Origin of the sequence: Oceanisphaera sp. (assembly GCF_048268965.1) — a bacterium.
In the GTDB taxonomy this organism is placed as follows: Bacteria; Pseudomonadota; Gammaproteobacteria; order Enterobacterales; family Aeromonadaceae; genus Oceanimonas.
This window is the reverse complement of the sequence record NZ_JBLWUK010000003.1, coordinates 1-176,964: the sequence shown is the minus strand read 5'-3', so window position 1 is coordinate 176,964 and position 176,964 is coordinate 1. Positions and strand designations below refer to the sequence as shown.

At 54.9% G+C, this 176,964-nt stretch carries 158 protein-coding genes, 1 tRNA gene, 1 other RNA gene, 2 pseudogenes and 1 other annotated feature; of the genes and pseudogenes, 130 read left to right on the top strand and 32 right to left on the bottom strand.

Annotated elements, in window-relative coordinates; all coding sequences use genetic code 11:
• Nucleotides 1–306 precede the first annotated feature (306 nt).
• Nucleotides 307–1,116, bottom strand: coding sequence for a response regulator transcription factor (locus ACN0VL_RS03315; RefSeq protein ID WP_417614703.1), 810 nt, complete (start codon nt 1,114–1,116; stop codon nt 307–309).
• 185 nt (nt 1,117–1,301) lie between these two features.
• On the opposite strand from ACN0VL_RS03315, the gene tyrS reads away from it, so the two are divergent.
• From tyrS to ACN0VL_RS03290, 5 genes and pseudogenes are all read left to right on the top strand, one after another.
• Nucleotides 1,302–2,615 carry a tyrosine--tRNA ligase gene (gene tyrS, locus ACN0VL_RS03310; protein WP_417614708.1) on the top strand — a complete coding sequence of 438 codons (1,314 nt, stop codon included), beginning with the start codon at nt 1,302–1,304 and terminating at the stop codon, nt 2,613–2,615.
• A 150-nt stretch (nt 2,616–2,765) separates the two neighbouring features.
• A complete protein-coding gene (locus tag ACN0VL_RS03305; RefSeq protein WP_417614702.1) occupies nt 2,766–5,819 on the top strand; it encodes an FAD-binding and (Fe-S)-binding domain-containing protein in 3,054 nt (1,017 codons plus the stop codon).
• A 78-nt stretch (nt 5,820–5,897) separates the two neighbouring features.
• Nucleotides 5,898–6,143, top strand: a complete 246-nt coding sequence (locus ACN0VL_RS03300) for a GlsB/YeaQ/YmgE family stress response membrane protein (RefSeq protein WP_417614701.1) — start codon at nt 5,898–5,900, stop codon at nt 6,141–6,143.
• Nucleotides 6,144–6,445: 302 nt separating this feature from the next.
• A pseudogene (locus ACN0VL_RS03295) lies at nt 6,446–6,869 on the top strand (hotdog fold thioesterase).
• A gap of 125 nt (nt 6,870–6,994) precedes the next feature.
• On the top strand, nt 6,995–8,755 hold the full coding sequence (locus ACN0VL_RS03290) for a DEAD/DEAH box helicase (RefSeq protein ID WP_417614700.1): 1,761 nt from the start codon (nt 6,995–6,997) through the stop codon (nt 8,753–8,755).
• An 800-nt stretch (nt 8,756–9,555) separates the two neighbouring features.
• Here ACN0VL_RS03290 and suhB read toward each other — a convergent pair.
• On the bottom strand, nt 9,556–10,359 hold the full coding sequence (gene suhB, locus ACN0VL_RS03285; protein ID WP_417614699.1) for an inositol-1-monophosphatase: 804 nt from the start codon (nt 10,357–10,359) through the stop codon (nt 9,556–9,558).
• Between the two features lie 213 nt (nt 10,360–10,572).
• Between suhB and ACN0VL_RS03280 the strand changes: the two genes are divergently transcribed.
• Together ACN0VL_RS03280 and ACN0VL_RS03275 are read left to right on the top strand one after the other, a co-directional pair.
• Nucleotides 10,573–11,067, top strand: coding sequence for an acyloxyacyl hydrolase (locus tag ACN0VL_RS03280; protein ID WP_417614698.1), 495 nt, complete (start codon nt 10,573–10,575; stop codon nt 11,065–11,067).
• A gap of 127 nt (nt 11,068–11,194) precedes the next feature.
• On the top strand, nt 11,195–12,373 hold the full coding sequence (locus ACN0VL_RS03275; protein ID WP_417614697.1) for an MFS transporter: 1,179 nt from the start codon (nt 11,195–11,197) through the stop codon (nt 12,371–12,373).
• A 13-nt stretch (nt 12,374–12,386) separates the two neighbouring features.
• On the opposite strand, the gene ACN0VL_RS03270 is transcribed toward ACN0VL_RS03275, so the two are convergent.
• A complete protein-coding gene (locus ACN0VL_RS03270; RefSeq protein WP_417614696.1) occupies nt 12,387–12,641 on the bottom strand; it encodes a YfhL family 4Fe-4S dicluster ferredoxin in 255 nt (84 codons plus the stop codon).
• Between the two features lie 241 nt (nt 12,642–12,882).
• On the opposite strand from ACN0VL_RS03270, the gene ACN0VL_RS03265 reads away from it, so the two are divergent.
• From ACN0VL_RS03265 to serA, 20 genes are all read left to right on the top strand, one after another.
• The gene (locus ACN0VL_RS03265; protein ID WP_417614695.1) at nt 12,883–15,114 is read left to right on the top strand and encodes an ABC transporter permease subunit; all 2,232 of its coding nucleotides are present in this window, start codon (nt 12,883–12,885) and stop codon (nt 15,112–15,114) included.
• A gap of 14 nt (nt 15,115–15,128) precedes the next feature.
• Nucleotides 15,129–16,778, top strand: coding sequence for a phosphate ABC transporter permease PstA (pstA, locus tag ACN0VL_RS03260; RefSeq protein WP_417614694.1), 1,650 nt, complete (start codon nt 15,129–15,131; stop codon nt 16,776–16,778).
• Between the two features lie 97 nt (nt 16,779–16,875).
• Nucleotides 16,876–17,709 (top strand): phosphate ABC transporter ATP-binding protein PstB, encoded by an 834-nt coding sequence (gene pstB, locus ACN0VL_RS03255; RefSeq protein ID WP_417614693.1) that lies wholly within the window; start codon nt 16,876–16,878, stop codon nt 17,707–17,709.
• Between the two features lie 10 nt (nt 17,710–17,719).
• The gene (gene phoU, locus ACN0VL_RS03250) at nt 17,720–18,427 is read left to right on the top strand and encodes a phosphate signaling complex protein PhoU (protein ID WP_417614692.1); all 708 of its coding nucleotides are present in this window, start codon (nt 17,720–17,722) and stop codon (nt 18,425–18,427) included.
• A gap of 560 nt (nt 18,428–18,987) precedes the next feature.
• Nucleotides 18,988–21,165, top strand: coding sequence for a malate synthase G (locus ACN0VL_RS03245; RefSeq protein ID WP_417614691.1), 2,178 nt, complete (start codon nt 18,988–18,990; stop codon nt 21,163–21,165).
• A 214-nt stretch (nt 21,166–21,379) separates the two neighbouring features.
• Nucleotides 21,380–22,753, top strand: coding sequence for an MFS transporter (locus ACN0VL_RS03240; protein WP_417614690.1), 1,374 nt, complete (start codon nt 21,380–21,382; stop codon nt 22,751–22,753).
• Between the two features lie 117 nt (nt 22,754–22,870).
• Nucleotides 22,871–23,032 (top strand): hypothetical protein, encoded by a 162-nt coding sequence (locus ACN0VL_RS03235; protein ID WP_417614689.1) that lies wholly within the window; start codon nt 22,871–22,873, stop codon nt 23,030–23,032.
• Between the two features lie 173 nt (nt 23,033–23,205).
• Nucleotides 23,206–24,225, top strand: coding sequence for an erythrose-4-phosphate dehydrogenase (epd, locus tag ACN0VL_RS03230; protein WP_417614688.1), 1,020 nt, complete (start codon nt 23,206–23,208; stop codon nt 24,223–24,225).
• A 34-nt stretch (nt 24,226–24,259) separates the two neighbouring features.
• Nucleotides 24,260–25,423 carry a phosphoglycerate kinase gene (locus ACN0VL_RS03225; protein ID WP_417614687.1) on the top strand — a complete coding sequence of 388 codons (1,164 nt, stop codon included), beginning with the start codon at nt 24,260–24,262 and terminating at the stop codon, nt 25,421–25,423.
• A gap of 69 nt (nt 25,424–25,492) precedes the next feature.
• On the top strand, nt 25,493–26,572 hold the full coding sequence (gene fbaA / locus ACN0VL_RS03220; RefSeq protein WP_417614686.1) for a class II fructose-bisphosphate aldolase: 1,080 nt from the start codon (nt 25,493–25,495) through the stop codon (nt 26,570–26,572).
• Between the two features lie 213 nt (nt 26,573–26,785).
• The gene (locus tag ACN0VL_RS03215) at nt 26,786–28,930 is read left to right on the top strand and encodes a type I secretion system permease/ATPase (protein ID WP_417614685.1); all 2,145 of its coding nucleotides are present in this window, start codon (nt 26,786–26,788) and stop codon (nt 28,928–28,930) included.
• Nucleotides 28,923–30,308 carry an HlyD family type I secretion periplasmic adaptor subunit gene (locus ACN0VL_RS03210; protein ID WP_417614684.1) on the top strand — a complete coding sequence of 462 codons (1,386 nt, stop codon included), beginning with the start codon at nt 28,923–28,925 and terminating at the stop codon, nt 30,306–30,308. Before ACN0VL_RS03215 ends, ACN0VL_RS03210 begins: the two co-directional genes overlap by 8 nt.
• Before the next feature lie 20 nt (nt 30,309–30,328).
• Nucleotides 30,329–31,642: a TolC family outer membrane protein gene (locus ACN0VL_RS03205; protein ID WP_417614683.1), complete on the top strand. Its 1,314-nt coding sequence runs from the start codon at nt 30,329–30,331 to the stop codon at nt 31,640–31,642.
• 18 nt (nt 31,643–31,660) lie between these two features.
• Nucleotides 31,661–32,257: an OmpA family protein gene (locus tag ACN0VL_RS03200; RefSeq protein ID WP_417614682.1), complete on the top strand. Its 597-nt coding sequence runs from the start codon at nt 31,661–31,663 to the stop codon at nt 32,255–32,257.
• Complete coding sequence (locus tag ACN0VL_RS03195; protein ID WP_417614681.1) at nt 32,257–32,943, top strand: transglutaminase-like cysteine peptidase; 687 nt, start codon at nt 32,257–32,259, stop codon at nt 32,941–32,943. Before ACN0VL_RS03200 ends, ACN0VL_RS03195 begins: the two co-directional genes overlap by 1 nt.
• Before the next feature lie 2 nt (nt 32,944–32,945).
• Nucleotides 32,946–34,856, top strand: coding sequence for an EAL domain-containing protein (locus tag ACN0VL_RS03190; protein WP_417614680.1), 1,911 nt, complete (start codon nt 32,946–32,948; stop codon nt 34,854–34,856).
• Nucleotides 34,857–34,978: 122 nt separating this feature from the next.
• On the top strand, nt 34,979–37,828 hold the full coding sequence (locus ACN0VL_RS03185) for a retention module-containing protein (protein WP_417614679.1): 2,850 nt from the start codon (nt 34,979–34,981) through the stop codon (nt 37,826–37,828).
• Between the two features lie 45 nt (nt 37,829–37,873).
• On the top strand, nt 37,874–38,389 hold the full coding sequence (locus ACN0VL_RS03180) for a hypothetical protein (RefSeq protein WP_417614678.1): 516 nt from the start codon (nt 37,874–37,876) through the stop codon (nt 38,387–38,389).
• 56 nt (nt 38,390–38,445) lie between these two features.
• Nucleotides 38,446–39,162: an SIMPL domain-containing protein gene (locus tag ACN0VL_RS03175; RefSeq protein ID WP_417614677.1), complete on the top strand. Its 717-nt coding sequence runs from the start codon at nt 38,446–38,448 to the stop codon at nt 39,160–39,162.
• A 370-nt stretch (nt 39,163–39,532) separates the two neighbouring features.
• Nucleotides 39,533–40,762 (top strand): phosphoglycerate dehydrogenase, encoded by a 1,230-nt coding sequence (gene serA / locus ACN0VL_RS03170; RefSeq protein WP_417614676.1) that lies wholly within the window; start codon nt 39,533–39,535, stop codon nt 40,760–40,762.
• 88 nt (nt 40,763–40,850) lie between these two features.
• Here serA and ACN0VL_RS03165 read toward each other — a convergent pair whose 3' ends face one another.
• Both ACN0VL_RS03165 and rimK read right to left on the bottom strand, forming a co-directional pair.
• On the bottom strand, nt 40,851–41,873 hold the full coding sequence (locus tag ACN0VL_RS03165) for a succinylglutamate desuccinylase/aspartoacylase family protein (RefSeq protein ID WP_417614675.1): 1,023 nt from the start codon (nt 41,871–41,873) through the stop codon (nt 40,851–40,853).
• A complete protein-coding gene (gene rimK, locus ACN0VL_RS03160; protein WP_417614674.1) occupies nt 41,873–42,775 on the bottom strand; it encodes a 30S ribosomal protein S6--L-glutamate ligase in 903 nt (300 codons plus the stop codon). Before rimK ends, ACN0VL_RS03165 begins: the two co-directional genes overlap by 1 nt.
• A 288-nt stretch (nt 42,776–43,063) precedes the next feature.
• Between rimK and acnA the strand changes: the two genes are divergently transcribed.
• Nucleotides 43,064–45,781: an aconitate hydratase AcnA gene (acnA, locus tag ACN0VL_RS03155; protein ID WP_417614673.1), complete on the top strand. Its 2,718-nt coding sequence runs from the start codon at nt 43,064–43,066 to the stop codon at nt 45,779–45,781.
• Between the two features lie 197 nt (nt 45,782–45,978).
• Here acnA and ACN0VL_RS03150 read toward each other — a convergent pair whose 3' ends face one another.
• Nucleotides 45,979–46,758 (bottom strand): cyclase family protein, encoded by a 780-nt coding sequence (locus ACN0VL_RS03150; RefSeq protein ID WP_417614672.1) that lies wholly within the window; start codon nt 46,756–46,758, stop codon nt 45,979–45,981.
• Nucleotides 46,759–47,026: 268 nt separating this feature from the next.
• On the bottom strand, nt 47,027–48,004 hold the full coding sequence (locus ACN0VL_RS03145; RefSeq protein ID WP_417614671.1) for an AraC family transcriptional regulator: 978 nt from the start codon (nt 48,002–48,004) through the stop codon (nt 47,027–47,029).
• 314 nt (nt 48,005–48,318) lie between these two features.
• On the opposite strand from ACN0VL_RS03145, the gene antA reads away from it, so the two are divergent.
• The 14 genes from antA to ACN0VL_RS03075 all read left to right on the top strand — a co-directional run bounded on the left by antA (nt 48,319) and on the right by ACN0VL_RS03075 (nt 63,809).
• On the top strand, nt 48,319–49,707 hold the full coding sequence (gene antA / locus ACN0VL_RS03140) for an anthranilate 1,2-dioxygenase large subunit (protein ID WP_417614670.1): 1,389 nt from the start codon (nt 48,319–48,321) through the stop codon (nt 49,705–49,707).
• Between the two features lie 3 nt (nt 49,708–49,710).
• Nucleotides 49,711–50,196, top strand: coding sequence for an anthranilate 1,2-dioxygenase small subunit (gene antB / locus ACN0VL_RS03135; RefSeq protein ID WP_417614669.1), 486 nt, complete (start codon nt 49,711–49,713; stop codon nt 50,194–50,196).
• A gap of 16 nt (nt 50,197–50,212) precedes the next feature.
• Entirely contained in the window at nt 50,213–51,226 is a 1,014-nt protein-coding gene (antC, locus tag ACN0VL_RS03130) for an anthranilate 1,2-dioxygenase electron transfer component AntC (protein ID WP_417614668.1), read from the top strand.
• A gap of 429 nt (nt 51,227–51,655) precedes the next feature.
• The gene (locus ACN0VL_RS03125; protein WP_417614667.1) at nt 51,656–52,642 is read left to right on the top strand and encodes a TRAP transporter substrate-binding protein; all 987 of its coding nucleotides are present in this window, start codon (nt 51,656–51,658) and stop codon (nt 52,640–52,642) included.
• A 59-nt stretch (nt 52,643–52,701) separates the two neighbouring features.
• Nucleotides 52,702–53,250, top strand: coding sequence for a TRAP transporter small permease (locus ACN0VL_RS03120; protein WP_417614666.1), 549 nt, complete (start codon nt 52,702–52,704; stop codon nt 53,248–53,250).
• Entirely contained in the window at nt 53,247–54,506 is a 1,260-nt protein-coding gene (locus ACN0VL_RS03115; RefSeq protein ID WP_417614665.1) for a TRAP transporter large permease, read from the top strand. The genes ACN0VL_RS03120 and ACN0VL_RS03115 overlap by 4 nt, the downstream gene beginning before the upstream one ends.
• Before the next feature lie 225 nt (nt 54,507–54,731).
• Nucleotides 54,732–55,175, top strand: a complete 444-nt coding sequence (locus tag ACN0VL_RS03110; protein ID WP_417614664.1) for a MarR family winged helix-turn-helix transcriptional regulator — start codon at nt 54,732–54,734, stop codon at nt 55,173–55,175.
• A gap of 30 nt (nt 55,176–55,205) precedes the next feature.
• A complete protein-coding gene (locus tag ACN0VL_RS03105; RefSeq protein WP_417614663.1) occupies nt 55,206–55,634 on the top strand; it encodes an acyl-CoA thioesterase in 429 nt (142 codons plus the stop codon).
• A gap of 181 nt (nt 55,635–55,815) precedes the next feature.
• Nucleotides 55,816–56,337: a TRAP transporter small permease gene (locus ACN0VL_RS03100; RefSeq protein WP_417614662.1), complete on the top strand. Its 522-nt coding sequence runs from the start codon at nt 55,816–55,818 to the stop codon at nt 56,335–56,337.
• A gap of 11 nt (nt 56,338–56,348) precedes the next feature.
• Nucleotides 56,349–57,656 (top strand): TRAP transporter large permease, encoded by a 1,308-nt coding sequence (locus tag ACN0VL_RS03095; RefSeq protein ID WP_417614661.1) that lies wholly within the window; start codon nt 56,349–56,351, stop codon nt 57,654–57,656.
• Between the two features lie 48 nt (nt 57,657–57,704).
• A complete protein-coding gene (gene dctP, locus ACN0VL_RS03090) occupies nt 57,705–58,670 on the top strand; it encodes a TRAP transporter substrate-binding protein DctP (RefSeq protein WP_417614660.1) in 966 nt (321 codons plus the stop codon).
• 185 nt (nt 58,671–58,855) lie between these two features.
• Entirely contained in the window at nt 58,856–60,028 is a 1,173-nt protein-coding gene (locus tag ACN0VL_RS03085) for an alpha-hydroxy acid oxidase (RefSeq protein WP_417614659.1), read from the top strand.
• A 5-nt stretch (nt 60,029–60,033) separates the two neighbouring features.
• Nucleotides 60,034–62,196 carry a thiamine pyrophosphate-dependent enzyme gene (locus tag ACN0VL_RS03080; protein WP_417614658.1) on the top strand — a complete coding sequence of 721 codons (2,163 nt, stop codon included), beginning with the start codon at nt 60,034–60,036 and terminating at the stop codon, nt 62,194–62,196.
• Nucleotides 62,196–63,809 carry an indolepyruvate oxidoreductase subunit beta family protein gene (locus tag ACN0VL_RS03075; RefSeq protein WP_417614657.1) on the top strand — a complete coding sequence of 538 codons (1,614 nt, stop codon included), beginning with the start codon at nt 62,196–62,198 and terminating at the stop codon, nt 63,807–63,809. Before ACN0VL_RS03080 ends, ACN0VL_RS03075 begins: the two co-directional genes overlap by 1 nt.
• Nucleotides 63,810–63,919: 110 nt before the next feature.
• Here the strand turns inward: ACN0VL_RS03075 and ACN0VL_RS03070 are convergent, their stop codons facing one another.
• Nucleotides 63,920–64,915: an AraC family transcriptional regulator gene (locus tag ACN0VL_RS03070; protein ID WP_417614656.1), complete on the bottom strand. Its 996-nt coding sequence runs from the start codon at nt 64,913–64,915 to the stop codon at nt 63,920–63,922.
• 329 nt (nt 64,916–65,244) lie between these two features.
• Between ACN0VL_RS03070 and ACN0VL_RS03065 the strand changes: the two genes are divergently transcribed.
• Genes ACN0VL_RS03065 through ACN0VL_RS03045 form a run of 5 tightly spaced genes read left to right on the top strand, consistent with a single transcriptional unit; the run spans nt 65,245 to nt 70,080 of the window.
• Complete coding sequence (locus tag ACN0VL_RS03065; RefSeq protein ID WP_417614655.1) at nt 65,245–66,480, top strand: dienelactone hydrolase family protein; 1,236 nt, start codon at nt 65,245–65,247, stop codon at nt 66,478–66,480.
• Between the two features lie 18 nt (nt 66,481–66,498).
• Nucleotides 66,499–67,290 carry an SDR family oxidoreductase gene (locus ACN0VL_RS03060; RefSeq protein WP_417614654.1) on the top strand — a complete coding sequence of 264 codons (792 nt, stop codon included), beginning with the start codon at nt 66,499–66,501 and terminating at the stop codon, nt 67,288–67,290.
• A 45-nt stretch (nt 67,291–67,335) separates the two neighbouring features.
• Nucleotides 67,336–68,577: a styrene monooxygenase/indole monooxygenase family protein gene (locus tag ACN0VL_RS03055; RefSeq protein WP_417614653.1), complete on the top strand. Its 1,242-nt coding sequence runs from the start codon at nt 67,336–67,338 to the stop codon at nt 68,575–68,577.
• A gap of 1 nt (nt 68,578) precedes the next feature.
• Entirely contained in the window at nt 68,579–69,118 is a 540-nt protein-coding gene (locus ACN0VL_RS03050; RefSeq protein WP_417614652.1) for a flavin reductase family protein, read from the top strand.
• A 53-nt stretch (nt 69,119–69,171) separates the two neighbouring features.
• Nucleotides 69,172–70,080: a SphA family protein gene (locus tag ACN0VL_RS03045; RefSeq protein WP_417614651.1), complete on the top strand. Its 909-nt coding sequence runs from the start codon at nt 69,172–69,174 to the stop codon at nt 70,078–70,080.
• Nucleotides 70,081–70,130: 50 nt separating this feature from the next.
• Here the strand turns inward: ACN0VL_RS03045 and ACN0VL_RS03040 are convergent, their stop codons facing one another.
• Entirely contained in the window at nt 70,131–71,063 is a 933-nt protein-coding gene (locus ACN0VL_RS03040) for a LysR family transcriptional regulator (RefSeq protein ID WP_417614650.1), read from the bottom strand.
• A gap of 103 nt (nt 71,064–71,166) precedes the next feature.
• Here ACN0VL_RS03040 and kynA point away from each other — a divergent pair, with 103 nt between their 5' ends.
• The 7 genes from kynA to modC all read left to right on the top strand — a co-directional run bounded on the left by kynA (nt 71,167) and on the right by modC (nt 78,599).
• The gene (gene kynA / locus ACN0VL_RS03035) at nt 71,167–72,024 is read left to right on the top strand and encodes a tryptophan 2,3-dioxygenase (protein WP_417614649.1); all 858 of its coding nucleotides are present in this window, start codon (nt 71,167–71,169) and stop codon (nt 72,022–72,024) included.
• A 9-nt stretch (nt 72,025–72,033) separates the two neighbouring features.
• The gene (kynB, locus tag ACN0VL_RS03030; RefSeq protein WP_417614648.1) at nt 72,034–72,663 is read left to right on the top strand and encodes an arylformamidase; all 630 of its coding nucleotides are present in this window, start codon (nt 72,034–72,036) and stop codon (nt 72,661–72,663) included.
• Entirely contained in the window at nt 72,663–73,904 is a 1,242-nt protein-coding gene (gene kynU, locus ACN0VL_RS03025; protein ID WP_417614647.1) for a kynureninase, read from the top strand. Before kynB ends, kynU begins: the two co-directional genes overlap by 1 nt.
• A 168-nt stretch (nt 73,905–74,072) precedes the next feature.
• Nucleotides 74,073–75,482, top strand: coding sequence for a sodium-dependent transporter (locus tag ACN0VL_RS03020; RefSeq protein WP_417614646.1), 1,410 nt, complete (start codon nt 74,073–74,075; stop codon nt 75,480–75,482).
• Between the two features lie 297 nt (nt 75,483–75,779).
• Nucleotides 75,780–76,532, top strand: a complete 753-nt coding sequence (gene modA, locus ACN0VL_RS03015; RefSeq protein WP_417614645.1) for a molybdate ABC transporter substrate-binding protein — start codon at nt 75,780–75,782, stop codon at nt 76,530–76,532.
• Nucleotides 76,533–76,860: 328 nt separating this feature from the next.
• The gene (gene modB, locus ACN0VL_RS03010) at nt 76,861–77,538 is read left to right on the top strand and encodes a molybdate ABC transporter permease subunit (RefSeq protein ID WP_417614707.1); all 678 of its coding nucleotides are present in this window, start codon (nt 76,861–76,863) and stop codon (nt 77,536–77,538) included.
• The gene (gene modC, locus ACN0VL_RS03005; RefSeq protein ID WP_417614644.1) at nt 77,535–78,599 is read left to right on the top strand and encodes a molybdenum ABC transporter ATP-binding protein; all 1,065 of its coding nucleotides are present in this window, start codon (nt 77,535–77,537) and stop codon (nt 78,597–78,599) included. The genes modB and modC overlap by 4 nt, the downstream gene beginning before the upstream one ends.
• A gap of 262 nt (nt 78,600–78,861) precedes the next feature.
• Here modC and rpiA read toward each other — a convergent pair whose 3' ends face one another.
• From rpiA to zapA, 5 genes are all read right to left on the bottom strand, one after another.
• Nucleotides 78,862–79,530, bottom strand: a complete 669-nt coding sequence (gene rpiA / locus ACN0VL_RS03000; protein ID WP_417614643.1) for a ribose-5-phosphate isomerase RpiA — start codon at nt 79,528–79,530, stop codon at nt 78,862–78,864.
• 120 nt (nt 79,531–79,650) lie between these two features.
• A complete protein-coding gene (locus ACN0VL_RS02995; RefSeq protein WP_417614642.1) occupies nt 79,651–80,250 on the bottom strand; it encodes a 5-formyltetrahydrofolate cyclo-ligase in 600 nt (199 codons plus the stop codon).
• A gap of 43 nt (nt 80,251–80,293) precedes the next feature.
• The gene (locus tag ACN0VL_RS02990; RefSeq protein ID WP_417614641.1) at nt 80,294–80,533 is read right to left on the bottom strand and encodes a VF530 family DNA-binding protein; all 240 of its coding nucleotides are present in this window, start codon (nt 80,531–80,533) and stop codon (nt 80,294–80,296) included.
• 176 nt (nt 80,534–80,709) lie between these two features.
• Nucleotides 80,710–80,892: non-coding RNA, 6S RNA (gene ssrS / locus ACN0VL_RS02985), on the bottom strand.
• 44 nt (nt 80,893–80,936) lie between these two features.
• Nucleotides 80,937–81,236, bottom strand: coding sequence for a cell division protein ZapA (gene zapA / locus ACN0VL_RS02980; protein WP_417614640.1), 300 nt, complete (start codon nt 81,234–81,236; stop codon nt 80,937–80,939).
• 151 nt (nt 81,237–81,387) lie between these two features.
• Here zapA and ACN0VL_RS02975 point away from each other — a divergent pair, with 151 nt between their 5' ends.
• From ACN0VL_RS02975 to ACN0VL_RS02925, 11 genes are all read left to right on the top strand, one after another.
• Complete coding sequence (locus ACN0VL_RS02975; protein ID WP_417614639.1) at nt 81,388–81,954, top strand: UPF0149 family protein; 567 nt, start codon at nt 81,388–81,390, stop codon at nt 81,952–81,954.
• Nucleotides 81,955–81,972: 18 nt separating this feature from the next.
• Complete coding sequence (gene ubiH / locus ACN0VL_RS02970; RefSeq protein WP_417614638.1) at nt 81,973–83,181, top strand: 2-octaprenyl-6-methoxyphenyl hydroxylase; 1,209 nt, start codon at nt 81,973–81,975, stop codon at nt 83,179–83,181.
• Nucleotides 83,182–83,185: 4 nt separating this feature from the next.
• Nucleotides 83,186–84,388 (top strand): FAD-dependent oxidoreductase, encoded by a 1,203-nt coding sequence (locus ACN0VL_RS02965; protein ID WP_417614637.1) that lies wholly within the window; start codon nt 83,186–83,188, stop codon nt 84,386–84,388.
• Nucleotides 84,389–84,727: 339 nt separating this feature from the next.
• A complete protein-coding gene (gcvT, locus tag ACN0VL_RS02960) occupies nt 84,728–85,831 on the top strand; it encodes a glycine cleavage system aminomethyltransferase GcvT (protein WP_417614636.1) in 1,104 nt (367 codons plus the stop codon).
• A 33-nt stretch (nt 85,832–85,864) separates the two neighbouring features.
• Complete coding sequence (gene gcvH, locus ACN0VL_RS02955) at nt 85,865–86,254, top strand: glycine cleavage system protein GcvH (RefSeq protein WP_417614635.1); 390 nt, start codon at nt 85,865–85,867, stop codon at nt 86,252–86,254.
• Between the two features lie 271 nt (nt 86,255–86,525).
• Nucleotides 86,526–89,405, top strand: a complete 2,880-nt coding sequence (gene gcvP / locus ACN0VL_RS02950) for an aminomethyl-transferring glycine dehydrogenase (protein WP_417614634.1) — start codon at nt 86,526–86,528, stop codon at nt 89,403–89,405.
• A 569-nt stretch (nt 89,406–89,974) separates the two neighbouring features.
• On the top strand, nt 89,975–90,988 hold the full coding sequence (locus ACN0VL_RS02945) for an IS110 family transposase (RefSeq protein WP_417614633.1): 1,014 nt from the start codon (nt 89,975–89,977) through the stop codon (nt 90,986–90,988).
• Nucleotides 90,989–91,690: 702 nt separating this feature from the next.
• Nucleotides 91,691–92,164 carry a hypothetical protein gene (locus ACN0VL_RS02940; RefSeq protein ID WP_417614632.1) on the top strand — a complete coding sequence of 158 codons (474 nt, stop codon included), beginning with the start codon at nt 91,691–91,693 and terminating at the stop codon, nt 92,162–92,164.
• A gap of 164 nt (nt 92,165–92,328) precedes the next feature.
• Nucleotides 92,329–92,646, top strand: a complete 318-nt coding sequence (locus ACN0VL_RS02935; protein ID WP_417614631.1) for a DUF883 family protein — start codon at nt 92,329–92,331, stop codon at nt 92,644–92,646.
• 149 nt (nt 92,647–92,795) lie between these two features.
• The gene (locus tag ACN0VL_RS02930) at nt 92,796–93,191 is read left to right on the top strand and encodes a phage holin family protein (RefSeq protein ID WP_417614630.1); all 396 of its coding nucleotides are present in this window, start codon (nt 92,796–92,798) and stop codon (nt 93,189–93,191) included.
• Between the two features lie 3 nt (nt 93,192–93,194).
• Nucleotides 93,195–93,437 carry a hypothetical protein gene (locus ACN0VL_RS02925; RefSeq protein ID WP_417614629.1) on the top strand — a complete coding sequence of 81 codons (243 nt, stop codon included), beginning with the start codon at nt 93,195–93,197 and terminating at the stop codon, nt 93,435–93,437.
• A gap of 5 nt (nt 93,438–93,442) precedes the next feature.
• Here ACN0VL_RS02925 and ACN0VL_RS02920 read toward each other — a convergent pair whose 3' ends face one another.
• From ACN0VL_RS02920 to ACN0VL_RS02910, 3 genes are all read right to left on the bottom strand, one after another.
• Nucleotides 93,443–96,271: an HD-GYP domain-containing protein gene (locus ACN0VL_RS02920; protein WP_417614628.1), complete on the bottom strand. Its 2,829-nt coding sequence runs from the start codon at nt 96,269–96,271 to the stop codon at nt 93,443–93,445.
• A 69-nt stretch (nt 96,272–96,340) separates the two neighbouring features.
• Entirely contained in the window at nt 96,341–97,186 is an 846-nt protein-coding gene (locus tag ACN0VL_RS02915; RefSeq protein WP_417614627.1) for a DnaA ATPase domain-containing protein, read from the bottom strand.
• Nucleotides 97,170–97,856 (bottom strand): DnaT-like ssDNA-binding domain-containing protein, encoded by a 687-nt coding sequence (locus ACN0VL_RS02910; RefSeq protein WP_417614626.1) that lies wholly within the window; start codon nt 97,854–97,856, stop codon nt 97,170–97,172. The genes ACN0VL_RS02915 and ACN0VL_RS02910 overlap by 17 nt, the downstream gene beginning before the upstream one ends.
• A 157-nt stretch (nt 97,857–98,013) precedes the next feature.
• Here ACN0VL_RS02910 and ACN0VL_RS02905 point away from each other — a divergent pair, with 157 nt between their 5' ends.
• Nucleotides 98,014–98,982, top strand: a complete 969-nt coding sequence (locus ACN0VL_RS02905; RefSeq protein WP_417614625.1) for a response regulator — start codon at nt 98,014–98,016, stop codon at nt 98,980–98,982.
• A 121-nt stretch (nt 98,983–99,103) separates the two neighbouring features.
• Here ACN0VL_RS02905 and galU read toward each other — a convergent pair whose 3' ends face one another.
• From galU to ACN0VL_RS02880, 5 genes are all read right to left on the bottom strand, one after another.
• Nucleotides 99,104–100,066, bottom strand: coding sequence for a UTP--glucose-1-phosphate uridylyltransferase GalU (gene galU, locus ACN0VL_RS02900; RefSeq protein WP_417614624.1), 963 nt, complete (start codon nt 100,064–100,066; stop codon nt 99,104–99,106).
• Nucleotides 100,067–100,167: 101 nt separating this feature from the next.
• Nucleotides 100,168–100,464, bottom strand: a complete 297-nt coding sequence (locus tag ACN0VL_RS02895; RefSeq protein WP_417614623.1) for a ComEA family DNA-binding protein — start codon at nt 100,462–100,464, stop codon at nt 100,168–100,170.
• A 244-nt stretch (nt 100,465–100,708) separates the two neighbouring features.
• Nucleotides 100,709–101,008 (bottom strand): YciI family protein, encoded by a 300-nt coding sequence (locus tag ACN0VL_RS02890; protein ID WP_417614622.1) that lies wholly within the window; start codon nt 101,006–101,008, stop codon nt 100,709–100,711.
• 93 nt (nt 101,009–101,101) lie between these two features.
• The gene (locus tag ACN0VL_RS02885; protein ID WP_417614621.1) at nt 101,102–101,638 is read right to left on the bottom strand and encodes a septation protein A; all 537 of its coding nucleotides are present in this window, start codon (nt 101,636–101,638) and stop codon (nt 101,102–101,104) included.
• Between the two features lie 165 nt (nt 101,639–101,803).
• Complete coding sequence (locus ACN0VL_RS02880) at nt 101,804–102,955, bottom strand: flagellar assembly protein T N-terminal domain-containing protein (RefSeq protein WP_417614620.1); 1,152 nt, start codon at nt 102,953–102,955, stop codon at nt 101,804–101,806.
• 234 nt (nt 102,956–103,189) lie between these two features.
• Here ACN0VL_RS02880 and ACN0VL_RS02875 point away from each other — a divergent pair, with 234 nt between their 5' ends.
• Nucleotides 103,190–103,933, top strand: a complete 744-nt coding sequence (locus ACN0VL_RS02875; protein ID WP_417614619.1) for a FlgO family outer membrane protein — start codon at nt 103,190–103,192, stop codon at nt 103,931–103,933.
• Nucleotides 103,923–104,318 (top strand): LPP20 family lipoprotein, encoded by a 396-nt coding sequence (locus tag ACN0VL_RS02870; protein ID WP_417614618.1) that lies wholly within the window; start codon nt 103,923–103,925, stop codon nt 104,316–104,318. Before ACN0VL_RS02875 ends, ACN0VL_RS02870 begins: the two co-directional genes overlap by 11 nt.
• Before the next feature lie 279 nt (nt 104,319–104,597).
• On the opposite strand, the gene flgN is transcribed toward ACN0VL_RS02870, so the two are convergent.
• The 3 genes from flgN to flgA all read right to left on the bottom strand — a co-directional run bounded on the left by flgN (nt 104,598) and on the right by flgA (nt 106,158).
• Complete coding sequence (flgN, locus tag ACN0VL_RS02865; RefSeq protein ID WP_417614616.1) at nt 104,598–105,011, bottom strand: flagellar export chaperone FlgN; 414 nt, start codon at nt 105,009–105,011, stop codon at nt 104,598–104,600.
• Nucleotides 105,012–105,332: a flagellar biosynthesis anti-sigma factor FlgM gene (gene flgM, locus ACN0VL_RS02860; RefSeq protein ID WP_417614615.1), complete on the bottom strand. Its 321-nt coding sequence runs from the start codon at nt 105,330–105,332 to the stop codon at nt 105,012–105,014.
• A 70-nt stretch (nt 105,333–105,402) separates the two neighbouring features.
• Nucleotides 105,403–106,158, bottom strand: coding sequence for a flagellar basal body P-ring formation chaperone FlgA (gene flgA, locus ACN0VL_RS02855; protein ID WP_417614614.1), 756 nt, complete (start codon nt 106,156–106,158; stop codon nt 105,403–105,405).
• A gap of 445 nt (nt 106,159–106,603) precedes the next feature.
• Here flgA and flgB point away from each other — a divergent pair, with 445 nt between their 5' ends.
• The 51 genes from flgB to ACN0VL_RS02600 all read left to right on the top strand — a co-directional run bounded on the left by flgB (nt 106,604) and on the right by ACN0VL_RS02600 (nt 157,798).
• Nucleotides 106,604–107,008 (top strand): flagellar basal body rod protein FlgB, encoded by a 405-nt coding sequence (flgB, locus tag ACN0VL_RS02850; RefSeq protein ID WP_417614613.1) that lies wholly within the window; start codon nt 106,604–106,606, stop codon nt 107,006–107,008.
• The gene (flgC, locus tag ACN0VL_RS02845) at nt 107,005–107,424 is read left to right on the top strand and encodes a flagellar basal body rod protein FlgC (RefSeq protein ID WP_417614612.1); all 420 of its coding nucleotides are present in this window, start codon (nt 107,005–107,007) and stop codon (nt 107,422–107,424) included. Before flgB ends, flgC begins: the two co-directional genes overlap by 4 nt.
• Before the next feature lie 6 nt (nt 107,425–107,430).
• On the top strand, nt 107,431–108,129 hold the full coding sequence (locus ACN0VL_RS02840; protein WP_417614611.1) for a flagellar hook assembly protein FlgD: 699 nt from the start codon (nt 107,431–107,433) through the stop codon (nt 108,127–108,129).
• Between the two features lie 11 nt (nt 108,130–108,140).
• Nucleotides 108,141–109,409: a flagellar hook protein FlgE gene (gene flgE, locus ACN0VL_RS02835; protein WP_417614610.1), complete on the top strand. Its 1,269-nt coding sequence runs from the start codon at nt 108,141–108,143 to the stop codon at nt 109,407–109,409.
• Between the two features lie 287 nt (nt 109,410–109,696).
• Entirely contained in the window at nt 109,697–110,440 is a 744-nt protein-coding gene (flgF, locus tag ACN0VL_RS02830) for a flagellar basal-body rod protein FlgF (RefSeq protein ID WP_417614609.1), read from the top strand.
• Nucleotides 110,441–110,451: 11 nt separating this feature from the next.
• Complete coding sequence (gene flgG / locus ACN0VL_RS02825; RefSeq protein ID WP_417614608.1) at nt 110,452–111,240, top strand: flagellar basal-body rod protein FlgG; 789 nt, start codon at nt 110,452–110,454, stop codon at nt 111,238–111,240.
• Nucleotides 111,241–111,261: 21 nt separating this feature from the next.
• Nucleotides 111,262–111,951: a flagellar basal body L-ring protein FlgH gene (gene flgH, locus ACN0VL_RS02820; RefSeq protein WP_417614607.1), complete on the top strand. Its 690-nt coding sequence runs from the start codon at nt 111,262–111,264 to the stop codon at nt 111,949–111,951.
• A gap of 274 nt (nt 111,952–112,225) precedes the next feature.
• Nucleotides 112,226–113,329 (top strand): flagellar basal body P-ring protein FlgI, encoded by a 1,104-nt coding sequence (locus ACN0VL_RS02815; RefSeq protein WP_417614606.1) that lies wholly within the window; start codon nt 112,226–112,228, stop codon nt 113,327–113,329.
• A 579-nt stretch (nt 113,330–113,908) separates the two neighbouring features.
• Nucleotides 113,909–114,895 (top strand): flagellar assembly peptidoglycan hydrolase FlgJ, encoded by a 987-nt coding sequence (gene flgJ, locus ACN0VL_RS02810; protein ID WP_417614605.1) that lies wholly within the window; start codon nt 113,909–113,911, stop codon nt 114,893–114,895.
• A 9-nt stretch (nt 114,896–114,904) separates the two neighbouring features.
• Nucleotides 114,905–116,830: a flagellar hook-associated protein FlgK gene (gene flgK, locus ACN0VL_RS02805; protein WP_417614604.1), complete on the top strand. Its 1,926-nt coding sequence runs from the start codon at nt 114,905–114,907 to the stop codon at nt 116,828–116,830.
• 9 nt (nt 116,831–116,839) lie between these two features.
• Nucleotides 116,840–118,087 (top strand): flagellar hook-associated protein FlgL, encoded by a 1,248-nt coding sequence (gene flgL / locus ACN0VL_RS02800; protein WP_417614603.1) that lies wholly within the window; start codon nt 116,840–116,842, stop codon nt 118,085–118,087.
• Nucleotides 118,088–119,014: 927 nt separating this feature from the next.
• On the top strand, nt 119,015–120,511 hold the full coding sequence (locus tag ACN0VL_RS02795; protein ID WP_417614602.1) for a flagellin: 1,497 nt from the start codon (nt 119,015–119,017) through the stop codon (nt 120,509–120,511).
• A 283-nt stretch (nt 120,512–120,794) separates the two neighbouring features.
• Nucleotides 120,795–121,172, top strand: coding sequence for a flagellar protein FlaG (locus tag ACN0VL_RS02790; RefSeq protein ID WP_417614601.1), 378 nt, complete (start codon nt 120,795–120,797; stop codon nt 121,170–121,172).
• A gap of 11 nt (nt 121,173–121,183) precedes the next feature.
• Nucleotides 121,184–122,602 (top strand): flagellar filament capping protein FliD, encoded by a 1,419-nt coding sequence (gene fliD / locus ACN0VL_RS02785; protein ID WP_417614600.1) that lies wholly within the window; start codon nt 121,184–121,186, stop codon nt 122,600–122,602.
• On the top strand, nt 122,599–122,895 hold the full coding sequence (locus ACN0VL_RS02780) for a hypothetical protein (RefSeq protein WP_417614599.1): 297 nt from the start codon (nt 122,599–122,601) through the stop codon (nt 122,893–122,895). Before fliD ends, ACN0VL_RS02780 begins: the two co-directional genes overlap by 4 nt.
• 14 nt (nt 122,896–122,909) lie before the next feature.
• Nucleotides 122,910–123,305, top strand: a complete 396-nt coding sequence (gene fliS, locus ACN0VL_RS02775) for a flagellar export chaperone FliS (protein ID WP_417614598.1) — start codon at nt 122,910–122,912, stop codon at nt 123,303–123,305.
• Between the two features lie 620 nt (nt 123,306–123,925).
• Complete coding sequence (locus ACN0VL_RS02770; RefSeq protein ID WP_417614597.1) at nt 123,926–125,386, top strand: sigma-54 dependent transcriptional regulator; 1,461 nt, start codon at nt 123,926–123,928, stop codon at nt 125,384–125,386.
• A 438-nt stretch (nt 125,387–125,824) separates the two neighbouring features.
• Nucleotides 125,825–126,787, top strand: coding sequence for a sensor histidine kinase (locus tag ACN0VL_RS02765; protein ID WP_417614596.1), 963 nt, complete (start codon nt 125,825–125,827; stop codon nt 126,785–126,787).
• Between the two features lie 272 nt (nt 126,788–127,059).
• A complete protein-coding gene (locus ACN0VL_RS02760; protein WP_417614595.1) occupies nt 127,060–128,511 on the top strand; it encodes a sigma-54-dependent transcriptional regulator in 1,452 nt (483 codons plus the stop codon).
• A 472-nt stretch (nt 128,512–128,983) separates the two neighbouring features.
• Nucleotides 128,984–129,298 (top strand): flagellar hook-basal body complex protein FliE, encoded by a 315-nt coding sequence (gene fliE, locus ACN0VL_RS02755; protein WP_417614594.1) that lies wholly within the window; start codon nt 128,984–128,986, stop codon nt 129,296–129,298.
• A 29-nt stretch (nt 129,299–129,327) separates the two neighbouring features.
• On the top strand, nt 129,328–131,016 hold the full coding sequence (fliF, locus tag ACN0VL_RS02750; RefSeq protein ID WP_417614706.1) for a flagellar basal-body MS-ring/collar protein FliF: 1,689 nt from the start codon (nt 129,328–129,330) through the stop codon (nt 131,014–131,016).
• The gene (gene fliG, locus ACN0VL_RS02745; protein WP_417614593.1) at nt 131,009–132,055 is read left to right on the top strand and encodes a flagellar motor switch protein FliG; all 1,047 of its coding nucleotides are present in this window, start codon (nt 131,009–131,011) and stop codon (nt 132,053–132,055) included. The genes fliF and fliG overlap by 8 nt, the downstream gene beginning before the upstream one ends.
• Nucleotides 132,052–132,861 carry a flagellar assembly protein FliH gene (fliH, locus tag ACN0VL_RS02740; RefSeq protein ID WP_417614592.1) on the top strand — a complete coding sequence of 270 codons (810 nt, stop codon included), beginning with the start codon at nt 132,052–132,054 and terminating at the stop codon, nt 132,859–132,861. Before fliG ends, fliH begins: the two co-directional genes overlap by 4 nt.
• The gene (gene fliI, locus ACN0VL_RS02735) at nt 132,848–134,185 is read left to right on the top strand and encodes a flagellar protein export ATPase FliI (RefSeq protein WP_417614591.1); all 1,338 of its coding nucleotides are present in this window, start codon (nt 132,848–132,850) and stop codon (nt 134,183–134,185) included. The genes fliH and fliI overlap by 14 nt, the downstream gene beginning before the upstream one ends.
• A gap of 125 nt (nt 134,186–134,310) precedes the next feature.
• Entirely contained in the window at nt 134,311–134,751 is a 441-nt protein-coding gene (gene fliJ, locus ACN0VL_RS02730) for a flagellar export protein FliJ (protein ID WP_417614590.1), read from the top strand.
• A 127-nt stretch (nt 134,752–134,878) separates the two neighbouring features.
• Nucleotides 134,879–136,588 (top strand): flagellar hook-length control protein FliK, encoded by a 1,710-nt coding sequence (locus ACN0VL_RS02725; RefSeq protein ID WP_417614589.1) that lies wholly within the window; start codon nt 134,879–134,881, stop codon nt 136,586–136,588.
• Between the two features lie 41 nt (nt 136,589–136,629).
• On the top strand, nt 136,630–137,109 hold the full coding sequence (locus ACN0VL_RS02720) for a flagellar basal body-associated FliL family protein (RefSeq protein WP_417614588.1): 480 nt from the start codon (nt 136,630–136,632) through the stop codon (nt 137,107–137,109).
• A gap of 7 nt (nt 137,110–137,116) precedes the next feature.
• Nucleotides 137,117–138,190, top strand: a complete 1,074-nt coding sequence (fliM, locus tag ACN0VL_RS02715) for a flagellar motor switch protein FliM (RefSeq protein WP_417614587.1) — start codon at nt 137,117–137,119, stop codon at nt 138,188–138,190.
• The gene (fliN, locus tag ACN0VL_RS02710) at nt 138,187–138,588 is read left to right on the top strand and encodes a flagellar motor switch protein FliN (protein WP_417614586.1); all 402 of its coding nucleotides are present in this window, start codon (nt 138,187–138,189) and stop codon (nt 138,586–138,588) included. The genes fliM and fliN overlap by 4 nt, the downstream gene beginning before the upstream one ends.
• Nucleotides 138,588–138,959, top strand: coding sequence for a flagellar biosynthetic protein FliO (gene fliO, locus ACN0VL_RS02705; RefSeq protein WP_417614585.1), 372 nt, complete (start codon nt 138,588–138,590; stop codon nt 138,957–138,959). The genes fliN and fliO overlap by 1 nt, the downstream gene beginning before the upstream one ends.
• Before the next feature lie 61 nt (nt 138,960–139,020).
• The gene (gene fliP, locus ACN0VL_RS02700) at nt 139,021–139,746 is read left to right on the top strand and encodes a flagellar type III secretion system pore protein FliP (protein WP_417614705.1); all 726 of its coding nucleotides are present in this window, start codon (nt 139,021–139,023) and stop codon (nt 139,744–139,746) included.
• Nucleotides 139,747–140,016, top strand: coding sequence for a flagellar biosynthesis protein FliQ (gene fliQ, locus ACN0VL_RS02695; RefSeq protein WP_417614584.1), 270 nt, complete (start codon nt 139,747–139,749; stop codon nt 140,014–140,016).
• A 107-nt stretch (nt 140,017–140,123) separates the two neighbouring features.
• A complete protein-coding gene (fliR, locus tag ACN0VL_RS02690) occupies nt 140,124–140,912 on the top strand; it encodes a flagellar biosynthetic protein FliR (protein ID WP_417614583.1) in 789 nt (262 codons plus the stop codon).
• Nucleotides 140,913–142,046, top strand: coding sequence for a flagellar biosynthesis protein FlhB (gene flhB / locus ACN0VL_RS02685; RefSeq protein ID WP_417614582.1), 1,134 nt, complete (start codon nt 140,913–140,915; stop codon nt 142,044–142,046).
• A 166-nt stretch (nt 142,047–142,212) separates the two neighbouring features.
• Entirely contained in the window at nt 142,213–144,312 is a 2,100-nt protein-coding gene (gene flhA, locus ACN0VL_RS02680) for a flagellar biosynthesis protein FlhA (protein ID WP_417614581.1), read from the top strand.
• 18 nt (nt 144,313–144,330) lie between these two features.
• Nucleotides 144,331–145,719 carry a flagellar biosynthesis protein FlhF gene (flhF, locus tag ACN0VL_RS02675; RefSeq protein WP_417614580.1) on the top strand — a complete coding sequence of 463 codons (1,389 nt, stop codon included), beginning with the start codon at nt 144,331–144,333 and terminating at the stop codon, nt 145,717–145,719.
• Nucleotides 145,720–145,753: 34 nt separating this feature from the next.
• Nucleotides 145,754–146,596 (top strand): MinD/ParA family ATP-binding protein, encoded by an 843-nt coding sequence (locus ACN0VL_RS02670; protein ID WP_417614579.1) that lies wholly within the window; start codon nt 145,754–145,756, stop codon nt 146,594–146,596.
• Nucleotides 146,580–147,302, top strand: coding sequence for an RNA polymerase sigma factor FliA (locus ACN0VL_RS02665; protein WP_417614578.1), 723 nt, complete (start codon nt 146,580–146,582; stop codon nt 147,300–147,302). The genes ACN0VL_RS02670 and ACN0VL_RS02665 overlap by 17 nt, the downstream gene beginning before the upstream one ends.
• Nucleotides 147,303–147,372: 70 nt before the next feature.
• The gene (locus ACN0VL_RS02660) at nt 147,373–148,116 is read left to right on the top strand and encodes a flagellar motor protein (RefSeq protein ID WP_417614577.1); all 744 of its coding nucleotides are present in this window, start codon (nt 147,373–147,375) and stop codon (nt 148,114–148,116) included.
• Nucleotides 148,113–148,964: an OmpA/MotB family protein gene (locus tag ACN0VL_RS02655; RefSeq protein WP_417614576.1), complete on the top strand. Its 852-nt coding sequence runs from the start codon at nt 148,113–148,115 to the stop codon at nt 148,962–148,964. Before ACN0VL_RS02660 ends, ACN0VL_RS02655 begins: the two co-directional genes overlap by 4 nt.
• 241 nt (nt 148,965–149,205) lie before the next feature.
• Entirely contained in the window at nt 149,206–149,613 is a 408-nt protein-coding gene (locus ACN0VL_RS02650) for a DUF2802 domain-containing protein (RefSeq protein ID WP_417614575.1), read from the top strand.
• A gap of 240 nt (nt 149,614–149,853) precedes the next feature.
• Entirely contained in the window at nt 149,854–150,489 is a 636-nt protein-coding gene (gene ccmA / locus ACN0VL_RS02645) for a cytochrome c biogenesis heme-transporting ATPase CcmA (protein WP_417614704.1), read from the top strand.
• Nucleotides 150,486–151,154: a heme exporter protein CcmB gene (ccmB, locus tag ACN0VL_RS02640; RefSeq protein WP_417614574.1), complete on the top strand. Its 669-nt coding sequence runs from the start codon at nt 150,486–150,488 to the stop codon at nt 151,152–151,154. Before ccmA ends, ccmB begins: the two co-directional genes overlap by 4 nt.
• A gap of 91 nt (nt 151,155–151,245) precedes the next feature.
• Nucleotides 151,246–151,992: a heme ABC transporter permease gene (locus ACN0VL_RS02635; protein WP_417614573.1), complete on the top strand. Its 747-nt coding sequence runs from the start codon at nt 151,246–151,248 to the stop codon at nt 151,990–151,992.
• Nucleotides 151,982–152,188, top strand: a complete 207-nt coding sequence (gene ccmD, locus ACN0VL_RS02630; RefSeq protein ID WP_417614572.1) for a heme exporter protein CcmD — start codon at nt 151,982–151,984, stop codon at nt 152,186–152,188. Before ACN0VL_RS02635 ends, ccmD begins: the two co-directional genes overlap by 11 nt.
• Nucleotides 152,185–152,679 (top strand): cytochrome c maturation protein CcmE, encoded by a 495-nt coding sequence (gene ccmE / locus ACN0VL_RS02625; protein WP_417614571.1) that lies wholly within the window; start codon nt 152,185–152,187, stop codon nt 152,677–152,679. The genes ccmD and ccmE overlap by 4 nt, the downstream gene beginning before the upstream one ends.
• The gene (locus ACN0VL_RS02620; RefSeq protein WP_417614570.1) at nt 152,676–154,670 is read left to right on the top strand and encodes a heme lyase CcmF/NrfE family subunit; all 1,995 of its coding nucleotides are present in this window, start codon (nt 152,676–152,678) and stop codon (nt 154,668–154,670) included. Before ccmE ends, ACN0VL_RS02620 begins: the two co-directional genes overlap by 4 nt.
• A complete protein-coding gene (locus ACN0VL_RS02615) occupies nt 154,667–155,200 on the top strand; it encodes a DsbE family thiol:disulfide interchange protein (RefSeq protein WP_417614569.1) in 534 nt (177 codons plus the stop codon). Before ACN0VL_RS02620 ends, ACN0VL_RS02615 begins: the two co-directional genes overlap by 4 nt.
• Before the next feature lie 4 nt (nt 155,201–155,204).
• On the top strand, nt 155,205–155,672 hold the full coding sequence (locus tag ACN0VL_RS02610) for a cytochrome c-type biogenesis protein CcmH (protein WP_417614568.1): 468 nt from the start codon (nt 155,205–155,207) through the stop codon (nt 155,670–155,672).
• A 1-nt stretch (nt 155,673) separates the two neighbouring features.
• The gene (gene ccmI, locus ACN0VL_RS02605) at nt 155,674–156,885 is read left to right on the top strand and encodes a c-type cytochrome biogenesis protein CcmI (RefSeq protein WP_417614567.1); all 1,212 of its coding nucleotides are present in this window, start codon (nt 155,674–155,676) and stop codon (nt 156,883–156,885) included.
• Between the two features lie 124 nt (nt 156,886–157,009).
• Complete coding sequence (locus ACN0VL_RS02600; RefSeq protein ID WP_417614566.1) at nt 157,010–157,798, top strand: VacJ family lipoprotein; 789 nt, start codon at nt 157,010–157,012, stop codon at nt 157,796–157,798.
• Nucleotides 157,799–157,955: 157 nt separating this feature from the next.
• Here ACN0VL_RS02600 and ACN0VL_RS02595 read toward each other — a convergent pair whose 3' ends face one another.
• Nucleotides 157,956–158,549 (bottom strand): DUF502 domain-containing protein, encoded by a 594-nt coding sequence (locus ACN0VL_RS02595; protein ID WP_417614565.1) that lies wholly within the window; start codon nt 158,547–158,549, stop codon nt 157,956–157,958.
• 352 nt (nt 158,550–158,901) lie between these two features.
• Here ACN0VL_RS02595 and ACN0VL_RS02590 point away from each other — a divergent pair, with 352 nt between their 5' ends.
• Both ACN0VL_RS02590 and tyrA read left to right on the top strand, forming a co-directional pair.
• Nucleotides 158,902–159,972, top strand: a complete 1,071-nt coding sequence (locus tag ACN0VL_RS02590) for a 3-deoxy-7-phosphoheptulonate synthase (RefSeq protein ID WP_417614564.1) — start codon at nt 158,902–158,904, stop codon at nt 159,970–159,972.
• Between the two features lie 139 nt (nt 159,973–160,111).
• Complete coding sequence (tyrA, locus tag ACN0VL_RS02585) at nt 160,112–161,236, top strand: bifunctional chorismate mutase/prephenate dehydrogenase (protein ID WP_417614563.1); 1,125 nt, start codon at nt 160,112–160,114, stop codon at nt 161,234–161,236.
• Between the two features lie 1,281 nt (nt 161,237–162,517).
• On the opposite strand, the pseudogene ACN0VL_RS02580 reads toward tyrA, so the two are convergent.
• Together ACN0VL_RS02580 and hpf are read right to left on the bottom strand one after the other, a co-directional pair.
• Nucleotides 162,518–163,666 (bottom strand): annotated as a pseudogene (locus tag ACN0VL_RS02580) (chorismate mutase); the annotation flags it as partial.
• 36 nt (nt 163,667–163,702) lie between these two features.
• Nucleotides 163,703–163,838, bottom strand: a sequence feature (Phe leader region).
• Between the two features lie 230 nt (nt 163,839–164,068).
• Nucleotides 164,069–164,440, bottom strand: coding sequence for a ribosome hibernation-promoting factor, HPF/YfiA family (gene hpf, locus ACN0VL_RS02575; protein ID WP_417614562.1), 372 nt, complete (start codon nt 164,438–164,440; stop codon nt 164,069–164,071).
• A 324-nt stretch (nt 164,441–164,764) separates the two neighbouring features.
• On the opposite strand from hpf, the gene ACN0VL_RS02570 reads away from it, so the two are divergent.
• Nucleotides 164,765–166,672, top strand: coding sequence for a transglycosylase SLT domain-containing protein (locus tag ACN0VL_RS02570; protein ID WP_417614561.1), 1,908 nt, complete (start codon nt 164,765–164,767; stop codon nt 166,670–166,672).
• On the top strand, nt 166,662–167,507 hold the full coding sequence (locus tag ACN0VL_RS02565; protein ID WP_417614560.1) for an NAD(P)-binding domain-containing protein: 846 nt from the start codon (nt 166,662–166,664) through the stop codon (nt 167,505–167,507). Before ACN0VL_RS02570 ends, ACN0VL_RS02565 begins: the two co-directional genes overlap by 11 nt.
• Nucleotides 167,508–167,564: 57 nt before the next feature.
• On the opposite strand, the gene yjjX is transcribed toward ACN0VL_RS02565, so the two are convergent.
• Nucleotides 167,565–168,098, bottom strand: a complete 534-nt coding sequence (gene yjjX, locus ACN0VL_RS02560) for an inosine/xanthosine triphosphatase (protein ID WP_417614559.1) — start codon at nt 168,096–168,098, stop codon at nt 167,565–167,567.
• Nucleotides 168,099–168,178: 80 nt separating this feature from the next.
• On the opposite strand from yjjX, the gene yciA reads away from it, so the two are divergent.
• Nucleotides 168,179–168,577 carry an acyl-CoA thioester hydrolase YciA gene (yciA, locus tag ACN0VL_RS02555; RefSeq protein ID WP_417614558.1) on the top strand — a complete coding sequence of 133 codons (399 nt, stop codon included), beginning with the start codon at nt 168,179–168,181 and terminating at the stop codon, nt 168,575–168,577.
• A gap of 1 nt (nt 168,578) precedes the next feature.
• Entirely contained in the window at nt 168,579–169,415 is an 837-nt protein-coding gene (locus ACN0VL_RS02550) for an endonuclease/exonuclease/phosphatase family protein (RefSeq protein ID WP_417614557.1), read from the top strand.
• A gap of 628 nt (nt 169,416–170,043) precedes the next feature.
• Here the strand turns inward: ACN0VL_RS02550 and ACN0VL_RS02545 are convergent.
• On the bottom strand, nt 170,044–171,441 hold the full coding sequence (locus tag ACN0VL_RS02545; RefSeq protein ID WP_417614556.1) for a LysM peptidoglycan-binding domain-containing protein: 1,398 nt from the start codon (nt 171,439–171,441) through the stop codon (nt 170,044–170,046).
• Between the two features lie 64 nt (nt 171,442–171,505).
• The gene (gloB, locus tag ACN0VL_RS02540) at nt 171,506–172,294 is read right to left on the bottom strand and encodes a hydroxyacylglutathione hydrolase (protein WP_417614555.1); all 789 of its coding nucleotides are present in this window, start codon (nt 172,292–172,294) and stop codon (nt 171,506–171,508) included.
• An 80-nt stretch (nt 172,295–172,374) separates the two neighbouring features.
• On the opposite strand from gloB, the gene ACN0VL_RS02535 reads away from it, so the two are divergent.
• Nucleotides 172,375–173,097: a class I SAM-dependent methyltransferase gene (locus tag ACN0VL_RS02535; RefSeq protein WP_417614554.1), complete on the top strand. Its 723-nt coding sequence runs from the start codon at nt 172,375–172,377 to the stop codon at nt 173,095–173,097.
• Here ACN0VL_RS02535 and rnhA read toward each other — a convergent pair.
• On the bottom strand, nt 173,085–173,546 hold the full coding sequence (rnhA, locus tag ACN0VL_RS02530) for a ribonuclease HI (RefSeq protein WP_417614553.1): 462 nt from the start codon (nt 173,544–173,546) through the stop codon (nt 173,085–173,087). The two genes, ACN0VL_RS02535 and rnhA, sit on opposite strands and share 13 nt — an antisense overlap.
• Nucleotides 173,547–173,688: 142 nt before the next feature.
• On the opposite strand from rnhA, the gene dnaQ reads away from it, so the two are divergent.
• From dnaQ to ACN0VL_RS02510, 4 genes are all read left to right on the top strand, one after another.
• Nucleotides 173,689–174,417 carry a DNA polymerase III subunit epsilon gene (gene dnaQ, locus ACN0VL_RS02525; RefSeq protein ID WP_417614552.1) on the top strand — a complete coding sequence of 243 codons (729 nt, stop codon included), beginning with the start codon at nt 173,689–173,691 and terminating at the stop codon, nt 174,415–174,417.
• Nucleotides 174,405–175,592, top strand: coding sequence for a hypothetical protein (locus ACN0VL_RS02520; RefSeq protein ID WP_417614551.1), 1,188 nt, complete (start codon nt 174,405–174,407; stop codon nt 175,590–175,592). The genes dnaQ and ACN0VL_RS02520 overlap by 13 nt, the downstream gene beginning before the upstream one ends.
• Nucleotides 175,593–175,716: 124 nt before the next feature.
• Nucleotides 175,717–175,793 (top strand) — tRNA-Asp (locus ACN0VL_RS02515).
• 688 nt (nt 175,794–176,481) lie between these two features.
• The gene (locus ACN0VL_RS02510; protein WP_417614550.1) at nt 176,482–176,835 is read left to right on the top strand and encodes an HAD family hydrolase; all 354 of its coding nucleotides are present in this window, start codon (nt 176,482–176,484) and stop codon (nt 176,833–176,835) included.
• The last annotated feature ends 129 nt before the right edge of the window (nt 176,836–176,964 follow it).

The following is a 176,964-nucleotide window of genomic DNA, read 5'->3' as shown; positions in this document are numbered from 1 at the left end:
GTCGTGGGAGTTGACTCTGTTTCCTCTGGTACTCAGCTTTAAAATAGATCATGTTTTTACTTAGATTGGTATAACACGGCATAAGGGCGGTGGTTTTCTATTTGGTTTTTTAGGCACTGTTTTAGCTGTGCAATGTGGCGTAGCCACGTCTCGACACCCATGCTTCATCTCTTGCCGTATTGCTTTGAACCTGTGTATCAGATCCGGCGTTGCCGGATTTAGCAGCTAAAGCAGCTACTACAAAAACCGTGTGAATAAACAGGCGGCACGGCATGTTTCCCCCTCACCCCTCCCGTCTCACGACAGTTACTGCGTGATCAGATGATTAAGAAAGTGGGCAAAGAGTGCGGCCTGACTGTCGACATGCAACTTGCGGTAAAGGTGCTTGCGATGATTTTTAATCGTCCCCACCCCAATACCCAACTCTTGTGCGATGGCATCATTGTCCCGGCCCTGTATCAGCAAGGCCGCGACCTGTTGCTCGCGGCGGGTCAGGCGTGCCCGGCCAAAACTGGCCAACGCCATCTCAACCTGATCACGCATCGAGCCCGGCGCAGACGACTCCTCGACCGGCGGCGACAACGCCATGACCTCACTCTCCACAGGCCAGTGCTGACGGCATAAAGCCCCCAACACGGGCAGTAACTGGCGCAATCGCGCCTGTTCGTCCGAGTTAAAGGGCTCGGCTGCCATCCTGCCCAGAAACAGCGTGACCCATTGATCTTTATGTAACGACAACACCAGCCCCAGCTCTTCCTGCCAGCCGGTGGCCTGGTAAAACCCAGCCATATAATCCGGGCCCATGCCCTGCTCGGCCACCAAGGTGCGCAGTGAATAAACCCCTTCATTCAAGCCGCGACTAAGAGCACGGTAAAACGGATCGTCGGCATAGACGCCGTTCAAGTATTGCTGAAACAGCAAGTCGCGCCTGTGTTGCAGGTTATCGTACAGATACACCGCAGGCCCACCACTGCGATAACTCAGTATCAGGGTGCAGTCGCTGCTCACCCGGGTCGCGATCAGAGCCGCCAGCTGACGAACAAATGCCACGCTCCCCATGGCACCAATCGCCCTGGCCAGTGCCTGCTCGTATGTGTGATGACTTGCTATCGTCATGGTTCAACTCAACTCGCTGAGGGGCTGTAGCTTATAGCTTACAGCTGTTCGCTTTATGTGGCGGTTATTATCGCAAACTATCCCAAAAAGGACATAGTCAAGTGGTCGCCAGCTGGGCAGGATTGAACTTTGTTTATCATAAAGAGTTCACCATGCCTGATGTAGAACCACAGCCAGTCAATAACATGAATGCCGAGCCATCTGGTTCGGCCCAACCCCCCAATGCCTGCAACACCTTGTTGCAGGAGCTGAGCCTGCGCGGGCTCATTGCCCAGCAGTCTGACGCCGCCGCCCTTGGGGAGCACCTGAATCAGCAGCCCAGGGTCATCTATTGCGGCTTCGATCCCACCGCAGGCAGCTTGCACATTGGCCATCTGGTGCCGTTATTGATGTTGCGCCGCTTTAAAGAGGCGGGCCACCGCGTGGTGGCACTGGTGGGAGGGGCCACCGGCATGATTGGCGACCCCAGCTTTAAAGCCAGTGAGCGCAGCCTGAATGACGAGACCACCGTTAATGGCTGGGTGGCCGACTTGCAGCAACAATTGGGCCATTTGCTGGAAGCCCGGGAAAACAACCACCAGGTACAGCTGCTCAATAATGCCGACTGGATGAGCAAGCTGGATTTATTCGCCTTTTTACGGGATATCGGCAAGCATTTTTCCGTGAATGCCATGATCGCCAAAGACTCGGTCAAGCAGCGCCTGGCACGCCCGGATCAGGGATTATCCTTTACCGAGTTTGCTTATTCGCTACTACAATCTTATGACTTTGCGGTGCTCAACAAAGAGCAGGGCTGCACGCTGCAGATTGGCGGCAACGATCAGTGGGGCAATATTACCAGCGGCATCGATCTCACCCGCCGACTTAATCAGCAGCAGGTATTCGGCCTGACGTTACCCCTGATCACCAAGGCCGACGGCACCAAATTTGGCAAAACCGAAACCGGCACCGTTTGGCTGGATGCCGCCAAAACGTCACCCTATGCCTTTTACCAGTTCTGGCTCAATACCGCCGATGCCGACGTCTATCGCTTTTTGCGTTACTACAGCTTGCGCTCGGTCGCAGACATTGCAGAGATTGAGCACCAGGATAGTATCAGTGCAGCCAAGCCTGTCGCCCAGCGTCTGCTGGCCAGTGAGCTGACCGAGCTGGTACATGGCAAAGCGGCTCTTGTTGCCGCCGAGCGTATCAGTCAGGCCCTGTTTTGCGGTGACTTCAGTCAGTTGAGCCTGGCCGAGTTTGCCCAGCTGGAGCAGGATGGTATTCCCTTAACCCGCATCCAGGGAGTCGACGCTCCTCCGCTCAGCCGCTTGCTGGTGGACACTGGCCTGGCCAGCTCACTCCGACAAGCCAGAGAGCTGATCGCCAACGGTGCCATTGCGGTTAATGGCGCCGTGGTCAGTACAGACACCCATGAACTGGCGCGACTCCAGCAGCATTATGTGATCTTGCGCCGCGGGAAAAAACACTTTCACCTGATCCGGTTTGCAGGGGAATAAGCATTGAAGCGTGAAGGGGGGCTCCACGCTTCACGCTTCACGCTTCACTCTTCACCTCTCACCCCTCCCTCACACCTCGGGTTTTCTTTGTTGTATACTGGCCTTCACTCTGGGCGCACTTTCAAATATAAATACAGGGAACAGGCCGTTATGATCCCAAGGATAGATCTGCAACAGCAGATAACTCCCACCTATTTTGCATTTCTCGACGCACTGGCCGCCAGCGGCTTTCGTGGCGACATTGAACGTAGTTATGGCAGTCGATTAGCCGTGGCCACCGATAACAGCGTATATCAGTGTCTTCCGCAGGCGGTGGTTTTTCCGCGTTCAACCCAGGATTTGAGCATCATGCTGACCCTGGCAACCAAGACTGCTTATCAGGACATCAAATTTGCTCCCAGAGGGGGCGGTACCGGCACCAACGGCCAGTCGTTGAACGACAACATAGTAGTCGACCTGTCGCGTCATCTTAATCAGCTACTGGCGATTCGTGCCGATGAACGGCGTGTGCGGGTGCAAAGCGGCATGGTCAAAGACCGGCTCAATCAGCTGGTTGCCCCCCACAACCTGTTTTTCTCCCCGGATTTGTCTACCAGTAACCGTGCCACCCTGGGCGGCATGATTAATACCGATGCCTCGGGGCAGGGCTCTCTGGTGTACGGTAAAACCTCGGATCATGTGCTAGGTGTCACGGCGGTGCTGGTGGACGGTACCATTATTGAAACCGGCCCCGTCAGTGGCGAGGCGCTGGATGCCAAGCTGGAAGAAGACAGCCGTGAAGGCGAGCTGTATCGCTGCGTATATCACAGCGTCAACGACCATGCCGGTGAAATAGAAAAACGTTTCCCCAAGCTGAACCGCTTTTTAACCGGTTACGATCTCAAGCATGTTTATGACAAGGCCAGCCATACCCTGGATCTGACCCGCATCCTGTGCGGCTCCGAAGGCTCGCTGGCCTTTATCGCCGAAGCCTGGCTCGATTTAACGCCTATTCCCACTTATCGTACCCTGGTCAACGTCAAATACGACAGCTTTCAGTCTGCGTTGCGTAACGCACCGCTGATGGTCGAAGCCAAGGCCTTGTCGGTGGAAACGGTCGACTCCAAGGTGCTGGGGCTGGCGCGAGAAGACATTATCTGGCATTCGGTGAGCGACCTGATTCAGGACGTGCCGGGCAAGGTCATGGATGGCCTCAACATGGTCGAATATGCCGATCAGGACGGTGACGCACAGCGTGAAAAGGTGGAGGCCTTGTGTGCCCGGCTCGATGGCCTGATAGAGCGCGGCGAAGCCGGCATCATCGGCTATCAGGTTTGTGACGATCTGGCGTCACTCAATCGTATTTATGCCATGCGCAAGAAGGCGGTAGGGCTGCTGGGGAATACCAAGGGGCGTAACAAGCCGGTTGCCTTCGTGGAAGATACCGCAGTGCCCCCAGAGCACCTGGCTGATTACATCGTTGAGTTTCGCGCCTTGCTGGATGAACACCAGCTGCAATATGGCATGTTTGGCCATGTGGACGCCGGCGTGTTACACGTGCGCCCCGCACTGGACATGACGGATCCCGAGCAGGAAGTCATGCTGCGTACAATTTCCGATAAGGTGAATGCGCTGACCGCCAAATACGGCGGCCTGATGTGGGGTGAACACGGCAAGGGTTATCGCTCCGAATACAGCCCGACCTTTTTCGGTGAAACCCTGTTTACCGAACTCCGCCGCATTAAATCCGCATTCGACCCCTTTAACCGGTTGAATCCCGGCAAGATCTGTACCCCCCTCGATAGCCTGGATCAATTGGTATCGGTGGATGCCACCAAGCGGGGGTTTTATGATCGGCAAATTCCGGTCAATGTGCGCGACAGTTATGTTCAGCCCATGGACTGTAACGGCAACGGCCTGTGCTTCGACTTCGATGTACGCTCTCCCATGTGTCCCTCGATGAAACTGACCGCGGATCGCCGTCATTCGCCAAAAGGCAGGGCGGGACTGGTCAGGGAGTGGTTGCGCCAGCTCTCGGCCCAGGGCTTCGATCCCATGGCCGAAGAAGCGGCGATAATGAGTCGCAGCGCCAGTGTGAAAGGCCTGGTCGAGCGGGTGAAATACAGCTGGCAGAAACACCGTGGCGAATACGACTTCTCTCACGAGGTGAAAGAAGCGATGGACGGTTGTCTGGCCTGCAAAGCCTGCTCTAGCCAGTGCCCCATCAAGGTGGATGTCCCCACCTTTCGGGCGCGCTTCTTGCAGCTTTATCATCAGCGTTACCAGCGACCGCCAAAGGATTACATGGTGTCCTGGGTAGAGACCTATACGCCCTGGATGGCCAAGGTGCCGAAGCTGGTTAATCCGCTCATGAAGAACAAGTTGGTGAAGGCGGGGGCCAGCTCTCTGCTGGGCATGGTCGACATGCCTCAGGTCAGCAGCCCCAGTTTGAACCAGCTGTTGGAAAAAGGCGCCGCCACGACGTTTGATATGGCCGCACTGGAAGCGTTGAGCGACGAGCAAAAAGCCAAAACACTGCTGATTGTGCAAGATCCCTTTACTTCGTTTTACGATGCCAATGTGGTCTTCGATTTGGTGCAGCTGGCCAGAACGCTGGGCTTTAATCCGGTGGTGTTGCCGTTTAAACCCAACGGAAAACCCGCTCATGTAAAGGGTTTTTTACGCCGCTTTGCCGCCATGGCCGCCGACAGCGCCCAGTTTTTAAATCACCTTGCCCGGCTGAATATTCCGCTGGTGGGCGTCGATCCGTCATTGGTGTTGTGTTATCGCGACGAATACCACAAGGTGCTGGGGTCTGCGCGTGGCGAGTTCGAGGTTTTGCTGCCTCAGGAATGGCTGTTACAGCAACTGGATCAGCTTCCGGCACAGACGCCGGAGGGAGAGCCCTGGTACCTGTTTGCTCATTGCAGTGAAAAAACCGCAGAGCCGAGCACCCATCAGGACTGGGGGCGTATTTTCAGCCACCTGGGCGCCAGGCTGGAAGCCATTCCGGTCGGATGTTGCGGCATGGCGGGCACTTATGGCCATGAACGCGAGCATGTGGCGGGCTCAAAGCAGTTATATGCCATGAGCTGGGCCGAGCCGATGCGAGCGCTGCCACAAGAGCGATGCATGGCCACCGGCTTTTCATGTCGCAGCCAGGTCAAGCGGATAGAAGGGCAAGCCATCAAGCACCCGGTGCAAGCCTTGCTCAGCTTGCTTTAAACCCGTGTGAGGCGTGAGGAGTCCCCCCCTCCCGCCTTACCCTTTACGTCTAACGGAGCAACACATCAAGGAGCACAAATGGGGTTGATACTGGGATTGTTCATCGGCGGTTTGGCTGGCTGGATTGCCGGCAAGCTGATGAAAGGGCAGGGCTTTGGCCTGCTGGGTAATATTCTGCTGGGGCTGGTAGGCGGTTTTTTCGGTGGCCTGCTGTTTCGCTTGCTGGGATTGGCGGCCACCGGTGTCATCGGTTCGTTAATCATGTCGACCATTGGCGCCATACTGCTGATTGTTATCGTCAGAAAAGTGAATGGAAAGCAGTGAAGAGTGAGGCGTAAAGGGTAAAGTAGCGCTCGGCACTAAGTGGACTCTGGAGAGCGTTTGCCTTTAAAGACCAAAGACTTCTTCGCCACGGAATCCACTGAACCCACGGAAAGATAGAGATCAGATCTGAAAAGGCATTTTATTAGTAAAATCTTAATCAGGCTGAACATCCTAATCCTTATTGTCTTACTGCTCTTCGTCCGTGGTTTCTGTGGGTTCCGTGGCAAAAATGATCTGTCTCTTTTAGGCTTTGAATGTTCCGCCGCTGAGCGCTTCAGCTTTGCTTCCTTCACGCCTAACCAATAAAAACACTGGACACTCCCTGCCAGTTAGCACATAATGCGCCCTCAGCCCAGTTGGGCATGACCTTTTGTGATGTGGGTCACGACTTTTTAAGCCTATCTATGAGCTGCTTAAGGTCGTTATAACCCGCCTATTCGGCATGCTACATGGCGGTTCAGCTTTTTATGGTTGAATTCGTCAAGACCCTGGGTTTATGTAGCTGCCAAAATATGTGCGTTGAAGCGGGTTATATTGTGTTTATCAGGAGATTAACGCAAATCACGTCCGCGCCAAACGACGCGTCCCCTATCCGGGAACGCACGTCCCCTCCATTTGGGCGCGACGACACAAGTCTGGCAGATCGACATCCATGATGAGAAAGACGGGCTGGTTTTTACCAGAACGTTAACCATGGCGGTGTTGAGACAAAAATGGCCAGATTAGCCTTGTGAATCTTAGTGTGTATACACTCTGTAAAAGGGAAGCCCTCACGAATCAAGTGAGCTTGGGTTGTCCCTGGCCTTTTACTGTATCAGTCCGCCGACATTCTATTTATTCGGAACTGTTAAATGACAAATACTTCTGTTGTACCTGCTGCAAACGCCCCTGCCTTCACCGAACTGGGTCTGGCCCCTGAAGTCTTAAAAGCACTGTCCGATGCCGGATATGTGACGCCTTCTGCTATTCAGGCTGCCGCTATTCCCACTTTGCTCGAAGGCCGTGACGTTTTGGGCCTGGCACAAACCGGTACTGGTAAAACCGCAGCCTTTGCACTGCCGCTGCTGAGCACCATCACCGGTGGCAATGCTACCCCTCAGGTACTGGTATTGGCACCTACTCGCGAGCTGGCCATCCAGGTTGCCGAGTCGTTTGAAGGCTATGCCAAATACCGCAAAGATATTCGTATCATGTCCATCTACGGTGGTCAGGCTTACGATACGCAAATTCGTTCTCTCAAGCGCGGTGTTGACATCGTTGTGGGTACCCCGGGTCGCGTAATGGACCACATGCGCCGTGGCACCCTGAAACTGGACGGCTTGAAAGCGCTGGTTTTGGATGAAGCCGATGAAATGTTGCGTATGGGCTTCATCGACGACGTAGAGTGGATTTTGGAACAAACTCCCGCTACCCGCCAGATTGCCTTGTTCTCGGCTACCATGCCGCCGGTTATTCAGCGTGTTGCGCAAAAGTACCTGAAAGATCCAAAAGAAGTACGCATTGAAAACAAGACCCGTACCAACTCCAGCATTCGTCAGCGTTACTGGTTTGTACGTGGCATGAACAAGCATGAAGGCCTGTGTCGCCTGGTGGAAACCGAAGACATGGATGCCATGCTGGTATTTGTGCGTACTCGTAAAGACGCCGAAGACTTGGCAGAGATGATGGGGCGGGAAGGCCACGCCTGTGAAGCCCTGCACGGTGACATTCCGCAGAAACTGCGTGAAAAAGTGATCGAGCGTCTGAAAAATGGTCGTTTGAACATTCTGGTGGCTACCGATGTTGTGGCTCGTGGTCTGGACGTTGAGCGTATCAGTCATGTCGTTAACTTCGATATGCCCCACGACAACGAATCTTACGTACACCGTATCGGCCGTACCGGTCGTGCCGGTCGCGAAGGTGATGCAATCCTGTTTGTTACCGGTCGTGAAAAGCGCGGTCTGTACAACCTGGAGCGTCATACTCGCCAGCCCATTGAAGAAATGCAGATGCCGTCTGCAGACGAAATCAACAAGATCCGTGCCGAGCGCTTCAAATCTCGTCTGCGTGTGAGTGTTGAAGCCGACGAGAAATCTTTGGCTCCGTTCGTTGAAATGATTGCGTCTTTGGAAGAAGAAGGCCTGGATAGCTCACAGTTGGCGGCCGGTTTAGCTCGCTTGCTGCAGGGTGACCGTCCTTTGTTCATGGAAGATCGTCCCATGGCCGCCCGTCGTCCGGACGTGCGTGAAAGCCGTGAGCGTAACGACCGTCCACGTTCGCCTCGCTCTGGTGGCCGTGACAACGACGTAGCCATGGAAACCTTCCGCGTTGAGGTAGGTCGTGTGCACGGCGTTAAGCCAGGCCACCTGGTGGGTGCCATTGCCAACGAGGCGGATCTGGAATCCCGTTACATTGGTCAGATTCAGATCCACGACGACTTCTCTACCGTTGACCTGCCACAGGGCATGACGTCGGAAGTGCAGAAGGTACTGCAAAACGTTCGCGTTTGTCAGCGTCCTCTGAACCTGGCCAAGTATGAAGGTGGCCCACTGCCACGTCGTAGCTTCCGCGCCCACGATGACCGCAAGCCGCGTTCACCGCGTCGCCATAACGACAAGCGCTTAAACGGCTAATCACCGCTTAACTGCATCGTAAAAAGGCCTGTCGAGCAATCGACAGGCCTTTTTTTATAATGTTTAAAGAGTGAAGAGTGAAGAGTGAAGAGTGAAGAGTGAAGAGTGAAGAGTGAAGAGTGAGGGGGTATGGTTTTTGTAGGCACTGCGACCGCTGTGCAATATCGCGTAGCGATATCCCAGCACCGATATCTCATGTTTCACCGTATTGCTTTGAACCTGTGCATCCGATCCGGCGTTGCCGGATCTAGCAGCTGATACCAAACTGAGTAAGTAACTGGTCTATTTATCTGCTCAGTAAAGGCCGAACGAAGGGTCTACTCCACCGACACGCTGCAAGCACATCCCTGTGGCGCTCAAACACATGACCTCCTTGTCATGTGATGGTCGGTGGAGTAGATCCCTTCATCCGCCCCCAGCTGCGGAGTTGCCTGTAGGTGCTATCTACAGGCAACTCAGTGCTTGTGGAGAGGCAACAGAGTTCGGCTCCCACGACCGTGAAATGACAGGGATGTCATTTCCCGAGCCCGTATGGGGCAGCTTGCTGCCGTGTATCTTTGTTGGGTAATGGACCGAATATCCTGTGAATATTCGCAGCCCTTACCCAGCAAAGATGGCTAGCCCAGTGGCGTGTCGTGGGAGCTGACTCTGTTTCCTCTGGTACTCAGCTTTAAAATAGATCATATTTTTACTTAGATTGGTATAAAGCAGCGACTACAGGGGGCGGGGGAGCTGCGGGCATAAAAAAACACCGTACTCATGGAGTACGGTGTTTATCAGCTTGCCGGGCGCCGGGCGTTTTACTGCGCCAAAGACTCGGGCAGGTGCTCGCGAATGGTCGACAGCATGGTTTTCAGTACCTTGGGGTTGGCACACACCAGGTTACCGCTGCGCTCAAAGTTATGACCGCCAACGAAGTCGGTCACAATAGCGCCGGCTTCACGTGCAATCAGGCTGCCTGCCGCAAAATCCCAGGGCTTGAGGCCCAGCTCCCAATAACCGTCTACGCGACCGGCTGCCACATAGACCAGGTCCAGGCTGGCGGCGCCGGCACGGCGAATGTCGGCACACTGAATAAACATGTCCTTGAACATGGCCAGGTAGGCGTCGGCATGATGCTTTTGCTTAAAGGGGAAACCGGTAGCCAGCACGGTGTTGTTCAGATCCTTGGCTTTGCCGGTACGGATACGATAGCCGTTCAGCTGAGCGCCTGAGCCACGGCTCGCGCTGAACAGTTCATCGCGAATGGGATCATAGACTACGGCTTGTTCGGTACGGCCCTTTACACGCAGCGCAATGGAGACGGCGAAGTGGGGAATACCGTTGATGAAGTTGGTGGTGCCATCAAGTGAGTCAACAATCCACTGGTAATCAGGGTTGCTGCCAGTCAGTTCACCACACTCCTCACCAATAATGGTGTGCTCCGGATAAGACTTGCGAATGGTATTGACGATAGCGTTTTCCGCGTCGAGATCGACATTGGTAACAAAATCGTTCGGGCCTTTTTGGCGCGTTTCCATGTTATCGGAATTGGTAAAACCTTTGACGATAACTTGACCAGCGTTACGCGCAGCGCGTATCGCGATATTCAGCATCGGATGCATATGAGTGAACCCACTTGATGTTAAAGAACGAAATTTGAGCGGCGTATTATACCTGTGAAGCGCTTTCAGGCAAGGATTAAATATGGGCCACTCCGTTTTATCTGGCAGTCCTAACAGACAGGGTGTCTGTTGTTAACCCGGCTCTTTACCGTAATCGTCGGTTTTAAAAGATAAAATCCAGCTATCATTTATCTAATGATAGAGGAGCGTGACATGTACAGATTCATATTCTTGGTGGCTTCATTGTTGGCGGTGCCAGCTTATGCCGAGCGGGCTCTGGTGTTGGGGACGGGGGCGGGTTATGGGGCGCAAAGCTACCATGCCGGCTTGAACTGGTTGCACCCCTGGCGCCAGCCTGGAGCCGGACGGCTGGCTTATGGTTTGGGTGGTGAGGTGGCTTACTGGGAGTATGGGGCGGATGACTTAATACAGGTCAGTCTGATCCCCATGATTCACTACTCTGTTAACCCACAGGCGAACATACAGCCGTTTGTGTTTGCCGGAATTGGTCCTGCCTGGATCAGTGACACCCGGCTTGGGCCTAAGGATCTGTCTAGCGAGTTTCAATTCAGCAGTCGGGCAGGCCTGGGGCTGGCGAAAGGAAGACACTCTCTGGCGGTTGAAGCCCGGCATTTATCCAACGGAGGCATCAAGCAGCCTAACGATGGCATAAGCAGCTGGAGCCTGAGTTATGGCTATTGTTTCTGATTAGAAAAACTAGGTCTAAGCATTATAAAAGGTCAGGTGCTGCGCTATTGCTAGTTAATCGCGCTATTGATTATGATGCGATCCAGTTAACACCTACCCATACGGGTATTACTTGGAGCGCGCGGCCATGTCGGGCCTGTCTTTGGTATTACTCACCATCCTGATGGTGGCATCGGGTCAAATGACCCAGACTCTTTATGTTCCCGCCATGGATGATATGGCCAGTGCCTTGCGGGTTGCCAGCGACCGTTTGCCGCTGGTGATGGCGTTCTACCTGATCCCTTACGGCCTGTTCCAGTTTGTTTATGGGCCGTTGTCCGACCGACTTGGCCGTCGCCCCGTGTTGCTGGTGGGACTGGGTATTTATGTACTGGGCTCGGCGCTGATTGTGGCCTGGCCAGTCTATTACATTCTGCTATTAGGCAGCTTTATTCAAGGCGCCGGCACGGCGGCGGCAGGCAGCCTGTGCCGTAGCCTGATGCGCGACAAGTTCAGCGGCAGTGATCTGGTTCGCTATAACGGCTATGTGTCTATGGGCATCATGCTGGCGCCTCTGTTGGCCCCCCTTATTGGCGGCTACCTCAATCAGCAGTTTGGCTGGCAGTTCATGTATGTATTTTTGCTGGCGGTAGGAGTACTGAGTGCGGTCATCATCTGGCGGGGCTTTAGTGAAACCCTGCCGCTGGAGTCTCGCCATAGCCAACCCATGTTGCCGGCCTATCAGCACGTATTGCACAGTCGTTCCTTCTGTCGCCAAATGGGCATGCTGATGGCCGCCTTTTCCGGTGTGATCCTCTATGAGGCGGTGTTTTCGGTGCTGGTGAGTCAACAAAGTACCTTGAGCAGCGTTGAAATCAGTATCCTGTTCATTCTGCCGCTACCTTTGTATTTTGCCGGGGCCATGATGGCTGCGATAAAAGCCGATGCCTGGTCGATTTATCGTCTGCAATGGATGGCCACGGCGGCACTCTTGCTCGGCGCGGCCTTGATCCTGATGGCCGCCTTCGAGCCCGAGTTGAGTCTGGCTGGACTGGTGCTGGGGGGCGGCGTGTATTTTGCCGGGGCAGGCATGCTGTTTCCGGTGGCCACCTCCAAGGCGGTGGCACCCTTTGCACAACACAGCGGCACGGCCGGGGCCTTACTGGGAGGCAGCACCAACCTGGGTGGCGGGATCTTCTTGTTGTTGCAAGGGGTGTTGCCACAGATGGATCAGATAGTACTGGGAGGCTTGTTGTTGTCTTTTGCCGGCCTGACCGCCTGGCTGTTGCTGCCGGATAACAAGGTGCTGCCAGAGCCGGAGATGTAACCCGGCTCCCGGGTTATTGATCCTGGTGGTGCAGCAGTACAAACTTGTCCCACAGCTGTTCGCTGGTTTCCCTGTGCTCGGGATGATCGATAATGCAGTCGATAGGGCACACACTGATACAGGTGGGCTTCTCATAGTGGCCCACGCACTCGGTGCATAAATCCGGCTCTATTTCATACACCTCGGGGCCAAAGCTGATGGCTCCATTCGGGCACTCCGGCTCGCACATGTCGCAATTAATACAGCTGTCTTCAATCAGTAGCGCCATCGCAATAATCCCCTACCTTCACAGTCGTTATACCGGCCAGTCAAGCGCCGGATGATATCATTTCTGCGCGCCAAACTCAGCTTGTGGTGCAGGAAGTCGTGAGGGAAAGCCTTCTTCTCTGTCAGCCGGTGTTGAGTTAGCGGGGCGAACTTAAAAACTTATTTGGCTAACGGTCATGTCACAAAGTTGTCATCTATTCGCCATACAATAAGCGCCACTGGATATTTATCGAGGTGGACCCATGTCAACCCAAACTCAAGCCATCGCCTTGTCGGGCAGTCGCAAGCGCTGGTTGAAAGACCGGATAGCGCAAATCGGCGTGACCTCTGGCGGCATTTTGGTGCTGGTGGCCTTGCTGCTGATCTTCTTTTATCTGCTTTATGTGATCAAGCCTATCTTTGATGGTGCGCGTGTTGAGCCCGGGCCCGAATTCAGCCTGCTGGATACCCATGCCAGCCAGGGTAATACGGCCTTGCTGGGGGTCGAAGAGCAAAACGAGTTGGTGTATCGCTTTAACGATAAAGGCGAGGTCAACTTCTACTCCTTGCCCCAACAGGGCAAGCGAGTCTACAGCCTGACCATAGACGGCGAGGTGACCAGTGTCGCCCGCAGCACGAGTCACAACATGGTCGCCTATGGCTTGACTGATGGCCGCATCCAGGTGCTGTCACCCAAGTTCAGTGTCAGTTACCCCGATAATATTCGCACCATAGCCCCCGAAGTGGCCTTTCCTTTTGGCGAGCAGCCCCTGGTGGTCGATGCACAAGGACGGGCCTTGAGTCAGCTGAGTGTGGCTCGAAACGGCCATGACCTTCTGGTGGCTGCCCTGACCGACACAGGTGTCGGCGTGCTCACCCGCTTTGCGGGAAAAGAAAACTTCATGACCGGCGAGGTGGAGCTCAGCCCGACTCGGGTTGAAATCCCGGGGCTGCCGGCCGAGGTTGATCAGTTGTTGCTGACGCCCAATCAGCGCTTTCTGTTTGTGCGCAGCGGCAACGAGGTTTATGTGTTTGATGTGCGCAATATCAACCAGGTACAGCTGCGCAACGTACTGACCATGAATGCGCAGGGCGGCAACATTACGACCTTGAGTCTGTTATCGGGCGGCAACTCCATTCTGGTGGCCAACGACAACGGTAAAATATCCCAGTGGTTCGAGGTGGCCCGTGACGGCAAACGAGAGTTCACCTTTATTCGTGACTTTGCTGCCAATGGCGCCGTGCAACAAGTTACCTCAGAGGTCGATCGCAAGGGCTTTATTACCGCCTCCAGCAATGGCAGCCTGGATATCTTTCACACCACAGGTGGTTCGCGACTGTTTTCTGCACCGCTGGCCAGCTCGGATGTGTCGGCCCTGGCCGTGTCGCCTCGCAACTCCATGTTATTGATGCTGACCGGCAACAAACTGTCGACCTTTTATGTTGAAAACGAACACCCGGAAGTGACCTGGAAAGCGCTGTGGACCAAGGTGTGGTACGAAGGCTATCCCGAGCCACAGTATGTGTGGCAGTCCACCTCCGGCAGCAGTGACTTCGAGTCCAAGCTGAGCCTGGTGCCTATCTCGTTTGGTACCTTGAAGGCGGCTTTTTATGCCTTGCTGTTTGCGGTGCCCATCGCCATTGCCGGTGCCGTGTACACCGCTTACTTTATGTCGCCGGGACTGCGCAAGGTGGTCAAGCCCACGGTAGAAATCATGGAAGCGCTGCCCACGGTGATCCTCGGCTTTCTGGCCGGTTTATGGCTGGCACCGTTAATTGAAAGCCACCTGCCGGGCATGGTGATGCTGCTGGTGATGCTGCCGGTATCTATCCTGCTGATGGCCTTTGCCTGGCATCATCTGCCCAAGTCACTGCGCAACCGGGTGCCTGAAGGGTGGCAGTGTGTTTTATTGCTGCCGCTGGTGGTACTGGTGGGCTGGCTGTCCTTTGCCTTGAGCCCCTGGGTAGAGAACCTGTTGTTTGGCGGCAACGCCCGCAGTTTTCTGACCAACGAGCTGGGCATCGGTTTTGATCAGCGCAACTCCCTGGTGGTGGGCATCGCCATGGGCTTTGCGGTCATTCCCACCATTTTTTCCATTGCCGAAGACGCGGTATTTTCCGTCCCCCGTCATTTAACCAATGGTTCGCTGGCGCTGGGTGCCACCACCTGGCAAACCCTGACCCGGGTGGTGATGTTAACTGCCAGCCCGGGTATTTTCTCCGCCGTGATGATGGGGCTGGGGCGCGCCGTAGGCGAGACCATGATAGTGCTGATGGCCACCGGTAACACCCCTGTGATGGATCTCAGCATCTTCAACGGCATGCGTACCCTGGCGGCCAACATAGCGGTGGAAATGCCGGAGGCGGAAGTCAACAGCTCGCATTACCGAGTGCTGTTTCTGGCGGCCTTCGTACTCTTTGTCTTCACCTTTTTGTTTAACACGGTTGCCGAGTTTGTTCGTCAGCGGCTGCGTGACAAATACAGTTCAATGTAAGGGCGGAACCACAGATGAATAAATGGTTTAAATCGGGCGCGCCCTGGATCTGGATGACAGGCGGCGCCGTTAGTATCAGCCTGGTGGCGGTATTAGGCTTGTTACTCTTGATTGGCTGGCGGGGGCTGACATTCTTCTGGCCACACAGTATCTATGAATGGCAGGTCAGTACACCGGCGGGCGAACGTTATACGGTGATTGGTGAAATTCACGATCGTGAACAGGTGCCGCTGGCTCAACTGCGTGGTGCCGGCCTGGCACTGGAGGGCGTAACGGCCGAGACGTTAACGCGTTATTTGATTAAAACCGGTAACCGCGAGTTTGTACCGCTCGATTTTCGCTGGTTACTGGAAACCAACATTGTCTCTCGCCAGCAACCGGCCGATCTGGTGGTACTGGAGCGTTCCAACAACGGCAATTTCTATGGCTATGTCGAGCAGGTGCTGCAAGGTGATAGCGCCGTGGGCGGTGACCTGCGTGAGCAGCTTCAGACCCGTCTGAAACGGGTACGCGAACTGAACAGTGAGATGAAGTCGCTGCAAAGAGGCGACATTGGCACCATTAACTTCCAGCTTGAAAAGCTGCGCCTCAAACAACGTCGTCTGGAACTGGACGGGGAGGCCACCGAGCAGGCACTGGCCGGCATTCGCGCCGAAGAACAACAGTTAAGAGCCGACTATCAGGTACTGGAAAAGCAACTGTTTGCCCTGCGTGAACAGGCGCGCCGTGACAATGTGGTGATCCGCGACATGCGGGGTCAGTCCGTTACCCTGTCGCTGGGCACAGTGCTGGATGCCACCTGGCCCAACGACATGGGGCTGGTATCGAAGACGCTGCACTGGTTTTCACAAATCGGCAAGTTTGTGAGTGGTGAGCCCCGCGAGGCCAACACCGAAGGCGGCGTGTTCCCCGCCATCTTTGGCACCGTGTTCATGGTGATCCTGATGGCCATTATCGTCACGCCGCTGGGGGTGGTGGCCGCGATTTATCTGCACGAATATGCGGGCAAGAACAACCTGACCAAGATGATCCGCATTGCGGTGATCAACCTGGCCGGGGTGCCGTCCATCGTATATGGCGTGTTTGGCCTGGGCTTTTTCGTCTACATGGTGGGCGGCTCGCTGGATCAGCTGTTTTACCCGGAGTCGTTACCAACTCCGACCTTTGGCTCGCCCGGCGTGCTCTGGTCGGCGTTAACGCTGGCCATTTTAACCTTGCCGGTGGTGATAGTGTCCACCGAAGAAGGGCTGTCCCGCATTCCCAGTTCTGTGCGTCAGGGATCCCTGGCGCTGGGGGCGACCAAAGCCGAAACCCTGTGGCGCATCGTGATCCCCATGGCCAGTCCGGCCATTATGACCGGACTGATCCTGGCCATTGCCCGGGCCGCGGGTGAAGTAGCGCCACTGATGTTGGTGGGAGTGGTGAAGCTGGCGCCCAACTTGCCGGTAGATGGTAACTTTCCGTACCTGCACGTGGAGCGAAAGTTCATGCACCTGGGCTTCCATATCTACGATGTGGGCTTTCAGAGCCCTAACGTAGAGGCTGCGCGGCCGCTGGTTTACGCCACCTCCTTCTTGCTGGTAACCGTGATAGTGGGGCTGAACCTGACCGCCATTGGTATTCGTAATCACCTGCGGGAAAAATTCCGTTCTCTCGATCAATAAGCAGTGGGGCGGTGAGGCTGCATGCCGGTGAGCAGGGCAGAGTGGACGAGAATGCGACCTGTCCCTTGCCTCACCCACTACAGTTTGAGGTAATAATATGATGAATGTAGCCATGACCATGGATCAGAACATGACGCGAGCTAGCCAGACGTTGAATACCGACGCCTTGAGTGCCGAGCAAACGGCGCTGGAAATACGAGATCTCAATTTATTTTACGGTAACAAACAGGCGCTGTTTAATGTGGACATGAAGATTGCCAAGGGGCAGGTGACGGCCTTTATCGGGCCTTCCGGCTGCGGCAAGTCGACCCTGTTGCGCAGTATCAACCGCATGAATGATCTGGTGGACAATTGCCGTATCGAGGGTGAAATTCTGTTACATAACCAGAATATTTACGCCAAAGGCGTGGATGTGGCGGCCCTGCGCCGGCAGGTGGGTATGGTGTTTCAGCGGCCCAATCCGTTCCCCAAGTCGATTTATGAAAACGTGGTCTATGGCCTGCGGCTGCAGGGGATTAATGACAGACGCCGCCTGGATGAAGCGGTAGAGCGCTCGTTGCGTGGCGCGGCACTGTGGGACGAAGCCAAAGACCGGTTGCACGAGAATGCCTTTGGGCTGTCTGGTGGCCAGCAGCAGCGACTGGTGATTGCCCGCGCCATTGCCATAGAGCCGGAGGTGCTGTTGCTCGACGAGCCCACCTCGGCGCTGGATCCCATTTCCACCCTGGTGATCGAAGAGCTGATCAACACCCTGAAAGAGCAGTTTACCGTGGTCATAGTGACCCACAATATGCAGCAGGCAGCACGGGTGTCGGATCATACGGCCTTCATGTACATGGGCGAGCTGATCGAGTACACGGATACCAATACCCTGTTCACCACACCCAGCAAGAAGAAAACCGAAGACTACATTACCGGACGCTACGGCTAAGGAAACCACCATGAATAACCAGAATCTTAAAAAACATATTTCCGGGCAGTTTAATGCCGAGCTGGAAGAAGTATTGAACCAGGTGCTGGTCATGGGCGGCCTGGTCGAGCAGCAGTTAACCGACGCCATCACCGCCATTCATAAACAAGACCTGGAGTTGGCACGCCTGATCGTGGCCAACGACCATCAGGTGAATGCGCTGGAAGTCGATATCGACGAAGACTGCACCCGCATTATTGCCAAGCGCCAGCCAGCCGCATCGGATTTGCGTTTGGTGCTGGCCATTATCAAAACCATTACCGATTTAGAGCGTATTGGTGATGTGGCCAAACGCATTGGCATGATGGTGCTGGATAATGCCAACAAGAAGCAGCCGCCGCTGGTGTCGATGGAAAACATGGGCCGGCGCACGGTGAAAATGTTGCACGAAGTACTGGATGCCTTTGCCCGTATGGACGTAGAAGCGGCGATAGAAGTGCATAAGGAAGATGCCAAGGTCGATCGGGAATACGAGTCGATCATCCGTGAGCTCATGACTTTTATGATGGAAGATCCGCGATCTATTCCTCATGTGTTAAACGTACTCTGGTGCGCACGCTCCCTGGAGCGCGTGGGTGACCGGGTGCAGCATATTTGCGAGTACATTATTTACTTTGTAAAAGGTAAAGACGTTCGCCATCGCAGCGACGAAGACATTCACAGCATGCTGGACCGTTAAACGGGTATCTTTGGTCAAACATCATCAGCACGGAAAATGAATCAATAGCACCTTGCATCCATGCCCTGCGTGGATGTGAGCCTTGCTGCTGTGTCGTCGCTTCAGGGTTACTGCACCAAACCTGCCAGCTAAAGCAGGCTTCTAACCCTTCATCCCCATTATCTGGTTGCTCTTCGTCTGTGGTTTCGTGGCAAAAATAGTCTTGGTTTTTGCTTATAAACAGGGGAGGGGACAATCGCCGCCAGACCCACAGGTTCGGTGTTATGCCGTCCTTTTCATGCATTATGCTTCCCCCTTCACGACCGAACCGAGATCAATGTCGTCAATGGCCGGAAGTGTCGAGTCGGTGACCAATTAGTTTTTTTGCATATTGTTTCATTATCTGGTTGAATTGTATGGGTTTTATAAAGAAAGTGATTTGTTGTTCGTAATTTGTAAAAGTTGGGCGACAACTTGTAGCAACTCACTTTTGCCTCTACCTCCCTTCGCGGGGTAAACTATTGCAACCAAGCAATTAGGGTTATTGGTCTTCAACATAAACTAGAATAGAAGAAGCAACTATGACGGAACGTACTCACCTCGGCACTTTACAAGTCGCTACCGTTCTTCATGATCTGGTAGTAAACGACATCATCCCCGGTACTGGCGTTGAGCCAGCAGCCTTTTGGGCAGGCATGGAGCAGATCGTTAATGATCTGGCTCCCAAAAACCGCGCCCTGCTCGAAAAACGGGAACAACTGCAGCATCAGATTGACGAATGGCACCGGACTCACGCCGGCCAGGCGTTTGATGCCGCGGCTTACAAACAGTTTCTGACTGATATCGGCTATTTATTGCCGGCAGTGGAAGACTTTGCTATCACCACCACCAATGTTGATGCCGAGCTGGCGACGCTTGCCGGCCCTCAGCTGGTGGTACCTGTCAACAATGCTCGTTATGCGCTGAATGCCGCTAACGCTCGTTGGGGCAGCCTGTATGACGCACTGTATGGCAGCGATGTTATCTCGGATGCCGATGGTGCAGAAAAAACCAAGGCTTTTAACCCACGCCGTGCCGCCAAGGTCATTGCATGGGGTCGTAACCTGCTTGATCAGGCTGCACCGCTTGCCGCCGGCAGCCACGCAGATGCAACCGCTTATCAGGTTGTAAATGGTCAGCTGCAGATTACCCTGGAAAATGGCGAAGCCACTACCCTGGCCGATGCCGACAAGTTTGTGGGATACAAGGGTGACACAGCGGCGCCAAGCGTCGTCCTGATCCGCAACAACGGTATTCACATCGAACTGCAGTTCGATCGCGAAAATCAGGTGGGTGCCAGCGACAAGGCCGGCATCAAGGATCTGGTGCTGGAATCTGCTTTGTCCACCATCATGGACTGTGAAGATTCAGTGGCCGCCGTCGATGCCGAAGACAAGGCCGTTGTGTACCGCAACTGGTTGGGTCTGATGAAAGGCACTCTGACCGAGAAAATCCAGAAAGGCGATAAAGAATTTACGCGCAGCCTGAATGCGGATCGCCAGTATCTGTCACCCAATGGTGAAGAGTTCTCCCTGCATGGTCGCAGCCTGTTGTTTGTGCGCAACGTGGGTCACCTGATGACCAACGAAGCGGTACTGGACAAAGACGGCAACGAAGTGCCAGAAGGCATTCTTGACGGCCTGATCACCAGCCTGATCGCCATTCACGATCTCAAGGGCAACAGTGAGTTCAAAAACTCGCGCACCGGCAGCGTGTATATCGTTAAGCCGAAAATGCACGGCCCGGAAGAAGTGGCCTTTGCCTGTGAGTTGTTTGAGCGGGTTGAGCAGGTATTGGGCCTGGCCAAAAATACCCTGAAAGTGGGTATCATGGATGAAGAGCGCCGTACCAGTGTTAACCTGAAAGCCTGTATCCATGAAGCACGCGAGCGCGTGGTGTTCATTAACACCGGTTTCCTGGACCGTACCGGTGATGAAATTCACACCAGCATGGAAGCCGGCCCGGTAGTGCGTAAAGGCAACATGAAGCAGCAAGCCTGGATTGGCGCCTACGAAAACAACAACGTAGACGTGGGTCTGGCGGCGGGCCTGCAGGCCAAGGCACAAATTGGTAAGGGCATGTGGGCGATTCCGGATCACATGGCCGAGATGCTGGAGCAGAAAATTGCTCACCCCATGGCGGGTGCCAACACCGCTTGGGTACCTTCACCGACGGCAGCCACCTTGCATGCTACCCATTACCATCAGGTCAGTGTGAAAGCACGCCAGGACGAGATTAAATCTCGTCAGGCGGCAAGCCTGGATGACTTGTTGACTATTCCCTTGCTGACACAAGCGGAAAAAGACAGCCTGAGCGCAGAAGAAATCCAGAACGAACTGGATAACAATGCTCAGGGCATTCTCGGTTATGTTGTGCGCTGGATTGACCAGGGTGTGGGTTGTTCCAAGGTGCCGGACATCAATGATGTGGGCCTGATGGAAGACCGTGCCACCTTGCGTATTTCTGCACAGCACATTGCCAACTGGCTGCGTCACGGCATTCTGACTCAGGATCAGGTGCTGGAGTCACTGAAGCGCATGGCCGCTATTGTTGACCAGCAGAATGCGGCGGATCCGCTGTATCGCAACATGGCACCCGGCTTCGACGGTATTGCCTTTAAGGCGGCGTGTGACCTGGTGTTTGAGGGTACGACTCAACCCAGCGGTTATACCGAGCCACTGCTGCATGCCTATCGCCGACAGCTTAAAGCACAAGGTTAATATCCTGCCTTGTTAAGCTAAAAAATCCTCGGCTGGTCCGAGGATTTTTTTTGTCCTGCCAACATACCCGGCATCGCCTGTTGATGACGGGCAATAAAAATGTCTTGTCCTTCACGTTTATCATTAAACCTGATATTCAGATCTGTTTAGTCAGCGAATTTGCTGTCACTCTTCGCTTATTGATTTTTCACTCAACATAACTAGTGGGCCTTGCATGCTAAAACGTTTGGTCATCTCGCTCTCTGCGTTAATCTTCAGCGTCTTCCTGCTAATGGGTGGCAATACTTTCGTGATGACGCTACTGGGCGTTAACCTGGGACTGAAAGGGGTTGAGCCGACGCTGATTGGCGCCATCATGGTGTGTTACTCGGTGGGGTTTGTACTGGGATCCTTGTATGGACCAAAAATCATCAAGCGAGTCGGGCACATTCGTGCCTTTGCCGTGTTCAGTGCCTTTTTGGCCAGCTCGACGCTCATCTTTCCACTCACCGACAGCATACTGATCTGGTCCTTGCTGCGTGCCTTCAGTGGCATCGCGGTGGCCGGCTGTTTTATCGTGATTGAAAGCTGGTTTAGTGCCGTGGCCAGTAATGAAAACCGCGCCACCCTGTTTTTTGCTTATCAGATTTGTACTTACCTGGCGGCCACCACAGGCCAGTTGTTGATAGGCTTTACCGATCCGGCCGCCTTTGTCCCCTTTACCCTGGGCGCCATTGTACTGACCGCCGCCCTGGTCCCCTTATCCTTGAGTCGGGTGGAAGCACCGACCATAGAGCACAGCGAACGGATCAGCGTTAAGGCCATTATCAAAGATGCCCCGGTGGGCCTGCTGGCCGCCTTGTGCAGCGGCATGCTGATCAGCAGCTTTTATGCCATGGCTCCCGTCTATGCCATACAAGTGGGGCTGCAGGTCGATCAATTGTCGTATTTCATGGCGGCCTCGGTATTTACCTTTATTTTATTTGCCTGGCCCCTGGGCCGTTTATGCGACCGTCTGGATCGCAGTAAAATCCTGATCTGGATTAATGTATTTGTGGTACTGAGTGCCCTGGGCGTGGTGTTTGCCGGCTCGTATCACCTTGGGTTACTGATTGGTTTTTCGGCGATTTACATGGGCATGGTGGCGGCCATTTATCCGGTGGCGGTGGCCATTACCAACGACCGTATGGAGGCACAGCATATAGTGGCGGCCAGCACGACACTGCTGTTGAGCTACGGCCTGGGCAGTGCCCTCGGCCCCTTGTTCAGCTCCAGCATGATGACCTGGCTTGGCTCACAAGGTCTGTATTATGGTTGTGTGGGCATAGCGCTATCACTGGGCAGTTATACACTATTCTGGCGCCAGAGCTCTAAAATGGTTGAAGTGGCCGATCAGGCAGACTATATCCCGAGCCCGGTAGAAACGGCGGGGGTGATTAGCGAACTTGACCCCCGTAACGAAGAGTTTGTGGATGTGCCCAAGGAAGAGGTATTTCCGTACCTGGAGGCAGAAGAAATGGCCGAAGCCCAGGCCTGTCAAATGGAGCTGGATTTACCCGAGCCCGAGCTGGACGAAATGGAGGAAGAGTCGATACTGGTCCCGCACTAGCTGGCAAGAGTGGGCGGACTTGTCTATGCTCAGGCATGTTGACTGTCATATAAGCGTCAACATCGGGTGTTAACCTGTCAGGGTCAACAAGCCGCTAGTGTCAAAGAGGGAAACATAATGGATTATGTATCGCAGCTGAATGTCACTTCGTTATCAACAACGCCTTGCCCGTCCACGGCGGACGATTGTTACCCGGCTCAGCTATTATGCTGGCTGCAACAACAAGCCGACGGACCGGTTGAAATCGAACAGCAAGAACTCGAATACGAAGGTATTTAAACTCCTTTTTACTGACTCCCGGCTGCAGATGCGGCCGGGTTCTGCTTTTTAGGCCGTCATCACGGCCCCAGCCATTCCCCTTGCTTTCAATCCCCGTTAGACTTGAGGCTGAATTAAAGTGCCCCAAGTCTAACGATGGAGGCCGTCTTTGAGCCTAGCAGGGATAAGAGTAAATGATTCGAGTCGCCATTAACGGCTACGGCCGCATAGGACGCAGTGTATTACGGGCTTTTTACGAGCGTGATTTGCATCGTCATATGAAAATTGTTGCCATTAACGAGCTGGCTACGCCAGAAGCCATGGCGCATCTTACTCGCTATGACTCCAGTCATGGCCGTTTTAGTCAGGAAGTGACGCTGCTACCCGGCGCTTTCGATATTGCCGATGACCAGATCCGCTTGTTCCACGAGCCCGACCCATCCAGGCTGCCCTGGGCCGAGCTGGATGTAGATCTGGTGCTGGAGTGTACCGGGGTACTGTCGAGCCGCGATGAGGTGGGCCTGCATTTGCGCGCCGGCGCTAAAAAGGTGCTGCTTTCTCAGCCGGGTGATAATGATGTGGATGCCACCATTGTTTATGGCGTCAATCATCAGCAACTGACCGGTACCGAGACCATCATTTCTAACGCCTCCTGTACCACCAACTGCGTAGTGCCCGTCATCGAAACCCTGCATCGGGCGTTTAATATAAAATGCGGGAACATTACCACCATTCATTCGGCAATGAATGATCAGCAAGTGATTGATGCCTACCATAACGATTTGCGCCGCACGCGCGCCGCCAGTCAGTCCATTATTCCGGTGGATACCAAACTGGCCAAAGGGGTCGAACGCATATTGCCCCATTTTGCCGGCAAGTTTGAGGCCATTTCGGTGCGGGTGCCCACCATCAACGTGACCGCCATGGACCTGAGTGTGCTGGTGGAGCACAAGGCGACGGTGGAGGCAGTCAACCAGGTGCTGCGCGACGCGGCCCAGGGGCCGCTTAAGGGCGTGTTGGGCTATACCGAAGCGCCTCTGGTTTCGATAGATTTCAACCATGACCCGCACTCTTCCACCATAGATGGTACTCAGACTCGGGTGAGCGATGCCAACCTGATTAAAATGCTGATGTGGTGTGATAACGAGTGGGGATTTGCCAACCGCATGCTCGACACCAGCCTGGCCTGGTTCAAGCCGTCAATTATCGATTAAATATTATTATTACTGCTCTATAGAGGACACCTTAATGTCAGTCATCAAAATGAATGAACTCGATTTGTCTGGTAAGCGAGTGCTGATCCGGGCTGATTTGAACGTACCGGTTAAAAACGGTACCGTCAGCTCAGACGCACGCATTCTGGCCTCGCTGCCGACAATTGAAGCGGCGCTGGCTCAGGGCGCCAAGGTGATGGTGACCTCGCACCTGGGCCGCCCCACCGAAGGGGAATTTGCCGAAGCGTTTTCGCTGCAGCCCGTGGTCGACTACTTGCAAACAGCCTTGTCGGTACCGGTACGTCTGGCCAGCGATTATTTGAATGGCGTAGAACTGTCTGCCAACGAGCTGGTGGTGCTGGAAAACGTGCGCTTTAACCCCGGCGAGAAAAAAGACGATGAGACGCTGTCTCGCCAGTACGCCGCCCTGTGTGACGTGTTCGTCATGGATGCATTTGGCACGGCACACCGCGCTCAGGCCTCTACCCATGGCGTGGCCAGGTTTGCCCCCGTGGCCTGTGCGGGGCCGCTGTTGTCGGCGGAGCTGGAAGCCCTGGCCAAGGCGCTGGACAACCCTGCTCGCCCTCTCGTGGCGGTGGTAGGCGGCTCTAAAGTGTCGACCAAGTTGACCGTGCTGGAGTCCTTGTCCGGTATCGCCGATCAGCTGGTAGTGGGCGGCGGTATTTCCAATACCTTTGTGGCCGCCGCCGGCCACAATGTGGGCAAGTCGCTCCATGAAGCCGACTTGATCCCCGAAGCCAAGCGACTGATGGCCAAGTGTGATATTCCACTGCCCACCGATGTGCGCACCGCCACCGAGTTTTCCGACAGTGCCGCCGCCACGGTAAAAAATGTGTCCGAAGTCGGTGATAACGAGCAAATTCTCGACCTGGGTGATCAATCGGCCGAGCAGCTGGCCGAGATCCTGAAAGGCGCCAAAACCATCATCTGGAATGGCCCTGTGGGGGTGTTCGAGTTTGAAAACTTCCGCCGTGGTACCGAAATTGTGGCCCAAGCCATTGCCGAGAGTGATGCTTTCTCTATTGCCGGTGGCGGTGATACGCTGGCGGCCATCGACTTGTTCGGTATTAAAGACCAAATCTCTTATATCTCTACCGGTGGTGGGGCCTTTCTCGAGTTTGTAGAAGGTAAAACGCTGCCCGCCGTCGCCATGCTGGAGCAGAGAGCCAAGCAGTAAACAAGGTTATTGATTATTTTCGGCTGGCGCAGCTTGCCGGCCGAATGTGCTTTAGATAGGAGCAAGGTAATGTCTCAGAAAATTTTAGATGTAGTAAAGCCGGGTGTAGTCAGCGGCGACGATATGCAGAAAATCTTTGCCATTGCCAAAGAGCAGGAATTTGCACTGCCCGCCGTCAACGTGGTGGGGACCGACTCGGTAAACGCCGTGCTGGAAGCGGCAGCCAAGGTCAAGGCGCCAGTGGTGGTGCAGTTTTCTAACGGTGGCGCCGCGTTTTTTGCCGGTAAAGGCCTTAAGCTGGACGGACACCAGGCCGCCGTATTGGGAGCCATCTCGGGTGCCCGTCATGTGCACGCCCTGGCAGAGGCTTACGGGGTGCCGGTTATCCTGCACACCGACCATGCAGCCAAAAAACTGCTGCCCTGGATTGATGGCCTGCTGGAAGCGGGTGAAAAGCACTTCGCCGAAACCGGCAAGCCGCTGTTCAGTTCGCACATGATCGACTTGTCCGAAGAAAGCCTGGAAGAAAACATCGAGATTTGTGCCCGGTATCTGGCACGAATGAGCAAGATCGGCATGACGCTGGAAATTGAACTGGGCTGTACCGGTGGCGAAGAAGATGGCGTAGACAACACCGGCATGGACAGCTCCTTGCTTTATACCCAGCCTGAAGATGTGGCTTATGCCTATGAAAAGCTGAGTGCCATTAGCGACAAGTTCACCATAGCGGCCTCTTTCGGCAACGTGCACGGCGTGTACAAACCAGGTAACGTCAAGTTGACGCCGAAAATTCTGGATAACTCCCAGAAGTTCGTGTCTGAAAAGTTCGGTTTGCCAGCCAAGTCGCTTAATTTCGTGTTCCATGGTGGCTCAGGCTCATCGGCTGAAGAAATCAAGGAGTCAATTGGTTACGGTGTAATCAAGATGAACATCGACACCGACACCCAGTGGGCGACCTGGACCGGGGTGATGGATTACTACAAGGCCAAGCAGGACTACCTGCAAGGTCAGATTGGCAATCCGGAAGGCGACGATAAGCCAAACAAAAAGTACTACGATCCACGAGTGTGGCTGCGTGAAGGCCAAAACAGCATGATTACTCGGCTAGAGCAGGCATTTAGTGAATTAAATGCGAATAATGTACTGTAAATAATCGCTTTCAAAGCTTGAAAAATACCGGCCCAGCGCCGGTATTTTTTTGTGTTCATACCCGGGTGGAACGCCTGCGCATCAACAGGATGGGCTGCGGCGTTGTCTGGTGGCCTCCGATTTTTTCGCTGCTGTTTTTTTATTCATATCAACGAAGTCTCCATAACTTCACTAGAATAAGATTCAAGCGTCACTGACGAGGCTCCGCCATTTATGCAGGATTCACATTCAGGTCAGGATCCCTTGCTGCAAAGCCTGGTGTTTTTGACCAAGATATACGGCCACCCTTACCAGGGAGAGGCGTTGATCAGCGGACTGCCGCTAGCCGACGGCAAGCTGACCCCTCTGTTATTTGCCCGTGCCGCCGAGCGCGCCGAATTATCGGCTCATCATGCGGCGCATGCGCTTGATACTATTTCTGATCTGCTGCTGCCTTGTATATTGCTGTTAAAGGAAAACGGAGCGGCGGTATTACTGGAACTCGACACCGAGCAGCAGCGTTGTCGCGTTATGCTGCCTGGTTCGGGGGAAGGAGAGCAATGGCTCCCCCTTGAAAAACTGTCTGTCGGTTTTAGCGGCCGGGTTATTTTTACCAAGCCCAAATTTCGATTTGATGCACGATCACCCAAAGTGCTGGATACCGGAGAGGGCCATTGGTTTTGGGGAACCTTGCGCCGTTCTTTTTCCATTTACAGAGATGTTCTGATTGGCTCTTTGCTGATTAATATATTTGCCCTGGTGACGCCTTTGTTCACCATGAATGTCTACGACAAGATAGTGCCGAACTTGGCGTTCGATTCCTTATGGGTGCTGGCGGTGGGGGCGGCTATCGTCTTTGTGTTCGATTTTGTGCTGCGCATGTTGCGCAGTCACTTTATTGATATCGCCGGCAAAAAGTCCGATGTCTTGCTGTCGGCGCAAATATTTTCCAAGGTCATGGGCATGCGCATGGAGGCCAGGCCTCCGTCAACCGGCGCCTTTGCCAAGCATTTGCAGGAGTTCGAGTCGGTACGGGACTTTCTGACCTCGGCCACAGTCGCGGCTCTGGTCGACATTCCGTTTGCGTTTATTTTTCTGATCGTTATCTGGATTTTTGCCGGCAGCATGGTGTGGGTGCCCATCGCGGCCATTTTACTGCTGATCAGCTTCAGCCTGCTGATCCAAAGGCCGCTGAAACGCAGTATCGAAGAGGGAGCCCGACTGGCTTCACAGAAGAATGCCAACCTGGTTGAAGGCATCTCGGGGTTGGAAACCATCAAGCTGTTTGGTGCTCAGGGGGCCTTTCAGCATCGCTGGGAACAGGCGGTCAGCCATATCGCCAATTGGGGCATGAAAACCCGCCGCCTCACCAATTCCGTGTCTACCCTGGCGAGTGTTGTTCAACAATTTTCCACCATCAGTCTGATTGTATTGGGGGTGTATCTGATTGCCGCCGGCGAGCTGTCGATGGGGGGATTGATCGCTGCCGTTATGTTGAGCGGCAGAGCAATTGGCCCCATGGTACAGCTGTCGGTGCTCTCTACTCGCTATAACCAGGCACGTTCCGCTATGGGGGTGCTTGAGCAAATTATGGCATCGCCCGAAGAGCATGAAGCAGGTCGGCATTTTATTCACCATCCCGTATTTAGCGGCGATATTCTGTTTGATCAGGTTAGCTTTCGTTACCCCGGTGCAGATCATGACGTCCTGAGTAATGTGAATCTGCACATCAAGGCCGGAGAAAAAGTCGCCGTTATCGGCCGGATCGGCTCGGGAAAAACCACCCTGGAGCGGCTGGTGGTCGGGCTTTACAAACCTACCGGCGGAGCCTTGCGCATCGATGGCATCGATATTGGCCAGCTGCAGCCGGCGGTGCTCAGGGGCAATATTGGCTGCGTGCCCCAGGATGTAAACCTGTTCTTTGGCAGCATTCGCGACAATATCGTGATTGCCAATCCGTTAGCGGATGAAAATCAGGTGTTAAGGGCGGCGCAACGGGCGGGGGTGACTCTGTTTACCAATCAGGATCCCGATGGTCTGGATAAACAGGTTGGGGAGGGGGGCCGGCAGTTGTCTGGCGGCCAGCGACAGGCGGTCGCCATTGCCCGCGCCCTGCTGAATGATCCCGTGATGCTGATGATGGACGAACCCACCTCTAACATGGATAACCGCTCCGAGCTGTATATACGTCAGGAATTGAAAAAACTGACTTCCAGGCAGACTTTGCTGCTGGTGACCCATCGTACTTCCATGCTGGACGTGGTCGACAGAATCATAGTGCTGGAGCAGGGGCGAATCGTGGCCGATGGCCCCAAGGCGCAGGTACTGCAGCAATTGCAGTCCGGCAAGGTGCGCAGCAAGGAGGCGAGCTATGGCTAAGAAAACACTGCCTCCCGAGCTGCTGGATTATACCAATGACACCGCGGCCGCCGTGTTGCTCAATACGCCCAGGGCGGGCAAGGCTTTGCTGTGGACTATGCTGGTTTTTGTGGGGGTGGCGCTGGGGTGGGCGTACTTTGCCGAACTCGAAGAAGTGACCTCGGGCATGGGCAAGGTGATCCCCTCGAGCCAGATTCAGGTGGTCTCCAACCTCGAAGGCGGCATAGTGCGCGAGCTGTATGTGCGTGAAGGGCAGCAGGTTGAAAAGGGGCAGGCATTGCTGCTGATTGACGATACTCGGTTTTTATCGGATCTCCGGGAGCGTGAGCAGGAAATAGCCGCCTTGCAGGGAGATGTACGGCGACTGAAAGCCGAGGTCAGCTCCATGCATATTCGGGAAGATGCGGATCTGGCCTGGCGTGAGCAGGTAAAAGTGGCCAAGGAAGAGCTGGAGTTTCCGGACGAGTTTCGCGAGCAATACCCCGGACAGCCTGAATTTCAGCGTTCTTTGTACAGTGAACGACTGGGGTTCGTAAAAAACCAGCTGTCTATCTTTGGTAACCAGATAGAGCAGCGAGAACAGGAAGTGATTGAAACCAATGCCAAGGTGCGCACCTTGCAACGGGGGGTGTCTTTGGCGGCACGCGAAGTGAACATGAGTCGCCCGCTAGCCAGGGAGGGCATAGTGCCACAGGTCGAGATATTGCGTCTTGAGCGGCAATTGAACCAGCTGAAGGGGGAGTTGGAGTCAGCCCGGTTGATGTTGCCCAAGTTGAATGCCTCGCTGCGAGAAAACATCTTCAAGCGTAAAGAAGTGGCGCTGACCTTTCGTTCCGAGGCACAGCAAGAGCTGAATGAAAGACGAAACCGTCTGATGCAATTACAGCAGGGGGAGGTGGGGTTACAGGATAGAGTGCGCCGCACCTCGGTCACGTCTCCGGTTAAAGGCACCATCAAAACCCTCAACGTCAACACGGTGGGAGGGGTGGTTCAGCCCGGGATAGATCTGGTCGAAATCGTGCCACTGGAAGATACCTTGCTGGTGGAGGCTCGTATCGAGCCCAAGGATATTGGCTTTTTACGTCCGGGGCTGGAGGCGATGGTCAAGTTTACCGCCTATGATTTTACTATCTATGGGGGCTTGATTGGCGAAGTAGAAAAAATCAGTGCCGACTCGATACAGGATGATGAAGGCAATACCTTTTTTCTTGCTACCGTTCGCACACGGGAAAGCCATCTGGGGACCGAAGCCGCTCCCCTCAAGATTATTCCGGGTATGCAGGCAGGGGTTGATGTCATCACGGGTAAGAAAACGGTACTGGATTATTTACTGAAGCCTATATTAAGAGCAAAACAGGGCGCTTTGCGTGAGCGTTAACTGTCACAGGGAGAGTAGCAATGAAAAAAACAACAATAGCGATACTAGTTGGCTTAAGCTGTGTGTTACCGGCTCAAGCGCAGACGCTGGAAGAAGCGGTAACACAGACGCTAATGACCCACCCCAAGGTAAAAGAAGCCTTCCACCTTTATCAGAGCAGGCAGTATGAACAAGATGAAGCAGTGGCAGGTTATTTTCCTACCCTGGATGCCAATGCCGGCATTGGCTATGAATATACCGACAGCCCGGGAACCCGTGACGGAGGCAACCGGGCCGACAAGACCCTGACGCGTAAAGAAGCCGGCCTGTCATTGCGTCAGTTACTGTTCGACGGCTTCAAGACCTCCAGTAACGTGCATCGTACCCAGGCGGAAGCCGATGCCCAGCGTTACGAGCTCTTGTCCGACGCCGAAAATATTGCCCTGCGGGTGGCCGAGGTGTACCTGGATGTACTGCGCCAGGATGAAATCGTCGAGCTGTCGCGTCGCAACCTGGAAACCCACGAACAGATTGCTTCGGATATTCAACGCCGCACCGACTCGGGCGTAGGTTCTAGCGCCGACTTTACCCAGGTGCAAGGGCGGGTTGCGCGGTCCTACTCCAATATGACGGCAGCAGAAAACAATTTGCGTGATGCGCAAAGTCAGTTTATTGCGCTGGTTAACCAGGTACCCGGTGATCTGCGCCAGCCCAAAGCCGATGCCAACTTTGTACCGGCCACACTGGATGATGCTTTGTCTATTGCACAAGAAAAGCACCCCACGCTGACTTCCGCCGCGTTTGATGTGGATGCGGCTCACCATCAGCATAGAGATGCCAAGTCGGGTTTTTATCCCAAAGTCCATTTAGAGCTGGACAGTAACTGGGACGACGATATTGACGGGGTACGCGGCCATAACACCGATTTTGCCGCCATGGTGCGCATGCGCTACAACCTGTTCAACGGCGGGGCCGATGTGGCGCGCAGTCGTGCCACCTCGGCGCTGGAAATGCAGGCGAAAGACATTCAGATGAATGCCCATCGCCAAGTCGATGAAGGCATGCGCCTGGCCTGGGCGGCGTACGAATCACTCGGTCGTCAGAAAGACTTCTTGCGTCAGCATGTCGAGTCGGGCTTCAAGACCGTAGATGCCTATAAAAAACAGTTTTCTTTAGGTAATCGTACCTTGCTGGATGTATTGAACACCGAAAACGAGTTGTTTGAGGCACGCCGCTCCTACATTAATGCCGAATACGATCAGTTGCTGGCGGAATATCGCATTATGAATGCTTCCGGACAACTACTGGATGCCTTGCGCTTTACGCGCCCCGAGCAATGGCAAGGCCAGCAATAAATAATAAGGAGAAGAGAGATGAAAATATGGACAGTATTGGCATTTATATTGCCACTGACAGCCTGCAGCCTGACGACTGCACCGGAGCAGGAAACGCTTGCAGCCTATGACCTGAGCGATATGGATAGGGACGGCGTGATCACGGCAAGAGATAATTGCCTGGATTCGGTTGTTAACTCGGCCGTTGACAATGAGGGCTGTGGCGATAAGCAATATGAAGCCCTGCAACAGGATATTATTATCCTGTTCGACCATGATCGCTCGGTAATCAAACGGAAATATCAAAATGAAATTAATAAAATGGCCAGCTTTATGGCGGAAAACCCCGAGCTGAAACTGCTGCTGGAAGGACATGCCAGCCGGGTCGGCACCGAAGAGTACAACCTGGCACTGTCCAAGCGTCGAGCGCAAACAGTGCGTAGCGCCTTGATCAAGACCGGTGTCGATGGCAGTCGACTGGACATTATTGGTTATGGCGAGACCAAGCCGTTGTTAATGGGTGAGGGTGAGCAGGTTGCGGCCGCCAACCGCCGTGTGGTCGGGGCATTAACGGCGATGCGCGACGAGGTTCGCATGCGTTGGAATGTATACAGCGTTGAGAATAGTGCCAATTAATGAAAGGGTGTTTATTCGGCGTGACCGGGCTGGTTATGTTGAGCATGGTGCTTGGCGTAACGGCCCAAACATCGTTGGATGAAGATAAAGAAATGGCCTCGGCGGTACGGCAGTTTTATGGTGAGGCCGCGGAAAGCCGTACTCGACAGTGGCGGCAACTGGTTAGAGACGGGCAAAGCAAAAACTGGAATGAGCGAGAATTATTATCTCGCGTGAATATTTTTTTTAATCGCTTACATTTCCTCGATGATATTAAATTGTGGGGAAAGCAGGATTATTGGGCCACCCCCTTAGAGTTTTTGGGGGCGGGTGGCGGAGATTGCGAAGACTTTAGTGTGGCCAAGTATTTTACGTTACGCGAGCTGGGTATTGCCGATGAAAAGTTGAGGCTGGTCTATGTCAAGGCACTGGAGCTGAATCAATTTCATATGGTGGTGGCCTATTATCCCACGCCGGCGGCCGTCCCTTTTATTCTGGATAATCTGGAAGGCACTATTCGCTTGGCAACAGAGCGCAATGATTTAGCGCCAGTTTACAGTTTTAACGGGCAACACCTGTGGCTGATGCGCGAGCGTGGGCAGGGCGAGCTGGCCGGACAGGCATCCCGTCTGTCTCTTTGGAATGACTTACGCGGCCGGGTTGATGTCAACCGGCTGCAGCGGCCCAAACTGAATTTGGATAAATAACCATGACACTATACCGACAGCTTCTGGTGACCATGCTGTTGCTTTTTGCCATCTTGTTTATTACCGCCTATTCGGTGCAGTTCAGCTCTACAAGAAGCTATTTGGCGCAACAACAGGAAACCACTGTGGTGAATACCGTGACCGCGTTGGGACTGGCACTCACCCCCTATCTGGAGACCAGTGACACCCTGGGCGCCGAGTCTGTCATTAATGCCGTATTTGACGGTGGCTTTTATCGCAAGGTGCAGCTCGATTTATTGGCGGCCAATGCACAGATTACCCGAGAACATCTCGCTGCCCCCCAGGGGGTGCCCGACTGGTTCATCAATTTAGGGTTGTTTCATGGCGCGCGGCACGAGGCCGTGCTGACATCGGGCTGGCTGCAACTCGGCAAACTGTCGGTAGAGGGGCACCCGGGGCAAGCCTATTATCAGCTGTGGCAAGGCATGAGCCAGCTGGCGACCTGGTTTGTGGTGTGTTTCTTTCTGGTATGGGGGCTGTTGATACTGGCCCTGCGTTACTTGCTGAAACCCTTGCATGATATTGAAGAGCAAGCTCGGGAAATCGCGCTGCATCACTTTGGCAAGCCGATAGCGGTCCCCGGTACTCGAGAGTTGAAAGAGGTGGTGCTGGCCATTAACAACATGGCCGGAAAGCTGGAAGCTCAGTTTAAAGAACAAACAGAGGAAGCCGAACGCTTGCGCCACCGGGCATTTTGGGATCCCACCTCCGGGCTGGGTAACCGAGCCTATTTTGTATCACAAAGTCAGTCCTGGATCAGCGATGGCACCGGCGGTGCCGTCATACTGGTGTCGGTTGATATGCTGGAGCGGCTGGATCAGGAAGAAGGTTTTGCCGCCCGGGATCAAATGATTAAAGCCATCGCCACCCATTTGCGGCAGCTTTGCCAGCGCTTCAACGAGTGCGCCTTGTCGCGTCTGTCGGCGCGAGAGTTTGCCCTTCTGGTACCCGAATCGGATGTTGAACGATTGTCGCTGCTGGGCGAGGAAATCAACCGCCTGATTGCCGAACTGGTAGTCGATCCGGCCCACAACAGAAGTATCTCAGTGGTCGGCATGGCCGTGATACAGAGTGGAGACGATACCAGTCAGCTACTGACCCGAGCCGATAATGCATTAAACAAGGCACGCATGAATGAAGCGGGAGCCGTGATTATCGAGCACCGCCAACAGGAGCATCAGCTGGGCCGCATGGCCTGGAAAAAATTGATAGAAACGGCGCTGACCGAGGATCTGTTTGAACTCAGTAGCCAGGCGGTATTTGATTTTAATGGCACACTGCAGCACGAAGAATTATACATTGCCATTCGTACCGATAACGCCAGCTATGGCGCCGGCAGCTTTTTGCCCATGGTGGAGCAATTCAAACTGGGTGAACGGCTGGATTTGCATATTATTGAACGTGCATTAGTACATTTGGCCATGCGACCAGAGTTACGGCTGGCCGTTAACCTGACTCAGTACAGCTGTCGTCAGGCCGGGTTCTGGCATCAGCTTGATCAGTTGCTTGTGCAGCATAGTGAGGTCTGTTCCAGGTTGCTTTTAGAGCTGCCGGAAAGTGCCTTTGCCTGGGATAAAAATGCCCTGCTGGCTCCGCTTGGTGCACTCAGAGTCTCCTGGGGAGTCGATCACTTTGGACGACACTTCGATTTGTTGACCCACTTCGGTGATTTAAGGCCGCATTACGTGAAACTGGATCATGGTTTTACCAGCCAGGTCATGGAAGAGAACTATGATGACGCCTTTCTGGCTGCGGTTTGCCGAACGGCGCACAGCATGGGGGCCTTGACCATAGCGACACGAGTAGAAACCGAGCAACAGCTTGAAGTTCTTAAAGAACTGTACGTGGATGCCTATCAGGGGTTTGTCAGCCCGCCACACAAGTTGGTTTAACCCTTCTATTTTTTAGACAGGATGCAGGGATATTTATCGGCTTGCTGCCTAAATATTGAGCATGATCTGGTGGGGGTTCCCTTCTAGCCTTAAAGGTAATCAAAGGCAGAAAGGATAACGCCATGGAAACCACTCGAATTGATACCGCCCTGCAGGTTGTTAATTTGCAGGGGCGGGCCTTCATTATTGGTCAGGGTGGAGCCGTCACGCCCGTTACCATAGGGCAAGTGCTTGCCCCCGGCACTGTGTTGTTGACCAATAGCAGCACCCATATTGTTTACAGAGATGCACCTTCTAACCAGGCAGTCGCCGCTACCCCCGACAATAACGCGGTGGCGCCGGCGGATATCAGCGATATTCAGGCGGCTATTCTGGCGGGTCTGGATCCCAGTGAGTTATTTGAACCTGCGGCGGCCGGTAACCCAGACTCTGTGGGGACGTTTACCGGCAGTAGTGGTAACGCCGGTTTTGTGTCGGTAGAGCGCGTAGGTAATGCCGTCATCTCCCAAGCGGGATTTGACACGCGTTTTGCTCCCGAGGCGTTTGCTTCGCAGGTGCGTATACTGCCCGAGCGGGATAGTGCTGCCGACGACTCCATTCCCATTATCACAGTAGTGATAGATCCCCCTCCCTCACCACCGGGTGATGGCGGTGGCCCCGGCGATGGTGGTTCAGGCGGTGGCGGTTCTGGTGGCTCCCAGACCGCCTATGTAGAAGAAAGCGCCTTGCCCAACGGTAGCAACCCTGAGAGCAACAACGAATGTGCGACCGGCCACTTCGACATCGATACCGGGGGGGATGCCCTGGCTAAACTCGAGATCAGGCTGGCCAACGGTGAATGGGTCGATGTGACCGGGGGCGGGCAGATAATTGGCCAGTACGGCACTCTGGAAGTGACTCTGGTCGATGGGGTTTACCAGTGGCGCTATGAGTTGAGCGGCGCGACCGATCATCCCGGCATCGATAAAACAGGCGACCAGGATATTCTCAAGGAAAACTTCGAGGTGCGGGCCACCGATGATGACGGTGATCAGGCCAGTGCCGGCCTGACCATAGATGTGCACGATGATGGCCCCATGGCCGAAGACGACAACGTTAGTGTTACCGAGGGCGGGCTGCCCTGTTACAACCTGATGCTGGTGATTGACACCTCGGGCAGCATGAATGGCAACAAGCTTTTGCTGGCCAAGGCGGCGCTGATAAACCTGATCAACAGCTATGAGGGCCTCGCGGCCGAGTTGCGGATCAGCGTGATTGATTTTGGCAGCAACATTAAAGGCCAGTCGATCGATATGACGCCTGCCGAGGCCATAGCCTATATCAATACCCTTGAGGCGGGCGGCTTTACCAACTATGCGGCTCCCTTGAATAAAGCTCAGGACGTCCTGACCGAACAGCTCGATGACAAGCCGGGTGAGATACACAGGGTATATTTTATTTCCGATGGCGAGCCCAACAGGGGAGATGCCCCCGATGGCTGGCAGGGCTTTGTCGATGGGAATAACATCGATGTGGTTGCCGTTGGAGTCGGTGTTGCGGGGTCAAATGCGGAGGCCGAGCTGGATAAAGTCGGCAACAGCGGCGATGACACTCTGTTGATCGCTAACGCCACCGAGCTGGATGCAGCTCTGCAGGGAACCGTACCGACACCGACGGTACTAACAGGGAATGTGCTCGATAATGATGCGATTGGAGCCGATGGCTCCGGCCGTGTGGTGTCCGTAACCTACGGCGAAAATACCTATGATGTACCGGAAAATGGCTCGGTAGACATTCCCACCGACAACGGCATTCTCACCATGCACTCCAACGGTGACTTTACCTACCGCGGTCCGGCAGATGTGAGTGAGGGGGGCCTCACCGAATCCTTTACCTACACCATGACAGACGGTGATGGTGATACCAGCAGCGCCAAGCTGAACATTACCGTCAACGACAGTGGCCAGACACCCCCTCCTGACGGTAATCCGGATGATGATTGCGACCACGATCATGGTCATGATCACGGTAATCACGGTAATCACGATCATCATGTACCTGTTACTTTCTCCATTACTCAGATCAGTCTGCCCCATGTGGCTGCGACCTTTGCGGGACTCTGGGGCCATGCCCTTGCGGCGGCGGACTTGCTGATCGACATGGGGGATACCAATTCTGGCATTAATGTGCTGTTGCAGAACTGCCCGGACGGCGTCGTGCTGACAAGAGAAGACAGGTTTGATGGTGAACACTACCTGGGGGAGCGGCTGACGGCCTCTCTCGGCGACGAGTGGGGGCTTGGCGGTCATTCGCTGTTTTTCACTCTGGATATGAATATCGACGGCAGTTACGAGTTTGATTTGCACAACCTGGATCCGCTGCAGCACTCTGCCTTTCTGGCCGATCAGATACTGGAGTTTACATTCACCGCCAAGGGTTGTGACGGAGAGGCTGTCACTCACCCGTTCAGTATTCACATCGACAGTACTACCCAGCATTTACTTGGCTCGGTTCAGGCTGACATCCTTGATCTGAACGGGGAGGCAGTCAGCAAGCTTCACATTCTGGGGCAGGAAGGAGGTGACACACTGACGGGCGGCAACGACATAGACGTGCTGCAGGGAGGGCTCGGTTCCGATGAGCTGAACGGTCTGCTGGGCAACAATATCCTGAGCGGCGGGGACGGAGTCGATACCTTCATCTTCACCGAGTTCGAGCCCCACTCGGTCAATGTCATTACCGACTTCACCCAGGAGGACAAGCTGGATCTGAGTGCCTTGCTGACGGATGTCGAGACTGACGATCTGTCTGACTGTTTGAGTTTCAAGTCAGATCACGGCGATACCCTGCTGCAGGTATCACCCGAAGCGGGTAGCGAATGGCAGCAAATACGTTTTGAAAACGTCGATCTGCTGGAATTATACGGGGCGGCAAGCAGCACGGAGCTCATCAATGCCATGCTGGTTGAACAGAGCCTGGTGATAGATAGCTGATACAGGGCGGGGCGGCCGCCTTTTCTGGACAGACAAGAGGTAATCATGGCCAAGGTATCCGGGGTTTTGCTGCAAGGCGTCAATTATCATTGGGATGGCAGAGACATTCTGGTTGATGACGGCGTTGGAGTGCCTTGGTCATTAAGTGGTGGCCAACTGGAGCAGATAGAGCTGTTCGATGGCGAGGGGGATCCCATCGCCATCTTTTCTATCGATTTTATGGCACAGCACTGGTCACTGGTCGGCGATAGTCAGCCCGAGAGCATTATCTTGCTGGACGATAGCGGCAGTGAGCTCTCCCTGCATCAGCAAAATGAAGCAAACCCGGCAGCGCCGCAATGGGATCCGGCTTTGCCTCTGATCAGGTTAACGCCGTTGGCGCAGGAAGCAGATACACAAGAAGAGGATACACAAGAAATATCGACGCTGGCCGATATTTTGAATGATGCGGACCGGTTACTGGAGGAGCCGGTTACGACCCCGGTTGACGCAGTTGGCTTCAATAACGAATCAATCGACGATGTGCTCGGCTGGTTAGCCATGTATAGTCATCATGATTAACGCAACAAGCCCAACGCGAGTTGTTTGGGGCGCTTTTTGAACATGAGGCTTTACCTATGCGTACCACAGTACTGAGTACACTTTCCTTACTGCCATTACTCATCAGCACGACCGCACTTGCCATTGCCGTGCCCGACAAACCACACCTGGTGACGCAAGGGCAGGCCGAAATACGAGTCGCCCCCGATATGGCGACGCTGTCGGTGGGAGTAACGGCACTCAAGCCGGACAGCCGCACAGCCAAAGAAGAAGTAGACACCAGGGTGGCGGCCCTGTTCAGTAGTCTTGCCAGCCTGGGGGTGAGCAAAAAAGACATCGACAGTGGCAACATCATTACGCGGCCCGATTATCAATATGGGAAAAATGGTAACCCGCCCAAGCTGCTGGGCTACCAGGCTGAGCGTCAAATCAGTATCCGCCTGTATGATCTTGACCTGCTAAGCCAGGCCCTGAACAAGATATTAGAGCAGGGTGTACAGAATATTCAGCAAGTGAGTTACGGGCGACGCAATGCCGACGAGCTGCGCCAACAGGCGAGGTTGGCAGCGGTAGCCAATGCACGCGAACTGGCCGAAGAGCTCAGCCTGGCAGTCGATCGCAAGCTGGGCGAGGTGTATGCCATCGAATATCAGCCATCCCGGTCAGGTGCTCCGCCTCGTCACTATGGGATGATGAGCAGTAAAATGGGGTCGGAAGAAGCACTGGATGCCAGCTATGTGCAAAATGAAATTGAGTTTAGCGATCAAGTGCAAATTGTATTTAACCTGAATTAGCAGCAGTTGCTACTCATCGTTTAATACCAATCCTATTAAATAATCGTTCTATTCGATTGTCATCTCAACTCCGAACAAAGGGCCCACTCCACCGACACGCTGCAAGCACCTCCCTGTGACGCTCAGCACATGACCTCCCTGTCATGTGATGCTCGGTGGAGCAGCTCCCTTTGTCCTCCTGGATACTGCAGAGTCGCCTGTTGTAGTGGAGGGGAAAACAAGTCCATAACCTGAATAACTTTAGCTTGCCGTCATTAAAAAAAAATTTATAACTTCAAAAAACGTGACTTTGGTAACATAAATTCCCTCAAGCCGATGTTTTTGATACTTTATAGAAAATACTCACGCAGCAGTCACAAAGGACCAGGTAATGGCGAATCACTCTTTAGATAAAGAAAAAATTAAAGTTTTATTGCTCGAAGGTGTACACCCGGGTGCCGTTGAGATGTTCAAAAATGCTGGTTACAGCAATATCGACTACTTGAAGACCTCACTGGCAGAAGACGAATTAAAAGAACGCATCAAAGACGTTCATTTCGTAGGGGTGCGCTCACGCACTCAGCTGACCGAGTCGGTGCTGGATGTTGCCGAAAAGCTGGTGGCCATAGGCTGTTTCTGCATTGGTACCAACCAGGTTGACCTGGAAGCGGCTGAAATGCGCGGTATTCCGGTGTTTAACGCGCCTTTCTCCAATACGCGCAGCGTGGCCGAGCTGGTATTGGGCGAGGCCTTGTTACTGCTGCGTGGCATTCCCGAGCGTAATGCCAAGGCGCACCGAGGTGAGTGGCATAAAACGGCCAACCATGCATTTGAAGCACGTGGCAAGCGATTGGGGATTATCGGTTACGGCCACATTGGCACTCAGCTGAGTATTATTGCCGAAGGCATTGGCATGCAGGTGTTTTATTACGACATCGAGACCAAGCTGTCCCTGGGCAATGCCACCCAGGTGTTTAGCCTGGAGGAGTTGCTGGCTCAGTCGGACGTGGTCTCTTTGCACGTGCCAGAAACCCCTCAAACCCAAAACATGTTTGGCACCAAAGAAATAGCCATGATGAAGCCCGGCTCTATCCTGATCAACGCATCCCGCGGTACCGTGGTGGATATCGATGCCCTGGCATCTGCCTTGTCCAGCAAGCACCTGGCCGGCGCAGCCATTGATGTGTTCCCCGTTGAACCCAAGTCTAATGATGAAGAGTTCGTATCGCCGTTGCGTGAGTTCGACAACGTGATCCTGACTCCGCATATTGGTGGTTCCACCCAGGAAGCACAGGAAAATATCGGCTATGAAGTGTCTGGCAAGCTGATTAAATATTCCGACAACGGCTCTACGCTGTCTGCGGTCAACTTCCCTGAAGTGTCTTTGCCTGAGCATCCGGATACCAGCCGCTTGCTGCACATTCACCACAACAAGCCGGGTATTTTGAGCCAAATCGTGCAGGCATTTTCTGCCGACGACATCAACATTGCCTCTCAGTACCTGCAAACCACACCTAAAATCGGCTATGTGGTCATCGAAGTGGAAACCGAGCAAAGCGAAACTGCCCTGGCCAAATTGAAGAGCATTGAAGGCACCATCCGTGCCCGTATCGTGCATTAATACCGGCAAGCAGATAAGTGACTAAAAAGGGGCCTTGGGGCCCCTTTTGTTGTTTGAAAGATATTTAATGAAAAAAGGGAGACCGGGCCTAGAAGGTCTGCGGGTGAATATCCAGCTCGTCAACAAAGCGCTCTACGCTTCTTTCGGCCTGTTTTACCGCATCAAAGCTGGCAATGTGGCACACGGCATCGCCTTCGTTGACCAAGGGCATGGTCAGGCAGCCAATGACGATGCCACTTCTGGCGGCTATCACTTCACAGGTTTCCGCACCCAGGGGGGCGGAAATGAAGCCCAGGTTCTGGCCCTTGCTTACCCGGTCACCCAATCTGGCCTTCAGGTGCAATAAACCATCCTGCTCGGCCCGGATCCAGTTGCTGGACTTGGCAATCATGGGGCTCATTTTAACTTTATTAGTGGCGGTCGGCTTGAGCATCCCCAGGGTACGCATCACATTCAGTATGCCGCGGGTGCCGGCCTTGATGGCCACCGGATCGAAGCGCAGTGCTTCTCCGGCTTCATATAAAATGACCGGAATATCCCGACTTTCTGCTACCGAACGCAAGGAGCCATCGCGAATACTGGCGTCCAGGATGACCGGAGCCCCAAAACTTTCCGCCATCTTGCTGGTGGTATCACAGTCCAGCTTGGCGCGAATTTGTGGCAGGTTGGAACGGTGAATGGCACCCGTGTGCAAGTCGATAATATGAGTGCACTCGCTGACGATATTATCGACAAAAAAGTGCGCCGCACGCGAGCCAAGAGAGCCTTTCACCGACCCCGGAAAACACCGGTTCAAGTCGCGTCTGTCCGGTAAATAACGTGACTTGTGAATAAAGCCGAATACATTGACCACGGGGACGGCAATCAGGGTACCTTTCAAGCGGGCCGGATTGATACGGGCCAACACCTGGTTGACTATTTCAATACCATTAAGCTCATCACCGTGAATGGCGGCACAAATCAATAATACCGGGCCGGGGTGTTTGCCATGTATCACTTCCAGCGGCATGGTCAGCGGCGACTGGGTATACAACTGAGCCAGCGCCAATTGCAGCACCCGGCGCTGTCCGGGATCGACCTGATGGCCGGCAAGTTGAAAAGGAGTCACCATTAGCCACGCTCTCGGGTTTTGAGTTTTTTATGATGATTGTTTTCTATGTACTGGATCATTAAATCGGCCACGTCTTTCCCGGTCGCGACTTCAATGCCCTGCAAGCCGGGAGAAGAGTTAACCTCCATTACCAAGGGGCCCCGTTTGGATCGCAGTAGATCCACGCCCGCCACATTCAGGCCCATGGCTCTGGCTGAAGCAATGGCGGTTTTACGCTCTTCCGGACTGATGCGAATGAGTTGAGCGGCTCCCCCGCGGTGCAGGTTGGAGCGAAACTCGCCTTCTTTTGCCTGACGCTTCATGGCGGCAATTACTTTATCGCCCAGTACAAAGCAGCGAATATCGGCCCCACCGGCCTCTTCAATAAACTCCTGCACCATGATGTTGGCTTTCAACCCCATAAAGGCTTCCAGTACGCTTTCGGCCGCTTTGCGCGTCTCCGCCAGGACCACCCCTATGCCCTGAGTTCCTTCCAGCAACTTGATCACCAGCGGCGCGCCACCGACCATATCAATCAGGTCGGGTACATCGTCGGGTTTACAGGCAAAGCCCGTCACCGGCATGCCGACCCCCTGGCCAGACAACAACTGCAACGAGCGCAGCTTGTCGCGAGAGCGGCTGATGGCGGCGGAATGGTTCAACGAATAACAATTCATCATTTCAAACTGGCGCAGCACGGCGGTACCGTAAAAGGTCACGCTGGCACCAATGCGCGGAATAATGGCATCAAACTGCTCCAGCTCAACACCGTGGTAATGAATAGAGGGCTTGTTGTCATTAATGTTCATGTAGCACTTTAACGCATCTATGATGCGCACTTCGTGGCCGCGAGCCTCGGCGGCTTCGCGTAAGCGACGGGTGGAATACAGGGAGGCATTACGAGAAAGAATGGCAATTTTCATAAGTGTGGTAGAGCTCTCTATTCTTGGTGGTTTATATAGCTGGTACTTGGGGGCACTATCTACGCTATCCTGAGAACAAGCGCCAACAAGAAAAATGCCACCCGAGGGTTAAAAAATTGAATCTATCTTTAACTTAGCAGTATCCGCTTGTTTTTACGTCAATAAGGTCGATTATTGTGTAGTTTTACCGGGGGCTTTCTTTGTTGCCCGGTCTGTGACTAAATAAGAGGGGTCATGCTGTGCTGGTTGTGTTTTTCACCAGCCATTTCCATCGTTAAGGGGGAAAGGATGTCTACTCGCGTTAATGCGTCTTATACCGAGACCCTCACACTGGGTCAGAAGTCATATCTATATTACAGCCTGCAAAAGCTGTCTCAGAGCAAAGAGCTTGCTCGTCTACCTAAATCCTTGAAAGTACTTACCGAAAACCTGCTGCGCAACCTCGATGGCGATACCGTCAGCGAAGAGGATATTGCGGCCATGGCTGCCTGGTTAAAACAGGGCGAGTCTAGCCGGGAGATTGCCTTTCGCCCGGTAAGAGTGCTGATGCAGGACTTTACCGGCGTGCCGGCGGTGGTCGATTTGGCGGCCATGCGCGATGCGGTGCAGCGCCTCGGCGGCAAAGCCGAACAGGTTAACCCTTTGTCGGCGGTCGACCTGGTCATCGACCACTCGGTCATGGTGGATGCCTTTGCCAACGAGCAGGCTTTTGCCACCAACGTCGACATGGAAATGGCCCGCAACGGTGAACGTTATGCCTTCTTGCGCTGGGGTCAGAAAACCTTCGATAACTTTCGAGTGGTCCCGCCAGGTACCGGTATCTGTCACCAGGTGAACCTGGAATATCTGGGGCAAACCGTGTGGCAGCAAGAGCAGGGTAATGACACCGTTATTTGTCCGGATACCCTGGTCGGCACCGACTCACATACCACCATGATTAATGCCCTGGGCATTCTTGGCTGGGGGGTAGGGGGTATTGAAGCAGAAGCGGCCATGCTGGGCCAGCCGGTCTCCATGCTGATCCCGGAAGTCGTTGGCTTCAAGCTGACGGGCAAGTTGCGTGAGGGCATTACCGCGACGGATCTGGTGTTAACCGTGGTGCAAATGCTGCGTAACAAAGGCGTAGTCGGCAAGTTTGTTGAATTTTACGGTGATGGCCTGGCCACGCTGCCGCTGGCAGACAGAGCCACCATTGCCAACATGGCACCAGAATACGGTGCTACCTGTGGTTTCTTCCCGGTAGATGAAGAAACCGTGCGCTACCTCACCCTGACCGGGCGTAGTGCAGAGCAGGTTGAACTGGTTGAAGCCTACAGCAAGGCGCAGGGGTTGTGGCGTAATGCGGGTGACGAGCCGGTATTTACCGATACCCTGGGCCTGGATATGAGCGAAGTAGAAGCCTGTCTGGCTGGCCCCAAGCGTCCGCAAGACAGGGTCACGCTGTCTAATGTGCCGCAAGCTTTTAGTTTAAGCCGCGAGCTGGTGGTCGAGAAAAAGCAAGAGCAGCGCCTGGAAAACGAAGGCGGTCAAACGGCGGTGGCCCTCAATCAATCGCTGGAAGGGACCGAGTTTTCACTCAATGGTAATAAGCATAAATTAGCTGACGGGGCCGTGGTCATTGCGGCCATCACCTCCTGTACCAACACCTCTAACCCGAGTGTGTTAATGGCGGCAGGGCTGCTGGCCAAGGCCGCGGTTGAAAAAGGGTTAACCCGGGCGCCCTGGGTGAAAAGTTCCCTGGCTCCGGGCTCCAAGGTGGTCACCGATTACCTGATTAAAGCCGGATTAATGCCCTATCTGGAAGAGTTGGGCTTTTATCTGGTGGGATATGGCTGTACGACCTGTATTGGTAATTCGGGCCCCTTGCCCGAGCCCATCGAAGCAGCCATTAAAAAGAAAGACATGACGGTGGCCGCCGTACTGTCGGGTAACCGTAACTTTGAAGGACGAATTCATCCACTGGTGAAATCCAACTGGTTGGCGTCCCCACCTCTGGTGGTTGCCTATGCGCTGGCCGGCAGCATGCATATGGATTTGACCCAAGATGCGCTGGGTACCGACAAAGACGGCAAGCCGGTGTATCTGAAAGATATCTGGCCATCACAGCAGACCATCGCCGAGGCGGTAGAGCTGGTGAAAACCGAGATGTTTCACAAGGAATATGCGGCCGTATTTGATGGTGATGAGCATTGGCGCGCCATTGATGTTGAAAACACCAGCACCTTTAACTGGCAGTCCGACTCCAGTTATATTCAGCATCCGCCGTTTTTCCAGACCATGGGTAAAACACCCGAGCCGGTGGTGGATATCAAAGCGGCAAGGTTGCTGGCCATACTGGGCGATTCTGTGACCACCGACCATATTTCGCCTGCCGGTAGCATTAGTGCCGACAGCCCGGCAGGGCACTATCTGGAATCACTGGGAGTGGATCGCAAGGACTTTAACTCTTACGGCTCGCGCCGTGGTAACCATGAAGTGATGATGCGCGGCACCTTTGCCAACATTCGTATTCGTAACCGCATGCTGGAAGACGTAGAGGGCGGACAAACGCGCCACTATCCGAGCGGTGAGCAGTTATCGATTTACGATGCGGCCATGCGTTATCAAGAAGAGAAGGTGCCGCTGGTGGTGGTCGCCGGCAAGGAGTACGGCACCGGCTCCAGCCGTGACTGGGCGGCCAAGGGCACCTTGCTATTGGGGGTGCGCGCGGTTATTGCCGAATCCTATGAACGTATTCACCGCTCCAACCTGATTGGCATGGGCGTGGTGCCGCTGGAGTTCATCAGCGACAGCGCCGAGAGCCTGGGGCTGAAAGGAGACGAGCTGATCAGCATCAAGGGGCTGAACGACTTGAGCCCAGGCAAAGAATTGCTGGTGGTCATTGAAGGAGCTGACGGTAGCAAGCAAGAGGTCAAGGTACGCTGTCGTATCGATACCGGTAATGAGCTAACTTACTACCAGCACGGCGGCATCCTGCATTATGTGATCCGACATATGCTGGAATAAACACAGCCATAAATCGTCAGCCGAAAGCTGACAGTTAACTAATAAATACCGAGCCCGTGGCTCGGTATTTTACTTTCTGCGCTTGGCTCTTCGCTATCAACTGTCATTCTGATGAAAAATCAGGATCTAAACTTGAGCTTGGTATTTTTCCGGCCTGTTTCTTAATCACGAGTCGTTAAGGGGAGGAATACAGGGCTTTATTCCACCAGCGCCAATACTCGTAAAGGGCTGCCGGATCCTTCTTTTATTTTTAGGGGGGCCGCCACAATAATGGCTCCCTGAGGGGGCAGTTTGTCCAGATTCTTCAGACATTGCAAACCGTATTTGTTTGCTCCATGCATCAGCGTGTGGCAGGGGTATGGCAACGGCCAGGAATAGGATTGCCCGGCATCGGTATTGATGCTCTCTACACCAAAACCACGGATGTCCCGTTCTTTTATAAGCCACTCAACGGCTTCTTGGCTGGGGCCAGGCGTATGGGCTCCGTCTTCCCGCATATTTACAAAGGCGGTCGGGTTGGTGATTCGTTTGCTCCAATCGGTACGTAGCAGCAGCCAGGAGCCTGCAGGGATCCGGCCGTGTTTTTCTTCCCAAGTCAGAAGAAAATCCACAGTGAGCAGCCAGTCATCATTGTTGGCTACCTCCAGGCTTGCATCAACAACGCAGGCTGGGCCAATAAATTGCTTGCTATCAATTGTATCAACCGTGTTATCCGGGTAGTCCTTGCCGCTTAGCCAGTGTGCTGGGGCGTCGAAATGTGTTCCGGTATGTTCACCACATGAAAAATTGTTCCAGTACCAACCCGGACCGGCATCATCGTACTTCGAAATGCGTTCTTGCTTGAAAGACCAGACTTGAGCAAATTGTGGCGGCAATACCAGAGAAGGAAATTCGGAGGAAAGAGTGTGTGTTAAATCTATTATTTGTATGTCATTACTCGCGATATTCTCAGCCAGTTGTTCGAGCGTTGATGCCATGTGTATCTCCTTTACAGTGCCATGGTGAGGTAATGATGTTGCCAGCATCTTTGAGTGTGTCTTGAGTGGCTCCATCTTATTAAGGGGCTACTTTAAAATATTGCCACATCTTAATTTTTAGCTCGGCTGCTCCAGACAAGCTATCCATAATACGCATCTCAGTATCCGTTAACCGAATAAATATAATTTGGTTGTAATCCTCCTACTACATTAAAAATAATTAAGAAATACTATCAAGCCACGGGTTGAAGGCTAACCGCTTTTATCATCAACGTTTTCCCTTGAAACTTTCGGAAGGCAACTCTCCGAAGCGCTGCTGATACTCCTTGGCAAAGCGCCCCAGCTGGCTGAAACCACAATCCATGGCGATGCTGGAAACGCTTTCATTGGCAGCAGGCTGTTGCAAACGCTCTCTTACCTGCTGAAAACGCAGGTTGCGGAAATAGGCCATGGGTGAGCAGTCGTAGAAGGTGCGGAAATCCCGGTAGAGTTTTTCTCGACTAATGCCGGCCGCTTTTTCGAAGTCACTGACCGACAGGGGCTGATCTAGATGAGCCTTCATCATCGACTCTAGTTCGGACAAGTAAGCAGGGCGATTTAACTGGCGATTTTGCAGCTCTTGGGAGTAGTTATGGGGTTGGGCGTAGAGCAGCCCACTGATCAAGGTATCCTGAAAAGAGGACCATACATCGGGGAAATCGAATAAGCTGCTTTGATTTTTCAGCATTTTCTGCAAGGTTGCCACCGTATTCCACCAATCATCCATGCCGTTATGCAACTGTATACCGGGTTCAAAGATGATCGGGGAAGAGATATCCCTATGCAACAGAGTGGCCAGCTTTTGCTCCACTGCCGTCCTGGAAATCCGTACCAGCTGTTTCCGGCAGTCTGCGCTCAGCGTCAGGCTAAAGGGATTGCCGGGAGAGACGATTAAGCCCGACTGGCTGTTGGATTCGATTCTATCTTTTTTACTTTCGATATATTGGGTGCCTGTAAAAGGCAGGCTGATGCTGTAGCTGTGTAATAAATCCTGAGTCTGGACTTGAGCCGAAGTGGAATATTCGATGACGCCAAAGGATATTTGTCCTAATGAAGCTCCCTGATGGCGAAACAGCAGCTCTTGTGGCCGGGTGATTTCGAGATTATGGGGGCCACAGATCCTGCCCATCCAGTCGCGGGCCGAATCAATACTACTCAACTCAACAGCCAGAAACTGCCTCTGTATCTTGTTATGGTGCTGGTTCATCTGCTTCCTCTTGACAATACCCATAACCTAGTTCGTATCCGATAGTGGCATTGACTGAGTAGGTTTTCAGGATTTATGTAACATTTATATTACGTAAAATCATGTGTGGTTCAAGGTGGTATGTCAATCGTCATGATGGAAGAGTCAGTGCTTGGACTGGGCAACTCGAACCATAATGTTAATGAAAGGTACCATCTGGTGACTTAGGTATTGCCATAAAGTGTATATTGTTAACGCATGAACTGCATATCGCCCCTTCTGTCCGGCCGTTAGTATTGAAGTCATACCAATCAGGTTCAAAAGGAGAGAACCCCATGACTACCCACAGAAGCGTTGCCCAGTGGCAGGATTTCATTCAGGGCTGTCTCGATTTCAAGCCAGAACAGGGCGTTTATCGAATCGCACGAGAAATGTTCACCGACCAGGCGCTGTTTGATCTTGAAATGGAACTGATTTTCGAGAAGCAGTGGATTTTTGCCTGTCATGAAAGCCAGATAGCCAATCCTAACGATTTTATTACCATGCAGGCCGGTCGTCAGCCGATGATCATTACTCGCGACGGCAAGGGTGAGTTGCACGCCTTGGCCAATACCTGCCAGCACAGAGGCGCGACCCTGACCCGAGTATGCAAGGGCAATCAGTCTACCTTTACTTGCCCGTTCCACGCATGGTGTTACAAGTCGGACGGCCGGTTGGTAAAAGTCAAGGCGCCGAGCGAATATCCTGCCGACTTTGACAAGTCCAGCCGAGGCTTGCGGAAGGCGCGTATTGCCAGTTACAAGGGGTTTGTATTTATCAGCCTGGACCTCGAGTCCGATCTGAGCCTGGAAGACTTCCTCGGTGATACTCGACTGTTTTTCGACATGATGGTTGAACAGTCGGTTGATGGTGAACTGGAAGTGTTGCCGGGGCAGTCTAATTACACCTTTAACGGGAACTGGAAGCTGCAGAATGAAAACGGCCTGGATGGTTATCATGTTAGTACTGTGCACTACAACTATGTGAGCACGGTACAGCACCGCCGGGAGTTGGAGGCTAGCAAAAACGGTGCCAGTGGAGACACTCTGGATTACAGCAAGCTAGGCGCCGGAGACAAGGATACGGATGATGGCTGGTTTTCTTTCCATCATGGTCACAGTCTGTTGTTCAGTGATATGCCAAACCCAAAGGTCCGGCCGGGTTATGAGAGCGTCATGCCTCGCCTGCTGGAGTCCCATGAAGAAGAGCGGGCAAAGTGGACTATGCACCGGTTGCGTAACCTGAATATCTACCCCAGCCTGTTTTTTATGGATCAAATCAGTTCCCAGCTGCGCATCATTCGTCCGGTCGCCTGGAATAAAACAGAAGTGATCAGTCTATGTCTTGGGGTGAAAGGCGAGTCGGCTGCCGATAGGGAAAACCGAATCCGTCAATTCGAAGACTTTTTCAACGTTTCCGGCATGGGAACCCCTGACGACCTGGTGGAGTTCAAGGAGTCTCAGCGTGGTTTTGAAGCCCGAATCTCTCCCTGGAGCGATATCTCCCGTGGTCATGAAACATGGCAATACGGAGAAACCCCCAACAGCAAGGTACTGGGCATTTCGCCGGTGATTACCGGAGTCGAGTTTACTCAGGAAGGGCTTTACGTGAACCAACACGGTGCCTGGCAGGAAATGATGCTGAAAGGACTTGAGAAGAAATTACAGCAGTCTGAAGAGGTGTAAATCATGGAATACCAACACTCACTCGAACAGTTTTTTTATCAGCTTTCGGCACTGTGCGATGATCAGGATTGGGACAACTATCTGGAGCAGTTTGCTCCCGATGCTGAGTTTCATATCCCCCAATGGGAAACGGAGCATAAGCATACCAGCGATCCCAAGCGAGAAATGTCCCTGATGTATTATGCGGACAGGGGGGGAATTGAAGATCGCATATTCCGCCTTCGCACTGGTAAGTCGGCGGCATCAACCCCCATGCCGAGAACTCTGCACCTTATTAATAATGTGCGTTATCAGCAAGAAGATAATGGTCTTTTTTCTGCCCGTGTAAACTGGGTTACCCATTATTATCGATTTGGTGAGAGTTTACATTTTTTCGGCACAGCTAATTATCGACTGCGTCGTGAAAATGACAGTTGGAAAATCACCTACAAACAGACAATCTTACTTAACGATAAAATAGACTCAGTTCTCGATTTTTATCACGTTTAAATAGATAGGGGTAATTATGTCTCATACCGCAGCTATCGTTTTTCGTGATGGAAATACTCGATTTATCGAGGTTAAGGAAAACGAGTTATTGATGGATGCCTCTTTACGTCAAGGGGTTAATTTACCGGTTGATTGTCGTGAAGGCGTATGTGCCACCTGCCGAGGGCAGTGTGAATCCGGAGAGATTGAGCTGGATTATGTGGACGAAGAAGCACTGACCGAAAAAGAAATTGAAGCCGGACATATATTGGCATGTCAGACTCGACTCAAGTCGTCCGGTTCTTTTTATTTCGATGTGGACTCTACCCTCTGCAGTGTGTCCAGTGAACGATTCAAGGGGTCAGTGAGAGTCTTTAATCAAGTGTCGGATGCTGCTGCCCTGATTGAAATACAACTCGAAGACGAAGGCGGCCGGTTGCGTTACTTGCCCGGACAATATGCCCGCCTTCAGATTCCGGGTACGGATCAATGGCGTGCCTATTCCTTTGCCAATTACTCGGCAGCAGAGGGCTATGTCAGATTTTTAATCAGGCTACTGCCCAGCGGTGTGATGAGTGATTATCTACGCTATCGGTGCCGGGTAGGGGATGAAATAACCTTCGAGGCACCCATGGGAGCTTTTTACCTGCGTGAAGTAGAAAGGCCCCTATTGATGGTAGCTGGTGGTACAGGACTGTCGGCTTTTCTGGGTATGCTGGAAGATTTGGTTGCAAGGGGTAATTGTACCCAAGCTATCCGCTTATGCTACGGCGTGACTCAGGATATGGATTTGAGCGAGTTGGACCGCCTGGATTCATTTAAAGAGCAATTGGCCGATTTTGATTATGACGTCATCGTCATGAAGCCGTCGGAGCATTGGCAGGGCAAACAAGGTGTGGTTTGCGATCTATTTGATAAGGAGTATCTGCAGCAGCCATTTGATGCCTATTTATGTGGTCCGCCTCCAATGATAGATGCAACCCAAACCTGGCTGGAAGTCAATCAGGTAGCCGACTATAAGTTGTACTTTGAAAAATTTGTTTCCAGTTGAGGTCAAATAACTGTTCAGGATAAGTGGTCTCGCATAACTAATGAGAAATTTAATTCTCATATGGCTTAATAAATTTGGCCAAAGTTAGCCATGGAGCCATATAAGATATGCGAGTTATTTAATCCTGAATAATTTTCAAGTCAGGAGCTGAGGCTTACCATCGGCTCCTGATTTTTTTCTGAGCAACAACGTGGACAAGCTGGGCAAGACGGCATTCTACTACGTTGCCAGCTGAATCATCGAGTCATCAAGGTTCTGTTCTGAGGTATTGCCATTTGAACTTATATTGAGAAAAGTAACATCATGTTTATTGAAAATATTGCCTCTGCTACTGAATGTTACTTGCTATAACAACAATTAAACTTGATGTGGGTTGATATAAAACAATGCAGTTGAAGATGAATTGCCAAAACAACAATGGAGTTGAACATGACCACATTTAAACGTCTGCTGATAGCAGCCACCGCAACCTCCCTGGCCCTATCTTCACTCACCGTGCAGGCCAGAGATTTTCGTTTGGGACTGATCACCCCACCATCTCATATCTGGACACAGGCCGCCAACGACTTTGCTCAGGAATTGAAAGAAAAATCCGCTGGTCAACATACGGTATCCGTCTTTCCGGCCCAGCAGTTGGGTAATGAGGCACAAATGGTGCAGCAGTTGCAGACGGGGGCTCTGGATATGGCCTTTTTGACTATTGCCGAAATATCCAACCGAGTGCCGGATTTTGGTGCCCTCTATGCCCCTTATCTGGTGGATAACATCGACCATGCTGCGGCGCTATTGCGATCCGACGCGGCTATTGGACTGCTGGATCAGCTACCGGCCGGGGTTGGTATGGTCGGTGTCGGCTACGGTATGGGGGGCATGCGGCAGATGTTGAGCCGTGAAGAGGTGTCTAGTCCGGAAGCCTTGCAAGGCAAGAAGCTGCGCATCACGCCATTCGATCCGCTCCGCGACTTTTATAATGCACTAGGCTCGGCTCCAACCCCGCTACCGCTGCCAGGGGTCTACGATGCCCTGGCCAATGGCCAGGTCGACGCCATCGACATGGACTTTGACTCCATTTTGATTTTCAAATTTTATGAACGGGCTAACAACCTGCTTATCTCCAATCACATGATGTTCCCCATGGTCGGTGTAGTATCAGGCCGGGTATGGCGTGAGCTGAGCGATGATGACAAAACCCTGGTGCGGACCTTGATGAAGTCTCACCTGGATTCGGTTATCGACAGATTTCAACAGCAGGAAAAAAGCCAGGAGCAGGAGCTGCGTGAGCTGGATATCCAGATTACCGAGGCTGACCGTAGCACCTTTTCCGATGCGATCAATAGCTGGGAAGCCATCTGGTCCCGCAAAGCCAACTCACTGGATGCTTTACGTCAGGCAGCGGCCGACGTCAAAGGCAGCTGATCACGACTCAATGAGGGGAGGGCCCCGATACCTCAGGTATCGGGGCTGGAGGGGGTTTGATGTTTAAGCGTTTATCGAATGCAATTGCCGCAGCGGAGATGTTTGCCGCGGCCGTGTTTGCCGCGGCCGTGACCCTGCTGGTATTGCTGAATATAGTCAGTCGAGCCATGGGACAGGCGATTTACTGGGTGGATGAACTGGCCATCTACAGCATGGTCTGGATGACCTTTTTAGCTACCTCCGCCATGCTGAAAAAACGACAGGGCGTATCCGTCACTATATTGACCGACTGTTTGCCGACTAAAGTCCGACACTGGTTGACAGTGTTCAGTGACCTGATGATTCTGGCGTTTGCACTGTTCTTGTTTATCCTTTGCTGGCGCTGGTACAACCCAGTGAGCTTATGGCAGGCCGGTTTCGATATTCAGGCCTTCCAGGCCGACACCTTCAATTTTATGTACTCCGAGAATGCCAGCACCATAGCCATCAAAAAATTCTGGGTATGGCTGGTGTTGCCGGTGTTCGCTTTGTCTCTGGCGATGCACGCCCTGATTAACCTGTATGACAGTATTCGGATAGCCGGATCCGCGGCGGGAGAGCCGGTATGACCTTGATCGTTTTTTTGTTGTTGCTGTTTACCGCGGTGCCGATAGCGCTGGTGCTCGCGTTGACTGCCATGTGGTATATCGGCTCCTCGGGGAATACCGTATTATTCGAGTCTTATCCTCAGCAACTGTTCGGCGCCATCGAAAGCTATGGTCTGCTGGCCATTCCGTTGTTTATGCTAACCGGTGAGTTGATGAATGAAGGGGGGTTGACCAAGCGGCTGATAGATTTGGCGCGGATCCTAGTGGGTGGTTTTCGTGGCGGCTTGGCCTACATTAACTTGGTGGCCAATATGATGATGGCTGCCATTATGGGGTCGGCTGCTTCACAAATAGCCATCATGTCTCGGGCCATGGTGCCGGCGATGGAGAAAGAGGGCTACGATAAACCCTACTCGGCGGCCATTACCGCCGCGGGGGGACTGCTGTCACCCATTATCCCGCCGTCCATGCTGTTTGTGTTGTTTGGTGTACTGGCCCAGGTGCCGATCGCGGAAATGTTCATCGCCGGTATTATTCCGGGTCTCATCATGTCCCTGTTGTTTTTTGTTACCATCAGCCTGATGGGAATTGTGCATCAGTACCCGAAAGGGGAGTGGCCGACTCGGGAACAAGCCTGGCGTTTCTTGCTGATGGGCATTCCTGCCGGTTTTATTCCTCTGGTGATCATCGGTGGTATCCTCACGGGGCTGGCGACACCGACGGAGTCGGCGGCCATGGCCTCGCTGGGCGCTTTGTTGATCGGTAAGTATGTGTATAAGGATCTGCAGTTTTCCCACCTGTTTGGCATCCTCAAGCGTACCGCTATCAACTCCGGCATGGTGATCATGCTGATCGCGGCGGCGGGAGTGTTCGGCTGGGTGATTGTCTTTGAGCAGCTTCCCCAGAATGCTGCTGCCTGGATTGCGGAACAGACCTCGGATCCCTTTGTATTCCTGCTGATGGTGATCGGTATCCTGCTGTTGGTGGGCATGGTGATCGATGGCATAGCTGCATTGATCCTGGTGGTGCCGATCCTGTTACCCATCGCCCAGTTACAGTTCGGGATCAGCCCATTCCAGTTCGGTGTCGTGGTATGCCTGACACTGGTGATGGGACTGCTGACCCCTCCGGTCGGGGCTGGGCTATTTATTGCTTCGTCCATGACCGGAGCCTCACCCATGCGTATCTTCCGTTCTCTGCTGCCCTTCCTGGTCGCGACCTTGATTACCCTGGTACTGCTCAGCTGGCAAGGTGGGCTGGTAACCATGCTGCTCTAGGCAATGCGTTCTGCACCTCCGGTCGGCGGGAGAAACAAGGTCGCCGACCGGGCTTGATACAAGTATGTAAAATTTATGTTTTATTTTACACGCAAATACTTTAAGTATGAAATATATTGGTATAAAGTAAATTTACTTAAGGGCTTCTACGGCGGATACCGACATTCGTCGTGTCGTGGAGAAGAGCGACAGGCATCCCATATCTCGAAGGTAAATGGTAGCAGTATGAAAGACGAAATCGCACTAAAGGCTTGGTTCAGAATGCTGTCCAACACGGCACTGATTGAACAGGAGCTGCGCACCCTGTTTATACAGAAATTCAATGTCACCTTGCCGCAGTTCGATTTGATGGCGGCATTACATCATGCAGGAGGGAGGGAAAAAATGTCCGCCTTATCACAGCGGATGAAAGTATCGAACGGCAACATTACCGGTGTGGTGGATCGTCTGGAGCGTGACGGCCTGGTGGCGCGGGAGTCTCTGGCAGAAGATCGAAGAGTCAAATTGATCAGCCTCACAGAGCGGGGGGGCGAAACATTCTCACATATGGCCCAGGTGCATAAAAACTGGATATCTGGGGTATTGGAAGAGATGAGTGAGGACGATCTGGATATATTGCACCTGCAACTATTTAAAATGAGCAAAATTCTGAAAGAGAGAGCGAAATAGATGAGTTGTTCAATTAATTGGGAGAGGGGGATGGCTTTTAATAAAAAAGAGGTAATAAGATTCAGGCACTGTGATCCAGCCGGTATTGTATTTTATCCAAGGTATTTGGAAATTATTAATGACTTGGTTGAAGATTGGTTTGAGGTTATGGGCTATCCCTTTAAAGAAATGGATGCTTGCCTTGGTGCCGGGGTGCCAACCGTGAATCTTAATATCAAGTTTATGCAGCCTTGCAGGCAAGGTGACACACTATTTCTGGAGCTTGTCTGTGCCAGAATCGGTGATAGCTCTTTTGATATTAAAGTGACAGGTCAACGACTGGAACAACCAGTACTGGAAGCCTATGTCACCCTTTGCTTTACCACCATCGGCAAGCAGATCAGTAAGTTGTCGATTCCGGAAGAAGTGAGAAGGAAAATGCTGGAGTACAGGCCGGTTCAGGAAACTGCCAGTCTCTAGGTAACGGGAGCTCCTGGGAGTAGGGAGAAATTGAGTAATTACGCATAACTTATGGGGAAGATTGTGCTCGGGAATTTATAATTTTTAGCCTGGGCTTGATGTAAACCAATATGACCATGCTGAATTTTTATTTGATTAACCGGAAATGATGGAATAAACAAATAATTGGAAGGATTCATTAATGGATAAGGTAATTGATACTCCAAATGTTATTTCTTTTAGTCGCTACTACCATTTTCTACTGACTGGTTGTGGTCTGCTAGCTGCTACCATGTTTGCCGGTATGGCAGTACTGGTATGCAGTGACATTGTATTACGTAACCTGACTGATATTTCATTAGCCTGGACCACGGAGGCATCAGAATACCTGCTGATGTCGGCGACCATGCTGGCAGCCCCGTGGCTGCTGTATTGCGGCGATCATATCCGTATAGATATCAGCTTACGTTTGATGTCGGCGCGTTGGCGTGCATTGTGCGAACGAGGGAGCTGTTTATTAGGCGCTTTCATCTGTGCCGTTTTTACCTGGTATAGCCTGGTGGTGACGCTGGACAGTGCCGAGCAGGGGGGCCTGGTATTCAAAGTGCTGGTCTTTCCTGAATGGTGGTTGAACCTGCCGATGATCTTCTGCTTTACCTTGCTGACGCTGGAGTTTATGCGGCGGTTACTGAAACAGCATGACACCGAGCTGGAGGGGCTGTAATGGAATGGTATATGGCATTGTTTATCATGCTGGGATCTCTGTTTGGCTTGATGCTGATTGGGTTTCCGGTTGCGTTCAGTTTCCTCAGTGTCAATTTGCTGGGAGCCTGGTTATTTATGGGAGGTGAAGCCGGTATCGGGCAGTTGGTCCGTAACTCGGTCGGCTCGGTGACCAGCTTTTCCCTGACCCCTATCCCCCTGTTTGTGATGATGGGGGAACTGCTGTTCCATACCGGACTGGCGTTTCGTGCCATTTCCAGTATCGAACGTGTGATCGCCCGAGTCCCCGGCCAGCTATCGATTGTGTCTGTTCTTGGCGGCACCGCCTTTGCGACCTTGTCCGGCTCGACCATAGCCAACACGGCGATGATGGGCAGTGCGCTGTTGCCGGAGATGCTCAAACGCGGCTATCACCCCACCGTAGCAATGGGCCCCATCATGGCAGTGGGCGGTATTGCAATGCTTATCCCACCTTCTGCGTTGGCGGTGATGTTGGGCAGTCTGGCCGGCGTGTCCATCACTGGGCTGCTGGTCGGGGGGATAGTCCCAGGTTTGTTGATGGCCATTGGCTTTCTCGGCTATGTGATTATTCGTTCTTACATGGACAAGAGCAATGAAAGCGAGCATCAGGAGGAAGAAGAACAGTTGACTCGCCGGCAGCGTTGGTGGCCTTTCTTCCGGGATGTGGTGCCTTTATTGGGTATTTTCGTGGCGGTGGTTGGCAGCATGCTGGCTGGCTGGGCTTCACCTACAGAGTCGGCGGCGATAGGTGCCCTGGCCGCAGTGCTGGCTACTCTCGCGTATGGTGTACTTACCCTAAAGAACCTGGTTCGCTCCCTGCTTGAGACAGCCCGTATTTCTGTAATCATCCTGTTCGTACTGGTGGCTTCCACGGCTTTCTCTCAGCAATTGAGTTTTTCGGGCGCAACCAGCGGCTTGCTCTCGGTTGTGTCCGACTACGGATTGACCCCGTTCTGGCTGGTGATTGGCATGCTGGCGATTGTGCTGCTGATGGGCTGTGTCATCGACCAGGTTAGCATGATGATGATCACTCTGCCGTTCTTCATGCCACTGGCCAACGCCGCCGGCATAGAGCCTATCTGGCTGGGAGTGATGATGCTGATCACCATGGAGATGGGCTTGTTAACCCCACCTTTTGGCCTGCTGTTGATGGTGATGCAAAGCGTCGCTCCCGCTTCTGTGCGTTTACCGCAAATATATGCCTCTGCCGTGCCCTTCTTGCTGATTGAAGGCGTGGTGCTTGCTTTTATTTTTTTACTGCCATGGCTGGCAACCGGGCTTCCCGGCTTGATTGGGTAACTCGTTCCGCTCAATAGGGAGCGGTTCAAAATCACATGGAGAAAGACGATGAACAATAAATTAACAAAGGTTGTGTGCTGTGGTCTTCTGACGTTGACCCCCTGGTTGGCGCAGGCAGAAGAAGTCACCCTGAAAGCGGTCACTGCATTTGGGCAAGACACTTATTTCAATAAACGTTTCAATCAATTTGTTGAGAAAGTTAACGCTGAAGGCAAGGGGTTGGTTCAAATTAAAGTGATTGGCGGACCTGAGTCGATGCCGCCGTTTGAAGTGGGTAATTCGTTGCGGGCCGGCGTGGTTGATATAGCCAACACCACAGGGGTGTTTCACGCCAACATGGTGCCGGAAACCTTGGCGATGACATTAACAAACAAGCCGATGTCCGAGCTAAGGGAGAATGGTGGTTATTCGCTTATGGATAAAATCCACCGGGACAAAGCCAATATGGTCTGGCTGGCACGGCTGTCCGATGGTCTGGAATATCACCTCTACACCAATGAAAAAGTGGATTCGGCTGATTTATCCGGCCTGAAGTTAAGGGGCGTTCCCGTATACCGCTCTTTCTTTCAGGCATTAGGGGCTACGCCATTGCAGGTAGCGCCGGGAGAAGTCTTTACCGCCCTCGAGCGGGGGGTAGTGGACGGCTATGGTTGGCCATCCGTGGGGATATTTGACTTGGGATGGCAGGAAAAAACCAAGTATCGAGTTGAACCGGGTTTTTACAATGTGGAAGTGAGCCTGTTTATGAACCAGAACGCTTGGAAAAAGCTGGATAGTGAGCAGCGAGAATTTCTGAACAAAAAGGTGGCCTGGGTAGAGTCCCTCAATGAAAGTGCGGCGTTCGAGGCAGATGCGGAAAAACAGCGACAGGCTGAAGCAGGTATCGAGGCCATAGTCTTACCTGCCGAGCAGGCGGGCCATTTCCGCGAGCTCTCGCAGCAGGCCGGCTGGCAGGCAGTGGAGCAATTGAGCCCGAAGTATGTGCAGCAGCTGAAAGCCAGCTTCGGCGGTTAACGTGTCCGTTAATCGGTAATAGCCATAAAAAGGTTGTTAACTAGCTGAGTCTTAATTAGGTCACTGGAGTCAGGGGCATGGACAGGCTTGCCACCGGTAGTTTGTATCGCCTTCTGACTTCGTCTGTCATCTCTCGCAGGAGCGCTGACATCAGTTATTTAACGCCTGAGCCAATGGGTTTGAATATGTCAGATAACACCATGATGCAACGCTTTCCTTCTTCGGGCTACCTGGAACAGCAGGCGGCGGCGCGGCTGCCCGGTTTTGTGTTTGACTACCTGCAAGGCGGCAGCGGACGCCAAGGCAGCCTGGAACGAAATATCACGGCGTTTGAACAAGTTACCCTGACACCGCGTTATTTCAACGACTGCCAGGCTGTGAGTCTTGGAACCACTTTATTTGGACATCATTACCAGCTGCCGTTCGGCATTGCGCCCATCGGGCTGGATGGGTTGATATGGCCACGCTCCGTCGAGTATTTGGCGGCAGCGGCCAAACAAGCCGGCTGTCCGGTAACGGCCAGCACCTTTGCTACCAGTAGTCTTGAAGAGGTGGCGCGACTGGCCGGGGAGATGGCCTGGTTTCAGCTCTACCCCTTCAGTGATGGCGATATAGAGCGTGACATGATGGCGCGTGCCGAAGGCGCTGGATATCAGGTGCTGATGGTCACAGTAGACGTGCCGGTTGGTGGGCGACGTGAGCTGGATATGCGCAATGGCCTGTCACTACCCCCGAAGCTAGGTGCTCGAAACTTGCTGGAGGTGGTGCGTAATCCCGGATGGGCATTGCGCCATGCCCATCAGGGAGTGCCCAGTTTCAAGAACCTGCACCCCTATCGCCGTCATTCTAATGACTATCTGCCGGCGAGGATTGCAGGCCGGGTACCTTGGACGCGGCTGGAGCAGTACCGCAAACGTTGGCCCGGAAAGCTGTTGGTGAAAGGGGTGTTGCGTGCGGAAGACGCAGTGCGCTGCCGGGAGCTGGGGGCCGACGGTATTGTGATATCCAATCATGGTGGCCGTCAGCTCGACGCCTGTCCCTCGAGCCTGGAGGTGTTGCCTGTGATACGCAGGGCGGTTGGAGATGACTTTCCCCTGATTATCGACAGCGGACTGCGTTCCGGCCTGGATGTAGCGCGCGCCATTTCCCTGGGGGCCGATTTTGCCTTGCTGGGGCGAACCTTCATGTATGGCGTGGCAGCACTGGGCCCGGCGGGGGCTGGACATGTGATTCAGATGCTCAGTGATGAGCTGGAAAATACGATGCAGATGCTGGGTTGCCCTGATATCACGGCACTGAAGTGCTGGCACAAGGGTGATGCGGTGCTGCCAGATGAGAATCATGGAAAAGGAGAATAAAGTTTATGGCAGAACGTTCGTTTGCAAAGGAAGTGAAGAAACTGCACGCAGGTCAGGGTGAGGTGTTTCATGGCGAAGGAATTCTTGCCGTTACCAAGGCGTTGCTTCAGTCCGGAGTGTCCTATGTGGGGGGATATCAGGGCTCACCAATCTCGCACCTGATGGATGTGCTGGCTGACGCCAAGGAAGAGATCCTGGATGATATGGGGGTGCACTTTGAAACCAGTGCCAGTGAAGCGACCGCTGCGGCTATGCTGTCAGCATCGGTGCACTACCCTCTGCGCGGCGCCGTGACCTGGAAGTCGACGGTGGGAACCAATGTGGCTTCCGATGCTCTGGCAAACCTGGCATCGGGTGGGGTGACGGGGGGGGCCGTGATCATAATCGGGGAGGATTATGGTGAAGGTTCTTCTATCATGCAGGAGCGTACGCACGCCTTTGCGATGAAATCCCATATATGGCTGCTTGATCCGCGCCCCAACCTGCCAAGCATAGTGGAGACAGTTGAAAAGAGTTTTGAGTTATCCGAGGCGAGTAATACCCCAGTCATGGTGCAAATGCGCATTCGTGCCTGTCATGTTCATGGTCAGTTTACTGCCAAGGACAACGTCAAGCCGAGTTTCACTCTACAGCAGGCGCTGGAAAACCCTAAGCGGGATTTAAGCCGCATCGTGCTACCCCCGGCCACCTTCGTACATGAAAAGGAAAAAATCGAGGAACGACTACCAGCGGCGGTGGCGTTTATCAAGCAGCATCGGTTGAATGAGTTTTTTGACGGTGAGCGAGACGATGTAGGCATTATCGTTCAGGGGGGAAGCTACAACACCACGATTCGGGCTCTTGAGCACCTCGGGCTTGCTGACGCCTATGGTAATTCCCAGCTGCCGTTGTATGTGATGAATGTCGCCTTCCCACTGGTGGAGGACGAATTGCTGCAGTTTACCGCAGGCAAGTCGGCGGTGTTGCTGATAGAAGAGGGTAACCCTGAGTTTATCGAGCATGAGCTCAACAGCATACTCTCACGCTCGGACAGCAAGACCCGATTGTGCGGAAAAAACGTGTTACCGCGGGTGGGGGAGTATACCTGTGATGTCTTGAAAAAGGGCATACGTGACTTCCTGCAGCAACACACTCGAGATCTGTTGCAGGATAACGTTGCTATCTCGTTTTTCCCCAGCCAACCGCCGTCAGTGACGTCTTTGACTGAAGTGGTTCCGGCGCGCCCGGCCGGCTTCTGTACCGGCTGTCCGGAGCGGCCGATCTTTTCCGCCCTCAAGCTGCTCGAGAGGGAAAGAGGTGACTTTCATATCAGCTGTGACATCGGCTGCCACCTGTTTTCGATATTGCCTCCCTTTAACCTGGGAGCAACCACTATGGGTTACGGTCTTGGCAGTGCCTCGCCCTCGGCCTTCAATGTCGAATCTGACAAACCACCTATCGCGATCATGGGAGATGGCGGCTTTTGGCATAACGGCCTGACCAGTGGTGTGGGTAACGCTGTCTTTAACAAGAGCAATAGTGTCAATTTGATCATCGATAATGAGTATACGGCGGCTACGGGCGGCCAGGATATACTTTCTTCGAAGGCCATCAACCCTCACAGAGCAACCAATAACCCCATCTCGCGGGCGGTAGAAGGAATAGGGGTCAAGTGGGTAAGAACCCTGACTCGGACCTATGATGTCTCCGGTATGCTCAATACCCTTCGTGAGGCAGTTATGGCAAAAGGGGTGGGGCCCAAGGTAATCGTGGCCCAGTCGGAATGCATGCTGAACCGGGAACGGCGAGAAAAGCGAGGTCGACGGGCTGATATCAAGGCGGGAAAGCGGGTCACTGAAGCGCGGTTTGCCATTGATGAACAGACTTGTACCGGGGATCGGGCTTGCATACGGCTATCCGGATGTCCTTCGTTGACCATCAAGCCCAACCCTGACCCATGGCGCTCGGATCCAGTGACCCGCATTGACAGTAGTTGTGTCGGGTGCGGCCTGTGTGGGGAGAACGTTCATGCAGATATACTTTGCCCGTCCTTCGTTCGGGTTGAGGTAGTGCATAACCCGGGGCGTTGGGAAACCCTGAAAAGACGAATATCACAAAGCATTATTCAATGGCTGCAACAACGCGCCCTGAAGCGCCATGCCATGTATCAGCCGGAGGGAGGACTTTGATGAAAACTGCTAATCAGAAACGGATCAATATAGCGATTACCGCCATGGGTGGTCAGGGGGGCGGAGTACTGGCCGACTGGATTGTAAGCATGGGGGAAGGTGCTGGTTGGCTGGCACAGTCATCCTCGGTGCCGGGAGTAGCTCAGCGTACCGGGGCTACCGTCTATTATCTGGAGCTGTTTGATCACACTGAAACGGCAGCCGAAGACGCCACCCCGGTATTATCCCTGTCCCCGGCGAGTGGAGACGTCGATCTTGTGGTTGCCGCCGAGTTGATGGAAGCCGGTCGTGCCATTCAGCGGAATTTTGTGACCCCAGAGCGCACGACTCTTATTGCGTCCTCGCATCGGGCTTATGCGGTGTCAGAAAAAGAGGCAATGGGGAATGGTATCGCCGACTCCGAGTCTGTGCATACGGCCGCGAGAGAGATGGCCCGTCGTTATATCAGCTTCGATATGGCGGCAGTGGCGGAGCAGACCGGCAGTGTCATCAGTGCTGTTCTGTTTGGAGCTATTTATGGCAGCGGCGTCTTGCCTTTTCCCCGGGAGGCGTTTGAACAGGCGATCCGTGATGGCGGTATCGGTGTCGACAAGAGCCTGGCCGCATTTGCGGCTGGAGCAGAGCACTCGCAGAGCCCGGATGATTCGGTACAGATACAGGCGGCAGTAGTTGAAAAAACGCCCGGTTGGCAATATAAAGGCGACGATGCCGAGATGAAGGCGTTGCTGCACGGCATTAAGCAGGACTTTCCCGATTCCCTTTCGGACACTGTAACGGAAGGGGTACGCAGAATGCTGGATCATAGTGATCTGCGCTATGCTCGGCTCTATGTGGAACGGATGCAGAGGTTGCTGGAGCTTGATGGCGCTCATGGAGGAGACGCCAAAGAAGGCAGGCACTTTAGCAGCGAGGTCGCTTCCAGGCTGGCATTGTGGATGGCCTATGAAGATAGCATTCGAGTGGCCGACATTAAAACTCGTTCCCATCGCTTTGCGCGTCTGTACCAAGAGGTGGGAATCAAGGAGGACAAAGTCTCCTATTTTACCGAGTTTCTCCATCCTCGGCTGGAAGAAGTCGCTGAAGTTCTTCCCGAGAGGATGGGACGTTGGCTGTTGCGCACCAACTGGGCTGGTCGCGTAATGACAAAGCTGTTTGCCGGGCCGAAAAAACTGTCGACCCAGAGCCTGCCGGGTTTTCTGTCACTGTATCTGGTGGCCAGAATGCGCCCGTTACGGCGTTATTCCTTGAGAGACGCCATTGAACAGAAGCAGATTAACCAGTGGCTGCAGCAGCTGGAGGAAACGCTGTCGAGGGACTACAAGCTGGCCTGTGAGCTGGCAGCACTGCCGGAACTTATCAAGGGCTATAGTAAAACCCGTGAGCGTGGTTTGCGCAATTTTAATATATTGTCAGCCGCGGCCAGATCTTTGTGTGGTAAGGACAGTGCTGCCGATGTTTTACGGGAGCTGAAAGCGGCAGCTCTCAAGAGTGAGAAAGGCTCCGAGCTGGCTGTCGCCCTGAGCCGCCATAATTTGGCTCATTTGCTACCATCGGAGGTCGGTATGGCAAAGGCCGCCACAGCAGAAATAGCCGTACAGCCCTGCGCTGAATAACTATTTCTGGCCCCAGAGCCTGATGTGTCAGGCTCTGGGGCTTTCGATATTGTTAATGCCTACCCAGAGTGCCGAGTCAGTCGCCATATGGCCGACTACGCTGGCAAAGCTTAGGACTTACGTTTGGTTTCGCTGGGGTTTTCGCCAAACAACCGGCGGTATTCCTGGCTGAAGCGACCCATGTGGCCAAAGCCCCATCGGGTGGCGATGTCGGTTACCGAACAGTTCGGCCCTTGCAGACATAGCTCTTCCCTGACCCGTTTCAGCCGTATGCTGCGCAGGTACTCCATCGGGCTGACTCCCCTGAAATCCTTAAAGCCGGCATAGAGGGTACGCAGACTGACCCCGGCCAGGTTGGCCAGCATGGCGGGGGTTATCGCCTCATCAGCATGGTCCTGAATATACTCTTCGACTCGTTTTACGTGCCGTGGGGCCAGTCGCTGTTCGCTGTTAAGCAGAGCCTGGGAATAAGAGTGGGGCTGGACACTCAGCAAGGTACCGAGCACCAGTTGCTCCAGTTGCGGATAAAGCAGTGGGCTGGGGGGGCCCTGATCCAGTACCTGGCTCAGATAGGTCATCATGCTATACCAGTGGGGATTGGACTGCCAAGACAGCCCGATCTCGAATACCAGGTGTTTTTTGATTGGTCGGCCGAGATAACTGCTGCAGGTCTGCTCCAGAGCTTGTCGTTCAATCCTGAGGATCAACTGATCGCAAGCGCTACTCCAGCGCATATCCAGTAGCTGGGTGGGATTGAGTACCGAACCGATCCCGGCTACCGAGCGAAGCGGTTGTCCATCGCTGATAATATGTGCCTCTCCTCGGAGGGGCATCTGGATCAGAAAAAAGTCCTCCAGCCGCTCCGGTTGAATGCGAACTTCTCCCCCGTATTTCAGGCGATTGAACGATACCTGGCCGAGTGGTACATGATGCAGACGAGAATCAAGCCTGGTTGAACGCTTGTCTATCTCCAGGCTGTGGGGTTTGAAGACAGAAGAAACCTTTCCTTCCACTTCCTCCCGCTCCCGGGATGAGAACAGCAGCCGCTCATTATTGTTCAGCAGGGATAACGCCAGCGATGATTGTGGATAACTAAGTGATGGCACTGATATCTCCATGTGCATTTTGCTGGTTGCGTGTCAGCAATCTCCAGAAATCAATATATGTTGCCACTCTGTTAAATTAAATGGTTTTTTTATCGGTGTCGCTGAGGGGGACACCTTTTTCTCACTATTTGGATCTTCACTGCACTAAATGGATAGCGAGAGTCAGTCTCCCAGCCCTGCTGTGCTTCTTCTGCCGTATCTGGGCATATGTCGATTCATCAAAATAGCTGCACGCAACGGATCGTTGTCGCGCTGGGCGGTGCGACGTCCAGTTTCTTCCTTGTCTAGTATGGCGGTACACAAGGCCATACGAGAAAAGGAGAAACAAGATGGGACGTTCAATTCAGATCAGTGCCAGGGACGGCAGTGGTGTATTCAGTGGTTATTTAGCCGTACCAGCCTGTGGTTCGGGCCCCGGTCTGGTGTTGCTCCAGGAAATCTTCGGGGTTAATGCCAATATTCGTGAGATTGCCGAGTACTATGCAGAAGAAGGCTATGTGGTATTAGCGCCCGATCTGTTCTGGCGTCAGCAGCCGGGTGTAGAGCTGGGTTACAGCGCCGAAGAGTTCCAGTTGGCATTCGGCTTCTTTCAGGGATTTGATCAGGATAAAGGCATTGCGGATATAGACGCCGCCCTGGGCGTATTAAGGGAGCGTCCAGAAGTGAACGGCGGGTTGGCGGTACTGGGTTTCTGTCTCGGCGCCCGGCTGGCGTACCTGACTGCCTGCCGCTGTGATGTCGACGTGGCCATCGGCTACTACGGCATGGGCATGGAGCATCACCTCGATGAGGCCGACAACATCAAGGGTCGCCTGGTTCTGCATTTTGCCGGCGCCGATGAATACTGCCCGGCCGCCGCCCGCGAGCAGATTTATGCTGGGCTGGAGGCCCGTGACAATGTCGAACTCTACCTTTATCCAGAGGTCGATCACGCCTTCGCCCGGGCCGGTTCACCGCATTTCCACAAGCCATCGGCACTAATGGCACATCAGCGCTCGGTCTCAGCGCTACGTCGCAGGATCGGCCCCCATTATGATCTGTCTGCCTTGTGGGACAAGCATTGCGAGTACGAGTTCGATACCCGTAATGTTGAAGACACCATGGCCACCATGGTGAATGAGCCTTATGTCAATCATATCCCCACCATGACTGGCGGGGTGGGTTATCGGCAGCTGTACCGTTTTTACAAACACCATTTTGTTGACAGCAATCCGCCCGATACCAGGCTGACACCGATTTCCCGTACCGTGGGCGATACCCAGATAGTGGATGAGCTGCTGTTCAGTTTCACTCACACTTGCGAGATCGACTGGCTGCTGCCTGGTGTAGCGCCGACCGGGCGCTTTGTCGAAATCGCTCTTCTGGCGGTGGTCAAGTTTCGCGGGAACAAACTCTATCACGAGCACATTTACTGGGATCAGGCATCCCTGCTGGTCCAGATCGGTTTGCTCGATCCTGCCGGACTGCCGGTAGCAGGGCGCGAAACCACCGCCAAGCTGCTGGACGAGTCGTTGCCGTCCAATACCCTGATGGCCAGCTGGGCCGACAGTGCCGGTAAGGCTTGAATCATGGGAGCGACATTAATGAAAGAGTTTGACAATCGTACCGCCTTGATCACTGGCGGGGCAACCCTGATAGGGCAGGCCGTGGCCGACAGCTTTGTTGCCGCCGGTGCCAATGTGGTGATCCTGGACATTGATGCCGGACCAGGTTCGGCGCTGGCCCAGCGACTGGGCCCCCAGGCCCTGTTTCTGGAGGTAGATATTACCGATGACCGGCAGCTGGAAGGTGCGGTCCGACAGGCCGAGTCCCAGTTTGGTGGTGTCGATTACCTGATTAATCTCGCCTGCAGTTATCAGGATGACGGGGTCGATTCCGACAGAGCTGCCTGGTTGAAGGCCCTCGACATCAACCTGGTCAGTGCCGCGATGGCCGTCAAGGCCGTGTTGCCGGCCATGCGCCGGCGTGGGGGCGGCGCCGTGGTCAACTTTACCAGTATCTCGGCCAAGGTAGCCCAGACAGGGCGCTGGCTGTATCCGGTCAGCAAGGCGGCGATGCTGCATCTGACCCGCAGCATGGCGCTGGATTTTGCCGCTGACAGGATCCGGGTTAACTCGGTGTCCCCGGGCTGGACCTGGTCACGGGTGATCGAGGAGGTCAGCGGTGGCGATCGTGTCAGGGCGGACCAGGTAGCGGCGGACTATCACTTGCTTGGGCGCTTGGGGGAGCCTGAGGAAGTGGCCAACGTAGTCCGTTTCCTGTGCTCGGGGCTGGCCAGCTTTGTGACCGGCGCCGACTATGCGGTAGATGGCGGCTATGCCGTCATGGGGCCAGAACAGCATCAGCCGGCCATTCCCCGACTGGCAGGACAATGACGCAGCCAGAGAATACTCATCAACAACAATGACATGGAGATAGTTATGACCCGACGTATTGCCATAGTGGGGGCGGGCCAGTCCGGTCTGCAAACGGCCATCGGTCTGCTCGAACAGGGCTATCAGGTTACCCTGATGTCCAATCGTACCGGCGAGGAGATCCGCAACGGACGTGTGATGTCCAGTCAGTGCATGTTTAACAACGCGCTGCAGACCGAGCGTGAGTTGGGGCTGAACTTCTGGGAACAGGACAGTCCGCCGGTGGAGGGATTCGGTCTGACGGTGAACGATCCGGACAAGCCCGGTGACAGCCGGATTGACTGGGCGGCGCAGCTGGATAAGCCTGCTCAATCGGTGGACCAACGACTCAAAATGCCCAGATGGATGGAGGTTTTCAAGCAGAAAGGGGGTGAGCTTATCATCAGGGATGCCGGTGTAGCGGAGCTGGAAGAGCTGGCCGCGTCTCATGATCTGGTCATGCTGGCAGCAGGCAAGGGAGAAATTGTCCGGTTGTTCGCGCGGGACGCGGAGCGTTCCGTCTTCGAAAGCCCCCAGCGCGCCCTGGCATTGACCTATGTGCAGGGCATGGCGCCAAGCGAGCCGTTCTCTCGGATAGCCTTCAACCTGATCCCTGGGGTGGGAGAATATTTCGTGTTCCCGGCACTGACTGTCAACGGCCCCTGTGAAATTATGGTGTTCGAAGGGATCCCGGGCGGCCCCATGGATTGCTGGCAGGATATCAAGACTCCCCAGGAGCATCTGCAGCGGAGCCTGGAGATAGTACGACGTTTCGCACCGGCTCAGGCCGAGCGTTGCAAGCATATCGAGCTGACCGACGATAACGGCGTGTTGGCAGGGCGTTTCCCGCCTACGGTGCGCAAGCCGGTCGCTCGACTGCCTTCCGGACGTTATATCTTCGGTATGGCGGATGCGGTGGTGGTTAACGATCCCATTACCGGTCAGGGCTCCAATAACGCCGCCAAGTGCAGCAAAGTGTATCTGGATGCCATAGTGGCAAACGGTGATCAGCCCTTTGACGTCGACTGGATGCAGAAAACCTTTGAGCGTTACTGGTATTACGCCGGTGATGTGGTGGCCTGGACCAACAGCATGTTGCGGCCGCCTGAACCTCACCTGCTCGAGCTGCTGGGTGCCGCTCAGGCATCTCCCGAACTGGCGGCAACCATCGCCAACGGCTTCGATAATCCACCGGATTATTTCCCCTGGTGGGTGGCTCCCGACGCCTGTCGTTATCTGATCGGACAGCACTTGAAGAAGGAGGCATAAAATGAACTCAGCAACAACCGCAGCCAAGCAGGCAGAGCCAGTGGCTGAAGTTTTTCCTCTCCTGGACACCAAGGCATTACGCAATGCCATGGGACACTTTGCCACCGGCGTAACAGTGGTTACCGCCCCTGGCGAAGACGGTGCCATGGTGGGCATCACTGCCAACTCCTTTTCGTCCCTATCGTTGGCTCCTCCGCTGATACTGTGGAGCCTGGCATTGAGTTCGCCCAACCTGGCATCTTTTGACGAAGGCAAGCTGTTTGCCGTGAATGTACTCGGCCAGGGGCAGGAAGCCATGGCGATGCAGTTTGCCGGAGCCCGGGATAACAAGTTTGCCGGCATCGACTATCGGCTCAATCAGCAGGGGGTGCCCTTGCTGGCGGATACTCTGGCCCGGTTCGAATGTAGGGTAGAGTTTACCCGGCGACTGGGCGATCACCTGCTGATTGTGGGGAGAGTCGAGGATTTCAGCACGGATGAAGGAGAGCCCATGCTGTTCTTCAAGGGCCGCTTTGGCGCCCTGAACACCGTTTTGTCCTGACCACCCGACTGGCCGGCGCCGCCGGCCAGTCATATCTGAACAAGGAACTTCAGATGAATAGCAGACCAAAGTACAAGGCTCATTGTATACGGGGCATTATCGTCGCTATGGGACTGTCTCTCTCGGCGGGAGTTGCGGCGACCGAAGGTGGTGGTTCCATCTATCCCATGGGCGCGGAAAACTTCGGGGTGGGCGCGTTGCCTCCTGCTGGAGTGTATCCGTTGCTCTATGCCAGTAGCTACTCGGCCGACCAACTCAATGACGCGAATGGTGACCCATTGCCGCTAGACTTCAAGTTGCGGGCTAAGGTCATTGCCCCCAGGCTGTTATGGGTCACCGAGCAACAGGTTCTGGGTGGCCAATTGTTCAGTGCCTTGCTGCTGCCGTTGGTGGATCTCGATGTAAACGTCAACGGTCTGCAGCAGCGCAAGCGGGGACTGGGCGATATCGATCTCACCCTGGGCGTGGCCTATCATCACAGTCCCCATCTGCATACCGCCTTTTCTATCGACGTTTTTGCGCCTACAGGTCGTTACGATCACAACGAGCTGGCCAATATCGGTCGTAACTACTGGACGCTGCAACCTGTGTATGCGGCCAGTTATATGGACCCGAATGGAATTAATGCAGACATCAAGTTGATGTATGATTATAACTTTGAAAATCCGGATACTGACTATCAGTCAGGTCAGGAGTTTCATTTTGACTATGCTATCGGCTACAGCCTGACTTCGGACTGGATAGTCGGCATCGGGGGCTATGGTTACAAGCAACTTACCGACGATGAGCGTAATGGCATGACCATCGCCAACAACCGGGGGCAGGCGTTTGCTATTGGGCCGTCGGTGAAATATGACAACGGTAAGGGTTTTTCCGTGAACCTGAAATACCAGCATGAACTTGCCGTGGAAAACCGCCCCGAAGGCAGCGCTTTCTGGATAAAGGCGGTGCTTCCCCTCTAGCAACAATCATTCATGATTCAGTCAGGCAGCAGCCTTGGTGTGCTGCCTGCTTACTTTGTAGTTGGCTGGGTATCGGGAAGTACGGGCTGCTGATAAAGGCAGGTCAGGCAGTCCAAGAACTTGCCGGTGGGAGAGTCCGGCCGCTCATCCTTGCGGGTCAGCAGGTACCAGTCGATATAGAGCCCTTCTTCGGTAACCCGGGCTGTGGTTATCCCGCCTTGCTCCAGGTAGGGTTGCAGGGTCCAGGTGGGCATTATGGTCAGCCCGAATCCCTCGCGTACCAGCGCAATCACGGCCTCTGTGACTCCTGCACGTAATACCCGTACCGGTAACATTCGATAGCGGCTGAACAGCTGCTCGTATTCTCGTCCTTTGCTGGGAGTGGTGTGGTAGGTCACATAAGTGCCGGCTGCGATCTCGGCGGCATCTACCCACTGCTTTCCGGCCAGTGCATGTCCTTCGGGCATCACCAGCCGCATCTCGTCACGAAACAGCCAGCGATGTGTAAAGCCCTCGGGAGGCTGTCCGCCGGAGACTAGCGCAAGATCAATGCGGCCGCTGCGCAGAGCAGTATAGGGATCCAGAGAAACGTCCGGGATGATCTCCACACTGATGCTGGGATAGTTCCGGGTAAAGGCGGTCAGGCAGGCGGGTAACCAGTGGTAGCCACCATAGGATTCATTGCCCAGGCGCACCACATGTTCGATGCCGACCGACAGCTTATTGATATCCTGTTCGGCCCGCTCGAGTTCTCCCAGTATCAGACGGGAAGAATGCAACAGTCGTTTTCCGGCACTGGTTGGCGTCAGTTTCTTGTGTTTACGGTAGAACAGCTCAGTGTTCAGCAGCCGCTCTGCTTCCTTGATCCTGTGACTCAGGGCCGACTGGGTCAGGCCTAGCGTTTGTGCCGCCTCGGCGACGCTGCTCGCATCGGCGATGGCGACCATCATCTGCATGTGGCGGGTGCTGATCTTGGTATTCATACATTAATAAATTTCATCAAAAACTTAACTTTAATGAAATTTACACCAGAGAATGTGTGAAGTAAACTCGTTTGCAATCGACTGGTTAATGGAGTGTTTGAAAATGGTTAATCACGGAACGGATAAAGCAACAGGCAGCATGGTGGATCTGCAGGACGAAGGCGTGCACTGGGAGCAGGACATGAGCTATGGGCAGTATCTTGCCCTGGAACGGTTGCTGGATTGCCAACACCCCAGATCGCCCCAGCATGATGAGATGCTGTTTATCGTGATCCATCAGGTATCGGAATTGTGGATGAAGCTGTGCCTGCACGAGGCCTACGCTGCCGCCCGGCATATAGAGCAGGACAACCTCCGACCCGCCTTCAAGATGTTGTCGCGTGTCGCCCGTATCCAGGAGCAGTTGATCAAGGCCTGGGAAGTGCTGGTGACCATGACCCCGGCGGATTATGCCAGCTTTCGCGATGCCCTGGGGCAGAGCTCCGGATTCCAGTCCTACCAGTACCGGGAACTGGAATTTTTGCTCGGCAACAAGAACCCCAAGATGGTGGAAGCACACCGGGCCCATCCCCAGCACTATCAACATCTGACCCGGGTACTGCATGCCCCCAGCATCTACGACATCAGCTTACAGTTGCTCAAGCGGCGCGGCTTCGATATTCCCGAACATTGCCTGGATCGGGACTGGTCCCAGCCCTATCAGGCCTGTGCCGAGGTGGAGCAGGCCTGGTCCCGGGTCTATCAGCAGACGGACGAACACTGGGATCTCTACGAGCTGGCGGAGAAGCTGGTCGACATGGAATACAACTTCCAGAAATGGCGCTTCAGTCATATGAAGACGGTCGAGCGCATCATCGGCTACAAGAAGGGGACGGGGGGTACCGGCGGCGTTTCCTACCTGGTCAAGGCGCTGGATCTACAGTTCTTCCCCGAACTCTGGTCGGTCAGAACCAGCATCTAGGAGACAATGATGAGCAAGATATGGGATATATCACAGACCCTCAGACCCGGCATTCCGGTGTGGCCTGGCGATACCGAATACCAGGCCGAGCCTAATTGGGTTCTGGAAAACGGCTGCCCGGTCAATGTGGCTCGCTTTCAGTTGTCGACCCACACAGGCAGTCATGCGGATGCGCCCCGTCACTATGATGCCGAGGGCCAGGCCATCGCCGAAGTGGAGTTAACCCCCTATATAGGTCCTTGTTTGCTGATCGATGTGACTCAGGCTCGTGGCCTGGTGCGCCCCGAGCATGTTGAGCCCTTCCTGCCGGCTCGGGTCGAGCGGGTGCTGCTGAAAACCTGTCAGCAGTTTCCCCATGACCAGTGGCAGGCGGACTTCACCGCGGTGGCAGCCGACACGGTGAACTTGCTGGCGGAGCGGGGCGCCATGCTGATCGGTATCGACAGCCCGTCTCTGGATCCCCAGGATTCTAAAACCCTGGCTGCCCATCAGATGGTGCGCCGCCATGGCATGGCGATTCTGGAAGGACTGGTGTTTGACCAGGTAGCAGCGGGGCATTACGAGCTGATCGCCCCACCTCTGAAATTGGCACAGCTGGATGCGTCCCCTGTGCGTGCATTACTCAGGAGTATTGAATAATGACTCATTTTACCCGTGACTCCCTGGCCCGTCTGGATCAGGACGACGTCTTGTCGCCCTTCAGGGAGCTGTTTGAATTGGACCCCAAGCTTATCTATTTTAACGGCAATTCCCTAGGTGTTCTCCCCAAGGCTGCAAAGGCCAGGGCAGCCGAGGTGGTGGAGCAGGAGTGGGGGCAGGGGTTGATCCGCAGCTGGAATACCCACGACTGGATTTCGCTACCCGAGCGGGTCGGGGATAAAGTCGCCACCCTAATCGGGGCCGAGGCCGGTGAAGTGGTGGTGGCCGATTCTACCTCCGTTAACCTGTTCAAACTGGCAGCGGCGGCGGTACGCATGCGTCCGGGACGCAGCAAGATAGTGTCCGAACCGGGCAATTTTCCCACCGATCTTTATATCCTGCAGGGGCTGGAAGGTTTCCTGAAAGGCGAGGTACGCCTGGAAACGGCCCCCCGTGAGCGGCTGGAAGAGATCATTGACGAAGACACCGCCCTGGTAGTGCTGACCCATGTGCATTATAAGTCCGGCAAGATGTTCGACATGGCGGCACTCACTGCTCGGGCCCATGAAGTGGGAGCCCTGATACTATGGGATCTTAGCCACAGTGCGGGAGCGGTGCCGGTGGAGCTGAATGCCGTACAGGCCGATTTCGCCGTGGGCTGCGGTTACAAGTATCTCAACGGTGGACCGGGTGCCCCCGGCTTTCTGTTTGTGGCCAAACGCCACCATGCCGAGTTCCGCCAGCCTCTAAGCGGCTGGTTCGGCCATGCCAATCCCTTCGCCATGAGCGATGTCTATGAGCCGGCGGCCGGCATCAAGCGTGGTCTTTGTGGCACCACAGGGGTGTTGGCAGCCAGCGTCCTGGAAGTGGGGGTTGATATCATGGCCTCGGCCGACATGGAGGCGATCCGGACCAAGTCTCGTCAGCTGGGTGACATTTTTATCGAACTGGTGGAACAACACTGCGCCGGTTACGGGTTTACCCTGGCATCCCCCCGGGACGCGAGTCTGCGCGGCAGCCAGGTATCCCTGGTTCATGAGCAGGGCTTCGCCATCATGCAGGCGCTGATTGCCCGTAACATCATCGGTGATTTCCGGGCGCCAGATATCCTGCGCTTCGGCTTTACCCCGCTGTATACCCGCTATGTGGATCTGTGGGACATGGTCCAGGCATTGGCAGAGATCATGGCCAATAAGGAGTGGGACAGACCGGAGTTCAAGAAAAAGCTGGCGGTAACCTAGGATCTGTTGATTCTAATCGAGATGCAGTAAAGCAGTGAAGCAGAGACGCCTCTCTGCATGGCATTGCCAAGAGCTGGCTCAGTCGGCCAAGGCAGAGTGCGCGACAACGGTCGCTCATGGGGAGACAGGTGTTTCCCCTCTTTTTGGTTGTTATCAGGAGTCTGAGTTATGGAAAACACGGGATTGGCGGGTCATGGTAACGCTGTGGTCGGGGCGAGTACGGATGTAGGGGGACGTCCATCTCAACTACAATGGTCCAGCCGCCTGACCTTTATTCTGGCCGCAACGGGATCCGCCGTTGGCCTGGGAAATATCTGGAAATTTCCCTATGTCACGGGGGTACATGGAGGAGGCGCCTTCGTACTGGTGTATCTGGCCTGTATTCTGGTGATCGGACTCCCGCTGTTAATGGCGGAGGTCATGATCGGTCGGCGGGGAAGGCAAAACCCTGCCAACTCGATGACCAACCTGGCCCGGGAGTTCAAGGTATCCCGCCACTGGCGGCTGCTGGGCTGGCTGGGCGTGGTGTCCGGATTCATGATCCTCAGCTTCTATACGGTGGTGGCCGGTTGGGGCCTTTCCTATATATTTGACTCGGCCAAGGGCGCTTTCGAGGGTGCCTCGAGCGAACAGGTCGGTGCCCATTTTGGCCGTTTGCTGGCCGACCCCGGAGCCCTGATCTTCTGGGGAACCCTGGTCCTGCTGATTACCCTGGGGGTGGTAGTGCGAGGGGTCAAAAAGGGGCTGGAGAAGGCGGTGAATGCCATGATGCCCGGCCTTTTTATCCTGCTGCTGGTGCTGGTGGGATACGCCATGACTACGGGGTACTTTATGCAGGGACTGCACTTCCTGTTCAACCCGGATTTCAGCAAGCTGTCCGGCACCAGCATACTGGTGGCCCTGGGTCATGCTTTCTTTACGTTGAGCCTTGCCGGTGGTGGCATGATGACCTACGGCTCCTACCTACCGAAAAACGTATCTATCGCCAAGACCGCCATCACCATTGGCATTCTGGACACTTTGGTGGCCCTGCTCGCGGGCATGGTGATCTTCCCCCTGGTTTTTGCTAATGGCCTTGAGCCGGGCTCCGGCCCCGGTTTGTTGTTTGTAACCTTGCCGATAGCCTTTGGGCAGATGCCCTTGGGCGGCCTGTTTGGCATGATGTTCTTTATCATGTTGTCGGTGGCTGCGCTAACTTCGGCCATATCGCTGATCGAGCCGGCGGTGGCCTGGATGACAGAGAAGTACCGGATTTCCCGATTCAGGGCTTGCCTGATGTCTGGCCTGGTAATGTGGGTCCTGAGCCTGGGAACCGTGTTTTCTTTCAATATCTGGGAACAGCATACCCTGTTTGGCAAGACTTTCTTCGGGGTACTCGATTACCTGACATCCGGTTGGTTCCTGCCACTGGGAGGCCTGTTTATCGCTATCTTTGCCGGTTGGGTCATGACCCGCAAGGCAACGGAAGAAGAGTTGGGGCGGGGCCTGGGTTACCGGCTCTGGTATTACACTATCCGTTATATCAGCCCTGTCGCCATCGTTATCATGTTCCTCAACGCCATTGGCGTCATTGGCTAGTTATCGGGTAGCTATCGGGCATCCGATAAACATCTGCATCTGATAGTTGCTCCAACTCAGCATAGGTATTGCTACAAAGCCCCCTAAGGGGGCTTTGTCATATGTCAGCCTATGGTGTCGGAGTGAACGCGCGGACGTTTTGTGAGTTCAACAGTTTGAACCAACAGGGGGGTTGTGATAGTAAAGCTGGGTCCGCTTCTGCTGGTGCTGGCCTACGGCAGGGCAGAAAGGGGAGGGGCGTTTTCCTGACGCACCCGGCATGTCGACTGACTGATACAACCAAAGGGAAGGCAAGGGATGCAGAGTAAATGGCGTTTATCGCTGCTGTTTGTGGCACTGGGCTGTTCTGCGCCACTGGCGGCGGATGAAGTTCGGGTGGCGGTAGCCGCCAACTTTATCGATGTGATCAAGACGCTGGGCGACCGCTTTGCCGAACAAAGCGGCCATAAGGTGCTGGTGTCTTCCGGCTCTACCGGCAAGTTGTATGCGCAGATTAAAAACGGTGCGCCTTATGATGTATTTTTGGCGGCCGATGAAGAGCGACCCACCTTGCTGGATGAAGAAGGGATTGCCATTGCCGATACGCGCTTCACTTATGCGCTGGGCACACTGGTGTTATGGAGCCCGCAACAGCAGTTGATTGATGAAGAGCTGGCGGTACTTGAAGAACAACGGTTCAATCATCTCGCTATTGCCAACCCCAGAACGGCGCCTTATGGTCGAGCGGCGCAGCAAACCCTTGGCAAGCTGGGCTACTGGGATGCAGTACAGCCTAAACTGGTGCGCGGCGAAAACATTGGCCAGGCCTATCAATATGTTTACAGCGAAAACGCTCAACTGGGGTTTGTTGCCAAGTCGCAAGTGTTCAGTAATGGCCGCTTGAAGGGCGGCTCCTACTGGCAGGTCCCCGAAGACATGCACGACCCCATCGCGCAGCAGGCGGTGTTACTCAAAGACAAGCCGGCAGCACGGGAATGGCTCGACTATCTGGGGTCGCCCGCCGCCATTAGCATCATAGAGTCTTACGGCTATAGTGTTGCGGGCGAATAAGACGCAATAGGGTGAGACGGCAGAAAGCAAAAGTGCTGCCAAAGGTGACGTTTACCTTTCAGTTTTGACTGCTGTATTTATAAGTAATGCCGCATAACAGGTGTGGTTCTACCGTCATTCCCGCGAAGGCGGGAATCCAGGGCTTGTGGCGCAGGACTGTCAGTCTTCGGGCGCCTACAAAGGCACTGGACCCCGTCCCCGCCTACGCGAGGATGACGTTCCTTCGCGAGGGTGACGATAAAGGCAAGCCAGCGCCAAAACTCACATCAGTTATAAGAGGTTACTTATGTTTCTTAAATAACCTGGCTTAAAAGGAAGAAGGATGTCGTTGTCTGCGGATGATATAACGGCCTTGCTGGTTACCTTGCGCCTGGCGGGCGTGACCGTGCTGGTGCTGTTGGTGATTGGCATGCCGCTGGCATGGTGGCTCAGCCAGACTCGTAGCCGCCTCAAGACGGTAATTGAAGCCCTGGTGGCACTGCCTTTGGTACTGCCCCCCGTGGTGCTGGGTTTTTATCTGCTGCTGGCGCTGGGGCCCAATGGCATTTTTGGCAAGGCTTCCCTCGCACTGGGAGGGGGGAGCCTGGCGTTCAGCTTTACCGGGCTGGTGATCGGCTCCGTATTTTACTCTTTGCCCTTTGTGGTTCAGCCCCTGCAAGGGGCCTTTACCAGCATTGGTCGCCGCCCGCTGGAAGTCGCCGCTACCTTGAGAGCATCACCGTTTGATCGGTTCGTCACCGTGGTCTTGCCGCTGTCACGCAATGGCTTCTTAACCGCCATCGTACTGGGCTTTGCCCATACCCTGGGGGAGTTTGGCGTGGTACTCATGATTGGCGGCAATATTCCGGGCACGACCCAGGTGGTGTCGATTGCCATTTATGATCATGTGGAAACCCTGCAATACGGTCAGGCGCATCTGTTATCCGGCCTGTTACTGGTGTTGTCATTCAGCATCCTGCTCTCGGTGTATGTGCTTAACCGGCGGTTTTCGGTGGTGCATATATGACCATCAAGGCGGCATTTAACGTACAACGCGACCACTTTCGGCTGCAGGTCGACTTCGAGCTGCCCGCCAGGGGCGTGACCGCTTTGTTTGGTCCTTCCGGTTGTGGCAAGACGACCCTGTTACGAGCCATGGCCGGGCTTGAACGTTGCCCCGGTCATTTTTGGCTGGGCGAACAGTGCTGGCAAGACCAGCAGTTTTTTGTACCCACCCATCAACGGCGTTTGGGCTATGTGTTTCAAGAAGCGAGCCTGTTTGCGCATTTGTCGGTGTTGGGTAATCTGGAATATGGCTGGCGCCGGATACCCGCAGCACAGCGCCGGGCAGACAAGGCGCAAATCATCGACTGGCTGGGCCTGACTCCGCTGCTCAAGCAAAAGGCGGCCGAGCTGTCGGGCGGGCAGCGCCAACGCGTGGCCATAGGCAGAGCCTTGCTGACCAGCCCGGAGTTGTTGCTGCTGGATGAGCCGCTTTCGGCGCTGGATAACCGGGCAAAGCGAGAAATATTACCCTTGCTGGAGCGGCTGTCGGCCCAGGCCAGGGTGCCGGTGTTTTATGTCACCCATGCCCCGGAAGAAGTCGAGCGCTTGGCCGACAGGGTGCTGTTGATGGATCAAGGCCGGATAACCTGTAACGACAGCCTGCAACAGGCGCTGGCGCGGCCCGATACGCCGTTATACAAGGATGATGAAGTGGCGGGGATCATCGAAGGCCGTCTTGCCGCTCCGCTGGCCGATGGTCGTTTGCCCTTTGACTGTAAAGCCGGGCGGATCTGGCTGGCCGATCTGGCGCCGCTCACGTCAGACTCGGTTCGATTACGCATTCTGGCCAGCGATGTCAGCATCGCCCTGACACACATCTCCGGCATTTCGATTGTGAATCAGTTGCCGGCCACCGTTGCCAGCATCATACCGCTAACCAAAGGCCGGATGCTGCTGCGACTGACATTGGCTGGTGGTGAGCAGATACCGGCGCAGCTGTCTGCCTACTCGGTAGCCCAGCTGGGGCTGACGTCAGGCAGCCGATGCTATGCCTTGATTAAAGCGGCAGCATTGCTGGTTTGAGATAAGAGGGAAAGAAAGCCGTAAGCTTTACGCCGTAAGCTGTAAGTTAAGGACGACATAACCCCCTAACTGCTCCAAACACTATTTTTGCCACGGAAACCACGGAATCCACAGACGAAGAGCAACAAGGGTAACAGATGTGGATTATGGGACTAGTTTGTCTTTCTCGTCACCCTCGCGAAGGAACGTCATCCTCGCATAGGCGGGGATGACGTTCCTATGCGGGAATGACGACAGAACCACACCTGTTATACGGGGTTACTTAGCTGGCGCTGGCCAGTCGGGTTTCTACACCATTGGGAGTGCCAATCAAGAGCACATCGGCACCGCGCTCGGCAAACAGGCCATTGGTGACCACACCCACAATGGCGTTGATGCGGGTTTCAAGCTCACGGGGGGTGGTAATTGCCAGGCCGTGAACATCCAGAATATGATTGCCGTTATCGGTTACTACCCCTTCACGATACACCGGCTTGCCGCCCAGCTTGGTCAACTCTCGGGCCACATATTCACGCGCCATGGGAATGACTTCTACCGGCAGCGGAAATTTCCCCATCACGTCAACGGTTTTGGAACCATCCACAATGCACACGAAGCGCTCAGCCACGGCGGCCACAATTTTTTCTCGGGTTAATGCCGCGCCACCGCCTTTGATCATGGCCATGCTGGGGTCGATTTCATCGGCGCCATCCACATAGACTGCAAACTCGCTAATCTCGTTCAGATCAAAAAGACGAATACCCAGTTGCTGCAGGCGAGCGCTGGATGCTTCGGAGCTGGAAACCGCACCTTTGATCTGATCTTTAATAGAGCCCAGGGCATCAATAAAGTGATTCACGGTAGAGCCGGTACCCACGCCGACTATGCTGCCTGCAGGAACGTATTCGAGTGCGGCCCAGCCGGCGGCTTTTTTCATTTCATCTTGTGTCATCAGCGTTGTTTCTTCTCTGTGTTAAGGTGCGCACGGCGACCGTTCAAGGCAACGGGTGGCAGCACTGGCAGTGGCAAATACGGGTATTATAGCAATTTGGCCTTGCCTTGCATGCGGCTTTTACCAGCGCCAGTGCTGTTTGGGCGTAATCAGCTCTGGCAGGGGAATATCCCAACTGTCGACGGGAATGGCCGGCAGTTGCTGACAGTCGTGGGCCAGGCCAACCGGGCGAGGGCCCAGGCCGTGGCGCCAGGCGGCCAGAGTGCGATCATAAAAGCCGCCGCCCATGCCAATGCGATTGCCGCTGGCATCGAAGGCCACCAGAGGGGTATAGATAATATCGAGCTCGTTTCTGGAAGTCAGCAGGCGAATATCGAGTTTGGGCTCGGCGATACCAAAGCGGTTTTCAACCATTCTGGTGTCCGGCTCGTAGCGTAAAAACAGCAAGTGTCCCGGGCTGAAAGGGTGCAGTACCGGCAGGTAAACCTGAGTGCCTTTGGCCCAGTACCAGTCGATAAGCGGTTGCGGGTTTAATTCACCGTCGTTGGCCAGGTACAAGGCTACCTTGTTGGCGTCAGCCAAATGCGGGGTCTGTGCCACCTGCTGTACTATGCTGGTCGCCGCGGCCTGTTGCTGTGCCTGGCTCAGCTGACGGCGCGCCTGCCGTATGTGTTGACGTATCGTCTGTCTTTCGCTCAAAAGTACCTCCGGCCGAGTCATAACAAATTGCTCAAATACAGGAGCAAAACATTAGCTGACAGCTTTATCTCCTGGATTTACCCCAGGGGCCTGCTATCAGTTCCAGGTAAAGGGCTTCCACCTGTTCTCGAGCCCAGGGCGTACGGCGCAAAAAAGTCAGGCTCGACTTGATACTGGGATCGTTTTTAAAGCAGTTGATGTTCACCCGGTTTGCCAGCTCTTCCCAGCCATAACGCTCGACCAGTTCGGTCAGCAGTGCCTTGAGGGTAATGCCGTGCAAAGGGTTATTGGGTTGTTCTGTCATTAAAGAGGTTACCTGTTGCATGGGGAGACGTGACAATTGTAACAGGATTTTCAGGTGCAATAGAGCAGGAGTATTACCAAATATCGCAGGAAGCGATTGGCCGTCAGCTCTGCACAGTCTGTTTGAAGCACGCTATTTTAAACATGCCGTTTAAACAACAAAGCTGCTAGCTGAAAGGGATCCCCAGGGTGCCGTTGCGGGTGTGAGTCCTTGAACCGTACGGTTCAAGGCGGAAAACCGGTATCTACCGCAGGCTTCTCGGTCGGGCCGAGCATGCACAATAGTAAGTAACGCGGCTTTCCTGTGCTGTGATTATCGGCTCAGGGACGTCACCCTGCTGACGAACACCCCAGGGAAAGCTAAACTGGTGTCTAAGCGCTCTGGTTGCAGAGTTTACCAAAAGTTAGCTAACTTTGTTAGCCAGGGCTTCTTCAATGGTATGCTGCAGCAGCTTGATGCGCTGATTCATGCCGTCAGCATATTGGTTATTTTTATCTTTTTCAAGTTCAAGCTCATGGCACACATTCAGTGCCAGCATAATGGCTATTTGCTCATTCGAGCCCACCTTGCCGCTTTGCTTGAAGTTGCTAATACGCTCGTTAAGCATATCTGCCGCCCGCTGCAATGCAACTTCCTGCCCTACAGGACAAGCAATCTTATAAGGTCGGCCAAGAATAACAATATCGATTGCCGCTGTGGTCATGTGGTCCTCAGATGGCTGATTGCAGTAGACGATGAAATTCTGGCGACTATATAGCGGCGCACCATAAGTTTCAAGGGGCGGCTGGCCTGAGAGAGGTCACAATGCTAGGATCTGCCATATAAATCTCTCTTTTTTACCTATCGAGTAACTGATGAACGACAAGGCCCGTCTTAACTACGACGCATTTACTAGCTTACTGGAACATCACAACATGGTGGTGACCGCCGCCGAAGTACATGGTGTGATTTGTGGCCTGATTTGTGGCGGTATGGCGCAGAATGATCCTCGCTGGCAGCAGCACTTCAATGCCTTGCTAAACGACGACTTTGAACTGCCAACAGAGCTGAAAAAAGCAGTCAACCTGTTGTTTTCACGTGTTTATGAAGAATTGATTAATCAGAGCCGCTTCGAACTGCTCATGCCGGACGACGACGAGCCGCTAGACGACCGTCTGGAAGCCATGATGGAATGGGCCGCCGCCTTTCTGGCCGGTTTTGGGGTGGTGCAGCAGGAGCTGAACAAGGCCTCGAGCGAGCTTCAGGAGATGATCCAGGATATCAGCAGCATTACTCAGGTGTCCGGTGACTTCGATCAGGAAGACGAAGAAAGCGAAACCGCCTTCGTGGTGCTTTACGAACACCTGAAATTAGGCGCTACCCTGGCATTCGAAGAGTTTGGCAAGGGCCAGCCTCAGCCCCAGCGACCCACTCTGCATTAATAGCGACAGTTCAGCCTCATGACCCATTATGATGTGGTAATTAACGGTGGCGGCCTGGCCGGTGCCGTACTGGCATTAGGCCTGAGCCAGCTTGAGCGTGCCGATGGCTCGACATTGCGCATTGCGCTCATAGAAAGATCGGCTCCCGACCAAAACCGGCACCCGGGGTTTGATGCCCGCAGCATTGCCCTGGCCGGCCACAGTTGTGAGTTACTGCAACAATTGGGACTCTGGTCCTTGTTGCGTGATCTGGCCACCCCCATTACGGCGATTCAAGTCTCCGATCAGGGGCACTTCGGGCAGGTGAACATGCAGGCGCAGGATTACTCGGTGCCGGCGCTGGGCAATGTGATAGAACTTGCGCCTGTGGGGCAGCTATTGTATCAGCAATTACAGCAGCACCCGGCGATTGAGCTGTTTTGCCCCGCACAAATCGCCACCTGGCAACAAGCAGCGGACCAGGTGATGGTGACGCTGGATAATGACCAGCGGCTAACCACCAGCTTGCTGGTTGCCGCCGATGGCCACCATTCCCGAATAAGTCGCCAGCTCAAGCTTCCCCGTCGCCAGTTCGACTACCAGCAAAGCGCCATTATTGCCAATGTGCAAACCGCCATGCCCCATCAAGGCCGGGCCTTCGAACGATTTACACCCGAAGGGCCCATTGCACTCTTGCCCATGAGTGGTGAGCGTTGCTCGCTGGTGTGGTGTGTGTCCAATGCCCGGGCCAAGCAGTTGATGGCGTGTGACGACAGTGCGTTTTTAACCCGGTTACAGCAGGAGTTTGGCTATCGACTGGGGCGCATCACCCGCACCGGCACCCGACATTGTTACCCCTTGGTACTGGATGAAGTGACGCGGCCCTGGCATCACAGGGTGGTGCTGGTCGGCAATGCCGCGCACCTGCTGCACCCCATTGCCGGACAAGGCTTTAACTTGGGGCTGCGCGATGTGGCGGCTCTGGTTGAGCAGGTACGCCAGGCTTTGCTGGATCCATCGGAGGCAGAACACCCGGTGGATCTGGGCAGTCATCAGCTGCTCAGCCGCTACGGACAATCACGACAAGCGGATCAGGCGGCACTGGTGGGCATCACTTCGGCACTGGCCTTATTGTTTTCCAATGATCATCCCGTGCTGGCCGCGGGTCGCAACCTGGGGCTGATGACGATGGCAGCCTGCAGCTCCTTGAAACACAGCCTGGCCTGGCAGGCCATGGGCAAGAGGTAACCCGATGCAAGCAACGGATGTGATCATAATTGGCGGCGGCATGGTGGGGCTCACCCTGGCGCTGGCACTCGAACAAAGCGGTTTGAAGGTGGCGGTGATTGAAGGACAGATGCCCGACCCAACGCTGCCGGCGGTCCCCGAAAACAGGGTGAGTGCGATTAACCTGGCCTCGCAAACCCTGCTCGAGCGGCTTCACGCCTGGCCCAGCCAGCAAGAACGCCTTGGCCCTTACACCCAAATGGCGGTGTGGGAAGCCGATACCGGAGCCAGTATCGACTTTTCTGCGGCGCTTATGCATCAGTCTCACTTGGGGCACATAGTCGAAAATCGCCTGCTGCAGCACAGCCTGCTCGAGCAGGCCAGAACCCGGCCACACATCGACTTGCACCTGCCGGCCCGCGCCCATACCGTCTCGGTGAGTGAGCAGGGCGCTTTTGTGCTGCTGGATACCGGTATTCCCATCACCGGCCGCTTGCTGGTGGGCGCAGACGGGGCCCGTTCCTGGCTGCGGGAACAATTACAACCCGGCATGATGGAGTGGGACTACGACCATCATGCGCTGGTCGCCACCGTGGCCACCGCCGAGCCCCATCAACACACGGCACGACAAGTCTTTCGTGGCAACGACATTCTGGCCTTCTTGCCGCTGGCCGACCCGCATCAGTGTTCTATCGTCTGGTCTTGTGCCCCCGAGGATGCAGCTGCACGACTGGCCTTGCCGGATGCCGACTTCAACAAGGCCCTGGCGTTGGCCTTCGATATGCGACTGGGGCAGTGCGAGCTGTTGGGCCCCAGGATGACGATTCCGTTGAAGGCCCGTTTCAGCCAGCAGTTTTGTGGCCCGCGCTGGGCCTTGATTGGTGATGCGGCGCATACCATTCACCCCCTGGCGGGGCAGGGCGTGAATCTGGGGCTGCAGGATGCGGCGGCACTTGCCGACACCTTGACGCGCCTGCACCAGGAAGGGCGCGATATTGGCGCCCTGGCCGAATTGAAATCCTTTGAGCGCTGGCGCAAAACCGAGGCGGCCACTCTGTTAGCGGCCATGGAAGGGCTTAAACGTCTCTTTGGGCTCGACAACCCCCTGTTGAAAGGGCTGCGTGGCGCAGGACTCAACCTGACCAATCGCCTGACGCCCGTTAAGCGCAAACTGGCCGCGCACGCCCTGGGGACCAGTGGTTTGCAAGCCAGCTTATCCAAAAAGTAACGCAGCTTGCCAAGAAAGCCGGAACCCGTCCGGCACTACTGGCGAATAAATACCGGACTTAAAAGGTTCGGTATTTATTATTTGCCATGTATTGTATACAGAGTGTTCAAATCAAAGTGGGCTTTAAAGCGGCCGAATGAATCCGATCCCGCACTTTCTTGCCCGAACCGCTTTTTCAGTATCATTTTTAATCAAATTTGCCGTAGAACTGATCACATTTTGATAATTTAAAAAAACTTTACACTTTGTGTGGTTTTATCCTGAGTCGACTTAAGTATAATTAAAAGTACTATCAGATTATCGTTTACAGATAATGCTTGAATACAAGGAAGCGCATTAATGACCAAGCAAACAGTTTTGCACTCGGAGCACGTTGCTGCCGGTGCCAAAATGGTAGATTTTCACGGTTGGGATATGCCTATCAACTATGGTTCTCAGCTTGAGGAGCACCATGTTGTGCGTAAAGACGCCGGCATGTTCGACGTTTCTCACATGACCATAGTCGATGTCAAAGGTAGCCAGGCCAAAGCCTTCCTGCAGCGACTGCTTGCCAACGATGTGGCGCGCATTAGCGAGTCCGGCAAGGCGATTTACAGCCCCATGCTGAACGAGCAGGGCGGCGTGATTGATGATCTGATCACCTATTTCTTCGCCGAAGACGACTATCGCATGATAGTGAACTCCGCCACCCGCGACAAAGACATGGTCTGGTTGGGCGAGCAGTCAAAGGGCTTTGATGTCACCCTGACCGAACGTACCGATCTGGCGATGATCGCGGTACAGGGCCCTAATGCCAAGGCCAAGGCCGCTCAGGTATTCAGTGCCGAGCAGAACGCCGCCGTGGCAGGCATGCAACCCTTCTTCGGTGTGCAGTCCGGCGATCTCTTTATCGCTTCCACCGGCTATACCGGTGAAGACGGCTACGAAATCGTGATGCCAGTCGACCAGGCTGTCGAGCTGTGGAATGCCCTGCAGGCCGCCGGCGTGCGTCCTTGTGGCCTGGGTTCTCGCGATACCCTGCGTCTGGAAGCGGGCATGAACCTCTATGGTCAGGACATGGACGAAACCGTGTCTCCCCTGGCGGCCAACATGGCCTGGACCATCGCCTGGGAGCCGGCCGAGCGTGACTTTATCGGCCGCGCCGCACTTGAAGCCCAGAAAGCCGCTGGCGATCAGCCCAAGCTGGTTGGCCTGGTCATGAAGGAAAAAGGCGTGCTGCGCGCCGGTACTGCGGTACGTTTTACCGACGACCAGGGCCAGGAACAACAGGGCGTTATCACTTCCGGTACTTTCTCTCCTACACTGGGACACAGCATTGCCCTGGCGCGGGTACCGCGTTCGGTGGGAGCCAATGCTGAAGTGGAAATGCGTAAAAAATGGATGCCGGTGTCGGTTGTCAAGCCGACCTTCGTACGCTTCGGCAAAGCGGTTGCCGAATTTTAAGAATCAAGTTGAATCAACAAGAGGAACAATTTAATGAGCAATATCCCCAGTGAATTGAAGTATGCCCGCTCCCACGAATGGGTACGTCTGGAAGGTAACGGTGAAGCCGTGGTTGGTATTACCGAGCACGCGCAGGAACTGTTGGGTGATATGGTGTTTGTTGAGCTGCCCGAAGTAGGTAGCACCGTCGATGCCGGTGAAGACTGCGCCGTCTGTGAGTCGGTAAAAGCCGCCTCCGATATTTATGCGCCGGTCAGCGGTGAAATCATTGCCATCAACGAAGAGCTGGAAGACAGCCCAGAGCTGGTTAACTCCGACTCCTTCGGTGACGGCTGGTTGTTCCGCATCAAGCTGGCTGACGAGTCCGATCTGGACGAGCTGCTGGATGCCGCAGGTTACGAAAGCAGCATCGACGAAGAATAATCCCGGGCCCCCTGATTGGGGGCTTCATATTGCTCCTTAGCGTCCATTTCAATGGCCAGACCCATGGCAGAGAAGGGGAAACCCTTGAAAAACCTGCGCCTCGGTTTTCTAAGGAGCCATATACATCGACCAAACCCTGCTCCAAGGTGGTGTTTGGTCGACTATATTCGACCCTGCAATCACATATCCAGACCTTGCCGGCAAGTACCCCCCAGAGGCCGGTTGTCTGTGTTTTTATCCGCACAGCTGGCCTATTTAAGGAAGTGAATAAATGACCCAGTCTTTGTTTGAACTTGAGCAGAATAATGCCTTTATCGGTCGCCATATCGGCCCGACCGACCAGGATGTGGCCGAGATGCTGGCCGTGGTGGGCGCCGAGTCGCTGGACGATCTGATCCAGCAGACGGTACCCGCCAACATCTTCAACGACCAGCCGCTGGGTATCGGTGCCAGCCGCACCGAGGTTGAGGCCCTGGCGTACCTGAAATCCCTGGCCCAGAAAAACAAGGTCAGCAAGAGCTATATCGGCATGGGCTATCACGATACCCATGTGCCTCTGGTGATCCAGCGTAACGTGCTGGAAAATCCGGGCTGGTATACCGCCTATACCCCTTATCAGCCCGAGATTGCCCAGGGCCGTCTGCAAGCTCTGCTCAACTTCCAACAAGTGACTCAGGATCTGACCGGCCTGGATCTGGCCAGCGCCTCGCTGCTGGATGAAGCCACCGCCGCCGCCGAAGCCATGGCTCTGGCCAAGCGCGTCAGCAAGAACAAGAAAGCCAATACCTTCTTCATCGCCGATGATGTTCACCCACAAACCAAAGACGTGGTTAAAGAGCGTGCCGAGCACTACGGTTTTGAAATCGTGGTTGCCCCGGCCGACGCCGTGGTTGAGCACGAGGTATTCGGTGCCCTGTTCCAGTACCCATCCACTACCGGTCAGATCCGCGACATCAAGGGACTGATCGAAAAGGTACAGAGCCAGAAAGGCATTGCCTGTGTGGCCGCCGACATTCTGTCGCTGGTGCTGCTGAAGGCGCCGGGCGCACTGGGCGCCGACGTGGTACTGGGCAACGCCCAGCGCTTTGGCGTGCCCATGGGTTACGGTGGCCCGCACGCTGCCTTCTTCGCCACCCGCGACGCTTACAAGCGTTCACTGCCAGGCCGTATCATCGGTGTCTCCAAGGACACCCGTGGCAAGCCGGCACTGCGCATGGCAATGCAGACCCGCGAGCAGCATATCCGCCGCGAAAAGGCCAACTCCAACATCTGTACCGCTCAGGTGCTGCTGGCCAACATGTCCAGCTTCTTCGCCGTTTACCACGGCCCTGAAGGCCTTAAGCGCATCGCCAACCGCGTACACCGCCTGACCGACATTCTGGCTCTGGGCCTCAAGTCCAAGGGTGTGTCTCTCCAGCACGATACCTGGTTCGACACCCTGACCGTGATCAGCGAAGACAAAGACGCCATCATCAAGCGTGCGCTGGCCAAAGACGTTAACCTGCGTACCGATCTGAACGGTGCTTTGGGTGTGTCGCTGTCGGAAACCACCACTCGCGACGATGTGGCCGAGCTGTTCGATATCTTCCTCGGCGAAGGCCATGGCCTGGACGTAGAAGCACTGGACACCAAAGCCGCTGCCGGCACCGATTCCATTCCGGCCGAGCTCAAGCGCGACAACGCCATCCTGACTCACGAAGTGTTCAACAAGTATCACTCCGAAACCGAGATGCTGCGCTACATCCACAAGCTGGAAATGAAAGATCTGGCGCTTAACTACAGCATGATTTCATTGGGCTCCTGTACCATGAAGCTCAACGCCACCGCCGAAATGGTGCCGATCAGCTGGCCGGAACTGTCCAAGATCCACCCCTTCGCGCCACTGGATCAGACCCAGGGTTATCAGCAGATGATTGCCGAGCTGGAAGACTGGCTGGTAAAAATCACCGGTTACGATGCCATCTGCATTCAGCCCAACTCGGGCGCCCAGGGCGAATATGCCGGTCTGCTGGCCATCAAGAAATACCATGAGTCCCGTAACGAGGGCCACCGCGATATCTGCCTGATCCCGAGCTCGGCCCACGGTACCAACCCGGCCTCTGCCCAGATGGCCAACATGAAGGTGATAGTGGTAGCTTGCGACAAGCAGGGCAACATCGACATGGCGGATCTCAAGTCCAAGGCGGCTGAAGCCGGCGAGAACCTGTCCTGCATCATGGCGACCTATCCGTCTACCCACGGTGTGTACGAAGAGAACATCCGCGAAGTGTGTGAAGTGATCCACAGCTATGGCGGACAGGTGTACATGGATGGCGCCAACATGAACGCCCAGGTGGGCATTACCTCGCCCGGCTTCATCGGCGGCGACGTATCGCACCTCAACCTGCACAAGACCTTCGCCATTCCGCACGGCGGCGGCGGCCCGGGCATGGGTCCCATCGGCGTGAAAGCACACCTGGCCCCCTTCGTGGCCGGCCATGCAGTCGTTAAAACCGATAAGGAAAGTCGTGACAACGGCGCCGTCTCTGCCGCGCCGTTCGGTTCGGCCAGCATACTGCCCATCAGCTGGATGTATACCGCGCTGCTGGGGGATGAAGGTCTGAAGCGTTCCACTCAGCTGGCGATTCTTAACGCCAACTACCTGATGAAGAACCTGGCCGAGGATTACCCTATCCTGTATACCGGTCGTAACGATCGCGTCGCCCACGAGTGCATCGTGGATCTGCGTCCGTTGAAAGAAACCAGCGGTATCAGCGAAATGGACGTGGCCAAGCGCCTCAACGACTTCGGTTTCCATGCGCCGACCATGAGCTTCCCGGTAGCTGGTACCTTGATGATCGAACCGACCGAGTCCGAGTCCAAGGCCGAGATCGATCGCTTCATCTTCGCCATGAAGCAGATCCGCGAAGAAATTCGTCAGGTAGAAAACGGCACCTGGACCCTGGAAGACAACCCCCTGGTCAATGCGCCGCATACTCAGGATGACGTCATGGACAGCGAATGGAACCGGGCTTACAGCCGCGAGCAGGCGGTATTCCCGTCAGCCGACGTGCGTCGCAACAAGTTCTGGCCCACAGTGAACCGTATCGACGACGTGTACGGCGACCGGAACCTGTTCTGCAGCTGCCTGCCCATGTCTGCTTACGAGTAAAGCGACCTGTGGTGATCACGGCCAGCTAAGTTGGAAACCGTGACCATCAAGTTGGAAACCGACAATTAAGTTGGAAACCCATGTAAAAAGCCCTGCTGGTTAGCAGGGCTTTTTTTATGGGGGGAATTTTGCTCAGCCATAGGTTGGGTGCAAGACAGGCTTGAAGGCGAGTTTGAAGAGGTGATGGGTCTCGAACATTCTGAAGCGCCTCAAACGCGTGATCTTGTCATACCAATCTAAGTAAAAACATGATCTATTTTAAAGCTGAGTACCAGAGGAAACAGAGTCAGCTCCCACGACACGCCATAAACCCATCCCTGGGGGCTCGGGAAATGACATCCCTGTCATTTCACGGTCGTGGGAGCCGATCTCTGTTGCCTCTCCACAAGCACCGAGTTGTCTGTAGATAGCACCTACAGGCAACTCCGCAGCTGGGGGCGGATGAAGGGATCTACTCCACCGACCATCACATGACAAGGATGATGAGATGGACACCTCTTGTGCAACCGGCGTCATTACGCGCCATATTTGGGTTACGCACTCAAATATCATCACAAAAGGTGTCCACTATGAACATTACGCTGATTGGTATCGATTTGGCAAAGAATGTGTTTCAAGTCTGTGGCGTGAATCAAGCAGGCAAGCCGATATTTAACCGCCAGGTTCGGCGTCCCAACTTACTGAAGCTTCTGCTCCAGCACCCTGATGCAACTATTGCGATGGAAGCCTGTAGCGGATCTAACTACTGGGGGAGAACGTTGCAGAAGCTTGGCTATACCGTCATGTTACTACCACCCCAGCATGTGAAGCCATTCGTCAAAGGTAACAAGAATGACCGTAACGATGCGTTCGCTATCTGTGAGGCGGCGAAGCGACCTAATATCACAACCGTCACCCCCAGAACCTTGGAGCAAACGGATATGAACCTGGTCCACCGTATCCGCGAACGACGCGTATCGGAGCGTACTCGGCTCATTTGCCAATTACGTGGCCTGCTGAATGAGTACGGTATTGTTCAGCCACGGGGGAAGGATTCATTTCAGGCAGCACTGCCCGATATATTGGAAGTAGCCGATAACGAATTGACGCCACAGGCTAGAATGTATTTTCAAGGCTTGTTGGACGAGTGGAGAGCACTCGACGAGTCGATAAAGCAACTGGAGGCAGATATACGTCGCCAGTGTCGTGATAATGAAGCCTGTCGTCGGCTGAAAGAAATCAAAGGCGTCGGTGATATTACCGCTACCGCGATGGTCGCCTTCGCAGGCAATGCACGCCACTATCGTAATGGTCGTCACTTTTCCGCTAATTTGGGCTTAGTTCCCAAAGAGCATTCTAGTGGCGGTAAACAAAAGCTAGGTAGCATTACCAAGCGGGGTAATGGTTACTTACGCTGGTTATTGGTACAGGGAGCTTGGTCGATCATCCGTCATCTAGATAAGTCCGAAGACCGGATTTCATTATGGGCCAAAACGTTGATTGAGCGCCGTGGTGAAGCACGAACTGCGATAGCTATCGCGAATAAGTTAGCACGCATTATCTGGGCAATGTTGTCTAAGGGAACGGATTACCGACTGGCTTAATCATTGATAGCAAGATTAGAAAAAAGAACGGTTTAGCAATAAAAAAAGAGTTCTATCACCCCGACGAACTGCACGAGGATGTAACGTTAATGTGGTAACAGGTAAGACCGACCCTTGCCAACGCTGTAACATGACACGGAACCTGGATTCCGCAAGGATGATTATGCTGCAAGGGTGCGGTTCTCATTAGGGCCAGAGCAGACCAAGTATGCTCACCAATATAGGCCGTATATATGTATGCAGTTTATCCTGGCTACCAACAATAACGAAAATCCCACTTGCAGTAAGCGAGGTGTCCATATATGTCATGTGTTTGAGCGCCACAGGGATGTGCTTGCAGCGTGTCGGTGGAGTAGACCCTTCGTTCGGCCTTTACTGAGCAGATAAACAGACCAGTTACTTACTCAGTTTGGTATCAGCGATGTGCAGACAATACCGGAGAAAAACGCCCCTCAGCTTAGCGCCCTCAAAAGCGGTATGTTTTTGCCGCTTGTGCCGGTCATTTTCAGCAAGGCTCTCTTCAGCAAGGCTCTCGAATACCGGGACCGAGCCCCGGAGAGGTCTGTCCTGTAAGTGCTCTCTTATAACAGATGTGGATTTTGGTGCTAGGTTTGCCTTTATCGTCACCCTCGCGGGAATGACGGCAGATCTACACCTGTTATGCGGCATTGCTTATGAACCGGATAACATGGAGGTAATACCATGAACAATTTTTTTCTTGCCCTGCTTTTTCGCACCAGTGTTTGCACCCTGGCACTGGCCTTGCCTTTTACCCTGCGGGCCGCAGAGCCGGTGGTCATAGAGCTGACCCAGACCGGCTGTCAGTTTATCGAAAGCGAGAACGGGGTGGATCACGGCTATATCACTCATGCCAAGGCCGATTGTGATCGCATCAATGCCGAGACCGCCGTTGAGCGGCTGGCACAAGCTCGCACGCTGGAGCTTGAACCCGGTCGCTATATCTTCAGGGTGCACAACAGGGATGTGCCCTACGAGCTGGGGTTCTGGCTTCGGGGGGCCGGTCTGCTGGACCGGGCACTGCTGCCTGGCGTCTCCGGCGGTGGCCTGAGCATGGGGACGAGCCGGGATTATGAAATAGAGCTTGAACCCGGCGAATACCTTTACTCCTGCCCGTTGAATACGACCCCCGACTACCGCTTGACGGTGGCGGACTAATCGATGGCCGTCATCCGTCATCTCCAGTCGTTGCACGACTCGGCAACAACCAAAAGTATTGCTGCGGACTGGCTAATTAGCGGCTTAGTGGATATGGTAAACAGGCATTGCGCATTGAATTGTTTAATACAAGATGTGTATTTCTGACGAGACAAGGAGGCGACATGAGCCTGAACTACGAAGCAGAAAGAGCGGTATTAATGGAAGACGTAAAGCAGGTACTGAAAGATGCCGAGGCGCTCTACAAGGCGGCGGTTGACGATGGTAGCACCGAAGGCAAAGCGTTAAAGGAAAAGCTGAAAGCCCAGTTGAGCAAGGCGCAGCAACAATATGCGGAGCTGGAAGGCACCGTTCTGGAGCGCACGCGCAAGGCTGCAGCCAGCACCAACGATCTGGTGCATGAAAAACCCTATCATGCGATCGGTATTGCTGCCGTGGTGGGCCTGGTTTTGGGTGCATTCTTAAGCCGTTGCGGCCGCTAACCGCGAGTGCGCCCAGCGCGTCGAGATAATGCGTCGCGCTGGGCGTGGCTAAGCAGCCCTGCCTGTTATGCTTAACAATATTTTATTTTCTGTCGGGTTGCGGTCATATCCATGCCCGACCGCACTTTAATGCAAAGGACGGTCTATTGATGAGTGGCCAAATCAATTCGTTGAAGGAGTTGCTGCATACCGTTACCGAGCTGTTATTCGTACGCTTTAAAATGGCCCGTATCGAATTTGTTGCGCAAAAAGAGCGCATGGTACGGCTGGGTATATTGGCATTTGTGGCGGTCATGCTGTTTTTAATGTCTTACATCAGCCTGTTGTTTGGTTTGAATGCGGTGTTGTCACCCGAAGCCAAAGTATGGGTATTTTTTGCCTTGTCGGCGGTCATGCTACTGCTGATGATATGGGCATTTTGGTCGATTAGCCGCAACCTCATGGGGCAGCGACGATTTTTGGCGAAAACACTGCACGAACTGCAAGAAGACGTGGCGTATGTGCAAGGCAAAAAGACCATGGCCGACTGGTCTTTAAAGGAGTAACCCATGCACAAGTCATTAAAAGAAGAACAGCAACTGTTACAGCTACAGGCCGAGGCGCTGCGGCTGAAGTTGTTGTCCAATCAAATGCGCCGCCAGCAAGAAAAGTCCGGCCCCGACTTGTTAGGGCTGGCCAGCCAGCTGCCCAAAGCCGGCTTGGTCTGGCGACTGGCCAACATGCCGCGCAAACTAAGAAACAAGCTGTTATTGGGGGCCGGCCTGCTGGCGGTACTCTACCTGCGCTTTTAACAGATTTATTCTTCCCGTTGCAAACCGGCTGCCGCCAGTATCTGCTGCTTGTTTACCTGGTCCAGTTGCTCTGCCGCCAGGTACTGCTTGGCATATTGCAGATAAATTTCCTGCTCGACAAAAAAGCGAAACAGCACCGGATCCAGGTGCTGTCTTTTCACCATGTCGGCCATGATCGACAGCGTCTTGTGCAAGCCATTGGCCTCTTTATAGGGGCGATCGGAGGCGGTCAAGGCTTCAAATATATCGGCCAGCGCCATCATGCGAGCCTGCAGCGGCAACTCGGCCGCCTTGATGCCCCGCGGGTACCCGGTGCCGTCCATACGTTCATGATGGCTGGCCGCCAGGGTTGGCACGTCACTCAAATGGGCAGGATAGTGCAGCTCGCTGAGCATGATCAGGGTATGCACCACGTGAGCATTGATGATGTAGCGCTCTTCGGTGGTGAGTGTGCCGTGAGGAATGGCCAGGTTATACCGCTCGCCCAAATGTTGCTTGAGCCTGGGTTGTTGCAGGGTAATCTGCCAGTCATTATTGGGGGCGATGCGCTCTTTTTCCGGGTAGGGGATCTGATGCTCGGGCTTGTCGGCGAGCAGGCTCTCCCGAGCCGGCAGTGGTATTTTACGGCCCAGGCGCAGCTCTTCTTCCCAGGATAATCCCACCCTGTTATCCAGAGTACGCATCCAGCTTTGTGCGGCAATGTTATCCAGGCGCGCTTGCTGGGCGGCATTTATTCTGGCATCGCCCTTATTCAACTGTGCAATAAAGGCGAAATCCTCATCAAGCTGCTGTTGTTGCTGCTGGCGTCGGGCGGCCAGTTCCGCCTCGTCTTCACCGCTCGCGACCCCTTGCCAATAACGAATATCCGCGTCGCGCTTTAGCACCTCGAAACGCATTCTTATTTCATGCAACCGGTTGTACAGGGTTTCCAGCTTGGTGGCTTTATCCAGCAGGTGCTCGGGGGTGACCAGCTTGCCGCAATCGTGCAGCCAGGCGGACAGGTAAAGGGCTTCCCATTGCTGCTCCGTTAACTGAAAGTCGGCATAGTCGCCGGTCTGGCTGTCCTGGGCGGCCCGGGCCAGCATCAGGGTGAGTTCGGGCACGCGCTGGCAATGCTTGCTGGTGTGAGGAGACTTGGCATCTATGCCTGCGGCCAGCACGCGGATCATCGACTCTGTCATCAGTTGCTGTTGCTCAAACAGCGACAAGTCCTCGAGGGCTATGTTGGCGAAGTCACAATAATGTGCAATAAAGCGACGCTTGCCGGCAGAAAGCGCGGCAGCCTCATGGCTCATCCCCAGCATGATCACGCCGTTGAGTTGCCCGAAGCGATCATACAACAGCCAGGGGGGCTCGAAACGTAACGCCTGATCGGAAAAAGTCTGCACCATAAAGGCGGACAGGGCATCCCCCGTCATCTGCTCGGGCAAGGTAATGCGGTGTTGCCGATGTTTGTCCAGCAACACCAGACTGTGCTCGTTATCCTGCTGTTTGGCTCGATAAACCAGGCAGCGGCGCCCGCCACTCAGGTGCTTGATGCCCGTGCTGACCCGCTGCAATAAGTTATTAAAGTCATCACTCTGTGATAAAGAATGCAGCTCCTTGATAAAACCGGCCAGGGTGTTATTCATCAAGGTCATGGCTTGCGCCTGGGCATCCAGCTCTTGATAGAAGTAACGGCGCGCCTTGAAGTGGGTAAAGTCGAAGGCCTGAATGGCTTTCATGTCTGCGGCCATTTGCGTCAAAGGGCGGGAAATCGCCCGGGCCGCCATCATCACCAGTGGCAAGCTCAGGATGATGATCAACAGGGTCAGCCAGGCTTGCTCACGACTGAAGGTCAAAGCCTTGGCCATGAGCGTCTGGTAGGGCACCAGAGTGACCAGGCGCAAATCGAGAGAATGATGCGGGTTGATGCCCAGGCTGAGGGGCTGTTGCTGCCCCAGCCAGGTTTCTCCATTAACTTGATGACGCCAGCTCGTGAGCTCGGGCTGGCTCGCCAGCACGGATAAACCGCCCAGGTCCTGAACAGAAGGCGAAGGGGAGGGCAGGAGCTCGCTGCTGGCCAGTATGTCTAGCCCGGGAGCTTGCAGCAGCAAGGTGTGGGACTGGGGAGAACCTTCTTTAAGGGCATGATTCAAGTCGGTTAACAACAGATCGGCCGCCCATACTCTTTGCTGGCCGGTATCGCCAATGGATAGGGTCAGCCCCAGGACATTATTGGCGGCATGAAAGCGATAGGGAGCCGTCAGGTGCAAGCCCTGCTGAGCCAGGGTTGGAATAAACCAGGGCCGACTTCGCACATCGAACGGCACGGCATTGGCGGGGGCGTCAACCACACCCTGGTCGAGTAACTGGTGGTGTTGATCAAAATAGAAGCGTCGGGTAGCCGCTTGAGGTGACAGGATTTCTAATATCAACTCGGTTGCCAAAGGAGCAGCAAGCGCAGTGCGCCTGGCGTGATCCGATACCCGGCGAAAGAACAGCCCCCGACCATCGGGTTCGCCCACATAAAAAGCAACCACGTGGGGATTGGCCAGCAGCAAGGGATGCAGCAGCGGCCACCAGCGGCCAGGATCTGACTCGGCACTGGCCAGGGTGACCCCATTGCTTTGCATCAGGGTCAGGCCGGTATTGATATTCTGCAGGCTGTGCTCCAGCCGTTGACTGAGCCGGTGGCCCAGCGCGTCCAGACGCTGCTGGCTGTTGGCCAGGATATAGACGCTGTTATGGCGATGCTGGGCATAAATCAGCACACTGCCCAGCAATATAACCAAAGCAGAAAACAGGCAGGTAATGTACACCCGCAAACTAAAACGCGCATAAACCCACGGCATGATGATCATCCTGTTCAATCAATGCTAAGCATAGCCGCGGGTGTTAAAAGTCACATGACCGGGGTGTGGTCAGCTTCGGTAGTCGCCAATATCGGGCCTGCGGCTCGGGCCGTGCAGGGCAATATCAACGGGGTGAAAGGCCTTAATGGCTTCGAAGCAAAAGTCACCCACCGCCCTGTGCAAAGACTGGGGATCATGGTTGGTGATAATAATCACGCTTTTTGCCAGGTTACGGCGCCGGCGCAGCAAGTGGCCCAGAAAGCTGGACTGACTCTCGGCCAGTCGCGCGCGGTTGGCGGCCACTTCATCGAGGATCAATAAATCCACTTCCTCCAGTGCGCGGCGATACTGGTTGCGACTTTCCTGATCTTCGATGACCCCGAAAAACAGCCGGTCCACCACGGAAGCCCATTGTTGAAAGATAACCGACTTTTGATGCTGATAAATAAGATCATGGGCAATGGCGCCGGCCAACGTCGACTTGCCGGTGCCAAAGTCACCGTAAATCAGGATGGCGGCACCGCCTTTTTCCTTCCAGTGATCAAAGGCATTAATGAAGTGATGAGCGGTATCAATATGGTGGCTCAAGGCGGGGTCATCCCTGTCCATATTGTCGAATACCCACTCCGCATTCAGATCGGCTTGTGCCAGCAGGCGTTCGGTGCGTTTTTGTTTAGCCTGGGCCTGGGCCTTTTGCACGTCTAGGTTTGCTTGCTGCTCATATTGACGCTTGAGCTCAAAGTAGTCGTACTCGGGCAGTGTGCCGCCGGCTCTCAGTTGTTGCAGCCGGTTAAGCACCTGTTTGACGTCGCCCTTGGCGGCGGCCGGAGTGGTGTCTTTTTGTGGCTTGGGGCGACGACGGCGACGAGCAATGTCATTCAGGTCGGCGGCAATTTCTTCAGCTGTCTTTTTCATCAGATGCGCAGTCTTCCTGGTTATCGGCGTTAAGGCGCTGGGCCTCCGCCATCATTTGTTGAGCCCGTTTGCTGGGGCCGGTTTCGGTCTTGGTTGGCAGCTGCTGATACCCTGCCTCGGCTTGTGGGGCGGGCACTCGCTTGATGCTGCGCTGACTTTTCAGTTTTCGGACCAGTTTCAGCATCCACTGATGCTGGTTTTCAAAGACTTCGGGCCGGCCCAGCCAATAGGCAATAAATTCGCCGAGCTCGGTTTCATCTATATGAGTGTCGAGCAAGCCGCACAATCGTGCCAGGCCCTCAAACTGGTCATCTGGTCGCCACTCCGGGTGCATGGCAAACTGGCGAGCAGGGAGCGGAGCCAGGCCGCGAAGCCGCTTCAGCGGGAGCGAAAATACCGCGCCATGATAATGCTGGGGATGCGGATTTTCTACCAGGCTCAACAAGCCGGCAGCCAGCAACTCGTCCACGAGCTGGGTCAGGGTGGCGGGCGTTACGCGATAACGGTATTCCCCTTCACCCTGTACCGCCAATGCCTTGCCCAGCACCGGGTAGTCCAGCGCCTGGGTGCGATCACCACGCGCCTGATGCTGCAAGTAGAGTTGATACAGGCTGCGTGCCGGGTGCGATAATTTGGGGGAAGTCAGTGCCTGATATTCTGCCGGTGTCATAATGCCATTACTACCCAATGAAAAAACCTTTCCCGATAAAGCCGAGTGGCATGCCCTCATGATGGCGAGGGCGTATAATCGGCTAATCGAAACTCGGCGGTGAGGCCGAAATTAAACTAGGATCAGAGTATACCTCATAACCTTGCTAGCTAATCCGATGTTTAAAGACTCTCCACTGATCCTGTTGATAGAAAGAGACAGTGCCTTCCGGCGGCTGATGTTGGCTTATCTTGAGCTGTGGGGGGCGAGAGTGATTGAAGTGGATAACGGAGCCGAAGGCCTGTATCAGGCCGGCTTGCATGCGCCCGATGTCGTGTTGAGTGACATGAGCGCGACCGTCCCCGGGGAGACGGACATAGTGAGCGCATTCAAGCGTCACTTTCCGGGCTTGCCGGTGATTGCCGTGTCGAGGCGGAAAAAAATGGCCGATGTGGCGCACGCCCTGCGCGTCGGTGCCCAGGACTATTTAATCAAGCCCATACGGCATTGGCGGCAGGTAGAAGAGGTGATCACGGCTTGCCTCAAGCCCAATGCCCAGCTGCTGTGTGCCGAGCTTGACGAGCATGTGGATTTTTTTCGCAAACACGATATGGCCGCCAGCCGTTTATGTCAGAGCTGGCGCCAGTTGTCGGAACAAAAGCTGGGTGACTGGAGGCTGAGCTGTCGACAAAGCTCTCCCTGGTGGCTTGCCGAGTACATCAAGCTGGATCAGGATGTGTTGTTGCTGTTGGCGGAGTTTGACCCCCTGAGCAGAGACACGCCCATAGTGATGACCCTGCTGACCTTTTTACTGCACGAACCCCAACGACAATACCAAAACCAGCCCAATGCCATGCTTAATAATCCGGCAAAAACCCTGGAGTATCTCAACCAGTTGATTATGGATGCGGGGTTCGATTGTCGAATCAACCTGGCGTTGTTTCGGCTGCAGGGCAACAGCAACAAGGTGTTGCTGGCCAATGGCGGTATGACGGGAAACCCGTGGCTGGCGCAGTGCAATGCCGGCCCCCTTGGGCTGAAAGCCCTGAATGCCAACCAGCTGAGTTATCCTTGTGCTTTTCCTTTCAATGTCACCCTGCAAGGCAGTTTTGGCGGAAAAATCAAACTCACGGCCTGCTATCGCTAAAAGGATTAAAAGGACTTGCTGTAAAGGGTAAAGAGTAAAGGGTTCGCTTCACCCTTCACCCTTCACCCTTCACCCTTCACCCTTCACCCTTCACCCTTCACCCTTCACCCTTCGTTAGCCGTTAATATTTAAGTTGTTTTAAATAACTACGGAAATTTTCACCCAGCTCCGAGTGTCGCAAGCCAAACTCCACATTGGCCATCATCAGCCCGAGCTTGTTACCGCAGTCGTGGCTTTTGCCGGTGATGTGATGGGCATCAACCGCTTGCTGTTCCATCAACATGGCGATGGTATCGGTCAGCTGCACTTCATCACCTTTACCCTGGGGGGTTTTGCTTAACAGCGGCCAGATATCGGCAGACAACACATAACGACCCACAACCGCTAAATTGGAGGGCGCTTCTTCGCGTTGTGGTTTTTCTACCATGTCCTTGATGGCGGCAGACTCGCCCTGTGTCAGGCTGCGCGGGCCAACATCGACGATACCAAACTGGTCGACTTGTTCTTCGGCTACCGGCTCTACCAGTATTTGACTGTGGCCACTGCCATCAAAGGCACGGATCATGGCCGCCAGGTTATCTTGGTGCAGGTTACAGCTGGCATCGTCAATGAGCACATCGGGCAGCAAGATGGCAAACGGCACATCGCCAACCAGTGGGCGAGCACACAAGATGGCATGGCCCAGCCCCTTTGCTTCGCCTTGACGCACGTGCATGATGGTGACGTCTGGTGGGCAAATACGCTGTACTTCCTCCAGCAACTGGCGCTTTACCCGCTTTTCCAGCGTGGCTTCCAGTTCAAAGCTGGTATCAAAATGGTTTTCAATCGAGTTCTTACTGGCATGGGTCACCAGCACGATTTCTTTTATTCCCGCTTTTACCGCTTCGTTAACCACATACTGGATCAGCGGCTTGTCGACCACGGGCAGCATTTCCTTGGGGATCGCTTTAGTCGCGGGCAGCATACGAGTACCCAAGCCAGCCACCGGGATCACGGCTTTACGGATTAACGACTGGGATGGCTTGGGCTTGACGGTGTGTTCTGGCTGAATATCGGACTGGTTTGAAGATTTGGTTGAAGGCATGATCGTCATCAGAATAAAGAAGAATAGCTTATCATAACCAATAGTGGCCCTCCCGACTATATTGGGAAGGCCAAGGCCTGGCGACCTTTTAATTTAACCGCTTATTCCGTTAGCAAGTGGCGGTTTTTTTCTATGGTGGCAGGTCCAATTCCACTGACCTTTGCCAAATCATCTATCGCGTCAAAAGCGCCGTTGGCTTCTCTGTACTCAACAATGGCCTGGGCTTTCGCCGACCCAATGCCCGTTAACATGGCCAGTTGCTCTGCGCTGGCACTATTGATGTTGATACTGGTAATAACGGCGTCCTGTGCAGGGGGTGCTTCTGTTTCTTGAGCCATGCTAGGCGCCGATACCGCCACGAGTGCAACGAGTAAAGTGGATAGCAGTGCTTTAGTCATTTAATCACTCCTTGATGAAGGTTTGGTCGTTTTTTGTCCAGTGGACACTACCAAGCCTTGACCATAAGTACTGATATTGCCAATTTATGCACAAAAACCGAGCTTTTCATTGTGAGGAGTGATGGGGGAAGAGCAAAGAAAGCAGCCCGCTTTAAGCCAGAAACGGTGAATTAAAGAGATAAACAGCGCAGGGGGCAGCTGCTATTTTACGAGGTATAAAAAAACCGGCCGTAGCCGGTTATATTCAGGGCAGGACTTTTTTAAAGGGTTTGACGATGACCGAGTCATACACGCCGGCAGCCACATAAGGATCGGCATCGGCCCAGGCTTGAGCCGCAGCCAAGGAGCTGAACTCGGCAATCACGGTGCTGCCGCTAAAGCCTGCTTCGCCCGGATCTTCGGCATCAATGGCCGGGGTAGGGCCGGCTACCAGCAAGCGACCTTCGTCGGCCAGGGCCTGCAAGCGGCCTAAATGAGCCGGGCGAGCCTCTTTACGCAACGGCAAGCTGTTTGCCTTGTCCTGAGCAAAAATGACATACCACATTTTCTCTGTTCCTTGTTGTGGGGTGAGCTTAAATAAAAGCAGGCTGCGTGGGCAGCCTGCAATCGATTGAAATTGTGAACGCTGCTGGCCGTGTTACTTTTCCAGCGCCTGCTGCTGGCGATACAGATAAATAGCGGTAGCAAAGGTGAACAAGAGTGTCATGCCCAGCAGGCCAAACACCTTAAAGTTGACCCACACTTCTTGCGACAGGCTGAAGGCCACATACACATTGAGTGCGCCACACACCGCAAAGAAACCCACCCAGGCCAGATTGGCCTTATCCCAAATGCTGTCGGGCAGGGTCATTTCCTTGCCCAGCATCTGCTTGATCAGGTTTTTGCGAAAGCCGTAACGGCTGACCAGCAGTCCGAGAGCAAACAGGCCATTCACGGCGGTGACTTTCCATTTAATGAAGGCATCGTCTTGAAAGAACATGGTCAGGCCACCAAAAAATAGCACCAGCGCCAGGGTGATCAGGTGCATTTTTTCCAGCTTTTTATGCTTGAACCAGAAAAACAGCATTTGAACACAGGTGGCCCCCATAAGGGCAGCGGTAGCGGCGTAGATATCGACGGTTTTATAGACAGCGAAAAAGATAATCAGGGGGATAAATTCAAGGAGCTGCTTCATGAGAGTAATCCAGACAACAAGTATGATCACAGTTTACCTATAGCGTGCACCGCTGGCAAAGAAAGCCGAACAAAACAGCGCCAGGCCCCAAGCGCCCAGAGAAAGATAAACCCCCACCGAGATCCTGACGTGTGTCAGGATGACGGCAAAGAAAGCTGGCCGCTTTTAGTGTATGGCGGTCAGTATGTCGCCGGGGGTGATCCGGACTTGTCTGGCCTGTCTGTCTGCCGGCGTGAGCAGGCTGTAGTCGGTGTGACTTTGCTGTACCACAAACTGCGCCTTGGCGGAGGTTTCGCTGTAGTAACCGGGCTGCAGCTGGCGGCGATGAATGAGGGTAAAGCGGTCACCCGGTTTAATGCCGGCCTGGCGGCCCAGATCCATCAAGATGCCTTCATCGGATTGCTGCAAGATATGGCCGATGGCTTTCATGCACGACTGGGCATGAACCACATCGCGCGCAATACGCTGCAGCAGCTGATTGGCCGACTGGCCATAGCTCGACAGCCAAAAATCCTGCTCTTGTACCTTTACCCGGGCGCGCTTGCCGTAAGACCAGGGGGCGGCAGTCTGGTAATGCCGTTGCAGCAGACGCTCGCCGGTAAAGCTGTCTTCCAGCGTCACCAACACACTGAACTGGCGGGGCATATTGCTGAAGCGCCACTTGACCCAGTTACCTTCTTCCATGCTGATGTCATTGATAACACCGCTTAGCAGCAGTCTGGACTGCTGCTGGCTGGCTAACACATCTCCACCCTGGCGCAGCCCCGGGCTGCGGGGCAGTTGGCTGTCGGTGGTGACCTGGTAGGGCAGCTGCGTCATCAAATTGACGTTGGGCGTCAGAAGTTGTGCCAGTTTGGCGGTCACGGCCGTGCCCAAATCAAAAATCTGTCCAAACCGGGCCTGCTCGGGGTGCTGCAGCGGAAAGCTGCTGAGGGCGATACCGGGATGATAACTGCCCGCACACTGAGGTTGTAGTTGATCATTGGGCCAAATGTCGGCCCTCAAGGTAAGCCACAGCCGGCCCTGAGCCTGATGCTCCTTCACAATGACATAATCCATCAGCTCACCCTGAGCCGCCACATCCAGATGCTGACCAGAAAGCATGCCGTTGGTGACCGACTGCACCGTAGTCAGCGAGGCCCCGGCCTGCAGCAAGGCATCGGTTAGAGCCTGCTCCAGGGCTTGCTGGCGGGCAGATTCGGTCCCCAGGCTTAAGGATGCCGAGCCTTCGGCTTGATACCAGTCGGCGTGGGCCGTTAAGGGCAGGGTCAGGGGTAACAGACACAGCAAGGCAGGCAAAAGGGATTTTATTGACACTGGGGTATCCTGTGTAGAGACGGCCGTGCAATAAAAGGCACGGTGTCGGTCAAGTCTTGGCAAGGATTATGCAAAAACCTTGCCTGATAAACACCAAAGTAAGCCAGAAGCGGTCAGTTAAAGATAAACACGGCGCCGAGCGTTATATTTACCACGTGATATTGGCCGCGAGTAAAGTTTGCCGCAGAGGGGCCGATAACCCAATGGATATCTTTTACATTAACGGGAGTCATGATGAGTAAAGCCTTTTTTCTGGTAGCCGTGCTGGGCCTGAGTGCCTGCACGGCGACAGAAGAACCGCAGTTTGATGCTCAGCATCACCATCTGCCCCATGCTCATGCATCCCACTATCCCCAGCGTCAGCCCCTGGGTCCCTTGCCCCGGCCTGAAGCCTCGCCCCGGCATAGCCAGGACGGTGTGCCAATGCGCATGAGCTCTGGCGCGCGCAGCGCGTATCTGCCCCCGGCTGGCCCGTCACTGGTGGGCGGCCAAACCCTGCTACAGCAGCATATGTCGGCATTGGCATACCAGTTGGTGGCCAGCGCCCATAATCTGAATAATCAGTCGGTCATCGCCGTCAGTGGTTTTGTCGATCAACAAGATTACCAAACACAAGACGACTTCGGCCGCTTGCTGTCCGAAACCATGATGTTTCAGCTTAATCAGTATGGCCTGAATGTGGTGGACTTTAAAACCTTGCCGTTTATACGCATCACCCCCGAAGGCGACATCAGTACCAGCCGGGACTATCGCCAGCTGAACTCGCGTATTGGGGCCCGTTACTTACTGCAGGGGACCGTCAGTGAAACCACGGGCGGACGCCTGGTCAATGCCCGTTTGGTCACTCAGGCAGACAACAGCCTGATTGCCAGCGCCCAGCAGTTTATTCCCGAGTATTTAGTCGGCGGCCTGGTGCAGGGCAAAGTCCCACAAACACGAGTGATCACCCCGGCAGAAAGGAGCCGTTATGCGAAGTAAATATTGGCTGTTATTGCTAGTGGTTCTGGCAGGCTGCAGCACCCAGCAGGGCGGCGTGAAAGCGGCAAAAAATCATCTGTATGCGGTAGGCTACGCCCCCATCAGCCTGCAAAAGCCTCTTGACCACCAACAAAAGCTGTTGCATGCCATGCGAGCCTCCAAAATGGATGCGTATCGCGAGTTGACCGAACAACTGGGCGGCGTACTGAGCGTTAGCTCAAGCACCATGAACAGCCAGATACTGCAAGACGGTATCGTCAGCAACCGCAGCCGGGGCGTCGTGCGTGGCGCCCGGGTGGTCAACAGCTATCCCGACGGAGACATGTACATTACCGAGCTGGAACTGGATTTAAAGCTGTACGAAAAGCTGCGGCTCGGGAGATAACCGTTACGGCAACGCCTAGCCAACATACAGCACGAATGTAGTAGCTGCTTTAGCTGCTAAATCCTGCGCAGCAGGATCTGATGCACAGGTTCATGCCCGTAAGCTGAATAGGCACTTTGGTTGGATGTGATGACGTATGATATATCAGCATTGGGATGTGGCCACGCCACATTGCACAGCTAAAGCAGTGCCTACATCCGTGCAATATATTGGTACAGCAGCGCATACATTGCGAATGTAGTAGCTAAATCCGGCAGCGCCGGATCTGGTGTGCTGAAATTAAACCTTGAAGCCGACGCCTTTGTTGATGCCTTTGGTGTGACCTTTCTGGTCATAGGTCATGGTTTGGCGTTCATGGAGCTTGCTCAAAATATTGGTCAGCTGGCGAACCCCGTTCAGCGATTGTTCCAGCAGCTGTTCGGCCACCTGACTTTGCTGCTGGCACTCATCTACCAAGTCACGGAGCTGGCTGACCTGCTCTTTAAAGTCCCCCTTTAACTGCTCTCGCTCGGGATGACTGGCCAGTTCGCCGTCGGTTGTCTGAATCTGCGTCAGCAGGCTTTGCTTGTGTTCGGTCAGCGGGGGGAGTTCAAGGGCTTTACGTTTTACAATCAATTCAAGCTCCTGCCGGGTAAGATCCAGCAATTGCTCAAGTTGTAATTTCTGTTGGTGTAGCAGCGCAGCAATAGACATTTAAAGGCCTTCCAGGTCCTGTTCGAAGCGGGCAATATTTGCCGCCAGCTTATCACTGTCTACTTGATAACTGCCTTCGTTAATGGCTTTTTTCAATGCTTCTATGCGAGCACTGTTATCCGGGGCCGGCGAATTGACCAGGGTTTGCTGCACCTGACCAAGGCGCTGGGCCTGAGGCGTCAGCGTCACCGAGTCCTGGGTGTTCGATGTGGCACTGGGCCGGGCGCCGGTTGCGGAGTCGGAAGCCACGTTTTGTTGGTATTTATTGGGGGCAGGCGGCGCATTATTGCCTATACCCGGGGGTAATTTATCAATAGCCATAATGTAAGAGTCCTGTTCTACTGCTGCGTAGAAGGGGTATCGACCTCGTTCGTAATAACTTTAGCAGAATTTACAACTTCACCCGCACTTGTCCGGCAGCCACGATGCGCGCACTGATTTTACGGCCGGAGTTAAGATTGCTGACCTGAATGCTGTCATTAAAGGCGCCATCTTCCTCGGCTATACCATCGGTTTTTAGCATGAGTCCGCCGCTTTGCGCCAAAATACTGACCCTGTCGCCTTTGCACACGACGCAAAGTTGACTGCTGCGTATCGGTTGTCCCGGGCGCAAGTCGCGTTTGCTGCGTGAGCCTACCAGCTCGCTGGGGTTGCTGAAAATATCGCCCCGCAACAAGACTTCATCCTGGTAATCAACGCTTAAATGCTGAGCCTGCAGCAAGGTGTTGCGCGCAATGGGGTCACGGGCCGTAACCACGGGCTTGAGTACTCTTACCCGCACCGGCACAAACAGCTCCCAGCCTGGGCTTTCGTGGCACTGCAAGTAAACGTGCGTGTTGCGTTTAACTTCACCGGCGCCACGAATATCGGCCGTCAGCTTGCCCAGACATTCTGTGAGGGCCAGGCGGGTATCTATGCTGGCCGCCTTGACCTCCAGTTTATCGCTTGGCTGCACCGGCACCAGGTCACGCACGTAGTCTTCGGCATAGCGCCGGATCTCGTCATGTACCGAGACTTGACCGTAATCTTGTGCCTGTGCCGAGCCTAAAAAGGTGCAAAGCAACAACCCTACAATAACGCGGCCACCCTTTGCCGACCGGCGATAGGGCGGATTGTACCGACAGAACCCAAAAAACAGCTTAAACATGACTACCCCAAAAGAACACGAGCTGGCACAAAAACGCACATCATCACACATTATCAAAAAACACGCATAAAGCATGCCATAAAACGGCTTTTAATATGGCATAAGCCAGAACTTATCAACGATCTGGTCGCAGGGTAGGGCGGTGTGAAGCCTTGCCGGGGCGGCAAATGGTTGCCGCCCCGGCAGAACAAACGGCATGCGGCAGCAGTGCTGAGTAATTTTCTAAAGCCGGAGGCTACTCTGCTCGCAAAGGAGAGAGAATAAAGAGTGAGGGGGCTGGTGCCCTTGTGCTGTTTGGTATCGGTCTTGCGTTTGGCATAAGCCTTGCATGAGTACCTGCATGGGTTTAACAGATAATTTTGCATGGCGGGCAGGTGTTTGCGGCCATCAATAGCGATAGGGCATCTTGCTTCCTATCGCGCCAACATAACGCAAGAGGTGCTGGGTGACGATTTCTTTCGACAAAGCCTTTGGTATTCATCAACACGCCCTGGTTACTCGCTCTGGCCGTGCCGAAGTGCTGGCCAGTAACCTGGCCAATGCGGATACGCCGGGATACAAAGCCAAAGACATGGATTTTCAGGCGGCATTAAGCCAGGCACAAAACAACAGCCAGGGCTTTTCACTCAGCCGTACCAATCAGCAGCATTTTGCCGTTAATCTGTCTCCCCCGGGTACCGTGCAGTTTCGGGTGCCTAACCAGCCCGATACCGGAGATGGCAATACGGTCGATGTACAAACCGAGCGTAACAGCTATATGGAAAACGCCTTGCAGTACCAGGCTTCGCTGGAGTTTTTAAATGGCAAAATCAGCGGGCTGCTAAAAGCAATTAAAGGAGATTCAATGTGAGCCTATTTAAGGTGTTTGATATTTCCGGCAGTGCCATGAGCGCTCAGTCGGTGCGGCTGAATACCACCGCCAGCAACCTGGCCAACGCCGACAGTGTCAGCTCCAGCATTAACGAAACCTACCGCGCGCGCAAGCCGGTATTTGCCGCCGATTTAAGCCAGGCCCTGTCGGATCGTCAAGAAAGCGTCGGCGTCAAGGTCATGGGCATAGTCGAAACCGACAAGCCGCTGTTAAAAGAATTTCACCCCGACCACCCCATGGCAGATAAAGACGGCTTTATTTACAAGCCCAACGTGAATGTGGTGGAAGAAATGACCGACATGCTGAGTGCCTCTCGCAACTACCAGACCAACGTACAGGTCGCCGATGCCGCCAAGCAGATGTTGCAGCAAACACTGCGCCTGGGTAAGGGGTAACAAGCCATGCAAATAAACGGTGATTATTTAAACGGTCTCAAATGGTCTGGCGACGTCAGCCCGGCAGAAAAAGCAGAGCAAAATAATAAAGCCAAGTTAGAGCAAGAGGACTTTTTCTCTTTATTAACCCAGCAGCTGGCTTATCAGGATCCATTCAAACCGGCAGATAATGCGCAAATGGTCTCGCAAATGACATCATTCGCCACTTCTGAAGGCATTAACCAAATGAGTGAACAACTCTCTGGTTTAAACGCGGTAATGACCTCCAACCAGGCCTTGCAGGCATCCAGCCTGGTGGGGCAGGACGTCTTGTTACCCAGTGACCTGGCGTACTGGGATCAAAACGAGGCGGTAACGGGCGTAATTGCAGTAGGCGAGGGCGCCCAAAACGTCAAGGTGCGGGTGGAAGATGAAAAAGGCCAGTTAATCAGAGAGATCACCCTGGATGGCCCTCAGCGTGGTAACACCCCTTTTAGTTGGGATGGTTTAAATGCTCAGGGGGAACCGGCACCAGTCGGGAAATACAAGTTTAAAGTTAACGCGTTAGTGGGAAATAAACGGGAAGACTTGAACCCGTTAATGTTTGCGCAGGTAAACAGCGTGACACTGGGGAGTGGAGAAAACCCCACCCTGGTCAACCTTGCTGGACTCGGGGCGATACCCTTAAGTCAAGTACTTGAAATTGCTGGCCGTAAACCAGCGTAAGGAGAACAATAATGTCTTTTAATATTGCCCTGAGCGGTGTGAATGCGGCCCAGAAAGATCTTGATGTAACCGCCAACAACATTGCCAACGTGAATACCATTGGCTTTAAAGAATCGCGCGCCGAGTTTGCCGATGTATACGCCAACTCCATATTTGCCAATGCCAAAACCCAGGTGGGTAACGGGGTGCAAACGGCATCCGTCGCCCAGCAGTTTCACCAGGGTGGCCGTTTAACCACCAACAACTCTCTGGATATGGCCATTAACGGCAATGGTTTTTTTGTGATGTCCAATGAGGCGGCAACGCTGGACAGAACCTTTACCCGGGCGGGCGCCTTTCGCTTGAACGACCAGGGCTTTGTGGTGAACTCTCAGGGTAACTACCTGCAAAAATTTGATGTAAACCAGGACGGCAGCCCCATATCCCTGTCTTTGAATGCCACTACCCCCCTGCAAATACCAGAGCGGGCAGGCGTGCCTAAAAAAACCGATACGACCAGTGGTGATATGAACCTGCCGTCAAAAACGAAGGCACTCGACCCCACTCAGTTTGATGCGACTGACTCCGCAACCTATAGTTCATCCACCTCGGTGACCATTTACGACTCACTGGGTGAGCCGCACACCTTGACCAAGTACTTCGTTAAAATTCCCGATACGACTGATGCTGGTACCGGTGAGATAATAGCTAACCGATGGCAGATGCATGCCTACGTTGATGGTAAAGATGCCTTGGCTACGCCATTGGGTTTTAACTTTAATGAAAATGGCTTAATAGAAGGGGAATCGCCAACTACGACAACAGAGCCTTTAGGCTTTGACAATGGCTCAGATAAAGAACAAACGATAAAAATTAATTTTAGCAACATTACCCAGTTCGCAGCTCCGTTTGAGGTCAGCCGCTTATCGCAAGACGGCGCCACGGTTGGCCGCTTGACCAAAGTAGACGTTGGGCCCGACGGTAACGTGGTGGCGACCTACAGTAATGGCACCAATGAAAAGCTGGGTATTATTGCCCTGGCGCGCTTCCCTAACGACCAGGGGTTGACGCAAGTCAGCGATACCCAATGGCGCGCCTCGTTATTGTCCGGTGAAGCCGTTGCCGGACAGCCCAATAGCGGCACCCTGGGTAAAATTGATGCGTCCAAGTTGGAGCAGTCCAACACCAACCTGACCACAGAGCTGGTGGACCTGATCACCGCCCAGCGTAACTTTCAGGCCAATTCCCGAGCACTGGAAGTGAACAGCACCCTGCAGCAGACTATCTTGCAGATACGCTAATCAAGATCGTAAAGGGTGAAGCGTTAAGGGTAACTTCAACACCAGGCACCAAACCAGCACACCGCTCCCGTAAAGAGCGGTGAGTTGGTTTGTGAAATAGCACACCCTGCGCCCAGCGTCAGGCATTCTTTAGTTTTTACCCTTCACTCTTTTCGCTTCACCCCTTACGCTCATTTAATGGCATTAATCTTGCAGTGTATTTAAGCAATTAGCAGGCAATTCCGGAACCTGTACCGGTTTGTCGGCATTAATCAGTACTTATTCGACAACGGGTCGACGGAGCTGAAATGGACCATCTGCTTTATATCGCCATGTCTGGCGCCAAAGAAAACATGCACAGCGTGGCCGTACGCGCCAACAACCTGGCCAACGCCAACACCACCGGCTTTAAAGCCGACATGGAACAGGCGCGGGCCATGCAGGCATTTGGCGAAGGCTTGCCCTCCCGGGTGTTTGCCCTCACCGAGCGGCCGGCGCAAAGCTTTGCCTCCGGGCCCATACAAACCACGGGTCGGGATCTTGACGTTGCCGTGGCCGGTGACGGCTGGTTGGCGGTAGAGGCCAAAGATGGCGGCGAGGCTTACACCCGATTTGGCAGCCTGCAAGTGTCCCCGGAAGGCTTGCTGCAAACCAGCAATGGCCTGAACGTACTGGACGACGGTGGCGGCCCCATTTTCTTGCCACTGCCGTTGGAGAAAATGGAAATCAATAAAGACGGCACCATCTTTGCCAGGCTGGAGGGCGAACCCGTTAATGGCGGCGCCGAGCTGCAGCGCATTAAAACCGTACTGCCCAACAATGCCGACATAGAAAAAGGGCCGGACGGCCTGTTTCGTCGTAAAGACGGCCAGGCCGAAGCGCCTTCGGCCCAGGTGCAACTACTGGCCGGCGCATTGGAAGGCAGTAACGTGAACCCCGTTGCCGAAATGACCCATTTAATTGATTTGCAGCGCCGTTTTGAAACCCAGCTGAAAATGATGAGCCACGCGGAAGAAAACGACAAAGCCCACGCCCAGCTGCTGCGCATTTAAAGGAGATTACAATGAACCCTGCATTATGGATTAGTAAAACCGGCCTGGATGCTCAGCAGACCAATATTTCGGTCACCTCCAACAACCTGGCCAACGCCAGCACGGTGGGCTTTAAAAAAGGTCGCGCTATTTTTGAAGACCTGCTCTATCAAAATATTCATCAGCCCGGTGGCCGCGCCACCGCCGACACCAACCTGCCGTCTGGCCTGATGCTGGGTGCCGGTAGCAAGGTGGTGGCCACGCAAAAAACCTTTACCCAGGGCAGCGTACAAACCACAGATAACGCGCTAGACGTGATGATAGACGGCCGTGGCTTTTTCGAGGTGCTGTTGCCCGACGGCACCACCGGCTACACCCGTAATGGCCAGTTTGCCCTGAATGAAGAAGGCATTATCGTGACCCCGGGTAACGGCTATCCGTTGCAGCCCGAAATGCAGATCCCGGACAATGCCCAGAGCATTAGCGTGGGCACCAATGGTGAAGTCTCGGTGCAACTGGCCGGTCAGGCCGAATCGCAGGTTATTGGCCAGCTGATTGTCAGCGACTTTGCCAACCCCGCCGGCCTGCAGCCCAAAGGCGAAAACCTGTATCTGGAAACCCAATCCAGCGGTGCCGCCCTGCAAGGTATTGCCGGTGCCGACGGTTACGGCACCATTAAACAGGGCATGCTGGAAACCTCCAACGTCAACGTCACCGAAGAGCTGGTTAACCTGATCCAGGCGCAGCGGGTTTACGAGATGAACTCCAAGGTGATCTCGGCGGTCGATGACATGATGGCCTACGTGAACCAGCAGCTGTAACCCGGTAACAGGATGAGCGTGATGCGAAATACTATGGCCGCAGCAGCTTGGGTGGTGCTAACAGCCGTCGGCCTGGCGGGCTGCACCAGCACCCCCTATACCCCCAAACCGGACGAACCGGCGTTTGCGCCTGTGATCCCGAGCATGAGCGAGCAACAGCTAGAGCCCAACGGTTCCATTTTTCGGGATAATTACGCCAACAGCCTGTATACCGACATTAAAGCCCATCGGGTGGGCGACATTATTACCGTGGATCTGGCCGAGTCGACCCGGGCACAAAAGCGGGCGACCACCCAGCAGGGCAAAGAGTCCAACGTGAACATTGCCGCCCCCACCATAGGCTCTCGTGGCATCAGCATTGCAGGTAACCCCTTTACGGCTGCGCTGTCGAGCAGCAACGAATTTGACGGCCAGGCCAACACCAACCAAAGCAACAGCCTGCAAGGCAGCATTACCGTTAGCGTGGCTCAGGTGTTGGCCAACGGTAACCTGATGGTGCAGGGTGAAAAGTGGATCATGCTCAATACCGGCGAAGAATACGTGCGCATTAGCGGCATGATACGGCCACAAGACATTGGATCCGACAACCGGGTAGAGTCCAACCGAGTGGCCAACGCCCGCATTTATTACGGCGGCACCGGCGACTTTGCCAACACCCAAACCCGCGGCTGGCTGGCCAAATTTTTCAACAGCCCCTGGCTGCCGTTTTAACGGCGCGCTTTGTAGGGTCGAATTTATTCGACCGATTTAAAATTTGAAGCTAAGCGAAAGAAATAGCGGCCACCTAAAAAGGCAGTGTGTTTTGTAGTCTGCCGCTTTAGCTGGCAGTCCCGCCTCAGCGGGATGTAAAACTATCCTGCTAACGCAGGACCTGCAGCTAAAGCGCAGGACTACAGGGTACGGTGTTTGTGGTTTTGCCGTCTTCCTGACGCACGTCAGGATCTGGTTTCAGGTTTGGGTTCAAATTTTCGTTCAGGAGAAATAAATGAAGCAGCTTTTGGCCGTCATACTCAGCCTGATGTTACTACCGAGCTTACTCATGCCCGCCCAGGCGGCGCGTATTAAAGACATTAGCTCGGTGGCAGGAGTGCGCGCCAACCAGCTGGTGGGCTACGGCCTGGTGGTGGGTTTGCCTGGTACCGGCGAGCGTAACAACGCATTTGCCGCCCAAACCTTTAGAACCATGCTCAACAACTTTGGTATTACGGTACCAGACAACCTGCGGCCCAAAATGAACGATGTGGCGCCGGTGGCGGTGCATGCCGAGCTGCCGGCCTTTGCCAAGCCCGGGCAAACCATAGATGTCACCGTGTCGGCCATTGGCGAAGCCAAAAGCCTGCGCGGTGGCACCTTGCTGCAAACCTTTCTGAAAGGGGTAGACGGGCGCGTATATGCCCTGGCACAAGGCAGTTTGATCGTCGGCGGCCTGGGTGCGGAAGGAGCCGATGGCTCTTCCATCATGATCAACATTCCCACCGTGGGCCGCATTCCGGGCGGGGCCATGGTAGAGCGCGAAGTACAAAGCTCCTTTGGCCGTGGCGACACCATTACTTTCAACCTGCATCGTTCCGACTTTACCACCGCCAAGCGCATGGCCGAGGTCATCAACGATCTGGTGGGCCCCAATAACGCCCAGGCACTCGATGCCACCTCGGTGCAGGTGTATGCACCGCGCGACCCCGGCCAGCGGGTCAGTTATTTGTCGACGCTGGAAAATCTGGTGGTTGATGTCGCCGACGAGGCCGCCAAAATCATCATCAACTCACGCACCGGCACCGTGGTCATTGGCCAGCAGGTACGGTTAAAACCCGCCGCCATCACCCACGGTGGGCTCAGCATTACCATTTCGGAAAACCTGCAGGTGTCTCAGCCCAACGCCCTGGCCGGCGGCGAAACGGTAGTGGTGCCCAACAGCAACATCAACGTCGAACAACAAGATGGCCGCATGTTCAAACTCGACACCGGCACCACGCTCGATCAACTGGTGCGCGCCATCAACCAGGTCGGCGTCGCCCCCGGCGACCTGGTCGCCATTTTAGAAGCACTACGCCAGGCCGGCGCCATACAAGGCGAACTGGTAGTTATTTAATGGTGAGTGAAGGGTGATGAGTGATGAGTGAAGGGTGATGAGTAAAGCGTGAAGGGTGAAACGTGAAGGGTGAAGCGAAAAAGAGCGCGCCCGGCGCCCAGCTAAGTAATCCCGTATAACAGGTGTGGCTCTGTCGTCATTCCCGCGAAGGCGGGAATCCAGGGCCTGTGGCGCAGATCTGTCACCCTCGCTTTACCTTTGTCGTCACCCTCGCGAAGGAACGTCATCCTCGCGTAGGCGGGGACGGGGGTCCAGTGTCTTTGCCGGCGCCAGCAGACTGACAGATCTGCGCCATTACTTACTAATGAAATGTTTTTTCAGGTTTGATCGCTATTTTTCCGTGGGTTCAGTGGATTCCGTGGCAAGAAAGTCTTTATGTTTGGTGTTTGCCGTCTTCCTGACGCACGTCAGGGTCTCGGCTTTAGTGTTGGGTAGGAGCTTGGTAGGGTCCATGTTTGGTGTGAAAAGTGTTCGACCAAAAACCATGGCACGGCCTACCAAAGCATGTGAAAAGTGAAAGGTAAGGTGTTTTTCCCCTCACGCTTCACTCTTTACACTTTACGAGCAAAGGAGTAGCCCATGAAACCGGTCGATTCATACAACAACAGCCTGCTGGTCAACGATCTGCAAGGGCTGGACAAGCTGCGTCAGCAAGGCTTTGCCGAAGACAGAGGCAAGGCTCTGGACGAAGCGGCGCGTCAGTTTGAAAGCCTGTTTACCCAGCAGCTGTTCAAGTCGATGCGTGCCGCCAACAAGGTATTTGAAGCCGACAGTCCCATGAACAGCCGCTACACCGAATATTACCAGGACATGCACGACCAGCAGATGTCGGCAGAATTAAGCAAGCGCGGCAGCCTGGGGTTGGCCGACCTGGTGTTTAAACAACTGGGGGGCGAACAAGCCGCAGTGGCACAGCCCGAAGCACGCCACTTCGACCTGACCGACGTGCGCCGGGTGCAGGGCAAAGTGGTGCGGCCGTTGGCGGCAGACACTGCATCTGCAGACGACGAAGCCGCCGAGCAAGCGGCGCGGCCTCCTTTGCAGGCTGCCGCTAATAGCCAGGACATTGTTACCTACAACGCCAGCGAGCCATTTCGCTCGCCAGAAGACTTCGTCCGCCGCTTAATGCCTGCCGCAGTGGCTGCCGGAAAACGCATGGGCTTGCCGCCCGAGGCCATGCTGGCGCAGGCCGCGCTGGAAACCGGCTGGGGTAAAAAGATCATCGGGCCAAAAAATAGTGACTCCAGCCATAATCTTTTTGGCATCAAGGCCGATAACAGTTGGAACAACGCAAAAAAATGGGTGAATACCCTGGAATATGAACAGGGCATCGCCGTTAAAGTAAAAGCCCCGTTTCGGGCTTACCCTTCGTTTAACGACAGCTTTAACGACTATGTGGACTTTTTGCATCAGAACCCACGCTACGGCGAGGCCTTGCAGCAAACCGATTCGCCCAGGCAATATTTCAAGGCATTACAAGAGGCCGGTTATGCCACCGACCCCAAATATGCCGACAAATTAAACTCCATTTTCAATACTGTTACCCGCTTGGCAGCACAAGCATAAGGACGCAACATGGCTGTTGATATGTATCAAACCGGTGTCAGTGGTTTAATGGCCGCACAAAGCCAATTGGCGACCACCGGTCATAACATTGCCAACGTGAATACCGAAGGCTATCACCGGCAACGGGTAGAGCAAATGACCGAAGGCGGCCTGAACCTGGGCGGTCAGTTTTATGGCAGCGGCACCCGCGTGAGTGATGTTACCCGTATCTATCAACAGTACGCCTTTAGAGATGTGCTGACCAACAGCACCGAGCAAGCCGGTGCCACCACCCTGTATGAGCAGCTCAACCTCCTTAACGGCAGCGTGAACGACCTGGGCAAGGCACTCAGTCAAAATCTTGACTCCTTGTATCAGTCCATCGATACGCTGACCGATAACCCGGCAGACCTGGGCAACCGTCAGTTGCTGCTGGGTTACGCACAAGACGTGGCCAGCAGCTTTAATGCCATGCACAGCAACCTGAACCAGCAATACTCGATCAACAGTGAAGACATCGCCAGCCGCGCCAATCACGTCACCGAGCTGGCCGCGGGCATAGCGGCACTCAACCAGGACATTATGAACACCGGGCCCAATGGCTCGCCCAATGACTTGTTAGACAGGCGCGACAAGCTGATTAGCGAGCTGGGGCAAGAAGTCGGCATCACCACCATTAACGAGCCCAATGGCGTGGTCTCCGTGATGCTGGCCGGGCGCGATACCCTGGTCAGTGGCAGCCGCGCTTTTAGCCTGCAGGCCAAACCCGGCAACCCGGATCCGCAACAAACCGAACTGCATATCAGCGCACCGGATCAGCCTGAAATCTCTACCAGGCTGAATGCCAGCGACCTGGGCGGCAAACTGGGGGCCACCGTCAAGTTCAGAGACACTGTACTGGCACCCACCATGAGCGACATGGGGCGCACAGCCATCGGCTTGGCCGATGCCTTTAATAAGGTGCAGAATCAGGGTGTGGATCTTGGCGGCAAAGTGGGAGAGAACCTCTTTAACGACATCAACGCCCCCGAGGCTAAAACCGGTCGGTTTTTCAGTACCAATACCGGCGTTAGTGGCGAAGTGACCATTACCGATACCGGCCAGTTAACCGGCAGCGAATATCGGTTGGATTACACAGGCAGTAATTACTTCATTACCAATCTGGACTCGGGAGAGCGCAGTGAGCTGACACCCGATGACGATGGTAATCTGAATATTGATGGCTTTTCCATCAGCATAAGCGGCACAGTTAACAAAAACGATAACATGATTATCCGCCCTACACGTAATGGGGCGGCGGATCTCGCCGTGAGCCTGAAAAATCCGGAAGGGCTGGCCGCCTCCAGTCAGCTGATGACCACGGCCAACAAGGACAACACCGGCACCGCCCGGTTGAACACCACATTGAATAACGATGCAGCAACAGAGGTAGGCAAGGCTGATTATCCACTCCGTCTCAAGGTGGAACATAACGCGACAAGCGGGGAGTTGGAATATAACCTGTATAACAAAGGCGGCGACTTACTCTCGCCGGTGGTCCCCGATGCCGATGGCAAGTTCACCTTTAAGGATCTGGAACTCACATTCAGCGGTAACGCCGAGGAGTTGGATCAATTTGAAATTGCCGCCGTCAGCGGTGCCGGCAACAACGTCAATGCCCAGGCTTTTGGTGACATCAAGCAAAAGAAATGGCTTAACGATGGCAAAGACACCCTGGAAGGCAGCCTGAATCAGACTTTGGTAAACGTGGGGGGCAAAACCCACAGCCAAAAAATAAAAGCCGAGTCTGCCACGGCCGCTCTCACGCAGTCGCAAAACCGCATGCAGTCGATCTCGGGTGTTAACCTGGATGAAGAAGCCGCCAACCTGTTGCGTTTTCAACAGGCGTATATGGCGTCCAGCCGAGTCGTCAGTGTGGCCAATGAATTGTTTAACTCACTGCTGCAAATTCGCTAAGGAGAGGCTGTGCGTTTATCGACTTCACAGTTTTATCAAAACAACCTGAATCACATTACCAATAAAAGCGGCCAGGCCAGTCAGCAGCTCGACAAATTATCGTCCGGGGTGCGGGTGCAAACCGCCGCCGACGATCCGGTGGCGGCCAACAGCATACTCAATTACAAGCAAGAGCTGAATAAGATCGCCCGCTATCAAAACAACATCAACCTGGGCGAAAATCGTCTGCGCCGCGAAGAAAGTATTCTCACCAGCGCCGAAAACATCAGCCAGCAAGCCAAAGAGCTGATGCTGAAGGCCAATAACGGCGCCTACACCCCTCAGGAAAAAGCGGCCCTGGCCGACGAGCTGAACAGCCGAATCGACGAGCTGCTGGATTTGGCCAACAGCCGGGATGAGTTTGGCGATTATATCTTTGCCGGCTTTCAAACCGATATCGAGCCCTTCGTTCGCGATTCAAACGGCAGCGTCAGCTACCAGGGCGACGCTGGCCAGCGCGAGCTGGCCATTAGCGATAACGTAAAAGTCGGGCTGAATCACGATGGCCAGCTGGTATTTGGCCAGGTGCCCAACCCCAAAGGGGATTTTACGGTTGATTACAGTGGACTCGAGGGCGGGGTGCGAGAACAAGGGGTAATGGTTGAGCAGGCGGTAATTAACGATGCCACTAATGTAGCGACTGCCCAGCCCTATACCCTGACGTTTAGCGGTAGTGCTGGAGAAGTTAAAGTGCTAGTTACCGACGGTGAAGGTAATGCCTTGCTAGACAAGAACGGCGACCCACTGACGGCTCAGCCTTATCAACCTGGCGAAAGCATCGAGGCCGGTGGCCTTAGCATCACCCTGACCGGCGAGGCTAAAGACAAAGACAAGATAATTCTGAACGCTAACGATACCGGTGATACGGGTGAGCGTGGTGTGTTTGAAATTTTAAACCGCGCCAAAGACTGGCTGTCCGGTGAGGGCAACACGGCCAGCGAGCAAAGTGAATATGCGGATATTCTCGACGAGCTGGACGCCGTCGGCGGCCACTTTACCCGCATTCGTGCCGACACCGGCATTCGCCTGCAGCGGCTGGATAACCAAAGGGAAACCCACGCCGACATGACGCTCACGGTCGACAAGGTACGCGGCGGCATGGAAGATCTGGACTTCGCTCAAGCCGTCGGCGAACTCAACCAGACCATGGTCGCCCTGCAAGCCACCCAAAGCGTATTCGGCAAGCTACAAGGCATGAGTTTGTTTAATTACATATAGGGCTACGCCCGTGAAGGGTGAAGCGTAAAGAGTGAAGCGAAAGAGCGCCAAGCGCCCGGCGGCCAGCTAAACCAAAAAACACCGCCCCCACAAAGGGCGGTGTTTTTTGGTTTGTGAGGGGGAAAGGGTGAAGAGGGAAGGGGGCAAGACCCAAAACTGTTGATTGGGTACTGTTTTCGCCGTCTTCCTGACGCACGTCAGGATCTCGCTTTAGGATTATGAATAAGACTAAACAAGATACTGGGGCTACGTCATGCTGAACTTGATTCAGTACCGGCATGACAGTACTTCGGGGTTGTAGGGTGCCAATTTATTCGGCACTCCCGTCTCATCGGGATGTTATTAACACCATCCTGCTAACGCAGGACCTGCAGCTAAAGCGCAGGGCTACAAGAGACGGGTGTTGAGCCGTCTACCCCAAAGCACCGCCACACAAAGATCTAAAGATTTTTTGCCACGGAATCCACGGAACCCACGGAAAAATAGCGATTAAATCTGAAAAAAATACTTCATTAACAATGGCTTAACTAGGCTGGACATCCCGCTACGCTGGCGCGCCGAAGTCCTCTTTACCAAAGAGACGGGCGGACGACAAAAGGTGCCTGTTCTGTAGGCGCATATTTATTCGCGCGTCTTTTAGAAATTCGATGCTCTCTGTAGCCCTGCACTCTGCGTTATCTTCCCTAATCCCTTATTGCTTTTCGTCCGTGGGTGCCGTGCTTCTCATTGTAAAGAGTCGCGGCAAATAGGGTTTTAGGCCGTGCTGGTCGCCGGGCGCTGACTTTTAATTAAAGCTTTCTTTCTCGTCGCCGATAACTTTGTTAACGGGCAAGCAAGTTACCACTGCTTAAAAACAAAGCACAAAAAAACGTAAAGTTCCTGAACTGCTTGCCGATAACTTGAGTAATAACAACACAGCATACCGGCATGGCGCCGGAACAAACCTCAACGGAGAGTTTTATTATGGCGATTACAGTCAACACCAATATCTCGGCCATGGGCGCCCAGCGCAACCTGGCCAATTCCAGCAATGCCCTGGCGACCTCCATGGAGCGTTTGTCTACCGGTAACCGTATCAACTCCGCCAAGGACGATGCCGCTGGCCTGCAAATTTCCAACCGGCTGAACTCTCAAGTGCGCGGCCTGGGCGTGGCGATGAAAAATGCCAACGACGGCATCTCGATAGCACAAACCGCCGAAGGCGCCATGCAGGAGTCCACCTCTATTTTGCAGCGGATGCGGGATCTGTCTTTGCAGTCGGCCAACGGTACCAACTCTACCGCTGACCGCGAGGCCATCCAGAAAGAAGTGAGCGCCCTGCAGAGCGAACTGACCCGTATTGCCGAAACCACATCTTTTGGTGGTCAGAACCTGATTGATGGCAGCTTTGGTAGTCGGAGTCTGCAAATAGGTTCTAACTCGAACGAGACCATCAACTTATCTTTAAAAGATGTGTCTGCTAACGCTATAGGTACACATCGTGAAAAGCTAGTATCGACTGCAACCGGAGGTTTTGGTACAGGTCAGTTGTCTACTGTTGCCGATACACCTGTTGATAATGGAGTTGCAAGTGCCAACCTTGTTATCAATGGTAAAGCCTCAGCTACTATAGCTATTGATGCGAACAAGGGGGCGGATGTCGCTGTTAGCAAAATCAATGCGGAGTCTTATAAAACCGGAGTTACAGCCGAGGCTAAAACAGAGGTTGAACTTTCCGCGCTGACGGCAACAGGCACTATCAGCTTTGATCTTAATAATACTTCGGTCTCTGCCAATGTTGAAAGCGCATCTGATCTTTCCGCTCTTGCTGATGCCATCAATGATAAGGCGACAGAAAGCGGTGTGAAAGCTACGGTCGATGGTGGCAAGCTGACTTTGACCACAGACGATGGTAAAGATATTAAATTAAAAAGCCTTACTGGTGGTAATTTGACATTTACCGCAAAGGATATTGAAGGAGTTACTGTAGATACTGGCACTATTGATGCAAGTGGTGCGACTAACTCGTTGACTGTGGCTGGATCTATTCAATTTGACTCCAATCAGTCGTTCTCCTTCACCAGCGCAGACACTACTCATGCGGCAGTAGGTACTGACTACTCAGAGTTGGCTGCAGTGTCTACTGTTGATTTATCTACACAAGCAGGAGCCCAGAAAGCCATTGGTATTCTCGATGGCGCCATCGGCATGATCGACTCTCAGCGTACCGATCTCGGTGCCTTTCAGAATCGGATGAATAGCACCATCAACAACCTGGCTAATATTCGCGAGAATTCCGCCGCCGGTCTGAGTCGTATCCAAGATGTGGACTTCGCCCAGGAAACTGTGAACCTGACCAAGCAGCAGATTCTGCAGCAGGCCGGTACTTCCATTCTGGCCCAGGCCAAGCAAATCCCACAGGCGGCACTGTCGCTGCTGGGTTAACCGGCAATTGAAACAAGCCGTTAAGGTAAACAAGGGGCGGCAACGCCCCTTTTGTGCTATCTAATCAGGTTACAAAGCAAAGCATTGGGTGTGAACACGGTGAAGGGTGAGGAGTAAAGCGTGAAGGGTAAAGCTGGCGCACGGTGCCGTGTTTATCTTTAACCGACAGCTACTGGCTTAACGCTGATAGCTCTCTTTACTTCTAACCCCTTACGCTTCACCCCTGACTTTTTTGCTTTGTGGTCTGTGCGCGCACTCGGCGCGCTTAACAAGGAGCCATATCATGGACATACCCGCAACTGCCCCTCGGCCAGGGCTTACGCCCGGCGAGCAGGGCACAGCCAAAGCACCGGCGCCGGTTGCTTCGGCCAAGGTTGAAGCCACGCAAACCGCACAGGCGGTGCAGGCGGCCGAGCAGGCCAAAGCGCCGGAACTGTCGCCCGAGCAGCTGGAACAGATGGCCGCAGAAATGCAGGAGTTTGTGGGTAGCCTCAATCGCAGCCTGCAGTTCCGGGTCGATGAAGATTCGGGCCGTAACGTGGTCACTGTGCTGGATAGTGACACCGGCGACGTGATCCGCCAGATACCCAGTGAAGAGCTGCTCGATGTGATCGCGCGCCTCAATGAGGCCAGCGGCGGCCTGCTGAATACCAAGGCATAGGAGACAGCGTTATGGGCGACCTTAAATTACCCGGCGTCGGCTCGGGTTTTCCGATCCAGAATTTCGTCGATATTACGGTGCAGGCCGAGCGTGCCCCCAAAGAGCAGCAACTGGCGCGCCGGGCCAACGACATAGAAGTGCAGCTGTCGGCCTATGGCGGCCTGAAAGGGGTACTGGACGAGTTTAAAAGCTCGCTGAAAACCCTGGGTGAAGAAGAAGCCTTTCAAAAGCGCTCGGCGCGTTTGAGTGAAAGCGGCTTTGTGACCGCCAAGGCCGACAAAAATGCCGTGGCCGGCAGCTATAGCCTGCAGGTAGAACAGCTGGCCGAGGCGCACAAGGTAGGCACCGGTTACATTGACAAGGCCGATGCAGACAAGACGCTGGGCTCGGGCACCCTGACCCTGAATATAGGCGCTGATGAGTCATTCAGTGTGAATATCGATAAAGACAAGAGCACCCTGGCCGAGGTGGCCACGGCGGTAAACAACGCGGAAGACAACAAGGGCGTACGCGCCACAGTGGTCACCGACGACAGCGGCTCTCGCCTGGTGTTTTTTGCCGACAAAACCGGTACCGACAACCAGATCACGATATCGGCTACCGGCAATGCCGATGGTGAGGGCGGCGCCAGTCTGGCCTCGTTAGGTACGGTAACCGATATTCAGGCGGCCCAAGACGCGATCATCACCATAGACGGCGCCAAAGTCACCAGCCAGAGTAACGAGATAAAAGACGCCATTGCCGGTGTCACGCTGGACGTCAAAAAGATGAGTGAGTGGGAAGACAGTAGCGATCACACCCAAGGCAGAAAAAGCCTGACCCTCACCATTGGTTACGACAAGGGCGCGGTAGAAAGCAACTTAAAAGGCTTTGTCGAGTCGTTCAACAAGGTGGTGAAGACCATACAGCAGCTGAGTGCCTACAACCCCGAAACCGAACGCGCCGGCCCCCTCAATGGCGACGGTACGGCCCGTAATTTAAACTCGAAAATACGCCAGCTACTGAGCGAATCGGTAGAAGGGGCGGTGGCCCCGGTCAAGAGCCTGACCGACCTGGGCATTACCACCAAGCAAGACGGCACCATAGAGCTGGATAACGACTTGCTGAAGACACAGGTGGCCGACAATTTCGAAAGAATCGGGCTGCTGTTTTCAACAGAAAAAGGGGTCAGCAACAAGCTGGATCAGCTGATGGAAGAATTTGTCGGCAAAGAAGGCATACTGACCAGCAAGAACGAGTCGCTGAACGAACAGATGAGAAAGCTGGAACAAGAAGCCGACGACTTTTCCGAATATATGGTGAATTTTGAGCAGCGTACTTATAAGCAGTTTTCGGCCATGGACATGGCGGTGGCGCAAATGAACCAGCAGCTCAGCTCGGTGATCAGCGCCTTCGAGAATATGCCCAGCTTCGGCAGTAGCAAGAAATGAGCCTGATCGAACAGTTACGCCAGCTGGATAACGGCCTACTGGCGGAGTTTGCCGACCCGGAGCAGCTGCAGCCCGAGACCATTGGCTCGCGGCTGGCGGAACGGGCCCGATTATTGCAGATTCTTATGGACACGGAAATGCTCGACGCCGAGCAGGTAAACGAGCTGATCGAGCGCTCGCGGCACCTGACCCAGGAGGCGGAGCACAGCCGGACCCTGCTGGCGGACAAGCTGGCCAATTTGCAAAAAGGCCGGCGCTCGGTGCAGGCCTATCAAAATATTAAAAAAAATTAATTCAGGAGAACACCATGCGCGGCTCCCTTAAAGCCTATAGATCGGTAGCGGTAGACAGCCAGCGAGACACCGCCAGCCCCTATCGCGTAGTACAAATGTTATTGGCGGGTGCGCTGGAGCGACTGGCCAAGGCACGGCTGGCCATAGAGCAGCAAAACATCAGCCAGCGCGGCGAGCTGATTGGCAAGACCATTACCATTATTCAGCAGCTGCAGTCCTCACTGGACATGGAAGCCGGTGGCGAGGTGTCTGCCAACCTGGAAAGCCTGTACGACTTTATGGTGCGCGAGCTGATGTTGGCCAACAGTGAAAACAGCAGCGAACGGCTAGAAGGCGTCAGCGGCCTGTTGCGTGACATAAAAGAAAGCTGGGATGCCATTCCCGCCGACCAGCAGCAAGTCCCCGCCTGACAATACCGCACCACGAAATAAAAAGGGCTAACGGCAGCATTGCCGTTAGCCCTTTTTTATTGAAAAATTTGCCCCGAAAAATAATTCACTGGTAAAGAGTGAAGGGAAAAGGGTGATGAGAACGACCTAATCCCTAATTCCCAAATCCCCAAATCCCCAAATCCCTTATTGCTCTTCGTCCGTGGATTCTGTGGATTCCGTGGCAAAAATGCTCTTTCGCTTCGTCTTTAAATATTGATCGTTTTGTAGCCGAACGCTAATGGCTGCTGGTTTATTATTCTGCTTCCCGCCGTTATTTTACTATTTCGCTTTGTTTACCATTTTCAGCGTCGTGTCGTGTGCCGTCACAAGGATGCCAGGTGGTTGATAAGTATCTGTAATGTGCGGTATTTTTGAGCATTCATTCCCTGTGGCGCTCGATAACTTGATCCAAATCAATTCTTGGCGGCTTTGCTGCGTCCTGTCGGTCGAGTTATTTTGACGCATGTGTCAGAATTACGGCAGTTACTTGTATTTTTCCCCCTTTGTGATGTTATGCTGACAACGAAAAAAGATAAAAATAGTGTATATAACGACCTACAACGCCAAATAATTAACAGAATTGTAAGGATATAATTCCTATGAGCTTTAACGGCTGTGTCTTGATCATGGATCACAACCAGGAGCGACGCGCGAAGCTTGAAGCAATATTGTCTTTTATGCAGGTGGAGTGGCGTAGTGGTAGCCGGGCCGAAGATCAGGCCTGGCTGCAAAATCAGCCACATAATCTGACGGTGTTGGCCGGGGATACGGATGTCCCCTTGAGCGCGTTGCTGAATACCTTTCCCCATCATGCTTTTATCAGCCTGATTGAAACCAGTTGCCAGGCGGGTAACTTGCTGGGCACCCTGGCCCGGCTAACGTACGATGAGCTGACCGCTCTGTTGCTGCAGGCGCAAAACTGGCAGCCAGTGGCGGAGCCCGAGGATCACGACTGCCGCCTGCATGAATTGCTGATTGGCGACAGTGTTGCCATGCAGGAGGTAAAAAACCTGATCCGCCAGGTGGCCAGCAAGCCGGCCAACGTCTTGTTGCTGGGGGAGTCGGGTACCGGTAAGGAAGTGATTGCCCGCGGCATTCACGAACTATCGCTGCAGGCCAAGGGGCCCTTTGTGCCCATTAACTGTGGCGCCATTCCGGCCGAATTGCTGGAAAGCGAGCTGTTTGGCCATGAAAAGGGGGCTTTTACCGGTGCCATCTCCACGCGCAAGGGCCGCTTCGAGCTGGCCGAAGGCGGCACGCTGTTTTTAGACGAAATTGGCGACATGCCCTTGCCCATGCAGGTAAAACTGTTGCGGGTGCTGCAAGAGCGTACCTTCGAGCGGGTCGGCGGCACGCGACCGGTGGTGGCCAAGGTGCGGGTAATTGCGGCCACCCACCGTGATCTGGAGCAGATGATTTATGAGCAGCGCTTTCGCGAAGACCTGTATTACCGCCTGAACGTATTCCCGATAGAAGCCCCGGCGCTGCGCCAGCGACAGGGAGATATTCCGCTGTTACTGAACGAGCTGATTGCCCGGCACCGGCTCACTCACAATGCCGAGTTGGCCTTCTCGCCAGAGGCGATTGCGTCGTTGCAACAGTGGCACTGGCCGGGTAACGTGCGCGAGCTTTCCAATCTGGTGGAGCGCATGTTTATCTTGTGCCCCAACCAGTGCGTGCAGTTGGCGGACTTGCCCGTCAAGTATCGGGCACTCACCGACGAGCAGCTGCAGGTGCACTCTCTTAACGAGCTGGATGAACGCGATGCGCTGTCGGCCATGTTTATGACGGCTGAGGAGCCGGAGGCGGAAAGTGAAGCCGACTTCTTTGATTTTCAAACCCTGGACGATGCCGATGAAGAAGAGGAGGCCGAATTTATGGCGCCTGTGTTGTCTGCCGAGGGGGTGAACTTGAAGGAAATGCTGGCCAGTATCGAGATGGACATGATTGCCCAGTCTCTGGAGGCCAACGAAGGCATAGTCGCCCGAGCCGCAGAACACCTGGGCATGCGCCGCACCACCCTGGTCGAAAAAATGAAGAAATACGGCATTACCAAGTGATAATGCCCAACACCGAGCTAAAGCTAATAACTAAAGATCTTTCGCCACGGAATCCACGGAACCCACGGAAAAATCAAGATGGGATAAAAGCGAAAAGTACCAAAGGGCCTTATTGGTAAGAGAAAGCGCTGGAAGCTGCGGTAAGCTATCAGCTAAAGCAGATACTGATTTTATAGTGCCGCTTTGGGTAGACCTTACAATAAATAAGCTCTTTTCGCTTTTTCCCTGTCTCTACGTCCGTGGGGGCCGTGGATTCCGTGGCAAATAAATGTTTAGGTTGGGTGTTATGTCGTCCTCTTTACCCATTACGCTTCACCCTTAGTCGGGGCTGGCATGCTTATTGAATGAATAAGCAGGTTATAGCCCCTTGGTGTTTTGTTTATGCCTGACTCTGTTTCTCATTCTCCTCACCCACAAGATACTCATGCGCAGCCGAGCATGAGTGCCCTGGTGCATGCCATGCCCAGTGGTGTGGTGTGGCTGGATGGCAGAGGCCGGGTGGCCCTGGTTAACCCGGTGGCGCAAAGCATGTTGGGCGAGCCATTGCAGGGGATGGCCTGGTCGGCGGTTATTGAGCGGGTGTTTGCTCCGCAACCGGATGATGGTTTGCAGGTGTCCCTTAAAGATGGTCGGCGTATTCAGCTGGCTATTTCACATGTAGAAGGCCAGCCGGGCCAGCTGATTCAACTGACCGATATGACGCCCACCCGCGCCTGGGTGGAGCAGCAAAGCCATGCGCAACGTCTGGCGGCACTCGGGCAAATGGCGGCCACCCTGGCGCACCAAATTCGCACCCCTTTATCGTCAGCCATGCTCTATGGCGCCAACTTGGCGGCTCCCCAGCTTACCAGCCAGCAGCGCGAGCAGTTTCAGCAGCGCCTGCTGGCCAGGCTCAACGATATTGAGCGTCAAATAAGTGACATTCTGCTGTTTGCCCGCCCCGAGCAGGCGCCGCTGGCGGACAAGCTGGATCTGAGTGAGTTATTGCCGGAATGCATTGAGGCGGCTAGCCCCATAATGGCCGCCAAAGGCGTTCGGTTAACCTTGACGAATGCGCTGGCCGGCCCGGCGCGGGTGTTGGGCAATGCCCATGCCCTCAAAGGCATAGTGCTTAACCTGCTGGAAAACGCCGCCGAAGCGGGGGCAAGCGAGCTGGATCTGATGTTGGCAGACACCCCAGACAATGAAATTGAAATCAGGGTGCAGGATAACGGCAAGGGCATGAGTAAGGCGCTGCTTAGCCAGATATTCACGCCCTTTTTTACGACCCGAAGCCAGGGTACCGGCCTGGGGCTGGCGGCAGTCATGGCGGTCATGCGGGCACATCAAGGTCGGGTGACGGTGCAGTCGGTACCGGAGCAGGGCAGTTGTTTCAGCCTGTGGTTGCCTGGTTGTGGGTAAAGAGTGACAAGACCTTAAAGACTAGAGACTTCTTTGCCACGGAATCCACGGAACCCACGGAAAAATTAAGACCAAGCTCAAGACCTGAATAAATTTTTATTTGGTAAGACCTTACAAGAAAAGCTTTCTCGCCTGGATGGTTTTGTCTTGTCGTTTTTCGTCCGTGGGTTCCGTGGATTCCGTGGCAAAAATAGGTTTGGTTTAGGGTTTTGGTTGTGTCGTCCACTTTACTCCTCACTCCTAACCCCTTACAAAAACAAGGAGGCGTGTTCATGGCTCATGATGTACAGCCTGATGTGGTTGATATTCTTATTGTCGAAGACGATGCCGGCTTGCAGCAGGCGCTGCAGGATACGCTGTTGCTGGCGGGCTTTTCGTGTGCGGTGGTCGACAGTGCCGAGGCGGCCATACTTTGGTTTCAAGGTGATGGGTTTCAACGTGATGGGTTTCAACGTGATGGGTTGCAGCAGAGCGCCGCCAGGCTGGTGATTACCGACGTACAAATGGCGGGCATGAGTGGCCTGGGGTTGCTGGAGTGGGTTAACCGGCGCATTCCCGGCTTGCCGGTGCTGGTGATCACCGCCTATGCCCAGGTATCGGGGGCGGTAGAGGCCATTCGGGCCGGTGCCGTGGATTATCTGGCCAAGCCTTTTACGCCCGATGCGTTATTGACGGTGGTGTCGCGTTATTTGATGCAGTCTACCGAGACCAGTGACGATCCCATAGTGGGGGATGCCAGCAGCATACAGCTATTACAGTTGGCGACGCGGGTGGCCGAGTCGGGGGCCAGTGTGATGATCAGCGGCCCCAGCGGCACCGGCAAAGAGGTACTGGCGCGTTTTATTCATCAAAAGTCCGACCGTGCCACAGCCGCCTTTGTCGCCATTAACTGCGCCGCCATTCCCGAGAGCATGCTGGAAGCCACCTTGTTTGGTTACGAAAAGGGTGCCTTTACCGGTGCGGTACAGGCCAACCCCGGCAAGTTCGAGCAGGCCAACGGCGGCACCTTGCTGCTGGATGAAATTACCGAGATGGACTTGAATCTGCAGGCCAAGTTGCTGCGGGTATTGCAAGAGCGCGAAGTGGAGCGCCTGGGGAGCCGCAAAACCATATCCCTGGATGTACGGGTATTGGCCACCAGCAACCGCGACCTGCACCAGGCGGTGCGCGAGGGGCGTTTTAGAGAAGACCTGTTTTATCGCCTGAATGTGTTTCCGCTGCATTGGCCGGCGCTGGCCGAGCGCCCCGGCGACATCATACCGCTGGCGGAATATCTGCTGCAGCGCCATACCCGGGAGTTAAACCGTGGCCACATGCGGTTAAGCGAGCCGGCCAAGGCCCGATTGCAAGCCTGGCACTGGCCGGGCAATGTGCGTGAGCTGGGCAACGTGATGCAACGCGCCCTTATTTTGGCCCAGGGGCACGAAATTGCAGCGACCGATATTCTGCTGGATGAGCAGGTCCCCCTGCCGGGGCAGGCCGAGTCTGGCCAGCCTATTCCATCTGCGCCGAATGCCTTCGCTCAGGGCGCTTCGCATCCGGGCCCGCTCCCTAAAAAGATGGACCTGGGCCGCGAGCTGGTGAGCCAGGAGCAGCAAATTATTTTGCAGGCGCTGCAACGCCACGCCGGCAGTCGTCAGCAAGTCGCAGAAAAGCTGGGCATCAGCCCGCGCACCCTCCGCTACAAGCTGGCCCGCATGCGCGAAGCCGGGATGGAAGTGTAAACACAGCTGTAGCCTTGCGCTTTAGCTGCAGGTCCTGCGTTAGCATGATGGTTTTTAATCACATCCCGCCGAAGTCCTCTTTACCAAAGAGGCGGACGGACTACAAAAAGCGCCGTTCTGTAGGCGCATATTTATTCGCGCGCTCTTGGAGGTTGATGCCCCAGTAGCCTCCGCGTGAGTGCTCAGAATGACGGCGAAAGGAGACTTGAAGCCGATTGCGGGAAGAAAAATACAGGGCTGATAGGGCAGAATGGGTTAGGATAGTATTCATTCGAGTGCTTTAATGCCAAGCTAGGGCTTGAACGAATATGCATGACATGAAACTCGGCGCCAACGCCGGTTGGCCGTTTCTTTCAGCTGTAATCGAACCGCTTACGGCTTGCTCTTGTCTGTGTTTTCTTACTGCTTGTATATATACTGGCTCGTTGTTTGCATTAACATTTTATCATCTTTAATTCGGGAGCCTCAGACGATGGATATTAACGCCACGGCCTTATTATCAGAAATGCAGGCGATAAAAGGCGAGCTGCAACCGCTGGCGCCGGCCAACAATATTGCGCCGCAACAGGACTTCTCCACCTTGTTGTCTCAGGCGGTAAACAGCGTTAACGGGCTGCAGCAAAGCACCGACTCGCTGCGTACCCGCTTCGAGCTGGGTGATCAGGCCGTTAGCCTGGAACAAGTGATGATCGCCTCGCAAAAGTCGAGCATTGCCTTCGACGCCACGGTTCAGGTGCGTAACAAGGTAGTGGAAGCCTATAAAACCATTATGAATATGCCAGTATGAGGATGTAATTGGTGGCTGATAATCCGTTGGTGAATACCGACCAATCTGCACTTGCCACCCGCGAGGCCAACTCACCGGAGGCAAAAAAGCAAAAAAGCACGCCTCTTGCCTTGTTGGGCGATACCGACATATTGCGTCAGGTCATACTTGTGCTGGCGCTGGCCATCTGTCTGGCGCTGGCGGTGTTCCTGTTTTTGTGGGGCAAAGAGCCCGAAATGCGCCCGTTGGGCGTATACAACAATCAGGAACTCATAGAAACGCTGGACTTTTTAGACGCGCAAAAAATCAATTATAAAATCGATGGCAGTACCGTACTGGTGCGTGCAGATCAGTTTTCCGACATTCAGTTAACCCTGCGCCGGTCGGGGCTGGAGCAGTCTCCGGCGCAAGGCGACGCTATTTTGTTATCCGACCCCGGCTTTGGCATTAGCCAGCGCCTGGAGCGCGAGCGCCTTAACCTGAGTCGCGAGCGACAGCTGGCCCGCGTTATCGAGCAATATAACAGCGTGACTCAGGCTCAGGTCTTGCTGGCCATTCCCCGGGAAAACGTCTTCGTTCGCGACAAGCGCCAGCCCAGCGCCACCGTATTGTTAAACCTGCGTCGCAACAGCACCTTGCGTCAGGAAGAAGTAGACGCCATCGTGGATACGGTGGCGTCTGCGGTGCCGGAAATGACCCCCGACAAAGTCACGGTCACCGATCAGAACGGTCGCTTGCTTAATTCCGGCTCCCAGGATCCCCTGTCGGCCCGCACCCGTCGGGAATTTGAACACCAGCAAAAGCTGGAGCGGGAATACCGACAAAAAATTGACTCTATTTTAAGCCCGGTGCTGGGCCTGGGTAACTACACCGCCGAAGTGGACGTGCGGCTCGACTTTACCCGCAAGGAACAAACCGTCAAAACCTATAATCCCGACTTGCCCGCCGTGAGATCGGAAATGGTGATGGAAGACAACACCTCGGGCCTGGGGGCGCTGGGTATTCCGGGCGCCTTGACCAATCAGCCACCGGTGGCGGCGGAGATCCCCGAAGAGGCAGCGGGGGTGGCCCAGGAGCAGCGCCGTAACGAACGGTTCCGTAAAGAAGCCACCCGCAATTTTGAGCTCGACACCACCATTAGCCACAGTCAAAACGGTGCCGGCGATATCAGCCGCCTGACCGTCTCGGTGGCGGTGGATCATAAAACCCTGACCCGGGAAGACGGCACCACAGAGCGGGTGGCGCTGACTCAGGAAGAACTAAGCCGTATCGACCGCTTGCTGCGCGGTGGCCTGGGGTTCGATGTGAGCCGCGGCGATGCCATTGAAGTGGTCTCGGTGCCCTTTAATCGCCCCGTGCTCGAAGCCTTTGCCGGCGTGCCCTTTTACGAGAAAACCTGGTTTTTACACCTGATGCGGATTCTGGGCGCGGTGGCGGTACTTATAGTGCTGCTGCTGACCCTGGTGCGGCCCATGGTCAAGCGATTGCTGGGGAGCGACACGCAGGCGGACGGGGCAGCTCCGGACGGACAGAATGCCTTGCAGGGCAGTGACGATCTTGCCCTGCTGGCCCAGCAGGCCGAACGGGACGAGAGCATGTTTGGTATTCGTGAAGGGCGCTTGCAGCTGCCGGACTTGAACAAGGATGAAGATGTGCTGTCGGCCATCAGAACTTTGGTCGCCAACGAACCGGATCTGGCAGCGCAGGTCATCAGAGATTGGGTGAAAGCCGATGAGTGACAACGAACAGCAGATAGTGAGCGACGAGCAGCGCAAGCTGCTGGATAAAATGTCCGGCACCGAAAAGGCGGCGTTGCTGATGTTAAGCCTGCGCGAAGAAGACGCCGCGCAGATATTTCGCCACCTGGAACCCAAACACGTGCAGCGGCTGGGCATGAAGATGTCGACGCTGGAGGAAATCTCCCCAGACGGTGTTGGCGCGGTTCATCGTTTTTTTATTGAAGATATTCAGCGGTTTACCAAAATTGGCGTGGGCAGCCAGGACTTTGTGCGCAATGCCCTGGTTGCGGCCCTGGGGGAAGAAAAAGCCGGGCGTCTGGTGGATCAAATATCTGCCGGTGTGGGCTCCCGGGGGCTGGACTCGCTGAAGTGGATGGACCCGCGCCAGGTGGCAAGCGTTATTCTGGACGAACATCCGCAAATTAAGGCCATAGTGCTGTCTTATCTGGACCCGGAGCAGGCCGCAGAGATTTTGCAGCAGTTTGCCGAGCCGGTGCGCCTGGATCTGGTGATGCGCATCGCCGAGCTGGAAGAAGTGCAACCGGCGGCACTGCAAGAGCTTAACGATATTATGGAAAAACAGTTTGTCGGCCAAAGCAGCACCAAGGCGGCCAAGATGGGTGGCCTGAAGGCGGCTGCCAACATCATGAACTACCTGGAAACCTCGGTAGAAGGGGCCCTGATGGATGCCATTCGTGATGAAGATGAAGAAATGAGCATGAAGATCCAGGACATGATGTTCGTGTTCGAAAACCTGAACGACGTGGACGACCGTGGCATACAGATGTTGCTGCGAGACGTGAACAGCGAATTGTTGCAAAAGGCACTGAAAGGCGCCGACGATCAGCTAAAAACCAAGTTCCTGAGCAATATGTCGAAGCGGGCAGCGGAACTGCTGCAAGACGATCTGGACGTCATGGGGCCGGTACGGGTCAGCGATGTGGAGCAGGCCCAGAAAGAAATTGTGGCGGTTGCACGACGCCTGGCCGAGAGTGGCGAGCTGATGCTCTCTAAAGGCGGCGGAGAAGAGTTTGTATGAGTCGTCATCCTTACGGCGCCAAGCCCACGCGGCCCAAGCGTGAGAGCGAGCCGGATACCGAACATTGGGCCTGGCCCGACATGCTGCAAACCAAAGCAAAGTCGCCAGAGCGGGCGCTCAAGATCAAGCCGCCAGCCGAGCAGCCCGAATCCGATCCCGAACATTTTACCGCCGATCCCGAGCCGCTGACCGCGGTATCGCTGGAAGCCATTCGTCAGGCCGCCTATGAAGAAGGCTTCGAGCAAGGCAAGCAGGAAGGCATAACGGCAGGGCGGGAAGAAGGTCGTTTGACCGGTTTGCAGCAAGGGCACGAGGCGGGCCTGGAGCAAGGGCTGGAACAGGGCCTGGCCGAAGGGAGAGAAAAGGCCGAGCAGCAAAGCCGGCAGTGGCAACAGCTGATCGAACAGCTGCAGACGCCTCTGGCCCAGGTAGACAAAGTGGTAGAGCAAAGCCTGGTGACCCTGGCACAGGAGCTGGCGCGTAACTTATTGAAAACCGAAGCCACCACCTCTCCCCAGTTGTTGCTGGCCACGGTGCAGGAAGCCATGTCGGCGCTGCCTGATACCAATAGTGACATTACCCTGTATTTACACCCCGAGGATCTGGCCATTATCGAACAGCACTTCGATGAAAAAAGCCGCCAGCAGCGCCATTGGCAATTACTGAGTGAGCCGAGTCAGGCGCGGGGCGACGTGCGGGTAAAAACCGCCATGTCGGAGCTGGATGTCAGCCTGGCACGGCGCATAGACGAGCTGATGGCCAACTTCATCAAAGCCAACTGGGCACGCTTCCATGACGCTGGTTAAGCGGCTGGAGGCTTATCAAACCCGAGGGCTGATGCCAGCCATGTCGGCCAGTGGCAGATTGACCCGGGTGGTGGGTCTGACCCTGGAGGCCGAGGGCTGTACGGCCGCCGTGGGCAGCCTGTGTAAAATTCAGACCCAGTTTGGCGACATGGACGCCGAGGTGGTGGGCTTTTCCGACGACAAGCTGTTTTTAATGCCCAGCGAATCGCTGAAAGGGGTAATCCCGGGGGCCCGGGTCACTCCCATTGGCCAGGGGGAGGGCGTGCCGGTGGGCATGGAGTTGCTGGGCCGCGTCATAGACGGCATGGGCCAGCCCCTGGACGGCCTGGGGCCCATCGTCACCCGTCAAAATGCCGACTTTACGGCACAGCGCATTAACCCCATGTCCCGCAAGCCCATCAGAGAGCCGATGGATGTGGGAGTGCGGGCCATCAATGCGCTGATTACCGTTGGCCAGGGACAGCGCATGGGGCTGTTTGCCGGCTCTGGGGTGGGTAAAAGTGTGCTGCTGGGCATGATGACCCGCGGCGCCAAGGCCGATGTGGTCATAGTGGGCCTGATTGGTGAACGGGGCCGGGAAGTAAAAGAATTTATCGATGAAATACTGGGGGATGAAGGTCGAGCCCGTTCCGTAGTGGTAGCCGCACCGGCCGACTCCTCGCCATTAATGCGTTTAAAGGGCTGTGAAACCGCCTTGACCCTGGCCGAGTACTTTCGGGATCAGGGGCTCAAGGTATTGCTGCTGATGGACTCGTTAACGCGTTACGCCCAGGCCCAGCGAGAAATTGCCCTGGCAGTGGGTGAGCCCCCCGCCAGCAAGGGCTACCCGCCCTCGGTGTTTGCGCGTCTGCCCGCGTTGGTGGAACGAGCGGGTAACGGCAACGAAAACGCCGGCCAGGGGGGCATAACGGCGTTTTTTACCGTGCTGACCGAAGGGGACGATCTGCAAGACCCCATTGCCGATGCCTCGCGTGCCATTCTGGACGGTCACATAGTGCTCTCGCGTCAACTGGCTGACAGCGGTCATTACCCGGCCATCGATATAGAGAAATCGATCAGCCGGGTCATGACCTCGGTGACCACAGAAGCGCACCAGCAACAGGCCCGCGCCGTTAAGCAGGCCTATGCGCTTTATCAGCAAAACCACGACTTGATTAACCTGGGGGCCTACCAGTCGGGCGCCGACCCGCGGCTGGATATGGCGATACAAATCCGTCCGCGGCTGGATCACTTTTTAACCCAGGGTATGACAGACGCGATTGCCATGCCGGCCTGTCTGGCCGAGCTGGAGGTGATCAGTCAGCCTCTGTTGCGAGCGAACTGATGGACGAAAAGGGGGGGATTAAGGCGTGAGAAGTGAGGCGTAAGGCGCGGGTGGGATGCTCACACTTGACGCTTTACCCCTCACTCCTCACATCCCACTCATTACCGCTTCATAAGGGCTGATCGATGAGCAAAGCATTACACCTGCTGCTGGAGCAGCTGGATAATCAAGAGCGCAAGGCGGCGGCAGAGTCCGGGGCCGCCCAGCTGCAGCTGCAACAATTGGAGCAACAGCAGCAAACCCTGAGCCAGTATCAGCGCAACTACAGCCAACAGTTTCAAGATCGCGGCCGCGAGGGGTTAAGTGCCCACCAGTTCGGGCATTTTCAGGGCTTTATCAAGAAGCTGGAGTTGGCGCAAGAACAGCAGCAAGGTGGCCTGATGCAAGCCCGTCAGCAGCTTGAGCAAAGCCGCGCCGCCTGGATGGCGGTACGCACCCGCAAACAGGCGATAGAGAAACTGTTGGAACGCGAAGCCGAGCGCAAGCAGATCGAACAGCATCGCCAGGAGCAAAAAATGATGGATAACATGGCCATCTACCGGTTTTACAACAAGTCCAAACGTTAACCACAGCTTTCAGTTTATCGCTTTATTGATTTCTGGTTTGATTCTTGCATTAGAATCTTGCAGTGATGGTTGGGTTGCTATTTTGGTTGACGGCTCAGCCGCAGAATTGACGGGGATCATCATGACCATGAACATCATGACTGTACGGGCTCAGGCTGGCCAGGAAACCGGCGGGAAAATAATGGATACCGCCAATCACGGCGAGGCCGCTATGTTTGCCGAGCTGTTTACCCAGGAAACGACATCGCAACAGGCTGCTGCCCAACCCGTTGAGCCTGCCGCTGTTGAGGCCGGGCAGCAAGCTTGCGAAGAGCAAGCCACAGCCACTGCACAGACGGATCCGGCCGCTCACCCTGAAGAAGCTGCCGACCCCGGGAATACCGCTGCCGCCAGTCGGTGGCAAGGCGGCAGCACCTTGCCGCTAACGGATAGCACCGGCTCTGATCTGCTGGCTAGCCGCCAGATAACGACCAGTCAGGCAACTGCCGGCCAAATTACAGCCGACAAGGCAACGTCAGAGAAAGGCGAGAGTGATGCCACCGCCGACGGTGCAAGCCGACACCGTCTATCCGAGGGTGCAGGCAAACAGGCCCCGCCGACTTTGCTGGAGGAGAGAAACACGGCGTCAGCGCCCGGCTCACCCCAACGCCAAACCCGCACGGCAAACCATGATGGCCAGGGCCGGCTTGCTGCCGGAGCCCAAACTACCCAGTTGGCGCAGGCTACTATGGGGACGACTCAGCAGGCGGCTAGCCAAATCGTTACTCAAGCTGTTAACCCAACCGTTAACTCAGCCGTTAACCAAGCTGCTAACCCAGGTGCCAGCCCCCACCAGGCAGCGCAGATGCTGGCCGAGCCGGTGCACGTGACCATGAGTGATGGCGCCAATGATGCCGAACCAGCACCAGGCAAGACGCCGGTAGACGTCAATACCGGCAGCGGCTCAACGGCGATGCGTGCGCCCGACTGGCTGGCACAAATTGAACACGGTCGTCGCTGGGCCCAGTCACCTGCTTCCGGTGCTGGCGAGCCAACCCAGCCGGGTGCGGAGGGTGAGCCCCTATCGCCGGAAAAAAGTGCAGCAGAGAACAAGGATGCTCGCCGGTTATCGGTAGCTCAGCAAGAAGCAGCAAGCACCACGACGGCAACCCAAGCAGTGAGCCAGTCGGCAAGCCAGTTGGCCGCAGCCGTCACCGCGGAGACTGTCACCACAGATACCGCCACCGGCAGCCAGACTGCGACGCCGGAGGCCGGTGTGGTGATGGCGGCGCGAGAGTCCGCTCCGTTGATGGCAACGCCGGAGCGAGCGCCCTTGCTCGACCGTGCCCTGACCCTGCACGGCTCGCCAGAGCAAAATGCCAAGCAACTGGCGCAGCAGGCGCAGGTGGTGGTGAACCAGAATCTGCAAGAGGCGGATATTCGGCTTAACCCTTCCGAGCTTGGGGGGCTGAAAATACAGATAAAAATGGAGCGAGGTGAGGTGCAGGTGCAATTTGTGGCCAGCAATCCCCAGGCCAGAGAATTGATCGAGCAAGCCATGCCGCGGTTAAGAGAAATGCTGAACCAGCAAGGCATGAACCTGGGGCAGGGCCAGGGCCAGGGGCAACAGGGCCAGCAGCAGGGGCAGCAACAGGAACAGAGTCTGTTGTCGGGGCAACAACAAAACCCGAATCAAGCCGCGTCGCAAGAGCAACAGCCACGGCAGCAAGGCGGTGAAGTGGCCAGCGAAAGCGAACAGGGTTATTCGGTCACCCAGGGTGGCACTGTTACGCTGGCGGACGGCGCCCTTGCCCGGCCAGCCCGGCTTGATGCGGGCAGGATAGATTTTTTTGCATAATGTAACTGGGTAAACTACGAGACCTGACTAAGGAATAACAGATGGCAGATGAAGCGACCCCAGCCACGGCCAAGGTGGCATGGTACAAACGTAAGCTGGTTTTAATCATAATCACTGTGCTGTTGCTCGGCGCGGGGGGCGGGGCAGCCTGGTTTATGAACTCTTCGGCTGACGTTGCAGAGCAGGCGCCCGTTGAAGATACCAAGGCACTGTATGTGGGGTTGTCGCGCCCCTTCACGTTTGCGGTGGCCGCGGGCCAGCGTGAACGCCTGGTGCAGGTAGAAGTACAGCTGATGGTGCGTGGCGATAAAAATCGGGACCAGGCCCAGCGTCACTTGCCTTTGATGGAAAGCGCCTTGCTTGACGTTTTCAGTCGACAAGGTGCCGATCGTTATCGGACAGCCGAGGGCAAGCAGGCGATACGACAAGAGGCGATCAGTGAATTGAACACGGTGCTCACCAACGAGTTGGGCAGGCCATTAATCGAAAAAGTGCTGTTTACCGGTATCGTCATACAATAGGTGAAGCGTGAGCGATCTGTTATCTCAGGATGAAATAGATGCCCTGTTGCACGGGCTGGAAGACATAGAAGAAGAGTCGGCTGGCGGGGCGGAAGGCAACGCCGGCGACGACGTGACCATGTTTGACTTTTCTTCTCAGGAACGCATGGTGCGTGGCCACATGCCGGCACTGGAGGTGGTGAATACCCACTTTGCCCGTTACATGCGCAGCAGCTTGTCCAATATGATGCGTCGCGGCACCGAAGTCTCGGTCAACGGGGTAAAAGTGATCAAGTTTGGCGAATATGTGCATTCGCTGTTCTTGCCCACCAGTTTGAACATGGTGCGCTTCAGACCCTTGAAAGGGGTGGGGCTGATCACCCTGGAAGCCCGGCTGGTGTTTTTGCTGGTCGACAACTTCTTTGGGGGGGATGGTCGTGAGGCCAAAATGGAGGGGCGCGAATTTACCCCCACCGAACGGCGCGTGACCCAGCTGTTACTGAAGCTGATATTTGAAGATTACCAGGAAGCCTGGTCGCCGATCCTGGATGTGGGCTTCGAATACCTGGACTCGGAGGTGAACCCCACCATGGCCAACATCGTCAGCTCCACAGAGTTGGTGGTGGTGAATTCGTTTCACATCGAACTGGAAGGGGGAGGGGGCGAGCTGCATGTGGCCTTGCCTTACGCCATGCTGGAGCCGATTCGCGAGTTGCTTGAGGCGGGCGTGCAAAGCGATCAGGGCGAGAGCGACGTGCACTGGAGCCGGGCACTGCGCGACGAAGTCCTCGATGTAGAAGTGGATATGTCGGTGAAGCTGCTGGAAAAGCCGCTGACCTTGCGCAATATCATGGAGATGGAAGCCGGGGATATCATACCGGTGGATCTGCCGGAGCACCTGTTGGTCTCGGTAGAGGAAATGCCAAGCTTCCGTGGTCAGCTGGGCCAGACCGGCGACAAGATGGCGGTGCGTATCACCGAAAGAATTAAACAGCCCAAACCCGTTAAAAACGAGCTTGAACAGTTGACTCGACGCGGCAGACGCATTGGTAGTGACGTCGAGCTGGAAGCATTGGAAAGAACCATTGAGGATGCATCATGAGTGATGAAGCAAACGAAATAGCTGATGTGCAAAATGACACTGAAATCGAATCCGGCGCCGAGCGAGAGCAAGAAGCCAGGCGCGTGGAGCTGGATGACTTTAACGAGGACAGCAGCCAGCCGTTATCGGGCGATGAACGACGCAAACTTGACGCCATACTGGATATTCCGGTCACCATGTCGGTGGAAGTAGGAGGAAAGCAGATCAGCATTCGCAACCTCTTGCAGCTCAATCAGGGATCTGTGGTGGAACTGGATCGTATGGCCGGTGAGCCGCTGGACGTCATGGTCAATGGCACCCTGATAGCCCATGGCGAAGTGGTGGTGGTCAACGACAAGTTTGGTATTCGGCTGACGGATGTGATCAGCCAGGGCGAACGGATTAAAAAGTTAAAATAATGCCTCTGTTATTCATATTGCTGCTATTGCCCCACCCGGTGCTGGCCCAGGGGCCGGAAGTCCGTTGGGACTCGTGGGCACTGTCATCGCTGCTGGTAATAGGGGTGATTCTGGTGCTGGGCTGGTTGCTGCGCCGCCTGCGTGGGGCCGCCCTGCTGGGCGGCAGCCGTCAGCTTAACATAGTGGCCTCGCTGGCTCTGGGCCAGCGGGAGCGGCTGGTGGTGGTACAGGTGGGGGAAGAACAATGGCTGCTGGGAGTTACCGCCCAGCAGATATCCGGGCTGGGCAAGCTGGAGCACCCCCTGCCGCCCGAACAGGCTAAAAGCCTGCTGAGTCAGCGCAGTAAAGGGCCCGTTCATGATCCGTCCTGATCCCGCGAACAGGGGAAATAGAGCGTTAATCTCCAGGCGGCTGTTGCCGCTGCTGCTGTTGATGACGACGCTGTTGCTGCTGACGGCGCCGGCCATGGCGCAGCAGGGCATGTCGGCGGTTACCGTGACCACCAATGCCGACGGCAGCCAGGAATACAGCTTGACGCTGCAAGTGCTGGCATTAATGACGGCACTGTCGTTTTTACCCGCCATGGTCATTATGATGACCTCGTTCACCCGCATCATCATAGTGCTGTCAATTTTACGGCAGGCCATGGGGCTGCAGCAAAGCCCCAATAACCAGGTGCTGATCGGCATCAGCCTGTTTTTATCGTTTTTTATTATGTCGCCGGTGCTGGATCGGGTGAATAACCATGCCTTGCAGCCTTACCTGGCAGAAGAAATCGGCTCGAAAGAAGCGCTGGCGCGGGCCGAGCTGCCGATACGCGACTTTATGCTGGCGCAAACCCGGGTCAAGGATCTGGACACCTTTCTCAATATTGCCGATGTACAGGTGGACAGCGAAGCCGAAGTGCCGTTACGAGTGCTGATCCCGGCCTTTGTGACCAGCGAGCTGAAAACCGCCTTTCAAATCGGCTTTATGCTGTTTTTGCCTTTTCTGGTTATTGACCTGGTGGTGGCCAGTATTCTGATGGCCATGGGGATGATGATGCTGTCGCCCATGCTTATTTCGTTACCCTTCAAGTTGATGCTGTTTGTCCTGGTGGACGGCTGGAACCTGATCATGGGGACGCTGGCCAACAGCTTTGGTTTGGGAGCCGGATAAATGAGTCCAGAAACCTTCGTCGACATCTTTCGCAGTGCCCTGTGGTTGGTAACCCTGCTGGTGTCGGCGGTGATTTTGCCAAGCCTGGCCATTGGGTTGGTGGTGGCGGTGTTTCAGGCGGCCACCTCCATTAACGAACAGACCCTGAGCTTTTTACCCCGCTTGCTGGTGACCCTGGGGGCGCTGGCGGTCGGCGCCCACTGGGGATTCAGCATGCTGATGGACTTTTTTTACGAGCTGGTTTTTCAAATCCCCCAGGTAATAGGTTAATGCACAGCCGGAAGCTGTCAGCCAAGGAAAGGCGTGAGACGTAAGGCGTACAGCGTAAGACGTACAACGATGTTTAGGCTTACCGCTTTGTTTTCGGGAGGGGCAGGGTGAACTTTAGCACCGACCAGATTCTGCTTTGGCTGGCCAGTTACGTCTGGCCGCTGTGCCGTATTGCCGGCATGATGATGACCATGGTGATGTTTGGTGCCAACCTGACGCCCATGTATAACCGCCTGTTGCTGGCGGTGGCCACCACCCTGGCGGTGGCACCGGTATTGCCCGCCATGCCCGATGTGGCCCTGTTCTCGGTAGGCGGCTTTTTGATCACGGGGCAACAGGTGCTCATTGGTGCCGTGATTGGCCTGCTGTCACAGTTTTTACTGCAAACCTTTGTGACCGCCGGGCAAGTCATCGCCATGCAAACCAGTCTGGGATTTGCCTCCATGGTGGATCCGCTGAATGGTCAGTCGACGCCGGTCGTCGGCCAATTATATTTAATGCTGGGCACCTTGCTGTTTTTAGCCCTGAACGGCCACCTGGTCATGATTGAAGCCATAGTGCTGAGCTTTGAAACCCTGCCGGTGTCCATGAACGGCATTTCGGTGTCCAGCTGGCAAAATCTGGCCGGCCTGTTGAGCATGCTGTTTTATGCGGCCCTGGCCATGTCGTTGTCGGCGATTGTCGCCATGCTCTTGATCAACCTGACCTTCGGCATACTGACCCGGGCGGCCCCGCAGTTGAATATTTTCAGCATCGGCTTTGCCGTGAGCATGGTGTGTGGCCTGTTTATCTTGTGGCTGACCCTGGGCGGATTTTTGGGGCACTTTGAAAATCAGTGGCTGCGGTTGCAACAGGTGATGTGTGACACCCTGCAACTGACCTGCGAAGGAGGCTAGGTGGCAGAGTCGGACGGTCAGGAAAAAACAGAACAACCCACGGAACAACGCCTTCGCCAGGCGCGAGAAAAAGGCCAGATCCCCCGCTCCAAGGAATTGGGCACGGCGGCGGTGCTACTCAGTGGTGCCTTCGGCCTGATCATGGTGGGGGATGCCCTGGGCCAGGCCATGTCACAGGTCTTTATGCGCAGCTTCAGCATCGACCGCGCAGCCTTGTTCGATCCCGAGACCATGCTGCCGGCCTTGGGCGACTCGCTTCTGGGCTTGATGTGGCCTTTGCTGGGCCTGTTTGCCATCGTGCTGGTGGCCGCCCTGGTAGGAAACAGCCTGTTGGGGGGCGTGAACTTCAGCAGCCAGGCCATGATGCCCAAACTGAATAAAATGAGCCCGGTCAAAGGCTTCAAGCGGATGTTTGGCGTACAGGCCATGGTGGAGCTGTTAAAGTCCGTGGCCAAGGTGGTGTTTATCGCGACCCTGTCCATGTCGATACTGTGGGGCCAGTTCGATAATATTTTGCGCTTGAGTCACGAAACCCTGCCCACCGCCATGGTGGAGGCCATCGAGCTGGTGTTGTACATGGGGCTGTTGTTGTGCATGGCGTTGTTGCCCATAGTGGCCATTGATGTGCCGTTTCAAATCTGGAACCACACCCGGCAGCTGAAAATGACGCTGCAGGAAATCAAGGACGAGTATAAAAATACCGAGGGCAAGCCCGAGGTCAAAGGGCGCATTCGGCGTTTGCAGCAGGAAATAGCCAACCGCCGCATGATGGGCGAGGTCCCCGACGCCGATGTGGTGGTGGTCAACCCTACCCATTTCTCGGTTGCCCTGCGTTACGACAAGGACACCCCCGGCGCGGCCCCCAAGGTGGTCGCCAAGGGGCTGGATGAAGTGGCGTTGAAAATCCGCGAAATTGCCCGGGAATATGAAGTGCCGGTGATCTCGTCTCCGGCTTTAACCCGTGCCATTTACTTCTCGACCAAGCTGGACAGCGAGATCCCCGACGGCCTGTTTGTGGCCGTGGCACAGGTGCTGGCATACGTGTTTCAGTTAAACAACTGGCGCAAGGGTCAGGGCAACAAGCCGATCCCCCTTAAAGAAGACCTGCCGATACCCGATGAATACAAGGTGTAATCTTGTGAGGGGTGAGGGGTGAGGGGTGAGTGGTGAGGGGGGGGACAAAGGTTTCAGGACGAGCGTTTTCCCCTTCACGCCTTACTCTTCACCCTTCACGACAAAACCATTTGGCTCGCTTTTTGCATGATGACTGTTCATCAATCTTTGCGGCAATCTAGTGGTCATGGCATTCAAGGATAAATACTTACAACGGTTGGGGCCCTGGTCCTCGTGGTTCAGCAAGGGGCTGGGTACGCCTCTGTTGGTGCTGGCGGCGCTGGGTATGGTGGTGTTGCCCATACCTGCACTGCTGCTCGATGTGCTGTTCTCGTTCAATATTTCGCTGGCGCTGGTGATCCTGCTGGTGGCGGTATACAGCAAGCGACCGCTGGATTTTGCGGCTTTTCCTACCGTGCTGCTGGTCGCCACCTTGTTGCGCCTGGCACTCAACGTGGCCTCTACCCGGGTGGTGTTGCTGGAAGGACACCAGGGGGGCAATGCGGCCGGTAACGTCATTGAAGCCTTTGGCTCTGTGGTGATTGGCGGCAACTATGCGGTGGGGCTGATCGTGTTTCTGATTTTGATGATCATCAACTTTGCCGTGGTTACCAAGGGGGCCGGCCGAATTTCGGAAGTGAGTGCCCGTTTTACCCTGGATGCCATGCCGGGCAAGCAGATGGCCATAGATGCGGACTTGAACGCCGGGCTGATCAATCAGGATGAGGCGCGGCTGCGACGGGCCGAAGTCACTCAGGAAGCCGACTTTTATGGCTCCATGGACGGTGCCTCCAAGTTTGTAAAAGGCGATGCCATTGCCGGCATCATGATACTGTTTATCAACATTATTGGCGGTTTCATCATCGGCATGGCCCAGCACGGGCTGCCCTTTGGTGAAGCCGCAGAAATTTATACCCTGCTCACCATAGGTGACGGCCTGGTGGCGCAAATTCCGTCGCTGCTGTTGTCGATTGCCGCCGCCATTATTGTTACCCGCCAGAATACCAGCGAAGACATGGGCGAGGCCATGCTGGGCCAGCTGTTCGATAATCCCAAGTCCTTGTCCATTGCCGCCGGTATCTTGATTACCATGGGGCTGGTTCCCGGCATGCCCCATTTCGCCTTTCTGCTACTGGGTGGGCTGGCGGCCTTTGCCGCCTGGTGGACCATGCAGCGCAACAAGCGAGTGGCACAGGAGGTGGTCGAACAGGCCCAGGCCCCCGCCGCGGCCAGCAATGAAGTGAAAGAGCTGGGCTGGGATGACGTGGTACAGGTGGATACCATTGGTCTGGAGGTCGGGTACCGGCTGATCAGCCTGGTGGATCAGACTCAGGGAGGCGAGTTGTTGAGCCGCATTAAGGGGGTGCGCAAAAAGCTCTCCCAGGAACTGGGCTTTTTGATCCCCGCGGTCCATATTCGCGACAACCTGGAGCTGGGGCCCAACCAGTATCAAATTACCATGATGGGCGTGAGCTCGGGCACCGCGGAAATTTACCCCGAACGCGAGCTGGCGATCAACCCGGGCCAGGTATTCGGCCCCATAGCGGGCATAGATACCCGGGACCCGGCCTTCGATTTGGAAGCCACCTGGATTGCCAAGGATCAAATAGAGCAGGCCCAGAGCCTGGGGTATACGGTGGTGGATGCCGCCACCGTGGTGGCCACGCACCTGAGCCAGTTGCTCACCAACCATGCGTCTGTGTTGCTGGGCCACGAAGAAGTGCAAAGCCTGATCGACCAGGTAGGGCGCAGCCAGCCCAAGCTGGTGGAAGGCCTGGTCCCCAATACCATGAGTCTGGCGCTGGTGACCAAGGTGCTGCAAAGCCTGCTGCACGAAGGGGTGACCATTCGAGACATGCGTACCATTCTAGAAACCCTGACCGAGTACTCGACCAAGAGTCAGGATCCGGAGGTGCTCACCGCGGCCTGCCGCATTGCGCTGCGTCGGTTCATGGTGCAGGAAATCGCCGGCACCGAGCGCGAACTGCCCGTCATTACTCTGGCGCCAGAGTTGGAACAGATATTGCAGAACTCTTTGCAGGCAGGTGGCGCTCAGGGCAGTGGCATAGAGCCCGGCCTGGCAGAGCGGATGCAGCAATCGCTGTCTCAGGCAGCGGCCAATCAAGAAATGGAAGGGCAACCAGCCATTTTGTTGACCTCCGGTATGTTGCGCACCACCTTGGCGCGCTTTGTAAAACACACGATTCCCAGTTTGCGGGTGCTGTCGTATCAGGAAGTGCCTGATGACCGTCAAATTCGCATAGTGGCATCGGTTGGCCAGCAGTAGCAGGGCGGTAGTTAACTAATGAAGATTAAACGATTTTTTGCGAAAGACATGCGAGCGGCCCTGGCAGAGGTGAAAGAAGCGCTGGGTGCCGATGCGGTGATCATGTCGAGTAAAAAAGTCTCTGGCGGCATCGAACTGGTGGCAGCGGTCGACGAAGACGAAATCCCGGTCACTTCCGCCGCGCGTCCTTTGCGTGACGATGACGTCAAAATATCGTCGCAGGCGCGTCAATATGTTACCCCCATGACTGACCAGCAGCAGACAGAAACCTTGCAGTCGCTGCTGATGCGGGGCAGGCAGCAGGCTTCGCCGCAAACGCTGGCAGAGCAATCCGGCAGTCGCGATCCCCGGTTGGCGCCCGAGGCGGGCAGCGCCGAGCGTAAAGAACCCACCCTGGTGCCGAACCCGTCGGCCGAAACCTTGCCCTTGCATGACAGACGCGATAACAAGCGCAAAGAAAGTGCCAAAGACAAAGAGTTGAGCAGCATGCGTCAGGAGATTGCCAGCATTCGCCGTTTGCTGGAACACCAGGTGTCGGGGCTGATGTGGCAGGAAGTAGAACGACGTGAGCCGGTTCGGGCCCTGGTGATCAATCACTTGAACGAGCTGGGGTTCAGCAAGGTGCTGGCCGATCAGCTGGCGATGCAGATTCCCGAACGTGCGCGGACTCATGAAGCCTGGAACCAGGTTCAAGCAGCACTCAATGAACAATTACTGACTGGCGAAGATGAAATATTACGCCAGGGCGGTGCCGTGGCACTGCTGGGACCCACGGGGGTGGGCAAAACCACCACCATTGCCAAACTGGCGGCACGATTTGCGGCGCGCCACGGGGCCGAGCAGCTCGCGCTTATTACCACCGATCATTATCGTATTGGCGCCCATGAGCAGCTGCAGACCTACGGCCGTATCATGGGCGTGGTGGTCAAGCAGGCCCACACCTATCAAGAACTGGCACAGGCGTTATATCAGCTGCGTCATCGTCGTCTGGTATTAATTGATACCGCCGGCATGGGGCAGCGAGACTTGCGGTTGAATGAGCAGCTGGACACCCTGGTGGGTGATAAGCAAATTCAGATCCGCAACTATCTGGTGCTGCCCGCCACGGGCCAGCGCCGGGTGTTGCAGGAGGCGGTGGATCATTTTTGCCGTATCCCGCTGGCAGGCTGCATTTTAACCAAACTGGATGAAAGCCTGACCCTGGGAGATGTACTGGACATCAGCATTCAGAACCGGCTGCCGATCAGTTACATCACGAACGGGCAGCGGGTGCCGGAAGATTTACGATTGGCTGATGGCCCGGAGTTGGTCAAACAGGCATTGGGGAATATAGAGCAGCGTCGGGAAGATCCCTATTACTGGGGAACTTCCGAGTCTGAACAGGCGGATGCGCGTTTTTATGAATAGAGTGTTTCAGGACCAGGCGAGTGGGCTGCGACTTATGCAAAAAACAAGCAAGGTACAGGTTATTTCGGTCACGGGTGGCAAGGGTGGTGTAGGCAAAACCAACATTACGCTGAACATGGCATCGGCCATGGCGGCTCAGGGAAAACGAGTCATGGTGCTGGACGCCGACTTGGGGCTGGCCAATGTCGATGTCTTGCTGGGCATTCGGGTGGCCCGCAACCTGTCTCATGTGTTGCGCGGCGAGTGCAGCCTGGATGAGATACTGGTAGACGGCCCTCAGGGAATGAAGATCATTCCGGCGACCTCGGGTAATCAGTCGATGACCGATCTGTCGCCACTCGAGCACGTCAGTTTGATCCGCGCTTTCAGTGAAATGAAAACGCCGATTGATATTCTGCTGGTGGATACTGCAGCGGGCATTTCCGATATGGTGCTGAGCTTTTCGCGGGCGGCACAAGAAGTGATGGTGGTGGTCTGTGATGAGCCGACCTCCATTACCGATGCCTATGCGCTGATCAAGATCCTGTCCCGTGATTATGGCGTGTTTCGCTTTAAAATCGTGGCCAATATGGTGCGCAGCCAGCGCGAAGGCCAGGAGCTGTTTACCAAACTGACCCGGGTAACCGACCGTTTTCTCGATGCCGCCCTCGAGCTGGTCGCCTGTGTGCCCTTTGATGGCAACTTGCGATTGGCGGTACGTCGGCAAACGCTGGTGGTCAACCAGTACCCCCATTCGCCGTCGGCCCTGGCCATCAAAATGCTGGCCAGCAAGGCATTAAGCTGGCCGGCCCCCGAGCGGGCCGGTGGCCATCTGCAGTTTTTTATTGAAAAATTATTGAGTCCGTCAGTGGTGGAAACAGATGACCGGAGCCAATAAAGCACTGGTGTACGCCAGACAGCAAAGCTCGCAACTGGTTGAGCGTCATGCGGGCCTGGTACGGCGAATTGCCCATCATTTGCTGGCTCGCCTGCCCGACAGTGTCTTGCTGGATGACTTGATTCAGTCGGGCATGGTGGGGTTGCTGGAAGCGGCGCGTAACTTTGACGCCAGCAAGGGGGCCAGTTTTGAAACCTTTGCCGGGATCCGTATTCGCGGTGCCATGCTGGATGAAATTCGCCGGGGTGACTGGGTGCCTCGCTCGGTACATAAGCACAGCCGCCAGGTTTCTGGCGCCATTGCGGCGGTGCAGGCCCGGGAGGGGCGCAACCCGACCGATAGAGAAGTGGCCGAACAACTGGATGTGAGCATGGATGCCTATTACGCCATGTTGCGCGATACCAGTAATGGAAAAATTCTCGATATGGATGAGTTTGAAACCGGTATTGATGGCCATGTCGAACAGAGCCAACATGCAAACAACCCGTTTGAAGACATGGCCAAGCTGCGTTTTCAACGGGTGCTGTCGCAGCACATCAAGACCTTGCCCGAGCGCGAAGCGCTGGTGCTGTCGCTGTACTATGACGAAGAGCTGAACCTGAAGGAAATTGGCCAGATCCTGGAGGTAAGCGAGTCACGGGTGAGCCAGATCCACAGCCAGGCCATGCACCGATTGCGCGCCAAATTAACCGAGTGGAAAGCGTAAAGACCAGGTGAGGCGCGAAGAGTAAAGAGAAAGAGGGGTGAGGGCAGAGTGAACGAGATGAGTAGCTGATATGGCGTTGATCGGGCTGATACTGGGGCTGACGTGCATCATGCTGGCGCAATGGTGGCACGGGGGTAGCATGTGGGGCTTGCTGGACGGGCCTGCGCTATTGATTGTATTGGGTGGCACCCTGGGGGCCGTACTGCTGCAAACGCCCTGGCGGCAATGCAAGGCGGCATTAAAGTCACTCACCACCTTGTTTGGCCAGTCTCCCTGGCCCTTCAACGATCAGGCATCGCGCTTGTTGCAGTGGTCGCACCGGGCCCGGCAAGCTGGGTTTTTGGCCCTTGAATCCCAAATAGGGCATAGGTCACTGGACGGCTTTACTCGCCAGGGCTTGCAATGGCTGGTCGACGGCACCGAGGTGGCTTCTCTGGAGCAACTGCTCGACAACGAGCTTAACCGGCTGGAAGAACAAAAAGAGCTGGAAGCCCAGGTCTTCGAAGCCATGGGCGGCTATAGCCCTACCATCGGCATTATAGGTGCCGTGCTGGGCCTGGTTCAGGCGATGTCGAATCTGGATGATCCTTCCCAGTTGGGAGCGGGCATAGCCGCGGCCTTTGTGGCCACCCTTTACGGGGTCGGGCTGGCCAACCTGTTGCTGTTGCCGCTGGCCAACCGGCTGAGGGCCATGTATCGGCTCGAACTGCGTTATCGGGAGCTGACGGCCATCGGTCTGTTGGCCATTGCCCGCGGCGACAGCAGTCTGTCGGTGAGCCGACAGCTGGCCCAGTATCAGGGGCAGCGTCAATGAGGCGCCGCTCGCTGGCCATGCGTACCCAGGGCGTCAATAATACGGCGGGACTGGAGCGCTGGCTGGTGTCTTATGCCGATTACATGACATTGGTGTTTGCCCTGTTTGTGGTGCTTTATGCCATTCAGGCCACTAAAACCGAGCTGCAGCAACCTATGCTCGATGGCATCGATCAGGCATTGGTCCGACTGAGCGGTGAAGCCCAGTCGGACCAAACGGCAACGGCCATGGTGGAAACCCGGAGCGACAAGGTGCCGGCAGGCAATGGCGTACAGTCAAATGAGTCCGATCCGGGCCTGGCGGAGCTGAAGGCACAGCTGGAGTTGCACTTGTCGCCTTTGCTGGAGCGGCAAGTGGTCGAGCTGGAGCTGGAGGGTGACTGGCTGACCCTGAGCTTTGACGGCCAGCTGTTATTTGCCAGTGGCAGCGCCTTGCTGGGGGGCAATACCAAGCCGGTACTCGGCCGGCTGATGCCGGTATTAACACCGGGTACGCATTTTATTCGCGTGCGTGGCTACGCAGATCATTTACCCGTGAGTAACGAGCTATATGCCAGCAACTGGCAGCTGTCTGCCGAACGAGCCAGGGCGGTGCTGGAATGGCTGCTGCGTGAGGGCATTCAGGGTCCCAGGCTGGCGCTGGAAGCCTATGGCGAGTTTCGCCCCCTGAATACGCAACCGGGGGCAGCAGGACGAGCCCGCAACCGGCGTGTCGACATTGCCATATCCAGGCATCAGTGGCAGGACCCCGCGGCCTTGCCGTCCCGGCCGCTCGGTACCGAAAGCCACCCGGAGCTGCGGGTGTATGACTTGCCCGGTGGCGGCATTCGTATCGCCACGGAACACTGACGCCTTGTACGGATGACGCCGAACCTGACAAAATAATAATCGCCCGGCTGCAGGCCGATGCCTTGATAGGGCTGCAGGAGCGGGGTAACAATACAAGACTCAAGAAGAATAACATGTTGGAGCAGAAGGGATAATCCATGAACAGTCATCGTAATAGCACAGGCCCTCTTGCCGAAGGGACGGCGTTGCAGTGGGCCAGCCGCAGTCTGAGCCAGCCCGGGAACAAGTGGGGGCCGCAGTCATGGTAATGTGGTTTGAGCCTGCCTTTATTCTGGCGTCGCTGGCGCTGTTTCTGGGGATGGTGGCCCTGTTTGTGGCCTGGTCTATGTGGCGCCAAAGCCAGCGCAAGCTGGAGGCCATGAGTCGGCTGATGCGGGATCTGGCGCGCAGTCGAGACAGCTACCGCAAGCAGATAGAAGAAATCCAGGCGGCCAACGTAGGCCTGGGTAACAAAGTGGATGAGCTGTATCTTCAGCACGACAAGCTGACCGAGCAGCAGCAAGAGCTGGCGCTGAAAGATCCCCAGGGCAAACTCTATAGCCGTGCCACCCGCATGGTGCAACTGGGCGCCGACATCGACGAGATCATGGCCGAGTGCGAAGTACCCAGAGCCGAAGCCGAGCTGCTGATCACCTTGCATCGCAAATAGGTTGAATACAGCGGTCAGCGGTAAGAACAAACAATGAACTCATGCCGGGCTTGCCCCGGCATCTGCTATCTGTTTTAAACTGCACGCCTCACGCCTCACGCCTCACGCCTCACGCCTCACGCCTCACGCCTCACGCCTCACGCCTCACGCCTCACGCCTCACGCTTTCGCTTGTTTCTTTCTGCACAACGGGGTGGCCTGTGCTAAACTGGCGGCCATTTTTTAATGGTCTACGTTCCCGATTATGTTAGAAGCCAGATCCTTAACTTGTGTCCGTGAAGAGCACACCTTATTCAGCGAGCTGTCGCTGACGGTGGCGCCAGGCGATCTGGTGCAGGTGGCTGGGCCTAATGGCGTGGGCAAAACCAGTTTATTGCGGTTATTGGCCGGCCTGTCCCGCCCCTATGGCGGGGAAGTGTGCTGGCAGGGTGACAACATAGAAAGTCACCGTGACGAATATCATCAGGACTTACTCTACCTGGGCCATCAGGCCGGCATCAAGCACGAACTCACCGCCCTGGAAAACCTCGCTTTCTTTCGCCGTATGCATCATGCCCAAAGTCAGGCCAACTTGTGGGATGTGCTGGCCCAGGTTGGGCTGGCGGGTCTGGAAGACCAAACCGCAGGCCAGTTGTCGGCGGGGCAAAAGCGCCGGGTGGCACTGGCCCGGTTATGGCTGGGAGGCCCCCGACTGTGGATTCTGGATGAGCCCTTTACCGCCATCGACAAACACGGCGTCAAGGTGCTGGAGCAGTTGCTGCTGGACCATACCGATGCCGGTGGCATGGTGCTGATTACCACACATCAAGACCTGTCACTGAGTGCCGGCCGTGCACGTACCTTGCAGTTAACCCCCCATCAAGAGGAGTTGGCATGAGAGCCATGTTTAGCGGGGTACTGCGTCGCGAGCTGATCTCGGCCCTGCGCCGGCGGGGAGATATTTTAAACCCGCTGTGGTTTTTTATTATCGTGATTACGCTTTTCCCTCTGGGCATAGGTCCGGATCCCGCGCAACTGGCGCGCATCGCCCCCGGCATTGTGTGGGTGGCCGCCTTGCTGTCGTCGTTATTGGCACTGGAGCGCTTGTTCAGGGACGATTTTATTGACGGCACCCTGGAACAATTAATGCTTATGCCCTGTCCTTTAGGGGTGCTGGTGCTGGCCAAGGTGCTTGCCCACTGGTTGCTGACCGGCTTGCCGCTGCTCTTGCTGTCGCCTCTGGTGGCGGTGCTGCTCAGCCTGGACATGGTCGCCTTTAAGGCCGTGTTCTGGACCCTGCTGCTGGGCACCCCCATTTTGAGTCTGCTGGGGGCCATTGGCGTGGCCCTGACCGTGGGCATCGGCAAGGGCGGTGTCCTGCTCAGCCTGCTCACCTTGCCGCTGTATATTCCGGTACTGATTTTTGCCACCTCGGCCATCGACGCCGCCACCCTGGGGGTGGCCTACAATGGCCAGCTGGCGATACTGGCCGCCATGTTGGCAGGCAGTATCACGCTGGCGCCATTTGCCATCGCCTCTGCATTGCGAGTAAGCGTTAACTAGCTGATAGCAGGGTATTTTAAACGGCAGATTTACGTTATCTTAAGCCGGCGAGCTTAACCCATGTTCATTATAAAAAAGGTCTGTGAGCAATATGTGGAAATGGTTACATCCTTACGCCAAACCAGAGCAAGCCTATCGGCTGGCGGGGCTTTGGCTACCCTGGTTTGCCGCGTTCAGTGTGGTGTCGTTTGCCATCGGCCTGGTGTGGGGGCTGGCGTTTGCCCCGGCTGATTATCAGCAGGGCGATGCGTTTCGCATTATCTATATTCATGTGCCTTCGGCCATTTTGTCGATGGGAGCCTATTCCTCCATGGCCATCGCCGCCTTTATCGGTCTGGTGTGGCAGATAAAAACCTCCGACATGGCGGTGGCCGCCATCGCGCCGGTAGGGGCGGTCTTTACGGCGATTGCACTGTTTACCGGTGCCGCCTGGGGCAAACCCATGTGGGGTGCCTGGTGGGTATGGGATGCCCGGCTGACCTCCGAACTGATCCTGCTGTTTCTCTATTTAGGCGTGATTGCCCTGTATAACGCGATTTCCGACAAGGTGCTGGCAGGCCGGGCCGCCGGTATCCTGGCACTGGTGGGCGTGATCAATCTGCCCATTATTCATTACTCGGTGGAGTGGTGGAATACCCTGCATCAGGGGGCCAGCATCACCAAGTTTGCCCGGCCTTCCATTTCCAACGACATGTTGTGGCCGCTGTTGATCATGATAGTGGCCTTCAGCTGCTTTTTGGGCGCCGTTACCCTGCTGCGACTGCGTAATGAGTTGATTCGGCGTGAATCGCACCGACCCTGGGTGCTGAAGTTGGCGGAGGAACAGCATGAAGTTTGATACCTGGTCTGAATTTTGGGCCATGGGCGGTTATGGCTTTTATGTGTGGCTGTCTTTTGGTTTCACCCTGGTGGCCCTGGTGGGAATTGTTATCTCTTCCATGGCGACCAAAAAAAGCCTGCTGCGCGCAGTAAAACAGAAACAGGCTCGGGCCCAACGCCGCAAGGCAGCCCGGAAGTTGGAGAATACACTATGAATCCCAGACGTAAAAAACGCATGGCCCTGCTGCTGGCAGTGGTACTCGGACTGTCGGTGATGACCGGATTGGTGCTCTATGCACTGCAGCAGAATATCGACTTGTTCTATACCCCCACCGAGTTGGTACAGGGCAAGGGGAAAGAGCAAATCAAGCCTGAAGTGGGCCAGCGGCTGCGCATTGGCGGCATGGTGGTGCCGGGGTCGGTGAGCCGGGATCAGGAAAGCCTTAAAGTCAGCTTCGATCTGGTGGATGCAGGCGGCGAAGAGATTACCGTGACCTTCAACGGCATTTTACCGGACCTGTTTCGTGAGGGGCAGGGCATAGTCGCCCAGGGGCATCTGGCCGATGCCCGCACCATTACCGCCTTTGAAGTCTTGGCCAAGCACGATGAAGAATACATGCCACCGGAAGTGGCAGAAGCGCTGAAGGGAATCGAGCACGTTAAACCCGAATACACACCCGCGCAGCTTGAAGGAAGTCGGTCATGAGTTCTGCAATCGATTCGGTGAGCCAGACCCTTGGCGTCATTCCGGAGATAGGACAGTTCAGTCTTATTCTTGCCCTGGCGGCCAGTGTGATACTGAGTATTTATCCCCTGATAGGGGCCTTTCGTGGCAACACCGGCATGATGCTGCTGGCGCGTCCTCTGGCCTACGCCATGTTTGGCTTTCTGCTGGTGTCGTTTGCCTGCCTGACCTGGGCCTTTATCGACCACGACTTTACCGTGTTATACGTCGCCTCCAACTCCAACAGCTTGTTGCCGCTGGAATATCGTATTTCTGCGGTATGGGGCGCTCACGAAGGCTCACTGCTGTTATGGGTGTTGATTCTAGCCGGGTGGGCCGCCGCCGTGGCACGCTTTAGCCGCACCCTGCCGCTGGATGCGGTGGCGCGGGTGCTCAGCGTGATGGGCATGATTGGCGTGGGCTTCCTGCTGTTCGTCATAGTCACCTCCAACCCCTTTGAGCGTACCTTGCCGTTCTTCCCGATTGACGGCCGCGACCTGAACCCGCTGCTGCAGGATCCGGGGCTGATTTTTCATCCCCCCATGTTGTATATGGGCTATGTGGGCTTGTCGGTGGCCTTTGCGTTTGCCATCGCCTCGCTGATGACGGGCAAGCTGGATGCCGCCTGGGCACGCTGGTCTCGTCCCTGGACCATGGCCGCCTGGATTTTTCTGACGCTGGGTATCGCACTGGGCTCCTGGTGGGCCTATTACGAGTTGGGCTGGGGTGGCTGGTGGTTCTGGGACCCGGTAGAAAACGCTTCCTTCATGCCCTGGCTGGCGGCCACCGCCTTGATCCATTCGCTGGCGGTCAGTGAAAAGCGCTCTACCTTTAAATCCTGGACAGTGTTGCTGGCGATCATGGCCTTTTCACTGAGCTTGCTGGGCACCTTTCTGGTGCGTTCCGGGGTCCTGGTGTCGGTGCATGCCTTTGCCTCCGACCCCACTCGTGGCTTGTTTATCCTGATCTTCTTCATGCTGGTGGTGGGTAGCTCTTTGCTGCTGTACGCCATCAAGGGCGCCGAGGTAAAAAGCCACGGCAAGCACGAGCTGGCCAGCCGGGAAAGCCTGTTGCTGGGCAACAACATCATGCTGATGGCCGGCCTGGTGGTGGTGCTGATTGGTACTATCTTGCCCCTGGTACACAAAGAGCTGGGGCTGGGCAGCATTTCGATTGGTGCGCCTTTCTTTAACAGCCTCTATGCCTGGTTGATTATTCCCTTTGGCTTGCTAATGGGCGCCGGCCCGTTATTCCGCTGGCGTCGCCAGAAAATGAGCGAAATCAACGGCAAGCTGTTATTCGCCCTGGTGGCCGGTGGGGCCATTGGGACGGCTCTGCCCTGGTATTTTTCCGATCACTTTGAAATCTGGGCGGCCATCGGCCTGAGTCTGGGCGCCTTTATCGTGATCACCAGCGTGCAGGAAACCTGGGTGCGCGCCACCCATCGCCATGGCTTTGCCACCGGCATTCGCAAGTTGGGCAACAGCCACTGGGCCATGTTCCTCGGGCATATTGGTATGGCGGTTACCCTTATCGGTATCAGCTGTACCCAGTTGTACAGCATCGAAAAAGACGTGCGCATGGCGGCGGGTGACAGCATCACCTTCTCGAGCTATACCTTTACCTTTGAAGGCACCCGGGAGGCAAACGGCCCCAACTACGAAGGCTTTAAAGGCGTGATTGCCGTCAGCAAGGATGGCAAGGCACTGCCCAAGCTCAAGGCAGAAAAACGTTTGTACCTGGTACAGCGCATGCCCATGACCGAAGCGGCCATTAGCGCCGGCTTTACCCGCGACCTGTACGCGGCCCTGGGCGAAGAGCTGGACGACGGCTCCTGGGCGGTACGTCTGTACTACAAGCCCTTTATCCGCTGGATATGGTTTGGCACCTTGCTGATGGCCATTGGCGGTGTGATTGCCATGCTGGACAAACGCTATCGCTTTGGCAGTAAAAAAGTATCGGAGGCGCTATGAATCGTCGTGTCTTGATTTTGTCCATCCCGCTGGTCATTTTCTTGCTGGGCTGCATATTTTTGTATCGAGGTCTGTATTCGGACCCCCGCAAACTGGAGTCGGTATTGCTGGATCAGCCGGTGCCGGAGTTTGCGCTGACCTCGCTGCAAAATCCGGATAAAGAATTCAGCCGGGATATTTTCACCAAGCAACCCATGTTGTTGAACGTGTGGGCCACCTGGTGCCCCACCTGTTATGCCGAACATGAATACCTGAACGAGCTCAAGGCACGAGAAGGGATCCATATTGTGGGCATGAACTACAAGGATGAAAGGACCAAGGCGCTGCGCTGGCTGAAAAACCTCGGTAATCCCTATGCCATCGACCTGTACGATCCCGACGGCAAGCTGGGGCTGGATCTGGGGGTCTATGGTGCACCTGAGACCTTCTTGATCGACAGCCGGGGCATTATTCGCTATCGCCATGTGGGGGATGTCAACGAGACGGTCTGGCAGCAAACCCTGAAACCTATTTTTGAGCAAATGGAGTAAAGCCATGCGTGTATGCTCTGTGCTGATCTTGCTGGCGAGTCTCTGGGGAGCCCCGGCCATGGCTGCCTTTGGGGTGTATGAGTTTGACTCCGCCCAGCAGGAAGAAACCTTTCGCGAACTCACCCGCGAACTGCGTTGCCCCAAGTGTCAGAATCAGGATATCGCCGATTCGGACGCCGAGCTGGCCAAAGACTTGCGCGACAAAACCTATGTGATGTTGCAAGAGGGCAGCAGCAAGCAGGAAGTCATCGATTATATGGTGGCGCGCTACGGCAACTTTATTCTCTACAAGCCGCCCTTTATGGCCTCGACCATGATCTTGTGGTTTGGCCCTGTGATCGTCATGTTGCTGGGGGGGCTGATCGTGGTTGTCCGAACGCGCAAAAAGCCGCGCAAGAATGCCGAACAAGCCTTGAGTGCCGAAGAACAACAGCGCCTGCACGAGTTGCTGAACAAAGACAAAGAGAATTGATATGACGTTATTTTGGATTGTCAGTGTCCTGCTGACGCTGTTATTGGCGCTGGTCATCATACTGCCCCTGACCCGGGGACGGGCCGAATCGAGCCAGAGTCGCAATCAGCTGAACACCGAGCTCTATAAGCAGCGCTTGCAGGAGCTGGAGCAGGATAAAGAGCAGGGCTTGCTGGAAGAGGGCGAGCAGGCTACTCAAGAGCTGCAGAAGAGCCTGCTCGACGACGTGGTGGTCGAGCAGCCGAAGCAATATCGTGCTGGCAGCTGGTTATGGTTGCCCGCCATGTTAGTCGTACTGGTGGTGGCCTATGGGGGTTATTGGCAGTTGGGCGCCTACAACCAGGTTGCACAGTGGCAAAACAATGCGGGGCGCCTGAGTGAGCTGACGCGCCAGGTATTGCTTGAACCCGATGGTGACGTGACCGAGCAGGACATGATAGATCTGATCCAGTCGCTGCGCACCAAGCTGCATGTAGACGGCGATGATTTTCGTGGCTGGTTGCTGCTGGGACGGCTAGCGCTGGAAATGCGTGACGGTGCCACCGCGCGTGATGCGCTGGAAAAGGCCATGACCCTGACCGACAAACCCGAGCAGGTGATGGTGCCGTATGCCGAGGCCCTGAGCATGACAGGTGAGGCGTTGCGAGCCGAAAACATCATCAAGCAGTTGCTGGCCAGAAATCCCGATAATCTGGAAGCCTGGTCGGTGTTTGCCTTTATGGCCATGCAGCAAGAAGATCTGGCGGCGGCCATTGCGCGCTGGCAGCAGATTTTACATCGCATGTCGCCGGATAATCCGCGCTATGCCATGATTGAACGCTCGGTTGCCTTCGCGGAACAGCGCCTGGCTGAGGGAAATCATGCTCCGGTAACGGGCCCACGTTATGAAGTGGAAGTGAATACCGCCAGTGCCATTCCCTATCATCCGGGTGCTGTGTTGTTCGTGTATGCGATTGATGCCAAAGGCGGTGACGTGCCATTGGTCGCGCAACGCATCGAAAATCCGTCCTTTCCGCTGACCATTACCCTGTCTAACGCGGATGCCATGCGCCCGAATATCAATATGAATGGCCGTGACGCCGTGATTGTCAAGGCACGCATCGCCCCCAGCGGTAATGTGACCGACACCACAGATGCCTGGGAAGGGCGCAGTAGCGTATTGAGTACCAACAAAGACAGCCAGTTGTCTATCTTTATTGATACTCCCTTATAATTTACGATAAGTGCTCTACGCTAAGACATATGCGTGAGTAATATGCAGTGAGCAATAAAACCGGTCAACAAGACCGGTTTTACACAATAATAAGATAATAACAAAAGCGATAAGGCTTAATATTATGTGGCGAGTATTAATAGTAGCGGCCGGGGTTGCCTTGACGGGGTGTTCCGCCCATCAGGGGGTGGATGTCCCTCCCAGTAATGATCCCTTCTCGAGTCAGGTACCCGCCGATTTCGGCAGAGCAACCGCCGACGATCCTCGGGACCCTTTCGAGCCGGTCAACCGTGGCGCCTGGGTCATTAACTATGACGTCCTCGAGCCTTATGTGGTGCGTCCGGCGGCTCATGCCTATGCCGACTATGTGGCCGAGCCGGTCAGAGACGGCCTGCAGAACGTGGTACTTAACCTTGAAGAGCCGGCCAGCTTTGTTAACCATCTGATCACCGGTGATATACCGGGGGCCGGAACCAACCTGGCGCGTTTTGGTGTCAACAGTACCGTAGGAGTGCTGGGCTACTTTGATGTGGCAGAAAAAATGTCATTGCCGCGCCGTTCCAAGGATTTCAGTCAGGTACTGGGGCAACTGGGCATAGGTGACGGGCCCTACCTGATGGTTCCCGTGCTGGGACCCACCACGCTGCGACAGCTTTCTGGCGACATGGTCGACAGCCTCTATTTTCCGTACGACGTGATGAGCTTCGCCATGCGTACCGGAAAGTGGGCGCTTGATGGCCTCTATCAGCGCAGCGAGCTGATAGAGCGAGAGCCCATTATCGACAACGCACTCGATCCTTATGGTCTGACCAAAGACCTCTATCTGCAGTATCAGGATACCAAGATAGGCAAGGAGTTCGAGCCTGCCTCCAGCGAAGAGCTCGATGCCTTCATGGACGAAATAGACGGCTAACGGAAAGCGTTAAGCGATCAGCTTGGAGCTGGAAGAAAACCTAAACACCCCGCACCTGATTCAAATAGGGCGGGGTGTTTTGTTTTAGCCGTCATCCTGACGTAACCAAGGTGTGAGGCCAAACTTGGGTCACTCCTCACTCCTCACCCTTCACGGCCTAGCTTTTCCCGGTAATACCACCGCTGACAATAAAGGTGGTCATCTTGCTGGCGGCGACGTCCAGCAGCTGGACTTTGTCTTTATCGACCACCAGCAGGTTGCCGGCAAAGTTATACGACTGGGGCAGGTACACGGCCACCTTGCCGGGCAGGCCAAACTCCGCCATGTCTTGCCGGGTGATAAAGCCCAGCACTTGCACCTCGCCATTCATCAGGCTGACCGCGACCGGTTGGTTCAAACGTTTGTTCTGTCCCAGCAGGGCGTTGAACAAGTCTTGCAGCGAGTGATACACCAGCTTGACCAGCGGGATGCGTGTTAATACCTTGTCGAACAGCGACAGAAAGAACTGACCGAAGTAAAACGAAGCAAACATGCCGGTCAGAATGATCACGCTCAGGGTAATCAAGCCTCCGGCCAGATCGGCCAGCCAACCGGCTTCCAGGGCGGGCACCACCAGGAGCAACAATGAGCCGATGGCGGAAAAAAGCGTTTCGTTGAGTACGGTAAAAATCAGATAAACCAGATACACAGTGAGTACGAACGGCAGCAGGATCAACAGACCCTGAAAGAAAAACCGTAAAAGGCGTTGCATGATAAGCTCCAATCAACAGAAGCGGCATCATGGCAGATCCCGCGTTTAATAACAGTGTTTAAAGCCGGGCCTTAGCCATAAGTTGACGGTAGCAACCCGGGCAGGCGGTCAGTCACTTGTGCTGTGGCACCGCGTTGGCCGTGCCACACCGGGTGTTCTCGCTGCTTTTATACTCACTTGGGCTAAACCGCGTGAAATAAGCGGTTTTTACTGACAAACAAGCTTTGCAAGGTGGCCCGGCCTTGATAAGGTAAATGTGGTTGCGTAAAAAACAAATAGCCAGATGTCAAACAAGAGGCGATATTTGTTTTTATCTATTCGTAAAGTTTTGTTTACATGTGAGGATGTCATCATGCAGAAAGACACACTGAATAATATTCGTATTCATTCCGAAAAGGTAATGATTACCCCCGCCGAGCTGAAAGCCAAGTTGCCGATCTCTCAACCTGCGCTCGACTTCATCGGCCAGGCTCGCCAGACCCTGTCTAATATTATTCAGCGCAAAGATCACCGCCTGATGGTGATCTGTGGTCCTTGCTCCATTCATGACGTAGACGCAGCCAAAGAGTACGCAACCCGCCTCAAAAAACTGCATGATGAATATAGTGATAGCCTTTATATCGTAATGCGCGTGTATTTTGAAAAGCCGCGCACCACAGTCGGTTGGAAAGGCTTTATCAACGATCCTCACCTGGATGGCAGCTTTGATATCGAACAGGGCCTGCACAAGGCGCGTGAGCTGCTGGTCTGGCTGGCCGAACTGGAGCTGCCCCTGGCCACAGAGGCGCTGGATCCCATTAGTCCGCAGTATCTGGCCGAGCTGTTTTCCTGGTCTGCCATAGGTGCGCGTACCACAGAGTCGCAAACCCACCGTGAAATGGCCTCGGGCCTGTCGATGCCGGTTGGCTTTAAAAATGGCACGGACGGCAATTTAGGCACGGCCATCAATGCGCTCAAGGCGGCGTCCGAGTCACACGCCTTTATGGGCATCAATCAGCAGGGACAGGTGGCACTACTGGTCACCCAGGGCAATCCGGACGGCCATGTGATCTTGCGGGGCGGCAAACAGCCCAACTATGACTCAGTGAGCATTTCGCTGGCCGAAAAAGCCATGTCCGGTGCCGGCCTGACGCCCAACCTGGTGGTGGATTGCAGCCACGGTAACTCGAACAAAGACTACAGCCTGCAGCCACTGGTCACCGAAAACGTGGTGCATCAAATTCAGGAAGGTAACCAGTCCATTCTGGGGATCATGCTGGAATCGCACCTGTTTGAAGGCAACCAGTCGAGCGAGCAGCCTCGCAGCGAAATGCGCTATGGGGTATCCATTACCGATGCCTGCATAGACTGGGACACCACCGCCGACTTATTGCAGCGTTGTCATGAACAGTTAAGCGCTCCGTTAAAGGCTCGTATTCGCTGAGTGAGTTATTTAGAATAATGCTTATGTAACAAAATGATGTGCCTGACGACCCGGGGCAATTGTTGTCGCTGTTTGTTCACAGGCATAATGGAGCACCGTGTCCGGGATGGGCCGGTGCTTTTGTAATTGGGATGGACCAATGGTAGATGAATTAGCAGTCCTGAGGGACCAGATAGACGAAGTGGATCAGCAGCTGGTTGCCCTGTTTGCCAAGCGCCTCAAACTGGTGGCGGGCGTGGGCGAGGTGAAAAGCCGTCAGGGGGTGCCTATTTATGCTCCCGACCGCGAAGCCGCCATGCTGGCCAAACGCCGGGCCGACGCCGAAGCGCAGGGCGTGCCCCCGGATCTTATCGAGGACGTATTGCGCCGCGCCATGCGCGAGTCGTATGCCAGTGAAAAAGAGACCGGCTTCAAATGCATGCAGCCGACACTGGGCAAAGTCGTGGTCGTGGGCGGAGCCGGGCAGCTGGGGGGCCTGTTTGCTCAGCTGCTGACCTTATCCGGCTATACAGTCGAGATATTGGAAAAAGACGGCTGGGATCAGGCCGAGGCACTGCTCAGTGGCGCCGGCCTGGTGGTGGTGGCCGTGCCCATCGATCAAACGGTAGCCGTGATAGAGCGCCTGCCCACACTGGATGAGCGGTGCATTCTGGTCGACCTGACCAGTATCAAGGCCGAGCCCCTGGCGGCCATGCTCAAGGCGCACCAAGGCCCGGTGTTGGGGTTGCACCCCATGTTTGGCCCAGATGTGTCCAGCCTGGCCAAGCAGGTGATTATTTACAGCGAAGGCCGTGGTAGCGAACAGTATGAATGGCTGCTGGCGCAAATGCGCATCTGGGGTGCCCGTTTGCAGGTGGTGAATGCCGAAGAGCACGACCAGGCCATGAGTCTTGTGCAGGCCCTGCGCCACTTTACCAGCTTTGCCTACGGCGCTCATTTGTGTGCCGAGCAGGCAGACTTGTCGCAGCTGTTGCGGCTAAGTTCACCGATTTACCGATTGGAGCTGGCCATGGTGGGCCGACTGTTCGCACAGGATCCTGTGCTGTATGCCGACATTATCTTGTCGTCACCCCGCAACCTCGAGATGATCCGCCGCTATCACACGCATTTTGGCGAGTTGTTGACTCAGTTAGAGCAGGGCAAACGCGAGGCCTTCGTCGAGCAGTTTGCTACCGTGAGTGAGTTTTTTGGCGATTATGCCGACATCTTCCTCAAAGAAAGCCGCAACCTGTTAGCCCAGGCCAACGACAGCCGCATAAGCTAACCACGCTCGGCACCACTGCTAGATAAAAAAACACCGAATCCAATAGGTTCGGTGTTTTTGATTGTGCTGGGAGTGCTGTAGTAAGAGAGCTTCTATCTCCTTTAAGTGCTTTTTTGCCACGGAATCCACTGACCCCACGGAAGCAGATCTAGGGACCAAAAGCGACAAGAGCATATTATTTGTAAAACCTTACCCATTAATTATCTGCTTTTCTTTCTTGGTATTTTTCCGTGGGTTCTGTGCTTCTCGTAGTAAAGAGTCGTGGCGAGAAAGATCCCGCTTCCTCTCTTGTCATTCCCACGAAGGTGGGAATCCAGGGCCAGTGGCGCAGCTCTGTCAGCCTGCGCTTCTCCTGCAAAGACACTGGATCCCCGCCTTCGCGAGGATGACGATAAAGGCAAACCAGCACCAAAAATCACATCAGTTATAAGTGATTACTTATCTTAATTTTTCCGTGGGTTCTGTGGATTCCGTGGCGAAGAAGTCTTTGGTCTTTAAAAGCAATCAGCCCCAGTATCCACATCGGTTATGAGATATTACTTAATCCTGATATAACCGCTGTGCCAGTTGCTGCAGGGGCTGCAGGTCGTCTTCTGTGGTGATTTCCAGGTAAAAACCCTGCACACCGGCGTTTTTGAGTGCCTGCCCCAGCTTGGGTAGCAGGCTGTCCTGTCCCGCAAGCTGACTGAGCAGTGGTAGCCGGCTGTGTTGCTGCAAGCGCAGCAGGGTGGCCAGGGAACGGCCCTGGGTATCCAGCAGGGCCAGCTGCTGGTTGCCTTCTGCCAGTACCTGCTCTGCTTCGGCCAGGGTTTGTTCCTCGCTGTCGGCCAGTGGCAATAACACCGGGCGCGTGCAGCGACCGGCGGCGGCCAGCAGCTCGCTCCGGCGACCATCGATAGGTTGCAGTAACAAGGCATCCAGTGACTCGGCCGCGCGATTTAGCTGCTCTGGGGTATGCACGGGTGTCAGGGCGGCCAGATCAAACTGGGCGGCCACTTCACGCAACTGCTGCAGGCGCTCCTGCTCTTGCTGCAGGTCACCCTGTGCAAAGCAGGGAGCAGCCAGAATCTGGCCACCCTGTTCTTTTAGGCGACGTGCCGTTTCTTGCAAGGCGCCATATTCGGGCCAGCTGTCCAGTTGCGCAATTAATACGGGCTCTTGCTGACTCATGTGAAAGCGACCCAGCTGCAACGACAGCATAGCGGTATTGTCGTACGGCACACTCACAGGCGCAGGGGTTAAGGCTTGATGCTGATCTTTGCTCCGGCTCAATACCCTGGACGGAATGCGCGTGGGCGCCACTTCGGCACTGGGGTAGCAACCCAGAATTTTAATGAAGCGTACTATGTCTTTCAGCTCGGCCAGGGCCGATTGCATGTGCGCACTGTTCACGTTGGCCGCCACATCCACATAGAACATTTCTTCCCATGGATTGCCGATAATGGGGCGAGATTCCAGCTTGGTCATGGTGATGTCATGGTTGCGCAGCACCAGCAGGGTTTCTACCAGGGCACCACTTTGCTGACCGGTCGACATGATAAAGCTGGTTTTGGCCGGAATTTGGGCGGCAACTTCCACCGGCTTGCGCGCCACTACAATAAAGCGGGTCATGTTCTGCTTTTGGTTGGCCAGCCCGGTAACCAGAGGTTTGAGACCGTGCAGGGCACCGCCGTCGGCACTGCCCATGGCACCAATGTCGTCGCGCTGCTGATTGGCCACCAGCTCCATGGCGTTGGAGGTGGCGGCACAAAACTCTACATTAACCTGAGGCAGTGTCTTTAAATACTGGGAGCACTGTTGATACACCTGAGGGTGGGTGTAGAGGGTTTTCAGCTTGCTGACATCCGTGTCTACTGCCACCAGCAGGCAATGCTCTATGGGTTGCGTCAGCTCGCCCACAATGGACAGGCTGGTGTGCTGCATGAGATCGAACACATCGTTAATGGCGCCGGAGCTGGTGTTTTCTATCGGCAAAATACCGTACTGGGCCTGGCCCGACTCAACGGTGTCAAAAATTTGCTGAAAGGTGTCGCAGTTGTGCTCAACCAGGTTGGCCTTGAAGCGAGTCAGGTATTTGCGGGCCGCCATATTGGAGTAGGAGCCGCGCAGCCCGAGAAACGCCACGCTGATGGCGGGGGTATCATCTTGCGGGTTCAGCAGGTCTTGCAGCAGAGCCTGTTGCGACAGCACCGAGTCTTCAATAATGGTGTGATAAATTTGCGTCACATAATGCGCATCCAGGCCCAGGGTGCGCCCCTGATTGATCAGGGTCTCCAGCAGGGCCTGCTCTCGTTCCTGATCTCGAATGGGGCGGGGGTTTTGCAACTTGCTGCGCGCCACGTCCAGACTCAGGGCCTTGCGCTTGGCCAGCAGGGTCAACAGCTCTTTGTCCAGGCTGCTGATATGGATTCTAATCTCATCCAGATTCATGAATAGGGCTTCCCTTGTACCTAAAAAGTGTCACCTAAAAAAAAAGCCTCCCGAGGGAGGCTTGTCTGTTCGTCTTTCGCTTGTTTCTTGCCAGACCAGATGCCTCCTAGACTAGGATGCAAAAAAGAAAGCCGCAAAAAAGCAGTGAGAGAAAAACAGCTTAACAGTCATGATGGTTCTCAACCTTGATACACACCGCCCTACAATTACTGAAAAACGGCAGCACTGGCAAGTCTTTTTGGGGAATTAGAGCAAAACAGCCCCAATTAACCGAAAAATGCCGCGTCAGGCGGGAAACGGTAAGGGGGACGAGTTAAGGGCGACGAGGAGCACAGTATGAAAAAGGCCGAATAAATTCGGCCTGATATCTTGTGACTGTGTTTGGTAGCTAACGGCTTAGTGCTACGCGGGACGGTATTCCTGTTCTTCGTCATCATCACCCAGGTCGTCTACATCGCCCGAGGTGACAGCCTGACCGGCATGGGCGCGCTGTGCCAGCGGCTTGTCGGCATAACGATTCAGCTGGCGTTCCAGTTTCTGGCCCAAATCTTTAATGGCGGCGTACAGGTTCTCGTTTTCTGCCTGCGCAAATAGGGTATCGTTTGGTATACCAGCGGTCGCTTCCACTAGGTAGTTCTGGCCTTCTTTTTGAATAATGACGTGAGGGGTGATCAGCGCAACCTGGCGCCGAGTGAGTTTTTCGAAGCGACTCTCAATCCGTTCACGGATGGCGGGAGAAATGTCGATAACGGTACTGGTAATAGTGATGGACATAAAATACCCCCTGGGTGTTCCTTTGTTTATGTACAGCTTCAGACTACCCTGACCGCGGCTTAATAATGTGATCTGAATCAACTTTTTATGGCCCTGGCGCCAATAGGGCCTAAAACTGTGACTCAGTCGCCGCTACCGCTATTTAGCGCTTGTCAGTACAGCCTGAAACCAGTCAGACTCGAACGGATAAATTGCTCCGCCCTGTGTTTACCTTAGCAGCAGATCCCATATTGTCTCGTGAAAAGAGATTATTTTCTGTACCCCATTGGCAGTGTCGACGCTATTACTTAGGATAGCTCTCTATTCGCTGGAAAGGGGTGCGCCGTGAGAGTCTGGTTAGGAGTGGGGCTGTTGCTGTTGGGCTTGAGTGTCAGTGTTCAGGCATCGTCGTTGCGTGAACAATACCGTCAGGCCGAGCAAGCGCTGAAAAAAAATGATGAAGCGCGCTTTCATCAGTTGCGCAAGGGGCTGGACGATTACCCCCTAACGGTTTATCTGGACTTTCAATATCTTGCCGATCGCCTCTCCAGCCTGAGTACGTCTCAGGTCACCCGGTTCATGAGGCAGCATCCCGACTCGCTATTGGCCGAGCGGTTAGAAGGGCGTTACCTGTATCGCCTGGCGCGAGAACAGCGCTGGAAGGAATTTTTAACCTTCTATCCCAAACTGCCCAACAGCATTGCCTTGCAGTGCGCCCATTACCGGGCCAAGTGGGCCACGGGTGACAGGGCCACGGCCATGGCCGGCGCCAAACATCTCTGGTTGTATGGTCACTCCCGGCCCGATAGCTGCGATCCCTTGTTTGCCAACTGGCAGCAAGCCGGTGGTCGCACCGACGAAGATATCTGGCAACGTATGCTGCTGGCCTACCAGAGCGGAGAAGACGGCCTGGTGACGTTTTTGGGGCGCCAGTTAAGCTCCTCGGCAAAGCCGGCGGGCGATTTTCTGCAGTCCCTCGGCAAGGATCCCAAACAGCTCATCAGGGGCAGCCTGGTGCCGGTCAGTGGCAAACGCCAAACAGCGGCCCTGTCCCTGGCATTGGAAAAGCTGGCCAATACCGAGCCCCAGCAGATCATGAGCCTCTACCCCAAATATCAGCGCCAGGCGGGGCTGAGTCAGCAGCAGGTAGCAGGAATAGAACAACAACTGGCTCGTCGTCTTATGTTCAACCGGACTCGAGAGTATCGCAGCTGGCTGGATAGTCGTTTGCCCGTAATGGGCAATGAAGACTTGTTTGAATTGCGCGCGCGCCTGGCAATCTGGGAGCAAGACTGGCGCAGCTTGCCTGGCTGGATTGACCGGTTATCGGTCAGAGCCCAGCAAGACAGCCGTTGGCAGTATTGGCGCGGTCGGGCGCTAAAGGCACAGAATCGCCATGCCGAAGGCGATAAAGCCTGGCAGCACGCCGCGAATAATCGCGACTATTATGGATTTTTTGCCGCGCAACAGAGCAAGCGTCCCTTCTCATTGCAAAAGAAACCTCTGGTGCCGGCACCCAGCCTGAGCCTGGCGCGCAAGCAATGGCCGGCGGTAGCCCGGGTAGAAGAGTGGCTGGCGCTGGGTAATAAAACCGCGGCCCGCAGCGAATGGTATCACCTGTTGGGCAAGGTGAATGAGGCCGACGGGCTGGCGCTGGGTAGCCTGGCGTTAAGACAGGGCTGGCACGATAAATCCATTCAGGCCAGTATTCGAATCAAGGCCTGGGATCATCTGGACTTGCGTTTTCCCATCGTCTACCGCGATATATTTCAGCGCCAGGCCAGGCATTTACGCGTGAATGAAGCGACCCTGTTTGCCATCGCCCGCCAGGAAAGTGCCTTTTACGAGCAGGCGCGTTCGCCCGTGGGGGCGGGCGGCCTGATGCAACTGATGCCTGCCACCGCCAGGGCGACCGCCAAAAAGTTTAACATCAGTGGCTTCAAGCGAGATTCGGATGTGTATATTCCTGAGGTCAACGTCCAGCTGGGCTCCAGTTACTTTAGAGAAATGCTGGACCGGTACGGCAACAACCGGATTGCCGCCATTGCCGCCTACAATGCGGGGCCAAGCCGTATCGACCGCTGGTTACGCGACAGCGGCAGCCGGCCACTGGATGTGTGGGTAGAAAACATCCCCTACCGAGAAACCCGTGGTTATGTGCAGAACGTGCTGGCATTTTCGGTGATCTACCAGGATTTTCTAGGGCAGAAACACACCTTTATTACGCCGGCGGAGCTGAATTATGTCTACTGATAACGCGATATCGACTCACGGCGGCATGACGGCCCGGCCCGGGGTGGCCATAGTGGGGCTGGGCTGGCTGGGTGAGCCACTGGCGCTGCACCTGCTGAAGCTGGGTTATGCTGTCGCCGGCAGCACCACGACCCCCGACAAGGCCGAGCGACTGGCGAAGGCCGGCATCAAGACGCAGGTGTGGGATATTAACAGCCCGCTGCCGGCCGACTGGCCGTCGGCCCTGGCGGCAGACACTGTGGTGCTGTGCGTGCCCCCCGGCAAGGTGAGGGATTATGCAGCCACGGTTGGCGGTGTTGCCCGCCTGGCCGCCAAAGGGGGCGTACAACGCTTGTTGTTTACCAGTGCCACCTCCGTATATGGCGGGCTGGGCCTGAAAACAGAAGCCGATGCAGAGCCCGACTCGGAGCGGGGCGAGCGCATGTGGGCCGCCGAGCAGGCGGTGCGCAGCAGTGGCGTTGCCGACGTGCTGTGCTTGCGGTTGTCGGGTCTGGTAGGAGGCAACCGGGAGCCGGGACGCTTTTTGGCCGGCCGCAGCTTCGAAGGGGGCGACGAGCCGGTTAATCTGGTGGCACAAGAAGACTTGCTACGCTTTATTCCGGCCATTCTGGCCAAAAGCAACTGGCCTGAAACGCTCAATGTCAGCGCCCCTCATCACCCCAGCCGACGCGAGTTTTATGGTCGGGCGGCACAGTTGCAAAACCTGCCGGAGCCACGGTTTAGCGGCGGCGGCCAGGGTAAAAGCATAGATGGTAGCGCCCTTAGCCGTTGGCTGGGGCTGGACTATCAGGTAACGGACTGGTTTTCCTGGTTGTTAGAGCGCAACACAATGTGAGGAGTGAGGAGTGAGGAGTGAGGAGTGAGGAGTGAAGTGAAGGAGGCAAGTTCCCCTTCACGCTCGGTACGGTTCGGGGTTAAGCAAGGGCGCCAGCGCCAGAATCAGGGTGTCGCAATACACCCGGCGTCTGTCGAGTAAATTTCCGGTTAATACGCCAATGGCCCCGCCCTGTTGCTTGCAGTTGCTCAAGCTGAACAGGCGGTCCATGGCGTGCCCCAGCTCTTCTCCGGCGAGCACCGCCCGAGCGACAAACGGCGGTAACGTCAGGCTGGCACTGCGGCTGGCATTATCCAGTCCGGGACCCAGCACCTGGATCCAGGCAAAGGTCATGCTGTGTTGGGGGGTATGCTCTATGCCACCCTCCATCCCAATCCAGAGATCGGCATCGGGCAGGGCAGCCTTGGCCGCCAGGGCTCGCTGGCGGGCGCCTTGACAGGTTTCGCCGTCACTCATGGGTTGCGCGGCCACGCCAGAAGGCACCGAAATGCCGGAGATATCACAGTCTTGATCCGGAAAAACCTGTGCCAATGCCAAACGCGCCGCGTCAATTTTAGCGGGGTTCAGTGACGCTATAACCACTTTCATCATACTTTTTCCTAACTAGTGACTGCCGACCGGCCGGCGTATAATTATGCCACTTTTTACACTCAAAAAGAGAGAACAGTGCAATGAATGACCAAGCAGAGCCCAGGGGTGACCTATTGATGCGCACCATGGCAATGCCCGCTGACACCAATGCCAATGGTGATATTTTTGGCGGCTGGATCATGTCGCAAATGGATTTGGGTGGTAGCTTGTTGGCGAATGAAGTGGCTTTGGGACGAGTAGGCACCGTTGCGGTGAGCGAAATGAATTTCTCGCGGCCGGTTAAAGTGGGTGATGTGGTGTGCACCTATGGTGAGCTGGTAAAAGTAGGGCGCACTTCAATTACGGTACGGGTAGAAGTGTGGGTCAAGCCGGTATTGGTGCCCGAGGGCGGGCCGCGCTATCAGGTGGCGCAGGCCCAGTTTGTGTATGTGGCCATAGATGAGAATGGTCGCCCGCGCGCCGTGCAGGCGATCGCTTAAGATGCAGCGGCTCACCACGGCGTTAGCGGTAACCCTGTTGCTAAGCGGCTGCATAGAAGTGCCCGATAACAAGCTGTTAAGTGACGGTGTCCCTTCCATTGCTGGTGAATGCATTCGCCCGTCGGCGAGTAGCACCCAGGTGCTGCCGTCGAGCTTTTCACTGCTCACCTGGAATATTTACAAGCAGCAAGGGGACTGGCAACCCGAACTTGACCGGTGGCTGAACAACAGTGAGCTGTTATTGTTACAGGAAGCCAGGGCCAGTGACGAGCTGCATCGATGGATGCACCAGCAAGACTATCACTGGTTTCAGGTGGCGGCCTTTAACTGGCAAGGCATGAGCAATGGCGTGCTGACGGCGGCCAAAGGGCAGTCTACAGAAGTCTGTGGCAGGCGGCTTTTAGAGCCGATTACCCGTATCCCCAAGTCGTTATTATTCAGCTATTACTCAGTGGAAGGCTCCGAGCAGCAATTGCTGGTGGTCAACTTGCATGCCGTCAACTTTTCGCTGCGTGGGCGCACTTATAACGCCCAGCTGGACATCATTAGCGAGGCTATCGGTGATTATGCCGGCCCCGTGATAGTGGCCGGCGACTTTAACCGCTGGAACGGACGGCGAAATGCCTTTCTGGATCGTTGGGTGGCCAAAGAGGGGTTAACCGAAGCCCTGCCCAGGCCGGATGTGCGGACCCGGTTTCTGGGGTATCCGCTGGACGCCGTCTTCTATCGCGGGCTGACTCTTGAGCAGGCCCGCAGCATGGCGTCCAGCGCCTCGGATCACAGCGCCCTGCAAGTACGGTTTAGGGTATTGCCGCAGACGGCAAGCGGTGAGAAGTGAAGGGAAAACAAACTATCAGCTATCTGCCGTTAGCCTGTCTCTTAGTCACAAATACTTGTTGTTATTAGTGTGGCTTGTCAGGCAGAGGGCACTACTCCTCCGACTCGCCGTGAACCCATCCATGGGGGCTCAAACCGCGCCATCCCTGGCGCGGATGGTCGGTTGAGCAGACACCCTCTGCCTTCCCATTGACACCGGTGCCGTCGGTCAGTGGTGCTCGCCGACGACTCGGGGCCTAAAAAGAGGCGACTGGGATAGCCTCAGCCGACCATCACATGACAGGACGTCATGTGCTGAGCGTCGCAGGGATGCGGTTTAGCGTGTCGGAGGAGGCTACCCGGTTGCCTCTGGGCATTAATTCACTGATTTGTGACTAAGAGACAGGCCGTTAGCCTGTCTCTTAGTCACAAATATTTGTTGTTATTGGTGTGGCTTGTCAGGCAGAGGGCACTTGGTCGCCTCTGGGGCGTCTGCAAAGGCACTGGATCTCCGCCTTCGCGGAGATGACGGCGACAACATGAACCCGACCATTGGCTTTTCTTAAGCCGTCATCCTGACGATAGCCCGGCAAACAAAAAAACCGAACCCAGGGGTTCGGCTTTTTTTTCTTCCAGCTTAGCGCTTTAAATCAGCCCGCATTGGCGGCCACCACCAGGCTTTGCCCGGCACGCAGGGTGTGCTGATCGGCTAACCGGTTCCAGCGCAGCAGCTCATTGATACTGACACTGAAGCGGCTGGCAATGGCGGACAAAGAATCGCCGGGCTTCACCTTGTAGACACCACCGGCAGGCGTTGCTGCTGCGGCACTATAGGCCGTAGGCAGCATCAGGGTCTGTCCTATTCGAATGCGAGAGCCGCTTAAGTTATTGGCCTGGCGAATCGCCTGTATGCTGGTGCCATTACGCTGGGCAATTCTGCCCAGGCTGTCGCCGCTTTTCACCTGATAGTGCCGAAACGACTTGCGCTCTTGCTCTGGCAGGTCGGCCATGGCAATTTCAAAACTCTGGGCATGGGCAACCGGTACCAGAATTTCCGCAGGGCGAACCGGAGAGGTTGCGGTGCGTCTAAAGGCCGGATTAAGCGCTTTAAGCTGCCCGCGATTCATGCCGGCCAGATCGGCCGCCATGTTCAGGTCTACCTGGCCTTCCACTTCCACCACGGCTAACTGCGGCCGATTAGGCATGGGGGGGATGTCCATGCCGTAATGGGTCTCGTGCTTGAGGATGTCGGCCAGGGCCAACAGCTTGGGCACGTAGTTTTGCGTTTCTTTGGGCAACGACAAGGACCAGTAATCGGTCGGCTTGCCCTGGCGACGGTTGGCTTTCATTGCCCGCTGCACCCGGCCTTCGCCCGAGTTGTACGCCGCCAGTGCCAGCACCCAGTCACCATCAAAGAACCCGTTCAGGTATTCCAGATAATCGAGCGCCGCCCGGGTAGACGCCATCACATCGTATCGGCCGTCGTACCAGTTATCGTAATGCAGGCCAAAGTGCTTGCCGGTACCTTTCAGCATTTGCCACAGGCCGGCGGCATGACCATGAGAATAAGCCTTGGGGTCAAAGGTACTCTCAACAACCGGCAATAAAACCAGCTCCATTGGCATGTTCCGTTTCTCTATCTCTTCCTTGATGAGATAGAGAAACGGTCTGGCGCGTTCTGATACAGAGCGCATATAGCCTGGGTGTTTAAGGTACCACTGACGCTGGGCGACGACCCTGGGGTGATCCAGCGGCATGTCCAGCTGCATCTTGTCGGCCAGATCGAGCCACAGATCGGGCTGCTTTACTTCTTTCACCTCTGCGGCCAGGCGTTGTTGCCGGTTGGAGGAGGAGTGGGGCACCTTGCTGTAGGCGCGGCCCAGTTCGGAAGTGTGCTCGTGAATTTGCAACGACGAGTAAGCCGAGGTCGTATGATACAGCTGGCCATCGGCCGATTTTTTACTTGTGCTGTCCTGGCCGTCAGAGGAATTCAATCCCTGGCAGCCAGCCAGAAGCAAGGCGCTGGATAAGATACAGAGTCTTCTCATGGTGTTCGCATTCTCTAAAAAACGGCGGCCAGTGTATGCATTGTGAGCAATTTAATCAAGTTCGTTAAAAAGCGTCCTTCCAGCGGCGAAGTGCGGCGAACACCTTAATGTTCTCGTTTAGCTCTGCGCCTTCATGAGCTTGAGCCGATGCCTTGACACCCTCCAGGTGCGGTCGCAGAAAGACATTAATGGCTTTTTCCTGGCCGATTGAACTGGGCAAAGTAGGTATGCCTTGCTGGCGTAATTTGGCGACTTTTTGGAGGTATTTTTGCAGCTCGACGTTGTTGGGCTCAACGGCATGACAAAACGCCAGGTTGGCTTGTGTGTATTCGTGGGTGCAATACACACGAGTGGGGTCGGGCAGGGCGGCAAAGCGTGTTAACGAATGGTGCATCTGCTCTGCCGTGCCTTCAAACAGGCGACCACAGCCCCCGGAAAACAGGGTGTCACCACAAAACAGCAGCGGCTCACCGGCCACGCCGTTAGCTTCGTAATAGGCGATGTGCCCCAGGGTATGACCCGGAACCGCCATGATCTCGAACTCCAGGCCCAGCTCGGGCAGGGTGACGTGATCGCCATCACTCACGGCAATGGCGCCCTGGGCGGGCAGGGGTTCGCTGGCCGGGGCATAGACCCTGGCTTGCGGCCAGTTATCCAGCAGCGCCTCAACTCCCCCGGTATGATCATGATGATGATGGGTAATCAAGATGCCGGTGAGTGTCAGCTCCCGCTCGGCCAGGACCTGTTCAACCGGAGCGGCCTGGCCCGGATCAACCACCACCGCTTGCTTGTTATTCGTTATCAGCCAGATATAGTTGTCTTGAAATGCAGGAATGGGACTAATGTTAACCATATTTCTGTCCTTAATGTTGATGTAGGGGATTAGGGGCCCGAATAGCGATAGACCCTAGCTTACCAGAGGCATAAATATTGATGAAATCTGCCGGTACGCCTACCCACTGGCAACAGTTGCTGCGAGGGCCGTACCTTGCCGAACAACTACAGCGGCGTCTGGATGAATGGGCACCCGCACTGTTTGGCTTTAACTTGCTGAAAGTCGATGCCCTGAGTGCGGCCTTGTCACTGGACGGCAGTCGGCTGCTGCATTCGGTATATTTGAGCCAGAGTGAAGCGCTGGAGCAAGCCGCAACCAACGCAGATCTGGTTGGGGAGGCCACCGCCATGCCCTTTGCTCCCGGCAGCCTGGATGCCTGCCTGTTGGCACATGTGCTGGACTTCAGCGAGCACCCTCATGCCATCCTGCGCGAGGTGGAGGGGGTGTTGCGTGACGATGGCTGGCTGATTATTGCCGGCTTTAACCCCTACAGCAGTGCGGGCCTGGCCAGCCTGCTGCCCAAGGTGTCCCGCCAGCTCCCTCGCTGGCAGCACATGGTGTCGCCAGGGCGGCTGGAAGACTGGTTAAAGCTGCTGGGGTTCGAGGTGATCAATCGTGACTATTTTGGCTTTAGCAGCCTGTTTGAGCTGTCGATGGGTGGGCAGTGGCGACGCCGGGTGTATCCGCACTATTGCCCGTCACTGTCTGCCGTTTACATTATTATGGCGCGCAAACGTCGTTACCCGTTAACGCCCATTCGCCAGTTTAAACCCGCGCCACAGGTGCTGCGTCCGGGCATGGCTTATCATCAGGCCGAGTAACCGACGTCCTCGAGGTTTGCATCCTTTTCTGCCGCCTCACGGGCCAGGTCATCACAACGTTCGTTTTCCGGGTGGCCGGAATGCCCCTTAACCCAGTGCCAGGTTACCTGGTGGCGCTGGCAGAGCTCATCGAGCCTTTTCCACAGGTCCACGTTTTTAACCGGCTTTTTGGCCGACGTTTGCCAGTTTTTACGCTTCCAGCCGTGAATCCACTGGGTAATGCCCTGGCGAACATATTGGCTGTCTGTGGTTAAATCCACCGCACAGGTATCGCTGAGCGCCTCGAGCCCGGCAATGGCGGCCATCAGCTCCATGCGATTATTGGTGGTTAGCCGATAGCCGCCGCTCAGCTCTTTGCGGTGTGCTTTATAAACAAGTACGGCTCCATAGCCTCCGGGGCCCGGGTTACCCAGGCAGGAGCCATCGGTATACAATTCAATCTTTTTCATAGACTTTCGCAATCGCCAACAATTGGGCGGCAGTCTGCCACAGCAGCCGTGAAAAGACAGCCAAAAACCGGTATTGCTCGCCGGTAGCATAGCGGGTGGCAGTTATTTATACTGACCCTAGACTCGGATAAGGAAAAGAAACATGAACCAGCAAGGCCATCAACGACAAATCGTGCTCGATACCGAAACCACGGGTATCAACACGGACGCGGGCCCACACTACATGGGTCACAAGGTGATTGAAATTGGTGCGGTTGAGGTGGTTAATCGCCGGTTAACGGGGCGGCATTATCATGTTTATCTCAAGCCGGATCGAAAGGTAGACGAAGAAGCCATTACCGTGCATGGTATTACCGATGACTTTTTGGCCGACAAGCCGCCGTTTTCCGCCGAAGTCGATGCTTTTTTACAATTTATTGCTGGCGCCGAGCTGATTGCCCATAACGCCCCCTTCGACGTGGGCTTTTTAGATTACGAGCTGAGCCTGATCGGGCGCAAAGAGCGCATGGCCGATTTGTGCAAAATCACCGATACCCTGGCCATGGCGCGCAAACTCTATCCGGGTAAACGTAATAACCTGGACGTGCTATGTACGCGCTATGGCATAGACAACAGCCACCGTACCTTGCACGGCGCCTTGCTGGATGCCGAAATACTGGCAGACGTTTATCTGTTGATGACGGGGGGCCAAACCAAGCTGAATTTACAAAGCGACAGCCAGCAGCAAGATGATAGCGGCGCTATTCGCCGCTTGAGTCGCGACCGGGCACCGTTAAAAATCATTCGTGCCGACAGCCAGGAATTGCAAGATCATGAGGCACGACTCGATCTGGTGATGAAGAAAGGAGGTAGTTGTTTATGGCGCAGTTGATCGCTCGTTGTTTGCTGATGCTCCCCTTGTTGCTGGTCACGCAAACCGGCCTGGGCAGCGAACAAAGTGCACGCTGGTTAAATAATACCTTTCGTATCGACCCCTCTATCTCCGCCGTTACCTTGCTCATTGAGCGAGAGCCAGGCGACGAAGCCGTGATATTGATTCGCCCCGATGGCAGCAAATACTATCAGCATCGACACCCCGACCATGTAAGCTGGTTCAGTACCGCCAATCGAGATGTCATCACCCTGCGGCAGCCAGAACCGGGCCCCTGGCAGGCAACCGGGATAATCAATAAAAACAGAAGTATTTCTTTGCTCAGCGAGTTTGAATTGGCGCTAACGCCGGTCGCCGAGCGGCTCTACCAGCAGGAAGTCCTCAAACTGAATGCCGAGCTGCGCCATGACGATGCCCGGTTAGATGCCAACTATTACCTGCAAGACTTGTCACTGCAGGCGCAATTAATAGATCTGGAAAGCGACCCGGATACGCGCACTCCTCCCGAGCCCCTGGTGGTGGGACAGTTTCTTGACGATGGCCTGGGTCTGGATGCCCACCCAGGTGACGGCAAGCTTACGGCCGAAGCCATTATTGATACCTTGCCAGGCGAATATCTGTTTCAGGCGCTAATAAGCAACCAGGTGCTGGCGCGCGCCCGGGAGCAAAGCGTATTCATCAATCCCATGCCGATTCAAGTTCACTTTTCCACACCGGATGCACAAGGACAGTGGCACCTGGAGTTGACGGCAGATAAAACCTTGGCTGCCGACACCCTGGTGATTATCGGGGAACTCACCACGCCCTCTGGCCGACAGATACCTGTTTCCGGTAGTGGCGAGCGTATTGAGCTGCCCAAGGCACAGAAAGACGGGGAGTACTACTGGCAGGGGCGGGCCTTCGTGACAACACAAGAGGGGCGGGAAATTCAGCTGAACTTGCCCAGGCAGCGTATTCACGAGAACCCGCCCGTGATCGCAGCGGCCGGTATCGCTCCTGGCGTTGCGGCTGATGTCGATATTGATGGCGCTGGCGACGGTGATGATAAGCCGATGCCGCTAACCTATCAGATAGCGGCCGGTATCATATTGGTGCTGATGCTATTGCTGGTTGGTTGGTTTTTGCGCAAACGAGCAGTCGGCAAGCGTCAAAACAGCGAGGAACAACCCAGTTAATCGTGTGATTCAGGTGTTAGTGGGTGAAAATTGGTCGAACGCTATAAAATAGTGATTTTTAGTGTTGACCTCATAACAAGTTGGCCTTAATATAGCACCCGTCTGAAGCCAAGCTGCAGACGCTGGAGTGGTAGTTCAGTTGGTTAGAATACCGGCCTGTCACGCCGGGGGTCGCGGGTTCGAGTCCCGTCCACTCCGCCAACTTCTAAAAGCCCTGATCTTATGGTCAGGGCTTTTTTCATTATGGCTTCGTGGACACACTGGATGAAGTCGGCGCTGCGCTTCTCCGCCCTCAAACGCGATGCGTTTGCCACCCCGCCAACTTCAAATAAAAAGGCCATCCGAAAGGGTGGCCTTTTTATTTGTGGCTCCGTGGACACACTGGATGAAGTCGTCGCTGCGCTTCTCCACCCTCAAACGCGGTGCGTTTGCCACTCCGCCACATTTTAAAAGCCCTGACCTTATGGTCGGGGCTTTTACCTTTTCAGAATCCAGTAAATTCCACCTTTCTCTTGTTGTCAAACCGCCTCTCGTGACCAAACCGTGACCACTTGGTGACCATCAACCTGTTTTGACCGGTGTTTAACAGGAAGGTTATCTTCTCTAGTGCTCCAACCCACTTCATACAATTCTGGAAAATACCGGTTCAAAATTCGAGTAAATGGTCGTTTTTATAAGCCCGGTTAAATTAGTGTTAGTGCGATCTCGTATAGTGTAACCATGCGCAACAGGCCAGCATCCTTCCTGTTCGATGCATTAGATGGTTTATTTCTGCTGGGGATTAGCGTACTCATAGTCTCTGAGAGGGCGGTTACCTTACTGCTGCTATAGTGCCATCGTTAGGCAAGGCGTTAATATTTAGATACGTATTTTACTCGTGGGAAGCTCAGTGATTACTCGACTCAGTGATTTAAAACTTAACGATATTCGTGGTGTTATCTTCGATCTTGATGGCACCCTGGCCCACTCTAACCCAGATTTTGTGGGGCTGCGCGCTGAGCTGGGTATTGGCCCAGACTCGGATATTTTGGCTTATGTTGATGGTCTTAGTGACGAAAGTGCGCGACATACTGCGCTGGAGATAGTCCATGATTATGAAATAAAAAGCTCGCTTACGGCGACTTGGGTGGAAGGCGCGCGGGAACTTATCGAGTATTTACAAGCTCAATCACTGCCCCTGGCTATTTTGACCCGCAATATACCCGAAGCCGCCCAGATGACCATTAATAGGCTGGGCACATAGCCAGGTTCTTAAGCATTAAAAAAATCGTAAATGTCACGTAACCCCTTGCCCTGCTTCGATTTACTTTGCTGCGATGGTTGAGCGTTTCGTCGTAAATATTTGAAAGCCCAGTCCAGGTGATGCTCTATT

Excerpts from the sequence above, each read along its gene's own strand:
- ACN0VL_RS03315 (WP_417614703.1), bottom strand. The coding sequence starts at position 1,116 with ATGACGATAGCAAGTCATCACACATACGAGCAGGCACTGGCCAGGGCG.
- tyrS (WP_417614708.1), top strand. The coding sequence starts at position 1,302 with ATGAATGCCGAGCCATCTGGTTCGGCCCAACCCCCCAATGCCTGCAAC.
- ACN0VL_RS03305 (WP_417614702.1), top strand. The coding sequence starts at position 2,766 with ATGATCCCAAGGATAGATCTGCAACAGCAGATAACTCCCACCTATTTT.
- ACN0VL_RS03300 (WP_417614701.1), top strand. The coding sequence starts at position 5,898 with ATGGGGTTGATACTGGGATTGTTCATCGGCGGTTTGGCTGGCTGGATT.
- ACN0VL_RS03290 (WP_417614700.1), top strand. The coding sequence starts at position 6,995 with ATGACAAATACTTCTGTTGTACCTGCTGCAAACGCCCCTGCCTTCACC.
- suhB (WP_417614699.1), bottom strand. The coding sequence starts at position 10,359 with ATGCATCCGATGCTGAATATCGCGATACGCGCTGCGCGTAACGCTGGT.
- ACN0VL_RS03280 (WP_417614698.1), top strand. The coding sequence starts at position 10,573 with ATGTACAGATTCATATTCTTGGTGGCTTCATTGTTGGCGGTGCCAGCT.
- ACN0VL_RS03275 (WP_417614697.1), top strand. The coding sequence starts at position 11,195 with ATGTCGGGCCTGTCTTTGGTATTACTCACCATCCTGATGGTGGCATCG.
- ACN0VL_RS03270 (WP_417614696.1), bottom strand. The coding sequence starts at position 12,641 with ATGGCGCTACTGATTGAAGACAGCTGTATTAATTGCGACATGTGCGAG.
- ACN0VL_RS03265 (WP_417614695.1), top strand. The coding sequence starts at position 12,883 with ATGTCAACCCAAACTCAAGCCATCGCCTTGTCGGGCAGTCGCAAGCGC.
- pstA (WP_417614694.1), top strand. The coding sequence starts at position 15,129 with ATGAATAAATGGTTTAAATCGGGCGCGCCCTGGATCTGGATGACAGGC.
- pstB (WP_417614693.1), top strand. The coding sequence starts at position 16,876 with ATGATGAATGTAGCCATGACCATGGATCAGAACATGACGCGAGCTAGC.
- phoU (WP_417614692.1), top strand. The coding sequence starts at position 17,720 with ATGAATAACCAGAATCTTAAAAAACATATTTCCGGGCAGTTTAATGCC.
- ACN0VL_RS03245 (WP_417614691.1), top strand. The coding sequence starts at position 18,988 with ATGACGGAACGTACTCACCTCGGCACTTTACAAGTCGCTACCGTTCTT.
- ACN0VL_RS03240 (WP_417614690.1), top strand. The coding sequence starts at position 21,380 with ATGCTAAAACGTTTGGTCATCTCGCTCTCTGCGTTAATCTTCAGCGTC.
- ACN0VL_RS03235 (WP_417614689.1), top strand. The coding sequence starts at position 22,871 with ATGGATTATGTATCGCAGCTGAATGTCACTTCGTTATCAACAACGCCT.
- epd (WP_417614688.1), top strand. The coding sequence starts at position 23,206 with ATGATTCGAGTCGCCATTAACGGCTACGGCCGCATAGGACGCAGTGTA.
- ACN0VL_RS03225 (WP_417614687.1), top strand. The coding sequence starts at position 24,260 with ATGTCAGTCATCAAAATGAATGAACTCGATTTGTCTGGTAAGCGAGTG.
- fbaA (WP_417614686.1), top strand. The coding sequence starts at position 25,493 with ATGTCTCAGAAAATTTTAGATGTAGTAAAGCCGGGTGTAGTCAGCGGC.
- ACN0VL_RS03215 (WP_417614685.1), top strand. The coding sequence starts at position 26,786 with ATGCAGGATTCACATTCAGGTCAGGATCCCTTGCTGCAAAGCCTGGTG.
- ACN0VL_RS03210 (WP_417614684.1), top strand. The coding sequence starts at position 28,923 with ATGGCTAAGAAAACACTGCCTCCCGAGCTGCTGGATTATACCAATGAC.
- ACN0VL_RS03205 (WP_417614683.1), top strand. The coding sequence starts at position 30,329 with ATGAAAAAAACAACAATAGCGATACTAGTTGGCTTAAGCTGTGTGTTA.
- ACN0VL_RS03200 (WP_417614682.1), top strand. The coding sequence starts at position 31,661 with ATGAAAATATGGACAGTATTGGCATTTATATTGCCACTGACAGCCTGC.
- ACN0VL_RS03195 (WP_417614681.1), top strand. The coding sequence starts at position 32,257 with ATGAAAGGGTGTTTATTCGGCGTGACCGGGCTGGTTATGTTGAGCATG.
- ACN0VL_RS03190 (WP_417614680.1), top strand. The coding sequence starts at position 32,946 with ATGACACTATACCGACAGCTTCTGGTGACCATGCTGTTGCTTTTTGCC.
- ACN0VL_RS03185 (WP_417614679.1), top strand. The coding sequence starts at position 34,979 with ATGGAAACCACTCGAATTGATACCGCCCTGCAGGTTGTTAATTTGCAG.
- ACN0VL_RS03180 (WP_417614678.1), top strand. The coding sequence starts at position 37,874 with ATGGCCAAGGTATCCGGGGTTTTGCTGCAAGGCGTCAATTATCATTGG.
- ACN0VL_RS03175 (WP_417614677.1), top strand. The coding sequence starts at position 38,446 with ATGCGTACCACAGTACTGAGTACACTTTCCTTACTGCCATTACTCATC.
- serA (WP_417614676.1), top strand. The coding sequence starts at position 39,533 with ATGGCGAATCACTCTTTAGATAAAGAAAAAATTAAAGTTTTATTGCTC.
- ACN0VL_RS03165 (WP_417614675.1), bottom strand. The coding sequence starts at position 41,873 with ATGGTGACTCCTTTTCAACTTGCCGGCCATCAGGTCGATCCCGGACAG.
- rimK (WP_417614674.1), bottom strand. The coding sequence starts at position 42,775 with ATGAAAATTGCCATTCTTTCTCGTAATGCCTCCCTGTATTCCACCCGT.
- acnA (WP_417614673.1), top strand. The coding sequence starts at position 43,064 with ATGTCTACTCGCGTTAATGCGTCTTATACCGAGACCCTCACACTGGGT.
- ACN0VL_RS03150 (WP_417614672.1), bottom strand. The coding sequence starts at position 46,758 with ATGGCATCAACGCTCGAACAACTGGCTGAGAATATCGCGAGTAATGAC.
- ACN0VL_RS03145 (WP_417614671.1), bottom strand. The coding sequence starts at position 48,004 with ATGAACCAGCACCATAACAAGATACAGAGGCAGTTTCTGGCTGTTGAG.
- antA (WP_417614670.1), top strand. The coding sequence starts at position 48,319 with ATGACTACCCACAGAAGCGTTGCCCAGTGGCAGGATTTCATTCAGGGC.
- antB (WP_417614669.1), top strand. The coding sequence starts at position 49,711 with ATGGAATACCAACACTCACTCGAACAGTTTTTTTATCAGCTTTCGGCA.
- antC (WP_417614668.1), top strand. The coding sequence starts at position 50,213 with ATGTCTCATACCGCAGCTATCGTTTTTCGTGATGGAAATACTCGATTT.
- ACN0VL_RS03125 (WP_417614667.1), top strand. The coding sequence starts at position 51,656 with ATGACCACATTTAAACGTCTGCTGATAGCAGCCACCGCAACCTCCCTG.
- ACN0VL_RS03120 (WP_417614666.1), top strand. The coding sequence starts at position 52,702 with ATGTTTAAGCGTTTATCGAATGCAATTGCCGCAGCGGAGATGTTTGCC.
- ACN0VL_RS03115 (WP_417614665.1), top strand. The coding sequence starts at position 53,247 with ATGACCTTGATCGTTTTTTTGTTGTTGCTGTTTACCGCGGTGCCGATA.
- ACN0VL_RS03110 (WP_417614664.1), top strand. The coding sequence starts at position 54,732 with ATGAAAGACGAAATCGCACTAAAGGCTTGGTTCAGAATGCTGTCCAAC.
- ACN0VL_RS03105 (WP_417614663.1), top strand. The coding sequence starts at position 55,206 with ATGGCTTTTAATAAAAAAGAGGTAATAAGATTCAGGCACTGTGATCCA.
- ACN0VL_RS03100 (WP_417614662.1), top strand. The coding sequence starts at position 55,816 with ATGGATAAGGTAATTGATACTCCAAATGTTATTTCTTTTAGTCGCTAC.
- ACN0VL_RS03095 (WP_417614661.1), top strand. The coding sequence starts at position 56,349 with ATGGCATTGTTTATCATGCTGGGATCTCTGTTTGGCTTGATGCTGATT.
- dctP (WP_417614660.1), top strand. The coding sequence starts at position 57,705 with ATGAACAATAAATTAACAAAGGTTGTGTGCTGTGGTCTTCTGACGTTG.
- ACN0VL_RS03085 (WP_417614659.1), top strand. The coding sequence starts at position 58,856 with ATGTCAGATAACACCATGATGCAACGCTTTCCTTCTTCGGGCTACCTG.
- ACN0VL_RS03080 (WP_417614658.1), top strand. The coding sequence starts at position 60,034 with ATGGCAGAACGTTCGTTTGCAAAGGAAGTGAAGAAACTGCACGCAGGT.
- ACN0VL_RS03075 (WP_417614657.1), top strand. The coding sequence starts at position 62,196 with ATGAAAACTGCTAATCAGAAACGGATCAATATAGCGATTACCGCCATG.
- ACN0VL_RS03065 (WP_417614655.1), top strand. The coding sequence starts at position 65,245 with ATGGGACGTTCAATTCAGATCAGTGCCAGGGACGGCAGTGGTGTATTC.
- ACN0VL_RS03060 (WP_417614654.1), top strand. The coding sequence starts at position 66,499 with ATGAAAGAGTTTGACAATCGTACCGCCTTGATCACTGGCGGGGCAACC.
- ACN0VL_RS03055 (WP_417614653.1), top strand. The coding sequence starts at position 67,336 with ATGACCCGACGTATTGCCATAGTGGGGGCGGGCCAGTCCGGTCTGCAA.
- ACN0VL_RS03050 (WP_417614652.1), top strand. The coding sequence starts at position 68,579 with ATGAACTCAGCAACAACCGCAGCCAAGCAGGCAGAGCCAGTGGCTGAA.
- ACN0VL_RS03045 (WP_417614651.1), top strand. The coding sequence starts at position 69,172 with ATGAATAGCAGACCAAAGTACAAGGCTCATTGTATACGGGGCATTATC.
- ACN0VL_RS03040 (WP_417614650.1), bottom strand. The coding sequence starts at position 71,063 with ATGAATACCAAGATCAGCACCCGCCACATGCAGATGATGGTCGCCATC.
- kynA (WP_417614649.1), top strand. The coding sequence starts at position 71,167 with ATGGTTAATCACGGAACGGATAAAGCAACAGGCAGCATGGTGGATCTG.
- kynB (WP_417614648.1), top strand. The coding sequence starts at position 72,034 with ATGAGCAAGATATGGGATATATCACAGACCCTCAGACCCGGCATTCCG.
- kynU (WP_417614647.1), top strand. The coding sequence starts at position 72,663 with ATGACTCATTTTACCCGTGACTCCCTGGCCCGTCTGGATCAGGACGAC.
- ACN0VL_RS03020 (WP_417614646.1), top strand. The coding sequence starts at position 74,073 with ATGGAAAACACGGGATTGGCGGGTCATGGTAACGCTGTGGTCGGGGCG.
- modA (WP_417614645.1), top strand. The coding sequence starts at position 75,780 with ATGCAGAGTAAATGGCGTTTATCGCTGCTGTTTGTGGCACTGGGCTGT.
- modC (WP_417614644.1), top strand. The coding sequence starts at position 77,535 with ATGACCATCAAGGCGGCATTTAACGTACAACGCGACCACTTTCGGCTG.
- rpiA (WP_417614643.1), bottom strand. The coding sequence starts at position 79,530 with ATGACACAAGATGAAATGAAAAAAGCCGCCGGCTGGGCCGCACTCGAA.
- ACN0VL_RS02995 (WP_417614642.1), bottom strand. The coding sequence starts at position 80,250 with ATGACTCGGCCGGAGGTACTTTTGAGCGAAAGACAGACGATACGTCAA.
- ACN0VL_RS02990 (WP_417614641.1), bottom strand. The coding sequence starts at position 80,533 with ATGACAGAACAACCCAATAACCCTTTGCACGGCATTACCCTCAAGGCA.
- zapA (WP_417614640.1), bottom strand. The coding sequence starts at position 81,236 with ATGACCACAGCGGCAATCGATATTGTTATTCTTGGCCGACCTTATAAG.
- ACN0VL_RS02975 (WP_417614639.1), top strand. The coding sequence starts at position 81,388 with ATGAACGACAAGGCCCGTCTTAACTACGACGCATTTACTAGCTTACTG.
- ubiH (WP_417614638.1), top strand. The coding sequence starts at position 81,973 with ATGACCCATTATGATGTGGTAATTAACGGTGGCGGCCTGGCCGGTGCC.
- ACN0VL_RS02965 (WP_417614637.1), top strand. The coding sequence starts at position 83,186 with ATGCAAGCAACGGATGTGATCATAATTGGCGGCGGCATGGTGGGGCTC.
- gcvT (WP_417614636.1), top strand. The coding sequence starts at position 84,728 with ATGACCAAGCAAACAGTTTTGCACTCGGAGCACGTTGCTGCCGGTGCC.
- gcvH (WP_417614635.1), top strand. The coding sequence starts at position 85,865 with ATGAGCAATATCCCCAGTGAATTGAAGTATGCCCGCTCCCACGAATGG.
- gcvP (WP_417614634.1), top strand. The coding sequence starts at position 86,526 with ATGACCCAGTCTTTGTTTGAACTTGAGCAGAATAATGCCTTTATCGGT.
- ACN0VL_RS02945 (WP_417614633.1), top strand. The coding sequence starts at position 89,975 with ATGAACATTACGCTGATTGGTATCGATTTGGCAAAGAATGTGTTTCAA.
- ACN0VL_RS02940 (WP_417614632.1), top strand. The coding sequence starts at position 91,691 with ATGAACAATTTTTTTCTTGCCCTGCTTTTTCGCACCAGTGTTTGCACC.
- ACN0VL_RS02935 (WP_417614631.1), top strand. The coding sequence starts at position 92,329 with ATGAGCCTGAACTACGAAGCAGAAAGAGCGGTATTAATGGAAGACGTA.
- ACN0VL_RS02930 (WP_417614630.1), top strand. The coding sequence starts at position 92,796 with ATGAGTGGCCAAATCAATTCGTTGAAGGAGTTGCTGCATACCGTTACC.
- ACN0VL_RS02925 (WP_417614629.1), top strand. The coding sequence starts at position 93,195 with ATGCACAAGTCATTAAAAGAAGAACAGCAACTGTTACAGCTACAGGCC.
- ACN0VL_RS02920 (WP_417614628.1), bottom strand. The coding sequence starts at position 96,271 with ATGCCGTGGGTTTATGCGCGTTTTAGTTTGCGGGTGTACATTACCTGC.
- ACN0VL_RS02915 (WP_417614627.1), bottom strand. The coding sequence starts at position 97,186 with ATGAAAAAGACAGCTGAAGAAATTGCCGCCGACCTGAATGACATTGCT.
- ACN0VL_RS02910 (WP_417614626.1), bottom strand. The coding sequence starts at position 97,856 with ATGACACCGGCAGAATATCAGGCACTGACTTCCCCCAAATTATCGCAC.
- ACN0VL_RS02905 (WP_417614625.1), top strand. The coding sequence starts at position 98,014 with ATGTTTAAAGACTCTCCACTGATCCTGTTGATAGAAAGAGACAGTGCC.
- galU (WP_417614624.1), bottom strand. The coding sequence starts at position 100,066 with ATGCCTTCAACCAAATCTTCAAACCAGTCCGATATTCAGCCAGAACAC.
- ACN0VL_RS02895 (WP_417614623.1), bottom strand. The coding sequence starts at position 100,464 with ATGACTAAAGCACTGCTATCCACTTTACTCGTTGCACTCGTGGCGGTA.
- ACN0VL_RS02890 (WP_417614622.1), bottom strand. The coding sequence starts at position 101,008 with ATGTGGTATGTCATTTTTGCTCAGGACAAGGCAAACAGCTTGCCGTTG.
- ACN0VL_RS02885 (WP_417614621.1), bottom strand. The coding sequence starts at position 101,638 with ATGAAGCAGCTCCTTGAATTTATCCCCCTGATTATCTTTTTCGCTGTC.
- ACN0VL_RS02875 (WP_417614619.1), top strand. The coding sequence starts at position 103,190 with ATGAGTAAAGCCTTTTTTCTGGTAGCCGTGCTGGGCCTGAGTGCCTGC.
- ACN0VL_RS02870 (WP_417614618.1), top strand. The coding sequence starts at position 103,923 with ATGCGAAGTAAATATTGGCTGTTATTGCTAGTGGTTCTGGCAGGCTGC.
- flgN (WP_417614616.1), bottom strand. The coding sequence starts at position 105,011 with ATGTCTATTGCTGCGCTGCTACACCAACAGAAATTACAACTTGAGCAA.
- flgM (WP_417614615.1), bottom strand. The coding sequence starts at position 105,332 with ATGGCTATTGATAAATTACCCCCGGGTATAGGCAATAATGCGCCGCCT.
- flgA (WP_417614614.1), bottom strand. The coding sequence starts at position 106,158 with ATGTTTAAGCTGTTTTTTGGGTTCTGTCGGTACAATCCGCCCTATCGC.
- ACN0VL_RS02840 (WP_417614611.1), top strand. The coding sequence starts at position 107,431 with ATGCAAATAAACGGTGATTATTTAAACGGTCTCAAATGGTCTGGCGAC.
- flgE (WP_417614610.1), top strand. The coding sequence starts at position 108,141 with ATGTCTTTTAATATTGCCCTGAGCGGTGTGAATGCGGCCCAGAAAGAT.
- flgF (WP_417614609.1), top strand. The coding sequence starts at position 109,697 with ATGGACCATCTGCTTTATATCGCCATGTCTGGCGCCAAAGAAAACATG.
- flgG (WP_417614608.1), top strand. The coding sequence starts at position 110,452 with ATGAACCCTGCATTATGGATTAGTAAAACCGGCCTGGATGCTCAGCAG.
- flgH (WP_417614607.1), top strand. The coding sequence starts at position 111,262 with ATGCGAAATACTATGGCCGCAGCAGCTTGGGTGGTGCTAACAGCCGTC.
- ACN0VL_RS02815 (WP_417614606.1), top strand. The coding sequence starts at position 112,226 with ATGAAGCAGCTTTTGGCCGTCATACTCAGCCTGATGTTACTACCGAGC.
- flgJ (WP_417614605.1), top strand. The coding sequence starts at position 113,909 with ATGAAACCGGTCGATTCATACAACAACAGCCTGCTGGTCAACGATCTG.
- flgK (WP_417614604.1), top strand. The coding sequence starts at position 114,905 with ATGGCTGTTGATATGTATCAAACCGGTGTCAGTGGTTTAATGGCCGCA.
- ACN0VL_RS02795 (WP_417614602.1), top strand. The coding sequence starts at position 119,015 with ATGGCGCCGGAACAAACCTCAACGGAGAGTTTTATTATGGCGATTACA.
- ACN0VL_RS02790 (WP_417614601.1), top strand. The coding sequence starts at position 120,795 with ATGGACATACCCGCAACTGCCCCTCGGCCAGGGCTTACGCCCGGCGAG.
- fliD (WP_417614600.1), top strand. The coding sequence starts at position 121,184 with ATGGGCGACCTTAAATTACCCGGCGTCGGCTCGGGTTTTCCGATCCAG.
- ACN0VL_RS02780 (WP_417614599.1), top strand. The coding sequence starts at position 122,599 with ATGAGCCTGATCGAACAGTTACGCCAGCTGGATAACGGCCTACTGGCG.
- fliS (WP_417614598.1), top strand. The coding sequence starts at position 122,910 with ATGCGCGGCTCCCTTAAAGCCTATAGATCGGTAGCGGTAGACAGCCAG.
- ACN0VL_RS02770 (WP_417614597.1), top strand. The coding sequence starts at position 123,926 with ATGAGCTTTAACGGCTGTGTCTTGATCATGGATCACAACCAGGAGCGA.
- ACN0VL_RS02765 (WP_417614596.1), top strand. The coding sequence starts at position 125,825 with ATGAGTGCCCTGGTGCATGCCATGCCCAGTGGTGTGGTGTGGCTGGAT.
- ACN0VL_RS02760 (WP_417614595.1), top strand. The coding sequence starts at position 127,060 with ATGGCTCATGATGTACAGCCTGATGTGGTTGATATTCTTATTGTCGAA.
- fliE (WP_417614594.1), top strand. The coding sequence starts at position 128,984 with ATGGATATTAACGCCACGGCCTTATTATCAGAAATGCAGGCGATAAAA.
- fliG (WP_417614593.1), top strand. The coding sequence starts at position 131,009 with ATGAGTGACAACGAACAGCAGATAGTGAGCGACGAGCAGCGCAAGCTG.
- fliH (WP_417614592.1), top strand. The coding sequence starts at position 132,052 with ATGAGTCGTCATCCTTACGGCGCCAAGCCCACGCGGCCCAAGCGTGAG.
- fliI (WP_417614591.1), top strand. The coding sequence starts at position 132,848 with ATGACGCTGGTTAAGCGGCTGGAGGCTTATCAAACCCGAGGGCTGATG.
- fliJ (WP_417614590.1), top strand. The coding sequence starts at position 134,311 with ATGAGCAAAGCATTACACCTGCTGCTGGAGCAGCTGGATAATCAAGAG.
- ACN0VL_RS02725 (WP_417614589.1), top strand. The coding sequence starts at position 134,879 with ATGAACATCATGACTGTACGGGCTCAGGCTGGCCAGGAAACCGGCGGG.
- ACN0VL_RS02720 (WP_417614588.1), top strand. The coding sequence starts at position 136,630 with ATGGCAGATGAAGCGACCCCAGCCACGGCCAAGGTGGCATGGTACAAA.
- fliN (WP_417614586.1), top strand. The coding sequence starts at position 138,187 with ATGAGTGATGAAGCAAACGAAATAGCTGATGTGCAAAATGACACTGAA.
- fliO (WP_417614585.1), top strand. The coding sequence starts at position 138,588 with ATGCCTCTGTTATTCATATTGCTGCTATTGCCCCACCCGGTGCTGGCC.
- fliP (WP_417614705.1), top strand. The coding sequence starts at position 139,021 with ATGACGACGCTGTTGCTGCTGACGGCGCCGGCCATGGCGCAGCAGGGC.
- fliQ (WP_417614584.1), top strand. The coding sequence starts at position 139,747 with ATGAGTCCAGAAACCTTCGTCGACATCTTTCGCAGTGCCCTGTGGTTG.
- flhA (WP_417614581.1), top strand. The coding sequence starts at position 142,213 with ATGGCATTCAAGGATAAATACTTACAACGGTTGGGGCCCTGGTCCTCG.
- flhF (WP_417614580.1), top strand. The coding sequence starts at position 144,331 with ATGAAGATTAAACGATTTTTTGCGAAAGACATGCGAGCGGCCCTGGCA.
- ACN0VL_RS02670 (WP_417614579.1), top strand. The coding sequence starts at position 145,754 with ATGCAAAAAACAAGCAAGGTACAGGTTATTTCGGTCACGGGTGGCAAG.
- ACN0VL_RS02665 (WP_417614578.1), top strand. The coding sequence starts at position 146,580 with ATGACCGGAGCCAATAAAGCACTGGTGTACGCCAGACAGCAAAGCTCG.
- ACN0VL_RS02660 (WP_417614577.1), top strand. The coding sequence starts at position 147,373 with ATGGCGTTGATCGGGCTGATACTGGGGCTGACGTGCATCATGCTGGCG.
- ACN0VL_RS02655 (WP_417614576.1), top strand. The coding sequence starts at position 148,113 with ATGAGGCGCCGCTCGCTGGCCATGCGTACCCAGGGCGTCAATAATACG.
- ACN0VL_RS02650 (WP_417614575.1), top strand. The coding sequence starts at position 149,206 with ATGGTAATGTGGTTTGAGCCTGCCTTTATTCTGGCGTCGCTGGCGCTG.
- ccmB (WP_417614574.1), top strand. The coding sequence starts at position 150,486 with ATGAGAGCCATGTTTAGCGGGGTACTGCGTCGCGAGCTGATCTCGGCC.
- ACN0VL_RS02635 (WP_417614573.1), top strand. The coding sequence starts at position 151,246 with ATGTGGAAATGGTTACATCCTTACGCCAAACCAGAGCAAGCCTATCGG.
- ccmD (WP_417614572.1), top strand. The coding sequence starts at position 151,982 with ATGAAGTTTGATACCTGGTCTGAATTTTGGGCCATGGGCGGTTATGGC.
- ccmE (WP_417614571.1), top strand. The coding sequence starts at position 152,185 with ATGAATCCCAGACGTAAAAAACGCATGGCCCTGCTGCTGGCAGTGGTA.
- ACN0VL_RS02620 (WP_417614570.1), top strand. The coding sequence starts at position 152,676 with ATGAGTTCTGCAATCGATTCGGTGAGCCAGACCCTTGGCGTCATTCCG.
- ACN0VL_RS02615 (WP_417614569.1), top strand. The coding sequence starts at position 154,667 with ATGAATCGTCGTGTCTTGATTTTGTCCATCCCGCTGGTCATTTTCTTG.
- ACN0VL_RS02610 (WP_417614568.1), top strand. The coding sequence starts at position 155,205 with ATGCGTGTATGCTCTGTGCTGATCTTGCTGGCGAGTCTCTGGGGAGCC.
- ccmI (WP_417614567.1), top strand. The coding sequence starts at position 155,674 with ATGACGTTATTTTGGATTGTCAGTGTCCTGCTGACGCTGTTATTGGCG.
- ACN0VL_RS02600 (WP_417614566.1), top strand. The coding sequence starts at position 157,010 with ATGTGGCGAGTATTAATAGTAGCGGCCGGGGTTGCCTTGACGGGGTGT.
- ACN0VL_RS02595 (WP_417614565.1), bottom strand. The coding sequence starts at position 158,549 with ATGCAACGCCTTTTACGGTTTTTCTTTCAGGGTCTGTTGATCCTGCTG.
- ACN0VL_RS02590 (WP_417614564.1), top strand. The coding sequence starts at position 158,902 with ATGCAGAAAGACACACTGAATAATATTCGTATTCATTCCGAAAAGGTA.
- tyrA (WP_417614563.1), top strand. The coding sequence starts at position 160,112 with ATGGTAGATGAATTAGCAGTCCTGAGGGACCAGATAGACGAAGTGGAT.
- hpf (WP_417614562.1), bottom strand. The coding sequence starts at position 164,440 with ATGTCCATCACTATTACCAGTACCGTTATCGACATTTCTCCCGCCATC.
- ACN0VL_RS02565 (WP_417614560.1), top strand. The coding sequence starts at position 166,662 with ATGTCTACTGATAACGCGATATCGACTCACGGCGGCATGACGGCCCGG.
- yjjX (WP_417614559.1), bottom strand. The coding sequence starts at position 168,098 with ATGATGAAAGTGGTTATAGCGTCACTGAACCCCGCTAAAATTGACGCG.
- yciA (WP_417614558.1), top strand. The coding sequence starts at position 168,179 with ATGAATGACCAAGCAGAGCCCAGGGGTGACCTATTGATGCGCACCATG.
- ACN0VL_RS02550 (WP_417614557.1), top strand. The coding sequence starts at position 168,579 with ATGCAGCGGCTCACCACGGCGTTAGCGGTAACCCTGTTGCTAAGCGGC.
- ACN0VL_RS02545 (WP_417614556.1), bottom strand. The coding sequence starts at position 171,441 with ATGAGAAGACTCTGTATCTTATCCAGCGCCTTGCTTCTGGCTGGCTGC.
- gloB (WP_417614555.1), bottom strand. The coding sequence starts at position 172,294 with ATGGTTAACATTAGTCCCATTCCTGCATTTCAAGACAACTATATCTGG.
- ACN0VL_RS02535 (WP_417614554.1), top strand. The coding sequence starts at position 172,375 with ATGAAATCTGCCGGTACGCCTACCCACTGGCAACAGTTGCTGCGAGGG.
- rnhA (WP_417614553.1), bottom strand. The coding sequence starts at position 173,546 with ATGAAAAAGATTGAATTGTATACCGATGGCTCCTGCCTGGGTAACCCG.
- dnaQ (WP_417614552.1), top strand. The coding sequence starts at position 173,689 with ATGAACCAGCAAGGCCATCAACGACAAATCGTGCTCGATACCGAAACC.
- ACN0VL_RS02520 (WP_417614551.1), top strand. The coding sequence starts at position 174,405 with ATGGCGCAGTTGATCGCTCGTTGTTTGCTGATGCTCCCCTTGTTGCTG.